Annotated in this window: 220 protein-coding genes and 4 pseudogenes (1 of these 224 only partly in view); 118 read left to right on the forward strand and 106 right to left on the reverse strand. The window is 62.1% G+C overall.

Annotation, left to right across the window (positions count from 1 at the left end):
* The 9 genes from BLW80_RS12605 to BLW80_RS12645 all read left to right on the forward strand — a co-directional run.
* Positions 1–113 (forward strand): ABC transporter ATP-binding protein C-terminal domain-containing protein (locus BLW80_RS12605; RefSeq protein ID WP_502688612.1); only part of this gene is annotated, 113 nt, incomplete at its 5' end.
* Positions 106–852, forward strand: coding sequence for an ABC transporter ATP-binding protein (locus BLW80_RS12610; RefSeq protein WP_089263896.1), 747 nt, complete (start codon positions 106–108; stop codon positions 850–852). The genes BLW80_RS12605 and BLW80_RS12610, both read left to right, overlap by 8 nt.
* Before the next feature lie 69 nt (positions 853–921).
* On the forward strand, positions 922–2,145 hold the full coding sequence (locus BLW80_RS12615) for an ABC transporter substrate-binding protein (RefSeq protein ID WP_089263897.1): 1,224 nt from the start codon (positions 922–924) through the stop codon (positions 2,143–2,145).
* Between the two features lie 36 nt (positions 2,146–2,181).
* A complete protein-coding gene (locus BLW80_RS12620) occupies positions 2,182–3,402 on the forward strand; it encodes an ABC transporter substrate-binding protein (protein WP_089263898.1) in 1,221 nt (406 codons plus the stop codon).
* A 66-nt stretch (positions 3,403–3,468) separates the two neighbouring features.
* Positions 3,469–4,344, forward strand: a complete 876-nt coding sequence (locus BLW80_RS12625) for a branched-chain amino acid ABC transporter permease (protein ID WP_089263899.1) — start codon at positions 3,469–3,471, stop codon at positions 4,342–4,344.
* Between the two features lies 1 nt (position 4,345).
* Positions 4,346–5,314 (forward strand): branched-chain amino acid ABC transporter permease, encoded by a 969-nt coding sequence (locus BLW80_RS12630; RefSeq protein ID WP_093758258.1) that lies wholly within the window; start codon positions 4,346–4,348, stop codon positions 5,312–5,314.
* 7 nt (positions 5,315–5,321) lie between these two features.
* Positions 5,322–5,996, forward strand: a complete 675-nt coding sequence (locus tag BLW80_RS12635) for a class I SAM-dependent methyltransferase (protein WP_093758259.1) — start codon at positions 5,322–5,324, stop codon at positions 5,994–5,996.
* A 275-nt stretch (positions 5,997–6,271) separates the two neighbouring features.
* A complete protein-coding gene (locus BLW80_RS12640; RefSeq protein WP_089264630.1) occupies positions 6,272–6,916 on the forward strand; it encodes a DUF47 domain-containing protein in 645 nt (214 codons plus the stop codon).
* Between the two features lie 14 nt (positions 6,917–6,930).
* Positions 6,931–7,947, forward strand: coding sequence for an inorganic phosphate transporter (locus BLW80_RS12645; protein WP_089263901.1), 1,017 nt, complete (start codon positions 6,931–6,933; stop codon positions 7,945–7,947).
* Between the two features lie 6 nt (positions 7,948–7,953).
* On the opposite strand, the gene sugE is transcribed toward BLW80_RS12645, so the two are convergent.
* Positions 7,954–8,268 (reverse strand): quaternary ammonium compound efflux SMR transporter SugE, encoded by a 315-nt coding sequence (gene sugE / locus BLW80_RS12650; protein ID WP_093758260.1) that lies wholly within the window; start codon positions 8,266–8,268, stop codon positions 7,954–7,956.
* 183 nt (positions 8,269–8,451) lie between these two features.
* Between sugE and BLW80_RS12655 the strand changes: the two genes are divergently transcribed.
* Positions 8,452–10,071: a peptide chain release factor 3 gene (locus BLW80_RS12655; RefSeq protein WP_093759048.1), complete on the forward strand. Its 1,620-nt coding sequence runs from the start codon at positions 8,452–8,454 to the stop codon at positions 10,069–10,071.
* A gap of 279 nt (positions 10,072–10,350) precedes the next feature.
* Here BLW80_RS12655 and BLW80_RS12660 read toward each other — a convergent pair whose 3' ends face one another.
* A complete protein-coding gene (locus BLW80_RS12660) occupies positions 10,351–10,809 on the reverse strand; it encodes an SRPBCC family protein (protein ID WP_093759049.1) in 459 nt (152 codons plus the stop codon).
* A 200-nt stretch (positions 10,810–11,009) separates the two neighbouring features.
* On the opposite strand from BLW80_RS12660, the gene BLW80_RS12665 reads away from it, so the two are divergent.
* A complete protein-coding gene (locus BLW80_RS12665; protein WP_244528202.1) occupies positions 11,010–12,449 on the forward strand; it encodes a GGDEF domain-containing protein in 1,440 nt (479 codons plus the stop codon).
* 98 nt (positions 12,450–12,547) lie between these two features.
* Here BLW80_RS12665 and BLW80_RS12670 read toward each other — a convergent pair whose 3' ends face one another.
* Positions 12,548–13,213, reverse strand: a complete 666-nt coding sequence (locus tag BLW80_RS12670; protein ID WP_093758262.1) for a VOC family protein — start codon at positions 13,211–13,213, stop codon at positions 12,548–12,550.
* Between the two features lie 198 nt (positions 13,214–13,411).
* On the opposite strand from BLW80_RS12670, the gene BLW80_RS12675 reads away from it, so the two are divergent.
* Together BLW80_RS12675 and BLW80_RS12680 are read left to right on the forward strand one after the other, a co-directional pair.
* Complete coding sequence (locus tag BLW80_RS12675) at positions 13,412–14,017, forward strand: UCP034077 family protein (RefSeq protein WP_093758263.1); 606 nt, start codon at positions 13,412–13,414, stop codon at positions 14,015–14,017.
* Positions 14,018–14,305: 288 nt separating this feature from the next.
* Positions 14,306–14,683 carry a hypothetical protein gene (locus BLW80_RS12680; RefSeq protein WP_139285816.1) on the forward strand — a complete coding sequence of 126 codons (378 nt, stop codon included), beginning with the start codon at positions 14,306–14,308 and terminating at the stop codon, positions 14,681–14,683.
* Positions 14,684–14,754: 71 nt separating this feature from the next.
* Here BLW80_RS12680 and BLW80_RS12685 read toward each other — a convergent pair whose 3' ends face one another.
* Positions 14,755–15,750: a Bug family tripartite tricarboxylate transporter substrate binding protein gene (locus BLW80_RS12685; RefSeq protein ID WP_093758264.1), complete on the reverse strand. Its 996-nt coding sequence runs from the start codon at positions 15,748–15,750 to the stop codon at positions 14,755–14,757.
* 150 nt (positions 15,751–15,900) lie between these two features.
* On the opposite strand from BLW80_RS12685, the gene BLW80_RS12690 reads away from it, so the two are divergent.
* The 6 genes from BLW80_RS12690 (at position 15,901) to der (ending at position 20,577) form a co-directional block, all read left to right on the forward strand.
* Positions 15,901–16,485, forward strand: a complete 585-nt coding sequence (locus BLW80_RS12690) for an NnrU family protein (RefSeq protein WP_093758265.1) — start codon at positions 15,901–15,903, stop codon at positions 16,483–16,485.
* A gap of 4 nt (positions 16,486–16,489) precedes the next feature.
* Positions 16,490–17,338, forward strand: coding sequence for a 3-methyl-2-oxobutanoate hydroxymethyltransferase (gene panB / locus BLW80_RS12695; RefSeq protein ID WP_089263907.1), 849 nt, complete (start codon positions 16,490–16,492; stop codon positions 17,336–17,338).
* A 95-nt stretch (positions 17,339–17,433) separates the two neighbouring features.
* Positions 17,434–17,688 carry a hypothetical protein gene (locus BLW80_RS12700; RefSeq protein WP_139285817.1) on the forward strand — a complete coding sequence of 85 codons (255 nt, stop codon included), beginning with the start codon at positions 17,434–17,436 and terminating at the stop codon, positions 17,686–17,688.
* A gap of 172 nt (positions 17,689–17,860) precedes the next feature.
* On the forward strand, positions 17,861–18,514 hold the full coding sequence (locus tag BLW80_RS12705) for a tetratricopeptide repeat protein (protein WP_068731023.1): 654 nt from the start codon (positions 17,861–17,863) through the stop codon (positions 18,512–18,514).
* A 72-nt stretch (positions 18,515–18,586) separates the two neighbouring features.
* Positions 18,587–19,138, forward strand: coding sequence for a hypothetical protein (locus BLW80_RS12710; RefSeq protein WP_089263910.1), 552 nt, complete (start codon positions 18,587–18,589; stop codon positions 19,136–19,138).
* Positions 19,139–19,191: 53 nt separating this feature from the next.
* Positions 19,192–20,577: a ribosome biogenesis GTPase Der gene (gene der / locus BLW80_RS12715; RefSeq protein WP_089263911.1), complete on the forward strand. Its 1,386-nt coding sequence runs from the start codon at positions 19,192–19,194 to the stop codon at positions 20,575–20,577.
* A 62-nt stretch (positions 20,578–20,639) separates the two neighbouring features.
* On the opposite strand, the gene mddA is transcribed toward der, so the two are convergent.
* Together mddA and BLW80_RS12725 are read right to left on the reverse strand one after the other, a co-directional pair.
* Positions 20,640–21,422 carry a methanethiol S-methyltransferase gene (gene mddA / locus BLW80_RS12720; protein ID WP_093758266.1) on the reverse strand — a complete coding sequence of 261 codons (783 nt, stop codon included), beginning with the start codon at positions 21,420–21,422 and terminating at the stop codon, positions 20,640–20,642.
* A 48-nt stretch (positions 21,423–21,470) separates the two neighbouring features.
* Positions 21,471–22,106, reverse strand: coding sequence for a hypothetical protein (locus tag BLW80_RS12725; RefSeq protein ID WP_139285818.1), 636 nt, complete (start codon positions 22,104–22,106; stop codon positions 21,471–21,473).
* 81 nt (positions 22,107–22,187) lie between these two features.
* On the opposite strand from BLW80_RS12725, the gene BLW80_RS12730 reads away from it, so the two are divergent.
* Positions 22,188–23,228: an AraC family transcriptional regulator gene (locus BLW80_RS12730; protein ID WP_170849655.1), complete on the forward strand. Its 1,041-nt coding sequence runs from the start codon at positions 22,188–22,190 to the stop codon at positions 23,226–23,228.
* 16 nt (positions 23,229–23,244) lie between these two features.
* Here the strand turns inward: BLW80_RS12730 and BLW80_RS12735 are convergent, their stop codons facing one another.
* The 8 genes from BLW80_RS12735 to BLW80_RS12770 all read right to left on the reverse strand — a co-directional run bounded on the left by BLW80_RS12735 (position 23,245) and on the right by BLW80_RS12770 (position 33,740).
* Positions 23,245–24,555, reverse strand: coding sequence for an HlyD family type I secretion periplasmic adaptor subunit (locus BLW80_RS12735; RefSeq protein WP_093758268.1), 1,311 nt, complete (start codon positions 24,553–24,555; stop codon positions 23,245–23,247).
* Positions 24,545–26,392, reverse strand: coding sequence for a type I secretion system permease/ATPase (locus BLW80_RS12740; RefSeq protein ID WP_093758269.1), 1,848 nt, complete (start codon positions 26,390–26,392; stop codon positions 24,545–24,547). The genes BLW80_RS12735 and BLW80_RS12740 overlap by 11 nt, the downstream gene beginning before the upstream one ends.
* A gap of 11 nt (positions 26,393–26,403) precedes the next feature.
* Positions 26,404–27,159 (reverse strand): calcium-binding protein, encoded by a 756-nt coding sequence (locus BLW80_RS12745; RefSeq protein ID WP_093758270.1) that lies wholly within the window; start codon positions 27,157–27,159, stop codon positions 26,404–26,406.
* A 145-nt stretch (positions 27,160–27,304) separates the two neighbouring features.
* Complete coding sequence (locus BLW80_RS12750; RefSeq protein WP_089263918.1) at positions 27,305–28,120, reverse strand: hypothetical protein; 816 nt, start codon at positions 28,118–28,120, stop codon at positions 27,305–27,307.
* A gap of 73 nt (positions 28,121–28,193) precedes the next feature.
* Positions 28,194–30,788: a TonB-dependent receptor gene (locus BLW80_RS12755; RefSeq protein WP_170849656.1), complete on the reverse strand. Its 2,595-nt coding sequence runs from the start codon at positions 30,786–30,788 to the stop codon at positions 28,194–28,196.
* Positions 30,789–30,993: 205 nt separating this feature from the next.
* Positions 30,994–31,944 (reverse strand): FecR family protein, encoded by a 951-nt coding sequence (locus BLW80_RS12760; RefSeq protein ID WP_170849657.1) that lies wholly within the window; start codon positions 31,942–31,944, stop codon positions 30,994–30,996.
* A 112-nt stretch (positions 31,945–32,056) separates the two neighbouring features.
* Positions 32,057–32,587: an RNA polymerase sigma factor gene (locus BLW80_RS12765; protein ID WP_093758273.1), complete on the reverse strand. Its 531-nt coding sequence runs from the start codon at positions 32,585–32,587 to the stop codon at positions 32,057–32,059.
* 340 nt (positions 32,588–32,927) lie between these two features.
* Positions 32,928–33,740, reverse strand: a complete 813-nt coding sequence (locus BLW80_RS12770; RefSeq protein WP_093758274.1) for a class I SAM-dependent methyltransferase — start codon at positions 33,738–33,740, stop codon at positions 32,928–32,930.
* Positions 33,741–33,877: 137 nt separating this feature from the next.
* Here BLW80_RS12770 and BLW80_RS30610 point away from each other — a divergent pair.
* A pseudogene (locus tag BLW80_RS30610) lies at positions 33,878–33,964 on the forward strand (IS5/IS1182 family transposase); the annotation flags it as partial.
* 17 nt (positions 33,965–33,981) lie between these two features.
* On the opposite strand, the gene BLW80_RS12775 reads toward BLW80_RS30610, so the two are convergent.
* From BLW80_RS12775 to radA, 5 genes are all read right to left on the reverse strand, one after another.
* The gene (locus BLW80_RS12775; RefSeq protein WP_093758275.1) at positions 33,982–35,112 is read right to left on the reverse strand and encodes an NHL repeat-containing protein; all 1,131 of its coding nucleotides are present in this window, start codon (positions 35,110–35,112) and stop codon (positions 33,982–33,984) included.
* Between the two features lie 207 nt (positions 35,113–35,319).
* Positions 35,320–36,060, reverse strand: coding sequence for an SDR family NAD(P)-dependent oxidoreductase (locus tag BLW80_RS12780; RefSeq protein ID WP_093759050.1), 741 nt, complete (start codon positions 36,058–36,060; stop codon positions 35,320–35,322).
* A 163-nt stretch (positions 36,061–36,223) separates the two neighbouring features.
* On the reverse strand, positions 36,224–37,717 hold the full coding sequence (purF, locus tag BLW80_RS12785; protein ID WP_081421779.1) for an amidophosphoribosyltransferase: 1,494 nt from the start codon (positions 37,715–37,717) through the stop codon (positions 36,224–36,226).
* Positions 37,718–37,752: 35 nt separating this feature from the next.
* A complete protein-coding gene (locus BLW80_RS12790; RefSeq protein WP_093758276.1) occupies positions 37,753–38,385 on the reverse strand; it encodes a CvpA family protein in 633 nt (210 codons plus the stop codon).
* Between the two features lie 238 nt (positions 38,386–38,623).
* Positions 38,624–40,084 carry a DNA repair protein RadA gene (gene radA / locus BLW80_RS12795; RefSeq protein WP_093758277.1) on the reverse strand — a complete coding sequence of 487 codons (1,461 nt, stop codon included), beginning with the start codon at positions 40,082–40,084 and terminating at the stop codon, positions 38,624–38,626.
* A 473-nt stretch (positions 40,085–40,557) separates the two neighbouring features.
* On the opposite strand from radA, the gene BLW80_RS12805 reads away from it, so the two are divergent.
* The 4 genes from BLW80_RS12805 (at position 40,558) to map (ending at position 42,611) form a co-directional block, all read left to right on the forward strand.
* A complete protein-coding gene (locus BLW80_RS12805; protein ID WP_139285819.1) occupies positions 40,558–40,824 on the forward strand; it encodes a hypothetical protein in 267 nt (88 codons plus the stop codon).
* A gap of 276 nt (positions 40,825–41,100) precedes the next feature.
* Complete coding sequence (locus BLW80_RS12810; RefSeq protein ID WP_093759051.1) at positions 41,101–41,463, forward strand: hypothetical protein; 363 nt, start codon at positions 41,101–41,103, stop codon at positions 41,461–41,463.
* Positions 41,464–41,622: 159 nt separating this feature from the next.
* Positions 41,623–41,835, forward strand: a complete 213-nt coding sequence (locus BLW80_RS12815; protein WP_093758280.1) for a ParD-like family protein — start codon at positions 41,623–41,625, stop codon at positions 41,833–41,835.
* On the forward strand, positions 41,832–42,611 hold the full coding sequence (gene map, locus BLW80_RS12820) for a type I methionyl aminopeptidase (RefSeq protein ID WP_093758281.1): 780 nt from the start codon (positions 41,832–41,834) through the stop codon (positions 42,609–42,611). The genes BLW80_RS12815 and map overlap by 4 nt, the downstream gene beginning before the upstream one ends.
* Before the next feature lie 94 nt (positions 42,612–42,705).
* On the opposite strand, the gene BLW80_RS12825 is transcribed toward map, so the two are convergent.
* A complete protein-coding gene (locus BLW80_RS12825) occupies positions 42,706–46,182 on the reverse strand; it encodes a bifunctional diguanylate cyclase/phosphodiesterase (protein ID WP_093758282.1) in 3,477 nt (1,158 codons plus the stop codon).
* 326 nt (positions 46,183–46,508) lie between these two features.
* Positions 46,509–47,237 carry a sulfite exporter TauE/SafE family protein gene (locus BLW80_RS12830; RefSeq protein WP_093758283.1) on the reverse strand — a complete coding sequence of 243 codons (729 nt, stop codon included), beginning with the start codon at positions 47,235–47,237 and terminating at the stop codon, positions 46,509–46,511.
* 77 nt (positions 47,238–47,314) lie between these two features.
* Between BLW80_RS12830 and BLW80_RS12835 the strand changes: the two genes are divergently transcribed.
* Entirely contained in the window at positions 47,315–47,779 is a 465-nt protein-coding gene (locus tag BLW80_RS12835) for a tautomerase family protein (RefSeq protein WP_093758284.1), read from the forward strand.
* Positions 47,776–49,401: a hypothetical protein gene (locus BLW80_RS12840; RefSeq protein ID WP_244528205.1), complete on the forward strand. Its 1,626-nt coding sequence runs from the start codon at positions 47,776–47,778 to the stop codon at positions 49,399–49,401. Before BLW80_RS12835 ends, BLW80_RS12840 begins: the two co-directional genes overlap by 4 nt.
* Before the next feature lie 34 nt (positions 49,402–49,435).
* On the opposite strand, the gene alr is transcribed toward BLW80_RS12840, so the two are convergent.
* Both alr and BLW80_RS12850 read right to left on the reverse strand, forming a co-directional pair.
* The gene (gene alr / locus BLW80_RS12845; protein ID WP_244528306.1) at positions 49,436–50,548 is read right to left on the reverse strand and encodes an alanine racemase; all 1,113 of its coding nucleotides are present in this window, start codon (positions 50,546–50,548) and stop codon (positions 49,436–49,438) included.
* Between the two features lie 140 nt (positions 50,549–50,688).
* Positions 50,689–52,188 (reverse strand): replicative DNA helicase, encoded by a 1,500-nt coding sequence (locus BLW80_RS12850; RefSeq protein ID WP_068731048.1) that lies wholly within the window; start codon positions 52,186–52,188, stop codon positions 50,689–50,691.
* Between the two features lie 357 nt (positions 52,189–52,545).
* Between BLW80_RS12850 and BLW80_RS12855 the strand changes: the two genes are divergently transcribed.
* On the forward strand, positions 52,546–52,776 hold the full coding sequence (locus BLW80_RS12855; protein WP_093758286.1) for a hypothetical protein: 231 nt from the start codon (positions 52,546–52,548) through the stop codon (positions 52,774–52,776).
* 6 nt (positions 52,777–52,782) lie between these two features.
* Here BLW80_RS12855 and BLW80_RS12860 read toward each other — a convergent pair whose 3' ends face one another.
* Positions 52,783–54,033, reverse strand: a complete 1,251-nt coding sequence (locus BLW80_RS12860) for a cyclopropane fatty acid synthase (protein WP_093758287.1) — start codon at positions 54,031–54,033, stop codon at positions 52,783–52,785.
* Between the two features lie 256 nt (positions 54,034–54,289).
* Here BLW80_RS12860 and BLW80_RS12865 point away from each other — a divergent pair, with 256 nt between their 5' ends.
* Positions 54,290–55,420, forward strand: coding sequence for a hypothetical protein (locus BLW80_RS12865; protein WP_093758288.1), 1,131 nt, complete (start codon positions 54,290–54,292; stop codon positions 55,418–55,420).
* A gap of 92 nt (positions 55,421–55,512) precedes the next feature.
* Here BLW80_RS12865 and rplI read toward each other — a convergent pair whose 3' ends face one another.
* The 4 genes from rplI to rpsF all read right to left on the reverse strand — a co-directional run bounded on the left by rplI (position 55,513) and on the right by rpsF (position 57,951).
* Complete coding sequence (gene rplI / locus BLW80_RS12870; protein WP_089263933.1) at positions 55,513–56,097, reverse strand: 50S ribosomal protein L9; 585 nt, start codon at positions 56,095–56,097, stop codon at positions 55,513–55,515.
* A gap of 43 nt (positions 56,098–56,140) precedes the next feature.
* A complete protein-coding gene (locus tag BLW80_RS12875) occupies positions 56,141–57,109 on the reverse strand; it encodes a hypothetical protein (RefSeq protein WP_093758289.1) in 969 nt (322 codons plus the stop codon).
* Positions 57,110–57,232: 123 nt separating this feature from the next.
* Complete coding sequence (rpsR, locus tag BLW80_RS12880) at positions 57,233–57,472, reverse strand: 30S ribosomal protein S18 (protein WP_002711478.1); 240 nt, start codon at positions 57,470–57,472, stop codon at positions 57,233–57,235.
* Between the two features lie 5 nt (positions 57,473–57,477).
* A complete protein-coding gene (gene rpsF / locus BLW80_RS12885) occupies positions 57,478–57,951 on the reverse strand; it encodes a 30S ribosomal protein S6 (RefSeq protein WP_068731054.1) in 474 nt (157 codons plus the stop codon).
* Between the two features lie 369 nt (positions 57,952–58,320).
* Between rpsF and fabD the strand changes: the two genes are divergently transcribed.
* The 12 genes from fabD to BLW80_RS12945 all read left to right on the forward strand — a co-directional run bounded on the left by fabD (position 58,321) and on the right by BLW80_RS12945 (position 69,574).
* Positions 58,321–59,280, forward strand: coding sequence for an ACP S-malonyltransferase (fabD, locus tag BLW80_RS12890; RefSeq protein WP_093758290.1), 960 nt, complete (start codon positions 58,321–58,323; stop codon positions 59,278–59,280).
* Positions 59,281–59,301: 21 nt separating this feature from the next.
* On the forward strand, positions 59,302–60,039 hold the full coding sequence (fabG, locus tag BLW80_RS12895) for a 3-oxoacyl-[acyl-carrier-protein] reductase (protein ID WP_089263936.1): 738 nt from the start codon (positions 59,302–59,304) through the stop codon (positions 60,037–60,039).
* Between the two features lie 296 nt (positions 60,040–60,335).
* Positions 60,336–60,575 (forward strand): acyl carrier protein, encoded by a 240-nt coding sequence (locus BLW80_RS12900; protein WP_006020277.1) that lies wholly within the window; start codon positions 60,336–60,338, stop codon positions 60,573–60,575.
* 124 nt (positions 60,576–60,699) lie between these two features.
* On the forward strand, positions 60,700–61,965 hold the full coding sequence (gene fabF, locus BLW80_RS12905; RefSeq protein WP_093758291.1) for a beta-ketoacyl-ACP synthase II: 1,266 nt from the start codon (positions 60,700–60,702) through the stop codon (positions 61,963–61,965).
* Between the two features lie 114 nt (positions 61,966–62,079).
* Positions 62,080–63,363: an endolytic transglycosylase MltG gene (gene mltG, locus BLW80_RS12910; protein WP_089263938.1), complete on the forward strand. Its 1,284-nt coding sequence runs from the start codon at positions 62,080–62,082 to the stop codon at positions 63,361–63,363.
* Between the two features lie 119 nt (positions 63,364–63,482).
* Positions 63,483–64,370 carry a YicC/YloC family endoribonuclease gene (locus BLW80_RS12915; RefSeq protein ID WP_093758292.1) on the forward strand — a complete coding sequence of 296 codons (888 nt, stop codon included), beginning with the start codon at positions 63,483–63,485 and terminating at the stop codon, positions 64,368–64,370.
* 2 nt (positions 64,371–64,372) lie between these two features.
* Positions 64,373–65,047, forward strand: a complete 675-nt coding sequence (gene gmk / locus BLW80_RS12920) for a guanylate kinase (RefSeq protein WP_093758293.1) — start codon at positions 64,373–64,375, stop codon at positions 65,045–65,047.
* A 4-nt stretch (positions 65,048–65,051) separates the two neighbouring features.
* Positions 65,052–65,675: a TIGR00725 family protein gene (locus BLW80_RS12925; protein ID WP_093758294.1), complete on the forward strand. Its 624-nt coding sequence runs from the start codon at positions 65,052–65,054 to the stop codon at positions 65,673–65,675.
* An 85-nt stretch (positions 65,676–65,760) separates the two neighbouring features.
* A complete protein-coding gene (locus BLW80_RS12930) occupies positions 65,761–66,549 on the forward strand; it encodes an ABC transporter permease (RefSeq protein WP_089263942.1) in 789 nt (262 codons plus the stop codon).
* Positions 66,546–67,586: an ABC transporter ATP-binding protein gene (locus BLW80_RS12935; protein ID WP_093758295.1), complete on the forward strand. Its 1,041-nt coding sequence runs from the start codon at positions 66,546–66,548 to the stop codon at positions 67,584–67,586. The genes BLW80_RS12930 and BLW80_RS12935 overlap by 4 nt, the downstream gene beginning before the upstream one ends.
* An 11-nt stretch (positions 67,587–67,597) precedes the next feature.
* Entirely contained in the window at positions 67,598–68,677 is a 1,080-nt protein-coding gene (locus BLW80_RS12940) for an extracellular solute-binding protein (RefSeq protein ID WP_093758296.1), read from the forward strand.
* Between the two features lie 72 nt (positions 68,678–68,749).
* Complete coding sequence (locus BLW80_RS12945; RefSeq protein WP_244528207.1) at positions 68,750–69,574, forward strand: ABC transporter permease; 825 nt, start codon at positions 68,750–68,752, stop codon at positions 69,572–69,574.
* Positions 69,575–69,587: 13 nt separating this feature from the next.
* Here the strand turns inward: BLW80_RS12945 and BLW80_RS12950 are convergent, their stop codons facing one another.
* The 5 genes from BLW80_RS12950 to BLW80_RS12970 all read right to left on the reverse strand — a co-directional run bounded on the left by BLW80_RS12950 (position 69,588) and on the right by BLW80_RS12970 (position 74,570).
* Positions 69,588–70,085, reverse strand: coding sequence for a hypothetical protein (locus BLW80_RS12950; protein ID WP_139285820.1), 498 nt, complete (start codon positions 70,083–70,085; stop codon positions 69,588–69,590).
* A gap of 6 nt (positions 70,086–70,091) precedes the next feature.
* Positions 70,092–70,547, reverse strand: coding sequence for a hypothetical protein (locus tag BLW80_RS12955; protein WP_244528209.1), 456 nt, complete (start codon positions 70,545–70,547; stop codon positions 70,092–70,094).
* Positions 70,548–70,618: 71 nt separating this feature from the next.
* Complete coding sequence (locus BLW80_RS12960; RefSeq protein ID WP_093759054.1) at positions 70,619–71,998, reverse strand: caspase family protein; 1,380 nt, start codon at positions 71,996–71,998, stop codon at positions 70,619–70,621.
* 81 nt (positions 71,999–72,079) lie between these two features.
* Positions 72,080–73,138, reverse strand: a complete 1,059-nt coding sequence (locus BLW80_RS12965; RefSeq protein ID WP_093758299.1) for an alcohol dehydrogenase — start codon at positions 73,136–73,138, stop codon at positions 72,080–72,082.
* 118 nt (positions 73,139–73,256) lie between these two features.
* A complete protein-coding gene (locus tag BLW80_RS12970) occupies positions 73,257–74,570 on the reverse strand; it encodes an HdeD family acid-resistance protein (RefSeq protein ID WP_139285821.1) in 1,314 nt (437 codons plus the stop codon).
* Positions 74,571–74,666: 96 nt separating this feature from the next.
* Between BLW80_RS12970 and BLW80_RS12975 the strand changes: the two genes are divergently transcribed.
* Positions 74,667–75,836 (forward strand): MFS transporter, encoded by a 1,170-nt coding sequence (locus BLW80_RS12975; protein ID WP_093758300.1) that lies wholly within the window; start codon positions 74,667–74,669, stop codon positions 75,834–75,836.
* Here the strand turns inward: BLW80_RS12975 and rsmA are convergent.
* From rsmA to lptF, 6 genes are all read right to left on the reverse strand, one after another.
* On the reverse strand, positions 75,820–76,692 hold the full coding sequence (gene rsmA, locus BLW80_RS12980) for a 16S rRNA (adenine(1518)-N(6)/adenine(1519)-N(6))-dimethyltransferase RsmA (RefSeq protein WP_093758301.1): 873 nt from the start codon (positions 76,690–76,692) through the stop codon (positions 75,820–75,822). The genes BLW80_RS12975 and rsmA overlap by 17 nt on opposite strands.
* Positions 76,689–77,693 (reverse strand): 4-hydroxythreonine-4-phosphate dehydrogenase PdxA, encoded by a 1,005-nt coding sequence (gene pdxA / locus BLW80_RS12985; protein ID WP_093758302.1) that lies wholly within the window; start codon positions 77,691–77,693, stop codon positions 76,689–76,691. The genes rsmA and pdxA overlap by 4 nt, the downstream gene beginning before the upstream one ends.
* A 42-nt stretch (positions 77,694–77,735) precedes the next feature.
* Positions 77,736–78,665: a SurA N-terminal domain-containing protein gene (locus BLW80_RS12990; protein WP_502688613.1), complete on the reverse strand. Its 930-nt coding sequence runs from the start codon at positions 78,663–78,665 to the stop codon at positions 77,736–77,738.
* Between the two features lie 94 nt (positions 78,666–78,759).
* Positions 78,760–81,201, reverse strand: coding sequence for an LPS-assembly protein LptD (locus BLW80_RS12995; RefSeq protein ID WP_093759056.1), 2,442 nt, complete (start codon positions 81,199–81,201; stop codon positions 78,760–78,762).
* Positions 81,202–81,251: 50 nt separating this feature from the next.
* The gene (lptG, locus tag BLW80_RS13000) at positions 81,252–82,349 is read right to left on the reverse strand and encodes an LPS export ABC transporter permease LptG (protein ID WP_093758303.1); all 1,098 of its coding nucleotides are present in this window, start codon (positions 82,347–82,349) and stop codon (positions 81,252–81,254) included.
* Positions 82,346–83,515: an LPS export ABC transporter permease LptF gene (gene lptF / locus BLW80_RS13005; protein WP_089263952.1), complete on the reverse strand. Its 1,170-nt coding sequence runs from the start codon at positions 83,513–83,515 to the stop codon at positions 82,346–82,348. Before lptF ends, lptG begins: the two co-directional genes overlap by 4 nt.
* Before the next feature lie 514 nt (positions 83,516–84,029).
* On the opposite strand from lptF, the gene BLW80_RS13010 reads away from it, so the two are divergent.
* The 3 genes from BLW80_RS13010 (at position 84,030) to BLW80_RS13020 (ending at position 86,672) form a co-directional block, all read left to right on the forward strand.
* Complete coding sequence (locus BLW80_RS13010; RefSeq protein WP_093759057.1) at positions 84,030–85,532, forward strand: leucyl aminopeptidase; 1,503 nt, start codon at positions 84,030–84,032, stop codon at positions 85,530–85,532.
* A 9-nt stretch (positions 85,533–85,541) separates the two neighbouring features.
* Positions 85,542–85,994, forward strand: a complete 453-nt coding sequence (locus BLW80_RS13015; RefSeq protein WP_093758304.1) for a DNA polymerase III subunit chi — start codon at positions 85,542–85,544, stop codon at positions 85,992–85,994.
* 84 nt (positions 85,995–86,078) lie between these two features.
* Positions 86,079–86,672 (forward strand): hypothetical protein, encoded by a 594-nt coding sequence (locus tag BLW80_RS13020; RefSeq protein WP_246297406.1) that lies wholly within the window; start codon positions 86,079–86,081, stop codon positions 86,670–86,672.
* A gap of 41 nt (positions 86,673–86,713) precedes the next feature.
* Here the strand turns inward: BLW80_RS13020 and BLW80_RS13025 are convergent, their stop codons facing one another.
* The 3 genes from BLW80_RS13025 to BLW80_RS13035 form a co-directional block, all read right to left on the reverse strand.
* Positions 86,714–88,576 carry an ABC-F family ATP-binding cassette domain-containing protein gene (locus tag BLW80_RS13025; RefSeq protein ID WP_093758305.1) on the reverse strand — a complete coding sequence of 621 codons (1,863 nt, stop codon included), beginning with the start codon at positions 88,574–88,576 and terminating at the stop codon, positions 86,714–86,716.
* Positions 88,577–88,654: 78 nt separating this feature from the next.
* Positions 88,655–88,837: a hypothetical protein gene (locus BLW80_RS13030; protein WP_089263955.1), complete on the reverse strand. Its 183-nt coding sequence runs from the start codon at positions 88,835–88,837 to the stop codon at positions 88,655–88,657.
* A 180-nt stretch (positions 88,838–89,017) separates the two neighbouring features.
* Positions 89,018–89,308 (reverse strand): sulfur globule protein precursor, encoded by a 291-nt coding sequence (locus tag BLW80_RS13035; RefSeq protein WP_093758306.1) that lies wholly within the window; start codon positions 89,306–89,308, stop codon positions 89,018–89,020.
* 279 nt (positions 89,309–89,587) lie between these two features.
* Here BLW80_RS13035 and ndk point away from each other — a divergent pair, with 279 nt between their 5' ends.
* Both ndk and BLW80_RS13045 read left to right on the forward strand, forming a co-directional pair.
* Positions 89,588–90,010 carry a nucleoside-diphosphate kinase gene (ndk, locus tag BLW80_RS13040; protein ID WP_068731078.1) on the forward strand — a complete coding sequence of 141 codons (423 nt, stop codon included), beginning with the start codon at positions 89,588–89,590 and terminating at the stop codon, positions 90,008–90,010.
* Positions 90,011–90,093: 83 nt separating this feature from the next.
* Positions 90,094–90,927 carry a TerC family protein gene (locus tag BLW80_RS13045; RefSeq protein ID WP_093758307.1) on the forward strand — a complete coding sequence of 278 codons (834 nt, stop codon included), beginning with the start codon at positions 90,094–90,096 and terminating at the stop codon, positions 90,925–90,927.
* 74 nt (positions 90,928–91,001) lie between these two features.
* Here BLW80_RS13045 and BLW80_RS13050 read toward each other — a convergent pair whose 3' ends face one another.
* Positions 91,002–92,168: an autotransporter outer membrane beta-barrel domain-containing protein gene (locus BLW80_RS13050; RefSeq protein ID WP_093758308.1), complete on the reverse strand. Its 1,167-nt coding sequence runs from the start codon at positions 92,166–92,168 to the stop codon at positions 91,002–91,004.
* A 463-nt stretch (positions 92,169–92,631) separates the two neighbouring features.
* Between BLW80_RS13050 and BLW80_RS13055 the strand changes: the two genes are divergently transcribed.
* Entirely contained in the window at positions 92,632–92,835 is a 204-nt protein-coding gene (locus BLW80_RS13055; RefSeq protein WP_089263958.1) for a cold-shock protein, read from the forward strand.
* A gap of 119 nt (positions 92,836–92,954) precedes the next feature.
* Here BLW80_RS13055 and BLW80_RS13060 read toward each other — a convergent pair whose 3' ends face one another.
* Entirely contained in the window at positions 92,955–93,338 is a 384-nt protein-coding gene (locus BLW80_RS13060) for a hypothetical protein (RefSeq protein ID WP_093758309.1), read from the reverse strand.
* A 285-nt stretch (positions 93,339–93,623) separates the two neighbouring features.
* Here BLW80_RS13060 and BLW80_RS13065 point away from each other — a divergent pair, with 285 nt between their 5' ends.
* Positions 93,624–95,591, forward strand: a complete 1,968-nt coding sequence (locus BLW80_RS13065) for an adenylate/guanylate cyclase domain-containing protein (protein ID WP_093758310.1) — start codon at positions 93,624–93,626, stop codon at positions 95,589–95,591.
* A 57-nt stretch (positions 95,592–95,648) separates the two neighbouring features.
* Positions 95,649–96,230, forward strand: coding sequence for a TetR/AcrR family transcriptional regulator (locus tag BLW80_RS13070; protein ID WP_093758311.1), 582 nt, complete (start codon positions 95,649–95,651; stop codon positions 96,228–96,230).
* Here BLW80_RS13070 and BLW80_RS13075 read toward each other — a convergent pair whose 3' ends face one another.
* Together BLW80_RS13075 and BLW80_RS13080 are read right to left on the reverse strand one after the other, a co-directional pair.
* Positions 96,231–97,181 carry a fatty acid desaturase gene (locus BLW80_RS13075; RefSeq protein WP_093758312.1) on the reverse strand — a complete coding sequence of 317 codons (951 nt, stop codon included), beginning with the start codon at positions 97,179–97,181 and terminating at the stop codon, positions 96,231–96,233.
* A 20-nt stretch (positions 97,182–97,201) separates the two neighbouring features.
* Complete coding sequence (locus BLW80_RS13080; protein ID WP_093758313.1) at positions 97,202–98,239, reverse strand: alpha/beta fold hydrolase; 1,038 nt, start codon at positions 98,237–98,239, stop codon at positions 97,202–97,204.
* A gap of 337 nt (positions 98,240–98,576) precedes the next feature.
* On the opposite strand from BLW80_RS13080, the gene BLW80_RS13085 reads away from it, so the two are divergent.
* Positions 98,577–99,401, forward strand: coding sequence for an alpha/beta fold hydrolase (locus BLW80_RS13085; RefSeq protein WP_093758314.1), 825 nt, complete (start codon positions 98,577–98,579; stop codon positions 99,399–99,401).
* A 265-nt stretch (positions 99,402–99,666) separates the two neighbouring features.
* Positions 99,667–101,643, forward strand: coding sequence for a DNA/RNA non-specific endonuclease (locus BLW80_RS13090; protein WP_093758315.1), 1,977 nt, complete (start codon positions 99,667–99,669; stop codon positions 101,641–101,643).
* A gap of 44 nt (positions 101,644–101,687) precedes the next feature.
* Here BLW80_RS13090 and purN read toward each other — a convergent pair whose 3' ends face one another.
* Both purN and purM read right to left on the reverse strand, forming a co-directional pair.
* Positions 101,688–102,344 carry a phosphoribosylglycinamide formyltransferase gene (gene purN / locus BLW80_RS13095; protein ID WP_170849658.1) on the reverse strand — a complete coding sequence of 219 codons (657 nt, stop codon included), beginning with the start codon at positions 102,342–102,344 and terminating at the stop codon, positions 101,688–101,690.
* Positions 102,345–102,351: 7 nt separating this feature from the next.
* Complete coding sequence (purM, locus tag BLW80_RS13100; protein WP_093758317.1) at positions 102,352–103,425, reverse strand: phosphoribosylformylglycinamidine cyclo-ligase; 1,074 nt, start codon at positions 103,423–103,425, stop codon at positions 102,352–102,354.
* 168 nt (positions 103,426–103,593) lie between these two features.
* Between purM and BLW80_RS13105 the strand changes: the two genes are divergently transcribed.
* The 5 genes from BLW80_RS13105 to BLW80_RS13125 all read left to right on the forward strand — a co-directional run bounded on the left by BLW80_RS13105 (position 103,594) and on the right by BLW80_RS13125 (position 109,180).
* A complete protein-coding gene (locus tag BLW80_RS13105) occupies positions 103,594–104,148 on the forward strand; it encodes a CDP-alcohol phosphatidyltransferase family protein (RefSeq protein WP_089263967.1) in 555 nt (184 codons plus the stop codon).
* Between the two features lie 46 nt (positions 104,149–104,194).
* Positions 104,195–104,872, forward strand: coding sequence for a P-loop NTPase family protein (locus BLW80_RS13110; RefSeq protein ID WP_089263968.1), 678 nt, complete (start codon positions 104,195–104,197; stop codon positions 104,870–104,872).
* A gap of 156 nt (positions 104,873–105,028) precedes the next feature.
* Positions 105,029–107,230 (forward strand): RNA degradosome polyphosphate kinase, encoded by a 2,202-nt coding sequence (locus BLW80_RS13115; RefSeq protein WP_089264645.1) that lies wholly within the window; start codon positions 105,029–105,031, stop codon positions 107,228–107,230.
* Between the two features lie 12 nt (positions 107,231–107,242).
* A complete protein-coding gene (gene ppx, locus BLW80_RS13120) occupies positions 107,243–108,748 on the forward strand; it encodes an exopolyphosphatase (protein WP_093758318.1) in 1,506 nt (501 codons plus the stop codon).
* Between the two features lie 138 nt (positions 108,749–108,886).
* Positions 108,887–109,180 carry a hypothetical protein gene (locus BLW80_RS13125; protein ID WP_089263970.1) on the forward strand — a complete coding sequence of 98 codons (294 nt, stop codon included), beginning with the start codon at positions 108,887–108,889 and terminating at the stop codon, positions 109,178–109,180.
* Between the two features lie 94 nt (positions 109,181–109,274).
* Here BLW80_RS13125 and rnd read toward each other — a convergent pair whose 3' ends face one another.
* From rnd to BLW80_RS13140, 3 genes are all read right to left on the reverse strand, one after another.
* Entirely contained in the window at positions 109,275–110,423 is a 1,149-nt protein-coding gene (gene rnd / locus BLW80_RS13130) for a ribonuclease D (RefSeq protein ID WP_089263971.1), read from the reverse strand.
* 101 nt (positions 110,424–110,524) lie between these two features.
* Positions 110,525–112,000 (reverse strand): protein adenylyltransferase SelO, encoded by a 1,476-nt coding sequence (locus BLW80_RS13135; RefSeq protein ID WP_093758319.1) that lies wholly within the window; start codon positions 111,998–112,000, stop codon positions 110,525–110,527.
* A gap of 50 nt (positions 112,001–112,050) precedes the next feature.
* Positions 112,051–113,730: a methyl-accepting chemotaxis protein gene (locus tag BLW80_RS13140; protein WP_093759058.1), complete on the reverse strand. Its 1,680-nt coding sequence runs from the start codon at positions 113,728–113,730 to the stop codon at positions 112,051–112,053.
* On the opposite strand from BLW80_RS13140, the gene BLW80_RS30265 reads away from it, so the two are divergent.
* From BLW80_RS30265 to BLW80_RS13155, 4 genes are all read left to right on the forward strand, one after another.
* Entirely contained in the window at positions 113,702–113,929 is a 228-nt protein-coding gene (locus tag BLW80_RS30265; protein WP_158596856.1) for a hypothetical protein, read from the forward strand. The genes BLW80_RS13140 and BLW80_RS30265 overlap by 29 nt on opposite strands.
* A 309-nt stretch (positions 113,930–114,238) precedes the next feature.
* Positions 114,239–116,125 carry an aspartate--tRNA ligase gene (gene aspS / locus BLW80_RS13145; RefSeq protein ID WP_093758320.1) on the forward strand — a complete coding sequence of 629 codons (1,887 nt, stop codon included), beginning with the start codon at positions 114,239–114,241 and terminating at the stop codon, positions 116,123–116,125.
* A 67-nt stretch (positions 116,126–116,192) separates the two neighbouring features.
* Entirely contained in the window at positions 116,193–118,502 is a 2,310-nt protein-coding gene (locus BLW80_RS13150; protein WP_089263974.1) for an NADP-dependent malic enzyme, read from the forward strand.
* Between the two features lie 197 nt (positions 118,503–118,699).
* Positions 118,700–119,155, forward strand: coding sequence for a DoxX family protein (locus BLW80_RS13155; protein ID WP_089263975.1), 456 nt, complete (start codon positions 118,700–118,702; stop codon positions 119,153–119,155).
* Positions 119,156–119,162: 7 nt separating this feature from the next.
* On the opposite strand, the gene BLW80_RS13160 is transcribed toward BLW80_RS13155, so the two are convergent.
* From BLW80_RS13160 to BLW80_RS13175, 4 genes are all read right to left on the reverse strand, one after another.
* Positions 119,163–119,720, reverse strand: a complete 558-nt coding sequence (locus tag BLW80_RS13160) for a dihydrofolate reductase family protein (RefSeq protein ID WP_093758321.1) — start codon at positions 119,718–119,720, stop codon at positions 119,163–119,165.
* 22 nt (positions 119,721–119,742) lie between these two features.
* The gene (locus BLW80_RS13165) at positions 119,743–120,681 is read right to left on the reverse strand and encodes a polysaccharide deacetylase family protein (protein WP_093758322.1); all 939 of its coding nucleotides are present in this window, start codon (positions 120,679–120,681) and stop codon (positions 119,743–119,745) included.
* A 150-nt stretch (positions 120,682–120,831) separates the two neighbouring features.
* Positions 120,832–121,407 (reverse strand): glutathione peroxidase, encoded by a 576-nt coding sequence (locus BLW80_RS13170; protein ID WP_093758323.1) that lies wholly within the window; start codon positions 121,405–121,407, stop codon positions 120,832–120,834.
* 97 nt (positions 121,408–121,504) lie between these two features.
* The gene (locus BLW80_RS13175) at positions 121,505–123,142 is read right to left on the reverse strand and encodes a L,D-transpeptidase (protein WP_349633101.1); all 1,638 of its coding nucleotides are present in this window, start codon (positions 123,140–123,142) and stop codon (positions 121,505–121,507) included.
* 229 nt (positions 123,143–123,371) lie between these two features.
* Between BLW80_RS13175 and BLW80_RS13180 the strand changes: the two genes are divergently transcribed.
* From BLW80_RS13180 to BLW80_RS13200, 5 genes are all read left to right on the forward strand, one after another.
* On the forward strand, positions 123,372–123,887 hold the full coding sequence (locus BLW80_RS13180) for a CreA family protein (protein ID WP_093759059.1): 516 nt from the start codon (positions 123,372–123,374) through the stop codon (positions 123,885–123,887).
* Between the two features lie 616 nt (positions 123,888–124,503).
* Positions 124,504–124,665, forward strand: a complete 162-nt coding sequence (locus BLW80_RS30270) for a hypothetical protein (protein WP_170849659.1) — start codon at positions 124,504–124,506, stop codon at positions 124,663–124,665.
* Between the two features lie 48 nt (positions 124,666–124,713).
* Complete coding sequence (locus BLW80_RS13190; RefSeq protein ID WP_093758326.1) at positions 124,714–125,100, forward strand: hypothetical protein; 387 nt, start codon at positions 124,714–124,716, stop codon at positions 125,098–125,100.
* A gap of 175 nt (positions 125,101–125,275) precedes the next feature.
* The gene (locus tag BLW80_RS13195; protein WP_093758327.1) at positions 125,276–125,725 is read left to right on the forward strand and encodes a nuclear transport factor 2 family protein; all 450 of its coding nucleotides are present in this window, start codon (positions 125,276–125,278) and stop codon (positions 125,723–125,725) included.
* Positions 125,725–126,561 (forward strand): SDR family NAD(P)-dependent oxidoreductase, encoded by an 837-nt coding sequence (locus BLW80_RS13200; protein WP_244528213.1) that lies wholly within the window; start codon positions 125,725–125,727, stop codon positions 126,559–126,561. The genes BLW80_RS13195 and BLW80_RS13200 overlap by 1 nt, the downstream gene beginning before the upstream one ends.
* Before the next feature lie 15 nt (positions 126,562–126,576).
* On the opposite strand, the gene BLW80_RS13205 is transcribed toward BLW80_RS13200, so the two are convergent.
* The 3 genes from BLW80_RS13205 to pdxR all read right to left on the reverse strand — a co-directional run bounded on the left by BLW80_RS13205 (position 126,577) and on the right by pdxR (position 128,603).
* Positions 126,577–126,822: a DUF6719 family protein gene (locus tag BLW80_RS13205; protein WP_089263984.1), complete on the reverse strand. Its 246-nt coding sequence runs from the start codon at positions 126,820–126,822 to the stop codon at positions 126,577–126,579.
* Positions 126,823–126,835: 13 nt separating this feature from the next.
* Positions 126,836–126,988: a hypothetical protein gene (locus BLW80_RS30275; RefSeq protein WP_165826841.1), complete on the reverse strand. Its 153-nt coding sequence runs from the start codon at positions 126,986–126,988 to the stop codon at positions 126,836–126,838.
* A gap of 121 nt (positions 126,989–127,109) precedes the next feature.
* Complete coding sequence (gene pdxR / locus BLW80_RS13210; protein WP_093758328.1) at positions 127,110–128,603, reverse strand: MocR-like pyridoxine biosynthesis transcription factor PdxR; 1,494 nt, start codon at positions 128,601–128,603, stop codon at positions 127,110–127,112.
* A gap of 73 nt (positions 128,604–128,676) precedes the next feature.
* Between pdxR and BLW80_RS13215 the strand changes: the two genes are divergently transcribed.
* Entirely contained in the window at positions 128,677–129,429 is a 753-nt protein-coding gene (locus BLW80_RS13215) for a pyridoxamine 5'-phosphate oxidase family protein (RefSeq protein ID WP_502688600.1), read from the forward strand.
* 41 nt (positions 129,430–129,470) lie between these two features.
* On the opposite strand, the gene BLW80_RS13220 is transcribed toward BLW80_RS13215, so the two are convergent.
* Entirely contained in the window at positions 129,471–130,253 is a 783-nt protein-coding gene (locus BLW80_RS13220) for a cobalamin-binding protein (RefSeq protein WP_093758329.1), read from the reverse strand.
* 113 nt (positions 130,254–130,366) lie between these two features.
* Between BLW80_RS13220 and BLW80_RS13225 the strand changes: the two genes are divergently transcribed.
* Both BLW80_RS13225 and BLW80_RS13230 read left to right on the forward strand, forming a co-directional pair.
* Positions 130,367–130,765 (forward strand): PaaI family thioesterase, encoded by a 399-nt coding sequence (locus tag BLW80_RS13225; RefSeq protein WP_093759062.1) that lies wholly within the window; start codon positions 130,367–130,369, stop codon positions 130,763–130,765.
* A gap of 173 nt (positions 130,766–130,938) precedes the next feature.
* Complete coding sequence (locus BLW80_RS13230; protein WP_093758330.1) at positions 130,939–131,571, forward strand: GNAT family N-acetyltransferase; 633 nt, start codon at positions 130,939–130,941, stop codon at positions 131,569–131,571.
* A gap of 89 nt (positions 131,572–131,660) precedes the next feature.
* Here BLW80_RS13230 and BLW80_RS13235 read toward each other — a convergent pair whose 3' ends face one another.
* Together BLW80_RS13235 and BLW80_RS13240 are read right to left on the reverse strand one after the other, a co-directional pair.
* Complete coding sequence (locus BLW80_RS13235) at positions 131,661–131,960, reverse strand: hypothetical protein (protein WP_089263988.1); 300 nt, start codon at positions 131,958–131,960, stop codon at positions 131,661–131,663.
* A gap of 126 nt (positions 131,961–132,086) precedes the next feature.
* Positions 132,087–132,770 (reverse strand): DUF2161 domain-containing phosphodiesterase, encoded by a 684-nt coding sequence (locus BLW80_RS13240; protein WP_089263989.1) that lies wholly within the window; start codon positions 132,768–132,770, stop codon positions 132,087–132,089.
* A gap of 126 nt (positions 132,771–132,896) precedes the next feature.
* On the opposite strand from BLW80_RS13240, the gene BLW80_RS13245 reads away from it, so the two are divergent.
* On the forward strand, positions 132,897–133,376 hold the full coding sequence (locus tag BLW80_RS13245) for an MgtC/SapB family protein (protein ID WP_093758331.1): 480 nt from the start codon (positions 132,897–132,899) through the stop codon (positions 133,374–133,376).
* Positions 133,377–133,640: 264 nt separating this feature from the next.
* Positions 133,641–135,746 carry a DEAD/DEAH box helicase gene (locus BLW80_RS13250; protein WP_093758332.1) on the forward strand — a complete coding sequence of 702 codons (2,106 nt, stop codon included), beginning with the start codon at positions 133,641–133,643 and terminating at the stop codon, positions 135,744–135,746.
* A gap of 141 nt (positions 135,747–135,887) precedes the next feature.
* Here the strand turns inward: BLW80_RS13250 and fabG (BLW80_RS13255) are convergent, their stop codons facing one another.
* The 4 genes from fabG (BLW80_RS13255) to BLW80_RS13270 all read right to left on the reverse strand — a co-directional run bounded on the left by fabG (BLW80_RS13255) (position 135,888) and on the right by BLW80_RS13270 (position 139,806).
* Positions 135,888–136,568, reverse strand: a complete 681-nt coding sequence (gene fabG, locus BLW80_RS13255) for a 3-oxoacyl-ACP reductase FabG (RefSeq protein WP_093758333.1) — start codon at positions 136,566–136,568, stop codon at positions 135,888–135,890.
* Positions 136,569–136,580: 12 nt separating this feature from the next.
* Positions 136,581–137,798, reverse strand: a complete 1,218-nt coding sequence (locus BLW80_RS13260) for a multidrug effflux MFS transporter (RefSeq protein ID WP_170849660.1) — start codon at positions 137,796–137,798, stop codon at positions 136,581–136,583.
* 46 nt (positions 137,799–137,844) lie between these two features.
* A complete protein-coding gene (locus tag BLW80_RS13265; protein ID WP_283805492.1) occupies positions 137,845–138,993 on the reverse strand; it encodes an MFS transporter in 1,149 nt (382 codons plus the stop codon).
* Between the two features lie 225 nt (positions 138,994–139,218).
* Positions 139,219–139,806, reverse strand: a complete 588-nt coding sequence (locus BLW80_RS13270; RefSeq protein WP_093758335.1) for a TetR/AcrR family transcriptional regulator — start codon at positions 139,804–139,806, stop codon at positions 139,219–139,221.
* A gap of 199 nt (positions 139,807–140,005) precedes the next feature.
* Between BLW80_RS13270 and BLW80_RS13275 the strand changes: the two genes are divergently transcribed.
* From BLW80_RS13275 to BLW80_RS13290, 4 genes are all read left to right on the forward strand, one after another.
* Entirely contained in the window at positions 140,006–141,214 is a 1,209-nt protein-coding gene (locus tag BLW80_RS13275; protein ID WP_093758336.1) for an efflux RND transporter periplasmic adaptor subunit, read from the forward strand.
* 126 nt (positions 141,215–141,340) lie between these two features.
* Positions 141,341–144,571, forward strand: a complete 3,231-nt coding sequence (locus BLW80_RS13280; RefSeq protein ID WP_093758337.1) for an efflux RND transporter permease subunit — start codon at positions 141,341–141,343, stop codon at positions 144,569–144,571.
* 194 nt (positions 144,572–144,765) lie between these two features.
* Positions 144,766–145,473: a GrlR family regulatory protein gene (locus BLW80_RS13285; RefSeq protein ID WP_093759064.1), complete on the forward strand. Its 708-nt coding sequence runs from the start codon at positions 144,766–144,768 to the stop codon at positions 145,471–145,473.
* Positions 145,474–145,554: 81 nt separating this feature from the next.
* Positions 145,555–146,406, forward strand: coding sequence for a tetratricopeptide repeat protein (locus BLW80_RS13290; RefSeq protein WP_093759065.1), 852 nt, complete (start codon positions 145,555–145,557; stop codon positions 146,404–146,406).
* A 5-nt stretch (positions 146,407–146,411) separates the two neighbouring features.
* Here BLW80_RS13290 and BLW80_RS13295 read toward each other — a convergent pair whose 3' ends face one another.
* A complete protein-coding gene (locus BLW80_RS13295) occupies positions 146,412–146,885 on the reverse strand; it encodes a ClpXP protease specificity-enhancing factor SspB (RefSeq protein ID WP_089263997.1) in 474 nt (157 codons plus the stop codon).
* 148 nt (positions 146,886–147,033) lie between these two features.
* Between BLW80_RS13295 and BLW80_RS13300 the strand changes: the two genes are divergently transcribed.
* Positions 147,034–147,315, forward strand: coding sequence for a hypothetical protein (locus tag BLW80_RS13300; protein ID WP_089263998.1), 282 nt, complete (start codon positions 147,034–147,036; stop codon positions 147,313–147,315).
* Positions 147,316–147,332: 17 nt separating this feature from the next.
* Here the strand turns inward: BLW80_RS13300 and BLW80_RS13305 are convergent, their stop codons facing one another.
* On the reverse strand, positions 147,333–147,950 hold the full coding sequence (locus BLW80_RS13305) for a CPBP family intramembrane glutamic endopeptidase (RefSeq protein ID WP_089263999.1): 618 nt from the start codon (positions 147,948–147,950) through the stop codon (positions 147,333–147,335).
* Positions 147,951–148,133: 183 nt separating this feature from the next.
* Complete coding sequence (locus tag BLW80_RS13310; protein WP_093758338.1) at positions 148,134–148,595, reverse strand: MEKHLA domain-containing protein; 462 nt, start codon at positions 148,593–148,595, stop codon at positions 148,134–148,136.
* A gap of 328 nt (positions 148,596–148,923) precedes the next feature.
* On the opposite strand from BLW80_RS13310, the gene BLW80_RS13315 reads away from it, so the two are divergent.
* On the forward strand, positions 148,924–149,907 hold the full coding sequence (locus BLW80_RS13315; RefSeq protein WP_210185325.1) for a Bug family tripartite tricarboxylate transporter substrate binding protein: 984 nt from the start codon (positions 148,924–148,926) through the stop codon (positions 149,905–149,907).
* Positions 149,908–149,937: 30 nt separating this feature from the next.
* Entirely contained in the window at positions 149,938–150,732 is a 795-nt protein-coding gene (locus BLW80_RS13320) for a class II aldolase/adducin family protein (protein WP_093758340.1), read from the forward strand.
* A 233-nt stretch (positions 150,733–150,965) separates the two neighbouring features.
* Here BLW80_RS13320 and BLW80_RS13325 read toward each other — a convergent pair whose 3' ends face one another.
* The 3 genes from BLW80_RS13325 to BLW80_RS13335 form a co-directional block, all read right to left on the reverse strand.
* On the reverse strand, positions 150,966–151,283 hold the full coding sequence (locus tag BLW80_RS13325; RefSeq protein ID WP_093758341.1) for an NIPSNAP family protein: 318 nt from the start codon (positions 151,281–151,283) through the stop codon (positions 150,966–150,968).
* Between the two features lie 33 nt (positions 151,284–151,316).
* The gene (locus tag BLW80_RS13330) at positions 151,317–152,291 is read right to left on the reverse strand and encodes a Bug family tripartite tricarboxylate transporter substrate binding protein (RefSeq protein WP_093758342.1); all 975 of its coding nucleotides are present in this window, start codon (positions 152,289–152,291) and stop codon (positions 151,317–151,319) included.
* 218 nt (positions 152,292–152,509) lie between these two features.
* A complete protein-coding gene (locus BLW80_RS13335; protein ID WP_093758343.1) occupies positions 152,510–153,409 on the reverse strand; it encodes a helix-turn-helix domain-containing protein in 900 nt (299 codons plus the stop codon).
* A gap of 331 nt (positions 153,410–153,740) precedes the next feature.
* Here BLW80_RS13335 and BLW80_RS13340 point away from each other — a divergent pair, with 331 nt between their 5' ends.
* Together BLW80_RS13340 and BLW80_RS13345 are read left to right on the forward strand one after the other, a co-directional pair.
* Positions 153,741–154,163 (forward strand): group III truncated hemoglobin, encoded by a 423-nt coding sequence (locus tag BLW80_RS13340; RefSeq protein WP_089264012.1) that lies wholly within the window; start codon positions 153,741–153,743, stop codon positions 154,161–154,163.
* 84 nt (positions 154,164–154,247) lie between these two features.
* Entirely contained in the window at positions 154,248–154,469 is a 222-nt protein-coding gene (locus BLW80_RS13345; RefSeq protein WP_093758344.1) for a hypothetical protein, read from the forward strand.
* Positions 154,470–154,563: 94 nt separating this feature from the next.
* Here the strand turns inward: BLW80_RS13345 and yghU are convergent, their stop codons facing one another.
* The gene (yghU, locus tag BLW80_RS13350; RefSeq protein WP_093758345.1) at positions 154,564–155,436 is read right to left on the reverse strand and encodes a glutathione-dependent disulfide-bond oxidoreductase; all 873 of its coding nucleotides are present in this window, start codon (positions 155,434–155,436) and stop codon (positions 154,564–154,566) included.
* 194 nt (positions 155,437–155,630) lie between these two features.
* On the opposite strand from yghU, the gene BLW80_RS13355 reads away from it, so the two are divergent.
* Positions 155,631–156,878 carry an MFS transporter gene (locus BLW80_RS13355; protein ID WP_093758346.1) on the forward strand — a complete coding sequence of 416 codons (1,248 nt, stop codon included), beginning with the start codon at positions 155,631–155,633 and terminating at the stop codon, positions 156,876–156,878.
* A gap of 19 nt (positions 156,879–156,897) precedes the next feature.
* Here BLW80_RS13355 and BLW80_RS13360 read toward each other — a convergent pair whose 3' ends face one another.
* A complete protein-coding gene (locus tag BLW80_RS13360; RefSeq protein WP_093758347.1) occupies positions 156,898–157,302 on the reverse strand; it encodes a GFA family protein in 405 nt (134 codons plus the stop codon).
* Between the two features lie 96 nt (positions 157,303–157,398).
* Positions 157,399–158,286: a BJP family subclass B3 metallo-beta-lactamase gene (gene blaBJP / locus BLW80_RS13365; RefSeq protein WP_093758348.1), complete on the reverse strand. Its 888-nt coding sequence runs from the start codon at positions 158,284–158,286 to the stop codon at positions 157,399–157,401.
* 178 nt (positions 158,287–158,464) lie between these two features.
* On the opposite strand from blaBJP, the gene BLW80_RS13370 reads away from it, so the two are divergent.
* Complete coding sequence (locus BLW80_RS13370; RefSeq protein ID WP_093758349.1) at positions 158,465–159,448, forward strand: zinc-binding metallopeptidase family protein; 984 nt, start codon at positions 158,465–158,467, stop codon at positions 159,446–159,448.
* A 204-nt stretch (positions 159,449–159,652) separates the two neighbouring features.
* On the opposite strand, the gene BLW80_RS13375 is transcribed toward BLW80_RS13370, so the two are convergent.
* A complete protein-coding gene (locus BLW80_RS13375; protein WP_244528214.1) occupies positions 159,653–160,636 on the reverse strand; it encodes a Bug family tripartite tricarboxylate transporter substrate binding protein in 984 nt (327 codons plus the stop codon).
* An 825-nt stretch (positions 160,637–161,461) separates the two neighbouring features.
* Positions 161,462–162,211 (reverse strand): cation efflux transmembrane domain-containing protein, encoded by a 750-nt coding sequence (locus BLW80_RS13385; protein ID WP_089264018.1) that lies wholly within the window; start codon positions 162,209–162,211, stop codon positions 161,462–161,464.
* A gap of 61 nt (positions 162,212–162,272) precedes the next feature.
* Between BLW80_RS13385 and BLW80_RS13390 the strand changes: the two genes are divergently transcribed.
* Positions 162,273–162,665 (forward strand): MerR family transcriptional regulator, encoded by a 393-nt coding sequence (locus BLW80_RS13390; RefSeq protein WP_093758351.1) that lies wholly within the window; start codon positions 162,273–162,275, stop codon positions 162,663–162,665.
* Positions 162,666–162,885: 220 nt separating this feature from the next.
* Positions 162,886–163,176: a hypothetical protein gene (locus BLW80_RS13395; protein ID WP_093758352.1), complete on the forward strand. Its 291-nt coding sequence runs from the start codon at positions 162,886–162,888 to the stop codon at positions 163,174–163,176.
* Positions 163,177–163,260: 84 nt separating this feature from the next.
* Here BLW80_RS13395 and aptA read toward each other — a convergent pair whose 3' ends face one another.
* Positions 163,261–164,592 (reverse strand): omega-aminotransferase AptA, encoded by a 1,332-nt coding sequence (aptA, locus tag BLW80_RS13400; protein ID WP_244528215.1) that lies wholly within the window; start codon positions 164,590–164,592, stop codon positions 163,261–163,263.
* A 147-nt stretch (positions 164,593–164,739) separates the two neighbouring features.
* On the opposite strand from aptA, the gene BLW80_RS13405 reads away from it, so the two are divergent.
* Positions 164,740–165,288: a cupin domain-containing protein gene (locus BLW80_RS13405; RefSeq protein ID WP_093758353.1), complete on the forward strand. Its 549-nt coding sequence runs from the start codon at positions 164,740–164,742 to the stop codon at positions 165,286–165,288.
* Between the two features lie 21 nt (positions 165,289–165,309).
* Here the strand turns inward: BLW80_RS13405 and BLW80_RS13410 are convergent, their stop codons facing one another.
* A complete protein-coding gene (locus tag BLW80_RS13410) occupies positions 165,310–165,936 on the reverse strand; it encodes a TetR/AcrR family transcriptional regulator (protein WP_093758354.1) in 627 nt (208 codons plus the stop codon).
* Positions 165,937–166,170: 234 nt separating this feature from the next.
* On the opposite strand from BLW80_RS13410, the gene BLW80_RS13415 reads away from it, so the two are divergent.
* From BLW80_RS13415 to BLW80_RS13430, 4 genes and pseudogenes are all read left to right on the forward strand, one after another.
* On the forward strand, positions 166,171–166,449 hold the full coding sequence (locus BLW80_RS13415; RefSeq protein WP_231080520.1) for a hypothetical protein: 279 nt from the start codon (positions 166,171–166,173) through the stop codon (positions 166,447–166,449).
* Between the two features lie 23 nt (positions 166,450–166,472).
* A complete protein-coding gene (locus BLW80_RS13420) occupies positions 166,473–167,684 on the forward strand; it encodes a patatin-like phospholipase family protein (RefSeq protein ID WP_093759068.1) in 1,212 nt (403 codons plus the stop codon).
* Between the two features lie 54 nt (positions 167,685–167,738).
* Positions 167,739–168,239, forward strand: coding sequence for a hypothetical protein (locus BLW80_RS13425; RefSeq protein ID WP_244528216.1), 501 nt, complete (start codon positions 167,739–167,741; stop codon positions 168,237–168,239).
* Between the two features lie 85 nt (positions 168,240–168,324).
* A pseudogene (locus tag BLW80_RS13430) lies at positions 168,325–168,474 on the forward strand (cupin domain-containing protein); the annotation flags it as partial.
* Here BLW80_RS13430 and BLW80_RS13435 read toward each other — a convergent pair.
* Positions 168,471–168,719 carry a DUF2442 domain-containing protein gene (locus tag BLW80_RS13435; RefSeq protein ID WP_093758356.1) on the reverse strand — a complete coding sequence of 83 codons (249 nt, stop codon included), beginning with the start codon at positions 168,717–168,719 and terminating at the stop codon, positions 168,471–168,473. The pseudogene BLW80_RS13430 and the gene BLW80_RS13435 sit on opposite strands and share 4 nt — an antisense overlap.
* Positions 168,685–168,945, reverse strand: a complete 261-nt coding sequence (locus BLW80_RS13440) for a DUF4160 domain-containing protein (RefSeq protein ID WP_093759069.1) — start codon at positions 168,943–168,945, stop codon at positions 168,685–168,687. Before BLW80_RS13440 ends, BLW80_RS13435 begins: the two co-directional genes overlap by 35 nt.
* Before the next feature lie 188 nt (positions 168,946–169,133).
* On the opposite strand from BLW80_RS13440, the gene BLW80_RS13445 reads away from it, so the two are divergent.
* The 5 genes from BLW80_RS13445 (at position 169,134) to BLW80_RS13465 (ending at position 174,152) form a co-directional block, all read left to right on the forward strand.
* On the forward strand, positions 169,134–169,493 hold the full coding sequence (locus BLW80_RS13445; protein ID WP_093759070.1) for a hypothetical protein: 360 nt from the start codon (positions 169,134–169,136) through the stop codon (positions 169,491–169,493).
* 220 nt (positions 169,494–169,713) lie between these two features.
* The gene (locus tag BLW80_RS13450; protein WP_093758357.1) at positions 169,714–170,970 is read left to right on the forward strand and encodes an amidohydrolase family protein; all 1,257 of its coding nucleotides are present in this window, start codon (positions 169,714–169,716) and stop codon (positions 170,968–170,970) included.
* A gap of 240 nt (positions 170,971–171,210) precedes the next feature.
* Positions 171,211–172,683 (forward strand): amidase, encoded by a 1,473-nt coding sequence (locus BLW80_RS13455; protein ID WP_093758358.1) that lies wholly within the window; start codon positions 171,211–171,213, stop codon positions 172,681–172,683.
* A gap of 69 nt (positions 172,684–172,752) precedes the next feature.
* Positions 172,753–173,700 carry a Dyp-type peroxidase gene (locus tag BLW80_RS13460; RefSeq protein WP_093758359.1) on the forward strand — a complete coding sequence of 316 codons (948 nt, stop codon included), beginning with the start codon at positions 172,753–172,755 and terminating at the stop codon, positions 173,698–173,700.
* Positions 173,701–173,750: 50 nt separating this feature from the next.
* A complete protein-coding gene (locus BLW80_RS13465) occupies positions 173,751–174,152 on the forward strand; it encodes a DUF1330 domain-containing protein (RefSeq protein WP_093758360.1) in 402 nt (133 codons plus the stop codon).
* 49 nt (positions 174,153–174,201) lie between these two features.
* On the opposite strand, the gene BLW80_RS13470 is transcribed toward BLW80_RS13465, so the two are convergent.
* Positions 174,202–175,665: an L-lactate permease gene (locus tag BLW80_RS13470; protein ID WP_093758361.1), complete on the reverse strand. Its 1,464-nt coding sequence runs from the start codon at positions 175,663–175,665 to the stop codon at positions 174,202–174,204.
* Positions 175,666–175,861: 196 nt separating this feature from the next.
* Between BLW80_RS13470 and BLW80_RS13475 the strand changes: the two genes are divergently transcribed.
* The gene (locus BLW80_RS13475; protein WP_139285824.1) at positions 175,862–176,200 is read left to right on the forward strand and encodes a hypothetical protein; all 339 of its coding nucleotides are present in this window, start codon (positions 175,862–175,864) and stop codon (positions 176,198–176,200) included.
* 8 nt (positions 176,201–176,208) lie between these two features.
* On the opposite strand, the gene BLW80_RS13480 is transcribed toward BLW80_RS13475, so the two are convergent.
* The gene (locus BLW80_RS13480; RefSeq protein WP_093758363.1) at positions 176,209–176,886 is read right to left on the reverse strand and encodes a nitroreductase; all 678 of its coding nucleotides are present in this window, start codon (positions 176,884–176,886) and stop codon (positions 176,209–176,211) included.
* Positions 176,887–177,118: 232 nt separating this feature from the next.
* Here BLW80_RS13480 and BLW80_RS13485 point away from each other — a divergent pair, with 232 nt between their 5' ends.
* From BLW80_RS13485 to BLW80_RS13510, 6 genes are all read left to right on the forward strand, one after another.
* Positions 177,119–177,610: an ester cyclase gene (locus tag BLW80_RS13485; RefSeq protein ID WP_244528217.1), complete on the forward strand. Its 492-nt coding sequence runs from the start codon at positions 177,119–177,121 to the stop codon at positions 177,608–177,610.
* Between the two features lie 187 nt (positions 177,611–177,797).
* Positions 177,798–178,211, forward strand: coding sequence for a hypothetical protein (locus BLW80_RS13490; RefSeq protein ID WP_244528218.1), 414 nt, complete (start codon positions 177,798–177,800; stop codon positions 178,209–178,211).
* 54 nt (positions 178,212–178,265) lie between these two features.
* Positions 178,266–179,537: a divalent metal ion exporter subunit IhpA gene (gene ihpA, locus BLW80_RS13495; protein WP_093758364.1), complete on the forward strand. Its 1,272-nt coding sequence runs from the start codon at positions 178,266–178,268 to the stop codon at positions 179,535–179,537.
* Positions 179,534–180,544: a divalent metal ion exporter adaptor subunit IhpB gene (gene ihpB / locus BLW80_RS13500; protein ID WP_093758365.1), complete on the forward strand. Its 1,011-nt coding sequence runs from the start codon at positions 179,534–179,536 to the stop codon at positions 180,542–180,544. Before ihpA ends, ihpB begins: the two co-directional genes overlap by 4 nt.
* A 21-nt stretch (positions 180,545–180,565) precedes the next feature.
* Positions 180,566–183,790 (forward strand): efflux RND transporter permease subunit, encoded by a 3,225-nt coding sequence (locus tag BLW80_RS13505; RefSeq protein WP_093758366.1) that lies wholly within the window; start codon positions 180,566–180,568, stop codon positions 183,788–183,790.
* Positions 183,787–184,155 carry a hypothetical protein gene (locus tag BLW80_RS13510; protein ID WP_093758367.1) on the forward strand — a complete coding sequence of 123 codons (369 nt, stop codon included), beginning with the start codon at positions 183,787–183,789 and terminating at the stop codon, positions 184,153–184,155. The genes BLW80_RS13505 and BLW80_RS13510 overlap by 4 nt, the downstream gene beginning before the upstream one ends.
* Positions 184,156–184,220: 65 nt before the next feature.
* Here BLW80_RS13510 and BLW80_RS13515 read toward each other — a convergent pair whose 3' ends face one another.
* The 3 genes from BLW80_RS13515 to BLW80_RS13520 form a co-directional block, all read right to left on the reverse strand.
* A complete protein-coding gene (locus BLW80_RS13515; RefSeq protein ID WP_170849661.1) occupies positions 184,221–185,018 on the reverse strand; it encodes a lysozyme family protein in 798 nt (265 codons plus the stop codon).
* 16 nt (positions 185,019–185,034) lie between these two features.
* Positions 185,035–185,211 carry a hypothetical protein gene (locus tag BLW80_RS30280; protein WP_158005736.1) on the reverse strand — a complete coding sequence of 59 codons (177 nt, stop codon included), beginning with the start codon at positions 185,209–185,211 and terminating at the stop codon, positions 185,035–185,037.
* Between the two features lie 209 nt (positions 185,212–185,420).
* Positions 185,421–185,981 (reverse strand): lipid-binding SYLF domain-containing protein, encoded by a 561-nt coding sequence (locus tag BLW80_RS13520; RefSeq protein WP_244528219.1) that lies wholly within the window; start codon positions 185,979–185,981, stop codon positions 185,421–185,423.
* 254 nt (positions 185,982–186,235) lie between these two features.
* On the opposite strand from BLW80_RS13520, the gene BLW80_RS13525 reads away from it, so the two are divergent.
* From BLW80_RS13525 to BLW80_RS13545, 5 genes and pseudogenes are all read left to right on the forward strand, one after another.
* Complete coding sequence (locus tag BLW80_RS13525; RefSeq protein WP_244528221.1) at positions 186,236–187,579, forward strand: alpha-hydroxy acid oxidase; 1,344 nt, start codon at positions 186,236–186,238, stop codon at positions 187,577–187,579.
* Positions 187,580–187,725: 146 nt separating this feature from the next.
* The gene (locus tag BLW80_RS13530; RefSeq protein ID WP_139285825.1) at positions 187,726–187,980 is read left to right on the forward strand and encodes a nuclear transport factor 2 family protein; all 255 of its coding nucleotides are present in this window, start codon (positions 187,726–187,728) and stop codon (positions 187,978–187,980) included.
* A gap of 156 nt (positions 187,981–188,136) precedes the next feature.
* Positions 188,137–188,234: pseudogene (locus tag BLW80_RS29875) on the forward strand (helix-turn-helix domain-containing protein); the annotation flags it as partial.
* Positions 188,235–188,489: 255 nt separating this feature from the next.
* On the forward strand, positions 188,490–189,320 hold the full coding sequence (locus BLW80_RS13540; protein WP_093758371.1) for an alpha/beta fold hydrolase: 831 nt from the start codon (positions 188,490–188,492) through the stop codon (positions 189,318–189,320).
* Positions 189,321–189,468: 148 nt separating this feature from the next.
* Positions 189,469–191,124, forward strand: coding sequence for an acetolactate synthase large subunit (locus tag BLW80_RS13545; protein WP_093758372.1), 1,656 nt, complete (start codon positions 189,469–189,471; stop codon positions 191,122–191,124).
* A 400-nt stretch (positions 191,125–191,524) separates the two neighbouring features.
* Here the strand turns inward: BLW80_RS13545 and BLW80_RS30750 are convergent, their stop codons facing one another.
* Positions 191,525–191,785: a hypothetical protein gene (locus BLW80_RS30750; protein WP_244528222.1), complete on the reverse strand. Its 261-nt coding sequence runs from the start codon at positions 191,783–191,785 to the stop codon at positions 191,525–191,527.
* A 45-nt stretch (positions 191,786–191,830) separates the two neighbouring features.
* Between BLW80_RS30750 and BLW80_RS30755 the strand changes: the two genes are divergently transcribed.
* Entirely contained in the window at positions 191,831–191,938 is a 108-nt protein-coding gene (locus BLW80_RS30755; protein ID WP_244528224.1) for an alpha-hydroxy-acid oxidizing protein, read from the forward strand.
* 125 nt (positions 191,939–192,063) lie between these two features.
* On the opposite strand, the pseudogene BLW80_RS13555 reads toward BLW80_RS30755, so the two are convergent.
* Positions 192,064–192,268: pseudogene (locus BLW80_RS13555) on the reverse strand (nitroreductase family protein); the annotation flags it as partial.
* 268 nt (positions 192,269–192,536) lie between these two features.
* Here BLW80_RS13555 and BLW80_RS13560 point away from each other — a divergent pair.
* Positions 192,537–193,628, forward strand: a complete 1,092-nt coding sequence (locus BLW80_RS13560) for a hypothetical protein (RefSeq protein ID WP_139285826.1) — start codon at positions 192,537–192,539, stop codon at positions 193,626–193,628.
* Complete coding sequence (locus tag BLW80_RS29885) at positions 193,582–194,307, forward strand: class I SAM-dependent methyltransferase (protein WP_139285827.1); 726 nt, start codon at positions 193,582–193,584, stop codon at positions 194,305–194,307. Before BLW80_RS13560 ends, BLW80_RS29885 begins: the two co-directional genes overlap by 47 nt.
* A gap of 79 nt (positions 194,308–194,386) precedes the next feature.
* Here BLW80_RS29885 and BLW80_RS13570 read toward each other — a convergent pair whose 3' ends face one another.
* Positions 194,387–198,130, reverse strand: coding sequence for a vitamin B12-dependent ribonucleotide reductase (locus tag BLW80_RS13570; protein WP_093758375.1), 3,744 nt, complete (start codon positions 198,128–198,130; stop codon positions 194,387–194,389).
* A 754-nt stretch (positions 198,131–198,884) separates the two neighbouring features.
* Here BLW80_RS13570 and BLW80_RS13575 point away from each other — a divergent pair.
* Positions 198,885–199,784 carry a DMT family transporter gene (locus BLW80_RS13575; protein ID WP_068736749.1) on the forward strand — a complete coding sequence of 300 codons (900 nt, stop codon included), beginning with the start codon at positions 198,885–198,887 and terminating at the stop codon, positions 199,782–199,784.
* Here BLW80_RS13575 and BLW80_RS13580 read toward each other — a convergent pair.
* On the reverse strand, positions 199,747–200,358 hold the full coding sequence (locus BLW80_RS13580; RefSeq protein ID WP_089264666.1) for a cytochrome b: 612 nt from the start codon (positions 200,356–200,358) through the stop codon (positions 199,747–199,749). The two genes, BLW80_RS13575 and BLW80_RS13580, sit on opposite strands and share 38 nt — an antisense overlap.
* A 177-nt stretch (positions 200,359–200,535) precedes the next feature.
* Here BLW80_RS13580 and BLW80_RS13585 point away from each other — a divergent pair, with 177 nt between their 5' ends.
* Positions 200,536–201,996 (forward strand): glycosyltransferase family 2 protein, encoded by a 1,461-nt coding sequence (locus BLW80_RS13585; protein WP_093758376.1) that lies wholly within the window; start codon positions 200,536–200,538, stop codon positions 201,994–201,996.
* Positions 201,997–201,999: 3 nt separating this feature from the next.
* Here the strand turns inward: BLW80_RS13585 and BLW80_RS13590 are convergent, their stop codons facing one another.
* Together BLW80_RS13590 and BLW80_RS13595 are read right to left on the reverse strand one after the other, a co-directional pair.
* Entirely contained in the window at positions 202,000–203,196 is a 1,197-nt protein-coding gene (locus tag BLW80_RS13590; protein ID WP_093758377.1) for a GAF domain-containing sensor histidine kinase, read from the reverse strand.
* Positions 203,197–203,396: 200 nt separating this feature from the next.
* Positions 203,397–203,912 (reverse strand): BA14K family protein, encoded by a 516-nt coding sequence (locus BLW80_RS13595; RefSeq protein WP_093758378.1) that lies wholly within the window; start codon positions 203,910–203,912, stop codon positions 203,397–203,399.
* A gap of 287 nt (positions 203,913–204,199) precedes the next feature.
* On the opposite strand from BLW80_RS13595, the gene BLW80_RS13600 reads away from it, so the two are divergent.
* Together BLW80_RS13600 and aspA are read left to right on the forward strand one after the other, a co-directional pair.
* Positions 204,200–204,610 (forward strand): NADH:ubiquinone oxidoreductase subunit NDUFA12, encoded by a 411-nt coding sequence (locus BLW80_RS13600; protein ID WP_089264087.1) that lies wholly within the window; start codon positions 204,200–204,202, stop codon positions 204,608–204,610.
* Positions 204,611–204,915: 305 nt separating this feature from the next.
* Positions 204,916–206,331, forward strand: a complete 1,416-nt coding sequence (gene aspA, locus BLW80_RS13605; protein WP_093758379.1) for an aspartate ammonia-lyase — start codon at positions 204,916–204,918, stop codon at positions 206,329–206,331.
* Between the two features lie 22 nt (positions 206,332–206,353).
* Here aspA and aroQ read toward each other — a convergent pair whose 3' ends face one another.
* The 4 genes from aroQ to BLW80_RS13625 form a co-directional block, all read right to left on the reverse strand.
* Positions 206,354–206,791: a type II 3-dehydroquinate dehydratase gene (gene aroQ, locus BLW80_RS13610; RefSeq protein WP_093758380.1), complete on the reverse strand. Its 438-nt coding sequence runs from the start codon at positions 206,789–206,791 to the stop codon at positions 206,354–206,356.
* 14 nt (positions 206,792–206,805) lie between these two features.
* Positions 206,806–208,086 (reverse strand): TRAP transporter large permease subunit, encoded by a 1,281-nt coding sequence (locus BLW80_RS13615; protein ID WP_068736733.1) that lies wholly within the window; start codon positions 208,084–208,086, stop codon positions 206,806–206,808.
* Entirely contained in the window at positions 208,083–208,634 is a 552-nt protein-coding gene (locus BLW80_RS13620; protein WP_093759075.1) for a TRAP transporter small permease, read from the reverse strand. The genes BLW80_RS13615 and BLW80_RS13620 overlap by 4 nt, the downstream gene beginning before the upstream one ends.
* Positions 208,635–208,719: 85 nt before the next feature.
* Positions 208,720–209,739 carry a TRAP transporter substrate-binding protein gene (locus tag BLW80_RS13625; RefSeq protein WP_093758381.1) on the reverse strand — a complete coding sequence of 340 codons (1,020 nt, stop codon included), beginning with the start codon at positions 209,737–209,739 and terminating at the stop codon, positions 208,720–208,722.
* Between the two features lie 163 nt (positions 209,740–209,902).
* Here BLW80_RS13625 and BLW80_RS13630 point away from each other — a divergent pair, with 163 nt between their 5' ends.
* The gene (locus tag BLW80_RS13630; RefSeq protein ID WP_089264093.1) at positions 209,903–210,637 is read left to right on the forward strand and encodes a GntR family transcriptional regulator; all 735 of its coding nucleotides are present in this window, start codon (positions 209,903–209,905) and stop codon (positions 210,635–210,637) included.
* Here the strand turns inward: BLW80_RS13630 and BLW80_RS13635 are convergent.
* Genes BLW80_RS13635 through BLW80_RS13645 form a run of 3 tightly spaced genes read right to left on the reverse strand, consistent with a single transcriptional unit; the run spans position 210,634 to position 212,907 of the window.
* A complete protein-coding gene (locus tag BLW80_RS13635; RefSeq protein ID WP_093758382.1) occupies positions 210,634–211,125 on the reverse strand; it encodes a GFA family protein in 492 nt (163 codons plus the stop codon). The genes BLW80_RS13630 and BLW80_RS13635 overlap by 4 nt on opposite strands.
* A gap of 28 nt (positions 211,126–211,153) precedes the next feature.
* A complete protein-coding gene (lipP1, locus tag BLW80_RS13640) occupies positions 211,154–212,101 on the reverse strand; it encodes a LipP1 family hormone-sensitive lipase (RefSeq protein WP_093758383.1) in 948 nt (315 codons plus the stop codon).
* Between the two features lie 26 nt (positions 212,102–212,127).
* Positions 212,128–212,907: an SDR family NAD(P)-dependent oxidoreductase gene (locus BLW80_RS13645; protein WP_093759076.1), complete on the reverse strand. Its 780-nt coding sequence runs from the start codon at positions 212,905–212,907 to the stop codon at positions 212,128–212,130.
* A gap of 225 nt (positions 212,908–213,132) precedes the next feature.
* Here BLW80_RS13645 and BLW80_RS13650 point away from each other — a divergent pair, with 225 nt between their 5' ends.
* Positions 213,133–214,053 carry a DUF2155 domain-containing protein gene (locus tag BLW80_RS13650; RefSeq protein ID WP_093758384.1) on the forward strand — a complete coding sequence of 307 codons (921 nt, stop codon included), beginning with the start codon at positions 213,133–213,135 and terminating at the stop codon, positions 214,051–214,053.
* A gap of 15 nt (positions 214,054–214,068) precedes the next feature.
* On the opposite strand, the gene aat is transcribed toward BLW80_RS13650, so the two are convergent.
* The gene (aat, locus tag BLW80_RS13655; RefSeq protein WP_093758385.1) at positions 214,069–214,755 is read right to left on the reverse strand and encodes a leucyl/phenylalanyl-tRNA--protein transferase; all 687 of its coding nucleotides are present in this window, start codon (positions 214,753–214,755) and stop codon (positions 214,069–214,071) included.
* Positions 214,756–215,042: 287 nt separating this feature from the next.
* Between aat and BLW80_RS13660 the strand changes: the two genes are divergently transcribed.
* Both BLW80_RS13660 and BLW80_RS13665 read left to right on the forward strand, forming a co-directional pair.
* Positions 215,043–216,398 (forward strand): NAD(P)/FAD-dependent oxidoreductase, encoded by a 1,356-nt coding sequence (locus tag BLW80_RS13660; RefSeq protein WP_093759077.1) that lies wholly within the window; start codon positions 215,043–215,045, stop codon positions 216,396–216,398.
* A gap of 452 nt (positions 216,399–216,850) precedes the next feature.
* On the forward strand, positions 216,851–218,296 hold the full coding sequence (locus BLW80_RS13665; protein ID WP_093758386.1) for a DASS family sodium-coupled anion symporter: 1,446 nt from the start codon (positions 216,851–216,853) through the stop codon (positions 218,294–218,296).
* 57 nt (positions 218,297–218,353) lie between these two features.
* Here BLW80_RS13665 and upp read toward each other — a convergent pair whose 3' ends face one another.
* From upp to BLW80_RS13680, 3 genes are read right to left on the reverse strand one after another with little or no spacing between them, the layout of a single operon-like run.
* Positions 218,354–218,983, reverse strand: coding sequence for a uracil phosphoribosyltransferase (gene upp / locus BLW80_RS13670; protein WP_089264099.1), 630 nt, complete (start codon positions 218,981–218,983; stop codon positions 218,354–218,356).
* A gap of 39 nt (positions 218,984–219,022) precedes the next feature.
* Positions 219,023–220,267 carry a URC4/urg3 family protein gene (locus BLW80_RS13675; protein ID WP_283805493.1) on the reverse strand — a complete coding sequence of 415 codons (1,245 nt, stop codon included), beginning with the start codon at positions 220,265–220,267 and terminating at the stop codon, positions 219,023–219,025.
* A 10-nt stretch (positions 220,268–220,277) separates the two neighbouring features.
* Complete coding sequence (locus BLW80_RS13680; protein ID WP_092143569.1) at positions 220,278–221,534, reverse strand: GTP cyclohydrolase II; 1,257 nt, start codon at positions 221,532–221,534, stop codon at positions 220,278–220,280.
* 251 nt (positions 221,535–221,785) lie between these two features.
* Between BLW80_RS13680 and BLW80_RS13685 the strand changes: the two genes are divergently transcribed.
* Complete coding sequence (locus BLW80_RS13685) at positions 221,786–222,283, forward strand: Crp/Fnr family transcriptional regulator (RefSeq protein ID WP_093758388.1); 498 nt, start codon at positions 221,786–221,788, stop codon at positions 222,281–222,283.
* On the opposite strand, the gene BLW80_RS13690 is transcribed toward BLW80_RS13685, so the two are convergent.
* From BLW80_RS13690 to BLW80_RS13705, 4 genes are all read right to left on the reverse strand, one after another.
* Positions 222,210–223,049: a metallophosphoesterase family protein gene (locus BLW80_RS13690; RefSeq protein WP_093758389.1), complete on the reverse strand. Its 840-nt coding sequence runs from the start codon at positions 223,047–223,049 to the stop codon at positions 222,210–222,212. The genes BLW80_RS13685 and BLW80_RS13690 overlap by 74 nt on opposite strands.
* A gap of 147 nt (positions 223,050–223,196) precedes the next feature.
* Entirely contained in the window at positions 223,197–224,291 is a 1,095-nt protein-coding gene (locus tag BLW80_RS13695) for a response regulator (RefSeq protein WP_093758390.1), read from the reverse strand.
* Positions 224,288–224,728 (reverse strand): response regulator, encoded by a 441-nt coding sequence (locus tag BLW80_RS13700; RefSeq protein ID WP_089264105.1) that lies wholly within the window; start codon positions 224,726–224,728, stop codon positions 224,288–224,290. The genes BLW80_RS13695 and BLW80_RS13700 overlap by 4 nt, the downstream gene beginning before the upstream one ends.
* Positions 224,725–225,858 carry the 3' portion of a sensor histidine kinase gene (locus BLW80_RS13705; protein WP_093758391.1) on the reverse strand. The gene runs 390 nt beyond the window's last position, so the window shows 1,134 of its 1,524 coding nt (coding positions 391–1,524); the start codon falls outside the window, past its right edge; the stop codon is at positions 224,725–224,727. Before BLW80_RS13705 ends, BLW80_RS13700 begins: the two co-directional genes overlap by 4 nt.

Raw genomic sequence — 225,858 nt, forward strand, 5'->3', positions numbered from 1 at the left:
CGGACATCATTACCGTTCTGACTCGCGGAAAGGTTCTTGCGGAAGGCAGCTACGCCGATCTGACCAAGGACGAGCGCGTCAAGGAAGCTTATCTGGGAGCCGGGCATGGCTGAGATCACAATGGCCGCACCGGCAACGACTGCAGCAACTGGCAATCCAATTCTCAGCATCGAGAATCTCGAAGCCTGGTATGGCGAGTCGCACATTCTTCACGGCATCAATTTCAACGTGAAGCCGGGCGAAGTCGTCACGCTGCTCGGTCGCAACGGCGCCGGCAAGACCACGACGCTGAAGTCCATCATGGGCATCATCGGCAAGCGCACCGGCTCGATAAAGTTCGAAGGCAACGAGATCATCAAGACCTCGTCCGACAAGATCGCGAAGCAGGGCATCGCATTCTGTCCGGAAGAACGCGGCATCTTCTCCAGCCTCGACGTGAAAGAGAATCTGATGCTGCCCCCGACGATCCGGCCGGGCGGGTTGTCTCTGGATCAGATCTTCGAGCTGTTTCCAAATCTGAAAGAGCGTCTTAACAGCCAGGGGACAAAACTCTCCGGCGGTGAGCAACAAATGCTGGCGATCGGCCGCATCCTGCGCACCGGCGCGCGCTTCCTGATGCTGGACGAGCCGACCGAAGGTCTCGCACCTGTCATCATCCAGCAGATCGGCCACACCATCGCGCGGTTGAAGTCGGAAGGCTTCACCATCCTGCTGGTCGAGCAGAACTTCCGTTTCGCTGCCACGGTGGCGGATCGCTACTACATCGTCGAGCACGGCAAGATCATCGATGGCTTCGCCAATTCCGAGCTCTCGGCGAATATGGACAAGCTGCATACGTATCTCGGCGTCTAATATCGAATAACGGACCGAGCCAACGGTCCGACGATAGACACAACCATCAATACGGGTAGGGAGCACAGAATGAAAAAAGTCGTTTCGACGTCGCTGCTGGGTTTTGCGCTGATGATGAGCGCAAGCTCGCTTGCGTTCGCCCAGGACAAGACCGCCAAGATCGGCGTGCTGAACGACCAGTCCGGCCTCTATGCCGATATCACCGGGCAGGGCTCGGTGCTTGCCGCGCAGATGGCGGTCGAGGACTCCGGTCTGGTCGCCAAGGGCTGGAAGATCGACGTGCTGGTCGGAGATCACCAGAACAAGCCCGATATCGGCGTCAACATCGTGCGTCAGTGGTACGATCGCGACAAGCTCGACGTCGTCGTCGACGTGCCGACCTCGTCGGTCGGTCTCGCCGTCAACAACGTGGTCAAGGAAAAGAACGGCGTCTACCTGAATTCGGGTTCGGGAACGTCGGACCTGTCCAACGCGCAGTGCTCGCCGAACACCATTCACTGGGCTTACGACACTTATCAGCTCGCCAACGGCACCGGCACGGCGCTGACCAAGTCCGGCGGCGATACCTGGTTCTTCCTGACCGCGGACTACGCCTTCGGGACGGCGCTCGAGCGCGACACCACCAACGCCGTCAACGCTGTCGGCGGCAAGGTGCTCGGCAGCGTCCGTCCGCCGCTCAACACTGCTGACTTCTCGTCGTTCCTGCTGCAGGCACAGACATCCAAGGCCAAGGTCATTGGCCTCGCCAATGCCGGCGGCGACACCATCAACTCGATCAAGCAGGCGTCAGAATTCGGCATCGTCAAGGGTGGCCAGAAGCTGGCCGGCCTCCTGATGTTCATCACCGACGTCCATTCGCTCGGTCTGCCGGTTGCCAACGGCCTGAACCTGACCGAGACCTTCTATTGGGATCTCAACGACGGTACCCGTGCATTCTCCAAGCGGTTCCAGGACCGCGCGAAGAACAAGGCCATGCCGACCACGGTGCAGGCTGGCGTCTACTCATCGCTGATCCACTACTTCAAGACCCTCGACGCGATGGGCGGCAACTCCCATGACGGATTGAAGATCGTCGACAAGATGAAGGCGACCCCGACGGACGACATCATCTTCGGCAAGGGCACGATCCAGCCGAACGGCCGCAAGCTGCACCCGGCCTATCTGTTCGAGGTCAAGAAGCCTGAGGAGTCGAAGGGACCCTGGGATTACTACAAGCTCGTGGCGACGATCCCTGCCGATCAGGCCTTCACGCCGCTCGACAAGAGTGCTTGTCCGCTTTTGAAGAAGACCTAATTTAGAAGCCGTCGTCCAAATTATTGAGAGGAAGTCATGAAAAACAAGATTTCAACCGCACTTCTCGGCACGGCGCTTTCGCTGGCCATGGCGGGCGTCGTCATGGCCCAGGACAAGACTGTCAAGATCGGCGCACTCAGCGATCAGTCCGGTCTCTACGCCGATCTCGGCGGCCCGGGCTCGACCCTGGCTGCGCAGATGGCGGCGGAGGACTCCGGTCTGATGGCCAAGGGCTGGAAGATCGACATCATTTCCGGCGATCACCAGAACAAGCCGGATATCGGCTCCAACATCGCGCGGCAGTGGTTCGACGTCGACAAGGTCGACACCATCGTCGACGTGCCGAATTCCGGCGTGGCACTGGCGGTGAACAACATCGTCAAGGAGAAGAACGGCGTCTACATCAATTCGGGCGCCGCGACGTCGGATCTCACCAATGCGCAGTGTTCGCCGAACACCGTGCACTGGACCTACGACACCTACATGCTCGCGCATTCGACCGGGCAGGCGATGGTCAAGGCCGGCGGTGACAGCTGGTTCTTCCTCACCGCCGACTACGCCTTCGGTGCCGCGCTGGAGCGCGATACCTCGGAAGTCGTCAAATCCTCGGGCGGCAAGGTGGTCGGCGGCGTCAAGCATCCGCTCAACACCGCGGACTTCTCCTCCTTCCTGCTGCAGGCGCAGTCGTCGAAGGCCAAGGTCATCGGTCTGGCCAATGCCGGCGGCGACACCACCAACTCGATCAAGCAGGCGGCTGAATTCGGCATCGCCAAGGGCGGTCAGAAGCTCGCGGCGTTGCTGCTGTTCATCACCGACGTCAAGGCGATCGGTCTTGAAACCGCACAGGGCCTCAGCTTCACCGAGACCTTCTATTGGGACCTGAACGACAAGACCCGCGACTTCTCCAAGAAGTTCGCGGCGCGCATGAAGAACGGCGCTCCGCCGTCGATGGTGCAGGCGGGCGTGTATGCCGGCTTGATCCACTACTTCAAGGCGCTGGAAGCGCTCGGCAGCAATCCGCATGATGGCGCGAAGATCGTTGCCAAGATGAAGGAATTGCCGACCGACGATCCGCTGTTCGGGCAGGGCAAGATCGAAGCCAATGGCCGCAAGATTCACCCAGGCTATCTGTTCGAGGTGAAGAAGCCGTCGGAATCGAAGGCGCCGTGGGATTTCTACAAGCTTGCCGGTACAGTGCCAGCCGATCAGGCCTTTACACCGATCGAGAAGAGCACTTGTGCGCTGCTGAAGAAATAAGATCGTTGGCCCGGCGGCGTCACTCTGCCGGGCCAAGACTTTCCTGCGATAAGAGTTGAGAACAACATGTCGATCAATCTACAGGCCCTGTCTGCGCAATTGCTGGTCGGACTCATCAACGGCTCGTTCTATGCGCTGTTAAGTCTCGGTCTCGCCGTGATCTTCGGCATGCTGAACATCATCAATTTTGCCCATGGCGCCGTCTATATGATGGGCGCGTTTGCGGCATACTTCCTGCTCAACCTGGCCGGCATCGGCTACTGGCCGGCGCTGATCCTGGCGCCGCTGGCGGTCGGCCTGTTCGGCATGGTGATGGAACGCACCATGCTGAAATGGATCGCCAATCTCGACCATCTCTATGGCCTGCTGCTGACCTTCGGTCTGGCGCTGATCATCCAGGGCGTGTTCCAGAATTATTTCGGCTCGTCGGGTCTGCCTTACGCGATCCCGGATGCGCTGAAGGGCGGTATGAATCTTGGCTTCATGTTCCTGCCGATCTATCGCGGCTGGGTCGTTATCTTCTCGCTGGTGGTCTGTATCGCGACCTGGTTCCTGATCGAGCGTACGCGGCTCGGCGCCTACCTGCGCGCCGCCACCGAAAACCCGACGCTGGTCCGCGCCTTCGGCATCAATGTGCCGCTGATGATCACGCTGACCTACGGTCTCGGCGTCGGTCTCGCGGCACTCGCCGGCGTGCTGTCGGCGCCGATCAACCAGGTGCGCCCGCTGATGGGCGCGGACCTGATCATCGTCGTGTTCGCGGTCGTCGTGATCGGCGGCATGGGCTCTATCATGGGCTCCATCATCACCGGTTTCGCCCTCGGCATCATCGAGGGTCTGACCAAGTATTTTTACCCCGAGGCCTCCAACACCGTCGTCTTCGTGCTGATGGTGCTGGTGCTCCTTGTGAAACCTTCCGGACTGACGGGACGGGCTGCCTGATATGACAACGATCACTGAAAACGCCATTCCGTCACCCCGCCGCACCGTCAAAGACGAGATGGTCGCCTTTGCGATCATGACCGCACTGTTGCTGGTCGTGCCGCTCACTGGCGTCTATCCGTTCTTCGTGATGCAGGCGCTCTGCTTCGCGCTGCTCGCCTGTGCCTTCAACCTTTTGATCGGCTATGGCGGTCTGCTGTCGTTCGGCCACGCGATGTTCCTGGGCACCGCCGGCTACTGTACGGCGCATGCGCTGAAAGTGTGGGGCCTGACGCCCGAACTCGGCATCGTCGTCGGTGTCGTCGCCGCCGCTGCGCTCAGCGTCGTCACTGGCCTGATCGCCATTCGTCGTCAGGGCATCTACTTCGCCATGATCACGCTGGCGCTGTCGCAGCTCCTGTACTTCGTCTATCTGCAAACGCCGTTCACCCATGGTGAAGACGGTATCCAGGGCATTCCGCAGGGCACGCTGTTCGGCCTGTTCAATCTCTCGAAGCCGATCACGCTGTATTACGTGATCCTGGCCGGCTTCACGCTGGGCTTCCTGATCATCTACCGCGCCATTAACTCGCCCTTCGGCGAGGTGCTCAAGGCGATCCGTGAGAACGAGCCGCGTGCGGTGTCGCTGGGCTACAAGACCGATCAATACAAGCTGCTGGCCTATATCCTGTCCGGCACGCTTGCGGGCTTCGCCGGCGCGCTGAAGGTGTTCGTGGCACAGAACGCCTCGCTCACCGACGTGCATTGGAGCATGTCCGGTGAAATCGTGCTGATCACGCTGGTCGGCGGCCTCGGCACGCTGTTCGGGCCTGTGGTGGGCGCCTTTGTGATCATCGCTATGCAGCAATATCTCGCCGGCTTCGGCCAGTGGGTGACGGTGATCCAGGGCGTGATCTTTGTGGTCTGCGTGCTGACCTTCCGCCGCGGCGTCATTGGCGAAATCGCGCATTACTTCAAGCGGTCGCTGTAGTTCACCGTTGTCATACTTCTCCGACCCGGAGGCAGTGGCACGCTATGCGGAAGGCCCGGTGCGGCAAGTGCCGGGCTTCCTCGGCTTGCTGCAGATGGCGCGTATTCTCCTTGCGGAACGGGCACCGAATGACGCCCATGTGCTCGTGCTTGGCGCGGGTGGTGGGCTGGAGTTGAAGGCCTTTGCCGAGACGCACCCCGGATGGCGCTTTTGCGGCGTCGATCCATCGGCCGAGATGCTGGGACTGGCCAAGCGCACGCTCGGTCCGCTCGCGTCACGCGTCGATCTCCATGAAGGCTATATAGACGGCGCGCCCGAGGGGCCGTTCGATGCGGCGACCTGCATCCTGACCCTGCATTTCATCCCGGAGGAGGAGCGTCGACGCACGCTGGCCGAGGTGCACCGGCGGCTCAAGCCGGGCGCTCCCTTCGTCGTCGCCCACCACAGCTTTCCCCAGCACGACGGAGAAAAGGCCAGATGGTTGTCCCGTTACGCAGCTTTTGCGGCGGCATCCGGCGTACTGGCCGCCAATACGGAGAATGCGATCTCGGCGATCGGCGAACGCTTGCCGCTGCTGTCGCCGGAGCAGGACGAAGCCCTGCTGTGGGACGCAGGCTTCACCGACGTTGCCCTGTTTTATGCGGGGTTCACGTTCAGGGGCTGGGTCGCCTACAAGGCGTAGCGCCGTCAACGGTTGGGCCGACCTTGCGCCGCGGCGTCATCGGCGAAATCGCGCATTACTTCAAGCGGTCGCTCTAAATCCAGGCACTGCCTCAGGAAAAGCAGGCTGTCATAAAGCGGTGGATGATCGGGCCTAAAAGGTGCGTGATTGCCCGTCTTGGCCGGAAATGCTTTATGACATCCGTGTGACACAGGGCCGCCGGCGGTGGCCCCGCGGGACCATGTCCGCCATCTGGCGGTCCGGTCGCTGCGTTTTCCTGACAGTTGGATGAGATGATGCTGCGCTGGTTCCGGTCCTTTCTGCCCCGGGAGGAAAGGTTTTTCGACCTGTTCGCCCGCCATTCAGTGACCGTGGTCGAGGGCTCCAAGGCGCTTGCGGGGATGCTGGAAGGCGGCGACGAGACGCCGGTCTACTGCCAGCGTGTCAACCAGTTCGAGAACGACGCCGACGCCATCACCCGCGAGGTGCTGACCGCCGTTCGCCGCACTTTCATCACGCCGTTCGATCGCGTCGACATCAAGAACCTCATCACGGCGATGGACGATTCCATCGACCAGATGCAGCAGACGGCGAAAGCGGTGATGCTGTTCGAGGTGCGCCAGTTCGAGCCGCCGATGCGCGAGATCGGCACGCTGCTGGTGGAATGCGCCAACCTTGTCGGCCGCGCGGTGCCGCTGATGAGCGCCATCGGCGACAATGTCGGCCTGCTCACCGCGATCACCGAGGAAGTCGGCAAGCTCGAAGGCCGCGTCGACGATCTGCACGACATCGGGCTCAAGGAGCTCTTTCTCAAGCATCGCGACGCCAACACCATGGATTTCGTGGTCGGCGCCGAGATTTACAAGCACCTTGAAAAGGTGGCCGACCGCTTCGACGACGTCGCGAACGAGATCAACAGCATCGTCATCGAACAAGTATAAGGCAGGGCCATCAGGTGGACGCCACGCTCGCCTTTCCGGTGCTGATCGGCCTCATCGCCATCGCATTGCTGTTCGACTTTCTCAACGGCCTGCATGACGCTGCCAACTCGATCGCGACGATCGTCTCGACGCGCGTGCTGCGGCCGCAATATGCCGTGCTGTGGGCGGCATTCTTCAACTTCATCGCCTTCCTGGTGTTCGGTCTGCATGTCGCCAACACCATCGGCACCGGGATCATCGAGCCCAGCGTCATCGATCCCGCGGTGATCTTTGCGGCCCTGATGGGCGCCATCGTCTGGAATGTGATCACCTGGGGCCTCGGCATTCCCTCGAGCTCGTCGCATGCGCTGATCGGTGGTTTGCTCGGGGCAGGTGTCGCCAAGGCAGGACTCTCGGCAGCCTTATGGACCGGGCTGTCCAAGGCGCTGCTGGCCATTGTGCTGTCGCCGCTGGTGGGCTTCCTGCTGGCGCTGGTGCTGGTGGCCATCGTGTCATGGGCGTCGGTGCGCTCGACGCCTTTCGCCGTGGACCGCGCCTTCCGCATTCTGCAGTTCGTCTCGGCCTCGCTGTATTCGCTCGGCCATGGCGGCAATGATGCGCAGAAGACCATGGGCATCATCGCGGTGCTGCTCTATTCGCAGGGCCATCTCGGCACGGAGTTTTCCGTGCCGTTCTGGGTCGTGCTGTCATGTCAGGCGGCGATGGCGCTGGGCACGCTGATGGGCGGCTGGCGCATCGTCCGCACCATGGGTCTGCGCATCACCAAGCTCACGCCGATGCAGGGCTTCTGCGCCGAGACCGGCGGTGCGGCGACGCTATTCGCGGCGACGTTCCTCGGCGTTCCCGTCTCGACCACACATACCATCACCGGCGCGATCGTCGGCGTCGGCGCAGCCCGTCGCGTATCAGCGGTGCGCTGGAACGTGGCAAGTTCGATCGTCTATGCCTGGGTGATCACGATCCCGGCCGCGGCGATCGTCGCCGCGGCGACCTGGTGGATCGTGAAGCTGTTGCATCTGAGCTTTATCTGACGCAGGTCACGACACCAGCTTCAGTCCCGCAATGCCCGCCACGATCAGCCCGATACAGGTGATCCGCGCCACGGTGGCCGGGTCGCCGAACAAGTACATGCCCAGCGCTGCGGTGCCGACCGCCCCGATGCCGGTCCACACCGCATAGGCGGTTCCCATCGGCAGTTCCTTGAGGGCGAGGGCGAGCATGCCGACGGATGCGGTCATGCTGATGAGGGTGAGGACGGAGGGGACGAGGCGGGTGAAGCCTTCGGTATATTTGAGCCCGACGGCCCAGCCGACTTCAAGCAGACCCGCAACGAACAACAATAGCCAAGCCATGGGATGACCCCTGTAAACAGGCAGGGCCGTCCCTGCAGATGATGATGATTTGGAGGTCGTCCTCGCAGGGGTTATATGGGACCCACGCAGCCGGATCGCAACGCGGCCGATGGTCGCCACTTCGGCCAGTTTCCCGCCCAAAATCCCTTGATTGCGCCCGTTTTCCCTGCCACAGGCACGTTTATGTCCGATATCGCCCTTTCCGCCGACTCAGCCGCGCGTTCCCCGCTTGCCACTGAGGTCGCCCGCCGCCGCACTTTCGCGATCATCTCGCATCCTGACGCCGGCAAGACCACGCTGACCGAAAAGCTGCTGCTGTTCGGCGGCGCCATCAATCTGGCGGGCCAGGTCAAGGCCAAGGGCGAGCGCCGCAACACGCGTTCTGACTGGATGAAGATCGAGCGCGACCGCGGCATCTCCGTCGTCACCTCGGTGATGACCTTCGAATTCCAGGGCCACGTCTTCAACCTGCTGGACACGCCGGGCCATGAAGACTTCTCGGAAGACACCTATCGCACGCTCACCGCGGTCGACTCGGCTGTCATGGTGATCGACGCCGCCAAGGGCATCGAGGCGCGGACGCTGAAGCTGATCGAGGTTTGTCGTCTCCGCGACATCCCGATCATCACCTTCGTCAATAAGATGGACCGCGAGAGCCGCGACGTGTTCGATCTCCTCGACGAGATCGAGAAGACGCTGGCGCTCGACACCACGCCGATCAACTGGCCCGTCGGCCGCGGCCGCGATTTCATGGGCACCTATGACATCGAGACCGGTGGCATCCGCCTGTTGGAGGGCGGCGGCGCCAAGACCGGCGCAGCCGAGAAGATCAAGATTGCCGATCTGGCCGGCCGCAACCCCAATCTCGACGCCAGCGAGGTCGCCGACGAACTCGAACTGGTGAAGGAAGCCTCGAAACCGTTCGACCTGCAGTCGTTCCGCGAAGGCCATATGACGCCGGTCTATTTCGGCAGCGCGCTGCGCAATTTCGGCGTCGGCGATCTGCTCGAAGGTCTCGGCCGTTTTGCGCCATCGCCGCGCGCGCAGGAATCTAATTTGCGCAAGGTCGAGGCCGACGAGCCCCGGATGTCGGCCTTCGTGTTCAAGATCCAGGCGAACATGGATCCCAACCACCGCGACCGTATCGCCTTTGCGCGGCTGTGCTCGGGCAAACTGACAAGGGGCATGAAGGCCAAGCTGGTGCGTACCGGCAAGAACATGTCGCTGTCGTCGCCGCAATTCTTCTTCGCGCAGGACCGCGCCATCGCCGACGAAGCCTACGCCGGCGACGTGGTCGGCATCCCCAATCACGGCACGTTGCGGATCGGCGACACGCTGACCGATGGCGAGGACATCACCTTCATCGGCGTGCCCAGCTTCGCGCCGGAAATCGTGCGTCGTGTGCGTCTCGGCGATGCGATGAAGGCGAAGAAGCTGAAGGAAGCCTTGCAGCAGATGTCGGAAGAGGGCGTCGTCCAGGTGTTCCGCCCGCGCGACGGCGCGCCGGCCCTGGTCGGCGTCGTCGGCCCGCTGCAGCTCGACGTGCTGAAGGCACGGCTCGACGCTGAATATCAGCTTCCGGTCAGTTTCGAAGTCTCGGAATTCTCGTTGGCGCGCTGGATTTCGTCGGACGACAAGAAGAAGCTCGAGACCTTCATGTCGAACAACAACTCTGGCGTCGCGGATGACGTCGACGGCGATCCGGTGTTCCTGGCGAAGAACGACTTCTATCTGAACTATACGAAGGAACGCGCCGAGGGGATTGTGTTCTCTGATATCAAGGACGTGAAGAAGCAGGGGTAAGAGACTGCGCGTTCGACGTCGGTCTATATGGTGAGGCAGCGTTCTCACGAAAAGCGAGGACGATCCGCCGGGTCGCTCCGGCGGATCTCAACCTGCTAGCGGTACGCAATACATGAACCGCTTGAGAAGACCGTATCGCTGAATTCTTAAAGAAAGATTCCTGACCGCGAAGCGCGTCGGCAACTATCGTCAGTCAAGGCAACAGAGAACCGGCCGCTGCCCCTACATAGTTAAGTCGCGGAATGGATATGAAGTTTGTGCGGCCTTCAGGCCACAGCGTCAGGTGCCGGATTCCACGATCCTCTTGATATTCGCCAGACCCAACTCCGCTTCTTCATCGATCCGCTGAACCACTTCCGGCGTCGGCGCCTTCGGCCGCGCAGGATTACGCACAGTCCGCGTGAATTTCGTCCCGCCATCCACCACATCGCACACATACTGCACCACGATCGGGCCGGTGACGCTCATATGTGTCAGGCCTATCCAGAGCCGCGGACGCTCGCAGGCGATCACCAGCCAGTCCAGCGCGACTGGGCCCGACCGCGTCGACCAGTGTTCGTGAAACGTGTCGCCGAACCGCATCGGGCGATCCTCGCAGTCGATGTCGTGCGAGGAGGGCAGCCATTGCGGCCATGTTTTCGGATTGGTGACGTAGTCGAACACAGCTTCGGGCGCAGCCGCAATCACGATGGAGTGGCTGCGCTCGAACGGATGCGTCGGTGTCTTGGGTGTGGTCATGGCTGGCAGTTCCTCCGCGGTCTGTTCGCGCAGTTGTGAACGGTCTTGTTCTTGATGAGTGCGCAACAGCGCTGCGTATTGTGTGGAGGCTTTGTCGGGGAAGATGGGTACGTGGGTCAAGCCCGTGTATGACGTATGAGTTGGGCGGTAGACTCTCCCCACGTCTTGGCTGTGCAAAGCGCGAAGCGCGGCTTCGCGAGATGACCGGCCATCCATCTTCCCTTGTGAGCCGGGCGGCTGACGATGTATTCGCGGCCTTTGACGTCGGGCGTGACGAACCCGGTTCCCGTCATCGACTCGCATTTGAGGCATTTCCGGTCAAATTTGATAGTGTTCTCTGGCTACGAGGTACCGGTGCCCAAGCCGTGCGTCACGACGACCTGGGCCTTTTGGAAAGTTTGAGCGAGATGAATGGGGTCATCGTCAGAACTACGCTCCAACTGATCACGCCCGGAATACTGTTCGTCTTCGGGGCTGCCTTCGTCTGCGCGTGGCTCGTCGAGAAGAAGCGCAACTACCTGCTTTTGCTGGCCGGCGCGTGCGTTCTGTTTGCCCTCGGTGCGACGTCGCAGATCTTGGGTTTGCCGCCCGGCGCGGGGCCCAATGCCATCGTCTCGGGCGCGCTCTACACGTCGGCGGTTATCGCCGCCGTGGAGGGCGTCCTGGTGCGTTCGGGGAAGGGGCTCGGTCCGGTCATCGATATGGCGATCCTTGCCGGCTTCGTTCTTCTGCTCGCCTATTTCTTTTATATCGATCGCAGTCTCATCGCCCGGGTCTACATCCAGAATTTCGGCTACGGCCTCCTGATGCTGATCGCAGCGGGGCGGCTCACCGCATTGGCGCGCGGGCCTTATGTCGATCGGGCTCTGTTCTGGGTGCTGTTGCTGTTCGGATTGCATTTTTTTCCGCGAACCCTGCTCACGGTCGGATTTTCCGCGCCGGTCGACAGAACAGCGTTCAGCAATTCGATGTTTTGGCAAGCACTCCAGCTTTCGCTCGCCGTGCTCGGCGCCGGCCTGGCGCTGGCCATCCTCGCCGCGGCGGTGTCCGACATGATCGACGATCTTCGTCGCGAACGCGATCTCGATCTGTTGACCGGCATCCTGAACCGGCGCGGCTTTCAAGAACGGGTATCCGCCCATCTGCGCAAACACGGACCGAGCCGTGCTGCGCTCGCTCTGTGCGACATCGACAACTTCAAGAGCATCAACGACACCCTCGGTCATGACGTCGGAGACGATGTCCTTGGGGAGGTGGGGCGCATGCTGCGCAACGCGTCGCGCAAACGCGACATCGTCGGGCGGCTGGGCGGCGAGGAATTTGCGGTGTTCCTTCCGGATACGGACGAACAGGAAGCGGTTGATTACGCCGAACGGTTGAGGATCGCGATCGAGCAGAACAGCTTTGCCGTCCCGGATGGAGCGAGGCAGGTCACTGCGAGCTTCGGCGTGGGGACGTTGCAGCCGGGAGATAGCTGGCCGAGCCTGTACAAGCGGGTCGATGGGCGACTTTACGAAGCGAAGCGGACCGGCCGCAACCGCACAGTTTCTCGCACGCTAAGCGCCTCTGCCGACGCGCCAGTTGCTGGATCCGGATACGCGCTTCCGCAGCTGCAGAGCCAGGACGGCGCCCGGCTCTGACGTCGAATTCGGTTTCGCAAAGATGGGTGCGCAAGTCATCCAGCTTTGCGTCAGACGATTCAGTTGCAACGTATTCCATATGCAACGCGATGCGGCCGCTATGTCGGCAACGACTCGCCGCTCTGCTCGCGCACGATATAGTCGGCATACCAGTCCGGCCAGTTCTCGTCATGCTGGCCGCCGGTGCGCTTTTCGTGTTCACCATGCGCGATTGCCGCTCGCCGCAAGGCGGCTGCAAGGTCAGCAGATGAATTGAAAGTCGTGGCACTGGCATCGATGCGTCCGGGCAGTCGCGCGGTGATCTCCTGAAACAGCCAGCCGTTGCCGTCCGGGTCGCTGAATGATGCGAAGGAGCGATAGCTGGCCCGCGCGGGATCCGGGCCATTCACCCGAAGCCGTCCGAACAAATAAGGCTCGTCCGGCCCGACATTGACATCTACGGCGTGGAAGGCGTCGCTCACCTTGACTCCGCGGCTGAGCAGGTCTGCGCGGGCGGCCTCGATGTCGGAGACGATCAGATATAGACCCTGCGCCGAACCGGGCGCTGCAGCAGTGACGTTCTTGCCGAAGATGACCGAGCAATCCGACCCCGGCGGCGTGAACTGGATCACGCGATAGTCGTCGCCGACCACGAAGTCGGCATCGAGCCTCCAGCCGAGGCTTGCGTAAAAACTCTTGGCCGTGTCGACATTCGACACGGGAATGACGACGATTTCGAGCTTCATGGTGACGGAAGTATCACGATGCACCTGGGGACTGCTCATGTCGGTCTCCTGAGGTCGGGGTGTGATGATGACGACGTGTGGTGCCGGGCTGCGCGCAGGCGCAACAATGTCTGCAATCGGTCGTTTGGCCGGCGTTCCGCTTGTTGGTTCGCTCGTGCGGTTGTGACCCATCCCGATCTTGATGACGCCACACGCCTGTATCATTTCAGGTGAGGGCGCATTTGCAAGGGTGTCCGAATGACACGGAACCTCACGTTACTGTTGATCGTCGGCGTACTGGTGGCATTCGCCGGCCAGGCGGAGGCGCGGCGGCTGCGCGCCGGCGATGCAGTACCTTTCTCGCACAGGCCGTGCAGCGTGCTTGATGGCGAGCCGTGCACGCCGTCCACCTGCAGCGTGTTCGATCACGGGCCGTGCATTCCCGAGATCGATTATCCGATCGGGCAAAACCTGCAGGTCACGGTGCTAAGCGTGCGGCCGGGTGATCAGCAGGCTCTCTACCGCCGGCCTGATCATGATCTCGATACGATCGGTGACCTGTTCGCCACCTTGCGGTCGTGCTGGTCGCCGCCCGCGGTGGAGAGTGCGCGTGCGGGCATGCAGATGTCGGTGATGTTTTCGTTCAACACGGCCGGCATGCCGATCGCGCCGCCGCGCGTAACATTCGCGAGCAAGGATGCGCCGCAGGACACGCGCGGCACCTATCTCAAGGCCATCAACGGCTCCCTCGATGCATGCCTGCCGCTGAAGCTGACCAAGGGCCTCGGCGGCGCGGTCGCCGGGCGGCCGATCATGATCCGCTATGTCGATAACCGGGAGTTGGAGAAGCAGTCCGGGAAGTAAGCTGCTTCCTAACCTCGCCCCGCATTTGCGGGGAGAGGTCGGAGTCGGCGCGTAGCGACGGCTCCGGGTGAGGGGCCTTGAATAGCGGGGGGAGGACGCGGAATCTCGGGTCTGCAGTATCGAGATCCGAGGGTGCTTCTTTGTGGCTGGCTTTGTGCCATGCCCCTCACCCGAAACACGCGCTGCGCACGCGTTTCGACCTCTCCCCGCGCAGAGCGGGGGGAGGTTAAGAGAGTGAACCACTGCGCCACCCGCCGCGACGAAGGGGAAGTCACTCCGGAGGCGGCGATGTTTGGACGCAGGTTCGTATTGATTGCGACGACGGTTGGCGTTGTCGGTGCGCTCACCGGCGGCAGCGCACTGTTGTTCTGGCCCGAGCCCGACAACTGGACCGAGGAAGCCAAGGCCTGCGTCGGCGACAAGTATGTCGGCTTCTGGCAGGACAACGGCAAGTATTCGTTCAAGATGGATTTCGAGAACAACTGCGCCCGCAAGATCGCCTGCGGCATCGACGTCACGGTCACCAACGCCAAGGGCTCGGTGAAGGACCACGGCATGGTGATCATCCCTGCACGCGGCCAAACGCCGAGCGAGGCGAGCTACAGCATTCCGACCTCGTCGTCGTCCGGCATGGCGCAAACCGCGCGAAACTGCCGGTTCGTGTGACGGTCTTTCTTACCTCGCCCCGCCTAGCGAAGCTTCGCTTCGCGCGGGGCGGGGAGAGGTTAGGAAGTCCCTCAATCGATCCTGATTTTCGCCGCCTTGATCACCTCGGCCCATAGCGCTTTCTCGTCGGCCATGCGCTTGCGGAGCTGATCGGGCGTGGTCGGCGAGGGCGTGATGAGCTGCAGCTTCAGCTTCTCGATCACGGCAGGCTCGGCCAGCGTCTGCGTCACTTCGGCATTGATCGTCGCCACCACATCCTTCGATAGCCCGCCCGGGCCGACCAGCGCATTCCAGGCGTCGGACTGCACGTCGATGCCGCTCTCGGTGAGTGTCGGCACGTCCGGCAGGAACGGCGAGCGCTTCGCAGTGGTGACGGCGAGGATTTTTACGGCGCCGGTGGCGAGTTGTGGCGTCACGCCGATGGCGGGCAGGCACGCGACCTGCACGTCGCCGCGGATCAGCGCGGTGGTTGCAGCGGGCGAGGACGGGTAGGGGATGTGCACCATGTTGGCGCCGGCCTTTTGCGCGATTGCTTCCATGCAAAGCTGCGACAGCGTGCCGACGCCGATCGAGCCGTAGCCGAGGCCTTTCGGATCGGCTTTGGCCTTGGCGAGGAATTCCGCGACGGTGTTGACGCCGAGGCTGGTCGGCACCGCGAGCACGCTCGGGAGCTGGGTCAGCAAAGTGATCGGCGCGATGTCGGTGTCGGGATTGTAGGGCAGCTTGGCAAACAGCAGCGTGTTGATGGCGAGCGGGCCGCCGAGCGAGATGCCGATGGTCGAACCATCCGGCGTGGATTTGGCGATGGCGTCGGTGCCGATATTGCCGGAGGCGCCGGGCTTATTCTCCACGACGAAATTGGTGCCGGGATGCCGCGTCTGCAGACTGTCGGCGAGCACGCGGCCGACGATGTCCGGGCTCGCGCCGGCGCCGAACGGCACGATGATGCGCACCAGCTTGGGCGGCCAGACGGGCGCCTGCGCGTGCGCTGCGAAGGGCAGCGTCGCGAACAACAGCGCTGCGAGCGCAAGGCGAAAGCGGGCGGATGTCGTGTCGTTTCGCAGCATTGCGTGCGTCCCCTGAAAAGTGATACCCGGAAACCGTCTGACCGGCGCCAAAAGCGGCTAAAATCCGCTGGCCGGGCGGGACCATAGTGGGAATTTCAGGGCGGGCAACCCATCCGGCACGCAACCGCCCGGGCGAGAGGACTGAACATCATGGGACTGATCGTGATGATCCTCGGCCTCGTGCTGTTTCTCGGCATTCACCTGTTCATCATCAGGCGCGAGGCGCGCGCGGAGCTGATCGCACGCCTGGGCGAGAGCGTCTACAAGCTTGGCTTTGCGCTGATCTCCGCCGTCGGCCTCGCGCTGATCATCTGGGGCTTCGCGCAATATCGCGCGACCGGCTGGATCAATGTCTGGACGCCGCCGCTGGCGATGAAGCACATCACCGTCGCCCTGATGCTGCCGGCGGTGATCATGGTCACTGCGTCCTATATCCGCGGCCGCATCTACACCACGCTGAAACATCCGATGCTCGCCGGCATCAAGCTGTGGGCCGCCGCGCATCTGCTCGCCAATGGCGATCTCGGCTCGATCATCCTGTTCGGATCGTTCCTGGCCTGGGCGGTGATCGATCGCATTTCGCTGAAGCACCGCGCTGACGCCGGCGGTCCGCCGATCCCGGTGGGTGGTCCGATGAATGATGCGATTGCGGTCGCGGTTGGCATCGTCGCCTATATCGCTTTGGGTTTCGCCTTCCATCCGGTGGTGATCGGCGTTCCCGTGTTCGGAGCTTAAGTTCATGTCAGTTCAGTCAGCCATCAAGCGCAAGACCGCACCGGATATTCTCGCGCGCAAGAACGGCGAGCCGATCGTGATGCTCACCTCGTATCATGCGCATACGGCCTCATTGGTCGATCGCTATTGCGACGTGATCCTGGTCGGCGACTCGCTCGGCAATGTGATGCATGGCTTCGAGACCACAATCCCCGTGACGCTGGAGATGATGATCTTGCAGGGCCACGCGGTGATGCGCGGCTCCAAGCAGTCGCTGGTCGTCGTCGACATGCCGTTCGGCTCCTATGAAGCCTCGAAGGAACAGGCGTTTCATTCTGCCGCGCGCATCCTGAAAGAGACCCATTGCGGCGCCGTGAAGCTGGAAGGCGGCGCGCGCATGGCCGAGACCATCGCGTTCCTCACCGAGCGCAGCATCCCCGTGATGGCGCATATCGGTCTAACGCCGCAGTCGATCGCAGCGCTCGGTTCGTTCCGTTCGCAGGGCAAGGAAGAGGCCGAAGCGATTGCGCGCGGTGAGAACGTACCGGGTCCGATCCAGAACGATGCGATTGCTGTCGCGCAGGCCGGCGCGTTCTCGGTGGTGATCGAAGCGGTGGCTGAACCGCTCGCGCGAAAGATCACGGAGACGATTCCGATCCCGACCATCGGCATCGGCGCGAGCCCGGCTTGTGACGGTCAGGTATTGGTGCTCGAAGATATGCTCGGCCTGTCGGCGCGGGTGCCGAAATTCGTCAAGCGCTACGGCAATCTCGGACCCATGATCGAGGCCGCCATCGAAGGCTACGCCACCGATGTGCGCTCGCGGGCATTTCCGGGGCCGGAACATGTCTATGGCGGCAAGCCGAAGGGCTGACGCAGGTTTGACGCAAGACGGACGCAGGATTTCCGCAGGAATTTTGCGGCCCGGCCGGGGTTGAAAGAGCAGGGGCAATGCGAAGGATGTTGATGATGAAGGCCTTGAAATTCCTGAGCTTTGTCGCCGTTTTGGCGCTGCTTCCCGCGGTTTCGCACGCGGAGCCAGCCAAAAAGGAGCGGAAGCCCCATTATCGTGTCGAGGAGCCGCGTCCGGTCGTAAACCCGCTGAACGACACCCGCGGCAATGCGGCGCTGGGTGGCAACAACGCCAATTCGGCCTTCGGCGATAACAGCGCCGGGTCCAATGCCAATGGCCGCACCAGCGGCGGCGCCGGTGGCATGAACTGACGGGCCCAAAAGGCATCGGTTCGAAATTAAGCATTTCGGGATAACGCTTTGATCGCGCTGGCTTTGCCTTGCCAGCGCCATAACGCTAGGGTATCGCCGCCGCCATGCCGGAGCGCATATGCCCGGCGCCGCTCGGGGTGAGCGCGGCCCATCGGGGACAGGATACCTTTAAGTGTCTGAATTATTTAATGAAGTCGACGAAGACCTGCGTCGCGAGCAGCTCAAGAAGATCTGGGAGAAGTATTCGCTCCTAATCATCGCAGTCGCGATTCTGATCGTGGTCGGCGTCGGCGGCTGGCGTGGCTACAGCTATCTCGAGGCCAAGAAGGCCGCCGTGGCCGGTGCGGCGTTCGACCGCGCGGTCGAGCTGGCTGAGCAGAACAAGCATGCCGAGGCGGAAGCCGCCTTCACCAAGCTCGCGGCCGAGGCGCCGTCCGGCTACCGCACGCTGGCGCGTCTGCGCGCCGCTGCCGAGGCTGCTTCGCGCGACCCTCAGGCCGCGGTGAAGCTCTATGACGACATTATCGCTGACCGGACCGTTCCCGCGCCGGAGCAGGATTTGGCGCGCATCCGCGCCGGCAGCCTGTTGCTCGAGACCACCCCATATGAAGCGATGCAGACCCGTCTGGAGCCGGCGACGACCAATACCAGCACCTATCGTCATTCGGCGCGCGAGCTGCTGGCGCTGTCGGCATGGAAGGCCAACAACGCCGTGGCGACGCGGCAGTGGCTGGACATGATGTCCAACGATGCGGAGACGCCGGCGAGCCTGCGCACCCGTGCCGAAGCACTGCAGGCGCTGCTGCCGCCCGCGGCGAAAAGCTGAGCAAGACAAGAGCCGAATTAAAGCTGACCTGAAGCCGATCGTTCAGATCACGAGTTGAGTGAGAAGTCGTCCATGCGCCCGATGCAACGCCTCGTTTCCGCCGCCGTCCTGATCGCGCTGTCCAGCGCGCTCACGGGCTGCGGCAGCATGACCGGCTGGGACCCGTCCGACATGCTCGACTTCCTGGACACCAAGAAGAAGCTGCCCGGCGACCGCAAGCCGGTATTCCCCGACGGCGTCCCCGGTCTTGAGCAGGGCGTGCCGCGCGATCTCTACAAGGAGAATGTCGAGCGCCAGCGCGCGCAGGAGGCTGCGCCCGTCGCAGCCGCCCCACTGCAGCCGCCGCCGGGCGCGCCAGAGCCGAAGGGCCGCAAGGCGAAGAGCCGCGGCTCTGTTCAGGTCGGCACCGTCCGTCAGGACGGCGCAGCTCCCGCCGATCCCGATGCCGCGCCGACAGAGGAAGGCAGCACGGCTGCCGCGCCGCCTCCGCCGCAAGGCAAGAAAGTCGCCCGCCGCCGCAGCACCACCGCGCCGCCGCCGGATGAGCCGGCAGCAGCCGCGCCGGCCCAGCAGGCCACCACACCATTCCCGGCACCAGTGCCGTCGGGTAGTTTCTCGCGCTGAGTTCGCGCGCCCTCTCATTGACAGGCTGTCCGTAAAGGGCGCACGGATCACCTATGTCTTATACCATTGCCATCATCGGCCGACCCAATGTCGGCAAGTCCACGCTGTTCAACCGTCTGGTCGGGCAGAAGCTTGCGCTGGTCGATGACACCCCGGGCGTCACCCGCGACCGCCGCGAGGGCGAGGGCAAGCTTGGCGATCTCGAATTCACGCTGGTCGACACTGCCGGTCTCGACGAAGGCCCGAAGGGCTCGCTGACCGCACGCATGCAGGAACAGACCGAGACGGCGATCGCGCTGGCGGACGCGCTGTTCTTCGTCATCGATGCGCGCATGGGCCTGACGCCGAACGACCGCGCCTTTGCGGATTTCGCGCGCCGCGCCAACAAGCCGGTGCTGCTGCTCGCCAACAAGAGCGAGGGCAAGCACGGCGAAGTCGGCGCGATGGAATCCTATGCGCTGGGTCTCGGTGATCCCATCCAGGTCTCCGCCGAACACGGCGAAGGCCTTGGCGAGCTCTATGACGCGCTGCGCGTGCTGATGCCGGAGCCGGTCGAAGAGCCTGAAGAATTCGACGATGACGACGTCATCATTCCAGAGGAAGAGATCGAGACGCGGCCGATCCGCGTCGCCATCGTTGGGCGCCCCAATGCCGGCAAGTCGACGACCATCAACTATCTGCTCGGCGAAGAGCGCCTGCTAACCTCTCCGGAAGCCGGCACCACGCGCGACAGCATTTCGGTCGAGCTCAACTACAAGGGCCGCGACTTCCGCATCTTCGATACCGCGGGTCTACGCCGTCGGTCGCGCATCGAGGAGAAGCTGGAAAAGCTGTCCGTCGCCGACACGCTGCGTGCCGTGCGCTTCGCCGAAGTCGTCGTGCTGATGATGGACTCGCAGAACAAGTTCGAGGAACAGGATCTGCGCATCGCCGATCTGGTCGAGCGTGAGGGACGCGCGCTGGTGCTTGCGGTCAACAAATGGGATCTGGTCGAGAAGCAGGGCGGCCAGATTGGCGCGCTGCGCACCGATGCCGATCACTTGTTGCCGCAGATCAGGGGGGTGCCGGTCGTAGCGATCTCCGGGCTGATGGGAGAGGGTGTAGAACGGCTGATGAAGGCGATACAGGATGCCTACGCGGTCTGGAATCGCCGTATTCCCACCGCAGGCCTCAATCGCTGGTTCGAGGATGCGATCGACAAGAATCCGCCGCCGTCGGTATCGGGTCGCCGGCTGAAACTGAACTACGTCACCCAGAACAAGGCACGGCCGCCAAGCTTCGTGGTGTTCTGCTCGCGCGCCGATGCGGTGCCGACGAGCTATCTGCGCTATCTCACCAATACGCTGCGCGAAGCCTTCGACCTGCCGGGCACGCCGATCCGCATCACGTTGCGCGAGAAGGCGAACCCGTTCGCGCACAAGCGCAAGCGGCCGAACTGATCGACCAGCAGGAAAAAACGCCGGATCGCGGTGCACGCGATCCGGCGTTTTTATTTTGTGTCCTATCGCTCGCCGGTGAGTCCGAACGGATTGGCGTGCCTCTGCGTCGGCGGACGCTCTGATTTGCGCCACGGCAGGATCATCGACACCCGATCGCGGTAGCGGCGATAGTCGTCGCCGAACAGCTCGACCAGATCGCGCTCTTCCAGAAAGATCCCGACGAAGATGTAGGCGGTGGTGACGGCCGCAAACAACAGATGTCCGACCGTCATGAGCGGCGTCGCCCAGAAGGCGATGATGAAGCCGAGATAGATCGGGTGGCGCACGAAGTTGTAGTAGAGCGGCGTGCGAAACACCGGCGCAGATGGCTTCTGGTCAGACAGATTCTGCACCACCTGCTGCACGCCGAACAACTCGAAATGGTTGATCAGGAACGTGCTGGTGAAGACGAGGACCCATCCGAACAGGGAAAGCCCTGTCATCGTCATGGCCAATTGTGGATTGTTGATCTGCCAGACGACCGCCGGCATCGGGCGCCACTGCCAGAACAGCAGCAGAAGGCTCAGGCTCGCGAACAGCACATAGGTGCTGCGCTCGACCGAAGCCGGGACATATTGCGTCCACCACTGCTTGAACGACTTCCGCGCCATGACGCTGTGCTGGATTGCAAACAGCGACATCAGAGCGAGATTGACGAGCACAGCTTCCAGCCACGGAACCTGCGTTCCGGTGTTGATGTCTTTTGGTACCATCATTCCGTCGACGAAACCGATGGCATAGAGGATCGTGATGAAGAAGATCGTGTAGGACGCGAGCCCGTAGAGGAGTGCAATGATGCGGGTCATGGAACTATCCTTTGCTGGTTGTCTTGTCGATTTGAAACAAGCGTTTCCTTAGCCGGCCCGTCCGGGAGGACCCGCGCGCGCTTCGGGTTGCCTGCTGCGCGGCTGGCTGGGGAGGAGAGATGCCTCGGCCACGCGCTCGCCCGACGGCATGATCGGCGATAGATGAATGAGATTCGGCCGCAACTGACAGCGCGCGGGCTGATCACGGCGGATTTGTGCCGCATTGTGATCGGGCAGGCTGCCAGAGCAAGCACTCAGGGCGCCGACGGCGACGAGCACGCCAGCTGTAAGTATCCGAATGCGGAAGCTCACCATTTGTCGGATCGCGCGCATGATGGTTTCCCGGTGCAGCGTATCGATCTGCGCGCGGTGGCCGTCGAAAGCGATCGATTCATCTGCGAGATGTTGAGTCGGGTCCGGTTGGGGCAGCGACACTTGACCCGACTCAAGAGCGGTATCGACGTCTTGCATATCGCGCTGCGCATGCTTGCTACTGAAGAAGCGGTGCGGGTCGGTTCGGAGCGGACTCTCGAGGAACTCGGCCACCGCGGCGCGTGATATTCCTGCCTTGGATAGCGATCTGTCGTCGATGCTGATTAGCCGCGCAATGGCGCGCCGCATCAACAGTGCTGCAATCAAGCGGAAGCTACGATCGGCGGCTTTGGACAGCCGTTTCTTGATCATCATCGTCTCCATCGGATACAATGCGCCACATGCCGCGCACGGTTGGGGCTGCGGACGATGATCGGAGGTTCAGGACCTCACATGATCGAGACACCGCCATCATTTGCAGCGACGCCGGATATTGATCGCGGTGGGGATTTGCTCGCAGATATGCTGCGGTCGATCCGGCTCAGCGGATCGGTATTTCTGAACGCCAGCCTGACCGAGCCCTTCGGCCTCATTAGTCCGAAACATTTCGACGAACGCACTCCGATGGCGCATTTGCGCCATGTCAGCATTTTTCATTTGATCGCGGCGGGCGAATGCACCGTCGAACTCGCCAGTGGCGAGCGAGGCACCATTGCTGCGGGCGACGTTCTGCTGATGCCGTTTGCCGACACGCACAGGTTCTACAGCGGCGACGGCGCGGAGTTGTGTTCCGCGATGGAACTGGTACGGGCCGGTCCACTATCCGGCATGTGGACGATCGAGCATGGCGGCGGAGGGCGGGAGACCCGCATGGTCTGCGGCTTCATCGAATCGTCGGAGTTGCTGCATTCTCCGGTCTTTCGGACCCTGCCGCCGATGCTCATCGATCGCGCCGGCGACGACAAGGTGAGCGCGATTCTCGCCACGACGGTGCGCGAAATTCTCTCACTGACCGAAGACGCTACGCCCGGCAGTGAGATCATGCTCGGCCGGCTGATGGAGCTGCTGTTCGTGGAGGTGCTGCGTCGCTACGCTGCGGGATTGCCGCCCAGCGCGCATGGCTGGTTCGCAGCACTGAACGATCCCGTGCTCGGGCGTGCGATGTGGCATGTCCATGGCAACCCGGGCCATCGCTGGACGGTTGACGATCTGGCCCGCGAATGTGGCACGTCGCGCACGGTGCTCGCCGAGCGCTTCAACGAGGTGTTGGGCCAGGCTCCGATCGAATATGTCACCAGCTGGCGGATGCAGTTGGCAGCGGAGCGCATGCGAACGGGCGCCGACAGCCTTGCCGTCATCGCCAGCGATGTGGGCTACGATTCCGAGGCGGCCTTCAATCGCGCCTTCAAGCGCGTGACCGGAATAGCACCGGGTCGCTGGCGTGACGGCGCGAAGTCGGCGAAGCCGTATCCGAGCCCCATGCGCAGAGGCTGACCTCGACTTGAACCGGCTATTCCTCGCGAAATGATCGTGCGATCTGGTCACCGATCGGCTTGATCAGAAAAGACAGGACTGTGCGTTCGCCGGTCTGAATGAAGGCTTCCGCGGGCATTCCGGGAACGAGGGCGAGTTTGCCGAGGCGCGCCGGTTGCTGCGGCGGGATGGTGATCCGCACGATGTAATGGGAAAGCCCGGACTTCTGATCCAGCGTCAGGTCGGCGGCGATGCGGCTGACGCTGCCGTTCAGTTCGGGAGTGGTACGCTGGTTGAAGGCCGACATGCGCAGCACGGCAGGCTGGCCGAGCCGTATCTGGTCGATATCCTGCGGGTTGATTTGTACTTCAAGTGCCAGTCTGTCGCTGTCGGGCACGATCAGCATGACGGTGTCGGCTGGCGAAATCACACCGCCAACGGTGTGCACCGCGAGCTCGTGGACCAGTCCGCTTTGCGGAGCGATAATATCGATCCGCTTGAGCTGATCTTCTGCAGTCACCTTCCGTTCGACATATTCCGCCGTCTGGCCCTCGATGTCGCGCAGGCTGCTGGCGACTTCGCTGCGGAGGTCCTGGTCGACCTGAATCATCTGCAACTGTGTTTCGGAAATCTTGCCGCCGGATTGCGCCTGGGCTTCGACGAGCCGGCCGCGTTCGCCGTCGAGGTTTGCCGCTTCGCGTTCCAGTGCCATCATCCGCTGAATGGGTACCAGCCCTTTCTCCCAGAGTTCGCGCACGCCTGTCAGCTCGCGTTGGATGAGGCCGATGCCGCGAATTTTCGCTTCTTCCTGAGCCACGAGGCCGCGCACTTCCTTGCCGTATTGAAGGGCGCGTTCGCGAAGCTGTGCCTTCTGGCCGAGGCGGGCGTCGCGGCGCAGTTCGAACAGTCTGCTTTCGCCTGCCATGAGCAGTGCGATCTCCGGATCGGCGGCGCGCGATCTGATTTCGTCGGGAAAGGCGATGACGCCAGCCTCGTCGCGCTCGGCGCGGAGTCGCGCCCGTCGCACCGCGAATTCGTCGAGCCGCTTGGTGACGATGGCGAGATTGGCGCGCGTTTGCGTCGCGTCGAGGCGCATCACCATGTCGCCTGCGGTGACGCGTTGTCCTTCGCGGACCAGAATTTCGCCGACCACGCCGCCGGTCGGGTGCTGGACCTTCTTGACGTTGGTATCCACGACGAAGTGTCCTGCGGCGACGACTGCGCCGGCCAGATTGGTCTCCGCGGCCCATCCGCCGATGCCGCCGACCAGCACAACACCCGCCAGCGTGGCGATGCCGAGGTGGCGCAGGATCGAGTGGGAGACCGCCGAGACATTGCTATCGGGCATCGCGATCTTCCATATCGTCGTGAGGATGTGTGCTCATTCCCGACTTGTCGGCGGGATTTGCGATCACCCGCAGCGGCGCCAGAGACCGCGCGGTGGCCGCATGGCCGGTCGTCGTGCCACTGCCGTGTGCTGCGGGGGCGGGAGTCTTCAGCGTTTTGCTGAGGACGTCCGCGCGCGGACCGAATGCCTTGGCGCGACCGCCTTCCATCACCATGACGAGGTCGACGGCGCCGATCGCACTCGGACGATGTGCGATGACGATGGCAATGCCCTTGCGCTCGCGGATGGCGGCGATGGCGCGGATGACCGCCGCTTCGCCCTCGACGTCGAGATTGGCATTGGGCTCGTCGAGCACGACCAGGAACGGATCGCCATAAAGCGCGCGTGCCAGCCCGATGCGCTGGCGCTGGCCGGCGGACAGGGCTGAGCCGGCTTCGCCGATCCGCGTCTGGTAGCCATGTTCCAGCCGCAGGATGAGATCGTGCACGCCGGCAGCTTTGGCCGCGGCGACGATGGCCTCGGAGACCGGGTCATCTTCGAAGCGGGAGATATTCTCGGCAATGGTGCCATCGAACAGTTCGACGCCCTGCGGCAGATAACCGATATCGCGACCGAGCATTTCGCGGTCCCACTGGTCGAAGCTGGCGCCGTCGATGCGCACCTTGCCGTTGGCCGGTCGCCAAGCGCCGACCAGCGCGCGTGCCAGTGTGGACTTGCCGCTGCCACTATGGCCGATGATGCCAAGAGCGCTTCCGGCGGAGACGGCAAAGCTCAGCCCCGTGACCGTCGGCCGTTTCTCTCCGGGCGGCGCGATGGTCATCGCTTCGACGCGCAGATCGATATGGGCACGCGGCAGTGCCATCGTCTTGGTGGCTTCCGGCATGCACGTCAGCAATTCATCGAGCCGTGCCCAGCTCTGCCGTGCCATCAGGAACGGCTTCCATGTCGAGATGGCCAGATCCACGGGCGCGAGCGCGCGGCCCATCATGATCGAACTCGCCACCATCACGCCGGCGCTGGCTTCCTGCCTAATCACGAGATAGGCGCCGACACCGAGCATGGTCGACTGCAGCAGCGCACGCAGCGCGCGGGCTACACCGCCTAGGCCTCCCGCCACATCGCCAGCCCGGCGATTGGCCGCCAGATAATCCGAGTTGGTACGATGCCAGCGCGCGGCCATCCGGCCGCCGAGGCCCATCGCGCGCACCACTTCGGCGTTGCGACGGCTGGCCTCCATCAGGGCGTTGCGAAACATGCCATGCTGGACGGTCTCGCGGGCGGGTCCCCTGGAGCGGGCATTGGTGAGAAGGGTGAGGGATACGAGGATGACAGCACCTACGAGGGCCGTAATGCCGATCCAGACATGAAACACGAAGCAGATGGCGAGGTAGAATGGCATCCACGGCAGGTCGAAGAAGGCGGTGGGACCGGGGCTGGACAGGAAGCCGCGTACATTGTCGAGATCGCGCAAGGGCTGCAGGCCATCGCCGGGCAAAGGCATCTCAAGCGGCAGGCCGACGACGGCATCATGCACGCGGCCGGACAACTGATGATCGAAGCGCTCGCCGATGCGCAGCAGAATGCGCGATCGAATGATGTCGAAAAGGGACTGAAAGGCGTAGAGCGTGGCCGCCAGCACACCGAGGCCGATCAGCGTCGAAACGCTGCGGCTGGCCAGCACGCGGTCATAGATCTGCAGCATGAACAGCGGCGCGGTCAGCGCGAGCACGTTCACGATGCCGCTGATCACGGCGATCCCCGCGATCGCGGGCTTGAGTGGCGAGATGGCCGCCGCAGCTAATGGCTGCGACGGAACACGCTGTGGAGCTTTCACCACGACAGCTCTGCTCAGACGGTGAAGTGGCCGTCCAGGATCAGACCAAGCATGTCTGTCCCGACATAGCCATCGAGCTGGATCGAGTTGGCGCCGTCGGTGATGGTGAGCACGTTGCTATTGTCCCACCAGTTGCTGTGGTTGAAGAACAGGTCGACATAGTTCGAGATGTTGGTCACGCCCTGCAGGTCGAGGACGTCGAAATCGCCGGTGGCCGCGTGAAAATCCAGCACGACGTCATTGGCCCACCCGTCGGCGAAAACGAGCGTATCGTTGCCAAGACCGCCAGTGAAGCTGTCATTGCCACCGAAGCTCAGCATGACATCGTCGCCGGCCGTGCCGGTCTGGATGGTGCCCTGTTCGGCAAAGTAGCCGTAAAGGCCGTTCAGGCTGCCATTCTGCGACAGATCGGTGATCGCGGCATCGAAGGCCGACGTCAGCGTTGCGCCGCTGAATCCGATCGACAGACCGGGATCCTGGACCCACAGGTCGGTCGATGAGACATAAGCCAGATTGCTGCCGAGTGTCAGGTTGGTGACCGTGCCATCGGCGATGCCCGGCGTATAGGAGAAGTCATCGCCGCTCACGATGATGGACGATTTATCATTGTCGACGCCGCCGACGATGCGTGTGCCGGCATACCATTGGTCGGTGGTGTTCTTCACGGCGTTGAAATTTCCGGTGCCGCGATATTCGAAATTGTCGATCCAGTTGTCCAGATAAGCGGGCAGGTTGCTGCTTGCTTCGCTGTAGGTGATAGTCAGCGCCATTGTCGTTCCTCAGGATTTGGGTTGTCGGGACGTCGTGATCCGGCGGCGCGTCGTGATCACTGCAGGCGATCCCGATGCAGGGAGCTGACGCGACATCAGCGTCGCGTCAGCAGGTTGCGTGGCCGCCAGTTCGCAGCGAAGTCTGTTAGACGAAGGCGATATCGCTCCAGTCCAGCGTGCCGCCGCCGTCGAAGTTCACGGTGATGGTGCTGGTCAGTCCGTTGGTTGCATCGGCATAGGTGATGACATTGCCGGACAGGCTGCCGCCCGCACTCTGGAATGCCGCGGCATTTGCCCAGCCGAAACCTGCGAACTGAATCTGGTCGGCGTCGTCGAAGAAGTCGGTGATGACGTCGTTGCCCCAGCCCTGGGCAGCGGTGCCCGCGGCGGTGTCGTAATAGTCAGCGCTCCAGAGGAACGTATCGACCAGCACGGCTCCATTTCCGCTCAGCACGTCGTTGCCCGCGAAGCTGAGGAGAACGTCGTCGCTCGTCGTGCCGGTCTGGTTCGTCCCCTGTTCGGCGAAGTAGTCGGTCAGACCCGCGAACGACTGACCGAAGAACGTCCCGCCATCGACCAGCCCGCCATGCGACAGCGAATAGATCGCCTGATTGAAGGTGGTGGTGACGGGCATGTAGCCGCTGCTATTGGTGATGATCAGTTCCTGATCCTGCACCCACAGATCCGTGGCTGGCACATATTCAAGATTATGGCCGAGCGTGAGCGATTCCACGTCGCCGTTGAAGGTGCCTGGCGTGTAGGTGTAGTCATGGATGTTCATGATGACGGAAGGCAGATTGTTGTCGGTGCCTTCGGTATCGACACCGGCCGACCATTGATCCTGGCCAGTGAACGAGGTGGAGAACCAGCCGTTTCCGTTGTAGGTGAAGTTGGCGTCATACGACGCCAGATATGTGGCGAGGTCGCTGCTTGCTGCCGTAAGCTGAAGATTGAGTGCCATTCTCGAAACCCTTCTCTGCTTGTTTTGCCCGCCTTGTGGTGGGCCTCCATCCACGCCAATGGGCGGGGAATTTCTAGAACTTGTAGTTCAGCGACACCGTCGCTGTACGGCCCGGCGCGGCGTAGAAATTGGCGCCGACCGCCGGCGCATAAGCGAGATCGGTGACATTGTTCACGGCGAAGCGTAGCTTGGTCGTTTCGTCGAAGCTGTAGGATCCGTAGATGTCGTAGACGCGGTAGCCCGACATCTCGTAGCCGCTGCGCAGCGAGCCGAGGGCAGGGACGGTCTTCGACACGTCGACGATGCGTGTGCCCAGCGTCAGTTTCTCGTCGAGCAGCCGGATGCCGGCATCGAGCGTCACGCGCAGCTTCGGCTGCTCGAAGATGACGGCGGCGCCACGGCCGGCATTGATAGGCATGTTCCTGCCTGACGGGGTCGTAAAGCTGTCGGCGAAGTCGGTGTCGATGCGCGTCACCGTGCCGCCGATATAGAAGAATCGCGCGTCGTAATTGGCCTCGATCTCGACGCCCTTCATGCGCGTGATGCCATCGAGATTTACGAATGAATCATATTGCCTGGTGTTCACCGCCGGGTTCAGGATGTAGCCGAAGCTGATGTAATCGGTGATCTCCCGATAGAAACCGACGGCCTTGAAGCGGATGGCGTCGCGCTCGGTCAGGATGCCGTTGGCCAAAACATTGAAGCCGGCTTCGTAGGTGTCGCCGCGCTCCGGACGCAGGAACGGGTTCGGCGCGTAGCCATTGATTTCATTTGCATCGTGGCCGCCGTTCAGGAACGATTCCATCACGGTCGGTGGCCGATAGCTCTTGGAATATTTGGCAAAGGGTTGCAGCCACTCGACCGGCTGGAAGGCGACCGTGAAGCTTGGCAGCCACGCGCCGCCGGACTTGTCGATATCGACATCATAGGGGGTGTAATAAGCCGGACCGTAGATCGGCTCCGTTACAGCAGCCGACCCGAGGGAGCAGCCGCGCCGATTGCAGAATGGCGCCACTGCGGCCTTGATGATTCTCACGCCGATCTGGTCGTACTGCGGGTCACCAATGAACGTGGTCTTGCCATAGAGATGATGCCAGTCGTAGCGGATGCCGCCGGTCAGCGTGACCCATTCCGCTGGCTTGAGAGTTGCGCTGCCGAAGCCGCTGACCACATCGCGGTTTCCGCTCGGCGTGCCGCCGGTCAGCAGGCTGGAATAATCGACACCGTTGGGGCCGAGGAATCCGCGCTGCAGCGTCGTCTTGCCGTCGTCGGTGAAGGCCTCCAGCCCGTAATTGAGCGCCAGCGCGCCGATGCCGGTCTCGAAACGGCTGGTATTCTCGACGCTGCCGCCCAGCGTCGAGAATACGAAGTTCGATGGTCCGGTCAGCGCAACGGCGCCGTCGGAGACCGTGTCGTTCTTGAGGTGGTTGTAGTAGAGCTTGGCCTTCAGATCGACGATGTCATTGCCCGGATTCCAGTCGAGCGCTGATGTGAACGTATCGTTGGCGACCTGCTCACTGGACTTCAGGATGCCGCCGCGTGCGATCGTGTTATCGTAGTTTCCGGTATTGTACCGGGAATCGTTATGCAGCCAGCCGATCGTGATCTTCACGTCTTCGGTCGTCAGCGCCTCGGCCTTGAGGATCGTCGAGAACACCTCCTGGCCGGAGAACAGGAAGACATTGCCATCATAGGCCGTCGTGCCGCCGCCGATGGTGCCGTTCTTGCCGATATCGTAGGCTCCGATGTTCTTGTAGCTGACGCCGCCGAGCACCGAGAAGCGCTCCGACACGCGGACGGCTGCCGCCGTCGAGCCGTCGAAATTATACGCGTTGGTGCCTGTGGTGGCATTCACCACGCCGCCATAATGGTTGCCGGGCTTGATCAGATCGTCGGCAATAAAGGTACGGAAATTGACCAGGCCGCCAAGTGCGCCGGCGCTTCCAACGCCCGACGTCGTGCTTTTCTCCACGTCGATCTGGCGCAGGAAGGCAGTGTCGACATAGGTCCGCTGCGTCGCACCGTGGCCGCTACGCTGAAAGTTCTGCCGCGCACCATCGATCATGGTGGTGATGCGGTCCTGATCCTGCAGGCCGCGGACATTGACGCTGATGGCAGGGTTCTGCGCCGCCGAGCGATTGGCATAGACGCCGGCCACATTGTCCAGGAGATCGCGCGCGTTGCGCGTCGGGCTGCTCTCGATCGCCTCGCGGGAAATCACGCTGACCGCGGCTGGGCGCTGATAGACCCAGTCCGGCGTTCCCTGATAGCCGGAGCCCGTCGTATTATCGTTCCTGGTGGCGTCGACGACGATCGTGTCGAGCTGGACGCCGTCAGCGGAGGAGGAAACGGGACCTGCACGGCCCTGCGACGGATCGATCAGCAACGCGGCTTTCGGGCCGGTGATGCGATACGTAATTCCCGTGCCGGCCAGGAGCTGTGCGAGCGCCTGGGCCACCGTGTAATTGCCATTCAATGGCCGGCTGCGCATGTCTGGTGCGAGCTGGATCGTATAGAGGATGCGCCAGCCGCTGCTGGCGCCGAGATCCGCAATTGCCGCTGCAAGAGGTTTGGCGGGAATGTTGAGCGGGTAGGTCGTAGAGGCGGTCGCCGTTGCGTCGACACTGTTTTGGCCAAAGGCCGGTATTGTCGTGATCAACGGCAACATGCCGATCAGCCCGCCCGCCACATGGCGAGCGACGCCCCGTCTACCCCCGAACCGCATTACGCACGAACTCCGCTTTCTCGTTGTTTGCTGTGCGCCGCCCCAGCGCCGCGAAGAGCTTCTGCTCTTCATCCAGTTCAACGAGTCACGAAATCAAACCCACATCAGGGTCGTGCGTGTTGCCGTTTAGAATTCCGGTAAACAGAGTTCAGTAGATGACGGTCACCCAGGGTGTGACTTGGGCGATGTTGCCCTCGACCATGCCGGCAATGGCTGTGAGGCTTTCATCGACATTCGTGGTCGGGAATGTGCCGGAGACGAGCAAATCGCTGAAGCGACCGCGGATGACGATGCGGCTCGATGTTTGGCGCTGCAGCGCTTCGACGACCCGGTATAGCGGAACGCGGTCGAAGACCAGACGGCCTGATATCCAGGCCAGTCTGGCATCAATGTCTCCGGTTTCGACGGTACCAAGTTTTCCGCCGGACACGCGCACATGCTGGTTTGCCGATAGTTTGACACTCGTGTCGCGGTCCTGGCCGGCGACCGACACCAGTCCGCGTTGAACTGTCACCTCGACATCATCAGCCGTGCGGTCGATATTGAAGGCAGTCCCGAGCACGCGGATTTCGCCTGAGCCGCTGTCGACCGTGAAGGCCATCTGGTTCGGCTTTACATCGAAGAAGGCCTGGCCACGGCGCAGAACGACCCGGCGTCGACCATCCTTGAAGTCCAGGTCCAGGGCAGTGTCGGCGCCGATGTTGAGGCGGGAGCCGTCCGGCAGGTCGCGGGCGACCATCTGACCACGCGCCGTGACAATATCTGCCTGCCAGTTCTCGACCATCGACGGATTGACGAACCAGATGACGCAGGCCGCGGCGATCGCTGCCGGCAATGCCGGCCACCATCCCATCTGTCGCCGGCGCCGGGCAGCGATGTTGCCGTGACGATGGTCGCGTGCAGCCAGTCGAATGGCGGGCTCCTCAAGCTGCTGCCAGATCGTCGCTGCTTCGCGATAGGCCAGTTGATGACGATGATCCTCATCGAGCCATTGCCGAAAGGACGCTTCGTCGGCCTCGGTCGTCGTCCCGTCGCGTCGGATGAGCCAGAGATCAGCGGCGGCGCATTGTGCTTTCGTTGGCCGGTCGCCAGGTTTCATCAGCAATTCCTTCGATCGATCGAAAAGGCGACGCGGGAATGCTCCTGCCGTTAGAAGCGTTCCAGCTACTCCTACCTTTACAACGAGCGACGAGAAAGAACCCACATCCATTTTAGCGGAAATCTTTGCTGGCGAGGTTGAGATGATCGTCCACGGCGGCGCGGCAGTGCTGCATGGCGCGTAGCAGATGTTTTTCGACGGCACTTACGGAAATGCCGAACCGCTGTCCGATCTCGGCATTGGATTCGCCATTGACACGTCGGCGAATGAAGATCTCGCGGGTTCGGGCGGGAAGCTGCGCGAGCGCGCGATCCAGCGCGGCAACGGCCTCGCGCGCCTGCAATGCTGCGTCTTCCGATGGCTGCCCGGGACTGAGCTGTTCAGGCAATACATCGGCGAGCATATGATGCCGCCGCGATGCCGTCAGGTTATGATCGATCGCGGCGTTCCGGGCTGCAGCGTAGAGAACGCGCTTGTTGTCTTCGTCTGAGCCATTGGTGCCGGCGGCCAGTACCCGGGCGAAGACGTCCTGGACGATCTCCGAAGCCACTTCACGATCACGGACCCGGCGACGTACCAGCGTTTCGAGATGAGCGCGATGTGACGTAAAGAGCCTCGCGATCGTGCTCTTCCAGAGGGTCATGATCTCACGCGTTCGAACAAGACGGGCTTCGATGCGTTGCGGCGATCATTGAGAACGGGGCAATAGCTGATCGATACAGACGATATGTTGTCTGTATGACGAGATCATCGACCATGTCACCGACGGCGCCAATGTCGCTATCGGAAATCTCGCTCATCACCGGTTCCTGCGGTCAGGATGCTCCTGATCTTCCGGCAGAGATAGACGGTACCACCGTCCAGCTCAAGCCATTGATGAGGACATGATATAGAACGGTTCGAAATTCACGGAAGCCGGGCCACGCGAAGTGCCGACACGGATCGTGACGTTTGAGTCCGGTAATGACATCCAGGGTGTATACTCAGGCCACAGCCACAATCACGTGCGCCTGAATTTTAGCAGCAACCTCGCCGCTACCATGTCTGCGCGCAATTTCAGATGCTGCGTAGTTGGTTGCAGTTTCCAGTTTTCCGGCGTCTCTGGCTTCGATTTCGGTGCGAAGAACAGTTCCCTGACAATAGGCAACGGCCGGAAGGCGCGGCGAAGATGCACGGCTTTGTTCGGCTCTCGTCTCGATCCTCACGTGGGAGAAACCTGCGTCCTCCAGCTCGCGACGGATCAGTGCCGTATCGTGGTAGCCGTGCGGCGTGCGCGCCAGAAAGCGCGGCGGATCGTCCGGAAAAATATTCGCTAGAGCATTCGTCACATCGTCAGCAAATACATTGTCCTCGATGCGATCCCATACATTGAATAAAAGATGCCCTCCGGGCTTCAGAGCTCGCTTTGCTTCGCGGTAGGCGGCTGGGCGGTCGGGAAAGAACATCGCGCCGAACTGACAACACACGAGATCGAAGGCCGCATTTTCAAACGGGAGCGCCATAGCATCCGCTTGTCGCCATGTGATGCGATTGTCCGGAGCTTGTCGCGACGCGGCGTAGTCGAGCATCGGCTGGTTGAGGTCGGTGACAATATAGCTTGCGCGTGGGGATAATTTTGGCGTCAACACGCGGGTGACAACCCCGGTGCCCGCGGCAATTTCCAGAACGGCGCCTGGCGAGAAAGACGCTGCGCGTTGTGCGAGATCTGCGGCGTAGGGCTCGAAAATCAACGGCACCATATAGCGATCGTAGTTTTCCGGAATCGAGCCAGCGAATAACTTGTCCGTTTCCAGCATTGCTATCACCCGTCGTCCGTTTGATGGCTCGCGAGACTAGCATGTATTGTCGGCGTCGTCCCGAAGGGCGAGAGCCGAGCCAAGGCCATTGCGTCTGGCCGAACGTCAGTGATTCAAATTCTCCAACCGGGAGCTCGAACGATGCGGCTGTCCAGATGATGGACAGTTCCATTGTCCGTGTGCATCAGGATGGGGCGTGTATCATCAGGACCAGAAACAGCCGGTCTGATTGTCGCGATGACTACTTCAGCGCATCCGAGACCAGCCTGAATTTCTGGATGCGCTTTCCGGTGTCGACTTCGGCCGTGTAGACGTTGCCCTTGGCATCGACAGCCATGGCGTGAATCCAGTGGAACTGGCCGGCCTGGCGGCCATTTCGGCCGAAGGTGCCGACGACCTTGCCATCGTCGCGATTGATGACGCGGATCTCGTTGTTCTCGCCATCCGCCGTCAGCAGCCAGCTCTGCTTAGGATCGGGCCACACCGCGAGATCCCACACCGCGCCGTTGCCGAGCGTGGCCTTCTCGTAGAACCACTCCTTCACGAAGCTGCCGTCCTTCTTGAACACCTGCACGCGGTTGTTGATGCGGTCGCAGACATAGACGAGGCCGTCATTGGCGAGCTTCACGCAATGCACGGGATTGCCGAATTGTTGTGCTACCGGCGCGTTCGGATCGTAGGCCGCCTGCTTGTCGTCATTAGGCTTGTTGCCATAGGCGCCCCAGTGCCGCTTGTAGGCACCGGTGGTCGCATCGAACACGATGACGCGGCGATTGCCGTAACCGTCAGCGACATAGATCTCGTTGGCATCCTTGTCGATGGCGGTCTCGGCGGGCTTGCCGAGCTGGGTGGTGTCGTTGCTGCCCTTGCTCGGCGCGATCTTGCCGATCTGCATCACGAATTTGCCGTCGGTGGTGAATTTCAGGATCGCATTGTCGTTGTCGAGATTGCCACCGACCCAGACGAAGCCTTTCTCGTCGACTTCGATGCCATGCTCGCGGCCGACCCATTCATAGCCTTCGCCAGGACCGCCCCATGAGCGCAACAGATTGCCGGCGGCATCGAACTCCAGCACCGGCGGCGCTGAGACGCAGCACTTCGAACGCGGCGGATTGAGTGCCGCGCCTTTCTCGTCATCGGTGAGCGAGCGCGGGCGATGGATCACCCAGACGTGGCCGTCCTTGTCGGTCGTGATGCCGCCGACCTGGCCGAGGATCCAGTTGTTCGGCAGCGGCTTCGGCCAGGACGCGTCGACCTCGAAGCGGGGGATATCGGCGGCGCGGGAGGAGGGAGGTGCGAGGGACAGCGCGGAGAAAGCGAGGGCTGCTGTTGCAAGTGCACGCAGTGACCGCGCGCGAGTTGGCGACGCCATGACGACCTCCCTGATTGTCGGTGCGGGTTGTCCCGCTTGGGAGGGAGTGAAGGCTTGAGATTGGGAAGAGTCAATCCTGTGCACCTTCGGTCGTCATGCATCCACGCCTTGGCCGCAACGTAGGACGTGGATGGCCGGGACATCTAGCGGAGCTACGCTTCGCGCTTTGCCCGGCCATGACAGAGTGTGGGTCGTTCTGCGAAATCGTCACGCCGGCGGGTGGAAGCCCATCACTTTGCCGGTCTTGTAGTCGACGAATTTCCCGGTCTCCGTCCACGACGGCAGACACAGTGGCAAGATGGCTTCCGCAGCCTGTGCGGGAGTGTCGAGCGTCTCCGGATCTTCGCCGGGCATCACGATGGCGCGCATGTGGGTGCGGATCGGGCCGGGATTGAACAGGTTCACACGCAGCGGCGTCGTGACGGTCTCGTTGGCCCAGACGCGCACCAATGTTTCCAGCGCAGCCTTGGAGACGGCATAGGGACCCCGATAGGCGGAGGCCTTGCTGGCGGTGCCGGATGTGAGGAACACCGCGCGCCCGGCATCGGACTGCTGCAGCAGCGGCTCCATGCAGCGGATGAGCTGGAAGTTCGCGGTGAGGTTCGCGGCCATGGTGTCGTTCCAGGCCTTCAGCTCGATATGGCCGAGCGGCGACGAGGGGCCTGCGACGCCGGCATTGCCGACCAGAATGTCGAGCTTGCCGTGGCGCTCATGCAAAGCGGCGCCGAGGCGCGACAGGCCGTCGAGATCGGTGATGTTCAGCGGCACCAGCGTGGCACTGCCGCCCTCGGCACGGATCGCGTCGTCGAGTTCTTCAAGGCCACCCTGGGTGCGCGCCACGGCGACGATGTGTGCGCCGGCCTTGGCCAGCGCCAGCGCAGTGGCATAGCCGATGCCGCGCGAGGCGCCGGTGACGAGGGCGATACGGGAGGCGAGGGGAAGGGTCATGGCGCGGCTCATAAATCTCAGGCGTCATCCCCGCGAAGGCGGGGATCCATACACGGGAGGGTTATGATGCGGAAAGGTGGTTGTGTCTAATCCAGAGCCAAACAAATTAGATCGTGGCTACGGATCCCCGCTTTCGCGGGGATGACACCCGATAAGACTGCGATCAGCTCGCCTCAGCCAGCAGCGAGAGCTGCCGCGGAGCGTCGATCTCGCTCATGTCGGTGAGCGGGGTCGGGTAGTCGCCAGTGAAGCAGTGGTCGGCGAATTTCGGATGGGCGGGATCGCGGCCGGGTTCGCCCATGGCGCGGTAGATGCCGTCGACCGAGACGAAGGCCAGCGAGTCCGCGCCGATCAGGTCGCGCATTTCTTCCAACGTGTGCGTGGCGGCGAGCAGCCCGGCGCGGTCCGGTGTGTCGATGCCGTAATAGTCGGGATGGGTGATCGGCGGCGACGCAATGCGGAAGTGGACTTCCCGGGCGCCGGCGTCGCGCATCATCTTGACGATCTTCTTCGAGGTGGTGCCGCGCACCAGACTGTCGTCGATCAGCACGATGCGCTTGCCTTCGATGGCGGCGCGGTTGGCCGAATGTTTCATGCGCACGCCGAGTTCGCGCACGCTCTGGGTCGGCTGGATGAAGGTGCGGCCGACATAGTGATTGCGGATGATGCCGAGTTCGAACGGCACGCCCGAAGCGCGGGAATAGCCGATCGCAGCAGGCACGCCGGAGTCCGGCACCGGCACGATCACGTCGGCTTCCACATGGGTCTCGCGGGCGAGCTGTTCGCCCATCGCCTTGCGGGTGTCGTAGACCGAGCGGCCGCCGACGATCGAGTCGGGGCGCGCGAAGTAGATATATTCGAAGATGCAGGGGCGCGGCGCTTGCGGCGCGAACGGCTTGTGGCTCTGCGCGCCGTTCTCATCGAACACGATGACTTCGCCAGGCTCGATGTCGCGGATGTACTTGGCGCCGATGATGTCGAGCGCGCAGGTTTCCGAGGCGAGGATCGGCGAGCCGTCAAGTTCACCCAGCACCAGCGGGCGGATGCCGAGCGGATCGCGGGCGCCGACCAGCTTCTTGTTGGTCAGCGAGACCAGCGCATAGGCGCCTTCGATGGCGCGGAGTGCTTCAATATAGCGGTCGATGAAACGGTTGCGCTTGGAATGCGCGACGAGGTGCAGGATGACCTCGGTGTCGGTGGTCGACTGCATCATCGCGCCGTTCTTCACGAGCTCGCGGCGCAGGGTCAGACCGTTGGTGAGGTTGCCGTTATGGGCCACTGCAAAACCGCCGGCATTGAGTTCGGCGAATAGCGGCTGGACGTTGCGGAGAATGGTTTCGCCCGTGGTGGAGTAGCGGGTGTGGCCGACGGCGGCGGTGCCGGGCAGGCGCTCGATCACTTCGCGGCGGGAGAAGGTGTCGCCGACGAGGCCGAGGCGACGTTCGGAATGGAAGCGCTTGCCGTCGAAGGCGACGATGCCGGCCGCTTCCTGGCCGCGATGCTGGAGGGCGTGGAGACCGAGCGCGGTGATCGCCGCCGCATCGGGATGGCCGTAGATACCAAATACACCGCATTTTTCGCGGAGCATGTCGCCGTCTAGATCGGGATTTCGCATGGTGGTGCTCGCGTCGTCGGAAGGGCTCTGCATCGGATCCATCGCGCCTTTCAGGTGTCGCGAGAAACTAAGAACGCCTAGCGTCCCGCCGGTTTGCCATCGATCAGCTTTTTCAGGCTGTCGCGGGCAGGTTTGGAATAGCCATCCGCGGCGCCGGGCGTTGCGGGCTCGGCGTCGGTCGTATCCTCATCAGGTTTGTTTTTCTTGAACCTCTTCAAGATGGTGTTTTCAGGGTCATCCGGCAAGAGTGCCATCAGCCAATCGCCGGTTCCCTGCAGAACGACGCGCGATTTGGCACCCGTGACCCAGTCCGGACGCTGCTTGTCCGGGACCAGCCATGAGAAGAACAGGAAGGCGACGACCACGATCAGGAGGCCGCGGGCGAGGCCGAACAGGAAGCCCAGCGTGCGGTCCAGCGCGCCGATGCGCGAATCCAGGATCATGTCGGAGATGCGGACGGTGATGATCGAGACCACGATCAGCGTGCCGATGAACACGCCGGCCACCACCACGATGCTGGCGACGGTATCGTTGTTGAAATAAGTTTTAGCGGTCGGGAGCAGCTTCTGGAAAGCAAACAGGGTGACCAGCGCCGCCGCGCCCCAGGCCGCGATCGACAGGATCTCGCGCATGAAGCCGCGGACCATGGCCAGCAGGCCGGAGATCAGCATGACGCCGAGCAGGACAAGGTCGAGAATCGTGATCGGCATCGGCTGGTCAGGTCCGCTCGTGAATCAGAAACCGCGAATCGGCACAGGCTGCCGCTTCAGGTGACGGTGATATGGCACGTCTCGCAAGGCCGGAAAACCGCTATCGGCCGCAAGAGCACACCTGATCACACCATTGTTCCGCTTTCGGCAGAGTGCCTTAACGGAGCGTGTTGCACATCTGCGCAGTCTGTCGCGCGCGCATTCTATAGCGGCCGCGGCAGCGCAGGTCACGTCGCTGTCAGCCGTCCTGGCGCTTGAATCGCGCCGGTACGGTATTTTTCTCGGCATCTGTGCTTTTGCTGTTGTCGCGCGTGGGTTTGACGCCGCGCGCAGCGATATCGGCGACCAGCGAGGTCAGGCCGCCGATGGTATTCAGCGACAGTCCGGCATCGCCGCTGGGATCGCCGCGCGCCGATTCCGGCAGCACTGCGCGGCCGAAGCCGAGTTTTGCCGCCTCTTTAAGCCGCGCCGAGGTCTGCGCCACCGGGCGCACCGCGCCGGACAGCGAGATTTCGCCGAAATAGACCGCGTCGGTGGGCAGCGGCGCATTGCAGAGCGACGACACCAGCGCTGCGGCCGCGGCCATGTCGGCGGCGGGCTCGTTGATGCGCAATCCGCCGGCGACATTGAAATAGACGTCGTAGCCCGACAGCTTGACCCCGCAATGGGCCTCCAGCACTGCCAGCACCATGGACAGCCGGGAGGAATCCCAACCCACCACGGCGCGGCGCGGCGTGCCCAAAGTCGTCGGCGCAACCAGAGCCTGCAGTTCCACCAGCACCGGGCGGGTGCCCTCCATGCCGGCGAAGACGGCGGTGCCCGGCGAGCCGAGATCGCGATCGGACAGGAACAGCTCGGACGGGTTGGAGACCTCGCGCAGGCCAAGCCCGGTCATCTCGAATACGCCGATCTCGTCGGTCGGGCCGAAGCGGTTCTTCACCGCGCGCAGGATGCGGAACTGCTGCGAGCCTTCGCCCTCGAAGGACATCACGGCATCGACCATATGCTCGACCACACGGGGCCCGGCGATCTGGCCGTCCTTGGTGACATGGCCGACCAGGATGATGGTGGCCCCGGATTTCTTGGCGAAGCGAATGAGCGCCTGCGCCGAGGCGCGGACCTGAGTCACTGTGCCCGGCGCGGATTCCACGGTGTCGGTCCACATGGTCTGGATCGAGTCGATCACGATCAGCCGCGGCACCGTGCCTTCGGACAGCGTGGCGATGATATCTTCGACCGAGGTCTCGGACGCGAGCTGCACCGAGGCGTCTGCAAGGCCCAACCGCGACGCGCGCAGCCGCACCTGTGCCACGGCTTCTTCGCCGGAGATGTAAACCACGCGATGGCCGGCCCGCGCCATCAGGCTGGTGGCCTGCGTCAGCAAGGTCGATTTACCGATGCCGGGATCGCCGCCGATCAAGAGCACCGAGCCGCGTACGAAACCGCCGCCCGTGACGCGGTCGAGCTCGCCCATCCCCGAGGCAATGCGCGGCGCATCGTTGCTCTGGCCGGTCAGGCTTTCGAGATTGAAGGTGCGCCCCTTGCGCTTGGAGCGCGCGCTGACCGGAATCGTGGTGACGCCGGTGGTGTCCTCCTCGGCCAGCGAATTCCACTCGCCGCAGGCGTCGCACTTGCCCTGCCACTTGTTATAGGCGGCACCGCAATTCTGGCAGACGAAGGAGAGGAGGTTCTTGGCCATAGGGGTGAGGGAATCGGGGCTGTAGGTGTTTTTGGTTTGTTCTCTTGGTCTACGCGGTTGACTGGGGCATTTGCAAGTTTCTTCTCGAAGGGTTTGCCAGCCTCGCCGGGTGGGACGCATCAACCGGCACATGGGCAAGATCTATTCGGTTGCCAAAATTCCGACGCGCGAGAACTGGTCGGCAATGTCGGCCTGGATCGCCTTTGCCGCGGCGATGCCGGAGGTGCAGCCTCTGCAGTGGTCCTGTTCAACTTGGCGATTGCTTACGCTCGGTAGACGCGCCGCGAGCAGAATCCAGATGCAAGCAGTGGTGAGCAATCGAGGCTGCTCGACCAACCAGCTGAGCCGCAGTCCAGCGCTTCGCGAGTCCAATTTGTTCCGCGCAGGAGCTCGCGTGGAACTGCCATGCGACGAATCCTTCATTAACCTCCGCCCGATAGCCTCACCGCAGTGACGTCAGCGTGAGGTGTGCCGTGCGTATTTTGATAATCGTGCTGGGTGCAGCGACGCTGGCGACGCCGGTACTTGCCTCTGACTACCGTGATGCGCGCTATCGCGCCGGCACCGCGCGCTATCCCATCACGATGGATACCGGCATTCGCGCGCCGCCGCCGCTTTACTATGTGGAAGCGCCGCCGCGTTATGTGCGGGATCTGAGAACGGGCGAACCGGGCCAATGGGTGGTTCGCCAACCGAGTGTGTTCGAGCAACTCTTCGGGCTGCCCCGCGACGGTTATTAGGTTGGCTGCTGAGGCCGATTGATCTCACGTCGGGCTCTGCGGTGAATCCAGGCGCAGTGCAGCTGTGTCTGCCTTGGCATCCTCATATGTTGCCGTCATCAAATCTTAAGCACGTTCATCAAGGTAAATATCAGGACCGCGTTGACCGGTGGTGGTGCTTGGCTGAGTGTCGCGCATCAAAGCGATACGAACCCATTTCAAACAAGCTCGCCACGGGGTCTCATCATGACAAAATTGATTGCTGCTGCGCTGTTCGCCACTGTCGCCGGAATGGCGATGCCCGGTGTTGCCTCGGCTGGCTGCTATAATTGCTACGCGCCACCGCCGCCGTGCCAGACTTGCTATCAGCAGCAGGTGGTGCCGCCGCAGTATCGTACGGTCGAAGAGACGGTGATGGTCGCTCCCGGTCGCACCGTCGCGCGCCGCACGCCAGCGCAGTACGAGACGGTGATGGTGCCGAAGACCGTGATGGTTGCGCCTGCGCGCGTCGATTACGAGCGCATTCCGGCGCAATACGCCACGCAGCAGCGTGTGCAGATGGTCGCTCCGGCGCAGGTCTATTACGCACCGGTGCAGCAGGGCTGCTCGACCTGCAATCGCGGCTTCAGCTTCGGCTCAAGCTACGGATACGGCTACTAAGCCGCGGGTAGCTCAGATTTTCAGGACTGCGATCGGCCGCCTCAGGGCGGCCGATTTGCGTTTGGGGAGGGCGGTGCAGGCAGTCAGGACAAGCCGCTCTTGGCTTTCTCGCATGCGTGGAATATATGATTCATATACGAATCATATATGAGGATTCCCATGGGTATCGTGAATATCGATGACGATCTGCACGATCAGGTGCGCAAAGCGTGCACAGTATCGTTGCGTTCGATCAATGCGCAGGCTGCCTATTGGATCAAGATCGGCATGCTGTGCGAGACCAATCCGACGCTCAGTTTCAACGAGATCATGGCGCGTGAACTCAGCTCTGCAGGCGTTTCGGCTCAGCCGCTGGCTGTCAGAGCAGCATGACGAAGCGACCTGAGGAACTGGCCTTGCTGGCCGAAGCCGGGCGGCTGCTGGCGTCCGTCTTCGGGCTGTTGGATCGCCGCTCGCTCGCCGGCCTCTCGACGCTTCAGGTCAATGAAATGGTCGAGCGGTTCATCGTCGACGATCTCCAGGCCCGGCCCGCAAGCAAGGGCCAATATGGCTATGGTTTCGTGTTGAATGCGTCGGTGAACGATGTGGTCTGCCACGGCGTCCCATCTCAATCGCACGTGCTTCGCGACGGCGACATCGTCAATTTCGATATCACGCTCGAGAAGAACGGCTACATCGCAGATTCCAGCAAGACCTATCTCGTTGGCGAAGTGAATCCGGCCGCCAGGAGACTGGTCCAGACCACCTATGAGGCCATGTGGATGGGCATCCGGGCGGTTCGCCCGGGCGCACGGCTCGGAGACATCGGCTGGGCGATCGAACGACATGCCAGGCGCAATGGCTATTCCGTGGTGCGTGAATATTGCGGTCACGGCATCGGCCGGGAGATGCATGAGGAACCGCAGGTTCGGCACTTCGGAAAGCCGGGGACGGGCCTCGCCCTGCGTGAGGGGATGGTTTTCACGATCGAGCCGATGCTCAATCGCGGCCGGCGGAGTGTGAGAACCATGGGTGACGGTTGGACTGTTGTGACGAGAGACGGGTCGCTGTCCGCCCAGTTCGAGCACACCGTTGCCGTGACAGCGTCCGGCGTATCGGTGCTGACGCTGCGTCCCGACGAACCAGGGCATGGACTCCTAAGCGCGTAGCCAAATCCGAATGGCGCTTCCGGAGCCGTGGCCGATATCGCGCTTCGTTGCAGCGGCGGCGCGGCTCACCTGATCGCCGTTTGAAACGGGGCGGTCATCTCCCTGCGGTGATGACCTCTCCGCACAACTCGCCGTCAGCAGCACCATTTCCAAATGAAACTGCGGCATCGAGGTCGAATTCGGAGAGCGGGACGGGCCGACCGAACAGAAAGCCCTGGACGAGGTCCACGCCTGCAGCCTGCAGATATTCAAATTGCTCTTCGGTCTCGACACCCTCCGCCGTCGTTGCGATGCCAAGACCATGGGCCAGCGCAAGCACCGAGGACACTACCGCTGCGCAATCGCGGCGATTGGGAGCGCCTTGTGCGAAGGATTTGTCGATCTTGATCCTGTCGAACGGGAAATTGGTCAAATAACTCGCCGTTGAATAACCAGTGCCAAAATCATCGAGCGCTATGGAGATGCCGAGATTCTTCAGCTGCCGTATCGTCCCCAGATGCGCCGTCGCGTTCTCAAGAAGAGCGGTCTCCGTGATTTCCAACTCCAGCCGTTCAGGCGAAAGACCCGTCTCCATCAGAGTATCCAGCATGACGTCGAGCAGCTTTCCCTTGCTGACTTGAACCGCTGAGATGTTGACCATGATCTTGAGGTGAGCCGGCCACGACGCTGCATCCGTGCAAGCCTGGTGCAGGATCCACTCGCCAAGAGGAAGGATCAGCCCCGTCGCTTCCGCGAGCGGAATAAATTGATCGGGAGCGATGAGCCCTTTCGACGGATGCCGCCAGCGGACCAGCGCCTCGGCGCCGCGAATCTGCCGTGTCTTGGCGTCAACCACCGGCTGATAGTGCACTTCGAATTCATTTCGCGCGATCGCGTCCCGCAGTTCGTTTGCCAATATCTTCTGCGAGTGGGCAGCCTCAATCATTTCGGACTGGAACAGGCGGAAATCGTTTCGCCCCCCCGTCTTGGCGTCGTAGAGCGCGAGATCTGCTTTTCTCAACAGGTCCTCGGGATCGACGCCCTGTTCCGGAGCGAGGGCAATTCCAATGCTGATCCCGATGCTGGCCTGGTGGCCGTTGAGATCAAATGGCTGAGCAATGGCATCGATGATCCTGAGGGCAAGCACGATTGCACCCTCCTGCGGATTGGGTCCGCCGTCCTGGATGATCGCAAACTCGTCACCCCCAAGGCGGGCCAGCACATCGGTTTCGCGAGTCGATGATTTCAGCCGTTGAGCGAACTCAACGAGCAAACGATCCCCAGCGGGATGTCCCAGCGTGTCGTTGACGGTCTTGAATCTATCGAGGTCGAGCATGACCACGGCAAAGCCATCGTCATGGCGGCTAAGACGCTGGCTCGCCTCCTCAAGTTTCTCGGTAAACAGTGTTCGGTTGGCAAGTCCCGTGAGCGCATCGTGACGCGCCAGGTGAACGATCTCGGCCTCTGCGCGCCGCCGTTCAGTGATATCTTCATGCGTTGCAACCCAACCGCCGTCCTTCATCGGCTGTCGGGTGACGAGTATCAATCGCCCGTCCGCAAGTTCATCGACCCTGGCCGAGCTTGAATCTGTCGAATGCTGGCCCAATTCAGCTATCTTTTTCCTGATGGCTGGTTCGCTCGTCCCGCCCTTGAGAATGCCACGGGAGACGCGATCGGCGATGATAGCCTCATGAGGCGTCCCGACTTTCAACAAAGCCGCAGGCAACTGGTATAGTTCCGCATAACGATCATTCCAGACAACGAGCCGTTTCGCTCCGTCGAACATGCAGAGACCCTGCGACATGTTGCTCAGCGCAATGTCGAAGCGTTCGTTGGTCTGCTCCAGCTCCACGGCTTTCGTGGCCAGCAACTGCTCCCTGTGTTTTTGCGCCGTGACATCTTCATGAGTCGCCAGCCACCCTTCGGTCGGCATCAGATGGCGCGTCATCGAAATGAGGCGCCCGTCGACAAGCTCCTGGACCTCTTTCTCCAGTTTCAGTTTGGCGTCGACAAGGACATCCGCAGCCATTTCGCAATTTGTTCTCTTCGCCCGGCGATATTCAATGATTTGCCGCAGCGTAGTCCCTGGCTTCACCTGTTCCTCGCTGAGGTGATAGATTTCCGCATAGCGCGCATTTGAAAGAATGATCCTCTGCTCCCCATCAAACAGCGAAAGACCCTGCGACATGTTGTTCATCGCGGCGTCGAAGCGCATGTTGATCCGCTCGAGTTCAGCAGCTTTATCAGTCAACAAGCGCTGTGCGCGTTTCTGCTCGGTGATGTCTTCATGGGTTGCGACCCATCCGCCATCCGCAATCGACCTGCGTTGAATTAAAATCACGCGACCGTCGGCAGTCATAAAAATCTGTCTTTGCTTCGTCGGAATCTCCTGAACATCCCCCTCGATGGACAAATCGTGCTTTCCGCGATCTTTGAGGGCCTGCAGCATGAGAGACAAAGGTGTTCCGGGCCTGACGAGTTCTTCCGGGAAACCGTACATCTCGCGGAAGCGGCCATTCGAAACCACCAGATTCTTGTTCGCGTCAAACAGGCAGAGCCCTAGCGACATGTTGCTCAAGGCAGCATCGAACTGCATGTTCGTTCGTTCCAGAATCCTAGTTTTCACGGCAAGACTATTCGTTTGGCGCAAAATCCTAAACGTGCCGAACAAGATGACGGCAACGATCATAGCGACGAGCGGGCCCACCATGTAAAGGTGCTGGCGCCATGGTCCCAGCACCTCACTGCGGGCGTATGTGATGACCAAGACCAGCGGCAGTCCGGGCACAGCCTTGTACCCCGCGAGGCGCGCGATGCCGTCGATAACGCCTATGGTCTCGTAGGTGCCCGCTTCCGATTTTGGCAGATATTCGGAGACGAGCGGGCTATCCGCGAAAGATTTTCCGATAGCTCCTTTTCTCGCGGGCTCTCGCGCAAGAACCCGCCCCGTGCCCGCGCGATGCAGCAACAGCACGGATCCGCCCTTGCCGACATCGATCGCGCGATAGACCTGCGTGAAATGTGTCGGGTCGAGCGGCGCAGTTACGACCCCTGCGAAGCTGCCGTCGGCGTTGCTTAACCGGCGCGACGCCGCCGTCAACCATTTGTCGGTGACAGCCGAGGGATAGGGGGGCGCAATAAACAGCCGGCCATCGGCCTGATCGCGTTGAGCGGTGAAGTGCAACATGTCGGAGATATTGCTTCGCGGCGGCGTGCGATCGTAGGAATGCGCCAGAAGGTTACCGGCTGCATCTGTCCAGCCGACGGCAACGACGATCGATGAGGCCTTCTTGAGAAGACGCAAGGCGGTATTTGCGGCTTCGGGCGTTGCATACTTTCCCGAAAGGTTATCTTCGCGAATTCTCTCGGCTTCGAGCAGTGTTCGATCGATCCCCTCAAAGGTCAGCGCCGTGTGTTCGGCGAGAATCTCGGCGATGTTCAGTGCTGCCTTTTTTGCCTCAGAGAGCGCCGCATGATGGCGCGCCTGCAGATCCACCAAAAACACAACGATGATCGACGTCGCAAAGAAGACGCCGAGCACCACCAATGAAAATCCTGGCAGCCGGGCCAGTCTTCCATAGAACGCGCGCATGAAGCGTCCAGTAGTCGTTACAAATGAAACAAATGAAATTCCGGATTTCAGCGTGGATGACGAACCTTAATAATAGGTTGGAAATATTGGCTTTACTGTACGCGGCGAGGCAAAGGATTATGTTGCACTGCGCACGTTGGAAATGCGGATTCGCGAGATACTAATACCTGTTGCTAGTTGATCGCCATCTATGAACATCAGTCGTACGTACTTGTAAGTAATAGATACAACTTTAAACAGCGCCAGTTTCCAGCGGCCTGCTGTCCGGTTGAGTCTGCAATTAGCGGGGTAGCGGACATACTTACCGCGATTTGTGAGTCCACTCCCTAGATCAGCGCCATGCCTGACAGCACCATGCTTGCGCCAGCCAGAAGCATGATCCCGTCCATGACCAGGCGGAACGTCTCGACGCTCAGTTTCAGTACGTAGCGCTTGGCGATGAACGCGCCGGCCATCAGCGAGGCGCCGGCGATCAGGCCTTTCACGAGCACGTCGAGATCGAGCGCGCCAAACCGCTGGAAGGTGACAGACTTGCTGAGATACAGGCCGAGCGAACTCGCGGCTTCGGTGGCGAGGAAGGCGCCCTTGGCGAGGCCGTAGAACAGAAACAGCGGCACGCTGAGTGGGCCGCTGGAAACGACGATGCCGGTGAGATAGCCGATGATCGCGCCGCCAAGCGCGAGTTGCCACAGGCTGATGATGAAGGAGCGCCGCGCCAGCCAGTGGCGCAGCGGCACCATCGCAATGAAGAACAGTCCGATGGTGAGATCGACCACATGCGACGGCAGCACCAGCAGCGTGCGTGCGCCCAGGGCTGCAGCTGGAATGCCGGTGAGCGAATAGGCGGCGGTGGCGCGCCAGTCGACCTCGCGCCACCAGGCGAGGATGCGCGACAGGTTGGCCATCACCGCGGCGACGGCCATGATCGGCACGGCTTCCTTCGGCCCGAACTGCCAGACCAGCACCGGCATCAGTATGATCGATGAGCCGGTGCCGACGATCCCGGAAATGGTGCCAGCGATAAGGCCGACCGTGCAGACGAAGATGAAGTTCACGGCGCGACTCTCCAAGCGGGGGACGTTACAAGAGCGCTCCAGTCGTGTAGGTGCAACCGGTCCAATGGGAGAGGGCGATGCCAGTCACAAGAATTGTCACCGGAGATTGGGCGCGGGGCCGCGAGATCGAGGTCATCGAGGCCGTGCAATCGGCCATGCTGGCGGCGCTCAAAATTCCCGACTGGGACCGCGACGTGACGGTGGACACCTATAGCGACACGCAGCGCATCGTGCCGACCGGGCGCTCGCAGCGTTTCACGCGGGTCGAGATAACGATGTTCGCCGGCCGCTCCATCGAAACCAAGCGCAGCCTCTACAAGACGCTCGTGCAGAATCTTGCGGCGCTCGGCGTTCCGGAACTCGAGATCAAGATCGTGCTGAACGAGCAGCCTTTGGAGAACTGGGGCGTACGCGGCGGCTTGCCGGCCTCCGAGATCGAACTCAGTTTCAAGGTCGATATATATTCGGACAATCGGGCGGGAGCGTTCACGATCCGGAAACGACCGTATCGCCATAATCGGCGGACCGCAGATTTCGCATGACCGACGCCTCCACCGATATCTTCCATATGAGGCCATGCCACGCCCCTAAAGGACGCGGGCCAACCGGACTTTGGGCCCTTGCGGCGCTGGCGCTTGCGATCTCGCTCGCGCTTCCTTTCCTTCTCGTCGATGTGCCGCCTGTGCTGGACTATCCGAACCATCTCGCAAGGTATTTCGTGCTGGCGCACCCCGACGATTCCGTGTTGTCGCAGATGGTGATGACGCGCTGGCGCATTTTGCCAAACCTTGGCATGGACGTGCTCGGCGCCGGATTACTGAGGATCACTCCGGTGCATGTCGGCGGCCGGCTGTTGCTGGCGCTGAGCCTGTTTGCGCCAATCATCGGCGTGGTCGTCTATCACCGCGCCGCCTTCGGGCGTTTCTCGTATTGGCCTCTGGCGTCAGGGATTGTGGCCTATAACGGCATATTTCTGCTCGGCTTCATGAACTTCCTATTGTCGGTAGGAGTGGCGTTGATCGCTGCGGCGGCGTGGTTGGCGTTGCGGCGGCGCGGTGGCACATGGACGGTCGCGCTGGCCGGCGCGTTGTCTGCGGCATTGATCTTTTTCTGCCACCTCTATGGCGTCGTCTTCTTCGCGCTGCTGATTGGCAGCCGGGAACTGGCGGTCTTGCAGCAGCACCGGCGATGGAACTCACTGAGACTGCGGATGGTCGGCGGCGCGGTAGTGCTCGTCGCACTCACGCTGCTGCCGGCGTTGATCCTCTACATCATGTCGCCGCTGGCAGAAGGTGGCGCTGCAGCCGGCGATTGGAAGCTGATCAACAAGATCTGGGGCATATTTACGCCATTCATGACAAGCCATGTAGCGCTGACGCTTGCGAGTGGGCTGATGGTATTCGTATTCGTGATACTGAACTGGCGCCAGGCCGTGGTGGCACCGGGCGTAGTATTGGTGCTCGCCGCGCTCGGCATCGTCTATGTGGTGATGCCGTCATCAATCAAAGGTGGCACTTTTGCCGATGTGCGGCTGGCGCTGATAATGGGCCTAACGCTATTCGCAGGCGTGCAACCCCGATTCACGAAGCGCGCGGGTTTGTTAGCCAGCGTCAGTGTGGCACTGGTGATCGCGGTGCGCGTCGGCAGCGTCAGTGCCGACTGGGCTGCGCATAGCGACGATCTTGCCGATTTGCGCGCGGCTATTGCACCAGTGATGCCGGGTGATCGCGTGCTGGTGGCGCACCAGCAGCATGGCAGCAACACTCGCGTGGAGAAGGCGGAACGCGCGCTGCCGGGTTTCTACCGACTCGATGATCACATTTCGGCGCTGCTGCTGATCGAGCGCCGCGCTTTCTGGCCGCAGCTGTTTGCCGATCCCGCGCAGCAGCCGATCGATATCAAGTCGCCTTTTGATAGCATGGCGAATCCGCTGATGGCTCCGGCATTGTGGTCCTCGCTGCAGGCCGATCAGGCGCCTGTCATGGAGCGCTATCTGCAGAACTGGCGCGCCGATTTCGATCATGTGCTGCTCATCGATCCGCCGCGACCGGTGATGCCGCCCGCCGGGCTCGCACCAGCTGTCACGACAGACTACACTATTCTCTACAGGATTGATGCAGTAGATCGATATGATCGCAGCCCGGACGCGGTGAAGCGTCCTTGAGCGCTGCTTCGTAGACCGGGGACAAAGTACGGAGTTAGTCGCCCTTGTAGACCCGCAGGTAGCGTCGGCCGAGGCTGGTCAGCACCTCATAGGCGATGGTACCGTAGTGATGCGCGAGTTCGTCGACAGTGATGCCGTCGCCGATCAGCGTTGCCAGATGGCCGCGGCGGGCGGCGTTCTGGGGCACGTCGGTGATATCCACCGCGAGCAGATCCATGGAGATGCGGCCGGCGATTGGGCAGCGCTGGCCGGCGATGATGACCTCGGCACCGCGGGTGCCGTCGCTGCTGCCGGCCGCGCGGAAATAGCCATCGGCGTAGCCGGCCGCGATGATCGCAAGTCTGGTCGGACGCCGCGCCACCCAGGTGGCACCGTAGCCGACGCTGTCGCCGCGCTCGACGCTGCGGGTCTGCAGGATGCGCACCTTGAGATCGACCACGGGTGCCATCGGATTGTCGGCTTCCGGCGTCGGATTGACGCCGTAGAGCGCTGCGCCCGGACGCATCAGATCGAACTGATAGGCCGCGCCGAGATAGATGCCTGACGAATTCGCGAGGGATGCAGGCACGCCGGAGAACAGCGAGGACGCCTCGCGGAAACTGGAATATTGCCGGGCGTTCATCGGATTGTGTAGTTGTTCAGCACAAGCGAGGTGGCTCATCACCAGCGTGAAGCCGTGATCGCCCGAGCCGAGGCGCGGGATTAGGCCCTGGACGTCAACCAGGCCGAGGCCGAGCCGGTTCATGCCGGTGTCGATATGCACCGCCGCGCCGCCCTTCCAGCCGGTGCGGCGGCAGAACATGTCCCATTCGGCGAGTTCGTTGAGATCGCCGATCACGGGCTGCACATTGACGGCGGCCAGCGCATCGCCGGAATTTGGCGGGAAACCGTTCAGGAGATAGATCGCGGCTTCGGGCGCGACCGCGCGGGCGGCGCGAGCTTCGTCGAAGGTCGCGACAAAGAAGGTCTTGCAGCCCGCCTTCGCCAGCGCGCCCACCACGGGGGTGATGCCGCAGCCATAGGCGTCTGCTTTCACCGCCGCGCCGCATTCGGCGGGCACGCCATGCTTTTCGAGCTTGCGCCAATTGGCGACGATGGCGTCGAGATCGATGGTCAGGATGCCGCTGGCGTCTGCGGGCAACTCCATATCCGCGGGAGTTGTTGGTTTCGGGGCGGAGACGCTGTTCATCGAAATGTCCTGGCACAGGGATCGTGCGATGGGATCACACGATCGAATTCTGCGCCGCACAATATGCGCGCGTCAGAGACGGTACAACCGCATGCGCGTCACTCCTGCGGGGCGCGGAACTGGGCGCCACCGGCGAGATCGCTGAAGCGGGTGAACTGGCCTTCGAACTGCAGGTCGACGGTGCCTGTGGGGCCGTGACGCTGCTTGGCGATGATGACTTCGGCCTTGCCGTGCGCAAGATCCATCTCGAGCTGCCATTTCTCGTGTTCGGGAGTGCCGAGTCGCGGCTCCTTGGCCTGCAGATAGTATTCCTCGCGATACACGAAGACCACCACATCGGCGTCCTGCTCGATCGATCCGGATTCACGCAAGTCGGAGAGTTGCGGATGCTTGTCTTCACGATTTTCGACCTGACGCGAGAGCTGCGACAGCGCCACTACCGGGCAGTTCAATTCCTTCGCCAGTGCCTTGAGGCTGGTGGTGATCTCGGTGACTTCCTGCACGCGGTTGTCGGAGCGCTTGCCCGAGCCCTGCAGCAGCTGGATGTAGTCCACCATGATGACGTCGAGGCCCTTTTGCCGCTTCAGGCGGCGGGCGCGGGCGGTGAGCTGCGAGATCGACAGGCCGCCGGTTTCGTCGACATAAAGCGGCAGGTTCTGCAGCTTGATGGTGTAGTCGCGGATCTTGTCGAATTCGGCTTGGGTGATGCCGCCGCGGCGGATCGCGCTGGAGGAAATCTCGGTCTGCTCTGCGAGAATACGCGTGGCGAGCTGTTCGGCCGACATTTCGCACGAGAAGAAGCCGACGACGCCGCCATTGATGGTCTTCATGCTGCCGTCGGGCTGCACTTCGGACTGATAGGCGGCGGCGATGTTGTAGGCGATGTTGGTGGCCAGCGAGGTCTTGCCCATGCCGGGACGTCCGGCGAGCACGATCAAGTCGGAGCGCTGCAAGCCGCCCATGCGGGCGTCGAGGTCGCGCAACCCGCTGGAGATGCCCGACAGTTTGCCGTCGCGCTGATAGGCGTTGGCCGCCATGTCCAGCGCGGTGGTCATTGCCTGGGAGAAGCGCTGGAAGCCGCCGTCATAGCGGCCGGCTTCGGCCAGCTCATACAGCCGGCGCTCGGCGTCCTCGATCTGGGCGCGGGGGGCGAAATCCACCGGAGCGTCATAAGCGACGTTGACCATGTCCTCGCCGACATTGATCAGCTGGCGGCGGATTGCCAGTTCGTAGATCGTGCGGCCGTAATCCTGCGCATTGATGATGGTGGTGGCTTCGGCGGCGAGGCGGGCGAGATATTGGCCCACGGTCATGCCGCCGAGATCCGTGTCGGTCGGCAGGAAGGTCTTCAGCGTCACGGGTGTGGCGATCTTGCCGGCGCGCACGATGGCAGCGGCCGTTTCGAAGATCGTCTGGTGGATCGGCTCGAAGAAATGCTCGGCCTTGAGGAAGTCCGAGACCCGGTAGAAGGCGTCGTTATTGACCAGGATCGCGCCCAGCACGCCCTGTTCCGCCTCGATGTTGTGCGGCGCCGACCGATAGGCCGGGGTGCCCGCCTCGGGGGTGAGCTTGAGAACGTTCGAATCGAATGCGGCCATGGTCTCTATTGGGTCTTCCGAATTGGGCGGATGAACGGCGTGGTCACGCGGGCGTCGGCGACTAAGCGCCTGACGGTCTCCGAGTGGAAGGACGAAGCGGCCTTATGCACGATTCACACATCAAGGCGGGGGAATTCCGGCCGGTCGCGCGCATTGCGCTTGACGCTTTCGCCGCAGCAAGGGGAGGGGTCTGAATCATTGCTTAAGGAACCCGGAAAAATTGCGCCCCGCGCCTGAACCGGATGGCGATCTCTCGCACTTATAAGAGAGCCAGCCGCTGGCAGGCACGGCGGTGCCGGAACCCCACGGGGAGCCGGGCGTTGGCTTCAAAACGAATAAGAGGCGAAGGATAGATCCATGAGCCAGCGTCACCAGCATCCCGATGCCGGAACTCAGGCTGCCGGAACCGACGGTTCTGCGTGGTTGTCCACGCTGATCGACACGTTCGAGCGCACCGCGCAGCTTGAAAATGTCCCATGCGATACGAAAGCGCTCTCCGCCGCCAAAGCGCGCCTCCAGCGCCCCGCCATTTTGCGGCCACGGCCTGTCTTGCGCCGCCGGCAGGCGACGCTCCTATTCCAGCACTAAACCAGCCTATTCGCCGGCAATTTGCAGACGCGGTTGATGGGTCCGTTCCCTGGCTCGAAGCCGATCTTCCTCCCGCCCGATATAATCCCGCGTGAACGGCACCACGTCCTGACGTTTGGTGAGCTGGATCTGGAAGTTCATCACGTTCTGCATCCGAAACGACATTTCGGACGCCGCCAGATAGAACTCCCACATTCGCGCAAAGCGCTCGTCATAGAGCCGCACGGCTTCCTCGCGTCGTGCCATGAAGCGCTCGCGCCATGCCTTGAGCGTCTCGGCATAATGCAGCCGCAGGATTTCGATGTCCGAGACCAGTAACCCGGCCCGTTCGATGGCCGGGAGAACTTCCGACAAAGCGGGGATGTAGCCGCCGGGGAAAATGTACTTGGCGACCCATGGATTGGTGATACCGGGTCCTTCAGGGCGGCCGATGGAGTGCAGCACCATGACGCCGTCCTCTGTCAGGAGTTCAGCGCATCGCTTGAAGTAGGTGTCGTAATGGTCGACGCCGACATGTTCGAACATGCCGACGGAGACGATGCGGTGGAATGGACCGGGGATGTCGCGATAGTCCTCGAGCAGGAATTTTGCGCGGTCTTTGAGGTTTTTCTCGCCGGCCCGGGCATTGGCGACCTGCAGCTGTTCGGTGGACAGCGTAACGCCGGTGACATTGGCACCGGTCATCTCTGCCAGATAGAGCCCAAGCCCGCCCCAGCCGGAGCCGATGTCGAGTACGCGTTGGCCTTTTTCGATGAGCATCTTGGCCGCGAGGTGGCGCTTCTTGGCGAGCTGGGCGTCGTCCAGGGTCGCGTCCGGTCCTTCGAAATAGGCGCAGCTATATTGCTTGTCGGCATCCAGAAACAATGAGTAGAGCCGGCCGTCCAGATCGTAGTGATGGGCAACGTTGTTGCGGGAGCGCTTGCGGGGATTGAACTGCTGGGCGTGGCGCAGGACGTAGCGGAGCCACCATTGCAGCTTGGCCCAGCGGGGCGCCATGTCGGGCTGGTTCAGGGCGATGGCGAGCAGGTCGGCAATAGTGCCACGCTCCATAACGAGGAGCCCGTCCATGAATATCTCGCCGAGTGCCAGTTCGGGATCGAGAAGTAGTCGGCGTTGGGCGGCTTTGGTGACGAAGCGGGCAGAGACGGGAGGCCCGGAGCCATCGCCGAAGGTGAATTGTTGGCCGGAGGCCGTAGTGAAGGTTATTGCCCCTCGGCGAATGTACTGACTCAGGAAGAATCGCAACAGACGGTCCATCGAAATCACCCCAATGATCCGATCACGCGCAAACTGAAGCAACAGCGTAACTTCCCGCCGTGCACGAGATCAACTGTCTCCCTAGCTCTTGAGTAGAAGATAGTAGTGGTGCACCGCCTGTGCCAATGCGCACGCTGCAATGCCGCTATCCCGATTGTTCCGATCACATCGTTGCGATATGTCGATGCTTCCATTCACGTCACAATCGGATACAAGGTGATCCGCGTGATTAAGCTAGCCACATCAGGAGATTGAAATGTTGAGCCGAGCGCTCAGTTTAGCGACGGTGATGCTCCTGATTGGCTTCGCGGCAGTCCCGGCACAGGCCCAAAACCTCGAAGCCGGAAAGTCACCCTCCCAGATTTTCGCGGGCGGCTGTGCCGTCTGCCATAAAAGTCCGCGCGGGCTGCTGAAGACGGTGGCACCCGGTCAGTTGCCGGCCTTCCTGCGCCAGCACTACACCACAAGTACAGATATGGCGGCGTCCATGGCCGCCTATGTCGTGTCCAACGGGGCGGCCGACCGCCGTCCTGCCGGGGATAACCTGACGCGTCAGGGCCGTGAACTCACGACCGAGCAGAAGCCGGCCCCGGCCGATGCCAGGCCCGGTGCTGCGCCGCCGCCCGAGGCCCCGCCGCCGGGCCGCCGGCTACGTCCGCAGGAGGCCGCCAAGCGCGAGGCCGATGTTGCACCAGCTCAGGCCGAGCCCGGCACGCGCCAGGGCCGCAATGCCCGGCGACAGGCGCGCCCGGCGACAGACAATCCCGAAGCGAAGCCCGATGCCGCCAAGCCCGTAGACGCACAGTCGCCGGCTGCCGCCGAAGCAGAGCGTCCCGCGCAGAAGCAAAAGCTCGGCAAGAAGGGACGCCGTCATCAGGAAGAGCCGCCGAAGGCCGAACCTGTGAAGGACGAGCCCAAGGTCGAACCCAAGACTGAGCCGAAGGCTGAGCCACGGCCTGAGCCGGCCAAGACCGAGCCTGCGAAGCCCGCTGAAGAGAGCAAGCCTGAGGCGAAACCCGAAGCCAAGCCTGAGACTCCGGCACTTCGTCCAGATCCCGTTCCGTCGGTCACGCCGGCACCGAAGGCGCCTGAAGGGGAAAGCCGTCCGGCGCCAGCCGAGCCGGCGCCTCCTGCGCCGGCCGCCCCTGCGTCTCCGCCCGCAGCAACGCCGGCCCCGGCACCTGTGGCTCCAACGCCTCCGCCGGCCGCAGCTCCGCCGCCAGCGGTCGTGCCTCCCGCAACTCCGCCCGCGCCGACTCCTGTGGCCCCGGCTCCAGCCGCGCCTCCGCCGGCACCGGCCGCGCCGCCACCACCGCCTCCCGCGTCGGCTGCACCACCGGCGCCTCCGGCCTCGTCAGGCTCGCCGGTGCCGCCGATCTCGCAGTAGTAGATCAGCCGTCGTTTGAGTGACGATACAAAAAAGCCCGGCCAATCTGGCCGGGCTTTTCTCGTTTGAGCAGAAGCTCTGAGGCGCGTGGCTTAGCCGTTGTCTTCTTCGGCGTTGCCCTGTGCGTCCGGATCGAAGAACTCGCCAGCGGCGGCGAGTGCTTCGGCGGCTGCGTCTTGATCTTCCTGACGGCTCGAGATGTCTTCGCCGCGGTTGATGCGCTCGGCTTCGTCGGCCGAACGGGCAACGGTGACGCTGACGCTGACTTCGACTTCCGGATGCACGGCGATCGAGATCTTGTGCTGGCCGATGGTCTTGATCGGCGCGTCGAGCAGCACCTGGCTGCGGGCGAAGGTGACGCCGTCAGCCTCGAAGGTGGCGATGATGTCGCGCACCGACACCGAACCGAACAGCTGACCGGTTTCCGACGCCTGACGGATGATGACGACGTTGCGGCCGTCGATCTTCTCGGCAACCGTGGTGGCTTCCGCCTTGGCCTTGATGTTGTTGGCTTCGAGGTCAGCCTTCATGCCGTCGTACTTGGCGCGGTTGTCGGCGGTGGCGCGCAGCGCCTTGCCACGCTTCAGCAGAAAGTTGCGGCCGTAGCCGTCCTTGACGCGGACGACTTCGCCCATCTGGCCGAGCTTGGCGACGCGTTCGAGCAAAATAACTTCCATGATCGTTCTCCTTTAAGTGTTGAGAGGTGTTGAGTTGAGTTGGTCAGGCCACCGTCGAAGAAGGTGGCTTGCGTGCGAGAAAACGTTGGCGAAATCCGAAGAAGGCATCGGCGAGGCCGAGGCCAACCATGGTGAGGATGGGCCAGCCGAGGACGAGCACCATGGTGTAGGTCAGACCGAGCACCATCACGCGGCTTTTCATGCCCATGGTCAGCGTATGCAGCGCGGCGAAGCCGGTGAGGGCATAGGCCATCATCAGCGCCGAGGTGACGATCTGCGAAAAGATGCCGACGATGCCGCCCATGAAGGACAGCGCGATGGCCAGACACAGCGCGACCATCGTCATCGGCGGCAGTGCTGCGGATTTCAGCTCAGGCCACGGCCGATTCAGCCGGCCCGATGTCACGATGATGCGGCCGGCGAGCCAGAGATTGAGCGTCAGCGTCATGATCGCGACGATGGCGGCGGCAGCCGGCGCGATCGTCACCAGGGCATTGATGACCTGTTCGGAGTCGCCAGCGCCGCCGCGCGATCCCAGGATGCGGGTCAGAGCGCGGCGCAGCGCCGAGACGATAGTGTCGCCATCGGTGCCGAGCGTCAGCAGCGCGCCCATGGTCGTGAATGCGGCGAAACCCGCTGTCCACAGCAGCATGCGGCCCACCGGATACCATTCGACCACGGGGGATGTCGCGGCCGCGCCATTCACGCCCGGCACTTCTGCAGTCACTGGACGGCCGAGCAATGCGAGATGGCCAAGCCACCAGGCGGGCAGTGCCACGGTGAAGACGAAGGCGGCAAGATAGGGCATGCCGAACAGCAGGCCGAGCGAGGTGCCGGCTGCGATGCCGCCGATGGCAGCAGTCACCGGACCCCAGCCGAGAGCGGCCACCATCAAGGGCAGCGGCGCTAGATAGAACAGCAAAAGGGAAATCAACGCGCCCGAAATGATCGAGGCGAACATCAGCGCTGAGGCAGCGCCGGCGGCAAACGCGATGAGAAGACTTGCGATCATCAGCTGTCCCGCCCCCTTGAGCGGTTAGAGGCACTTGCCCCAACCATCGGCGACCGGACGACCCGGAAGCCTTATGAGAAATAGAAGCGACCGGCGGCACGAGGCCGCCGGTCGAAAACCGCCTTAGCGGATAACGTAGGGCAGCAGACCGAGGAAACGCGAGCGCTTGATGGCGCGGGCGAGTTCACGCTGCTTCTTGGCAGAGACGGCCGTGATGCGGCTCGGCACGATCTTGCCGCGCTCGGAAACGTAACGCATCAGCAGCTTGGAATCCTTGTAGTCGATCTTCGGCGCGTTCGGACCCGTGAACGGGCAGGTCTTGCGACGGCGGAAAAACGGACGACGTGCACCAGCTTCAGCCATTATTCTTACTCCTCAACCGATGCTGCTTCGTCGTCGCGCGGACGACGCGGACCACGATCACCACGGAAGCCACCGCCTTCACGGTCGCCACGGAAACCGCCGCCTTCGCGGTCGCCACGGAAGCCACCGCCGCGGTCGTCGCGTTCACGATCGCGATCAGCCTTGCGCATCATGGCGCTCGGGCCTTCCTCGTGCTCTTCGACACGGACGGTCAGATAACGAATGACGTCTTCGCTGATCCGCTCCTGGCGCTCAATCTCGGTGACCGCCGCGGACGGGGCATCGAGGTTCATCAGCACGAAGTGCGCCTTGCGATTCTTGTTCATGCGATAGGTCAGGGAGCGCACGCCCCAGTTTTCCATCTTCACGACCTTGCCGCCGAGACCTTCGACGATGCCGGTCATCTGGGTGGTGAGGTCTTCGACCTGCTGTGCGCTCGCATCCTGACGTGCGAGAAATACATGCTCATAAAGAGGCATGGCTGTCCTTTCCAAGGTTAGCGCGTTTCCCGACGGCAAGCCCTTCGAACCCTTATGGAAAGGACTCGATATTGCTCAGAAGGCGGGAGCACGGGACGACGGACCAACTGGCCCTATCGCAACAAACCTGTGTGTGATTTTGCTGTGACCGTCCGTTCAGCTCCCGGCCGGGATCTGCGGATCGGGGCCTTATACGGATTTTCCCAGTAATGGCAAGCGAAACGGGGGCCAAATGAGCGGATTCCGGGAGCGGGCGGGAACCCGGATCGTGGTGCATCCTGGGCGCTGCGGCTTGACATTCCCCGTCGTGCCAGTGTCTTACGGCGCACGTTTGAACGAGTTTAAGCTAAAAAACATGACGGGGCGTCAATGACCGCAGCATTTACCTTTCCGGGGCAGGGTTCCCAGGCGGTCGGCATGGGCAAGGCGCTCGCGGATGCATTTCCCGCCGCTAAGGCCGTATTCGACGAGGTCGATTCGGCCCTCAGCGAGAAGCTCACGGGAATCATCTGGGATGGCCCGGCCGAAACGCTGCAATTGACCGAAAACGCCCAGCCCGCGCTGATGGCGGTGTCGCTGGCGACCATGCGGGTGCTTGAGGCCGAGGCCGGCGTCTCGCTGGCCAGGGACGCTGCTTTTGTGGCCGGCCACTCGCTCGGCGAATATTCGGCGCTGGCAGCGGCCGGAAGCCTCTCGGTCACGGATGCGGCCCGCCTGCTGCGGACCCGCGGTCTGGCCATGCAGAAAGCCGTGCCGGTGGGCGTCGGCGCCATGGCGGCGTTGCTCGGCCTCGATTACGAGACCGCCGTGGCCGTGGCTGAAGAAGCTGCACAAGGGGAAGTGTGTCACGCCGCCAACGACAATGGTGGCGGGCAGGTGGTGGTGTCCGGCAACAAGGCTGCGGTCGAACGCGCACTGGAGATAGCCAAGACCAAGGGCGCCAAGCGCGCGATGTTGCTGCCGGTGTCGGCGCCGTTCCATTGCAGCCTGATGCAGCCCGCCGCCGACGTGATGGCGGAGGCGCTGGCCAAGGTCACGATCAACAAGCCGGTGGTGCCGCTGGTATCCAACGTACTGGCCGCGCCGATCTCGGATCCCGATGAAATCCGCCGCCGCCTGGTCGAGCAGGTCACCGGCACCGTGCGCTGGCGTGAATGCGTATCCTATATGGCAGACCAGGGCGTGACGCGCTTCCTTGAGGTCGGCTCCGGCAAGGTGCTGAGCGGGCTCGTCAAACGCATTGCTGAAGGCGCCGTCGGCGTCGCTGTCGGTGGACCCAATGACATTGCCGCCGCCAAGGATGCGCTCGCAGCAGCGCGTTCGGCGTAAGCGGCCAGAGGAGAAGACAAGATGTTCGATTTGACAGGCAAGACGGCGCTCGTGACCGGCGCGACTGGTGGCATCGGCGAAGCCATCGCCACAGCTCTGCATGCTCAGGGCGCGACGGTGGCGCTGTCCGGAACGCGCAAGGCGGTTCTCGAAACGCTGGCTGCGAAGCTCGGCGATCGCACGCATGTGCTGCCGTGCAATCTTTCCAACGCCGCTGAGGTCGAAGAGTTGGTGCCGTCAGCCGAGAAAGCCATGGGCCAGCTCGACATCCTCGTCAGCAATGCCGGGATCACCCGCGATAATCTGTTCGTCCAGTTGAAGGACGAAGACTGGGATGACGTAATCAACGTCAATCTGACCGCGACCTTCCGCCTCGCACGCGCCGCAACCAAGCTGATGATGCGCAAGCGCTTCGGCCGCATCATCGCCATCACTTCGGTGGTCGGCGTCACTGGAAATCCCGGGCAGGGGAATTACACCGCAGCGAAAGCCGGCCTGATCGGCATGATGAAAACGCTGGGGGCGGAATACGCCAAGCGCAACGTGACGGCCAATTGCATTGCACCTGGTTTCATCGCAACGCCGATGACCGATGTGCTCAATGACAAGCAGCGCGAAACGATTCTGACCAAGGTGCCGGCAGGGCGTCTTGGCTCGCCGGAAGATATTGCGGCAGCAGCGGTCTATCTGAGCTCAAATGAGGCGGCTTACGTCACCGGACAGACGATTCATGTCAATGGCGGCATGGCGATGATCTAGGCGTCGGGGGAACCCAACGTCGTGATTTAATTGAGGTTTGGACAGTCGCCGGGCTATGTGGCCAAGCCAAATGAAGTATGGTAACCGAACCTCCAACGGTGGGGCAAAGAAGGCCATTGCAGGAATTTGAAACCCTGTATATTGGCGGGGACGAGCCTGCCGTTTTCGCGAGGCTCCGTCCGGGACGACGGGGTCAATCCAGAGACGCGCAACTGCGCAAGGTTTAACGAGTTAAACGCTCCACGATGGCTCGTATCGTCTGCGGACGGGCCCAATGTAACAAGCACGAGGTTGATATGAGCGAGATTGGCGAGCGAGTGAAGAAGATCGTGGTTGAACACCTTGGTGTTGAACCCGAGAAGGTGGTCGATGCCGCGAGCTTCATCGATGATCTCGGCGCTGACAGCCTCGATACGGTCGAGCTCGTGATGGCGTTCGAAGAAGAGTTCGGCTGCGAAATTCCGGACGATGCCGCCGAGACGATTCTGACCGTCGGCGACGCAACCAAGTTTCTCGAGAAGAACGCAAAGAGCTGACACCTTCGCGCGACACATTTTGAAGCCGGCCGGATCGCGTTTGTGCGATCCACCGGCTTCTTGCTGTGACGCGTAGGCATTGCTCAAAGGCATTGGCTCAAGGATGGGCCATGGAGGTACGACAATGAGGCGGGTGGTCGTCACAGGCCTTGGCATGGTGTCGCCACTTGGCTGCGGCGTCGAGCCGACCTGGAAGCGCATCCTCAACGGTGAGAGCGGCGCAAAGCGGATCGATACATTCGATGTATCCGATCTCACCAGCCAGATCGCCTGTGTGATTCCACGCGGCGACGGCACGGGCGGTACCTTCAATCCCGACCAGTGGATGGAGCCGAAAGACCAGCGCAAGGTCGACGACTTCATCATCTATGCGATGTGCGCCGCCAAGCAGGCGCTCGACGATGCCAACTGGCACCCCGACAATGAAGACGATCGCTGCGCCACCGGCGTGATGATCGGCTCCGGCATCGGCGGTCTGTCCGGCATTGCCGATACCGCATTGCTTCTGAAAGAGCGCGGCCCGCGCAAAGTGTCGCCGTTCTTCATTCCCGGCCGCCTGATCAATCTCGCTTCGGGCTATGTCTCGATCGAGCACGGCCTCAAGGGCCCCAATCACTCCGTCGTCACCGCATGTTCGACCGGCGCGCATGCGATCGGCGATGCCAGCCGTCTGATCGCGCTCGGCGATGCCGATGTCATGGTCGCCGGCGGTACCGAGTCGCCAATCAGCCGTTTGGCGATGGCCGGCTTCGCGGCAGCACGCGCGCTGTCGACCAATTTCAACGAAGCGCCGGAGAAAGCGTCGCGGCCCTACGATAGGGATCGCGATGGTTTCGTCATGGGCGAGGGTGCCGGCGTCGTGGTGCTCGAAGAGTACGAGCACGCCAAAGCGCGCGGCGCACGCATCTATGCCGAGATCATCGGCTACGGTATGTCGGGCGATGCCTATCACATCACCTCACCGACGCCCGATGGCGATGGTGCGTTCCGCAGCATGAACGCTGCGATGAAGCGCGCCGGCATTGCCGCGGCCGACATCGACTACATCAATGCGCACGGCACCTCGACGCCACTCGGCGACGAGATCGAGCTCGGCGCGGTTCAGCGCCTGCTTGGCAATGCCGCGTCGAAAGTGTCGATGTCGTCGACGAAGTCGTCGATCGGCCACCTGCTCGGTGCGGCCGGTGCGGTCGAGGCCATCTTCTGTGTGCTTGCGATTCGGGATAACATCGCGCCGCCGACGATCAATCTCGACAATCCGTCGGTGGAAACTGCGATCGATCTCGTCGCATTGACCCCGCGCAAGCGCGAGATCAACATTGCCTTGTCGAATTCATTCGGTTTCGGCGGTACTAATGCGTCCGTGATCCTACAGCGCGTGGCTGGTTAGAGAACCTCCACCGTTTCGCCGTATTCCGCGCTAATTCCTACACTGGGCGTATGTTATTGACGGGGATCGTGTTTGTCCCCGTCACGATTGAACCGACAGGATCAGGTACTATCGATGAGTGAGAGGCCGCCCATTTCGCCGAGGAGTCCGCGTGCCGCGCTGGAGCCGGAGCAGGTTCCGCCGCCGCCGAAGCGTTCTGATCATGCGCGTAATCCGCTCGTGGTTGCCGGTAATGCCATCATCACCATCATTATCGTCGCCATGCTCGGTGCAGGCGGCGCGTATGTCTATGGTCGCCAGGCGCTGGAAGCGCCGGGACCGCTGCAGGAAGAAAAGGTCGTCAATATCCCCGCGCGTGCGGGCAAAGGCGACATCGCCGAAGCGTTGCTGCGCGAAGGCGTGATCTCAGCCAATCGCTGGGTTTTCATCGGCGCCGTGTTTGCGCTGAAGGCCAGCTCGGAACTGAAGCCCGGCGAATATCTGTTCCAGAAGAACGCCAATCTGCGCGATGTCATCGGCACCATCGTCGAAGGCAAGGTCGTGCAACACTCCATCACGATTCCCGAGGGCTTGACCTCCGAGCAGATCGTCGCGCGGTTGACCGATAGCGACATCTTCACCGGCTCGATCCGTGAAATGCCACGCGAAGGCACGTTGTTGCCCGAGACCTACAAATTTCCCCGTGGCACGCCGCGCGACCAGGTGATCCAGCGCATGCAGCAATTGCAGAAGCGCGTGCTGGCCGAAGTCTGGGAACGCCGTAACGCCGACATTCCGGCGAAGACGCCGGAACAACTGGTGACGCTCGCCTCGATCGTCGAGAAGGAAACCGGCCGCGCCGATGAGCGCAGCCGGGTGGCCGCCGTGTTCGCCAATCGCCTGCGCCAGAAGATGAAGCTGCAGTCGGATCCGACGATCATCTATGGCATCGTCGGCGGCAAGGGCACATTGGGCCGTCCGATCAAGCGCAGCGAGATCCAGCAGCCGTCGCCCTACAATACCTATGTGGTGGAAGGCCTGCCGCCGGGCCCGATCGCCAATCCGGGCCGTGCGTCGCTTGAGGCGACTGCCAATCCGGCACGCACCCGCGACCTGTTCTTCGTTGCCGACGGCACCGGTGGTCACGCCTTCACCGAAACCTACGACGCGCACCAGAAGAACGTCAGCAAGCTGCGCGCGCTCGAGAAGGCCGTCCAGAACGACGCTGTCGAGCCGCCGGAAGAGGCTACTGCTGCGCCTACCGGAGCGGCGACGGATCCTGCCGCCGCGACGGGTACAAGTCCGGTCAGGCCCGCCGCACCGGCCAAACAGCGTGCCCGTACGGCTCCTGCGCCAGCCGCGCCGGCCCGTCAGGGCGCTGCGCAGTCGACGGGTACACCGCCGGTTGTCCAGCAATAGGCCGTACCACCAAGCCTGCGCTGGCTTCTGCTTCGAATTCCCCTTGGCCTGAAAAGGCCCTAACCTGAGCCGGTTCGCGCCTTGCGAATCTTACTCGTATTCTTTGGAGACGTTCCGCGATGGCGTTGTCGAGCATGACCGGCTTTGCGCGAAGCCACGGCACCAGCGGGCCTTACAGCTTCGAGTGGGAGCTGAAATCCGTCAACGCCAAGGGCTTCGACCTGCGCTTCCGGATGCCCCCGGGTTTCGACGAAGTCGAGGCGGTCGCCCGCAAGCGCGCCACTGAAGTGCTGTCACGCGGCACGGTTTACGCGAACCTCACCGTTAAGCGCAGCAATGCGGCTTCGACCGTGCGGATCAACGAAGAGGTGCTGAATTCGGTGCTGCGTATTGCCGCCGAATTGGCCAGCAAGATCGACGCCGTCGCGCCGAGCGTCGATGGCCTGATGAATATCAAGGGCGTCATCGAAGTGGTCGAGCCCGAGGCTGACGAGGCCGAGGACAAGGCGGCGAAGGCTGCCGTGACCGCAGCATTCGAAGAGGCTCTCACCGCGCTGGTCGCCATGCGCAAGCGTGAGGGCATGACGCTTGGTGACATCCTGTCCCAGCGTCTGAATGAAATCGAGGCGCTGTCGCAGAAGGCCGAGGCCGCGCCCGGCCGCAAGCCGGAAGCCATTCGTGCACGGCTTGCCGAACAGATCGCGACGTTGCTCGAGGCGTCGGATCGTTTCGATAGTGATCGGCTGAATCAGGAAGCGTTGATGATGGCGACCAAGGCCGACATCCGCGAAGAACTCGACCGCATCGCGTCGCACATTTCGCAGTCGCGCGAAATGATCAAGAAGGGCGGTCCGGTGGGGCGGCGGCTGGATTTCCTGTCGCAGGAGTTCAATCGCGAGGTCAACACCTGCTGCTCGAAATCCAACGATCTGGAATTGACCAGCACCGGCCTCGAGATGAAGAACGTGGTCGAGCAATTCCGTGAACAGGTACAAAATCTGGAGTGACCATGTCCGGGGGCAGCCGAAATTCTCAAGAAGCTGGCTTTGACGGAGTCGAACGGCGCGGGCTGATGTTCGTGCTGTCATCGCCATCCGGTGCCGGCAAGACGACGCTGACGCGGCTGCTGATCGACCGGATGCCGGGGCTGCAACTGTCGGTCTCGGCCACGACGCGCCCGATGCGGCCTGGCGAGGTTGACGGCAAGGACTACATCTTCGTCGACAAGCCGCGCTTCGAGAAGATGGCCAAGGGCAATGAACTGCTCGAATGGGCCACGGTGTTCGATAACCGCTACGGCACGCCGCGTGCGCCAGTGGAAGCCGCGCTCTCAGCCGGCAATGACGTGCTGTTCGATATCGACTGGCAGGGTACGCAGCAATTGCGCGAGAAGGCGCGGGCTGACGTCGTCAGCGTCTTCATCCTGCCGCCCTCGGCGGCCGATCTCGAAAAGCGACTTCATACCCGCGCGCAGGATTCGGACGAAGTGATCCGCGGGCGCATGAGCCGTGCCAGCCACGAGATGAGCCACTGGGCTGAATACGACTATATTGTCATCAACCACAATGTGGAGGAGGCCTATAGCGAGGTGCAGTCGATTCTCAAGGCCGAGCGCCTGAAGCGCGAACGCCGCACCGGGCTGACATCTTTCGTGCGCGGATTGCAGCAAGAACTCGAAGGCTAATACCATGCAGGCATTGATTTGGAATGAGCGCACGCAGCAGCTCAGCGATGGCGCACGGGTGTTTGATCCGCTGGCGCTCACGTGGCGTGATGATGCCGTGGAGCAGGGTGGAGAAGCTGTGACGGCTTCCGAGGCGTTGCTGCGGCTCGCAGCAACGCGCAAGCTGCGCCGTGTGCCCATCGGCATCATCGGGCCGCGAGACGCGACACAAGCGCAATACGATCTCGCCGAACAGATGGGCGTGGCATTGGCGCGCCATGGCCTGCAACTGTTGTGCGGCGGCAAGCACGGCGTGATGGAAGCTGCGTGCAAGGGCCACGCGCAGGAAGGCGGCATGCCTGTTGGTCTGCTGCCCGACGAGGAATGGCACGCATCCAATCCCTATGTGGCTATTCCTATCGCGACGGGCATAGGCCCCGCACGGAATGCCATTATCGCGCGCGCATGTCTCGTGCTGGTCGCGATTGGCGGAGGTGTCGGGACACTCTCGGAGATGGCGCTCGGACTACAATTCAATCGCCTGGTGTTGGCGATGGCCGATGCGCCTGAGGTGAATACAGTCGAGCGCGTCGCTGATGTCGACGGCGTCATCGCTCGCATCGCAGCACGCCTTCTCGCAAATGCATAACTTTGCCGCTCTGTCATAAAACTGATATGCCGCCGTTATACTGAGGCGCAGACTTCAGCATCACATTTGACAGGGGACATGGCTCGTGCCGTTCGTCGCGATCGCCTATCTGATTTTTCTCGCGGCGCCAGTCCTGTTGTTGTTCGTCGGCTCTTTTGGAGAAGTCTGGAGCGGGACGCTTCTGCCGTCAGGCTTCACCTGGCGCTGGTATCAGGAAGTCGCCGGCGATCCCAGCTTTCGCCGCGCTTTCATTACCAGCCTGAAGATCGTCGCGACCACCTGCATTCTCAACATCCTGATTGGACTTCCGCTCGCTTACGCCATTCATGCCGGCGCGCGGGGTGGTGTGCGGCTCGCGGCGCGGATCGTCACGCTGATGCCGATTGCCGTGCCCGAACTGGTTCTCGCTTTCGGCTTCATCCTCGTCTTCTCGTCGGATGCATTGCCGTGGCTTGGCAGTTTTTGGCTACTGGCGGCGGGGCACCTCGTATTGACGCTGCCCTATACGGTGACGGCTCTTGTTGCCGATATGGATCAGCTCGGGCTCGCCGAATATGAGCACGCAGCCGCAACGCTCGGCGCATCGTTTCCGGCACGTATGTGGGACGTCACACTGCCGCAGCTGCATACGAGTCTGCTGTCCTGCATGCTGACAGTGGCAGCGCTGTCGATCGGCGAATTTCAATTGTCCAACCTGGTCTCGGGCTTTCTGTCGCGGACCTATCCTGTGGTGCTGTTGCAGGCGTTCTATGGCGCGACGGGCTTTGCCTGCGCGGCCACCGTCGTATTGCTTGGGCTTGCGATGATCGCATCGCTGACCAGCGGGCTGACGGCGCGGGTCACCGGCCGGCGTAAAGTGGGGGCAGGCGCGTGACGCTGCGATACGATCAAGTGAGCTACAGCTATCCGGGCACGAGCACTGGTGTGTTCGACATTGCCCTGGAGATCGGCCGCGGCGAATTGCTGGCGATCATCGGCGCGTCGGGGTCGGGCAAGTCGACGATTTTGAAATTGCTGGCGGGCTTCCTCAAGCCTGACTCCGGGCGCATCCTGATCGATGGCAAGGACGTCGGCGCGTCACTGCCCGAGGCGCGTCGTCTGGGTGTCGTGTTTCAGAACTATGCGTTGTTCCCGCATATGCGGCTTTGGGAAAACATCGCCTATCCGCTGAAGGTGCGCGGTATCGCCAAACAGGATCGGCGCGCGCGTGCCATCGAGATGCTGGGACGTGTCGGCATGGGTAAGCGGGCAGAGGACTATCCAGCGGAATTGTCGGGCGGCCAGCAGCAGCGCGTTGCGCTGGCCCGTGCGCTGGTGTTCGAGCCGCAGGGACTGCTGCTCGACGAGCCGCTGTCGGCGCTCGATGCGGGGTTGCGACTGGAAATGCGCGACGAAATTCTGCGCGTGCAGCGTCAGGCCGGCATTGCGACGCTGCTTGTGACGCATGATCAGGAAGAGGCGCTGTCGATTGCCGACAAGGTCGTGATGATGCGCGATGGTCGCATCGTGCAGATCGGCACGCCGCGCGAATTATACGAGACACCGGCCGATGCCAGTGTCGCGGCATTTGTCGGTCAATCCAATCTGTGGTCCGGCAGCGTCTCCGGCGATGGCATGGTGACGACGCCGATTGGCGCGCTGGCCTGCGATACGCAGGGCAAAAGCCTCGGTGCGAAGGTCACTGTGTTCGTGCGTCCTGAACGGGTCGAGCCGATCACAGGACCCGTCGATGCGAGCAATCCATGTTGCTTCGCCGGCTCCATGTCCGCCGACCGTTACCTCGGCCCTGTCAGGCGCATCGATATGGCCGTCGCCGGCGGCGCCATCCGTCTCGAAACCCATCTGCGCGGGCCAATCACCGGCGTGACTATCCCGCACGATGCCATCCGCCTTCTTCCCCCGACCTCATAGAGGAGATCGACATGAACCGACGCAAGTTTCTGAGCGGCGTTGCCGCAGCTTCCCTCGCCATTGCCATCAGCCCGGCCGCTTGGGCCTTCGAAGGCGCCGAGCTCTATGCCGGCGAAAAGGCGCTGTACGAAGCCGCCCGCAAGGAAGGCCTCGTCGTGTCGTTCGATACCGGACCGACCTGGGCCAACTGGGCCAACCAGTTCAAGGCCTTCCAGAAACGCTATCCCGGCGTCGAGATGGTCTATAACGATCTCGGTTCGGCCGCGACCGTCGTCGCCCTCGACAAGGCGCGCAATCGCCCGCAGGCCGATACGGCCTATTACTTTGCAGCGTCCGCTCTGGACGCAGCAAGGGCTGGCGTCGTCGATGGCTTCAAGCCGGTGAATTTCGACAAGCTCGCCGATCCGCTGCGCGAGGCCGAAGGCCGCTGGTTCACCATCCACACGCTGAGCGTGGCGTTTCTCGTCAACACCAAGCTGGTCAAGACCGTGCCGCAGAGCTGGGCCGATCTCCTGAAGCCGGAATACAAGAACGCCATTGTGTATCAGGACCCGCGCTCGACGGGGCAGGGCCAGGTGGTGGCCTTCGCCGCAGCCTTCGGCAATGGCGGCAGCATGGACAATGTGGCGCCGGGTATCGATTATCTCGGCAAGCTCACCAAGGCCGGCAACGTCCTGCGCACAGTTGGCACCACGCCTTACGCGCAGTTCCTGAAGGGCGAGATCCCGATCTGGATCGGCTACGAGAACGACGGCCTGAAAGCCAAGTTCACCGACGGTCTCGGCGATGGCGTGTCCGTCGTCATTCCGAAGGAAGCGTCGGCAGCCGCGCCATACGCAATCTCGCTGGTGAAGAACGGCCCGAACCCGAATGCCGGCAAGCTCTGGCTCAACTTCATCATGAGCGATGAAGGCCAGAAGATCTTCGCCGAGGGTTATGTGCGTCCGGCTGTGCCCGGTGTCAGCCTGCCGCCGAGCGTTGCCGACAAGATGCCGGCCGCGCCGCAGGTGCAGGCGATGGATATCGCCAAGGCCACCGCGAAGAAGGCCGAGATCGATGCCGGTTGGGCCAAGGCCGTTCTCGGCCAGTAAGCCGAACTCACCAAAGCGATCTCCGCGATAGCGCGGGGATCGCGTTTTCGTCATTACGGAATAAAGATCACGATGAGCGCGCGCGTTCCGACATCCATGCTCGCTGCCTTTGCCGTTCCCGGCAGCGTGGTGCTGGGACTGTTCTTTCTCATCCCGGTTTGTGCGGTGCTTGTTGGCGCCTTTGCGGATGGCGGGAGCGCCTTCGGCCGTCTGGCAAACGATCCGGTGTTCTGGAACGGTCTGCGCGGCACGATGGTGCTGGGCACGGTCGCGCCGTTGTTCTCGCTCGTCGTCGGCTTCTGCGTGGCGCTCGCGCTGGCGCGTTTTGCGCCGGGCCTGCGCACCGCAGCGCTGATTGCCATCTCGCTGCCGCTGACATTTTCCGGGCTGATCGTCGCCTATGGTTTTATCCTTCTGCTCGGCCGTGCCGGCTTCGTGACGCTGTTGCTCGCCAAACTGGGCTTCGATCCTGCTGTCATCGGTGGCTTCATCTTTTCACCGGTGGGACTGGGTCTGGCTTATTCCTATTACTTGGTGCCGCGCGTCGTGTTGATCGTACTGCCCGCGATCAGCAATTTCGATCGCAACCAGATGCTCGCCTCGCGCTCGCTCGGTGCGGGGAGTTTCCGAACGCTCATTGAAGTGATGCTGCCGCAGATACTGCCGAGCCTGATCGCGGCCTATTGCCTGACGGCCGCAGTTGCCGTCGGCGCTTATGGTACGGCGCTGGCGCTGGCCGGTACGCAAGTGAACATTCTGCCGCTGGTGCTCTACAGCAAGATCTCGGAGACGGGCACCGATCTGCCGGCCGCATCCGCAGCATCGATCGTGCTGGTGGCGATCTGCGCCGTCGTCGTGGCGATCGGCGAAGCGATGCGTCCGCAGCGCAAGTCGTAGTCGCTACGGCCGATCATTGCTTGCTGGCCGTCCAGCGACCGGTGCAGCCATTCGACATTTGCATCGAGCCGCCGCCACCGCGGCCGGACAGGCGGCCGGTCATGACCGCACTCACACTGCCGCTGCTGCCGACTCCCTGCAATACGCCGCTCGGACTGATGCTACCACCCCCGCCGACACTCCCGCCGGAGATCGTTAATGTGCTACTGGCGGTTTTGCCCGCGCACACCGCCGACTGACCGGTGAAAGTGATCTGCCACATGCCGTCGAATCTGGCGGCGCTGCCGCCCTCACCAGCGCCGCGGCGGGCCGGAGCGGCACGCTGCTCGGATCGCTCGCGGCGGGCTGGTTTGGCGGCAGGCGGCTCGGAGGACGAGCCGGACAGCGACTTACTGTCATTGCCGAGACTGCCGCCGGTTGCGCCCTGACTCCATGCGTCGCTGCCGCCGAGTGCGATGATGAGCAGACAGGGGAGGATGACGGATTTCATGATGATCTGCGGGATTGTCATGGGCGGTTACTGCTTGCTTGCGACCCAGCGGCCCGAGCATCCATCGGATCGCTGGAAAACTCCCGAACCGGTACGGCCGGAGAGGCGACCCTGGCTGGTGACGCGGATGCCGCTGTAGTTTCCGCTTCCGCGCACTGTCCCGTTGGCGCTGACCGGGGCGCTGCCGTCTTTGCCGATCATCCTTCCGTTGGCCACGACGAAGCTTTCCGTGAATGTGTCGGAACAGCCGGAGGTGCCTACGCTCGATATCGACCAGGCGCCGTCGAAATTTCCGCCGCCTCCGGCGCCCTCGCCACGGTTGCGCGGCGCGGTCTGACGGCGCGGCGCGCGGCGTTCGGAGCTTTCGCGTTGGGCAGGCGCCGCTGATCGGGATTCGGGGGAGGAGCCCGACAGCGTCTTGCTGTCATTGCCAAGGCTGCCGCCGGTTGCGCCCTGTGCCAGAGCTGCGTCTCCCGAAAACATCAGAATGGCCAAACCAATCAGAAGTCCAGATCGAAAAATCATGTTCAATAACTTTCAAAAAAAGATCGAACTTACAATTTCGCGTCAGGGCCCACCGTGGCATTGGCGCAAATTGCGCCGACGATCGGACATGATTTCCCCGTCTTTGTGCACTGATCGATGGCCGCATCGCGCGCTTGCGCAAGCGTCGGCCGTGCGACCAGCGACCAGTTGCCGCCGAGAGCTGCGAAGGCGCCGCAATTCGCTCCGTAAAACGACAGTTCGAGCGGGCAGGGAGCCGTGCCGCATTGGGCGCGTGCCTTGGTCACGGCTGACTTGCGGGACGGTTGATCCCACGACATGCCCCATTTCTTGTTCTTGATGTCGTAGACGATCGAGCCCCATTGTTTCTGATCGCTCGCGCTGCGCAAACGCTGCAGCAGGCCCTCGGTCGCCTCTCCCGTTGGTGGCATACCGCCCTTGACCTGGAAATCGCGGATCGCAACCGCGATTCCATTCTTGCTGTTCAGTGGCTCGGGATCGAAATTCAGCTCATAAAGCCGGTCGCTGATTTCCGTAAGCTTTATTGGATCGGTGATCGGCAATTTGTCGAAGTCGATCCGCGGCGCATCGGGCAGGCGTGCTTCCTGCACGGCCTTCTGCGGCACGACGAGCGGCACGGTGGCGGTTGGTGCCACGAAGTAAAACGTGCCGTCGATCGGCGACGACGATACCCATGGCTGTTGCGAGCCGCCGGTGGCGCGCTTCACCGCAAGGCCGACCTGATTGAAGGTTTGGAAAATATCGAGCCCGGCCTGACGCACGGTAGTCGCCAATGCCTTGGTATAGGGGCTGTTACCATCGCTGCCGTCCTGCGCCACGCTGCCGGGCTGGGTCGCATAGGAGATCAGGGTGCCTTCCGGTGCGCGCATCTGGGCGAGGCCGCCTTCCGATGCGCGCAGGCCCCGCGACCCGAATGGATTGTTCCGGCATGCGTCCAGGATAACCATGTTGAGCCGCGTGCCAGAGCCCTGCATCTGGCGCAGCACCAGATTGATATCGACCATCTGGAAGTCGACATCCGCCTCGCGGGTGGGATTGGCATTCACCGGCACGAGGTAATTGGAGCCGCTGACCTGCACGCCGTGGCCCGCGTAATAGAACAGGGCGACGTCAGCGCCCTGAACCTGCCGGCCGAAATTCTGCACGGCGAGATCAAGTGCGCTTTTGTCCAGGTCCAATTGCGCAGTGCCGCCGATCAACGTGAAGCCGAGACCGCTCAGCGTCTCCGCCATCAGCTTCGCGTCGTTCTTCGGGTTATCGAGGCGGGTGATGTTCTGGTAGCCGGAGTTGCCGACCACAAGCGCAATGCGCTTCTCGGCCAATGCAGCGCTGACTGAGAGCTGCAAAATCAGGGCCATCAGCGCGGCAATTCGCGCAAGCGACCTGACCGGTTGGACGAAATGGTCCATGAATCCCATCCTGCAATGGGACATATCCTAGCCCGGATCGCATGAAGCGCAATCCGGGCCGGAGCCTGAGTGCAGTCTAATTCAGTTGGTCAGCATGATCCGGCCGACGACCTTGCCGGCGCGCAGTTCATCGATCCACTTCTGGGCATCGTCCATCGGCTCCGCCTTCATCGGCGTCGGCTTGAGCTTGCCTTCGCGGGCCAGCGCCATCAGCTCTTTGGCTTCCTCAAGCGTGCCAACCATGAAGCCCTCGATGGTCATGCGCTTATAGATCCATTGCACCATGGGCAGGCTGAACTCGCCGCCCATCAGGCCGGACACCACGATCTTGCCACCCCGCGCCACCGTGGCCACCGCAAAGTTCATGGACTTGTCATTACCAGCAAAGTCGACCACGCCATCGAAGCCGCCATCGTTCTCCTTGACCATCCGCCTGGCGACGTCCGGCTCAGCCGGATCGTAAGCGAAGGCAGCACCGTTCTTCAGCGCGGCTTCGCGTGCGGCGGGGTTGAGGTCGGCCACCGAGATCGGCTGCTTGAACATCGCCTGCGCCAATGCGAGGCCCGCCATGCCGACGCCGCCGAGACCGACCAGCAGCAGGTTGCGCTGTCGCGGCCGATCAACGAGACGCTTAAGCGCGCCATAGGCGGTGATGCCTGAGCACATCAGCGTGGCCGCCATGTTGATCGGCAGCGGATCGTAATCGAGCAGATACTTCTCGTCCGGCACGAGGACATGCGTCGCGAAACCACCGTCGAGCGACACGCCGAGGAAGCGGTTCTTGGCGCAGAGGTTCTCATCGCCCGCAAGGCAGTCGCGGCATTTGCCGCAGCCGATCCACGGGAAGACGGCCTTCTTTTTGCCGATCAGCGATTGATCGCCATCAGGACCGACTTCATCGACGATGCCAGCGATCTCGTGGCCGAGCGTAAAGGGAAGCGTCATGCCGCGGGTGGTGTCGAGCTTCTTGCCACCGCCCAGATCTGCATAGCCGTCCTGGATATGCAGGTCGGAATGACACAGCCCGCAGCATTCGATGCGGACGAGTACTTCCTTGCCTTGCGGCTTCGGTGTGTCGACGATTGTTTCGCAGAGCGGAGCGTCGAATTTCACCAGAGACTGGCGTTTCATAAGAGCCATTTTTGTTTTCCCTAGACTTCGTTGCATCCTAGCAATCACAGGATGGGGGCGAGTTCAAGGGTGCGAAAGAGCGCCAGGTTCGCACCTTCTTGCCCACGTCGCGGTCGTCTTGAGAGACTCATGTCGCGCGCATGCGGGCCCGGGCTGCGCGACGAATGCTGAGCCTTCTAAGGCGCGACCATGCGGGGGAGATTTGTTCTGGCTCGGGCTCGACCACCGCCTGCAGCAGCCGCGCATAGTCGAGGATCAGGCCGGGCGTCCATGCCATTGCTTCGGCGCGGCGTCGCAACACGCTTGCAACCCACAATTCGGGCGTGGCCACGGCCTGGAAAAATGCACGCCAAGGCCGATCGGTGCGTCCAAGCACACCTTCGAGTGCCGCATCGAGCGCGTGTGCCACGGCGGTCGAGCAGTTGCGGCTGGTGAGGTTATAGGTCGTATCAACGCGGTATGTGCGCCAGAAGTGGCGGACGCGAACGCGGTCGATGCACGTGAAACGGATATGTTCAGTGGCCTCGCACCATCCTTCTGCTTCCTCGGCATAGCTCGGCTGAAAACGGCCGGGCAGGTCGTTCTCGACGCCGGCACGCAGCACCCGGCCGAACTCGTCCGGTGCGCGATCAATTTCGACGTCGGGGTAGTGGCTGACATAGACATTGGGCGCCAGCTCGAGTGCTGCATGTCCGGTGGAGACGATGCCATTGGCGTCGACGGCTGCAATATAGCGGTCCACCAGCGGTCGGCGCCGCGCGCTGCGGCCGGGCCCTGTGGGTGTCCAGACATGCACGACGAGATCGTCCTTGCCGGCATCATCCGGCGTGGCGGGCACCCACAATGCGGTCGGAAACGCGCCGCCCACCAGCATCGAGATCGGTGCATCCGGTGGCAATCGCCGCAAGCGATTAGCCAGCAACGTCGTGCTCAACCCCGACACGATCAGGAGCGCGCCGATGTTAAAGCCGATCGTGCCCTCGTACCAAGTCGGCCACGGCTCCAGCGTGGTGGCGGCGAGCATCAGTTCGACCGCACCAGCACCGATCGCCATCCGCCAGTTCTCGAAGCGCACCAGCCAGGCGCTGACGATGCGCGCGCTACCGTCGAGTAGCAGCACGCCACCCAGCAGCATCGCGATCAACAGGTTGGAATGACGCGGCAGCGCGATGATGATAACGGCCGGTACGATCAGGATAATGGCCTTGGCGAACTGATAGGGCCGACGTTTGACGGCAAGCAGAGCAGCCAGCAGGCTGACAATGCCTTCCAGCAGCAGCAGGTAGCCGAAGTAATGCGGCCGCACGATCGTGCTGCCATCGAACGCGTCGATCACGATAGCGAGGCCCAAGGCAGCCCACAGCACGCCGATCGCGAGCAGCAACCGCCAGCGCCGTTGCACCACTTCCGCGCCCAGCAGGAGGAGCAGCAGTCGTATCATCGGTCACCCATAATCCCGGTTTTCCAGGGCCAGATATAGCCAGCGGATGATTAATGTTTTTATGCGAGGAGCTCTGCGTTCACCGTGGGGTCACGCATGCAGTCTTCAGCCGGTTCCATACCCGGTTCCACGCTCTGGTCGCGCGCCGCAGTGATCATGGCAGCGATGATCTTCGGCCTGACTTACAGCCTCAGTGCCGCATTGATCGCGCTGGATCTCGCAGAGCGCGGCTTATCTGACACATTCATAGGCGCGAATGCCGCCATGCATGCGGTCGGCGTGCTGGCTATGGCATTTGTGTTGCCAAGGTTTGCCGCGCGCGTCGGCATGCGGCGTATGGTGATCGGTGCGCTGGCGCTTGCTGCCATGGTACTTGCGCTGTTCCCGGCGGTGCCGTCGATCTGGCTGTGGTTTCCGCTGCGCATCGTGCTTGGCGCCGCGTCTGAAACGCTGTTCGTGATGTCGGAAACCTGGCTAAACAGCCTGAGCACCGACGCGACACGGGCCCGCGCCATGGCGGCCTATACTGCCGCGCTCTCGGTAGGCTTCGCGCTCGGTCCGTTTACGCTGTCCCTTGTGGGGACGCAGGGCGGGACCGCTTATTGGATCGGTGCGGGCTTCTCCATCCTTGCCTTGATGTGCCTGGCGATGCCCGGGATTGCGCAGCCGGTGTTCGATGAACCCGTGGATGCCAATCCGCTGCGCTTCATCATGCTGGCGCCGATCGCGATGGCGGCAACGGTGCTGCATGCAACGGTGGAAAGCGCTGGGCTGTCGTTCCTCGCGCTTTATGCCGTGAAGCTCGGCTGGCTCGAGACAGAAGCGACGCAGTTGATGTCGTGCATGATGGTCGGCGCCATCATACTGCAACTACCGATCGGCTGGCTCGGCGACAAGCTCGACCGCCGTCGCATGATCATCGCTTTGGCGGGGCTGGCGGTGAGCGGTGCGCTCGTGTGGCCATGGGCGCTGTTGTCGCCGTGGACGACCTATCCCTTGCTGTTCGTGTGGGGCGGTGTGTTTGTTGGCATCTATACGATCATGCTGACCATTGTCGGCAGTCGCTTCAGCGGCAGCCAGCTGGTTGGTATCTATGCGGCGATGGGACTGATGTGGGGCGCAGGCGCGCTGATCGGCCCGGTCTTCGCCGGCGCTGCGATGCAGGGACTGACGCATGGGCTGCCGATGTTCGTGGCACTCGCCTGCACATGTTTCATGTGGGCCGCGATCAGGAGCCCGACGCAGGAGATCAAGGCGTCGGCGTAACGCTCTTGGTTTTTCGGATCTCGGATAATTCGCGTGCCATTGCGACAAAACCCGACACCGGAACCGTCTCGGCACGCCGGGTAACGTCGACATCGGCAGCTGCGGCGAGCCGCTCCGGATCGACGCCGAGGGATTTCAGGCTCTGCCGCAGCATCTTGCGGCGCTGATTGAATGCTGCAGCGGCCACCTGTTCCAGCAGGCGTCGTTCGCAGGCCTCTGGCTCCGCGCGGGGAACGAGGCGCACAACCGATGACGTCACCTTCGGGGGCGGCGTGAAGGCGGCCGGCGAGATGTCGAACAGGATTTTGGTTTCGGCGCGCCAGTTCGACAGCACACCGAGCCGGCCATAGGCTTCGTCATCTTCGACCGCGACGATGCGTTCGGCGACCTCGCGCTGGAACATCAGCACCATCATGTCGTACCAGGGCGGCCACGGCTCGGTGCACAGCCAGTCGATCAGGAGCTGCGTGCCGATATTATAGGGCAGGTTGGCGACGATCTTGGTGCGCTCGCCTGATAGCATCGAGCGCGGATCGAAGGTCTGGGCGTCGCCGATGACGATCTCGAGCCGACCAGGATAGTGCGCGGCGATTTCCTTGAGCGGGCCGAGCGCGCGCTCGTCACGCTCGACGGCGATGACGCGTTTGGCGCCCGTCGCCAGCAATGCACGGGTGAGGCCGCCGGGACCGGGGCCAACCTCGATGACCGTGCAATCTTCCAGCGGGCCGGCGGCGCGTGCGATGCGTGCGGTGAGATTGAGATCGAGCAGAAAATTCTGGCCGAGCGATTTGCGCGCCTGCAGATCGAAACGTTTGATGACGTCACGCAGCGGCGGCAGATCGTCGATCCCGCTCATGCGGATTGCGTCGCAGCCATGCGGGCCGCGAGTTTCAGCGCCGCAATTAGGCTCGACGGATTAGCCTTGCCGGTGCCGGCGATGTCGAAGGCGGTGCCGTGATCGGGTGAGGTGCGGATGAAGGGCAGGCCGAGCGTGACGTTGACGCCCTCATCGAAGGCGATGGTCTTGATCGGGATCAGCGCCTGATCATGATACATGCAGATCGCGCAGTCATAGGTCGCGCGGGCTGCCGGATGGAACATGGTGTCGGAGGGCAAAGGCCCGCGTGCGTCGATGCCTTCGTTCTGCAATACGGTGACCGCGTGCATGATGAACGCCTGCTCCTCATCTCCCATCGAACCGTCTTCGCCGGCATGCGGATTGAGGCCAGCAATGGCCAGTCGTGGCCGCTTGATGCCGAAACGGGTCTTCATGTCGTTGACCACGATGCGCGCGGTGGCAGTGATCAGCGGGCCGCTCAGTTGGGCAATGGCATCGCGCAGCGAGACATGGATCGTGACCGGCACCACGGCCAGTTCGGGCGACCACAACAGCATCACCGGCAGCGGGACCTCTCCGTCGCGGGCGGCAAGCTCGGCGAGAAATTCGGTGTGACCGGGGTGGGTGAAACCTGCGCGATAGAGCACACTCTTGGCGATCGGGTTGGTCACGACGGCGCTGGCGTGGCCGGCTTCCACGTCCGCGACCGCCTGACGGATCGAGGCGATGGCTGCAGGCGCGCTGGAAGCATCAGGACGACGGGGAGGCGCGGTGACCGTCTGCCCGATCGACACCACTGGTAACGCGTCAGCAAAGGTCTCAGCAGCACCGGCGGGCGTTGCATCGGCCAGCTTGACGTCGAGGCCGAGCGTCTTGGCACGTTCCGCCATGAAGTCACGGTCACCAAGCAAATAGAACGGGGGCAGGTCGAGTTCGTGCCGACGCAGCCAGGCAGCGATGGCAATGTCCGGGCCGATGCCGGCCGGTTCGCCCAATGTCAGCGCAAGAGGTTTGGTCATGGTGCCGCCCTAAGCCAGTCGCGGCCTAAGCCGGATCGGAAATTACCGATATTCGATCATCGCCGCTTTGCGCACTTCCTGCAGGTAGGATTTCGACTTCGCTTCGAATTTGTCGGCAAACATCTTGTCGCGGACTTCCCGCTTCTTCGGGGTATCGACCTTGGTCGGCTTGCGCGCGCATAGAGCGACCATTTCGACGCCCTGACGGGTCACTTCCGGAGGCGTGAGACGTCCGATCGGGGTCTTGTCGAGCAATTCTCGCAGCGACGGCGGCAGATCGGCAGAGGTCTTGACGACCGTATCGCGGATAGTCGCATTCTGCATCGACTTGAAGGTACGGTTGGCGTCTTCGCAGCTCTGGATACGCTCGCGTAGCCCCTCGGCTTCCTTGTGTCGCGCTTCCATCATGCCGGACGCCGCACCGCGGGGCACGACCAGCACAACCGGTCGCATCTGATATTCGAACGCTTCGGTCATCGCGTCGCCGCCGGCTCCCTGAACCGCTGCATCGACTTCCTTTTCGCCGACCTGCAGGCTCTGCTTGAAGCGGCCACGGACGATGGCATTCCAAACCATGTCAGCCTTCAAGCGGCTCTTCAATGTGTCTGGGCGAATACCTTTGGATGCCAGCGACTGCACCAGCTGATCCGGCGTGAGGCGCATGCGCGAGCTCATGTTCTGAAATGCACCATCGACTTCGGAGGCGCCGGGATCAACGCTGTATTTCTTGCCTTCCTTGATCTTCACCTTCTCGTTGATCAATTCGTCGATCACGTCCTGGCGGCTGTTTGTCTTCGCACCTGACAGTGCATTCAACTTGGTGCGCTGCTCGATATCGAAATTGGTGATGGGCTCGCCATTGACCATGACGGCGACGGATTGGGCCCGAGCCGGCGATCCCGCGCAAATGAAAAGGGTAACTGCCGTCGCCAAAGTGGCTTGCAGAACGCGTCCGGAAATCATCGTACCCATCATTGTCTAAACCGCGGTGTCAAAGCTCTCTTGAAAGCAGAATTCGCATACATCGCGACGGAAAACGGAGATTTCACGGCACAAACGACCGATACTAGTAAGTGCCGCCGGTTCCGCTCGCAGACGTGGTGTTGCCAATTGTCCGCAGGCCAATCTGGAACATGACAGAATGGCTCAGAACGGGCGGCGTGCTCAGGTTACTCACGTAGTTGTAGGACGTGACATAATTGACGCCGAGCACGAAACAATCGTCCACATAGCCTGCGCCGACCGTGTACTGGTTGATCTTGTTGGCCTCGAGATCCCAGCGCGCGCCACCGGTGACCACCCAGTTCGATGCCAGTTTGATCGAGCCGGTGCCAAGAAGGCCTTCGCGGCGGGTGAGGTAGCCCAATTCCGCCTGCGGTGCGTAGTTGCCATACATCAGGCTGACCGACCAGCGGTCGAAGCTTGCGCGACCCTCCGCCTCAAAGCGCGAGATGTTGCCGGTCGCCTCGTCGATTCGCGCGCGCGTGCTGACCGTATAAGTGCGGTTCGGCGAATAGGCGAGGCTGGCGACATAGTCGGACCGCGAAGTGGCCAGTCCGGAGTTGACGCCGGTGTTGGTCGTATCGGCAACCGCGAACGAGTTCAGGCCGAAAAGTTGATAGGACTGACCGAACAGGACCTTGACCGAACCGCCACGATCGAACTGCGTGGTGGCCTGCACGCCTACGTTGGCGCGGCCGCCGCCTTCGACACGGTCGTAACCGGAGAATTTGTTGACGCTGAACAGATTGCTCGCGTCGAAGCTCATGCTCTGCGCGTCTTCGTTCGGCAACTTACCGGCGTAGGTTTCGTTCGGACGAATGATGACCTGCGCGATCGGCTCGAGGGTGGTGGTGCCCCATGGCTGAACGTTGATGAACGGATAGCGATATTCGAGGCCAACGGTCGGCATCACCCGCAGCGCGGTCGTGTCGCCGGGGGTGAGTCCCATGGCAGCGACGCCTGGTTGGTTCGAGATGGACGCATCAATCGCATCCACACGCAGCATCGCGAACGGCGTGAAGATCTGGCCGAACGAGTCCGTATAGGACCGGCGCCACTGTGCCTCGGCCGTGAACCTTGTGTAGGTGCCGGGAACGCCGTTCAACAGGCAGTTATTCCGAATAGCTAATGTATCGGCGCTCGTAGGTATGCACAGGCTGGTGCCGTCAGCAGCTAGCTTGGTCGTCGTGAACGCTGCCTGATCACGGCTCAGGCTGGTCATGTTGAACTTGTAGCTGAACTCGCCGCCGAGAATGTTCTGGTTCAGGACGTTGTTGTAATCGATCACCGGATGGATGACCGGGACCTGGCTCTGGCTGCCGGAGAAGCTCAGGTAGTAGATTGTGCGCGCATCGAAGAAGCTGCGCTTGCCGACGCCCGTCAGATAGAGCTGCGAAACGGCTTCCGTCTGCAGGTTCAGGAACGAGGCATAGGGGTCCCGGTACATCGACAGCCGGTAATCCTGCAGGAAATTGTAGTCGCTCAGTGCGACCGCATCCCAGCCCCAGACCCATTTGTCGTTCAGCGCGAACTGGCCTTTGGACTCCACGCCGCCGCGCCAATCCTTCTGGCCGACCTGACCAGCATAGGCATTCGGATCCTGTTGATTGATGCCGTAGGCACGGATCTGGTACGCACCATCCATCAGGCGTTGGCGGAATTCACCCTGGAGCAACAGGCCCTGTTTGGTCATGTAGCGCGGCGAGATCGTCGCGTCGTAGTCGGGGGCGATCGCCCAATAGAATGGGGTTTCGACACCGAAACCGTAATTGGTGTTCTGCGAGGGCGACGGCATCAGGAAGCCGGTCTTGCGCTTCACCGTCGGATCGGGCGTCGAAAAATACGGGATATAGGCGAGGGGCACGCCGAAGAACTCGATCCGGGCGTCCTCGAAATACATCATCTTTTCGGTCTGGTCGTGGATGACGCGGGCACCCTTGACCTGCCACAGCGGCGGTTTTTTCGGATCTTCCTTACAGGCGGCGCAGGCGGTGTAGACACCGTTCTGGAACACGGTGTAGTTGCCGGCGGTGCGCTCGGCGCGCGTCGCGGCCATGCGGGTCGCATCCGCGGTATCGACACGCAGCGAATCCACGAAACCGTCGCGGTAGTCGTCGCTGAGATCGAGCAGGTTAGCATAGGTGATCTTGCCGTCGGCGTCCGTCATGCGGACATTGCCTTCGGCGTGCAGGCGCTTGGTCTTCTGGTCGTAGATGACCTTGTCGGCTTCGACGGACGTGCCGTTGTAATACATCTGCACGCTGCCGACTGCGGCGACGCGCGAGTTGTTATAGTCGTAATTGACCTCGGTGGCCTGGACCAGCATCTGCCCGGTCTGGGCGGCAGGCGGCGGCTTCGGCCGGGTGGCGGGGCGATTGTAGGTGAAACTCTGGGCTCCCGCCGGCGTTGTCGTCGCGACGCCAAATGCAGTAGCAAGACCCAAAACGGTTGCGAGCACCGGGGCCAGTACGCCAGACGTGCAGAAACGGTCACTGCGCATGGTCATGCGCAGCTTCCAATCAAATGCCTGCTCACGGAGGGCGGCAAACACAGCCACTATCCGTCCTCCTGGTACAACAAGGCCAAAAAGCCGGTGAGGCCGCCCACACACACAGGCAGCCACGCCGCAGCAATCGGATGCATCAACTCAGCCTTGCTCAAATCTTCCGTAACTTTCGACAGGACGTAGAGCAGAAAGCCTGCGCCCACGCCACTCAAAACCATCTTCTGGACACCGCCCATCCGAAAGAACCTCAGGCTCACGGAAGCAGCCAGCATCACCATCGCAACCAGCAAAAACGGCTGTGCGATAAGCTTATGATACTGCAAGCGATACCCCGCCGTCGCGAAACCCGAACTCTCTGAGGATTTGATATACGAAGGAAGTTGCCAAAATGACACTGTTTCAGGGGTCGAAAAACTGTTTCTGACCTGCAGCGGGGTCAGGGTCGTGGCCAGGTACATGCTGTCCTGCTCAACCACGGGCGAATCGAGGGTGTAGCGTCGCACCCCTTTGAACAACCAGCGGCCGGGCTCCAGCGATGCCTCGCGAGCTTCGATCCGTTCCTTGAACTGGGATTCGGTGTCGAACCGGAACACGGTCAGGCCGGTCAGGCGGACGCCCTGCTGCTCGCTGCGCGCGGCATTGATGATGGATTGGCCCTCGCGGTTGACCTGGTTGATCCAGAAGCCGGAGGCGTCCTGGACGCCGCCGCCGGGCGCATCGCCGAACATCTGGGCCTCCATTCGCTTCGATTCCTCGCGCAGGTTGGCCGACAGGGGATTGTAGCCCACGGTCGCCAGCACGCCCAGGACGAGGGCGCTGGCCAGCGCAGGGGAAATAAACTGCCAGGCCGAAACGCCGGCGGCGCGGGCGACCACCAGTTCGAGCCGCCGCGATAGCGCGAGATAACAGGTCATGGCGCCGATCAGGATGCAAAACGGCATCATCTTCTCGAGCAACTGGGGCACCCGGTACAGCGACGTCTGCGCCACCATCAGAGCGGAGGCCGAGGCCAGCCCGGAGGTGCGCCTGACCATCTCGATGTAGTCGACCAGCACCAGCAGCATGAAGATACTGATGAACACGCCCAAGGCTGCCACCAGGAAGCGACCGGCGAAATATCTGCCGATGGTGTTGGTGATCATGTTCATGCGGTGGCCGGCCGTCGGAAGAGGCGCAACAACCGCTCGTTGGATCTGTTGATTGCTTCCACCAGCTTCGCCGGCGGTTCCACCACAATGCCGGCAGAGATGATCCAGAAGCTGACGCCGATCGCTGTCGCCAGCAAGGCATATTGAAGCGGTGCGGCGAAGTCCGATTTCGCTGCCACGACGGAACAGGCAAAGCCCGCCATGCGTAGGCCGAACACCGCGGCAATTGCGCTGCCCATCGAGAAGTTGCGGCTCTGCCGCGTCGTCCGTGGCGAGCCCAGGAATGCAAAGGTCAAGGCGGCAAAGGCAAGCGGATAGATCGGCGCCATCAAGCGGTCGTGCATCTCGGCGCTGAACTGCCGCGGGACCTGCTTGTAAAGCGGGTCATCCACTGGCGGCACCATCAATTCCCAGAGATATCGTTCACGAATTCCGTAGGTGACGTCTTGGCTGCGATTGGAGAACTTCGACATATCGAAAGCATAGCGGCCGAACGCTACCATGGCGGGGTCGGTCTTGCCTGTCTCGAAACGCTGCAGATTGCCGTCTTCCAGGATCAGGAACGAGCCATCCTTGTTCTTCAGCACCGTGCCATGGTCCGCGATAATGGTGACGCGCTCCTTCGGGTCGCGGCGATCGTCCACGAAGATGCCAACCAATAATCCGCCGGGCTGACGCTCCCGGACGCGGATAGTCAGGTTCTGATCGAGCTGAGCGAAGCGGCCAGGCTGCAGGATATTCGCCAGAACATCGGCCGTGATCTCGGCGTCCCAGCGCTTCAGCCGGCGCATACCATCCGGTGCTAGATATGAGCCGATGAAAGCCACGAGCAGCGATACGACCATTGTCGCGAACAGGAAGGGACGAAACAGCCGTCGCGGCGACAGGCCGGCGGCATTCATCACGATGATTTCGGAGTCGGTCGCGAGCTTGGTCAGGGTGTGGGACACCGCGATCATCAGGGCGATCGGAGCAATGATCAGAACGAGAACGGGAATCGCGAGGCTGGTGACGCCGAGGAAAGTCAGAATGGTTTGACCCTGGCTCGTCATCAGGTCGATTCCGCGCAACGCTTGCGTGATCCAGATCACGCCCGTCAGGCTGACCAGAACCACCGCAAACGACGCCAGCGTCGTGCGGAAAATATACTTGTCGATAGACCCCATCGGTCCGATCAATCCCCATTCCGGCGGTTAAAGCCGCCCGCATGCCCAATCCCGCAAGGGGACCCCCGAGGACATGCCGCGATCTTCACAAGCCCATCATCTCACTTAGCATCCCTTTGATTGGTCAACAAAATGGCCGGGGGATGGCTCGCTCAAGATATGGTTAATTATGTGCCCGATGTGTCCCTTGGGCCACTGAAATGCTTAGCAACTCAATTGGCGGCGAGGAACCGGGTTAGTCGGCAGGGCCCGTTTGTTGGCAAGACCGTCACCTAAGGTCAGAGTCGACACATTCGGACACAGGCAATGCCCGAATCGTGGTTTACGCGCGGTTTGGTTTCCCTCGGGGGAAACACAAGAAACTATCGATAAAACTATCGATCCTTGGCGGTTTCGGTCAGAACCTGTCTTGACGGTTCACGCTGCGACGACAACAAAACACTTGAACCCCGCCGCACTGACCGGATTCCGCGCCGACCCCTGCGACAGCCCTGATCTTCTGGAGGAATTTGCCATGTCCGACGCCGTCAAGGTCGGCTTCGTCCCATTTGCCACTGCTGTGCGCGGTGCTCTTGTGGTGTTCTGCGACGAAACGCTGAAATTCGGTCCTGCCGCGACCAAGGCTCTCGGGGATGCGGCAGCCACTGTGAAGCGCGCGGCTACAACCAGCAAGTTCAAGGGCAAGAGCGCGTCGACGCTCGACATCCTGGCCCCGGATGGCATCAAGGCGTCGCGTCTCATCGTGATCGGCACCGGCAAGCCGGCCGATCTGAAGGAGACCGATCTGCTGAAATTTGGCGGCGTGCTCGTCGGCAAGGTCGGCGGCAGCAGTGATGCAGTAACCGTGATCGCCGAACTCGCTTCGGGGGCCATGGCGCCGGAGCAGGCTGCATCGGTTGCCTCGGGCGCGTTGCTGCGCGCTTACAAATTCGATCGTTACAAGACCAAGAAGAAGGATGCCGACGAGACGCCCGGCAGCGTCGCGGTTTCGTTGGCCGTCGGCGACGTCGCCGCAGCCAAGAGGGCCTTTGTGCCGGGCAATCATATCGTGAACGGCGTCGTGCTGGCCCGCGAGCTCGTAAATGAGCCGCCGAATGTGCTGTTTCCCGCCGAATTCGCGCGCCGCGCCGGTGAGTTAAAGAAGCTCGGCGTCACGGTCGAAGTGCTCGACGTCAAGGCGATGACCAAGCTTGGCATGGGCGCGCTGCTCGGCGTGTCCCAGGGATCTGTGCGTCCCGGCCGCATGGTGGTGATGCGCTGGAACGGTGGCAAAAAGGGCGAGCAGCCCGTCGCCTTCATCGGCAAGGGCGTCACCTTCGATACCGGTGGCATCTCCATCAAGCCGGCCGGCAGCATGGAAGACATGAAGGGCGATATGGGCGGCGCAGCCTGCGTCGTTGGCCTGATGCATGCACTCGCGGGCCGCAAGGCCAAGGTCAATGTGGTCGGCGCCATCGGCATCGTCGAAAACATGCCGGATGGCAACGCGCAGCGTCCGGGCGACATCGTGACGTCGATGTCCGGTCAGACCATCGAAATCATCAACACCGACGCTGAAGGCCGTCTCGTACTGGCCGATGTACTCTGGTATGTGGCGAAGAAGTTCAAGCCGAAATTCATGGTCGATCTGGCGACGCTGACCGGCGCGATCATGGTCGCACTCGGTACCGAATATGCTGGCATGTTCTCCAACAACGACGAACTCGCAGAGCGTCTGTCCACCGTCGGACAGACCACTGGCGAACGTGTCTGGCGGATGCCACTCGGTCCGGAATACGACAAGCAGATCGACTCGCAATTTGCTGACATGAAGAACACCGGCACGCGCAATGGCGGCTCGATCACTGCGGCGCAGTTCCTGCAGCGCTTTGTTGACGATACGCCGTGGGCGCATCTCGATATTGCCGGCACCGCCATGGGTGCGCCGAAGACCGAGATCAATCAGAGCTGGGGCTCGGGTTACGGCGTGCGGCTGCTGGATCGGCTTGTTGCTGATTATTACGAGGCGAAGAAGTAGTCCGACACGATGACCGAGGTCCTGTTCTATCACCTGCAGAACATGACGCTGGAGAGCGTGCTGCCGCCGCTGCTCGAGAAGTCACTCGAGCGCGGCTGGCGTGTCGTCGTGCAATCCACATCAGAAGAACGCGCCGATGCGCTTGATGCGCATTTGTGGACCTATCGTGATGATTCATTTCTGCCGCACGCGACCTGGCGTGTGGCAGACGCTGCGGATCAGCCGATCATTCTCGCGATCGAAGAGGGTAATCCCAATCGTGCCCAGGTCCGGTTCCTTGTGGACAGCGCAGCAGTGCCGGCGGATGCTGACGGCTATGAGCGCATGGTGCTGGTATTCAACGGTGACGATGCCGATGCGCTCGCTGCAGCGCGAGCAGCTTGGACTGATTGTAAGGCGAGGGGCTTTACCGCCACTTACTGGCAGACCGATGAACGCGGCCGGTGGCAGCGTAAGAATTAGCTGGCGATTGGCGATCTGCTGCAATTAATGATAATTGTAGATTTCCTCACCGGTATCTGCCGCTGTGTCATGGTGGTGCCGCAAATGAATGATGTTACAGGCGCTTATCGCCTGTCTTGGGGTTGCGTAATCGTGCGACAAGAAAAGCTTCATCGAAACGGTCTTCTCGTGCTGCTGCTTGCTGCGCCATTGCTTGCTGGCTGCGCCGGCGTGGGCGGTGACGCATTCTCCACGGACCTGCTGTCCAAGGATGCCGACTGGTTCTCCAAGCCAGGTCGCGTGTTCATCAAGAATGTTTCGATTGAGACGCCGCCGCTGTCGCCTGAGCAGGCCGTCAGTCCGCAGGATCTCATCAGCGCTGACGGTGCGTGCCCGGGCATGGCGCCGCGTGATGCCAACGCGCTTGCCGATGGTACCGCAGGTGCGCCGGTTCAAACTGGCGTCGTGGCGCTCGGCCATACCGAATGCGACGTGGCGCGTGGTGCAGGCGCACCCGATAATGTCAGTCTATCGACCAGCCCGCGCGGCGATCGCGTTGCCGTGCTGACCTATCTGCGCGGTCCGCGCGCTGGCATCTATACGTTTACCGCCGGTCGTCTGACCGTGGTCGAACGCGGTCCGGAAGTTGAGCAGCCGAAGACCGCGCGTCCGAAGGCGAAGAAGCGCGCCGCGACCTGATCTTTATCGTGATGATGTCGAAGTAAGCGACGGCTGCGTTTTCAGCCGTTCGCTTCTTCATGCAGAGAACTCGCGCTAAGCCATTGCTCTTCAGCGCGTTGCAATGCGTCCGCCGCAGCGGCGCGCGCTTTGGTGAGTTGCGTGGCCTGCTTCGGATCTTTCTTGAACAGGTCAGGCAATGCGAGCGCAGTATCGATCTTGGCGATGATGGCGGTGATCCGCTCCATCTCGGATTCTGCTTCGGCGACCTGCTGCTTGAGCGGGACCTTCTTTTCTTTAGGCTTCGCCAGTTTTTCGCGGTCCGTGTTTGCGCGGTCGCGTGTCGGCGTGCGCATGCCGCGGGCTTGCATGACGACTTTGCGATAGTCGTCAAGATCGCCGTCGAAATTGGTGACGGTGCGGTCAGCCACGACCCAGAGCTGGTCAGCGCAGGCCTCGATCAGATAGCGATCATGGGAGACCATGATCACTGCGCCGGGGAATTCGTTGATCGCCTCGGCCAGCGCTGCGCGGCTGTCGATATCGAGATGGTTGGTCGGTTCGTCCAGAATGATCATGTTCGGACCGTAGAAAGTCGCGAGCCCCAGCAGTAGCCGCGCCTTTTCGCCGCCGGACAGGCTTTTTACGATCGTATCCGCGGCCTTGCCGGAAAAGCCGATATTGCCGGCACGCGCGCGGATTTTCGATTCCGGCATGTCGGGCATCAGCTTGCGCACGTGATCATAGACCGAGTTGTCCATCACCAGCTCGTCGAGCTGATGCTGGGCAAAGTAAGCAATCGACAGTTTGTCGGCGCGCGTAATCGATCCCGAAAATGGCTTCAGCTTGTTTGCCAGCAGCTTGACCAGCGTCGACTTACCGTTGCCGTTGGAGCCGAGCAGGGCAATGCGATCCTCGGTATCGATGCGGAGTGTCACCTGATTGAGTACCGGCTTGCCGGGCTCATAGCCGACCGACACATTGTCCACCGCGAGAATCGGCGGCGACAGGATCTTCTCGGGCGCAGGGAAGACGATCTCGCGCACGTCTTGCGTTACTAGCGCCGAGATTGGCTTCATGCGCTCAAGCATCTTTACGCGCGATTGTGCCTGACGTGCCTTGGAGGCCTTGGCCTTGAAGCGATCGACGAAGTCCTGCAGCCGCTTGCGCTCGGCTTCCTGACGCTTGACGTTCTTGGCGTCGAGCGCCTCTTTGTTGGCGCGGAACTCTTCGTAATTTGAGTAAGTCCCGCGATAATGCACGAGCTTGCCACGGTCGAGATGCAGGATCTCGTTCACCGACGTATCGAGCAGGTCGCGGTCATGGCTGATGACGATGACCGTGCGCGGATAGTTGGCGAGATGATCCTCGAGCCACAGCGTGCCTTCGAGATCGAGATAGTTGGTCGGTTCGTCCAGCAGCAACAGGTCCGGTGCCGAGAACAACGTGGCCGCAAGCGCGACGCGCATGCGCCAGCCGCCGGAGAATTCGGAACAGGAGCGCAACTGGGCTTCAGCCGAAAAGCCAAGGCCGCTCAGAATCGCTGCGGCGCGAGCGGGCGCGGAATGCGCATCGATATCGACAAGGCGGGTCTGGATGTCGGAAATGCGCTCCGGATCGGAGGCGGTCTCGGCTTCCTTCAGCAGTGCGTCGCGCTCGAGATCGGCTTTCAAGACGACGGAGATCAGGCTTTCGGGGCCGTCCGGCGCCTCCTGGGCGAGGCTGCCGATACGCCAGCGGGGCGGAATCGAAATACTTCCGGTTTCGGTGGCCAGATCGCCGCGAATGGCGTGAAAAAGTGTCGATTTACCGACGCCGTTGCGGCCCACGAAACCCACGCGGGCTCCCGGCGCAATCTGTACCGTGCTCTCGTCAATGAGCAGGCGTCCGGCGATCCGGATCGAAATGTCTGTGATGGAAAGCATGCGGGGTTGTCACCGCTGCGACGCACAAAGGCAACCCCGATTTGCTCGCTGCTGGTGCGCGGAAGGTCAATTATGCCGTCAGCGGCTACCGGTGTTCTCATCCTGCTGCCGCATCTGGTCGATCAGCATCTGCAGATGGGAGGGCAGGGCGTTGTCCGGGCCGACATCCCGGCGCAGCCGTTCGCCGATGGCATTGCAGATCGCCGCGCTGGTGGTGCGGTCAATGTGTTCTTCGCCATCATTGATGAACTGGTTCTGCATTGTCTTCCCGGCGCTCGTGGCAGTTGAATGACACTAAGGCAAGTCGTGCGGGCCGAAATTGTTTCAAGATTTATGGATTTGAGGCTGTTTGAGTCAAAATTCGATGAATCGTCGATGGATCTGCCAAGAAAAAGCCCGGCCGAGGGAACGGCCGGGCGGTATTTCTCTGCTCGTGGAGCGTCAGTAGCAGCGATTGACCAGTCGCCAACGCGGTCCCCACGGGGTCGGAACGACCCGGCGGACGAGACATCCGCCGCCATAGCCGTAAACCGGCCCGCCGACGAAGCGTGGTCCGCCCCAGCCGCGATGCCAGCCGCCGCGATGCCAGCCGCCGCGATGCCAGCCGCCGCCATGCCAGCCACCGCCGTGCCATCCGCCGTGGCCGCCCCAGGCAGAAGCCGAGGTCGGAGCCAGCGCCGCGGCGCCCAATGAGGCCGCTGCAACCAAAGTCAGTGCGATCTTGCGGAACATTCTCATCTCCTCTGGTACGGCGCGTGTTGCGCCTGCCGTGAACATGGCACCGGGGGCAAATGCCGTTGGCCGGGGTCATTGCAGGCAGTCTAGGAGGAGGAAGCTGAACCGGATCGCGCCAATCCTGTCAGGAATGGTTCATGTGGATGACATCTAGGTAATTTCGAGCGCCGGATCTGCCAAAATAGGGCCTGCGACATTTGGACGGATCGCTTGCCGTTCCCGGATAGCGTCGATATAAGCCGCCATCTTCCAGCGACTGTTATTCAAGGATAAATCATGGCTATCGAGCGTACCTTTTCGATTCTGAAGCCCGACGCGACCGAGCGCAATCTGACCGGTGCGATCAACGCGCTGATCGAAAAGGCCGGCCTGCGGATCGTCGCGCAGAAGCGCATCCGCATGACCCGCGAACAGGCCGGCACTTTCTACGCCGTTCACAAGGAACGCCCCTTCTTCGGCGAACTGGTGGACTTCATGACCTCGGGTCCGGTTGTCGTGCAGGTGCTGGAAGGCGAGAACGCCGTCCTCAAGCATCGCGATGTGATGGGCGCAACCGATCCGTCCAAGGCTGCTGATGGCACCATCCGCAAGCTTCACGCCAAGTCGATCGGCGAGAACTCGGTGCACGGTTCGGACGCTCCGGAAACTGCAGCGATCGAGATCGCACAGTTCTTCTCGGGCAACGAGATCGTCGGCTAAACTTCCAGCCGAATTGACGACCGGTCGGCGCGCGGGGGCGCGCCGACCTTTCCAATCAAAACGAACAAACAAAGGGGCGCGCTGTGGACTGGTTGCTGCATATTCTCGATCCGGCGACGATCAAGTCGGTTTTCGTTCAGTTTCAGGTCGAAATGCAGCAGCCCGCATTCTGGGTAGCCGTCGGCAAGATCATCTGGATCAACGTTCTGCTGTCCGGCGACAACGCCCTCGTGATCGCGCTGGCCTGCCGCGGCCTCGAGCCGAAGCAGCGCATGTGGGGCATGATCCTTGGTGCCGCTGCGGCCGTCATCCTGCGTATCATTTTCACCGGCATCGTCGCCACATTGATGGAACTGCCCTACCTCAAGCTGGTGGGCGGTCTCGCGCTGATCGTGATCGCGGCCAAACTGCTGGTTCCCGAGCAGGAAGAAGAGGACGGCGTCAAGGCTGCCTCGCATCTGTGGGCCGCCGTGCAGATCGTCGTCGTCGCCGATATCGTGATGAGCCTCGACAACGTCATTGCAGTTGCTGCCGCTGCCAATGGCAGCGTGCCATTGCTGATCCTCGGCCTTGCCATCAGCGTCCCGCTGATCGTCGCCGGCGCTGCGCTGATCATGGCGCTGCTGACCCGTCTGCCCGTTCTGGTCTGGCTCGGTGCGGCCCTGCTGGGCTGGGTCGCCGGCGAAGTGATCGCGACGGATCCTGCGGTTCTGCCGCTGATGCACAGCTTCTTCAGCGGTTCGGTCGGCACTGGCCTCGACAGCCTGATGTCATCGCTGGGCCTTGGCGTTCGTTTCACCAATGGGGGACATGGTGGCGAGATCGTCTGCGGTCTGATTGGTGTCGCTGTGGTGCTCGCTGTCGGAACGTTGTGGCGTCGTCGCAGCATGGCAGGGCACGCCGAGCAGGCGGCCTAACTCAATAAAAACGCAAAGCGGGCGAGGGGCATTTGCCTTTCGCCCGCTTTTTTGTTTCTGGAATCTGACGGTTTCTAGAACTTGAATTCGATGCCCAGCGTTCCCTGGTGGGACTGCGAATAGGCGCGGAACTTGCCGTCATAATTGAGATAGAGACGCGCGGTGTTGCTGAGGCTCAGCGACGCCGATGCGCCGGCATCTGCGCCGTACTGGCTTTCGCCGATCCCCTGAACGGTGATGCTCTCGGAACCCAGGCTAACCGTGACGTTGCTAAAGCGCTGATGCACGTTGTCGACGAATTTGGCATAGCCCGATAGATCCAGAATCTTCTGATCGAATATCCAGTAACGGCCGACTTCTGCGCCAATCAGGATACGCGCACGCTCGGCTGAGGCGCCGCTCGCGTTGACAGGATTGAGGCCGCCAAGCTCCTGCATCGCGCCGGTTGTCGCGCGGGTGTATTCGAAGGCAGCCTTGGGCACGATCCGTGCCTGTTCGTAACTCCAGTAATAGCTCAGCTCGGTGAGCGCGCCGTCGATCCGCGCATTGTAGCCGGCGCTGGCAAGCCCCAGGCCCGTGTCGCGGCGCGAGTTGATGTCGCCGAAGCCGTGCACCAACGCGATCGCCCAGGTCCAGGCGCCCTGATCGACCGATGCATTGAGGCCGATTTGCGTGAGGTCGAGCGTCGCTGATTGCAGCGCCAGCGGTACATCGATCGTGGTGTGACTCTGGTCGACCGACAGTCCGACATTGACACCTGGCATCAGCCGCGCGCCGATCCCGGCGACGCCGCCGACAGTCCGGCGCTTGTCGCCGACGAAATCCCCGATCGTGCTGGTATGCGCGCCAACGCCGTAGAATTCGGCCCAGCTTCGGAAGCGCGGCGTCTCGGTGGTCTCCGACGCACCACCGCCGCCGGGATTGGCGCGCGACGCGCGGTTGAAGCCGTAGCTCGCCTGATCGCCGAGGCGCCGCAGGAACTGGCTACCGAGATCGCCAATGGCAATACCTGCGGATTGCCCGGCATTGAAGTCGGTCGATGATGGCATCGGTGCGGCTGGCAGCGGCGGTGTCGGCGGAGGTGTGGTTGGGGGCGGCGTGGTAGGCGGCGGCGCGACCTGGGCGGATGCAAGCGAAGGCGCAGCGACAAGCGCGACGGCAAGGCCGAGTACAATGGTCCGGCGTTGCCGACTGGCAGCCGGGCTCCTGTCCGTTTGGGCGTATCGCGATGGATCGCGCATTGTCACTCGTTTCGAAATTGTCGCTGCAGTGCCGTTCGACTGCGGCAGAGCATACGCGATCCAATGAGCATTGCCGCTGCGCATTGAGCGCCTCCGGTGGCGATTGACGCGTATTGTTGTGCGATTGCCACAGCGGATTCGTGTCGCTTTTCATCACGTTATGGCCGTTCACGCAGAGCGGGCCGACGATATTTCAATCCGGCACGTCTGCTCACGGGTCCGGTCAGCGGCTTTCGACAGGTACGCTTGAACGCGGCCGGTGATATCAAAACCTCTGCCGTAAAAAGCCAAAGACTTGCGTAGCCAAAATTTTCATGTTGGAATTCTTGCGCAATCGGATTGAGGCCGTTCGACTGTGCGTTTTGCGAGCAGGACATTCAGCAGACACCGGGAAGCCCGCTTGTGGCGTGGTACGCATGATGCGTGGCCGCGTCTTTTTTGTATCTAGATCGGGAGACAGACGATGCAGAAGGGCACCGTCAAATGGTTCAACCCAACCAAGGGTTATGGCTTCATCAAGCCGACTGTCGGCGACAAGGATGTCTTCGTGCACATCTCCGCTGTCGAGCGCGCAGGCCTTAGTACCCTCAACGAAAACCAGACCATCGAATACGACCTGGTGGAAAATCGCGGCAAGGCGTCTGCCGAGAACCTCAAGGTCTCATAACCGAGTTTTGCCCTGCCGGCCCTGACATGTGGGCCGGCCGACTGATGTAACTCCGGCGCAAGCTGGGCCTTTTGTAGCTCCGGTGCGGATCGTGCCGAGCGGGCGAGGTTATGCCCGCATTATCGCTTCTTTGGCTTCTTCGCCTTTTTGGCCGTTTTCTTGGCGGGTACAGCCTTCTTGGCGGCCTTGTCCTTTTCGGCGTTCTGAGCCTTCATCGCTTGCGCTGCTTCTGCGATCTGAAGTGCTTCAACGGCCTTACGCATCGATCGCGCATAGCTATCGGCGGCATTATCGGCGGACATCTGAAGGCGCTTGGCAGCGGCCATGCCTTGCTCCGTCGCGTCCTTCGCTAGTTGCTTGAAACGGTCCTTAGCGGTCTTGTCCTTGGCCTTGGCGGCCAGGCCCGCATAGCGATCGCGTTGTGCCTTGACGGCTGCCATCAGTGTCTTGTTTTGCTGCTTAGCAGTCTGCCGGATGATCACACCCAGATCGGCGCCCGTCATTCTTCATTTCCTTAAGTGACAGCCAGAATAGTCAATTGTTTCAATTATGCAGGTGCCATTGAGGCATTGCAATCGTCGCAGCTCGTGGCGCTTGCCGGCGTACTGGACGAGGTGAGCTTATTGTCCGATGTCGTAAGCACAGATCGGGTTTCTTTACCGTAAAGATACTCGGCAATTGCGCTTGCGTGACGGAATCATGATACCGCGAGACGTCCCGTCCGGCGCAGCCAGGTCTGGCCTGTCGATATGCGGTGCCAGATTGGCTGGCGTGTGGAGCATCCTGCGATGACGGTGCCGGCGAGATCGCGTTTTCGGATTGGCTTCAGGACGTCGATCATTGCGCTGTTCGTCGGCGTCGTCCTTACCGTCGGCCTGGCGCTGGTTTATCTCAGCTTCAGCAGGGTCAACACGATCATCCGGACGGCGGCTTCGTCGTATCTCAGCGTGGTCGCGCAGGCTGCGACCGATCGCATCGATGCGCAGCTCAAGAGCGTTCACGACAATCTGGATATCCTGCGCGGTATCACATCGGTCCAGTCCGCGGAGCTCAAGAATAACCCGCGGCTGAACATCCTGCTGGCGTCGATGCTGCGCAACAATAAGCAGCTCTTCAGCCTGTACATGGGATATGAGGACGGCTCGTTCCTGGAAATGGACCTGATCGACCGAACGGGAGCTGGGGTGAAAGCGCGCTTCGGGGCGCCGGACGGGGCCAGATTTCGCCTGTTCACGATCGTGAAAGCAGGCGATTTTGGACCGCTTCAGACCACGACCTCCTATCTCGACGATGCGCTGCGGCCTTTGGCAAGTCTGCCCGGACCGGTCGATTTCGATCCTCGCGTTCGGCCGTGGTATCGCGGCGCCTTCGAGCCCAATGCCAGTCTGCTGACCGAGCCCTATATTTTCTATCAGACCGGTGACATCGGCTACACGCTGCGAATGCCCATTGTGGAGGGACAGCGGGGTGTTGTGGCCGGCGATATCCTGCTCAGTGAAGCCGAGGCCATGCTGCGCAAGCAGCAGCTCGGGCATTCGGGCGTGGCCTACCTGTTTGATGATGCCGACCGGGTGCTGGCGCATCCCGAGATGTCCCGCTGGCTTGAAGCCACGAGTGTGCCGAACAAACTGTCGGAGCTGCCGCGACTGAGCGATGTCGATACGATCGACGCAACGGCCGCGATCAAGGCGTGGCGTCAAACCGGCGTTGCGGAGCAATTTTTTACTGACAGCACAGGGCGGGCCTACGCAGCCGCGTTCCGTCCCGTGGAGATGGCCGGATCGGCCAATCTCCGGGTCGGGTTCTTCGCGCCGCTCGATGAGTTCTATGCCGAGATCGAGCAAGAAAAGCGCACGCTCTTCATTCTCGCATTTTGTTTTGTGCTCGCGGCCGTACCGATTGCGTTCTGGATCGGCAACAAGCTGTCGCTCTCCCTGCGAATTTTGGCGCGCGAGGTCGATCGCATCCAGAACTTCCGGTTTTCGTCGATGCCGCAACTGCGTTCGCCGATCCGCGAAATCGACGATCTCGGCCGATCGGTCTTCACCATGCGTACGCTGGTGCAGACATTCTCGAATTTCGTTCCCAAGCGTCTGGTTCAGCAACTGGTCGAAACCGGCACGGCCATGCAATTGGGCGGAGAGCGCCGCGAAGCGACCATCCTGTTCACAGATGTCGAGAATTTCACGGGAATGACGGAGAACGAAGATCCGACCCGGGTGATGCTCTACACATCGCGCTATTTCGCTGCGATTTCGGACGTCATTGCTACGCATCAGGGCACGGTCGATAAATATATCGGCGATGCGGTTATGGGGCTGTGGAACGCCCCCGTCGAGCACACCAACCATGTCGCGCAGGCTTGCGCCGCTGTGCTCGATTGCGTCGAAGCCAATCGGAAGCTCAATGAGGAATTCGAGCGCGAGGGATGGCCGGTCTACAAGACCCGGTTTGGCCTGCATGTCGGCGATGTCATGATCGGCAATATCGGATCACCCGACCGCATGAACTACACGGCGCTCGGCGCGACCGTAAATCTCGCGTCACGGCTCGAGACGCTGAACAAGGACTACGGAACCAGCGTCCTGGTCAGCGAAGCCGTCAAGGAGCGGGTGGACTCATTGTTTCTTTTCCGCAGCGTCGCCCGGATCAAGCCGAAAGGCTTTGCCGCCGAAGTGCAGATCTATGAGTTGCTCGGCGCGCGAGACCAACATTCCGTCGCCGCGTCTGATCGCCACGCCAATTTCCCTGTTTGATCGATGGGGGCCGCGCTATAGTGAACGCATGGCAGCCGACAGAGAAATATTGCGACGATGACCGAGGTGACCCCGGTGCGGCGAGGTCGTCCTCGATCGGTCGAGACCGAGGATGCGATCCTGGACAGCGCCTATCGCATGATGGCAGCCCAGGGGCTCGCTGCGACGACCATCGATGCGATTGCGCGGGATTCCGGCGTCTCCAAGATGACGATCTATAAATGGTGGCCGTCGCGCGAAGCGGTGCTGATCGATGCATTCCTGCGGCAGGCGTCGACCATGCTGCCGCTTTCCGAGAGCGGTGATCCGTTTACCCGCATCACGAAACATGCCGCCGCCTATGCCGTGGCGCTGAACAGCGATTTCGGCAAGGTACAGCTCGCTGTCATTGCCGAATGCATCTCGCGGACCGGTTCAGCGAAGATCTTTTCCGAACGCTATCTTGGTATCCGCCGGGACATATCGCTGGCGATTATCAAGGACGGCCAGAAGGACGGCAGCATCGTTGCTTCGGAGCCAGCCGGCGATCTCTATGACCGGATCTATGGCACGCTGTTTTATGAGTATGTCTTTGGATTTCGGCCGCTGACGGCCGACTATGCGCGCAAGCTCGTCAGATCCGTATTGTCGGCGCAATAGTCAGATGCCGCCTTGCCGCGCGCGGCGAAACCAGCGCCAGGTTTCGCGTGTGACGGCCCGGTAACCCCAACCGCGATGCGTGATGCGCTCGTCGATGATGGCATTGAGCTTCGGCAATGCATGGAAGGGCACCGACGGATAGGCGTGATGCTCGACATGGAATGGCATGTTCCAGGTGAACCATTTCGTCAGCGCGTCGGTATAGGTCGTGCGGGTGTTCTCATAGGCGCTGCGGGTACGCTCGCAGCCGGTGTGTTCGGCATAGAGATAGGGCCGCAGGAAGAGCTGGCCGACATAGAGCGGGACAAGCCAGCACCACAGCAGCAGCGTGCTGGAGAGCGCGATAGAAGCGATCAGCAGCGCCAGATAGACGAGGGCATAGATGCGGGCTTCGCGCACCACCATGCCCTGCTTGGATTCCGGGATCCACGGCGCCACGGCTTGTCCGGTCAGAGCACGGCGGACCAGCAGACGGATCCGATTGGTCAGTTGCACGATGCCGGTATAGGCGATGGCGAGTCTGGTGTCGGACGAGGGGATCGTTGCGGTGACGAGTTCAGGATCGCGGTCGGGATCCTGCGTGAAGCGGTGATGGTCCCAGTGAAATAGCGCATAGTGTTCATAGGGTAGAACGATCATCAGCGACGAGACATGGCCGAGGGCCTCGTTCAGCCGCCGGCTGGTGAACACAGTCTTGTGCGCGGCCTCGTGCACCGCCATGAACAGGAAGGCGATGAGATAACCCTGGATGACGATCAGCGGGGTCGTCCACACCACGCCGTAGCGGGTGGCGACCTGCCAGATCAGCGTTCCAACCAAAGCGATCAAGGCATAATGGCTGATCGAGCGAATGAGCCCCGGAAGATTGGCGCGAACCGACAGGTCCTTCAGCTGTGCGGGCGTTAGGGCGCGGGTTTCGATCTTGCCATGGCCAACTGCATCCATCGTCATCGGTTCGTCCCGTTCTCGGTTCAGGCGTCGGCGGCGAGCAGCGCCGAGACTCTCGTGTTGATGAAGGCGGCATCGACCGGGTTCTTGACCGGGTTGCCGGCGCGGTGTCCGTGCAGCGAGGGGATAGGGCACAGTTCGGCCGCGCGTGCGTTCGTCAGCAGGGGGAGTTCGTCTTCGTTGTCGCCGACCTGAAAATAGTTGTCCGTCTGCCCAGGCATCAGCAGAACGCGTGCGGTGATCGCAGCCATGGCCTTGCGGAAGTCGCCGCCGAAGGCGTCGCAGCGGCTGATGTCGCCATTCTGCCAGGTCCATAGTTGGGCCAGCAGATTGTTGGCATCACGATGCGCGAAAGCGACGTCCCATGATCGCGCCAGATAGTCTTCCAGCGAGGTGAAGCCGGCTTCGCGCCAGATTTCGTCGCGGTAGAAGCCATGCGACATTGCCCAGCCGGCATAAACCCGCCCCATGGCGCGAAGTCCGGCAGATGGTTTCGAAACGAAGCGGCCATCGACAAAGGCAGGATCGGTGGTCAAAGCGGCCCGCACACTTTCGAGGAATACGGCGTTGAACGGCGAACAACGGGCGCTGCCGCAGACCACTGCCGCGCGTGCCACCATGTCCGGATAGCGGGCGGCCCAGTGATAGGCCTGCATGCCACCCATCGACCAGCCATAGACGAGTGCCAGACGCGCGACGTCGAATTGCTCGGTCAGCAGGCGATGCTGGATCGAAATAGCGTCGTGATAGCTGATGTTCGGATAGGGGGCGCCAGCCAGAGCTTCCAGCGAATTCGATGGCGATGACGACAGCCCGTTTCCGAACAGATTGGGGATGACGATGAAGTAGCGGTCCGGATCGAGTGCGGCGCCCGGCGCGATCAGCCACTCAGTGTCGTAGTGTTGTGCGCCGAACGACGTCGGATAGAGGATGACGTTATCTTTGGCAGCATTGAGTGCGCCATAGGTCTTGTAGGCAAGCTGCAGGCGCGGGTGCCGCTGGCCGGATTCCAGCAGCACGTCACCCGCCTCGAAGATCTGGTAGTCGTTCGGCGTACTCATGCTGCAGCTCCGGAAGGTCCGTTGACGCTTGCCGAGGGTGCGACAAGCGATCCGCTCGACAAAATTTAATAACTGTACTAGTGGTATATTAATTTGCGAAGAGCGCAATGCCGAAACTTCGGCATTGCCGCCTGAGTAGCATGCAGCTGGTCGTCGCCCGTTGGCGGTTCGGCGACATCTTGTTTTTGTATTCGAAACGTACAAGAGACTTGCGGCCCGTTAGTCTATTCACTGGCCTGTCATCGGCGCGGGGGCGGAAAGCGGCCAGGTTATCCGCATAAGCCGCTGCGAGTTCGAAGTCGCGCTTGCCCGCAACCCACTCAAAGGAGTCTGGATCATGGGAACCATCACCACCAAAGACGGCACCGAGATTTTCTACAAGGATTGGGGCACCGGGCAGCCGATCGTGTTTCATCACGGCTGGCCCCTAAGTGCGGACGACTGGGACAACCAGATGATGTTCTTCCTCAATCAGGGCTATCGCGTCATCGCGCACGACCGCCGTGGCCATGGTCGCTCCAGCCAGACCGCGACCGGTAATGAGATGGACACCTATGCGGCCGACGTCGCCGAACTCACCGACAAACTGGATCTGAAGGACGCTGTGCATATCGGTCACTCCACCGGCGGCGGCGAAGTTGCGCGTTACGTCGCACGTGCCAAGAAGGGACGCGTCGCCAAGGCGGTGCTGGTCAGCGCCGTGCCGCCGATCATGCTCAAGACCGAGAACAATCCCGGCGGCCTGCCGCTCGAAGTGTTCGACGGCTTCCGTGCTGCGCTTGTGGCCAACCGCGCGCAGTTCTACGTCGATGTCCCGGCCGGGCCATTCTACGGCTTCAACCGGCCGGGCGCGAAAGTCTATCAGGGCGTGATCGACAACTGGTGGCGGCAGGGCATGATCGGCGGCGCCAAGGCGCACTATGATTGCATCAAGGCATTTTCGGAAACGGACTTCACCGAAGACCTGAAGGCGATCGATGTGCCGGTGCTCGTTTTGCACGGCGATGATGACCAGATCGTGCCTTATGCCGACGCTGCACCACTGACGGTGAAGCTGCTCAAGAACGGCACGCTGAAGACCTATCCGGGCTTCCCGCACGGCATGCTGACCACCCATGCGGATGTGATCAACCCGGATCTGCTGGCATTTGTTCGCAGCTAAACGAACCAGTGTGAACGACGCTGCGTGTTGCGTCGTTCGCATTGTCTTTAATGGTCCTGCGACCGGTGCTCGCGAACTGAGCGGTCCCTCGTTGATGACCGGGATATGACAGTTCGGGGCGCCTGCCGAACAATAAATGCGTTGTCCTCGTTGCGGAAAAGTTACGATCAGGCCAATATGCAACCTTTGATAGCGCGCGCCGTGCCGACTTGGTACGGGCGCTTTGTTGACGATGCATTTTTTGGGCGGTTTGTGGGGACGCGCAATGGATTCCGGTCGCGAAGCGAGTGAGTCTCAGAAAGACGTTGTTGCAACGACATCGACGGCACTGTCCGCACAGCTGGAGAAGATCATATCCAGGGCGGATTCGAGTTATGTGCCGCCTTCGGCGCGCGCCAAACGACGCAGCCGAGCCAAGGCAGATGATCGTTTTGCTATCCGCAAGAATTTCCTCGAGGCGCCGCGCAGCGATCCCAATGCGTTCGAGCGTATCATCGGCGAAAGCGATCTGCTGTCGATCAATTTTCTGGATCGGGGCAAGCGTGCAGCGGCGGCCGTGTGCCGGATCAGAGTGCCGAGTGACGGCGGGGCGTGGTATGGCACCGGTTTTTTGGTCGGACCACGACTGCTGCTCACCAATCATCACGTGCTTGGCGACGAAGACGAGGCGAGCCAGTGTGAGGCCGAGTTCGGCTACGAGCACGACATCGATGGCGTGTTGCGCGATCCGGTCTGCTTCAACCTGCGTCCGCATGAAATATTCTATACCAACGCCGAACTCGATATCACCTTTGTGGCGATTACGCCGTTGTCGGATGACGGCGTACCGCTCGACCGCTACGGCCGGCTTCCACTGATCCCGCTGTCGGGCAAAGCAGTCGATGGCGAATGGGTCACGATCATTCAGCATCCGGGCAGCGAGCCGAAGCAGATCGCGATCCGCGCCAGCCAGATCGTCACGCTTGACCCAACCTCGGCTGTCGGGATCGACCTTAGTCAGTTCATCCATTATTCGACAGATACGCAACCGGGGTCTTCGGGCGCGCCAGTGCTGAATGACCAGTGGCAGGTGCTGGCGTTGCATCACAAGGCGGTTCCTGCGCCGAGCAAGCCCGGCGCAGTCGTCAAGGATCCAGTATGGATCGCCAATGAAGGCATTCGGATCAGTGCCATCTTTTCACTGCTCGAAAAGGAACGATTTGCAAAACGGCAGGCAGGGCTCGTTCTCGACAGGCTCGACAAGTCGCTCGGCCTCAGTCCGATGTCCCAGGGCATATCGGTTGGCGAGACGCTTCTGGAGGCTGACCGTAAGCCGCTTCAAGTGTCACGCTGGGCAGGTGTTCGTGGCTATGATGCGGGGTTCTTCAAGAGCAATCCCATCGATCTTGCGACGATCTATGCACCGCTGCTTGCCGCCGGCAAGGTTGCGCCATTGCTGGATGGCTCGGGATATGAACTGGCCTATCATCATTTTACGTCGGTGATCCATGAAGAGCGCAAGTTTCCACTGATCACGGCGGTCAACATTGCCGGGGGGAAACTCATCCATCCCGGTAAGCGAAAGGATACGTGGCGGCGCGACGCGCGGATCGCGGACGAGTATCAGCCGGACGGTGCCTTCTACGAAAAGGCCAAGGGTAACGATCCAGTTCAATTCAGCCGGGGGCATCAGGTCCGTCTGCTCGATCCATGCTGGAGCGCACTATCCGACGATGTGGAACGTCTTGAGGAAGCCCAAGCGGGTTCCGAGGATACGTTCCACTACACCAATGCAGCGCCGCAGGTGCAAAGCTACAACGATATCGACTGGGGCAATCTCGAGGACTATCTGCTGAATAAGGCGCAGACCACCGAGAAGCGGTTGACGGTTTTTACTGGGCCGATCTATCGCGATGACGATCCCTATTATGGCAAGGGTCGCAAGGGCGGACCGTGGAAGGTGCCGCTCTCGTTTTGGAAAGTGGCGGTGCTGCAAAAGACGACAACCAAGATCGCCGCGGCGGCGTTCATCGTGGGGCAGACCCAGTATGTCCAGGCGCTGTATGAGGCCAAGGTGTTCTCCGGATTGAAGCCGTACACCGTCGATGAAATGCGCAAGCGCAGGATTCAAACCACGATCGTGGCGATCGAGGAGGCGACCGGTCTGGATTTCTCGGCGGTAAAGCCGTTCGATGCACACGGGACGCTGGAATCGACGCGCAGAACCCGGTGGATCAACGATATGGACGACGTCGTAATCTGACCTGCGGGCTGCACTGCATGGCAGGGCGACCCCGAACGTCTCGCCTAGATCACCGTCGGCGAGATCAGCGTGTCGTCGCGGCTGGCGCTGGCGCCGGTGCTGGTGGTGCAGGTGTCGCCGGTGATGCCAACGCCGTTGGTGGCCAACAGCCGTAACGCCTGCGGATAGATCTTGTGCTCGATGTCGAGCACGCGCGCGGCGAGGGTGTCGGGGGTGTCGTTATCGGCCACGGCCACGGCTCCCTGCATCACGATCGGGCCGGCATCGGTCTCCGGAATGACGAAATGCACCGTGGCGCCGGAAATCTTGACGCCGGCGCGCAATGCTTGGCCGTGCGGATCGAGGCCGGGGAAGGAGGGCAGCAGCGACGGGTGGATGTTCAGCATCCGGCCGTACCAGTGTCGCACGAATTCCGCCGTGAACAGGCGCATGAAGCCGCCGAGGCAGATCAGCTCGATCTTGTGCTCGTCGAGGGCCGACTGCAGCAGCTTCTCGAAGCCTGCGCGATCCTTGCCGAACGGCTTGCTCTCGATCACCAGCGTGTTGACGCCATTGGCCTGCGCAGTGGCGAGGCCGGCAGCGTCAACCCTGTTGGAAATCACCAGCGCAATCTCGGCCGGGAAGCCATCTGCTGCGGCGGCCTCGATCAATGCGGTCATGTTCGACCCGCGGCCGGAAATCAGGATGGCGACGCGACGCATCACGGCCTCACAGTTTGAGTTCGAGATGTCCGTCATAAACGACGCGCTCGTCGCCTTTGGCCTCGATGACGTCGCCGAGCAACGACACGGTCTCGCCGCTCTCGCGCAGGATGTCCATCACCTGCTGCACAGCTTCGCGCTTGACGATGGCGATCATTCCGACGCCGCAATTGAAGGTGCGCAGCAGCTCGAGTTCGGCGATATCGCCTTCCTTTGCCAGCCACTTGAACACCGGCAGGACGGTGAGGGAGGGCAGGTCGATGCGAACGCCGAGGTTCTTTGGCAGCACGCGCGGGATGTTGTCGGTGAAGCCGCCGCCAGTGATATGCGCGAGGCCCTTCACGGCGCCGGTCTCGCGGATCGCGCGCAAGCAGGATTTCACATAGAGCCGGGTCGGGGTCAGCAGTGCACCGCCAAGCGTCATCACCGGCGAGAACGGCGCCTTGTCGGCGTAAGAGAGGCCCGTGCGCTCGACAATCTTGCGGACCAGCGAGAAGCCGTTGGAGTGGACGCCAGACGAGGCCATGCCAATGACGGCATCGCCCACGCCGATGTCCTTGGTCGGCAGCAGCGTGCCGCGCTCCGCAGCGCCCACCGAGAATCCGGCGAGGTCGTAGTCGCCGTCCTTGTAGAGACCGGGCATTTCGGCGGTTTCGCCGCCGATCAGCGCGCAGCCGGATTCACGACAACCCTCTGCGATGCCAGCGACGATTGAGGCGGTGGCTTCTGGGTCGAGCTTGCCGCAGGCAAAGTAGTCGAGAAAGAACAGCGGCTCGGCACCCTGGACCACGAGGTCGTTGACTGACATGGCGACGAGATCGATGCCGATGCCGTTATGGATACCGGCTTCGATAGCGATCTTAACCTTGGTGCCAACGCCGTCGGTGGCGGCGACGAGAACCGGATCCTTGAAGCCGGCGGCCTTGAGGTCGAACAGTCCGCCGAAGCCGCCGATCTCGGCGTCAGCGCCGGCACGGGCGGTTGCGCGAACCATCGGCTTGATGAGGTCCACCAGACGGTTGCCAGCATCGATATCGACGCCCGCGTCCGCGTAAGTGAGGCCTTTTTTCTGGTCGGTCATGCCGGGTATCCTGCCGGAGCTGCGAAACTGTGTATTTTCGGCTGGTTACGTCGGAATCCCCGCCTGCGCAATGGCTCGTAAACGCTATCCCGATTACTATGTAGGCGGTAAGCCGGTCGGAGCCCCCAAGCTCGGATTGCGAAACAGGCCGGAGCCGGGAAGCGCCGCGTGAGTATCCCCAATTTAATTACCCTCGGGCGCATCCTGCTGGTGCCCGTGATTGTCTGGGCGATTGCCTCGAACCAGATGGAAATCGCCTTTGCAATCTTCGTGATTGCGGGGGTCAGCGATGCCGTGGACGGCTTTCTCGCCAAGCGTTTCAACATGGCCAGCGAACTCGGTGCGCTGCTCGACCCCTTGGCCGATAAGGCGCTGCTGGTCTCGATCTATGTCTCCCTGGGGATATGGGGGGCAGTTCCGCGTTGGATCGTGATTCTCGTGGTGTCGCGGGATATCATGATCGTGGGCGCCGTCATTGTGTCGTGGTTGTTCGGCAAACCGATCCCGATGAAGCCGCTGATGGTATCGAAGCTCAATACGGTGGCGCAGGTGGCCTTCGCAGCCTTGGTTCTTGCTGCCCTCGGATTTGGTTTCAAATCCTCGCCTTACGATTTGATTTTAATGGGCTTTGTGACCATCTTGACGCTGCTCTCTGTGTCCTTCTATCTCGTCGAGTGGATGCGACACATGAGCACCATCGAACCTGGTCAAGAGCCCCGGTAAACCGGTATTCGTGACGTTCGCCGGCGGAGCCGGCAGGAGTATTTGCGTGGTCGCCCGCGTCCAACCCCGTCAATTGGCGTTCGCGCTGCCCCATGCGGAGAGTCTGTCCCGCGACAACTTCCTTGAGGGCCCGGCCAATGCCGAGGCGCTGGGACTGATCGACTGCTGGCCGGATTGGCCGAACCGGGTAATGCTCCTTGTCGGCCCGGAAGGGTCCGGCAAGAGCCATCTGGCGGCGATCTGGGCCGAGGAGGCCGGGGCGCGCTCCACCATGGCGCACAGCCTGACGGCTGCGACGGTTCCGGCTGAGTTGGTGACCAACGCACTGGTGGTGGAGGATCTCAATGCCGGTGCCTTCGATGAGCGGGCACTGTTCCACCTTCTTAATCTGGCACGTCAAGACAACGCCTATGTGCTGATTACGGCGCGGGTCGCCCCGGCCGCCATGGAGGTCGAGTTGCGCGATCTGCGGTCGCGGCTCCGTGCGATCCCGGTAGTCAATCTGCTGCCGCCGGATGACGGGTTGTTTCGGGCGCTGATCGTGAAGTTTTGCGCCGACCGCCAGCTCAGCATCGACGAGAGCGTGGTCAGCTATGTGGCCAGCCGCATCGAGCGGTCATTCGCCGCCGCCCGCCATACGGTGGAATTGCTGGATAGCGAGGCGCTTCGGCTTGGGCGGCCGGTGACCCGTGCATTGGCCGCGGAACTGCTGCGCGACGCCTGACTTAGCCTTGGACGTCAAACGCGGCGCGTCAAACCGTGCCTTGACGGCGCGGCAGGCAGGTTCCTCAATGTCATCGAAGCGTCACGCAACTGACGCAATGTCCGCTGTGATTTGCCGGCACTATAGCGCTGCTTGAACTGGATGGATTGCTGTCTCATGGACTCCGCAGAAGAGATTGTTATTGAAGAGAAAAAGGGCGAAGCGAAGCCGGCAGAGGTGGTCGCGTCGGGTCCCGAGCGCTTCATCAATCGCGAGCTGTCCTGGCTGCATTTCAATCGCCGCGTCCTTGAGGAGTCCGTCAATCCGGGCCATCCGGCGCTGGAGCGCGTCCGCTTCCTGTCGATTTCCGCAAACAACCTTGATGAATTCTTCATGGTCCGCGTCGCCGGTATCAAAGCGCAGGTCCGTGAGGGAATCAGCGAGCGCAGTCCGGACGGCTTGACCCCGGCCGAGCAACTGGTGCTGATCAACAGTGCGGTCTCCAAGCTCGGCAGCGACCAGCAGGCGATCTGGCGCGACCAGCGCGGCATGCTGGCCGATGTCGGAATCGTGCTGCTCGACGGCAAGGAGGTCAGCAAGGCCGACCGGTCCTGGATCGAGGACCACTTCCTCCACAATATTTTCCCGCTGCTGACGCCGCTGGCGATCGACCCGGCGCATCCGTTCCCGTTCATTCCGAGTCTGGGCTTCACCATCGCGCTGCATCTGTCGCGGGTGTCCGACGGCAAGACGATGAACGCGCTGATCCGCATGCCCGGCAAGATCGATCGCTTCATCCGCCTGCCGACCCCCGGCAAGGACGGCGCGGTCCGCCTTATCACGCTGGAACAGGCCACTGGCCTGTTCATCGCGCGTCTATTCCCGGGCTACACTGTTCAGGGGCAGGGTGCCTTCCGCATCATCCGCGACAGTGAACTTGAAGTCGAAGAAGAGGCCGAGGATCTGGTCCGGCTGTTCGAGACTGCGCTGAAGCGTCGCCGCAGAGGGTCGGTGATCCGCCTCGAAATCGAAGCCGGCATGCCGGCAGAACTCCGTGCCTTCGTGCAGCGCGCGCTGGCGACCTCGGATGACGAAATCCTGCTGGTCGACGGCATTCTTGCCATGAACGAGGTCTCGCAGCTCACACGGCTCGATCGGCCCGATCTCGAATTCGTGCCCTATGTGCCGCGTCATCCGGAACGTGTCCGCGATCATGGCGGCGACATCTTTGCGGCGATCCGTCAGAAGGACCTGATTGTCCATCATCCCTATGAGTCCTTCGACGTCGTCGTGCAGTTCCTGCAGCAGGCCGCGCGCGATCCGGATGTGGTGGCGATCAAGCAGACGCTGTATCGCACCTCCAACAATTCGCCGATTGTCCGCACGCTGGTGGAGGCCGCCGAAGCTGGTAAGTCGGTAACGGCGCTCGTCGAACTGCGTGCGCGGTTTGATGAAGAGGCCAATATCCGCTGGGCTCGCGATCTCGAACGCGCCGGTGTCCAGGTGGTCTATGGCTTCCTGGAATTGAAGACCCACGCCAAGCTGTCGCTGGTGGTGCGCCGCGAGGGCGGCTCGCTCACGACCTATGTGCACACCGGCACCGGCAACTATCATCCGGTCACCGCGCGCATCTACACCGATCTGTCATATTTCACATCCGACCCGATCATCGGTCGCGATGCCGCACGCGTGTTCAACTATATCACCGGTTATGCCGAGCCGAGCGACATCGAGAAGATGGCCGTATCGCCGCTGACCTTGCGCGGGCGCATGCTCGAACACATCCGCGGCGAAGCGGCATTCGCCCGCAGCGGCAAGCCGGGTGCGATCTGGCTCAAGATGAATTCGTTGGTCGATCCGGAAATCATCGATGCGCTCTATGAGGCGTCGAATGCCGGTGTATCCGTTGAACTGATCGTGCGTGGCATCTGCTGCCTGCGGCCGGGCGTGCCCGGCCTGTCCGAAAACATTCGCGTCAAGTCGATCATCGGCCGCTTCCTTGAACATGGTCGAATCTATTGCTTCGGTATGGGCAATGGCCTGCCGAGCCCGAAGGCGGCGATATACATATCGTCGGCTGACATGATGCCGCGCAATCTGGATCGCCGCGTCGAGGTTCTGTGTCCGCTGCAGAACCCCACCGTGCATACCCAGGTGCTCGAGCAGATCATGGTGGCCAATCTCAAGGATACGGAACAGAGCTGGCAATTGTTGCCGGACGGGTCGTCAACGCGTATGAAGGCAGCGAAGGGCGAGGAACCCTTCAATGTGCACAATTACTTCATGACGAATCCGAGTCTGTCTGGCCGTGGAAAGTCGCTTGAGAAATCATCCCCGCGCCGGCTCACCCGCCGTTCGGAGCGTCACCAATCCTCGTAAGGAACCAGCAACGTGGTAGCGCGTGCCAATCAACGCGCGACCAGCGTCGCCGTCATCGATATTGGCTCCAACTCGGTGCGTCTCGTTGTCTACGAGTCGCTGACGCGAAGCCTTGTTACGCTCTTCAATGAGAAGGCGCTGTGCGGTCTCGGCCGCGAAGTGCAGAGCACCGGGTTGCTGGCCAAGGACGCTGTCGACAAGGCGCTGACGGCGCTGCGGCGCTTCCGTGCGCTGTGCAGGGTCATGAAGGTCGGTCGCGTCTACGCCATCGCGACCGCTGCGGCGCGCGATGCGAGCAATGGACCTGCCTTCATCACAGCAGCCGAGAAAATCTGCGGCTGCGAGATCCAGATCATATCGGGGCCGCGCGAAGCGAAGCTCTCGGCGCTGGGCGTGATTTCGGGCGTGCACAAGCCGGATGGCCTGGTTGGCGATCTCGGGGGCGGTTCGCTCGAACTGATCGATGTCAAAGGCAATGCGGTCCGGCAGGGCGTGACGCTGCCGCTCGGCAGTCTCGCATTGCAGGATGCCTCACAGAAATCACCGAAGAAGGCGGAGCGCATCGTCAGGCTGGCGCTGGCTGACGTCGCGCAGCTCAAGGCGGGCGTAGGTCGCAATTTCTATGCGGTCGGCGGCACCTGGCGTGCATTGGCGCGGCTGCACATCATCCAGAGCGGCTATCCGCTACGTGTGATGCATGGCTATTCGATCCCGGCCACCGAAGCGCTCGATTTCGTGCGCCGCTTGCGCCGGCTCGCAACAGCCAACATTCTTGCCAACATCGAAGCCATAGCCGAACAGCGCCAGCCTCTGCTGGTCTACGCGGCGCTCGTGCTTGAATATGTCATTCGCACCGCCAAGCCGAAGACTATCGTGTTCTCGACCTATGGCGTCCGTGAAGGCTTGCTGTACGAAATGCTGCCGCAAGCGCAGCGCATGCAAGATGGTCTGGTCGGCGCCGCGCAGACCATGAACGAGTTGCTGTCGCGTTCGGCCCGCCACGCGCAGGAGCTGAGCGATTGGAGTGATCGGTTCGCCCGTGTCGCCAAGCTCAAAGAGACCGACGAGGATCGTCGGCTACGCCGGGTGGCGTGTCTGTTGTCCGATATCGGCTGGCGGGTCCATCCGGATCATCGCGGCGAGCAGACGCTCAGTTTGATCACGAACGGCAATTTCGGCTCGGTCGATCATCACGGTCGCGCATTCCTCGCGCTCTGTGTGTACTACCGCTACGCAGGATTCGGCGCCGAGAACGAGCCCCCGGAGCTGGTCCGCGCGCTTGTCTCGCCGGCGCAGGTCGAACGCGCCCGTTTGCTCGGCGCGTTATTCAGGGTCGCGCATCTCATTTCGGCCGCGCGGCCGGGCGTGCTGCCCGCCACGCATTTCGCCACCAAGGATCGCAAGATGATGCTCGTCTTCGAGCATCGCATGGTCGATCTCGTCGCCGACCGCGTCGGTAGCCGCTTCAAGCAACTGGCGCGACTGGTCGGGAAGTCCGGTTCGATCGTCAGGCGATAGCCACCGCCGCTCATTCCGAGTGATACTACTGATTGCACCGCGGCGTGACTCTCGGTTTCCGTGCGTATACTCTTTTCCGGTGCGGCCGTTTTGGTCCACGCGGCAAGTACATACGATTTCCGGACCGGGAGAGTCGAAATGTCAGCCCTTCTGATCAACCTTATCGTTCAACTGATTGGCGGCGCGATTGGCGGAAATGTTGCCGGCGGTGCATCGAAGTCTGTCGATCTTGGCACAATCGGCAACACGATCGCAGGTGCAATAGGTGGCGGCGTTGGCGGTCAAATTCTCGGAATGCTGATTCCTATGCTTTCAAACGCATCGGCGACCACCGATATCGGTTCGCTGATCGGTCAGGTGGCCGGAGGCGGTGTCGCGGGTGCGGTGCTGACGGCAATCGTCGGAGCCATCAAGAACAGATCGGCGGCGTAAAGCGATCGTCATTGCGTCTCGCAGGGCGAGGTCTGGTACGCCCCGTCCTGCTGTTTGCGGCAGGCAATTAGAACGCTACCTTGGACGACGCAGCCTACGCGCGATCCACCCGGATCACCCGGCCTTTTTCCATCGCCAATGCAAGGCGGCCATGCTTGAGCGCCAGGGCGGCCTCGCCGAACAACTCACGCCGCCAGCCGTGCAGGGCGCCGACATCGGCATTATCGTCGGTGGCGATCTGCTCGAGATCGTCGACGGTGGCGATGACCTTGCTAGCGACGGCGTGACGCTCAGAGGTCATGCGCAGCAACACCTTCAGCAGTTCGACGGTGGCTGCGCCGTTGGAATTGCCGCGCGGCTTCTCGATCTTCGGCAACGTGGCGGGATCGCGGGCGACGCCACGCTGGACGGCGGCGACAATGTCGCTGCCCCACTTGGAGCGATCAAAGCCCTTCGGCAGCGAACGCAGATTGGCAAGCTTCTCCAGTGACGTCGGCGCATGGGTCGCGATATCGCCGACGGCATCGTCCTTCAGCACGCGCGAGCGCGGCACATCGCGGCTCTGTGCTTCCTGTTCGCGCCAGGCAGCGACTTCCATCAGCACTGCGAGCTCTTTCGGCTTGCGGACGCGGGTCTTCAGCCGTTCCCAGGCGCGCTCGGGATGGAAATCATAGGTCTTTGGCGAGGTGAGAATTTCCATTTCCTCGCTGACCCAGTCGCTGCGGTCGCGCTTCTTCAGATCGGCATCGAGCTTGGCGAACACGTCGCGCAGATGGGTGACGTCGGAGACGGCGTAGTGCAACTGCTCTTCGGTCAGCGGACGGCGCGACCAATCGGTAAAGCGGTGGGTCTTGTCGGGGCGGTGGCCGGTGACGCGTTCGACGAGTTGGTCATAGGCAATGCTGTCGCCGTAGCCGAGCACCATGGCTGCGACCTGGGTGTCGAAGATCGGATGCGGCACCACGCCGGCGCGGTGCACGATGATTTCGATGTCCTGCCGCGCGGCATGGAAGACCTTCAGCACGGCCTCGTTGGCCATCAGGTCGAAGAACGACGTGAGGTCGATGCCTTCGGCAAGCGTGTCGATCACCACCGCGTCTTCCGCGCTGGCCATCTGGACCACGCAGAGCAGCGGGTAATAAGTGGTCTCGCGGAGGAATTCCGTATCGACCGTAATGACGGGGTGCTTGGCAAGTCGCTCGCACGCGGCGGTCAGCTGGGCAGTGGTCGTGATCAGTTCCATGGACGGTCCATAACGCTTTTGCCAAGGCGTTCGGCCGAAAAACCTGTTGAGTCAAGGTGTTTCGGGCAGATTGGAGGTCTGCTCCGATAGAATGAGGGTGTTTAGGTGCCGCAGAAGGTCTTCAGTACGCGCTGATCCGGCTCCGGCGGCTCGGCGTAATCCGCCATCTCCGGTTGATCTTCATAGGGTTTCGCCAGCACGGCCAGCAATTTCTCGAACGGCGCGTAGTCGTCGGCCAGCGCCGCCTGGATCACCGCCTCGACGCGATGATTGCGGGGGATGAAGGCTGGATTGATCGTCTGCATGGCCTGATGGCGGGTACCGGCGTCCTGCGACTCCCGACCGAGTCGTGCCCGCCAGTTCACGGCCCAGGCGTCAAACGCCGTCGGATCGATGAACAGTCCGCGGACGGCTTCGTCGCTGTCTGCGTCAACCGCGGCGGCGCCGAGGCGGCGGAAGGTCAGGGTGAAATCGGCCTGATTGGCGGTCATGGCGGTCAGCAGATCCTGCGCCAATGCGGCATCGTCCGGCTGGCTGGTGAACAGCCCGAGCTTCCGGCGGAGACCGGCCTGATAGGCCGTGTCGAAAATATCAGAGAATTCGCCCAATGCGGCCTGCGCAATCTCGATAGCGGTCTTCTCGTCGCTGTCGATCAGCGGCAGCAGCGTCTCGGCGAAGCGCGTCAGATTCCACAGCGCGATGCGCGGCTGGTTCGCATAGGCGTAGCGGCCCATCTCGTCGATCGAGCTGTATACCGTCGCGGGATCGTAGGCGTCCATGAAGGCGCAGGGGCCGTAATCGATGGTCTCGCCGGATACCGAGCAGTTGTCGGTGTTCATCACACCATGGATGAAGCCGACATGCAGCCAGCGTGCGACAAGTTCGGCCTGACGGCGGATCACTGCATCGAGCAAGGCGCGAATGGGATGTTCGGCTTCGGCTGCGTCGGGATAGTGCCTGTTGATCACATGATCGGCGAGTTGTTTGACGCCGGTGATATCCTCGCGCGCAGCGAAAAACTGAAACGTGCCGACGCGAATATGGCTTGAGGCGACGCGAGTCAGCACGGCGCCCGGCAGCATAGTCTCACGCTGAACCCGTTCGCCCGTGAGGACGGCGGCGAGGGAGCGCGTTGTGGGGATGCCCAGGGCCGCCATGGCTTCGCTGACGATATATTCCCGGATCACTGGACCAAGCGCAGCACGGCCATCGCCGCGGCGCGAGAACGGTGTCGGACCGGAACCCTTGAGCTGGATGTCGCGGCGCACGCCGTCGCGGTCAATGACCTCGCCGAGCAGGATCGCGCGCCCGTCGCCGAGCTGCGCCACGAAATGTCCGAACTGATGTCCGGCATAGGCCATCGCGAGGGGATCGGCGCCATCCGGCACGCGCTTGCCGGCGAGGACCTCGACGCCTTCGGGACTGGCCAGCCAGTCAGGATCGATGCGGAGTTGGTCGGCCAGTGCGCGGTTCAGCTTGATCAGTCGCGGCGCTGTCACCGGCGTCGGTGCAACGCGGGCGAAGAAATTCGCGGGCAGGGCGGCATAGCTGTTGTCGAACGGGAAGTGGACTGTCATGGCCCCAAGATGGGGGGCCACGACGTGTTAGGCAACCGCTGAAAACGGCCTCAGGCGGCGCGAACCGTGTCGAGGAACCGGTCGACTTCATCCTTCAGGCGATTGCTTTCGAGCGACAGCGACTGCGCTGCGGCCAGCACCTGGGTCGATGCGGAGCCAGTCTCGCTGGCGCCGCGATTGACCTCGGTGACCTCGCTGGCGACCTGGGTGCTGAGCTGGGCCGACTGCTGGACATTGCGCGCGATTTCCTGTGTCGCTGCGCCCTGTTCCTCAACCGCCGCTGCGATGGCCGACGAGACTTCGGAAATCAGCGTGATGGTCGAGCCGATCTCCTTGATGGTCTCGATCGTCTCGGCACTGGCCGCCTGCATGCCGGCGATCTGCATGCTGATTTCGTCAGTGGCCTTGGCGGTCTGCGACGCCAGCGCCTTCACCTCGGCGGCGACAACGGCGAAACCGCGGCCGGCGTCACCGGCGCGCGCGGCCTCGATGGTGGCGTTGAGCGCCAGCAGGTTGGTCTGTTCGGCAACGGCGGTGATGAGCTTCACGACATCATCGATGCGTGCAGTGGCCTGCGTGAGTTTGACAATGCTTTCATTGGTCTTCTCGGCCTGCAGCACGGCGGTCGAAGCGATACGGTTCGATTCATGAACCTGGCGGCCGATTTCATTCACCGACGAGGTGATTTCCTCGGTGGCGGCAGCAACCGACTGCACGTTGTTCGACACGACGTGCGATGCGGATGCGGCCGAGCCCGAGAGGCTCATGGTGATATCCGATGTACGCGTCAGCGTGGTGGCAGAGGCTTCGAGTTCGGTCGAGGCTGATGAGAGCGAACCAACCAGCTCGCTGATCATCGATTCAAAATTGCTGGTCGCCTTCGTGATGGTTTCCGCACGGGCAGCCTTGATGGCGGCCTCGGCACCGGCAGCCTGATCCGCCGCACGCTTGGCGATGAGGGCGTCCTTGAAGATCTGCAACGCGCTCGCGATACGGCCAATCTCGGTGCTTTCGCCCTGATGCGGAATGATGGCCTCCAACTGACCATCGGTCAGCTGGCCCATTGGCTTCAGGATCGAGGCGATGCCGCCGGAGATGTCACGCACCAGATACATGGCGGCGCCGAGGCCGAGCACGACCGAGGCGCCGAGAATGATAACCATCATCCAGATCGCGTTGGCATAGGTGGCGTTCGCATTGCTGCCGGCTGCTTCGGCGCCCTTGTCGTTCAGCTCGACGAGCTTGGCCAATGTGCCGTCCATGGCGCGGCCGGTCGGGACGACCTTCTTGGCGTTGATCTCTTTGGCGGCGTTCACGTCGCCCTTGTTGGCGAGGGCCTGGACGTCGTTGCCCGCGGCGATGAAAGCCTTCCATTCTGCGTCGAGCTTGTCAGCCAATTCGCGCTCTGCCGGCGATGACACCAGCGGGGCATAGGCCTTTGCTGCCTTTTCAAAGTCCGATTTGCGGGCGGCGAGGTTCTTGTCGACATCCGGACGGTCGGCATCGGCCACGATCAGGTGGTCGCGCAGCACTGCGCGATACCGCGCCGACTGAACGCGCATTTCGCCGATCCAGCGGACGCTGGGGAGCCACTGCGTCTGGATATCCTGGGTTGCTGCGTTGATGGCTCGCATCTGCATGAAGGCGAGGGTGCCGATGCCCGCGATCACCACGAAGAGAAAAGCGACAATGACAAACAGCTTGGTACTGATCGAATATCTGGCGAGCACGAACATATTCCTCGGCGGTTCTAAGGCTGCGACGCCGGTCAGCCGAAATGGCGGCTGCCTTGGGTTGCGGCAGGGCAAGAAGCAGCAAGTTCCAGTTGAATCACCTGCCTTCAAAACGGGCTGGGTTCACGGCAAGACAGTGAATGGTGGTCGTCAACGTTCAGTAAATTTTGACACAAATACCGCTTTAAGTAGTTGAATCTGGTGCTGAAATACCGACGTGACGTATCCGGGTGCCGATGGTGCTTGACCCGAGGTAGCTGGTTATTGCGTGTGCAATCATGTAGTTCCCGCGTTGCGGGAGGTTTTCCGATCGCTCGATTGCATTTGGAAATGGTAGTCCGAAATTCATCGGTCGGAGGCCTCCGGTGATGCAGTCGCGGCCCGCAAATTCGGGCGATCTGATCGCCGAGCTTTGGTTGCCGCGTCGGGTGCGGTCGGGTAAACCCTGCGCTTCGCGCTTGATCGCGAACCCGATTCCGCCCTCTGACGTATTTCCAGGATACCCATGCATCGCTACCGGTCTCACACCTGCGGCGCGCTCCGCGACAGCCATATCGACCAGACCGTTCGCCTGTCGGGGTGGTGCCATCGTATCCGCGACCATGGCGGCGTGCTCTTCATCGATCTGCGCGACCATTACGGCCTGACGCAATGCGTCGCCGACCCGGACTCGCCGGCATTCAAGGTCGCCGAGACGCTGCGTTCGGAATGGGTCGTGAAGATCGACGGCAAGGTGCGTCGTCGTCCCGGCGGCACCGAGAATGCCGAACTGCCCACCGGCGATGTCGAAATCTATATCGATGCCATCGAGGTGCTTGGCCCTGCGGCCGAGTTGCCGCTGCCGGTGTTCGGCGATCAGGACTATCCGGAAGACATCCGGCTGAAATATCGCTTCCTCGACCTGCGTCGCGAGAAGCTGCATCAGAACATCATGACCCGCGGCGCCATCGTCGACTCGATGCGCAAGCGGATGAAGGAGCAGGGCTTCTTCGAATTCCAGACGCCCATCCTCACCGCGTCGTCGCCGGAAGGCGCGCGCGACTTCCTGGTGCCGTCGCGCATCCATCCCGGCAAGTTCTACGCGCTGCCGCAGGCACCGCAGCAGTACAAGCAGCTGCTGATGATGTCGGGCTTCGACCGCTACTTCCAGATCGCGCCATGTTTTCGCGACGAGGATCCGCGTGCCGATCGTCTGCCGGGCGAGTTCTACCAGCTCGATCTCGAAATGAGCTTTGTCGAACAGGAAGACGTGTTCGCGGCGGTGCAGCCCGTGATCACCGGCGTGTTCGAGGAGTTCGCCAAGGGCAAGCCGGTCAACAAGGACTGGCCGAAGATTCCCTACGCAGAGTCGCTCCGCAAATACGGCACCGACAAGCCGGACCTGCGCAACCCGATCGAGATGCAGAACACGGCGGAGCACTTCCGCGGCTCCGGCTTCAAGGTGTTCGCGCGCATGCTCGAAGACGACAAGAACCAGGTCTGGGCGATCCCCGGTCCCGGCGGCGGCAGCCGTGCATTTTGCGACCGCATGAATTCCTGGGCGCAGGGCGAAGGCCAGCCGGGCCTCGGCTACATCTTTTGGCGAGAAAAAGCTGAAGGTTTATCCTCTACCGAATGGCGGATGCTCGAAACCGCAATCACTAAGGCGCTCGAAAACGGACAGCACGAAGAGGCACACAAGCTCTACGAAAAGTGGGCCGAAGGCGTCGAGGCAGCCGGTCCGCTAGCGAAGAACATCGGACCGGAAAGAACGGAAGAGATCAGGAGGCAACTCGGATTGGGGGCCGGCGATGCCGCGTTCTTCGTCGCGGGCGATCCCGAGAAATTCTACAAGTTCGCCGGTCTCGCACGCACCAAGGTCGGCGAAGAGCTCAACCTGATCGACAAGGAGCGCTTTGCGCTGGCCTGGATCGTCGATTTCCCGATGTACGAGTACAACGAGGACGACAAGAAGGTCGACTTCTCGCACAACCCGTTCTCGATGCCGCAGGGGGGCATGGATGCGCTGGTCGGGCAGGATCCGCTGACCATCAAGGCCTTCCAGTACGACATCACCTGCAACGGCTACGAGATCGCGTCGGGCGGCATCCGTAATCACAAGCCAGAAGCGATGGTGAAGGCGTTCGAGATCGCCGGCTATGGCGAGGAGACGGTGGTCGAGCGCTTCGGCGGCATGTATCGCGCCTTCCAGTACGGCGCACCGCCTCATGGCGGTATGGCGGCAGGCGTCGATCGTATCGTGATGCTGCTCTGCGGTACGAACAACCTGCGCGAGATCTCGCTCTTCCCGATGAACCAGCGTGCTGAAGATTTGTTGATGGGCGCGCCGTCAGAGGCTTCGCCGAAGCAGTTGCGTGAAGCGCATATCCGTCTCAATCTGCAGGACAAGTAGTCCGGCAAACCAACAAGAAGAAACGCCCTTCTACCTAACTTTTGTTTTATGACGCGCGGGAGCACGCATGTCTTCTTCATCTTCTGACGATCTCTCGCGCGCGGCGCTTGCCTATCACCGCCTTCCCAAGCCGGGTAAGCTCGAAATCCAGGCCACCAAGCCGCTTGCCAACCAGCGTGATCTGGCGCTGGCCTATTCGCCGGGCGTGGCCGCGCCGTGTCTGGCGATTGCTGCCGACCCCAATGAAGCGGCGTCGCTGACCTCGCGCGCCAATCTCGTGGCCGTCGTCTCCAACGGCACGGCTGTCCTCGGTCTCGGCAATATCGGTCCGCTGGCGTCGAAGCCGGTGATGGAAGGCAAGGCGGTCCTGTTCAAGAAGTTCGCCGGCATCGACGTGTTCGACATCGAGATCGCCGCCGACACCATCGAGCGCGTGGTCGAGGTCGTCTCGGCACTGGAGCCGACCTTCGGTGGCATCAACCTTGAGGACATCAAGGGTCCGGAATGTTTCGAGATCGAGGCGCAGCTTAAAGAGCGCATGAAGATCCCGGTGTTTCACGACGATCAGCATGGCACCGCCATCATCGTCGGCGCCGCGATCAAGAATGCGCTGCTGCTCAACGGCAAGAACATCAAGAACGTCAAGATCGTCTGCTCGGGTGCTGGCGCTGCGGCGATCGCTTGTCTCAATCTTCTGGTGTCGCTGGGCGCGCAGAAGAAGAACATCTGGGTCTGCGATATCGACGGTGTCGTGCATGAGGGCCGCAACACCCTGATGGATCGCTGGAAGGCGGTCTATGCGCAGAAGACCGATGCGCGCGTGCTGGGCGATGTCATCGCCGGCGCCGATATTTTCTTGGGCGTCTCCGCTCCGGGCGTGCTGAAGCCCGAGATGGTCAAGGCGATGGCCGACAAGCCGCTGGTGATGGCGCTGGCCAATCCGACGCCGGAGATCATGCCGGACGAAGCGCGCAAGGCACGCCCGGACGCGATGATCTGCACCGGCCGGTCGGACTTTCCGAACCAGGTCAATAACGTCCTTTGTTTCCCGTTCATCTTCCGCGGTGCACTCGATTGTGGTGCGACGGCGATCAATGAGGCGATGAAGATCGCCGCCGTCGATGCCATCGCGCAGCTTGCGCAAGACCCGCCGTCGGATGCTGTGACCGCCGGCTTCGACAACGAGACCCAGGGCTTCGGTCCGGGGTCGCTGATCCCGAGCCCGTTCGATCCACGCCTGATCCTGCGCATCGCGCCGGCCGTCGCCAAGGCGGCGATGGAATCCGGCGTGGCCTCGCGCCCGATCGCCAATTTCGAGGAATACACCGCGGGTCTTGAGCGGTTCGCGTTCCGCTCCGGTCTGGTGATGAAGCCGGTCTTCGCGAAGGCAAAGACCCAGCCGGTGCGCGTGATTTATGCCGAAGGCGAAGACGAGCGCGTGCTGCGCGCCGTGCAGGTGGTGCTGGAAGAGAAGCTGGCGCGTCCGATCCTCGTTGGCCGTCCGTCGGTCGTCGAAGCCCGCATCAAGCGGTTCGGTCTGGCGATCCAGGCCGGCCAGGATTTCGACCTGATCAATCCCGAGGACGATCCGCGTTATCGCTCTTACGTGCAGTCCTATATCGACGTGGCCGGCCGTCGCGGCGTGACGCCGGATGCGGCGCGCACGGTCGTCCGCACCAATGCGACGGTGATCGCCGCGCTCGCCGTGATCCGCGGCGAGGCGGATGCAATGATCTGCGGCGTCGAAGGCCGCTACATGAGCCATCTGCGCCATGTGCGCGAGATCATCGGCTTCCTGCCGGGCGTCAGCGATTTTGCAGCGCTGTCGCTGATGATCACCAGCAAGGGTGCGCACTTCATCGCTGATACGCAGGTGCGTCCGAATCCGAGCGCGGAAGAACTCGCGGAAATCGCGGCGCTCGCTGCCAACCACGTGCAGCGCTTCGCCATGAAGCCGAAGATCGCTTTCGTGTCGCATTCTGACTTTGGCAGCTACGATACGGACTCTTCGCGGAAGATGCGCCGCGCCGCAGCATTGCTGCGTGAGAAGCATCCGGAAATCGAGTCCGATGGCGAAATGCAGGGCGACACCGCGCTGTCGGAAGCGGCCCGCAAGATCGTGCTGCCGCATTCGAAACTCGAGGGCTCGGCGAATGTGCTCATCATGCCGACGCTCGATGCCGCCAATGTCGCCTATCAGATGATCAAGACGCTGGCCGATGCGCTCCCGGTCGGCCCGATCCTGATCGGCCCGGCGCGTCCGGCGCATATCCTGACGCCGGGGGTGACAGCGCGTGGTATCCTCAACATGACGGCGGTTGCGGCTGTCGAGGCGCAGGAGCGGGCTGGGCGTCCGCAGGCGAGCCTGTTCGGCTAGCGCGTTCAGTCAGCCTCGCGCTGGCTGGATGCTTCCCAGCCGTTGCGCTTTTGGATAGTTCGCCGATCTGAAATGCATCGCGACAAATGGATGACGGCAACGAGGTCATCCATTTGTTCGTTTGAAAAATGTGGTGGAATGATCATACTCGTCATGTATTTCGACAAGTATTCATTGCAGTCCAGCGAGGCCGACCAATGCCAGCGTTTATTACTTTCGGGCGCATTCTCTTTGCCGTGATCTTCATTGCGTCCGGCGCATCCAAGTTTCTCGACCTCAGCGCAACTGCGGATGCAATCGCGAACAAGGTTATCCCGACGATCCCCGCTGTCGTGACGCCCTATGCGACGCAGCTCGAAGGGCTGGCGGGCATGGAATTGAAGCAGATTCTCGCAATCGCCGTTGCAACACTGGAACTGGTCGGCGGTATTCTCGTCGCGCTGAATCTGGGTGCGCGCTTTTTCGCCCTGGTGCTGGTGCTGTTCGTGATGGCCGCGACTTTCTACTTCCACGACTTCTGGAACCTGACAGGCCCTGAGGCCAAGAACCAGATGATCCACGCGCTGAAGAACCTGTCGCTGATCGGCGGCCTCTTCATGATCGCCGGTATCGGCCGCAGCGCGCGGCTGCCGGGCGGCTACAACGAAGTGTAGTTGTCGTTCAGGACACCCGCCGCCAGGCCGTTACTGTGACTTCACGCGCGGCGTCGAGGATCTGGACCTCGCTCGCTTGTAGGCCGTGACTGGAGAGAATGTCCTGCGGTGATCGTTCGGGGACGCCGGGGAAGCATCCCTCGCCGCCGGGCAGACGGACATGCGGCGCCTGCGAGAGCCAAAACACGTCGATGCGATCAAAGAACATCTCGAATACGCTGGGGCCGCCGATGACGGCGACGGTGCCGGCATGAACGCCAGCATGCGCGCAAGCGTCCTCGAAAGATACGCCGGCCGGATTCCACAGCGTGGCTTTGTTGTTTTCGGGATCGGGGCCTATGGCAGCGATGCTGCGGCTGACGATGATGCGCTTGCGCTTCGGTGAGTTTGGCTGATCCTCGAACGAATGCCTGCCGTGCACGATCAGGTCGGCACGGTCGAGACCTGCGGTGAAAAAGGCGAGGTCGCCGGGAAATTTGAGGGTATCGGGCATCACGCCACTGGCGTCGGCGAGCATGCCGTCCGCCGAGACGATGACGTAGCCGTTAAAACGAAATGCGGGCATCAGGGGCGTCGACGCGTCCTCATTATTCCGAGATCGTCTGGACGACGCTGTTCACAGGACGGCTGCTGACCGTCGGCAGCTTGGCGTCCTTGACGATCGCTTCATCATAGGACGCGATGGTCTGCACGGGCGCCTTGGCACGCATATGCACGACCTTGTAGCCACCGGCCTTGAGCTTGCGCAGCAGGGTCGGCAACGCTTCGGCGGTGTGCTTCTGGAAGTCGTGCATCAGGATGATACCCTTGCCGAGCTTGTCGAGCTTGGTCATCACATTGGTGATGACCTGTTCGGACTTGCGCGTCTTGAAGTCGAACGAGTCGATGTCACAGGAGAAGATCGCCATGTTGCGCGTGCCGAGATAGGTGACGATTTCCGGCGGGTGCTGCAGCGCCGGAGCGCGGAAGAACGGTGCGGGGGCTGAGCCGAGTGCCCACTTCACGGCGCTGAAGCCTTTCTCGATTTCATCGATGCGCTGCTGCTGGGTCAGTTTCTTGTTGGTCAGCGCGATATGGGCCCAGGTGTGTCCGCCGATGGTATGGCCGGCCGCAGCGACCTGCTTGAGCACCTCCGGATAATAGGTAGCGTGCTTGCCGATCGGAAAGAACACTGCCTTGACGCATTCGTCGGCCAGCGTCTTCAACACGGTCGGCGTCGTAGTCTGCCACGGGCCATCGTCGAAGGTCAGCACCACTTCCTTGTCGCGCAGGAAGTCGAGCTGCTTGAAATGTTCGAAGCCGAAACCCGGACCGCCCGTCGTGTCGATCTCGACCACACGGCTGACGCCGAGCGCATCGGGATTGGCGCAGGTCGATTTGGCGGGGGCAGGTGCAGCCGCGGGCGCCGGTGGCGGCGCGGGCGTTGCCGCGGGGGCTGGGGCTCCGGCTTTGGGTGCCTGCGCCTGTGCGCCTGCCGCCCACAATGAAATCGCGCTCGCAAAAATCAGACCTGCCGCACTGCGCATCACGTTCCCCTTGACCTGCGACCAGCGTCGTCAGCGAGGTGGCCGGGCTGATCCAGATGGTCGTGGCCGCAATTCTAGCGCGATTTCAGGCGGTCCCGCTATGGCAACGGCCCTTATCCCCAGTCAGTGGCTGGATCGATATTGAACCGCTCAAGCCGCGGTCAGAGCGCGTCCGACGGCGGTCTTGATGCGTGTGTCGGTCGGTTCGAATTCGGAGGCAAAGGAGTCGGTGAGGTAGCCATCGCGTCCGACCAGATATTTGTGAAAGTTCCACCGCGGCAGGTCGCGCGGCCGTGCCTCTGCCGCCCATTTGTAGAACGGGTGTGCGTTCGGTCCCTTCACGACGGTCTTGGCGGCCATCGGGAAGCCGATACCGAAATGTCCCTCGGCAATGTCGGCGATCTCCTTGGCGCCCCCCGGCTCCTGTCCACCGAAGTCATTGGAGGGCACGCCGACGATCATCAAGCCGCGCTCGCGGAACTCGGTCCACAGTGTCTGAAGCCCGGCATATTGCGGGGTGAAGCCGCATTGCGAGGCGGTATTGACCACCATGATCGGGCGGCCTGCATAGTCGGCAAGTTTGATGTCGCCACCCTTGAGGCCGGGAAACGCGAAGCCATAGGCGGTCATGCGGCTCACGGCGCCTTGCGCCGAGGCGTGACGCGCGACCGCCACAGCACTTGCCGCGCCCAATACCGTCGTCAGTATCTGCCTGCGATTGATCATCGCCATTCGTCGTAGCCCAGCCTGTTTCCCGAGCAGAGTAGCGTCATCTCCGAGATGACGCACTCAACAAGCTGTTACAGGGCTGGAGCAAATGAGGCTAGCGCAGCGGCACCACGAATTCGGTGCCCTGGCCGGTCTCGCCGCCGGCGGCAATGCCCTGATCGGACACCACGATGGAGCCGCCACTCGCGAGCGCTTCGGTAATCTGTGCCATGGCGTCCGCGGGGATCGTCAGGCGGTCGAGCGCTTCGGCGGCGCTGTTCGGCAGCGGTCGGGTTTTCACCTCAACGGCACCAGTGGATTTGCGGCGACGCGAAACATTGTCGTCCTCGTCGGCGCGATGCGGGACGGCAGGCAGCGAGACTGCGGTCCAGTGAAATGCCTTGGCATCATTCTTGTCGGTGCGGGCGGTAAAGATGTGAGTGCCGAGCGGGCGATCGCTGGGCTTGATGGCGATCGGCGTTTCGAACAGCGGCGCGAAATTCTGCCGCACATAGAGCTTGCCGTCCTTGCCGCTGACCAGCACGGCAATCTGGCCGGACCGCTTTGGCGTCGCATCGGCAGCGGGCGCCGGGGAGGCCGTAGACATTTCGGCCTTCGCTGCATCCGCAGGGCGCGTTTCGTCCTTCTTGGCGTCGGGCACACTGGCGGCGACCGGTGCGACATCAGCTTTTGCGATTTCCGCCTTCGGGGCTTCCGTCTTGGCAGGCTCAAGCTTGGCTGGCGCTTCCGCGACGGTCTCTGCCGATTTGACCTCGGGGGTCGGCAATTCGACGACCTTGGCGATCGCGGCGTCGAGATCGCGGCGCGTCATGATCTCGGGCTCGGCGGCTTTGACGGCGGTTTCGACCTTTGTAGGTGTGGCGTCCGACATCACAGTCGCAGGCGCCGGTTTTGTCATCGCATTGCTGGCATCGGCGGTCTGGGTCTTGTCCTGAGTCTTGGAGCGGTCGGCGGCGGATGGCCTCAGACCGAGGTCTTGGAGCTTCGCATCTGCCGATGCCTTATCAGTCTTTGGCGACGCCTGGACGTCTTGAGGCGCCGCTGCCGCGACCGGACCCGGCGCGATTTTCTGAGCGGCGAGCAGCGGATGCGAGATTTCCGCTGGGGAGATTTCACCGGGCGCGATGATCACGCGGGCACCCATGCGGGTCCAGCCCCAGATCTTGGTCGCAAAGGCCATCGGCATGCGGATGCAGCCGTGGGACGCCGGATAGCCTGGCAGCGCGCCGGCATGCAGAGCAATGCCCGACCAGGTGATGCGCTGCATGTAGGGCATCGGCGCGCCGCTATAGATGTTGGAGCGGTGCCATTTGTTCTTCTGGATGATGCTGAACACGCCCATGGGCGTCGAATGGCCGCGCATGCCGGTGGAGACCGGTGTTTCCGCGAACAGGCCGTTGGCGTCGAATACCCGCAGGGACTGTCGCTCGATCGAGATGGCGATCACCAGCGGGCCGACCGGCTTGGCGTGTTCCTTGACCTGTTTCTCAAGTTTGGCGCCGAGGCGCTTCAGCTTTTTCTGGCGCTGCTGTGGTTGTGGCGCCGGCGGTTCGATCTCCCGCATGATCATTGGGTTTTCGTCGGTCCAGAACACCGCGGCATCGGCAGGCATCGCCACGGTCATGCCGGCCATGGCGACGAGTGCAATCCGCAGGAAGCTGCCGGAAAAAATCGTGCTGCTCAGAAAACGGCTCTTGTCCGTTGATCCCCGCGACAATTGAAATGCACCCACGTCCAATATCCTCGAATCCATCTGAAAACATTAGTCTCGCAGGCGCGAGATGGGTTCACCAGCATGAGTGATCTGGCTACCGCTGAGTCGGGATCAGCCTAGCAAAAAAGCCTCACATTGAATTAACAGAGGGGCATCCTGGCTTCCGAATCCGGTTGGAATGCCTACATATTCTGGATCGGTCACGGAGAGTTGCATGACGTTTAATGGATCTGGCGAGCTCACCAAGATGTTGCGGCGCGGCGTCTTGGCGCTTTCGGCATTCGCGGCGTTGGCAATTGTCCCGGCGCAGGCTGCGGACGAGCCGGATCTGATCTTCCGGCGCTCCACCGTGTTCAAATGGCTCAGTCCGAACGACAAGCTGGCGACCTATGGCGTCGACGACCCCGAAGTCGACGGCGTCGCCTGCCACTTCACGGTGCCTGAAAAGGGTGGCTTCAAGGGCTGGCTCGGTCTGGCCGAAGAAGTCTCGGACATCTCGCTCGCGTGCCGGCAGATCGGCCCGATTACGTTCAAGGCCAAGAGCGATCAGGGCGAGGACATGTTCCGGCAGCGCCGCAGTCTTTTTTTCAAGAAAATGCAAATCGTCCGCGGCTGCGACGCCAAGCGAAACGTGCTGGTTTACATGGTCTATTCGGACCGGATCATCGAGGGTTCGCCGAAGAACTCGACGTCATCAGTTCCGATCATGCCCTGGGGGCAGTCAGACGCCGCCGTGCAGAAATGCGGCGACTTCATCAAATAAGCGAGCTAATGGCCGCTAGAACTTAGCTCTGCTTCGCTATTCAACGGAGTGGGTGACGACGCGTTTCGTGCGCAAGCGGTCCCATGACTGCTGCGGCTGCGGGTCACGATAGCCTACGAGCTGGACCAGCTGCTGCGGATAGCACTCGTTGCCGTGTGAGCCGTAGCCCTGCTGCGACATGGCGCCTTGGCATTTGGCGCGCGAGTGTACCGTGGAGACCAGTGGCCGTCCGGGGGCGCTGATCGGGGTATCCTTGCCAACGTCGTTGTTGCCGGTTCCCACGACTGCATTCCTTCTCTTCGAGGTGAACAGAAACGCGCAGTCGCCTGAAAAGGTTGCATACGCTCTCCTGAAGTCGCTTTAGCCGCGTTTCGGTTCAGTTTTGTTAAGGGCGTGCGACAGCCGGACGAACTTTCGAGACATCCTTTCCAAGGCGTTCTTTCTAAGCCGTTCGCAGATTTGCCGCCCGGATTGTGTCGTCGGCATGGGCGCCACGAAACAATTCAGTAGGGGGACGAAACCATTTTCCTCTTGGGCCGCAGACGTGCCGAAACCCGCATTGGCTATTCCTTTCCCAACGACGCGGCGGGCAGCGCTGCCGAACTGGAGACGTCAGATGCGTACCATCAGCTTCATCCTCGCTTTCGCCTTCATCCTGGCTGGCCCGTCGATGGCCGGTTCCATTGAGGGTAACCTGCCGGGTATCGGCACTTTCGCCTTTACCGGTTCGCCCGCGATCAGTGCTGTTGCGCCGATGGTTGTGGCCTACGCACGCTGATTTCGATCGCGGGCGGATAACCCGAGAAACAACAAGAAAAGTTTTGAAATGACTAGACCGCGTATTCTGACTGCCATTGTTGTCGCTGCCGCCCTTGCGAGTTCCATCACGGGAAGTGCGGCGCAGGCGCAGATCTGGTCATGGCGGAAATTGCCGGACCAGCGTGGCGAGTTCGTTCGTTTGTGCTCGCCGCATATGGTCGGGCGCTGGGCGCATCCGGAAGAAGTGTGCGGCTGCCTGCATGACCACGCCGTGGCAACGGTGGAAGACGCTGATTTGCGCGAGGCACTGCTGCGAGGCATCAGTGAGCGCGGCGTACCTACGATCGAGAAGGACTGGATCCCGGCATCGAAGCAGTCGATGATCAGCGCGACCTTCACGCAGATCGCGAAGCCGACCCTGCAATGCATGTATGATCCGGCGCCGCTGGATTGAACCACTCAGTTAGTTCGCGTGATCTTTTTGCGCTGCGTCGTCGCGCCAAAATGATAGCGGATTTCTGTCTTTCCCTCTCGTCATCCCGTTACTGCCAATGATAGCGTTTTACTACACCACCGTTAGGTGGGTGGATTCGCTACTAATTGAATTGGTGGGAACCGAGGGATTTTTTATGCGATTTGTTTCGATCGGCTTGACGTGTGTCTCGATATTTCTGACCGGCGCGGCGTTGGCTGCAGATGCCAGCACCCAGGACACCAACAAGAAAACCGTCGTTGAATTCTATGAGAAGGGCCTCAACCAGAAAGACTTCGAGGCGGCGTCCAAATATTTCGGTCCGCGTTATGTTCAGCACAATCCCAACGCGGCTGATGGTGTCGAGGGCTTCAAAGGCTTTATCGGTTTCCTGCGGGAGAAATTCCCGGACTCGCATAGCGAGATCAAGCAGGTCTTCGCCGACGGCGACTATGTGATCCTGCATGTGCATGCCGTGCGCGAAAAGGGCACGCGCGGTAACGCGATCATCGACATCTTCAAGCTTGAGAACGGCAAGATCGTCGAACATTGGGATGCCGTTCAGCCGATCCCGGAAAAATCCGCTAACACCAACGGCATGTTCTGATGGATATGGCGCAGCCCCAGCGTGACGATCGATTGAAAGGCAAGGTCGCCATTATCACCGGTGCGGGTTCCCGCGGCGATGGCATTGGCAACGGACGTGCCGCAGCGGTGTTGTTGGCGCGGCATGGCGCGCGCGTCGCGTTGGTCGACACCGACGTAGACGCTGCCGAAGAAACAGCGCGATTGATCGCTGCGGAAGGCGGCGTCACGCAGATCTATGACGGCGATGTCAGCGATCGCGCGTCATGCGAGGCGATCGTCGAACGCACCGTCGAAGGCTTTGGCCGGCTGGACATCCTCGTCAACAATGTTGGCCTCACCGGGCCGCGCGGCGACGCCATCGAGGTCGACGACCGCGCCTGGGACGGCGCCATGCGTATCAACGTTGCCTCAATGATGCTGATGGCGAAGTATGCGATTCCGGAAATGATGAAATCCGGCGGCGGCTCGATCATCAACCTGACGTCGATCGCCGGCCTGCGCGGGGGCCACCCGAGCTTGTTGTATCCAACGTCGAAATCGGCGGTGATCGGCCTCACCAGGGCGATGGCGGCACATCACGGTCGCGACGGCATTCGCGTCAACTGCATCGCTCCCGGCACGGTCTATACGCCGATGGTGGCGTCGCGTGGCATGAGCGATGAGATGCGCAAGGCGCGCGCAGCGGGCACACTGCTGGGCACCGAAGGGACCGGCTGGGATATCGGCTATGGTGTTCTGTTTCTTGCCAGCGACGAGGCGCGCTGGATCACAGGGATTACGCTAGCGATCGATGGCGGTGCGAGTGTGGGCCAGACCGGTTCACCGGTGCCGCCAAGTGAGCCACTGCGGCATTGATGAGCATGTCTTGGACTAGCGCGTCTTGGTGCCCGCGCGGGGAACGCATTTGCGAACACGCGTCACACCGGACGTGGTCAGCGTCGTGCCGGACACTTCCTTGATCTGGCCGGTGGGGCAAGAGCCGTCATCGACCAGAATGCGCTGGCCGAGGCGGACATCAACAATGTCCTGTTCGCGGTTGACCTGATCGATCGCCAGCGCCGGCGTCGCTAACGCAAGCGAAGCCAGAATTCCTGATAGCCAAATTGCCGAGCGCATCGTGCGACCTTTGTTACTTGTTCTGGATCTTGAGGCCGTCGGGGCCGACATTGATCTGCAGCCCGCTGGGTTCTTTCTTGGTCTGGTAGAGATTGTAGCCGAGCACGCCGATGCCGACGATCAGCGCGCCGATGATCAGGTAGAGCACGTTGCGATTGCCGGACATGAGGTCTCCGTTGGGGGCAGATCTGCCTGCTGGGCATTTTGTCTGCCTGGATTGTAGGGATGCGCATCCGATTCTAGAAGCGCAGCGGTTGCCGGCATTGAGTGCCAGCCAGCCTCAAGTTTTAGCCCCCCACGCGGGTTCCACGCGTCTTTGCTGCAGGCTTGCGGTGGGCGCGCAAACTCGCCGCTGAGGCTTTCGCCAGTCTTTCCGCCGATGTGACAAGCTCACGAATGGGATGGCCGGCGAAGCCGAGCACGAAGCCCGGCGCAGGGCGGGCGCGCAGATAGGTGTCAGCCAGCAACCAGCCCTCGACGCCGGCTGCAGCCTTGGCCTTTGCGGCGATCTCAAGCGACGTCGCGGGCGCGAACTTCGCCACCAGATGCAGGCCCTGTGACGGCACCGGCACGGTCAGTTGCCCGTCCGACGCATCCGTCAACGTCGTCGCCAGAGCGTCGCGCGCCTCGCGATAGATGTTCCGCATCTTGCGCAGGTTGGCCGCGAAGGCGCCGGAGTTCAACATGTCGGCGACGGCGCCTTCCATCAATGTGCCGGGAAAGCGGTCCATCGCCGCGCGCGCCGTCGTGACCGGGCCAATCAGGCGTTCGGGCAGGGCGCAATAGCCGATGCGCAGACCGGGAAACAGAGTCTTGGCAAACGTGCCCATATAGATCACGCGTTGCAGGTGATCGATGCCGGCGAGCGACAGCAACGGCGCGCCGTCATAGCGAAACTCGCTGTCGTAATCGTCTTCGAATATCCATGCGCCGGCGTCCTTCGCCCAGTCGAGCAATTCAAGACGCCGCGGCATCGCCATTTGCACGCCGAGTGGAAATTGATGCGAGGGCGTGACATAGGCCGCGCGCGCAGATGGCGCCGTGGCACGGCCCCTGGCGACGATCAGGCCGAAGTCATCGACCGGCACCGACACCGGCCGGGCGCCGCAATGTTCGATCGATTTTCGTGCGGCGGGGTAACCGGGGTCCTCGCACCAGATCTGTTCGCCTGGCTTGAGAATGGCTGACAGCACGATGCGCAGCCCGTGCTGTGTGCCCGATGTCAGCATGATCTGATCGGGATCGCAGCGTAGCCCACGCGCCGACAGAAGATGATTGGCGATGGCGGTGCGTAGTTCATGACTGCCGCGGGGATCGCCGTAGTGCAGATGCTCGGCGCCGAAAGCGCGCAGGCGGCGGCCGGCGAAAGCGCGAAAACGGCGCAGCGCCTGTTCGTCGATATCGGTACAGCCGAGAGCGAGCGTGCCCCGCTGCGGCGCGTCGATGGCAATGGCCTTGGCTGGCTTGCTGTTGGTCCGCGTCGGAATCCGCGCGGCGACGAAGGTGCCGGAGCCGACGCGTGCGACGGCAAAGCCATCGGCGATCAGACGCTCATAGGCATTGGTGACGGCATTGCGTTGAAAACCGGTTTGCTTCGCAAGGATACGCGATGGCGGCAGAGCTTCGCCGGGCTTGGCGACGCCGCCGGTGATGGCATGACACAGCGCCTGATAGAGCCGATCCTGCGAGGACGATCCTTCGGTGATATGCGCGCCCGTGAGATCGAGCGGCAGCTCGGGCTTCGAAATTGGCTTCGCCAAATTGGTCGGAATTTTTCGCATGGAATTGGCACTATCGCAGACCAAATGTGGCGGTACAACACATACGAACGCTTCCAATTGACGGGGAATTGCCGTGACCACAACCGAACTGAAGACCGATGAATCGACGAACGCAGACATCGCGTCATATCCGCTCACGGCGCGCAATCGCGTGAAGCGACGCCATGACCGCGGCTTCTATGACCACGAGACCGTCCATAAAATTCTGGACGCATCGATGATGTGCCATGTGTCCTACGTGATCGACGGGCAGCCCTATTGCACGCCGACCTTCTTCTGGCGCGAAGGCACGAAACTGTACTGGCACGGCAGCAGCGCGAGCCGCATGCTGAAGAACCAGACCGCGCAGCAACGCGTCTGTCTCACGGTGGCCTTTCTCGACAGCCTCGTGCTGGCACGTTGCGGCTTCAATCATTCAGCGGACTACCGTGCGGTGATGGCATTCGGAAACGCTTATCTCGTCACCGATCCCGACGAGAAGGAGCAAGCTGGCATCGCGATGGTCGACCGTTTCTTTCCGGATCGCACCGCCAGTCTGCGCGAGACCACGGCACAGGAGATGAAGGCGACGTCCTTTATCGCCATGGAGATCGAGGAGGCATCAGCCAAGATCCGCGCCAAGGGCGTGGCTGACGATGACGAGGATTACGAACTGCCGATCTATGCCGAGCGCATTCCGGTGAGGACGGTGATCGGTGCGCCGGAGCCGTGTCCGCGGTTGTTGCCCGGCGTCGAACGGCCTGCATCCTTGCAAGCATATTCGGAAGGCCGGCTGCTCGAAGATGCGCTGATAGATGCCTACTTTCTGCAGTACCCGAAGGGGTAAGGGGCGAGCATCTCAGATGACGGCGTCGGTGCTCGTGCCGGTTACGGCCACAGCGCCGCGACGATCGCGTCGAGTCCGTCCGTCAACGCTGCTGGTCCTGGCTGCAGGATCAGCGGCGATTTGATCTCATAGATGCGATTGTCGCGCACGGCAGGAATCGCGTTCCAGCCCGGTCGCTGCCGGATTTTATCGGGCACGACTTTCTTGCCGCACCACGAGGCGAGGATCACATCGGGGGCCGCGGCAATCACGTCGGCTGGCACGACGATGCGATCCTTCGCTGCCTTCTGATGTCGAAGCTGCGGAAAAGCGTCTTCGCCGCCGGCGATCTCGATCAGCTCGGACACCCAGCCGATCCCGGTGATCAGCGGATCGTCCCACTCCTCGAAATAGACGCGTGGCTTCGTCTGCCGCAAGTCTGCCGCAGCTTTGACGCTGGAAAGTCGCAGCTCAAATTGCGTTGCGAGTTGATTTGCGCGTTCGCTCGCGTCCACCATCGCGCCGAGCGTGCGGATCATCGCCAGAATGCCGGCGATGTCGCGCTGGTTGAATACATGAACGGCGATGCCAGCGCGCGTCAGGTCTGCGGCGATTTCAGCCTGCAGATCGGAGAAGCACAGCACCAAGTCAGGATCGAGTGCGAGGATCTTCGGCAGGTCGGCCGAGATGAACGCGGACACCCGCGGCTTCTCGCGCCGGACCTGCGGGGGCCGCACCGCATAACCGGAAACGCCGACGATGCGATCCTGCTCGCCGAGTAGATACAGCGTCTCCACGGTCTCTTCCGTAAGGCAGACGATCCGGCTTGGCGGGAAGTGGCGCATGATGCCGATATGCCTGTTAACAAAGCTCTTGTCACGACATGCCGTTGTGTCGTGAAATTTCATCAAGCCCGCACGACGATAGGCGAGACAGGTTGCAGGGAGACGATGCCAGCATGACGCCACTCGACAAGATTCACAGCCTCGCGATGCCGTTTTCGGTCTCGATGGGCGTGACCTTCACCGACGCCGACCTGGAGCGCGTCGTTGCCACGATGCTGGTGCGCGAGGACCTGTGCACACTCGGCCATACGATCCATGGCGGCGCGGTGATGGCGCTCGCCGACGCGGTTGGTGCGGCGGCGACGGTCATCAATCTGCCGGAGGGCGCCAAGGGAACGACGACCATCGAGAGTAAGACCAATTTCACAGGCGGGGCGAAAGCAGGAAGCACCGTGCGCGCGATCGCAACTCCGGTTCATCGGGGGCGCAGAACGCAGGTATGGCAGACCCGAATCGAGACCGAAGAGGGCAAGCTGGTAGGCGTCGTGACGCAGACCCAATTGGTGCTGTAAAGCGGTGGTATGCCGCGCTTAAGGTTTTGTTAACGCTGGATAATTGCATGGCTCACCTGCAGTGGGCGCTGGCAGGTGCGGCATCTGCGCCCTTGTATTTTATGGTGCGTCGCACAATATGGGGTGTCTAGGGAATCGACGCTTTCCTCGAGGGCAACTTGAGGATTTTGACCATGTTAGACGCAGCCACCACCATTGCCATTTCGACACGCGCTCCGGCCCGCGGACATGTGCGTGTCCTTGCAGCCCGCGAGCTGCCGCTGTTCCGCGATCATCTCTTGAGATTGGACCGCGAAAGCCGCCGCGATCGTTTCAACGGTTCGCTCGACGACGAATGGGTCGCACGTTACGCCGAGAAGTCCGTCAATACCGGCACCGTCATTCTCGTTTACTTCGAGGATGGCATCGTACGCGGCGCCGCTGAACTGCATCAGGCCGACCTGTCGCCGGACTCGCTGCCCGAGATTGCCTTCAGCGTTGAAGCCATCGTGCGCCGCAAGGGCGTGGGCAGCATCCTGTTCACGAAGCTGATCGCCAAGGCGCGGTCGATGGGCTACGCGAGGCTGCGCATCACCACCGGCGCGCAGAACGATGCGATGCGCGCACTGGCCAACAAGTTCGGTGCGCACCTGTCGTTCCGGCACGGTGAATCCACGGGAGTTATAGACCTGCGCGATCCCATGGGCGCAGGTGTCGCGCCGCAGCCGAAGACTTCGGCGCTCGATGTGGCGCGCGCGGTGGCCGACTATAACCGGGCTTACTGGGGTCTGTGGTTGAAGCTCGCCGGCTGGGGCAAATCGTCCTGAGCCAAGAAACTATCGCGACAAAGAAAAAGGCCTCGTGGTGAACGAGGCCTTTTTTGCGACTGCGGGGAGGGCTGTGAGCGCCCTCAAAATCAGATGCGCTTGTCGTTACCGAATTTGCGCGTCACGCGACGTTCCACGACCACCGAACGCTGAGCACCTTGCTCGCCTGCGATAACGCGGGTCACGCGCAGCGTGCCGGTAGAACGATTGGCCTTCTTCACTTCAGCCTGCACGGCGTCGAACGGCATGCCCATCAGCGAGGCGGCGATCTCCGCCTGCTGGTCGAGATCCTCGGTGATACCCATCGCGGCGAAGATGGCTTCTTCCAGGGTCGGGGGATCGCGCCGTACGCGCCGCGTTCCATATTTCGTGTTCCAGTCTTCGCTCATCGCTCGCCTCAGTGTTGATTTGCGATACCTAAGCGAGCAGTTGTTGCATTGCAATATGGAATTACCGCGACAAAGCAGCCATGCAAACTTGTTCCCGGAAAACGAGAAAGAGTTTGGTCAGTAGCTTTACGACAAAGCGGATGGCGGGGCGGTATCCCGTTGGGGTTGCGGCCAACGTTTCAGCGCCGCGTAACCCGCATCGGTGAGCGCGTAGGTGCCGCGCGCCGGACTTTCGAACCAGCCATAGACGTTGCGATGCAGGATCTTCTGCGCATCCGGATAATCCGGCGTGAGCTCACGCACCTTGCGCGGACCGACGACAAGCATCGCTGCGCAAGCGAGCGCCTGCTGACGATAGGCCGTCATGATCGGCGCGCGCGTGCTGCCGCCAAGGGCAGGATCGCCTTGACGTTTCTTGTGTTCGGTAACGAGGCGTGAACGCTTCTTCGGATTGCGTCGGGGCGCGACAGTGGCAGGCGCGACGAGAACCTCGACACCGCCGGCTTCCGTAATTCCGAGCATGCCGAAACCGAGTCTGCGGCACAGGTTGCGGTAGCGCGCATCGCTTTCGCGCCCCTTGCCGCGGATGGAGAGCTTGGCGGCGACCCAGACTTCATCACAGGCGCCGGCGCGATCGACAGCCTGCAGGATCAGTTCGAGATTGAAGCTGAGCTTGAGCTCGCCGATCACGACGATTGGCGGATCATCGCCATTCAGCGCCACGAGATCGCAACCTGATATCTCGCCTTTGACGGTAAAGCCAAGGCCTTCGAGGAAGCGTTTCACCGGGAGGTAGAGCGAAGTTTCCAAATCGAACGTCCAAGTCGAAGTCCATGAGACGATGCGTCGCTGCAACCGCGACTCACCGGCGGAGTTTATCCGGGTTGGCCCGCGGCGACACCCGAGGGGCTTTATCCCTGTGCGATCGGAGACCCGGTGAAGACCCTTCTGGAAATGTCGGACAGCTTTCGTCTGTTGCCGCATCTGATCGCCATGTCGATCGCCTATGTTCTGGCGCTGCCCATCGGCTGGAATCGCGAGCGCGCCGAGCGCAGCGCCGGGCTGCGGACCTTTCCGCTGGTGGCGCTTGCCACTTGCGGCATCGTTCAGGCGACCGAGGGGTTTCTGAACGGTCATCCCGAAGGCACGGCGCGTATCATCGAAGGCCTGATGACCGGCATGGGATTTATCGGCGGCGGCGCCATTTTGAAAGACAACGGCTCGGTGCGTGGTACCGCCACTGCAGCCAGTCTGTGGGCAACCGGCGCAACTGGCGCTGCCGTGGGCCTCGGCGCCTATGATGTGGCGGTCGTCATCTCGCTGTTCACCTTCCTGACACTTTGGCTCCTGGTACCTTTCAAGCAGGAGGGGCCAAAGACGGAAGAGGACGTTAAAAAGCCTCCCAGCGAAATTTGAGCGACAAAATACCGGTGCTGGCGCAATTCTGTGAGGGTTAACCTCAATTCGCCCGATTTCGCCGGCACATGGCAGCAATGATTGGCCTTTTGCTGCGAAGCAGCGTAAAACTCCGTCGATCCCGATACGCACCGGACTCCTGGACCCGACGTGACCGCCAACTGAAGGGCGGCAGATTCGTTTCCGTTTGGTCCCAAGTATTGATCCCGTGGATCTCAATGAGTCCGACCGCGACGCGGTCCGCTGCAACCAAGGTTTACATCTGTGTCATTTCTCTCGACTGGTCCGTCGCTCGCCCGCGCGTTGGCTGAGCGCAACTACAATGAATCCACCCCCGTCCAGGCCGCTGTCCTCGCTGACGATGCTGTCGGTCGTGATCTTCTCGTGTCGGCGCAGACTGGCTCCGGCAAGACCGTCGCTTATGGTCTGGCGATCGCCGAAAATCTGCTCGAAGGCGCGGAGAAGCTGCCGAAGGCTGGATCGCCGCTGGCGCTGATCGTCGCACCGACGCGCGAACTCGCGCTGCAGGTGCATGGCGAGCTGACCTGGCTCTATCAATATGCCGGCGCACGCGTCGTTTCCTGCGTGGGCGGTATGGATCCGCGCAAGGAGCAGCGCGAACTGGCCGCAGGCGCGCATATCGTCGTCGGTACGCCCGGACGTCTATGCGACCATCTGCGTCGCAACCGCCTCGACGTCTCCGAACTGAAGGCCGTGGTGCTCGATGAAGCCGACGAAATGCTCGACATGGGCTTTCGCGAAGACATGGAGTTCATCCTCAAGACCACGCCGGCATCCCGCCGTACGCTGCTGTTCTCGGCAACGTTGCCGCGCGGCATCGCCAATCTGGCCAAGCAGTATCAGCAGCAGGCGTTCCGCGTCGAAGTCGCTGGCACCGAAGGTGGCCACTCCGACATCGAATATCGTGCGATCCGGATTTCGCCGAACGACGTCGAACACGCTGTCGTCAACGTGCTCCGCTATTTTGAATCGCCGAGCAGCATCGTGTTCTGCAACACCCGCAATGCGGTGAACCATCTGCAGACCGTTCTGCTGGAGCGCGGCTTCTCGGTCGTCGCTCTGTCGGGCGAACTGTCGCAGAACGAGCGTACTCACGCGCTGCAGGCGCTGCGCGATGGTCGCGCACGGGTTTGCGTCGCCACCGACGTGGCTGCGCGCGGTATCGATTTGCCCAATCTCGGTCTCGTCATTCACTCCGACCTGCCGAACGATCCGGAAGTGATGCAGCATCGCTCGGGTCGTACTGGCCGTGCCGGCCGCAAGGGCGTCAGTGTTCTCTTGGTGCCACCATCGCGCCGTCGCCGCGCCGAGATGCTGCTCAATCTCGCTGGCACGGATGCCGTCTGGGGATCAGCGCCGACCGTCGAGGAAATCCGCGTGCTCGATCAGCAGCGCATGCTGCAGGATACGTTGTTCACTGAAGAGTCCACCGAGGACGATCTGACGCTGGCGCGCGCGATGCTCGCCGAGCGTTCGGCCGAGGAGATCGCAGCGGCGCTGGCGCGGCTGTATCGCTCGCGTCTGCCGTCGCCGGAAGATGTGCAGGATCCCGGCACGTTCCGCGGTCGCGAGGATCGCCCCGGCAGCCGTCGCCGGGACGAAGAAGGCGCTCCGGTCCGCAAGACCCCGAAGAAGAGCGAACCGATGGGCGAGGGCGCCAAGTGGTTCCGCGTCGCCATCGGCCGGCAGAAGAATGCCGAAGCGCGTTGGTTGCTGCCGATGATCTGCCGTCGCGGCGGCATCGAGAAGGCCGATATCGGCGCGATCAAGATCTATGACGGCAATTCGGAATTCGAGATTTCGGCAGCCGCGGCTGAGAAGTTCGCGACCATGATCAAGCGTCCGGACAAGGAAGACAATATCCACATCGAGCCGCTAGCTAACGGTCCGGAAGGCGCGGTCGCATCGAGCCGCACGGCGCCGGAAGATCGCGACTATTCCAACAAGCGCCCGCGCAAGCCCAGCTTCAGATCCGATGGCGACCGTCCGGACTTCAAGGACAAGGGTGCCTATAAGGAGAAGTCCTGGAAGGACAAGCCGAAGAGCGACAAGCCTTACCAGGGCGACAAGCCGCGCTACGAGGGCAAACCGCGTTTCGACGACAAGCCGAAGTATGAAGGCAAGCCCAAGTTCGACGGCAAGCCGAAATACGATCCGGTGCGCGCCGACAAGCCGGCTTATGCAAAGCCCCGCAGCGAAGACACGCGTTACGAAGGCAAGCCGAAGTTCGACAAGAAACCACGCGCGGACAAGCCGCCCTACGTCGCCAAGGCCAAGCGCGATGGCGGTGCGCCAGCTGCCAAGCCGGCTTTCGGCAAGAAGAAAAAGATCTGGGGCAACGCCGGGTAGTCTGGGCTCCGACCTCATGGTGAGGAGCGCGCTACTTTAGCGCGCGTCTCGAACCATGAGTTGGTGATATGCAATCATCCTTCGAGACGCGGCCAAGCGGCCGCTCCTCAGGATGAGGGCGGAGCGTGGGACAAATAGTGGCTAAACCCGTCCGCTTACCGGCAGCAGCGCGCCGGTCAACGCACTCGCCGCATCGCTCGCCAGGAACAGGATCACGCTGGCGAGTTCGTCCGGCGTGACCCACTTTGAAAAATCGGCATTGGGCATATCGCGGCGGTTCGCGGCTGTGTCGATCGTCGACGGCAATACGGCATTGACCGTGACCTTGCCCTTCAGCTCGGCGGCGAGAGTTTCCGTCAGCCGATGCACGCCAGCCTTCGAGGCGGCGTAAGGCCCCATGCCGGCGCCGGCCTGTAGCGCACCCATCGCACCGATATTGATGATCCGTCCGGCCTTCGACAACGTCAGATGCGGGATTGCCGCGCGCGAGGCATTGAGAGCCGTGAGCAAGTTGAGCCGATGCATCGTCTCCCAGCTCTTGTTGTTACCGTCGGCAATATTCTCGAAGGTGAATGCGCCGGCGATATTGATCAGCACGTCGATCTTGCCGAATTGTTTGACCACTGCAGCGATGGCGGCGTCGGCTTGCGCGGCATCGGAGAGGTCGACGCCGCCGATCTGCAAGCGATCTGGCGTTGAGGCCGGCGTCTTGGCGGAATGGTCGATGGCGGCAATGGTTGCACCGCTCTTAACGGCGCGGTCGAGCACGACCTGACCCAGCGCACCGGACGCTCCGGTGATGACGACGATCTTTCCGTTCATGGGGTACTCCTGTTACGCGCGATGATCCTGCCCGGAATTGGCCTTGGGTAATAGCCACAGATAGATCGCGCCGGCGGCGAGCGCCATGCCGGCCATCAGGCCGGTCATCACCAGCGCCGGATGCCCGAACGGTTCGAACACCGCGATCATGGCGCTGGCGAAGGCGCCCATGACCATCTGCATACATCGCATCACGCCGGCTGCCGCACCTGCCACATGCGGCAGGTTCTCCAAGGCTTCGTGGTTGGTGCTCGGTGCAAGCAGGCCGAAGGAAAAGATCGTGAGCGCCATCAGCGGCATCAACGACAGCGTCGTGATGGCGCCGGCAGGCACCAAAGCGACGGCTACAACAGCGCTGGCGATCATCAGCAGCAGACCGGCCATGATGATCTTGCGTGAGGCCACATGGCGGCGGCTCAGGCTTCCGCTGATCAGCGAGGCAACCAGCACGCCGCAGGAGGTCAACCCGAACAGCAGCGCAAACATCGTGGTGGAGAGACCGAGGCTGCCGATCAACACGGATGGCGCGCCGGAGATGAAGGCGAACATGCAGGCAAAGGCGAAGGCATAGAGCAGGGAGAAGCCGACGAAGATGCGATCGGACAGCACCATGCGATAGCTTTCGATCAATTGCGCGGGATTGAGCGAGCGGCGTTTCTCGACCGGCTGGGATTCATCGAGGCTGATGGCGCCGACGATCAGCAGGATAAGTCCGACGGCGGCCTGGGCCGCGTAGATGGTGCGCCAGTCGCTGACGGTCATCACCCAGCCGCCCAGCACGGGCGCGATCATCGGCGCGATGCCGAGGACCGCCGCGATCTGCGACAGCTTGTGGCGCGCCGTGCCGTGTTCGAACAGGTCGCGCACGATGGCGAAGGGCAGGATGGTGCAAGCGCCTGCGGCGAGGCCCTGCAGCAATCGAAACGCGAGGAGCACGCTAAACGACGACGCGAGCGCACAGGCGCCCGCCGCGATCGAGAACAGCAGCAGTCCATCCAGCAAGGTTGCGCGGCGCCCGAAGCGGTCAGCCAAGGGACCGCAGATCAGCGGCGAGATCGCAAAGCCCGCCAGGAACAGGCTGAGCGTCAACGGCCCGCGTCCTGCGGCGTCGGCGAAACTCGCCTCGATCGCCGGAAGGCCCGGCAATCCCATGTCGATCGACAGAGGGGGTAATGCGGTCAATGTGCCCAGAAAGGCAGTGAAGGCGAAACTGTCGCGCCTGAGGGCCAAAATCGATTCCTTGAAAATGCGAAAAAGTGTTTACGCGGTCGCGGCGCTATTCTGCCGGACTGATCTGCGCCGGCAAGATCCGGCGGTCAATGAAGCTGCTCAGCGTGAGCCCGAGCCCGGCCATGGCGACGAGCGCTGCGAGCAGCGGAAGCTGCGCGTAGTGCATGCCGGTATTCAGCGCGACGCCGCCGATCCATGCGCCGGTGGCATTGCCGAGATTGAACGCGCCCTGGTTCAGGGTCGAGGCGAGGTTCGGCGCATCCGTGGCGGCATCGACCACCCAGATCTGCAGCGGCGAGACCAGCGCGAAGGCGATACCGCCCCACAGGATCAGCAGCACCAGCGTCGGGAGCGCCATGTGCACCACAAGCGCCAGTGCGCCGAGCACGATGACGAGACAGATGAATGCACCGATGATGGTCGAGAGCAGGTTGCGGTCGGCGAGGCGGCCGCCGATCAGATTGCCGATGGTGAGACCGACGCCGATCGCCAACAGCGCGCCAGTCACGCCATGCGGCGTGAGGCCGGTGACCTCTTCGAGCAGCGGGGTGATGTAGGTGAACAGGCTGAACATGCTGACTGAAGCCATGGTCGAGATCAGCATCGGCAGCAGCACCGGCCAGCGGCCCAAGGCGCGAAACTCTTTCGCCAGTCCGCCGCGTGTGCCCGGCATGCCCGATGGAACGAAACGCGTGATCGCGAGGAACGCAACGATACCGATCACCACGACCGCCCAGAATGCCGCACGCCATCCGGCGGCCTGTCCCAGAGCTGTGCCGAATGGCACACCAAGCACATTGGCCAGCGTAAGACCGGCGAACATCAACGACACAGCTTGCGTGCGCTGCTCACGCGGCACCAGATTGCTGGCAACGACGGCGCCAATTCCGAAGAACGCGCCATGGGCAAAGGCAGTGACCACGCGCGCGGTCATCAGCAACCAGTAATCCGGCGCGAGGGCGCAGCCGAGATTACCGATGGTAAACAGCGCCATCAGAGCCAGGAGAGCAGTCTTGCGCGGGATGCCTGCGGTCGCCATTGCCACGATGGGGGCGCCGATCACGACGCCCAATGCATAACCCGACACGAGATAGCCGGCTTGCGGGATGGTCGCCGACAGGCTTCGCGCGACGTCGGGCAGCAGGCCCATAATGACGAACTCGGTCGTGCCGATGCCGAAAGATGCCGCAGCCAATGCGAGAATAGGAAGGGATAGTCGGATGGGTATTCTCCTGAGCGGAAATATTGCGATGCAATATCAGGAGATGTGCCACGACCTCAGCGATTTGGCGACCGCCTCGCGGGGGAGGCAGCATTGCGCACCTCGGTCATCAAACTGTCGAGAGGCGTTTCGATGGAGCGGCTGTCAGCGGACAATAGGCCGGCTGTGCGATCTCAGCATAAAATGCAGGCGGACGGCTCAGACCGGAGGCCAGCTGCGCATGGCCATGTCGGCGAGTTTTCGCAATTGCTCGCGCGGTGCGCCGCCTGCGGCTTGCACGGCCATGCCCTGCAGGATGGCAGACACGTAGCGCGCGAGATCGCCGGCATCCGCATCGGCTGGCAGATCGCCTTCGGCGATCGCGCGTGTAAAACGGAGGCGCAGATCGCCTTCGCTCTTCGAGCGGCGCGCCATCAGTTCCTGCTTGATCGTTTCCGCGGCATCACCACAGCAGAGGGCACCCTGGACCGCGAGACAACCGGGATTCCTGGGATCAGTCACCGCCTCAACGGATTCGTAGAGGATATGTTCGACCGCTTCGCGGGCCGTGGCCTTCTCCAGGCCGGTGCGGAAATAGCCGCCGGGACCATCGACGTAGCGATCCAGCGCCTTGCGGAACAGATCTTCCTTGTTGCCAAACGCCGCATAGAGACTGGGCTTGGTGATGCCCATGGCCTCGGTGAGGTCGGCCATCGACGCGCCTTCGTAACCCTTGCGCCAGAACACATGCAGCGCGAGGTCGAGGGCCGTGTCGGTATCGAATTCACGAGGACGTCCCAGTGCCACGACGGGCCCTCCAAAGTTTTCTACCGTTCAGTAGATAAGTCTCTTGACAGTGGATGTCGATAGTCCATCTATACCGGACGTTACGAATGTGTGCGTTGCAGCGAGATGCCCGGCGGGACCGGCCAGACGCGGAATGTACAGCTTAGCTACTGAAATGACAGGGCTTTACAAGGCCCACGCAGATTAAATGGGGTTCACAATGGCACATAATCTCCCTCGCAAGATCGCTTTTGGCGCCGGAATCGCGTTGGTAGCGGTCGCCGTTGGCGGCGGTGCGGCGCTGATGAATCTGTCCAGCGTTGCAGCTCAAGCCGAGTCCGGTGCGGTTGTTCCCGCTGCTGTTCAGGCTTCGGTTGCCCTGGTGGAAGCCAAGGCCACGGCGCCTTCGGACGAGTTCTCGGGCCGCCTTGAGGCCATCGAGCGCGTGGAGATTCGCTCCCGCGTCGCAGGCGCCGTCCAGGAGATCCACTTTCGCGAAGGCGCGCTGGTCAAGAAAGATGACCTGCTCGTGCTGATCGATCCGGCGCTCTACGCCGCAGATGTCGATCGCGCCCAAGGGCAGGTGTCCGCGTCGCGGGCGCGCCTGATCCTGACCAAGGCCGATTTCGACCGCGGTCAGCAACTGACCAGCTCCAGCATCACCCAGCGCGACCTCGACAATCGTATCAATGCGTATCGTGAGGCCGAAGCCAACCTCAAGGCTGCAGAAGCCGCGCTCAAGACCGCCGAGCTCAATCTCAGCTACACTGAAGTGCGCGCGCCGGTCGCGGGCCGGGTCGGCAAGGTGGAGATCACCGTCGGCAACCTGATTTCGGCCGGCCCGTCCGCGCCGCTGCTGACGACGCTGGTCTCGGTCAATCCGATCTATGCAAGCTTCAATGCCGACGAACAGGTGGTGTCGCGCGCGTTGAAGACGCTGGCAGACGAGAAGACGCCGGGCGATATCGACCGCATCCCGGTTCACATGACCACCGTCACTGATAGCGCACCGGTGAAGGGCCGCATGCAGTTCATCGATAATCAGGTCGATCCGCGCAGCGGCACGGTACGGGTGCGTGCGATGTTCGACAACGCTGATGGCCGGTTGATGCCCGGCCAGTTCGCGCGGCTCACAATGGGCCAGCCGAAGGCAGAACAGACGCTGCTGATTAGCGAGCGGGCAGTTGGCACCGACCAGAACAAGAAGTTCGTCATGGTGGTCGATGCCAAAGACAAGGCGCAATATCGCGAAGTGATCCTGGGGCCCTCGGTTGATGGCATGCGCGTGATCCTCAACGGCCTCAAAGCCGGTGAACGGATCGTCGTCAACGGACTTCAGCGCGTGCGTCCGGGTGTGACCATCAAGCCGGAGATGGTGGCGATGAACGCCGCGTCTCTCGTCTCGATCAAGGCCGTCGCGCAGAACTGATAACGACCGCCCTGTCCGCAGGCGGGCAGGGCGCTCTTCCTAATACACAGCACGTCATCGAGGTCGAGCGATCGGCCGCGCGGGGCCCTTGTACCCCGCAGGTCTGGATCATCACGGAATAGCGCCATGAACTTTTCAAAATTCTTTATTGATCGTCCGATCTTTGCCGGCGTGTTGTCGACGGTGATTTTTCTCGCCGGCCTGTTGTCGATGCCGGTGCTGCCGATCTCCGAATATCCGGAAGTCGCGCCGCCGACCGTGGTGGTGACAGCGAATTATCCCGGCGCCAATCCGAAGGTGATTGCGGAAACGGTCTCGACGCCGATCGAAGAGCAGATCAACGGCGTCGAGAACATGCTCTATATGAGCAGCCAGGCGACCACCGACGGCAGGATGACTCTCAACGTCACTTTCCGTCTCGGCACCGATCCCGACAAGGCGCAGCAGCTGGTGCAGAACCGCGTTTCGCAGGCCGAGCCGCGTCTCCCCGCGGAAGTCCGTGCGCTTGGCGTGACCACAATCAAGAGCGCCCCCGATCTTACCATGGTCGTGCATTTGCTGTCGCCGAACGACCGCTATGACATGACCTATCTGCGCAATTACGCCGTGCTCAACGTGAAGGACCGCCTCGCGCGCATCGAAGGCGTCGGTCAGGTGCAGCTGTTCGGCTCGGGCGACTACTCCATGCGCGTCTGGCTCGATCCGCAGAAGGTCGCCGAGCGCGGTCTGTCGCCCGGCGACGTGGTGCGTGAGATCCGTGCGCAGAACGTGCAGGCGGCAGCGGGGCAGGTGGGCGGTTCGCCCAACGAGCCAGGCCTCGATCTACAGCTCTCCATCAATGCACAGGGACGCCTGCAGACCGAAGAGGAATTCGGCGAGATCATCGTCAAGAACGGCGACAATGGCGAGGTGACGCGGCTGCGCGACATCGCCCGTATCGAACTCGGCGCCGCCGACTATGCACTGCGCTCGCTGCTGAACAACAAGTCCGCAGTGGCGGTTCCGATCTTCCAGTCGCCCGGCTCGAACGCGATTCAGATTTCCGACAACGTGCGCAAGACGATGAAGGAGCTGAAGGAAAACATGCCGGACGGTGTCACCTACGACATCGTCTACGACCCCACGCAATTCGTCCGCGCCTCGATCGAGGCGGTGATCCATACGCTGCTCGAGGCCATCGCACTGGTGGTGCTCGTCGTTATCCTGTTCCTGCAGACATGGCGAGCCTCGATCATCCCGCTGATCGCCGTGCCGGTATCGGTGGTCGGCACCTTCGCCGTGATGCATGTGTTCGGCTTCTCGGTGAATGCGCTGACGCTGTTCGGCCTCGTTCTGGCGATCGGCATTGTGGTCGACGACGCCATCGTTGTGGTCGAGAATGTCGAGCGCAATATCGAGCGTGGGCTCGATCCGAAGAGCGCGGCCTATCAGGCTATGCGCGAGGTGACCGGCCCGATCATCGCGATCGCGCTGGTGCTGGTCGCGGTGTTCGTGCCGCTGGCCTTCATCACCGGCCTGACCGGGCAGTTCTACAAGCAGTTCGCGCTGACGGTGGCGATCTCGACTGTGATCTCCGCCTTCAATTCGCTGACACTGTCGCCAGCACTCGCCGCGCTGCTTCTGAAGGGCCATGACGCGCCGAAGGATGCGTTGACGCGCTTCATGGACAAGACGCTCGGCTGGTTTTTCGTCCGCTTCAACCGCTTCTTTGCCAGAAGCTCCGACGCTTATAGCGGCGGCGTGAAGCGCGTCGTCTCGCGCCGCGCGGCGGTGATGGGAATCTACGTTCTGCTGATTGGCGTCACCGGTTATCTGTTCCACGCAGTCCCGGGCGGTTTCGTGCCCGGTCAGGACAAGCAGTATCTGGTCGGGTTTGCGCAGCTCCCCGACGGCGCTACGCTGGATCGTACCGAAGAGGTGATCCGTCGCATGGGCGAGATTGCGCAGAAGGAGCCCGGCGTCGAGAATTCGATCCAGTTTCCGGGTCTGTCGATCAACGGCTTCACCAACTCGTCCAACTCCGGCATCGTCTTCATCGGTCTGGATGCGTTTGACAAACGCAAGGATCCGAGCCTGAGCGGAAATGCCATTGCGTTGTCGCTGAACAAGAAGTTTGCCGGCATTCAGGACGCCTTTATTGCCATGTTCCCGCCGCCGCCTGTGTCGGGTCTTGGCACGATCGGTGGCTTCAAGCTGCAGATCGAGGATCGCGCCGGTCTCGGCTATGAGGCGCTGAACGACGCCACCAAGGCTTTTATCGGCAAGGCAATGCAGCAGAAGGAGCTGGCCGGTCTGTTCTCAAGCTATCAGATCAATGTGCCGCAGCTCTATGCGGATGTCGATCGCACCAAAGCGCGGCAGCTCAACGTGCCGGTTACCTCGGTGTTCGACACGATGCAGATCTATCTCGGCTCGCTCTATGTGAACGACTTCAACAAATTCGGTCGCACCTATTCGGTGCGCGTCCAGGCTGACGCCAAATTCCGGGCGCGGGCCGACGATATTGGCCAGTTGAAAGTTCGCTCCGACAGCAACGAGATGATCCCGCTCTCGACGCTGCTGCGCGTTAAGGAAAGTGCAGGGCCGGAGCGCGCCATGCGCTACAACGGTTTCCTGTCGGCCGACATCAATGGCGGCGCGGCGCCCGGCTATTCCACCGGCCAGGCGCAGGACGCCGTGGCGCGTGTCGCCAAGGAGACGCTGCCCAAGGGCATCGACTTCGAATGGACTGAACTGACCTATCAGGAGATCATCGCCGGCAATTCGTCGCTGATCGTGTTCCCGGTGGCGATGCTGCTGGTGTTCCTGGTGCTCGCCGCGCAATACGAAAGCCTGACACTGCCATTGTCGATCATCATGATTGTGCCGATGGGCTTGCTGGCGGCGATGTTCGGCGTCTGGTTGACCAAGGGCGACAACAACGTCTTCACCCAGATTGGTTTGATCGTGTTGGTGGGTCTGTCGGCGAAGAACGCCATCCTGATCGTGGAGTTTGCCCGCGAGCTGGAATTTGCCGGGCGGACACCGATCCAGGCCGCGATCGAGGCCAGCCGTCTGCGGTTGCGGCCGATCCTGATGACGTCGCTGGCCTTCATCATGGGCGTCGTGCCGCTGGTGACGTCCACTGGCGCAGGCTCGGAGATGCGTCATGCCATGGGTGTCGCGGTGTTCGCCGGTATGATTGGCGTCACGGCCTTCGGCATCTTCTTCACGCCGATGTTCTATGTGCTGCTGCGCGCCATGGCAGGCAACCGTCCGCTGACCCAGCATGGCGAAGCGACGGTCGATCAGGCGGCGCCGCTGGCACCGGGATCGCACGAAGCAGAATCGCGCCCGCACGCCACGTCGCATTCGTAACGCCCGGGACCGGGGAAGGAGACGCCTGATGAGGGCTGCTGGTCCACGAATGCGCCGTTTCGACCCATTCTAAGGCGAGGAATTGCGTAGCCTGCGTCCAAGGCTGTTGGAATCGCCCCCAATTGGCCGGGTGCGCTTTCCTCCACTGCACATCTTCCGCTACAATGCGAAAGGCACTGCAGGGGAATGACGGGTTGCGGACGGGCTTCTACAAATGCGAATACCGGGTTGATGAGGCGGTCGGTCGCAGTGTGATGTTTGTCGAGCATGGCAGCATGCTCGGCGGCAATTCCGCTTTTGCCCATATCGGCAGCTATGAGCTCCGGGGTGACGAGGTGGTGGCGGAGATCGAGAGCCGCCGCCACATGAACGATCCCAACTATCCCTCGCTGCTCGGCCAGGATGTGGCGACCATCAGCGTCACCGGCCGGCCCTATGGTGACACCTATCGTTTTCAGGGTTCGTCGCCGCAAATGCCGGGTGCGAAATTCGAGTCGGTCATGACGACGATCGATGACGGCGAGATGCCTCCGGCCGGACCGATCGGTGCGGGTGGCATCGCCAACGGGCTGTATTCGATCCATCTGCGCACACTCGACGGCATCGATGGCGGGCTCAACGGCGTGATGCTGCTGCATGACGGCCGCATCCTCGGCGGAGACGCGTTCTTCTATTATCTCGGCGCCTATTCCTCCGCGGACGGACGCTGGAAGGGCGAGATGCTCAATCAGGAGCACACGCCGGCAAAGGGCGAGAACCCGGTCTTCGGCGGCCATGAAATCGGTATCGGCTTTTCCGGTACTTGCGACGAAACCGGCGCCGAACTGGAAGCCACGGCGCTGGCCGGCAAACGGAGCCTGCGGTTGCAGGCAGTGCTGAAGCTGATCCGCAAGGCCGTGTAAGTTCCAGGCTGGCGTACGGCTTGATGGGGTGCGCGCCTGTCCGTAATGTCACCGGCGAATGACACAGGTGGCGACAAATCCATGACCCAGCGTATCGGCGCGACCGCTCTGATCTGTTTGCTCGGCGTCGCCGCCGGACTGGCTGTGCTGTCCGCGCCAACACGCGCGCAGGCCCAGTCCGCCGATCTGGTTCTGTGCGATCGCCTCGCGGCCGATCCTGCCGATCCCGACAAGCCGGCCGATGTGAAGGGCGTGGCCGATATTGCCAAAGCCGATATTGCCACCGCCATCAAATTCTGCCGGACCGCGTCCGGCGGGTCGCGCCGTGCGATGTTCCAGCTCGGGCGTGCTTACGCGGCCAATGCGCAGGCAGCTGAGGCGCTCGCGGCATGGCGCAAGGCGGCTGACAAAGGCAGTACCTCAGCCATGGTCGAACTCGGCGTCGCCTATGGCAACGGAACCGGCCTCGCGCGCGACGAGGCGCAGGCGCGCAAACTGTTCGAGCGTGCGGCTGAAGCCGGCAATCCGCGCGGCGTAAGCAATCTTGCGGCACTATCAGGAGGCGCAGGCGCGGGTTCAGACCCGGTGCGTGCACGGCAATTGCTGGCGAAATCCGCGGAGACCAATGCCGAGGCGCAATATCAGCTCGGCATGATGCTGTCGGAAGGCATCGGCGGCGCGAAAGACGATGTTGCGGCACGCAGCCTGTTCGAGAAGGCGGCAGCACAGAACCATGCGGGCGCACTGGAGCGAATGGGCGCGTTCGCGCAAAGCGGCCGCGGTGGTGCGTCGGATAAGGATGCCGCGAAGGCCTATTATGAGAAGGCCGCAGCGCTCGGCGACGACGATGCGAAGAAGGCGTTGGAACGCATCAAGTGCCCTTATGTGCTCAAGGACAAGCGCGGCAACGTGGTCAGCAATATGTGCTTCTGATCAGCCTAGCCTGACTGCGGTCTGTCGCAGGCGCGCGCCGGCGTACCCACGTCGAATTCGCGCCGGTCATTCACCGACGGATCAACGAAATAGATGACGGCGTTGAACGGCACTGTGACGCGCGACTTGATCCCCTTGAACCACAGGTTGACGCTGAAGCGATCCGCGGTGACGTTCAGTCGTTCGAACTGGTGCTGCAGCACGAACGTCATCTTTTCGGGATATTTGGCGCGCTGGGCATCGGGCACGATGACGCCGTCGAACGAGGTCCTGAACGTGATCTCGTAATAATGACGGCCGCGCAGACCGCGTCTGGCGACGTCGGCAAGCGTGAATCTCATCTCGGCATACTGGGCGAGCGGGTCGGTGGTGCAGGGCTGCTGTGCTGCCGCGTGTGATGTGAGCGCGGCCAGCATCATCATGGCAACGGCGAGTGATGCGGCGAGGGTGCGGATGTCGCGAGGCAAGGACGGGGTCATGATCCTTTGTCGCGGCGGGAGTGAGCGGGTTCATGACGCTCGACCATGGCAGCGATTTTCTGCCGCATGCGTCCGCAACCATTTGTTTGAAATTGGCCGCCTAAACTCCCGGCTCTGAGTCGCCTTTTGCGTTTCCCTGGAGCCGCCTGTGAACGAGAGCCTGATTGCCATCTGCCAGTTGTTTCTGGTGCCGCTGACCATTCTGTTTGCCGCGGTGGGGGTGGCCAATGCGCGCTTCGTCAAGCTGTTGGTGTGTTTGCTCGGCGTCGGTCTCGCCGGCCTCTGGCTCTATCGCATCTATCTCTGGACCGGCCTGTCGGTGATCGATCGCCGCACGGCTTACGGGCTCGCGGGAGCTTTTGCGCTATGCTGGGTGCTGACGCTGCTGCATCAGATCAAGAGCAGCTTCGGCGGCGGATACGATCGCTAGGCTCAGGCAAATCTGAATCAGGCCAGCCCGAGCGAGAAGGCCAGCGTGCCGATCGCGGCATGCGACAGGATCACCGGCCAGATGTTGCGCATCCGCAGATAGGCGAAACCCCAGACGATGCCGACCAAGAAAGTGTTGAGCAACAGGACGCTGTCGCCATAGGCGACATGGATCAGCGAGAACACTGCTGCGGAATAGATCACATAGGTCCAGGGCCTGACCTGCAGCCGATCGGTCATCAGTTTCGGTATAGACCGGCACACGACTTCCTGGCATGGGCTGGAGACCAGGACATAGAACGGCGCGAAACTGAGCCAGACTGGCGGTTTGTGGTCGAAGGTCAGAAAGCGGGTCTGCGCCACCATGATTGCCGCGATGCCTGCCGTGATCGCGGCACAGAACAGCCAGTGCCTGATGTCAGAGGGACGGCTGAGGCCGAGTTCCGCGACCGAGAAGCCGGCCAGCAGGCACAGCGCGATACACAGCACGGACACCAGCAGCAACGCGGGAATGCGATATTCGAACGGCAGAAAGCCCCAGTGAATGGCGAGACCAGGCGCCAGCAGCAGCGCGGCAAATCCCGGCAGTGGAGCGATCAATCGCCATTGGAATCGTTGCTGTCGTAAAACCGTCATGATGTTCTATAGCTGAAATCATGTGGTGGTTTAAGGGCGGAGTGGCCACGCAGGCTGAGAGCGACGAAAGCGTGATCGTCGATATGTCAGCAGCAGGTGGTGACATTTCCGTCCGACGGTCTGCCCGGCCGTTGCTGGCCGCTCCGATGCGACAAAGGGGAACTCGCCGACTAGTATTGTGTCTCACACATCCGTCCATGACGTGAACAGCGCCGCCTGACCGCGTCGCTCGCCGTTCTCACTTCTCAGTTCCCAGACGATGCCACCTTCGATCCAGAAGCGCCGGCCGGACTTGGCGATCCGCAACCCACGATAATTGTCGATGAAGCCGTTACGTGCGACGGCATCCAGCAGGCGCTGCCGCTCGTCGCGGTTCGGCGCTTCTGCCGAGAGGCGCGACGGGATGGTGACGAATTCGTCCCACTTATATTCGAAGCAAGATTGCGCGGTGCGATTGGCATAGGTGAACACCGGATCGGCGTCGGTGTTATGTGCGAGCACCGCGAATTGTGCGTCGCTGTAAAGCCACGCTGCATCTTGCCCAGGCGCCAACAGGGGCTTCCCGACAGTGCGGAGATAGCTCCCGGTGAGGAGTTTGAAGAAGGGGGCATCGAGTGCGAAAGCAGGGGGCGTCGGAGCGGTCACGGGACTCTCTCGGGGATAGGCTATGAGGACATAGCCCGCATGGCTCTATACGACATCGGCAGCGAAAGCGGCGGTGACTGCCCCGGAATGCATGGAGCAGCCGCTATCGGTCGGCAGGAAGGATCAGGTCGTGATCAACCTGTTCTCGAACGCCACGGTGCATTGATCCACCGCGACGGCAGCGTTCCGTTCGTCGATTGCGCGTCCCGTGTAATCCGATAGCTGCCCGGCTTATTTAGTCGTCGCATCGGCTCTACTCTTGTTTTAGCCTCTCCCGAAAATGCCGTTCCAGGCGAAAGCCCAATGGACCGGTGCAGAGGGAGAAAACGTGAGCAACAACAAGAAGGGACGATGGTCTGCCATCGCCGCGGTCCTTGCCGCATCGCTGTTCGCCGTAGCGCCAGGGCAGGCGCAGCAATATCCCGAGCGCAACATCACCATGGTCGTGCCATTTCCGCCCGGCGGAACGACCGACATCGTCGCGCGCATCCTCACCGAACAGCTCAGCACCGAACTCGGCAAGCAGGTGGTGATCGAGAACCGCGGCGGCGCGAGCACATCGATCGGTGCGCAAGTCGTGGCCGGTGCCGACAAGGATGGTTACACCCTGCTATTCGCCAGCGCGACGACCTTCACGACCAACCCGCATCTGCTGGCCTCCATCAAATACAAGCTCGAGGACTTTGCGCCGGTCGCGATGGTGGTGAAGGTGCCGTTCGCCTTCGTCGTGAAGAAGGACTTTCCGGCTGCCGACGTCGCGGCGTTTCGTGCCTATGCGCTGGCCAATCCGAGCAAGGTCAACAATGCCACCAACGGACCGGGCAGCACCGTGCACCTCATGGGTGAGATCGTGGCCCGCGGACTCGGCGTGAAGCTGCAGCATGTACACTATCGCGGTGCTGCGCCGGCGATGAACGACATGCTTGCGGGGATCGTCGACAGCAATGTGGAGGCGCTGACCAATACGGTCCCGAACCACAAGGCCGGCATGTACCGCGCGCTGGCGGTCTTGTCCGAGGAGCGCTTGCCGCAATTGCCCGATGTGCCGACCTTCAAGGAACTCGGATTCCCTGGCATTGTCGGCGCGACGTGGTTCGCGGTGTTCGCGCCCGCTGGTACACCGCAGCCGGTTCTGGACAGGCTCAGCGCTGCCATCACCCGCATCGTCAGGACGCCGGAATTTGCAAAGAAGATGGAGCCGATCGGCAATCAGCCGTGGCCGATGACGTCGGCGGAACTCGAGAACCATGTGAAGAGCGAGCGCGACCGTCTGGGCAAGCTCATTCGCGAAGCCAACATCACGGTCGACTGACCGCGTGAACAAGATCAAGGGAGAATATCAATGAATGCAGCCGTCAGCTCACCCGCCGTGAAAGTCGTCCGTTCGGTGCAGGATCAGGTCAGTCCTGAGGAATGGCAGTCGCGCGTCAATCTCGCGGCCTGTTATCGCTTGACGGCGATGTATGGCATGACCGAAATGATCGCCAACCACATCTCCTGCCGCGTGCCGGGAACCGAAGACCAGTTCCTGATCAATCCCTATGGCATGCTCTATGAGGAGATCGATGCGTCGAGCCTCGTCAAGATTGACCTCGACGGCAACACGCTGTTCAACGCGTCCGACTACGCCGTGAATGCCGCGGGCTTTGTGATCCACAGCGCCATCCACATGGCGCGTCACGATGTCGATTGCGTCGCGCATACCCATACGGTGGCTGGTATGGCCGTGTCGGCGATGGAATGCGGGTTGCTGCCGGTGGCGCAGACCTGCATGCGCTTCCTTCATGTCGCCTATCATGACTTCGAGGGGATCGCAGACAACCCTGAGGAGCGCGAACGACTGATCGCGCATCTCGGCAATCATGAAGCGATGGTGCTGCGCAATCACGGCCTGCTGGTGGTCGGCAAGACCATCGCCGCCGCTTTCAACGTGCTGTTCCGGATGGAGCGGGCCTGTCAGGTTCACGTTGCAGCGCTGTCGTGCAACACCAAGCTGATCACGCCGCCGCAGAAGGTCCTGCAGGATACCTATGACCGCATGAAGCCACGCGACAATGTTCCGGGCCTCAGCGGCGAACTCGCCTGGCCGGCGCTGCTCCGCAAGCTCGACCGGGTCGATCCGTCCTATCGCAGCTGAGCTTGCGCTAGAGTCTGATCCATCTTCGATGGATCAGACTCTAGCTATTTTCTCTATGAGAGCATGATCTTGTCCGAAAACCGGTGTCCACTTTTCGGGATCATGCTCTAGCAGGCTCCGCGGTTGCCGGGCTCGCAGGCGCGGCATCCACCTGATGAACAGAAGGGATGCGCAGCATCAAGAATGCGGCGCATCGTAGGTTCGGCAGTCAGATGCCGCGACTACAGGTCCGCCTACGGCTTGAAGAACGATACCGGCGTCATCAACTGGTTGTCCTGGCTGATGAGATAGGCGGCCTCGGCGCTGATCTTCAGGTAGTCGGCCCAGGCCGGGTCCTTCTGCAGCGCCTGGCGCTTGGCCTCACGATCGGCTGCGCTGTCATAAACCCAGATGTGCATGTAGCTGTTGACGTTGCCGGTCTCAATTTGCGCGTAGGCGAGTGGCTTGCCCAGATGGCGGCTCTGGATCTCGTAGCCGTGCTCGGCATACAGCGCCAGGTGTTTCTTGATCGTGCCGGGGCGGCAGGTGTAGGTGCGAACGTCAAGCAGCATGGGGTTTCCTCGAGCGGTGGCGGATCAATAGGGTCATTCGGCGGTGGCGCCGGACTGCGCGACAAGTACGGCCCAGCGCGCCACCTCGTCGTTCACGTATTTCTGGAATGTCGCCCGATCGTCGCCGACGGGGTCGGCGCCGAGCCCTTTGAGCCGCTCCTGGACAGCGGGGTCAGCCACGCTCTGAACAATGGTCTGCGCAAGCTTCTCGACGATAGCGGGGGGCGTGCCGGCCGGTGCGAACAGGCCGAACCACGAGCGCGCGTTCATGCCGGGGAACGGCGTTTCTGAGAAAGCGGGCACGTCGGGCAAGGCGGCGTGACGCGTGCTGCCCGTCACCGCCAGCGCCTTGAGCTTGCCACTCTGCACCAGAGAGCGAACTTCGGGCAGGTTGGCGAACATGATCTGCACTTGGCCGCCGATCATATCGTTGAGCGCCTGCGCGCCGCCCTTGTAAGCGACGTGCGTGATCTTCGCACCAGCCAGTGTGCTGAACTGCTCGCCGGACAGATGGGACGCGGTGCCCACGCCGCCCGATGCATAGTTGACGCTCGCGGCATTGGCCTTGGCGTAAGCGGCGAGTTCGCTCACCGAATTGACTGGCACCGACGGGTGCACCACCAGCAGCAGGGGCACCGACGCCAGGTTTGACAAGGCCGCGAAATCGCGCGTGAGGCTGTAGCTGAGCTTCTGGTAGAGCGATGCATTGATCGCGTGGCTCGATGTGGCCATCAGCAGCGTATAGCCGTCGGGCTCCGAGCGCGCCGCCGCGGCACCGCCGATATTGCCGTTGGCGCCGGCCTTGTTTTCCACCACGATCGACTGGCCGAGCCGTACCGACATGGCTTGCGCCACGGTGCGCGCGATCACGTCGGTGGCACCACCGGCGGCGAACGGCACGATCACGCGCAGGGGACGTTCTGGATAATCGGCCATCGCGCTGACTGAGGTGAGGGCCAATGCTACGGCCACGACGAGGCTCCGCAACGGGATGATTGCTTTGTGCATTTTGTTTCCTCTGCCTCTTGTTTTTATGTCCTGCCGACGGCGCGCCCCGCAGATGCGGGGCGGTCGTGGCGGTGGGCGTCATGCCATGCCGACCTGCGCATACAAACGCGCAGGTGGCGATGGCAGCGCCCGGTCAGGCGTCCATGCGGGACACTCTATGCAGCCGCGCGGCGACGGCGCTAGGACGGATCAGACGTTGTGTTGGACTTTTTCGCGTGTCAGTCCAGTGGACGGCAATGCTTCCTCCGGAAGTCGCCCGGCGTGAGGCCGGTCTGCTTCTTGAAGAAGCGCGCAAAGTAGGCCGGATCCTCGATATTGAGGCGGAACGCGATCTCGGCGATGCCCGTTTCGGTGTTGCTGAGCCAGCGCTTGGCTTCGAGGACCACGCGCTCCTGCACCACCTGGCTGGCCGTGCGCGCCACAGTGCGCTTGACCGCATCGTTGAGCTGGCGCTCGCTCACGCCAAGCGCCTCGGCGTACTGGCCGATGGTACCGAAGCGCAGGTAGTGCGTTTCCACCAGCATCGCGAAACGGCGCGCGAGCGCCTGGTGTGGACCAACGCCACCAGCGGGCTCGTTGCCGGGGCACACACGGCGCAGGCGCGTGAGCAGGATCAGCAGGCTGGCCCGCACCACATCGGGAAATCCCGGCTGGCGATCGCGTGCCTCACGCTCCATCTCGCAGAGCAGTGGCAGCATGCCGTCATGCTGGGCCTGCGTGAGATAGAGCGCGCTATTGCCGCGCGCAGAGTGGAAGAACGGAAGTTTCGCGACATCTTCGGCGCGCGGAAACATCCGCGCGAAGAAGTCGGTGCTGAAGTTCAGCACGTAGCCGTGAGGCTTGACCGATGACGTCCAGGCATGGACCTGGCCCGGCGAAAGAAAGAACACTGAGTGGTCGCGCACGTCGAAATGCGCGAAGTCGAGTGTGTGCGTGCCGCACGCCCGGGTCATCCAGAGCAGATGGTAGTAGTTGTGCCGGTGCAGGAAACCGCGCGGGATGTCGTCGCGGTCCTCCAGTCGTACGAGGTCGAAGTAGAACGAGCCTTCGCCCGCGAAATCCGAGGTTTCAAAGGTCGGAAACTCGCCGGAGCGGGCGGAGAGGAGAGCTTCGGGCAAGTGAAGGTGTCCTTGCGGTTTCGGGGCACGGTTATCAGCGTTATCCTATCGCAAAAAGCCGGAGAGTACCGCGTGTTGGCGAATGCGACACCGGACGGTCTCCGGGGAGTTCGGCAGCTCTATAAGAATTCTGGGTGCCGCTCCATCACACCGGGAAGTTGCGTCGGGGGATGCTCCTGCAGGCATTTTATGGCGCTCGCTCGGAAGGGGACCTGATGGAACGGACGCAGACGGCGGGTCGTCGCAACTGAGCCTGCGCTGGATCAATTGCAGAACGGATTTCGGGCGATGGCGGTTGCCGAGCTGGCCGCCGTCGCCTACATCAGGGCGCATGACGCAGACCTCCGAAATCGGCTTCACCAGCTTCCAGCCCTCCCTGAATGAAGAAAATATCGCGCTTCTGGTGCAGACCTTTTACGGCCGTGCCCGCGAGGATGATTTGCTGGGGCCGATCTTCAACAGCGCCGTGACCGACTGGGATCATCACATCGCGCAGATCAGCGATTTCTGGTCGTCGATGATGCTGAAGACCGGCCGCTACAATGGCCGCCCGATGCGTCCACATCTCGTGCTGCCGCTGAAGGGCGAACATTTCGATCGCTGGCTTTTGCTGTTCGAACAGACCGCGCGCGAGATATTTCCGGCTGAGGTCACTGAGGCCTTCATGATCCGCGCGCGCCGTATCGCTGACAGTTTCGAGATGGGCGTTGCCTCTGTGCGCGGCGAAATCGCTGCGCCGCGACATAGCGTTTAAGCGGTAGGCACGTGATGCATAGCCGGTCTTGCGAGAGCCCGTGGTTGCGCTAGGCTGCAGCTCCAACAAACCGGGAGTCGGTCCATGAAACGTCTGTCTGTCCTCGTTCTCTTGAGCCTGTTCAGTGCTGCGCCCGCAATGGCGCAATCCTGCAACGCCGTCAGCGGCGACGGCAAGCCGCTCGCGGGCGCTGCCAAGAAGAGCTTCATGAAGAAGTGCTGCGAGGACAACGCCAAGAGCGCCGAGGGCAAGCCACTGGCCGGCGCCGCCAAGACCTCATCGGTCAACAAGTGCATGAAGGGCTGAGGCTGCTGCCTCACGCATCCAGACGTGCAAAAGCCCCGCTCGCGCGGGGCTTTTCGATTCCGGGCTGAAGCGACGTCAACTCGAAGTCTTCGTCTCAGCTCTTCGCTTCGAGCTTGTCCTGAGTCTTCGTGTCGAAGTCGCTGGCGTCATGGCGTTCGCGCAACTGGCCGGCCGGGTCGCCCGAGGTGCGATTGACCATGCGACCGCGCTTCACGGCAGGTCGTGCCGCGATGGTCTTGGTCCAGCGCTGCAGGTTCTTGTAGCTCTGCACATCGAGGAACGTGCCGGCATCGCCGTAGATGGCGCTCTCCGCAAGGCCGCCATACCAGGGGAAGATCGCCATGTCGGCGATGCTGTAATCCTTGCCGGCGATGAATTCGTTGTTGGCCAATTGACGATCGAGCACGTCGAGCTGGCGCTTGGTCTCCATGGCGTAGCGGTCGATGGCATATTCGATCTTGCTGGGCGCATAGGCATAGAAGTGCCCGAAGCCGCCGCCGAGGAACGGCGCGCTACCCATCTGCCAGAACAGCCAGGATAGGGTTTCGGCCCGTTCCGCTCCGTCTTTTGGAAGGAAGGCGCCGAATTTCTCGGCGAGATGCACCAGGATCGCGCCGGATTCGAACACGCGAAACGGCTTGTCGCCACTGCGGTCGATCAGAGCTGGAATCTTGGAATTAGGGTTCACATCGACGAAACCCGAACCGAACTGGTTGCCGTCGATCCGGATCAGCCATGCATCGTATTCCGCGCCTGTATGGCCGGCAGCGAGCAGTTCCTCGAACATGATCGTGACCTTCTGGCCATTCGGCGTCGCCAGCGAATAGAGCTGGAACGGATGTTTGCCGACCGGGAGCTCCTTCTCATGGGTGGGGCCGGCGATGGGCCGGTTGGTCGAGGCAAATTTGCCGCCGTTTTCCTTGTCCCAGGTCCAGACTTTGGGAGGCGTGTAGGGGGCGTCGGTCATGTCAGGCTGGCTCCGGAAAAGGGGCAGGGTTGATGGTTGCCGGGGACAGGTAGGGATGAATGCAATTGCATGCAAGATGGCGAGGCGTCCTATGCCGGAAGCCGCCTTGTGCCGGGCGAAGACATGCGATGTAACGAGTCTGCGCCGTAATTGCCGATGGCGGCGTTTCCCTCCGTCCGAAGATTCCCCTCCCGATGAGCGACACCCCAGCGCAGACCGTCGGCGCATCGCCCACCAAACGATCCTTCGCGGCGCTCCATCACCCGGGATTCCGCGCCCAATTCATCACCTATGTGCTGGCCATGATGGCCGACAATATCGAGCATGTGATCAGCTACTGGGTGGTGTTTCAGAAATTCCAGTCGCCCGCGCTGGGTGGTTTCGCCATCGTCTCGCACTGGCTGCCGTTCCTGCTGTTCTCAGTCACGTCTGGCGCGCTGGCGGAGCGTTTCGACCCGCGGCGCGTGATCCAGTGCGGCATGGCGCTGTTCATTCTGGCATCGCTGGGCTGGGGCTATTTCTTTGTCACCGATACCCTGCAGATGTGGCAGGCCATGGTGCTGCTGGTGATCCATGGCTGTGCCGGCGTGCTCTGGCAGACGCCGAACCAGATGCTGCTCTACGATGTCGTCGGTTCCGCCGACCTGCCGAGTGCGGTGCGTCTGAACGCGATGGCGCGCTATCTCGGTGTCATGGTTGGCCCAGCGGTCGGCGGTGTGATCCTGCTCGCGTTGGGTCCGGCCTATGGCATCATGCTCAACACCGTCTTCTATCTGCCGCTTGTGCTGTGGCTGATCAATGCGCCCTATGGTCCGCGCTTTCGCACCGGCGCGCCCGCGCCTCAGCGCGCCGTGCGGGGCTTTGCGGACATCGTCCAGACCATGCGCGACGTTCGCCACCGTCCGGTGATCGTCTCCATGATCGCGCTGGCCGGCGCGGCATCGTTCTTCGTCGGCAACGCCTATAGTTCACAGATGCCGGGCTTCGCCAGTGATCTCGGCCATGGCGATCCCGGCATGTCCTACAGCATGCTGCTGGCGGCTGACGCAGCCGGTGGCCTGCTTGCCGGCCTGGCGCTGGAGGGCAGGCAATTGCTGGCGCCGAAGCCGCGTACGGCGATCATATTGGCGCTGCTCTGGTGCGGCGCGCTGGCGATCTTCGCGCTGACCGGTCATTACGCCATCGCGCTGGTGTTCCTGTTTGCAGCGGGATTTCTCGAATTGTCGTTCAACGCGATGGCGCAAAGCCTCGTGCAGCTCGATGCACCCCTGGACAAGCGCGGTCGCGTCATCGGCCTGTTCAATATGGCGAGCCTGGGTCTGCGCGCCTTCAGCGGCATCTCGGTCGGCGTCGTCGGCAGCATGATCGGGATCCATTGGTCGCTGGCGCTGTCGGCGCTGGCGACCATGGTCGTCGCGGCGGGACTGTTGGCGCTGCCCTAGCGAGGAAAACCTCGGCTGTTTACCAGTCCACCATTCGGTCGTCGCCGCCGAACGCAGCCGGCATGGCCGCGTAATGTGGCAGGCCGTCGCGGACTGGAGCGATCGCCTCGCTGCAATTGATATGCAGGCTCGGCTTGAACGCGTCCCCGAGCAGATAGCCGTTGATGCTGCGCATGCCGATCCCGTCGAGCTCGATAATCAGCCGCGTGGCACACTTTGCGCAGCTGAGGCGCGGGGTCGTCTTCAGTGCGAACGACGTCGTGTCGCCTTGTACGACTTCAACGCCGTCAGCCGGATAGACGGCCTCGGCCACATAGGCCGCGCCGTGGACGGTTTGGCAGTCGGCGCAGTGGCACCAGAAATGGGCGATGGGGTCGGCTGAAATCCTGAGCTTCACGGCGTTGCAGGGGCAGGCGAGTTCCATGGGCGCACCTCATCTGATGCGCAAAACTACCAGCCGACCGCAATCGCCGACAACTGCCGCGGCTTGCGACAAATCGCTCGCCGCGGCTGGCAGTCGCTATTTGCCGCTTTGCAGCGCAGCCGTTTGCTTGGCGAGCTGCTTGTCGAAATCCTGTTCGAGTGTTGCAGCGTAAGCGGCAAGCTCGCCTTGTTTCACGAACGGATTCGGCGCGCCGTCCTTCATCGCCGCGCGCTTGGCCTGCATGCCATAGACTTCCGGATGCGGTCCGAGCAGCACGTCGATTTTCATGGCCTTGGCCTTGGCATAGGTCGACCGATAATCGTCGACGATGCCGGCATGGGTTGGATTGCCGACAAGCCGGTTCAGCGCCACGGTGCCACTGCAGAAGAACAGGACCTCACGGTTCTCGCTGCCGTCCTTCACGGTCATTTCCCAGCTCGTGCAGCCCGGCGAATGGCCGGGCGTTGCATGCGCCGTCAGCGTGGTGCCGCCGAGCGTGACCTTATCGCCTTCGGTGACGGTGCGATCCACCTTGACCGGCGGGAAGCCGATATCGGTGTTCTTTTCATCGCCCGGATAGGTGCCGCTTTCGAGCAACGGCTTGTCCCGTAGGCCTGCGATCAGTTGCGCGCCGGTGTCCTTCTTGATCTCCGCAAAACCGCCAGTGTGATCGAAATGGGCATGGCTGTTGAGGATGATCTTGATATCGGCTTCCTTGAAACCGAGCTTTGCGATGTGCTCCTTGATCATGCTCGTCGATTGCGGGACGCCCGTGTCCATCAGGATCAGCCCGTCCGACGTCTTGATGAGATAGACCGCGATGCCATCGGTGCCGACGTAATAGATGTTGTCGATCAATTGAAAAGGCTCGAAGGGGGCGGTCCACTTGACCATGACCTGCGCCAGAAAATCCTTGACGGTCTGTGCCTGCGCGTTGCCTGCAAATAGCGCCAGAGCGCAGATGGCTCCTGCGAGCGTCTTCATGATGGCCTCCCGGTTCGATTTTTATTGGTTCTTTTGAACGCCAGGATTGAAGCGCGATTTGGGCGGATGGCTCAAGCGCCATTCCTGCATGCCGGCATCGCGCATGACAGGCACGGCCGGGCGGCGAATGTTGTGAGCGCGTTGAACCATCCCGGCCGTTTCGGGTTAGACTTCACCCATGAAACAACTGATCTGCCCCAATTGCCAGACACGCGTCTTCTTCGAGCAGAGCGATTGCGTGCAATGCGGCGAGGCGCTGATCTTCGACACCGCGCAGTCCAATGTCGTCAGCGCCGCGGCGGCCATGTCCTGTGCCAATCGCGATCTGATCGCCTGTAACTGGGCCACGGATGACAGCGATCCGTTCTGTCCGTCCTGCCGGCTTACGCGAACAATTCCCAATCTGGTATCCGATCGCAATGTCGCGCTCTGGAAGCGGGTTGAGCAAGCCAAGCGACGTCTGACCTATGACCTGATGCGGCTCAGACTGCCCCTTGCCGTGTCGAGCGGCGCGCATATCGCGTTCGACATTCTCTCGGACGAGACCGCCGGACATCCGATCATGACCGGGCATTTGTCGGGGCTGATCACGATGAACCTCTCGGAAGCTGACGATGCCGAGCGCGAGGCGCGGCGCGCGGCGTTTCGCGAACCGTATCGAACGCTGCTCGGGCATTTCCGCCACGAGGTCGGGCATTTCTACTGGGAAGCGCTGGTCGATCAGTCGCAGCTCATCGGTCCGTTCCGGATGATCTTCGGCGATGAAACGCGCGACTATGGCGAGGCACTCGCGGCCTATCACAATCGCGCCGATCGCTCGTGGAATAGCGACGCCTTCATCAGCGAATATGCGACATCGCATCCGTGGGAAGACTGGGCCGAGACCTTTGCGCATTTCCTGCACATCGTCTCGACGCTGGATACCGCATCGTCGCTGCCGCTGTCACTGGACGAGCGCTCGCGTCATACGCTGGACGATCCCTATCTCGAGCGTGACTTCGAAGCGCTGCTGTCGCTGTGGGATGCTGTCTCCTACAGCATGAACGAACTCAATCGTTCAATGGGCATGAGCGACGCTTATCCGTTTCACTTGACGCAAGCGGTGAGGGGAAAGCTGCATTTCGTGCATCTGGCGATTCTGAAAACGCGCAGCGACAGCTGAAAGGCCTTACGCTGTCATTCCGGGGCGGGGCGAAACGCGAAGCGGTTCGGCGCGAACCTCAGCCACTCCAATTGGAGTGGCGGGGAAGCTTGATGTGTTCATCACCTCTTGATCCAGCGCGGCGGAGGGAGCGACTCTCATCTTGAGATTCCGGGTCCGCGATCGCCAGGTGGCGCTCGCATCCCGGAATGACGAGGTTGGCTCTTACTGTTCCATCTTGATGCCGGCGTCCGTGATCACCTTCTTCCAGCGCGCGATTTCGTCGGTGACGAAGGCGCGGAATTCATCCGGGGTGGTGCCCATGGGGACGATACCCTGATCGTCGAGCTTCTTCTTCAGGTCGGGATCGGTGAGCGCCTTCTTTGCCTCCGCGGCTACGCGATCGACGATCTCCTTCGGTGTGCCAGCGGGTGCGATGATGCCGGACCAGGTGCCGGAGACGAAATCCGGCACGCCGGCTTCCGCCATGGTCGGCACGTCGCCGGCCGCCGGGACGCGCTCCTTGGCGGCGACGGCGAGCGCCTTGGCATTGCCGGACTTCACCTGCGACATCAGCGGGCCGATGACGTCGAACATCACATTGATCTGGCCGCCGACCGTATCCTGCAGCGCGCCGGACGTGCCCTTGTAGGGAATGTGTTGCAGATTGATGCCTTCGCGGCTTTTCAGCATTTCCATGGTCAGATGCGCCGCCGAGCCGATGCCGCTGGAGGCAAAATTGAGCGAGCCGGGCTTCGCCTTGGCGAGTGCGATGAACTCCTTCATGTCCTTGGCGGGCAGGGACGGCGTCGCAATCAAAATCAGCGGCGCGACCGAGGTCAGCGACACGTAAGTGAAGTCCTTCATCGCATCATAGGGCAGCTTCGGATTGAGCGTCGGATTCACTGAATGCGCCGCGATCACGGTGCCGAAGGTGTAGCCGTCGGGGGCTGCCTTGGCGACGGCGTCGGTGCCGATGGCGGCATTCGCGCCCGGCTTGTTCTCGATGACGATCGGCTGGCCCAGCGCCACCGACATCTTTTCGGAAACGAGGCGCGCCATCAGATCGGTATAGCCGCCCGGCGTGTAGGGCACGACCATGCGGATCGGCCGGTTCGGCCAGCTCTGCGCTTGTGCCATTCCGGCGCTGCCGGCGCAGGCGGCCATCACGGCGATCACGCTCACGGCGCGGACGAAGCTCTTCATCATTTCATTTCCTCGACTGCCGGCGCGCTCCAGAGCGGCGGGAGCGCCGTAGCGCTCGCTCTGGATCGCAGACCGTTCTTCTTGTTGTCTGCCCGTTCTGCGCCGTGACGGATGTCGCGGAATGCAGAGTCCCGCATGCAGGCTACCGCATCGCATGGTAACGGGGAAAGTAGACGAAAGGCCGCTAAGGTCTGCTGCCGCAGCGTGGAATTTGTCGATGTGAGGCGCGGATGCATGTGACCAAGGAGCATGTGACCTCCCGTGACGACCTTGTTGATTGCTGTGATGCAGGTGAGGGGATGGGCGTACGCCATCGATGCCCGCGCCTGAGCGCGTGAGTGGCAGTCCCGGTGGTCTCCCTCAAGAATGAGGGAGATGAAGCGCCGAAAGGCGCGACTTGGGTACAGTGCCGCAGCGTGCTGTCCGGATCGCCGGACCACAGAGGCCGCGGAAACGCCTTTCGACGCTCCACCGTGGCGATTTCTGTCCCCGGGACCGTTCTTCCGGGCAAAGGCGCAGAGCTCCGCACTCCGCTGATCCCGACGGTTTCCCGCCGTTCACCAATGCCACGTCCAGCCAGCATGAGTGGCAGACCCCCGTAGTGGGGCCGGACGGTGACCCAAGGCCTCCCGAGTGCGTGAGGAAACGTCTTCCTCCCGCCCGCAGGCGCCACATCCCGCCCCGCGCCAGTCGGCGTCCCGGTAACGCTCCCTCAAGTGGAGCGGGATGGATGGGAATATATACTGGAATGGATTGGCGTCAAGGATTATTTTCAGAATTGTCGCCGCGGAGCGAGGATGCCGGCGATGAAGAGATGGCATGTCAGACTCAGGAACGCCCTGAAACACCGGCGCGCGCGGGCTGTTCGGAATATTCAGCCCAGGCCTGACGGAGTATCTGCACCGAGGAGGAGAGAAAGATGAAGGCCATCACGGCGGCCACCGCCAGATCCGGCCACGCACTCGACGAGCCCCAGACTCCCAGGGCTGCGAACATGACAATGACATTGCCAATGGCGTCGTTGCGGGAACACAGCCAGACAGAGCGCACATTGGCATCGCCGTCCTTGTAACGCATCAGCAGCAGCACCGAGGCGAGGTTGGCTGCCAGCGCCAGGAAGCCGATCGCGCCCATGACCTCGGCACTTGGAACGCCGAGGATAAGCGTGTGATAGACGGTCGAACCGAACACCCACAGAGCCATGACGCTGAGCGAAAGGCCCTTGAACAAAGCCGCCGTTGCCCGCGTCCTGATGCCGGTGCCGATGACCGCGAGGCTCAGCCCGTAAGTGACTGTATCGCCGAGGAAGTCGAGCGCATCCGCTTTCAGCGCCTGCGACCCCGCGATCTGTCCCGCGATCATCTCGACAAGAAACATGATGCCGTTGATGGCAATGACCGTCCACAGCACGCGCTTGTAGCGGGGATCGACGCCGTCGAAGACCGGAACGCCACCGGAGCAACCGCATGCCTCGGTCCCACAGGCCGCCGGGGAGACAGGTTCCGCGTTCGCCTTCGAAAAATCGATGGGCGGCGGCTCGCAGCAGGTATCGGTGGTGCAACAGGTCTTGTCGGACATCGGCTTCCTCTCAATATGAGACAAGCGTACAATCTCTAGCGACTAGAGGTTCAAGAGAAAAATGGATTACGCAATCGGAGAAGCGTCGCGTCTGACGGGCATCAAGGTGCCGACGATCCGTTACTACGAGGGGATTGGTCTGCTGGCCGCGCCCACAAGGACGGAGGGAAAGCAGCGCCGTTATCGCCCCGAGGATGTCGCCCGCCTGAATTTCATCCGGCACGCACGCGAGCTCGGCTTCGAGATCGCCGACATCGCCGAATTGCTGACCCTGAGCGAGGGACCCGATCAGTCTTGCGCAGAGGTCGATCGGATCACGCGCCGGCACTTGTCGGACGTCGAGCGCCGGATCGCGCAACTCACCGCGTTACGCGGAGAATTGAAGCGCATGGTGGAAGAGTGCAGTCATGGCAGGGTCAGTGACTGCCGGGTGATCGAGACGCTGTCCGGATGACACGAAGCCCGGCGGTTGCTCGTCGCGTCCGAGGTCTTGTCCTCGTGAAGATGTGATGACCGATATCGGGCGACTCTTCGCGACGTGATCGGTTGCGAGCTTTGTTGTTCGTGGCATCAGACCGGATGGTCACAGTTGATCGCTAAAATGGCGCGCGACGTCGACGCGTCGGCGCACTCCGACTCCGGTGCGTGCGCATCCTCAAGCCCATGAGCCCGCGATGCCGATCCAATTCCGCAAGACCTCAATCAGATCTCGCAAGCGAACACTGGGACTGGCCGCCTTCGGCCTGATCGTGGACGCGATCGTCAGCCATCCCCGCGTCGACGTGCCGGCGATGGTGAATGTCGCGATGATGTCGCGCTTTGCCATAGCGCCTGTCATGGCGTCGCTCGGCGGTCTCTCATGGACGACCAGCACAGGTTCGAGCGACACCGTTGCGCCGACGCCGGTGATGAGCGCGGATCATGTGACACGGATGTGCGCGCGGGCGCATGGCAGCGCGAGTTGATCGCAACCGGATCTCTTAAACAACAAAGGCCCGGATGGAGCAGGCGCTTCATCCGGGCCTTGTTGGATCAGACGGTGTGTGGACTCAGGCGACGCGCTTGATGGCGTCGCTCAGGATCGAAACGATCTCGTCGATCTGGTTCTTCTCGACGATGAGGGGCGGCGACATCGCGAAGGCGTCGCCGCTCTGGCGCAGATAGAGGCCGCGGTTGAAGCAGTCGACCATGACGTCATAGCCGCGCGCAGCCGGTGCATCCTTGCGGGGCGCAAGTTCGACGGCGCCCATCAGGCCGCAATTGCGGATGTCGATGACATTGGGCAGGTCGCGGAGCGCGTGCAGGCTATCGCGCCAGTAGTCGGACAGCGAGGCACCGCGCGTCAGCAGTCCCTCGCTCTTGTAGATGTCCAGCGTCGCGATGCCCGCGGCGCAGGCGACCGGATGCGCCGAATAGGTGTAGCCGTGGAACAGCTCGATCTGGCTTTCCGGTCCGGTCATCAGCCCGTCATAGATCTTGCGGCTGGCGAACACGGCGCCGCAGGGCACGGTGCCGTTGGTGATGCCTTTCGCGGTGGTCATCAGGTCCGGCGTCACGCCGAAATAATTTGCGGCGAACGGCGTGCCGAGACGGCCGAAACCGGTGATGACTTCGTCGAAGATCAACAGGATGCCGTGCTTGGTGCAGAGCTCGCGCAGACGCTGCAGGTAGCCCTTCGGCGGCGGCAGCACGCCGGTCGAACCGGGCACCGGCTCGACGATGACGGCGGCAATGGTGTCGGCGCCATGCAGGGCCACCAGTCGCTCAACGTCGTCGGCGAGTTCGGCGCCGTGCTCCGGGAGGTCCTTGGAGAATGCGTTGCGTGCGAGATCGTGGGTGTGGCGGATGTGATCGGTGCCGGGCAGTTGGGCGGACGAGAAGGCGCGGCGGTTATTGACCATGCCGCCGACCGAGGTGCCGCCGAAGCCGACGCCGTGATAGCCGCGTTCCCTGCCGATCAGGCGCGTGCGCGAGGCCTGGCCGTTGGCGCGATGATAGGCCAGCGCGATCTTCAGCGCGGTATCGCCCGACTCCGAACCGGAATTGGTGAAGAAGATGCGGTCGAGGCCGGCGGGTGCGATCTCGGCCAGACGATTGGCGAATTCGAAGGCGAGCGGATGGCCCATCTGGAACGCGGGGGCGAAGTCGAGGGTGGTAAGCTGCTTCTCAACGGCGCTGGCGATCTCGCGGCGGCCGTGGCCGGCATTGGTGCACCAGAGGCCAGCCGATCCGTCGATCACCTTGCGGCCGTCTTCGGTGGTGTAATACATGCCCTGCGCGGATGCGAACATGCGCGGTGCCGCCTTGAACTGGCGGTTGGCCGTGAACGGCATCCAGAACGACTCGAGTTGTAGCGTGTTCGGAATCTGATGAACGGTCACGGCGCGGCTCCCTTGGCTGATTCAGCATCTGGATCATGTTCGCCCGAATGCAACAAGTCCTTTTCTCGATCTGATTAACCTGTTGATTTTATTGAATGGGCCGGGTCATATTTGTTCGATCCGAAACACTCGCAACAGGGATTTGGCGTGAGTATCGATCTAGGCGAACGGCTGCGCTTCGTGCGTGGACGTCACAAGCTGTCGCAGCGTGAACTGGCCAAGCGCGCGGGCGTGACCAATTCGACGATCTCGCTGATCGAGTCCAACCAGATGAACCCGTCGGTCGGCGCGCTCAAGCGTATTCTCGATGGCATTCCGATGGGGCTCGCCGACTTCTTCGCCATCGAGCCGGACCGGCCGCGCAAGGCATTCTACCGCTCGGATGAGCTGACCGAAATCGGCAAGACGCCAATCTCCTATCGCCAGGTTGGCGACAATCTGTTCGGCCGTAGCCTGCAGATCCTGAAGGAGCGCTACGAGCCGGGCAGCGACACCGGCCGGGTGCCGCTGGTGCATGACGGCGAGGAGGGCGGCATCGTGGTGTCAGGCCGGCTCGAAGTGACCGTCGACGAGGAGCGCCGCATCCTCGATCCCGGCGATGCCTATTATTTCGAAAGCCGCCGTCCGCATCGCTTCCGCTGCGTCGGCGCGAAACCCTGCGAAGTGATCAGTGCGTGCACGCCGCCGACGTTTTGAGGACCTCAGCTCACGCCCGGGCTAACGGGACGTATCGATTCCTCGCATCAGTAGGTCGATACTGGCATCGGTGAAGACCGCGACGTCGATCTGCCTTCGCGTTCCAAACAGCAGTGACCACACGGTCAACAGCAGCGCCGGGCTCATCACGATTTCGGTGAATGTGCTTGCCTGCGACGGGCGGAATTCGCCAGCCGCGACTCCCGCTTCGATCACCATTCGGAACTGGTCGATGACCGGCCGCATGAACTCGTCATAGTGCCGGTCCACGAGGTCGGGGAAGCGGGAGCCGTCGGCGATCAGGAAGCGGAGTGTTTCGCGGAAAGGTCTGTCCTCGGCAATCTTGCGATACACGAAGACCATGAGCGCACGCAGGCGTGCGTTGTATGATCCTTCCAGTGTCCCGGCATAGCTTTCCAGTTCGGGAAAGAACGCCTGGGACTTGTATCGGATCATCTCGTCGAACACGCGCTCCTTGGTTTCGAAGTAGAAATAGATCGTGCCCTTGGTGACGGACGCGCGGGCGGCGACATCCTCCAGCCGGGTCGCCGCATAGCCGTTTTTGGCGAATTCCTCGAAGGCTGCGTCGAGGATCTCGATCGGTCGTTCCGCCTTTCGTCGGGCGCGCTTCTTCAGCTCAGCACTCATGGGATTAGGATAACCGATCCGTGACATGGCTGCTATTGACTTTTGAGTCAGTCAATAATAGTGAGTGATTGCTCACTTAATGCGCGGTCAAATGCATAACGTTTTCAAAATGATGCCTCCGTTGCCAGCCGATGCGGCCGGCACCGCAGATCGGCGACGCAAGCTGATCGAAACCGTGGCCACAGCGAAAGCGACACTGATTGCCCATCAGGCGCCCGACCGGGCGAGGGCTGCATGATGAATGCGGATAGTGACGCATCGCCGCCGCGGCTGTTCCGCGGTGCCCGTGTTCGGATGAGCGTTCTCGGTCGTGAGCGGCATCCCAAATACGGCGATCGCCAGGGAGTCATCGTGGGCCGCGGCTCGCCGAGCAGTTGGCGGGTCAAGTTCGACGAGCGCACGACCGTCCAGGCGATCCACCGGGACTACCTCGAACTCGTCGCTCAACCCGCGGCGGCATCCCTTCAGGTCGCCCAGCGACGCGGTTCTATGGACGGGGCGTCGAACCCGTGAGCGCTCTCCTGACCGAACATGTCATGCGTGGCCGCCGTTGGCGGCCGTCGGTTTCGTTGCCTGTCGTTGCGGCGCTGGGCCTTCTGGTCGCCGGATGTTCGTCACTGCCACGGACGCCGCATAGCGCCGCGGATGCATCCAGTGCGCGCGTCCTCGATCTTACGGACCTGCGCCGTTATGCGGACGAACCGGCCTCGACGTTCCGAAGCGGTCAGAACCAGGTCGTGTTGCGGGGGCCTCGAACCTATCTGGCGCTGTCCGGAGGCGGGGCGGACGGCGCCTATGGCGCCGGCGTGCTGAATGGCTGGACCGAGGCAGGGACGCGCCCGTCATTCTCGATGGTCTCCGGTGTGAGCACCGGCGCACTGATCGCGCCCTTCGCGTTTCTCGGTCCCGACTATGACGCGACCTTGCGTGACGTCTACACCAGCGGCGTTGCCGCGAGCCTGCTCGATGCACCCAATCCGTTCAATGCGATCTTCGGTTCGGGCCTGTTCGGCAACACGCGGCTACGCGAGCTGGTGGCGAAGTATATCGACGAGACCTTCGTCGCGGCTGTCGCAGCCGAACACGCGAAGGGGCGGATGCTGTTCGTCGTCACGACCAACCTGGACTCCCAGCGGACCGCCATCTGGGACATGGGACGGATCGCTTCGCTGCGTACGCCCGAAGCACTGAACCTGTTCCGGGATGTTGTCGCGGCTTCGGCGAGTCTGCCCGTGGTGTTTCCGCCGATGCTGGTGACCGCGGAGGCGAACGGCAAGCGCTTCGAGGAGATGCATGTCGATGGCGGCGTCACCGCGCCTGTCCTGACATTGCCGGAGGCCTTCCTGCTGCGCGACGCCACATTCGCCAAAGCAGAGAAGCTGCAACTCTACGTCCTGATCAACAACAAGATCGAACGGGAATTTCAGGTCATTCCCAATTCCACCATCGAAATCGCTGCGCGGGCGTCATCGACCGTGACGAAGATTCAGACACGCTCCATCCTTTACAACACCTATGCCTTCGCCCGCCGCAACAAGTTCGGATTCAATCTGACCTATATCGAGGGCGATCGACCGCCATCGCCGATGTCAGGCTTCGACACCGCCTATATGCGCGCGCTGTTCCAGTACGGTTATGAGAGGGCGCGGGGCAACCGTCTGTGGTCGAAATCGCCGCCCTCCGACGATCAGGATTCCGTGGCGGCGTCACACACAGCAATCACGCGGCAAGTCGCAAGCGGCAACTGATGCGCGATGCGACGTTCAAACCCGGCACATGCGTGCTGAAACAGGAGTGACCTCATGAGACTTTCCATGCTTCGCAAGATCGTTTCGCCCCGTCGAATTGCGCTGGTGTCGATCCTGCTCGTCGCCGCCTCGGGTTCGGCGGCGGCGCAGTCGTTGCCGTTCACGGGCCTTACCGGATCCTGGGCAGGCGCGGGAGCGATCTCGCTGTCCGACGGATCGAAGGAGCGGCTTCGCTGCAAGGCGACATACCAGGTCAGCAATGGCGAAAGGCGGCTCCTGCAGAGCTTGCGTTGCGCGAGCGACAGCTACCGCTTCGATCTCAACAGCGACGTGGTCAGCCAGGATGGCACCATCGCCGGAACATGGAGCGAAACCAGTCGCGGAATCAGCGGAAGCATCGCAGGCAGGGAGTCCGGCGGCCTCATCTCGGCCGTCATCGATGCGCCGGGCTTCTCGGCCAGCCTGTCGCTCTCGACGCGCGGCAACAAGCAGTCTTTCTCGATATCGTCCGAAGGCGACATCCGGAACGTCACCATCAATATGAGCAGAAACTGATCGGGGATCGCGTCGCAGCGATCGCAGGTGTTTCACAGGGGCACGTTGCGGGGCGAGGCAGGGTGCAAGTGCCAATGACTCGCGGGAGGTGAATGTCCGCGAAGAACGACGCATCCTCGCTTCCGGCGATGCCTGTTGTTTCTAAAGCCGACGCCCGCATCGCTTTCGCTGCGTCGGCGCGAAATCCTGCGAGCTGATCAGCGTCTGCACGCCGCCGACGTTTTGGATGATCTAAGCTGCGCTCTCCGAGCGATGCGTGAGGTCACCACGACCGGCGATCAAGCCGGCGATTGAAATATCCTCGTCAAGGGCTTCCCAATGCAGACCGTGGCGGCCGATCTCGACCTGATTGCGCTGCTCGGGCGTGGCATTCAGCAGGCGCGGATACCAAGCGAGGGGAACGCCGAGCGTTCGCCCGTCGGTCAGTTCGACCCACATGCTTGCGTCATCGAAACGGACGCTGGTTGCCGAAATGGTCATGCCACGCCTTCAGGATCAGGTCGCGATTGTTCGCAACGGTGCGCAGAATAGCCGAAAGTTCGCGCGGGTTGAAGCCGTAACTGTCGGCGATCTGGATGTCTGGCGCGATCCAGACCTTGGCGTCGCAGCCGTTGCCCCTGATGTGGATGTGCGGCGGCTCGGGCGGTCTTCCTTCGTTTGAGTAGAAATAGTAGCGCAAGCCGCCGGAGCGAAATACGACGGGCAAGATCACCTCCGCATGGCTTTCGCGTGATGTTCCGTGAGTGTAGCCCGGATCACGTGAAGTGCAACCTAGGGTGGATTCCTGATGCGCGGCGAGGTCACGGACGGCACAACGATTCCTCTGTGTCGACGTGAGCGCGGCGCACCTGAATTTGAATGGCCGCCCGCGCGCCAAATCTCTATGCTGCGGGCATGTCGCGATTCATGTCTCTATCGATTGCTCTCGTCCTGTCGCTCACCTCCGCCGCTGCGCTGGGGGCGCCGGTGAAGAAGAAGCCACATCAGTGGAAGGGCTACGGTTTCCTGCCCGGCTATCACCAGCCGCTGAACAACAGCGTTCCGCTGTTCATGCAGAAGCGCGCGGACCTGCGCATGGCCAAACGCGATCGGCGCCATTGGTACATCGACCGTACCCCGGTCTATTATCGCTGGTCCGATGGCGAGAAGTATTATTTCGGCCGGCCCGGTTTCTATCGCGGCCAGTACAATGGCGGCAGCATGGGCCCATGCTGGACGCGAACCCCGATCGGACCAATCTGGAATTGCGGCTAGGCGAGGCGAGGCGGCGCATGCCGCAGCGCCGGATTCATGTGAAAGCTTTCGGTCGACATTGTCGCGACCCTCATTAAATCATCGCAGCGACTATCTGTTGCTCCTGTTTGATCGCGGCGGAGTTCAAAAGCGCCGTGAAAGCAAAATCAACGAAAACACATTTCGAGTTCCGACCACTATCTTCGCCTGACAGGACTTTGGTTCAGGGGCGGAGATATCAGTGGCTAAGATTTCACGACGTGACGTGTTGGCAGGTGGCGCGGCCATGCTTGGGTCGCTTGGCGCATCCGGGGGGACGTTCGGCCAGCAGCCCACCGAGAATTTCGATCTCGTAATCCGGGGCGGCGAGGTCATCGACCCCAGCCAGAATCTGCGCGGCATTCGCGATATCGGCATCAAGTTCGGGCAGGTCGCCGCCGTCGAGCCGAGCATTCCTGCGGAGCGGGCCAAACAAAGCATCGATGCCAAAGGCAAACTGGTGACGCCCGGCCTCGTCGATCTTCACACCCATGTCTATCCCTATGGGTCGGCGATCGGCATTCCGCCCGACGAGCTTGTGCCGTTCTCGGCGACGACGACCTATGTCAGTGCCGGAGATGCCGGCGCCAACACCTTTGCCGGATTCAAGCGCGATGTCGTCGGGCATTCGCGCAGCCGGCTGTTTGCCTTCGTTCACATCTCGACCATCGGCCTTGCGGGCTTTCCCGTCGGCGAGTTGCTGAATATCGATTACGCCAATGTCGATGCCGCGGCGCGCACGATTGCGGAAAATCCCGATCTCGTGCTCGGCGCCAAGGTGCGCGAGACGCTGGCATTCGTCGGCAATAACGGCATCGAACCGCTGAAACGCGCCATTCTGGCCGTCGAACGCTCGGGCACCAAGGGGCGGGTGATGTGCCACATCGGCAATGCACCGGGCGATCTGTCGGTGCTCGTCGATACGTTGCGTCCCGGCGATATCCTCACGCATCCCTACAGCGCGCTCGGCAACAACACGGTGCAGAACGGCAAGGTGCTTCCGGCGCTGCTGGAGGCGAAGAAGCGCGGCGTCATCATCGATGTCGGTCATGGCGCCGGCAGCTTCGACTATGACATTGCCGAGGAGGCGATCCAGCAGGGGCTGCTGTTCGATACGATTTCCAGCGACGTCCATGTGGCCGCGGCGAACACACCGAGCCGGCCGTATCTGCCCTGGGTGCTCAGCAAGTTTCTCGCGCTCGGTTTCTCGCTCGATCAGGTGATCGCGGCCGCCACGATCAAGCCGGCCAATGTCATCAACCGTGTGCCCAAGCTCGGCACGCTGCAGGTCGGTGCGCCCGCGGACGTGGCCATTCTCGAACTCGTCGAAGGCCCGGTCGAACTGCTCGACACCTCGAACAAGCCCCGCACCGGTAAGGCCTATCTGAAGGCGATCCAGACCGTGCGCGGCGGGGTCCCGTTCGGACGGCCGTATTCTCTGCCGTTCTCGGCAAACTGACGAGAGCGGCGCGGTGCCCGGGTGAGCGAAGCGGTACCCGGGGCGCCGGCGGCCCGGCTATGGTGCCGCAGGGCGACATTCGGTCGGAATTCGCCGCCGGTGGCGGGTGGCGGCAATCGCCATTCCGCACGCTGGTCTGCCCTGCGTCTGCCGCGCGCTCAGGGCACCTGCCACGGCTTTCGAGAAAACCGCCATCCGGTCTAGGCTCGCACCAACCGAATCTCGAATTGGACGTGCGACATGACATTGGCGATGAGCTGGGACGAATGGGCCAAACACGACGCCGTGGCGCTGGCCGCGCGCGTGCGCAAGGGCGACCTGACGCCGGCCGATCTGGCGGCGCAGGCCGCGGCCGGCATCGCCAGCACCAATCCCGCGCTCGATGCCGTCGTCGAAGTGTTCGACGACGTCGTCGCCGATCCTGCCAAGGACGGTATGAATGCCGAGGGCGCGTTCGCTGGCGTTCCGTACCTGATGAAGGATCTCGGCCCGACCCTGAAGGGACGGCTGCAGGAATTCGGCTCCATGATCATGCAGGGGCATCGCCCCGCGCAGGACAGCTTCCTGACCGGCAAGATCCGGGGCGCCGGGCTCAACATCATTGGCCGCAGCACCACGCCGGAATTCGGCGTCTGCAGTTCTGCCGAGAACAAGCTCTATGTTACCCGCAATCCCTGGGACACCGACTACACCACCTGTGGCTCCTCCGCCGGCTCTGCGGCGATGGTCGCGGCCGGCGTGCTGCCGATCTCCCATGCCACGGATGGCGGTGGTTCGATCCGCATTCCCGCGGGTGTGAACGGCCTGATCGGCCTGAAGGTCTCGCGCGGCGTCTATTCGCTGGCGCCCGCGCTGTCGGATCTCTCCGGGTTGGTCTCGATCCAGGGCTGCGTCAGCCGCAGCGTGCGCGACACCGCAGCCTTCGTCGACAACTGCCGCGGCGGCGCACCCGGCGAATTCATGCCTTTCTGGTCGCCGGTCGAACCCTATAGCGATCTGATCAAGCACGACCCGGGCAGACTGCGCATCGCGCTGTCGCATGAGTGGGGCGACTACAAGGCGCCGCCGCATTTCGTTGCAGAGCTGGAGCGTGTCGGCAAAATGCTCGAAGGGCTCGGCCATCACGTGGAATGGGCGCTGCCGGAGGTGGATTTCCGCAACGCGTTCGCCGCGCAGACGACCTGCTACATCAGCAATTTCGCGCAGGTGATCGCCGGTCATCTGGCGCGGCTCGGTTTGGATAAACCGACCACCGATCTGCTGGAGCCGATCAACATCAATATCTGGGAGAGCGGACTGAGCACCTCCTATACCGAGCGCAACGCGATGCAGGCCGTGTTCAATACGACGTCGCGCGCTTTCGGCGCGTTCTTCGAGCGCTACGACATCATCCTGACGCCGATCACCGCCAAGCCGACGCCGAAGGTCGGCACATCGGAATATCTCACCACCAGCACCAATCCGTCGGTGCATGACTGGTTCGCCAATCTGTGGAAGAATTTCGCCTATACACCGCTCGCCAATCTGTGCGGCATCCCCGGCATCTCGCTGCCGCTGGCGGCGCAGGAGAACGGACTGCCGCTCGGCATTCAGGCGCAGACGCGTCAGGCGAATGACGGCCTGCTGCTGCAACTGGCCGCGCAGATCGAGCGGGCGATCGACGGCAAGTGGAATGGCGGCAAGCTGCCGGCAAAGCATGTCAGCCGGCAATAGGCGTGTCGGCGTATCTTGTCTTCGTCGCGCTAAAGATACGTGGCACAGCGGATATCGAATGGATCGAACATGGTTTCAGGCTTACCGGCTCCCGTGTCCCAGTCGGTCGCTGCCAGGCTGACGCGGGCGGCGATATTCCTGGTCGTGACGATCAATCCCGGACCGGCCTCCGAGAAGGCGGTTCGTGGCTTGTGCGGCGACCTGTCCAGCCTGTTGCGCGGCGTGGGCTTCCGCAATCTCAATGGGCAGTTGTCCTGCATCATGGGGTTTGGCTCCGAGGCTTGGGCCCGGCTGTTCGGAGCGCCGGGTCCGAAAGACTTGCATCCGTTTCGCGAAATTCGCGGCGTGCATACCGCCGTTTCGACGCCCGGCGACATCCTCTTTCACATCCGCGCGGCGAGCATGGATCTCTGTTTCGAGCTGGCGACGCATATCATGTCGCGGCTCGCCGGCGCGGTTTCGGCCGTGGACGAGGTGCACGGTTTCAAATTCTTCGACGACCGCGATCTGATCGGCTTTGTTGACGGAACTGAAAACCCTGTCGGTCAGGCCGCCGACGCGGCCACCCTTGTCGGCGCTGAAGACCCCGGCTTTGCCGGAGGCAGCTACGTGATCGTGCAAAAATATCTGCACGACGTCGCGCGATGGAACAAGGTGCCCGTCGAGGAACAGGAGAACATCATCGGCCGGCACAAGCTGTCCGATATCGAACAGCGCGATTCCGAGAAGAAACCGTATGCGCACAACGTCCTGACGTCGATTGAAGAGAATGGGGAGCAGCTTCAAATCCTGCGCGACAACATGCCGTTCGGCGAAGTGGGCAAAGGTGAGTTCGGCACCTATTTCATCGGTTACGCCCGTTCCCCGCAGCGCATTGAGAAGATGCTGGAGAACATGTTCATCGGCAACCCGCCGGGCACTTACGATCATCTGCTGGATTTCAGCCGCGCGGTGACGGGGACGCTGTTCTTCGTTCCCACGGCGACGTTCCTGGACGATGTCGATCCCGAGGCTTAACCGCGCTGTGCGCTCATCTGCTTACCACCAGTTGAAACAGGAGATTGTGCATGGGTGTCGATCTCTTGAACATCAAGGGTCTCACAGAGCTCGCGCATCAGGGCCCGATCGTCATGGTCAACCTGATGCGATTCCGCGAGCGCTCGCTCGACGGCGACGGGTCGGGCTGGGACGCCTATCTGCGTTACAGCGCGCTGACCGTGCCGATGATCAAGGCCCGCGGCGGCACATTGCTGTGGACCGGTGACGCCAAGGCCATTGCGCTCGGCGAACCGGATCACCAGCAGTGGGACTATCTGGCGCTGGTGTATTATCCCTCCGTTGCAGCCTTCATCGGGATGATGACGTCACCGGACTATGAAAATCTCTGCGACCCGCACCGGACCAACGGCTGTGCCGAGCATGTGATCATTTGCACGAGCGAGGCTTACAGCAAGTTCAAGATCGGCTGAGGGGGATCGCCACCGGCTTTCAGCCAACCGGCGGCATCGATCCAGAACCTCAGATGAGCCGGGTGGCGATGAGGATGGAGATCACGAGCAGAACCGCGACGATGACCACGACGAAGGGGAACATCGCGCGATAGGCGTCCCGCTCGTGGCCGGGGGTGCCTGCGAGATTGCAGACGATCGACATCCGTACCGGCGAGACCATGTTGAGTGACAGTGCCGCGGCGTGCTGAAGCGCGACGACGGCGGCGACGTCGAGGCCGGCTTCGGTCGCAAGGCTGAGCTGCGACGGCATGAACAATCCGTTGGCCGCATTGCCGCTATTGGCCAGCGCGCCGAACACGGCCGAGATCATCGGCGTGACCGTCACCGACCAGACCCCGAACGTGTCGTACATGCCGCGGGCGAGGCCCCCGGCGATGCCCGAGCGCGACAGCAGTTCGGCCATCATCGAGAACACGATCACGGTAAGCACCGCGAGCCGGCCGGTCTTCCAGGCGGCTGCGATCTCCGCGGGGAAGGCCCGCTGATGGCCGTGCAGCAGGGCGGTCAGCACGGCGGCTGCGACGAGCCAGGTGCCGGCGTGAAACAACGGCGCCCAGATAGGCACGCCTGCGAAAGGCTGGATGCTCCAAGACGACTGCAGGAGGTGATTGAGCGGCGGCACGAGGCGCGTCAGGGCGAGCCAGCCGATCAGCAGCGTGAATGGCAGCATGCGCCGTGCCGCAGCGGCGATCGCCGCGCGGTCCGGCTTTTCGTCGATGAGATAACGCAGCACGATGGCTGGCCCGAACGCCGCCAGCATCGCCGGCTCCGGGCCGAGGAACGCTGTCGCGACGATGGCGAGGCCGAGACTGCCGAGCAGCCAGAGCGCTTCGCTGGCGCGCTCGCGCCAGTCTGCTCCGATGCCCGCGCGCTCCGCCATGCGCCAGTAGATCGGCAGCCACAGGATGTTGAACACGAGGTAGATGAGACTGGTGCGCAGCGCGAGCGCCGTTGGATCGGTCCGCGCGAAGGCAGCGCCGACCACCGCGCCGCTGCCCATGGCGCCCCACACGATCATGGTCTGGCTGATCAGCGAGAAGGCGAGGAGCTCGATCGGCTTCAGGCCAAGGCGGCGGATCAGCACCATCGTCCCCATGATGCCGATGCCGAAGCCCGTCGCGGATTCCGCGAAGGGCCCGATCAGATAGCAGGCGGTGAACAGCAGGCGCCGCCGCGCTCGCGCATCCGGTAGTGACGTCTCGACCGGCATGGCTGCGTCGCCGGGGCGGATCGCCATCTGCCAGAACAGCAACCCGCCGAGAATATAGGGCACGACGATCCAGCCGATCCATGCGCCGCGCAGCAGCGCCGTCCAGGCGTCAGCGATCCCGAACAGTTGCGGGGCGGTGGCCAGCGCGACCGCAAGCGCCGTGGCGAGGCCGACGAGCGAGGCGGGGAGCGTGCCGGCGAGCCCGCTGGCGATAGCGCCGATCACCGCCAGCGCGGGCAGCGCCCAGATCAGGTAAAGCACGTTCCGCCCCCAGGTTTCTCGTTGGAGGCTGGATGCGCGGGAAAGGCAGGGACGTCAACCGCGCTGCGCGCATAGGGAGCGTGCAACGTCGATCAGCCCAGCGCCCGCTGAACCGCAACGCGTTTTGTCCGACCAACCCATGGTGAGAGCTGATACCGAGACGCGGCCTCGCTCAATCAGCCCCGGGAGAATGCACGTGACGTCGAAAGCATTGGTGATCGCGCTGGCGCTCCTGGCGTCTCCGGTATTCGCCGCCTGCAACGAGCCCGGCACCGGCACCAAAGACACGCCGATCTTTTCGCCGCCGCTCGGCGCCGTCGTCACCGGTACGGGGCGCCTGCAATTCCATTCGGCGCCAAGCGCGCATTGCGCGATGGCCGGTGTGTTTGTCATCCCCAGGGATCATCTGGTCGCTTATGCTGAAACGCGCGACGGGTGGACCTCGGTGATGTATGCGCGTGCGACGGGCGGCGGCGTCACAGGCTGGGTCAGATCATCCCGCCTGAAACACACCGGCACAGTCGGACCGCAATAGGCGACGCGTTAATTGTCGAAGCCAACGAACACCGTGGCTTCCTCGACCGACTTGCGTTCGGACACCACCGCATTGGCAGGAAAGCTGTCATCGGGCCATCCGAGCGCAATGCTTTTCATGATGACCTGATCGTCGGCAATGCCAGCATGCTCGCGCACCACCGGTGACTGCATGATGCCTTGGCTGTTGATCACCGCGCCAAGGCCGCGCGACCAGGCGGCGTTGACGAGCGCGGTCGCCACGGCGCCGCAATCGAACGGCGTATCGTCGCTGCCATCCAGCACGCGGTCATAGGTCACGATCACGCAGACCGGCGCGTCGAACTGACGGAAGCCGCGCAGCACCCAATCCTGCCGCATCTCCTTGTCGTCCCTGGCGATCCCCATGGCCGAGAACAACTGCTTGGCGACGCCGACCTGTCTGTCGCGGTGGTGACCCGCAAACGCGTGACCGGTACGGAATTCGCGCGACTGCGGGATACCTGCGATCATCCGTTCGGTATTGCCGGCGCGGATCCTGTCGAGCGGCTCGCCGGTCACGACATAGAAATTCCATGGCTGGGTGTTCATCGACGACGGCGCGCGCATCGCAAGGTTGATGATTTCCTCGATCAGCTTTTTGGGGACCGGATCTGGTTTGTAGCCGCGGATGCTGCGGCGGCCGAGGATGACGTCATCGAACTTCATAGGCCTGGAATCTCCCTGGGGCGTTTCTGAATTGGGCGGGATATTCGAGGTTTCCTCGGCCGTGTGCAAGATTGACGTGAGGGGCAGAAGGCGGTCGCCGCTCAGTTGTAGGGTGGAATAGCGAAGCGTATTCCGCTGCGCAAACATCTCGACGACGGCGGATTACGCTTCGCTAATCCGCGCTGCGATTGCTAGTGTCGTTGTTCAATCCCATCATGCCGGACCGAGGGCGATGAACACACGCAGCGATCATCTTGAGGAGCCAATGACGTTCGATGGCGTGACGCTCACGCCGCAGAAGGAAGTGGTCCGCGCCTTCTACAAGGATATGTGGGACCATGCGGACGTGACTTTGATCCCGCAAATTTTCCATGAGGATTTCACCTTCAGGGGATCGCTCGGACCGGTGCTGGTCGGACATGCCCAGTTTGCCGACTACGTCCGCTGGGTCACCGGCGTGCTGCAGAATTACACAACGGACATTCTCCTGATGATCGAGGAGGGCCATCGCGTTGCCGGCAAGGTCTACTTCCACGGCGTTCAACGCGAAGCGATGTTCGGCAATCCGCCGACAGGAAAGCTCGTCGGCTGGCTTGGAGCGCCGATCTTTTCGTTCGACGGGCCGAAGGTGCGCGACCTGTGGGTGCTCGGTGACATCTACGGCCTGCTCGGGCAGATCAGGACAGATGGCATGCAGGGCAACGAATTTTCCACGTCTCGGTGAGACTGGCCGAAGCGCACTCAACCCGTCCGATTGAGTTCCTCTCCTGCGGCTACGTCCCGCGATCATGACCATGTGGCCAGACGTCGCGCTTGCCACATTTGCGATCTGGTTACTCGTTAACATGGTAACACGCAGGCAATGCGTACCCTGCGCATAACCATATGTTGTTACATTGTTGCGGATCGACATGAATCGCCGATCCGTGCTACCTCCCTCGCAGAGTTCGAAAGAGACGCTGAAAGTGATGATTTTCGCCCGCATTCTTCCCCATGGCCTGCTGCGCATCCCGCGCAGGGCGTTGGTGATGGTCGTGCTGGCGACGTACATTTTCGCCGGCGCCATGCACGGTCTCTGCGAATGCGATGTGACCAATCCGTCCGGAGCGACGATCGTCTCGCTTGCGGAGAAGGCGACCGGCCATTCCGACAAGGGAGTTGTCGCGGACAATCACTGCCACGGCTGCTTCTCTGTGACGGCACAGCCGCTCGTCTTTGCGGCGATGCCCGTCTCCATCGAGACCCGCACTGCGGTCTTCCATAATGTCGAACGTCGCAGCCTGCCGCGCGGGATCGAACCTCCCCCACCCAAATTCCTGACCTGACCGTCATCGCCGGGCGCATCGCGCCCAGACTCCGTCATTCGTCAGGTTTCCATCATGTTCTCGAAGATCGCCACGCGTTTTGCGTGCGCGGCTGTGCTGTTCGTCAGTTCGTCGCTGACGGGGGTAGCCCATTCGCAAACCCTCACCATGGGGGCTGCGCTGCAGCGCGCGCTTGCCGCCAGTCCACGTCTGACAGCCGCCGAGCGTGACGTCGGGATCGCGCGTGGCCAGCGCATCCAGTCCGGCGCGCTGATCAATCCGGAGATTTCGTACGAGCAGGACAATTCGTTCGGGTCAGGTGCATATCGCGGAACCCGCTCGGCGGAGACCACGCTGCAGGTCAGCCAGATGTTCGAGCTGTGGGGCAAGCGCGATGCGCGCGTCGCCGCGGGTCAGGCAGGTCTCGATGCGGCGGGCATCGGACGCCAGGCCGTCCGGCTCGAAGTGCTGTCAGAGACGGCTATCGCCTTCGTGAGCGTGCTCGGCCTGCAGCGGCGGATTCAGATCCTCGACGAACAGATCGAGGCGATCGACAAGATCTCGCCGCTGCTGCAGCGGCGCGTCGAGGCCGGCGCATCATCCATTGCGGAGACCGGACGCGCCGAGGTCGCATCGGCACTGGTCAAGGCCGACCGTGAGCGCACCAGGTCGTCGCTCGCGAGCGCGCGCCGCGAACTGGCGATCCTGATGGGCGACAGCGCGCCGAAATTCGCGGCCGTCTCCGGACGGCTGGACGCGACCGGCAGGCCGCCGACCTTTCAGTCGGTGGTCGCGGCGATTGATGCCAACCCGCAGCTCGTCCGCTGGAAGGCGATCTACGCGCAGCGCAACGCCGAACTGCTGCTCGCCCGGCTGAAGCCCTATCCGGACGTCACGGTATCCGCCGGATGGCGCCGCTTCAGTGAGACCGGCGACAACGCCGTTCGGCTTTCGCTGTCGGTGCCGATCCCGGTGTTCGACCAGAACCAGGGCAACATCCTCTCTGCGCAGGAAAGCCTCGCCAAGACCGCCGCAGAACGCCAGGGCAACCGCAACATGCTGATCGTGGTGGCGGGCCGCGCCTACGACTCGCTGCAGGGCTCGCTGCGCGAACTCGCCATCCTGCGCGAGACCGCGATCCCCAAGTCCAGGGACGCGGCTGACGCGATTTCCGAAGGCTACGGGCAGGGACGCTATTCGCTGCTCGAAGTGCTCGACGCCCAGGCCAGCGTCGCGCAAGCGCGCCTGCGCGAACAGGAAGCCCAGCAGAATTTCCACGTCGCCGTCGCCACCATCGAGGGGCTGGTCGGCAATCCATTTGCACTGGCGCGGGGGAGCGCACGATGAACAAGCCAATCATGTTCCTGGTGAGCGCCGCCGCGATCTTCGCGCTCGGCGCCGGGGTCTACGCCACCGCACCGAGCAAGTCCGACACGCAGACCGCGGCCGCCTCCAAGGCTGCCAGGCAGGGCGACAAGGCCAAAGGTGAAAAGGTGAAGGGCGAGAAGGGCCACGACGAGAAAGGTCACGGTGAAGAGGGCGTCGTGGAAATGAGCGACGCGCGCGTCGCCTCGTCGAACATCGAGATCCTCGCCGCCAAAAGCGAAACGCTGCACGACTCTCTGGTGCTGAACGGAATTCTGCAGCCCAATCAGGAGACGCTGGTGCAGGTCACCCCGCGTTTCCCGGGCGTCGTGCGCGAGATCAAGAAGCGCATCGGCGACACCGTCGAGAAGGGCGAACTCCTCGCGAAGATCGAGAGCAACCAGAGCCTCAGCGTCTATGAGATGCGGGCGCCGATCTCGGGCACGGTGATCGATCGCCAGATCTCGCTCGGCGAATATGCCTCCGAGCAGAAGCCGGCCTTCATCGTCGCCGACATTTCGACGGTCTGGGTCGATCTGTCCGTTTACCGCCGCAACCTGCCGCGCGTCCGGATCGGCGACAGGATCCTGATCGACGTCGGCGATGGCGGGAAGCCGATCGAGGCGAGCCTGTCCTACATCTCGCCGGTTGGCAGCAGCGACACGCAGAGCGCGCTCGCACGCGCCGTCGTGCCGAATATCGACATGCGCCTGCGCACGGGCCTGTTCGTGTCCGCGCGCCTGATCCTGTCAGCCAAGCCGGTCGCGATCGCCGTTCGGGTGTCGGCGATCCAGACGGTCGAGAACCGCAGCGTCGTGTTCGTCCGTAGCGGCGACAAGTTCGAGGCGCGCGACGTCGAACTCGGCGCGCGCGACTCCGACAATGTCGAGATCCTGTTCGGACTGCTCGACGGCGACAGATACGCGGCGAAGAACAGCTTCATCGTGAAAGCGGAGCTCGGAAAGGGATCGGCGTCCCATGAACACTGAGCTCGCTCCGGGAATTCAACCATGATCGACAGGCTTCTCGCATTCTCCGTGCACCAGCGCTGGCTGGTCATGATCGCCGTGTTGATGATGGGCGCCTTCGGCGTCTGGAACTTCACGCGCCTGCCGATCGATGCCGTGCCTGACATCACCAATGTCCAGGTTCAGATCAACACCAACGCGCCGGGCTTCTCGCCGCTCGAGGTCGAGCAGCGCATCACGTTCCCGATCGAGACGGGGATGGCCGGCCTGCCGAACCTCGTGAACACGCGCTCGCTGTCGCGCTATGGCCTCAGCCAGGTCACCGTCGTGTTCAAGGACGGCACGGACATCTATTTCGCGCGTCAGCTCGTCAATGAACGCGTCCAGCGGGTGAAGGACTCGCTGCCGACGGGCATCGAGACGGCGATGGGACCGGTCTCCACCGGCCTCGGCGAGATCTACATGTACACGGTCGAGGCGAAGGAGGGCGCGAAGAACGCCGAAGGCAAGCCCTACACGCCGAGCGATCTGCGGACCGTGCAGGACTGGATCATCAAGCCTCAGCTTCGCAACGTGCAGGGGGTCAACGAGGTCAACACCATCGGCGGTTTCGAGAAGCAGTTCCACGTGCTTCCGGACCCGGCCAGGCTGATGGCCTATCGCCTCAGCTTCCGCGACGTCATGACGTCACTCGCCAACAACAACGCCAATGTCGGCGCCGGTTACATCGAGAAGAACGGCGAGCAGTATCTGGTGCGCACGCCCGGACAGGTCGCCGACGTCGAGGAGATCCGGCAGATCGTCATCGGCTCCCGGAACGGCGTCCCGGTCCGCATCCTCGACATCGCCGAGGTCAAGGAAGGTACCGACCTGCGCACCGGCGCGGCGACCGTCGACGGCAAGGAAGTCGTGCTCGGCACGGCGATGTTGCTGATCGGCGAGAACGGCCGGACCGTGGCGCAGCGTGTCGGGCAGAAGCTGGAGCAGATCCAGAAGTCGCTGCCGGAGGGCGTCTCTCTCCGTGCGATCTACGACCGCACCCATCTGATCGATGCCACCATTGCGACCGTCGAGAAGAACCTGGTCGAGGGCGCGCTGCTCGTCATCGCGATCCTCTTCCTCATCCTCGGGAACTTCAAGGCGGCCTTCGCCACCGCGCTCGTCATTCCGCTGTCCATGCTGTTCACCATCACGGGCATGTTCGAGAACAAGGTCAGCGCCAACCTGATGAGTCTCGGCGCCATCGATTTCGGCATCATCATCGATGGCGCTGTCATCATCGTGGAGAATTGCCTGCGTCTGCTCGCCCATGAACAGGAAAAGCGAGGCCGTCTGCTGACCCGCGAGGAACGCTTCGATACGATCATCGAAGCGTCGCGCGAGGTCATCAAGCCCAGCCTGTTCGGCACGCTGATCATCGCCGTGGTCTATCTGCCGGTGCTCACGCTGACCGGCGTCGAAGGCAAGATGTTCACGCCGATGGCGCTGACCGTGCTGATGGCGTTGCTGGGCGCCAGCATCCTGTCGATGACCTTCGTTCCGGCCGCTGTCGCGCTGTTCGTGACCGGCAAGGTCTCCGAGACAGAGAACTGGTTCATGCGCGCCGCGCGCCGGACCTATATGCCGTTGCTCGAACTCGCGATCCGTCTGCGCATCGTCGTGGCGGCCGCGGCCGTGGCGCTCGTTGTCGTAAGCGGATACGCCGCGACGCGGATGGGCGGCGAGTTCATCCCGAGCCTCGACGAGGGCGATGTCGCGATCCAGGCGATGCGCATCCCCGGAACCAGCCTCACGCAATCGCTCGAGATGCAGATGGCGCTCGAGCGGCGGCTGGCCAGGATTCCGGAGGTGAAGGAATCCTTCGCACGTACCGGTACCGCGGAGGTGGCGACAGATCCCATGCCGCCGTCGATTTCGGACGGCTATGTCATGCTCAAGCCGCGCGACCAGTGGCCGGACCCGAAGAAGTCGAAGCTCGATCTGATGAAGGAGATCGAGGCCGCATCCGAAGAGGTCGCAGGCAGTCTTTATGAACTCTCGCAGCCGATCCAGCTTCGCTTCAACGAGCTGATCTCGGGTGTGCGCAGCGATGTGGGCGTCAAGATCTTCGGCGACGACCTCGGCGTGCTGGCAGGGATCGCGGGGCAGGTGCAGTCGGCGCTGCAGACCATCCAGGGCGCCGCGGACGTCAAGACCGAGCAGGTGGCAGGGCTTCCGGTGTTGACGGTCAAGCTGGACCGCAAGGCGCTGGCGCGCTTCGGCATCAGCGTGTCGGACGTGCAGAACCTGGTCGAGATCGCGGTGGGCGGCAAGACCGCAGGCCTGGTGTTCGAGGGCGACCGCCGCTTCGATCTCGTTGTGCGCCTTCCGGACGAACTGCGGACGGATATCGAGGCGATCAAGGCGCTGCCGATCCCGCTGCCGCCGCTGGAGGGCCAGCCGAGCCAGAGCAAGGCGATGCCGGCGGCGTTCGGCACCTCGCCGCTGGCCCAGATGCGCTACGCGCCGCTGTCGGAACTGGCGGAGATCTCGGTCGCGCCGGGTCCGAACCAGATCAGCCGCGAGGACGGCAAGCGCCGTATCGTCGTCTCCGCCAATGTGCGCGGACGCGATCTCGGCTCCTTCGTCGGCGAGGCGCAGCAGCAGATCGCGCAGAAGGTCAAATTGCCCGCGGGCTACTGGATCGGCTGGGGCGGCCAGTTCGAGCAGCTCGTCTCGGCGACGCAGCGTTTGACCATCGTGGTTCCGATCGCGCTGTTGCTGATCTTCCTGCTGCTGTTCATCAGCCTCGGCTCCGTGGCTGACGCGCTGCTGGTCTTCAGCGGCGTACCGCTGGCGCTCACGGGCGGCATCTTCGCGCTGCTCCTGCGTGACATTCCGCTGTCGATCAGCGCGGGGATCGGCTTCGTCGCGCTCTCGGGCGTGGCGGTGCTCAACGGTCTCGTCATCATCACCTTCATCGCGCGGCTTCGCCTCGAAGGGAAAAAGGTGGTGGAGGCCGTGCGCGAAGGCGCGCTGACCCGCCTCCGGCCTGTGCTGATGACGGCGCTGGTGGCCTCGCTCGGCTTCGTGCCGATGGCGATTGCGACCGGTGCGGGAGCCGAGGTGCAGCGCCCGCTCGCAACGGTCGTCATCGGCGGCATCGTCTCGTCGACCATCCTCACGCTGCTCGTTCTTCCCGCCCTCTACATCCTGTTCCGCCGGGAATCGTCGCCTGCCCACGCGGAGGCGACCTCTGTCCATGCCACCCAGGGAGACCATCGATGAAGACAATCCTGCTCGCAATATCCGCGCTGTTGCTGGCGGCTCCGGCGATGGCGCAGCACGCCCATCAGAAAGGACCGAATGGCGGACCCATGGAGGATGTCGCCGGCGTGCATGTCGAGATGATTGCTGCGGGGAAGGTGCTGACTTTCAACATCCTCGACGAGGCCAACAAGCCGCTCCCGAGCAGCGGCTTTTCCGGCGCGGTCTTGCTGATAGCCGGAAGCGACCGCGAGACGCTGCCGCTCGTCACCTCCGGGACTGCATTGAAAGCCGAAGCGAAAAGCGACATCGCCAAGGGCGCTTCGGTGAGCGTCACGCTGAAGACCGCCGACGGCAAGTCGGGCCAGGCCAGGTTCAAGAACTGAGGGGATCAATCCCGGATGACCCAAGAGCTTCATCCCGGCTGCGCTTGCTCGATCCAAACTACGCGCTATTTATCGCTATCGGATGCCATCAGCAGGAACTTGCGCTTCAGCGCGTTGACCCTGGAGACGTAACCCGCAACGGAATGGTCGCCGCATCGCTCACTGGCCGTCATCTGGAAGCGACGGCGTGCATAAGCGGTGGCGGGTCCTCCACCGCACAGATGGATGAAGGCGGCGAGATCCTGCACCTGTTGCGGGGTCGGCGTCACGCCGCCGGCGCGCGCGAGGACGGCGGCGACATTGCGGTCCAGATAGATCGATGCGAGCTCGGTGGCATGGCTCGGGATGGCGCGAATATAGGGGCCGAAGCCGCAGCCCGTATCCTGAACCGCGTTCGCGCGGATGCAGAAGCGCGAAACTTCGGCATAGGCCGGATCGGTCATTTGAAAGAGACCGACGGCGCTGGATGCGGGCCGATAGATCGCGAACGGATTGAAGCTGAACCGCCAGCGCCAATAGGTGCGATCCAGGGGATTGCCGGAACTCTCGACCTGCGCCAGCGCAGCGAGCAATTCTGGCGTGATCGACCGCGTCGAAAAGGCGCGAAACAGCGGCCCGTAATGCCGCCACGTCTCGGCCGGCTCCTTGTCCAGCCTGTGGCCGACAAAGAAGAACAACTCGGTCGGCTTGTGGATCACGTGATAGATGAGGTTGGACAGCACGAGGGTGACAAGCACGATTGCGACGGCGCCAGTGATTTGAATGGCGCGCGGCAGTTTCGCGAGCGTCCGTTGCGCCGAGCGCAGGCTGCGCCGCCAGCGACGACGGCATTTGGCGCTGAAGATGAACGGGCCCTTCGTCATGGCTGATGGCAGCGCGCTAATCCGCCTGCGGCTGGCTGATGCCGAGCTTCTTGACGCGGGTGCGGACTGATAGCGGTGACCGCTTCAACCGGATCGCGATCTCGTTGACGCTGCGACCGACCGACAATTGCCGCCGCAATTCTTCGTCCTGCTGTGAGGTCCAGACGGCGTCGGATTTCTGGCTTAGTTTCATGAGAACTTATACTAGTCTGTAGCCCGGATGAAGCCAACGGGGCGCGCGTCGCGCGCCCGATGATAGGCTCCGCGTAATCCGGGCTACGCTTGCTTTCGCGATACGCAGTCGCCCCGCTTCAAAGCGCCGGACGGCGAGCGCCGGGTTTCGTGATGCGCGGGTCGCGATGGTTTCACCGGCAGCAAACATCTCGACGTTGGTGCATCCCATTACTGGTTCTGGATGGAGACGCTCATTCCGCTCAGGTCGAAATCGAACTGGAGGCCCAGTTGCTCGCCTTCCAGCGTCAGGACGACGCCCTTGGCGTTGCGCATCTGGATGGCGCGCCTGCCTGCGCCGACCGCAACACCCGCACCGAGCGCCGTATAAATGCCTTCGATGTCCGAAGCCTGATGCATATTTTGCGCCGCGCCGACCAGATCGGTCGAGGAGCCCCCAAACGTCAGGCCCGCGCTCACGCCGCCGATGCGAAACGGATACATCTCCCCACGGAAACTGAGGATTCCGCTTCCTGCCTGCGCTCCGATGAACCATCCGGCCTTGAAGAACTTGAAGCGGACTTTGCCGGTGTCCGCGTGAGCGGGCAGCGACAGTGCGGCGGACAGCAGAGTTGCGACGGTGAGACGCGTGAGGCAGCGAGCTATTTGAAAGCGCATATTGATATTCCGGTCATCGGGCTGCCGCGTGGCGGCCCCGCGGCAACTAGATAGAGCATCGCAGGACTCGTCAATGACGGAGGTCGACGCGCGGTCGTCTCCCAGCGGGCGCAACGTCCGACGTCAACGCGTGGCGCGCAAGTGCGACCTGTCCGCCGTAGCTCGCAGAGCGAAGGCGGAAGCGTATTGCGCCGATACGACGATGGCGGATTACGCAGCGCTCATCCGGCCACCGCTTGCCGATGGACATGCGACCAGAATTGTCATTATATCGCCGGAATGTCATCGCCTACCTGATGACACTGACGTGACGACGATACAGACCAACCGCCTAACCTGCAGCACTCATTCGCATTCGAAAGAACACGATGACAGGTCTCTCGCGCAGGACGACGCTGGTGAAGGCGACAAGTGCAGCCGGGGCGTCGGACATTTCAGAGCGCACCATGATCGCGCGCCGCCAACTCCTGCGTTTTTTCGCCGCCAGTCCTCTTCTCACGGCGACCTCTCTCGGTACGATCACCACCCTGTTGACGGCTAATTCGGATGCGCTCGCGCAGAGCTACGACGTGCTGCGCGGCTCGCGACGAGCGTTCGGCCCGGACGGCATCATCACCGCTCCGGCCGATGCGCTGGACGTGTTTGAGTTCGAGCCGGCGGCGAAGAAGGCCGTGCTCAGCCAGGACGCGCCGGCCCACTGGGGCTACCTCCAGAGCGGCGTCGACGGCGACGTGACGCGCGACGCCAACCACACCGCCTTCGCGAAGTACAACATTCGCGTCCAGCGTCTCATCGATGCGCGGAAGATCGACACCAGCGTGAAGATCTTCGGCGAGACCTGGGCCAGCCCCATCTTCATGTGCCCGGTCAGCAGCCTCGGCGCCTACGATCCCGAAGCGGGGGTCACCGTGGCGCGCGCCGCTGCCAAGCGCAACCATCAGATGATTCTCTCGACGGTCGATAATGCGAGCATCGTCGACGTCAACAAGGCGCACGGCCGGCCCGCCTGGTTCATGTTGTATCCGACCGATGACTGGAACGTGACGCGGGCGCTGGTGCAGCGCGCCGAGAGTGCGGGCTCTCCGGCGATCGTCCTCACGGTCGACCGCCAGGGCGGCCGCAACACCGAAACCCTGTTCCGCGAGCGGCGCCAGGACCTGCGCGAGTGCTCGGGCTGTCACACACCGGGCTTCACCAACGAGGTCAGCCGCAAGGCCAACTTCGCGGACATCGACGTTTCCAAGGTCACGAACCTCTACGGCACCGGGATGACGTGGGAATTCGTCGATCGCCTGCGCGGGATCGTCAAGGGCAAGCTCGTGCTGAAGGGCATCATGACGGGCGAGGACGCCAAGGAGGCGTTGCGCCACGGCGTGGATGGCCTGATCGTCTCCAACCACGGCGGGCGCGCGGAAGAGAGCGGGCAGTCGACGATCGGTGTGCTGGCGGAGGTCGTGGATTCAGTGGGCGGCCGCATCCCGGTGCTCATCGACGGCGGCGTACGCCGCGGCACCGATGTCCTGAAGGCGCTCGCCTTGGGCGCCACCGCCGTCGGCATTGGCCGGCCTTACGTGTGGGGCCTGGCCTCGTTCGGCGAGGCCGGCGTGGACCGTGTGCTGCAGATCCTGGACGATGAGTTCATCACGATCATGCGGCAGGTGGGTGCGCTGGACATCAACCACATCACGCGGCGCTGCGTCACCAGCGCCTAGCCGTGCGCGACCTCCGATGAATGAAGCGCGCCTCGTGCCTCGACCACGGCCGTCGACGGTTTGACCGGGCACTGGAAGACATCCAAGGGACTAGGGAAAACGCAGCGCGTAGGGTGCAAGTGCGAAGCGTATTCCGCCGAGAAACAGTGGCGGCGGATTACGCTGCGCTAATCCGCCCTCGCTTGGCGCAGCACTACGCGACGGACATTTTGGTAGTGATCGAGGAAGGGCACCGCGTTTCCGGCGAGGTGTTCTTCCACGGCATCCAGCGCGAAGCGATGTTCGGCCATCCGCCGACTGGCAAGCATATCGACTGGCTGGGCGCGCCGATCTTCACCTTCGATGGTCCCAAAGTGCGCAACCTCTGGGTGCTCGGCTTCCGGTGCGTCGCGAGGTCTTGAGCGAAGCACCAGACGGCATTGTAGCTGTAGATCGCTGAATGTCCGCATCTGTCGCCCACGGGGTGGATTGCGGCTTTCTGAACCGGAGGTCGGCAGTTCGATCTCTCCGGCACCATCCGACCAATTACTTCGTCCTCGCGGTCTCCGGGCGCCATCGCTGCAGCGCTGGGTTATTCGTCCCAAACCGCGTTCGCCCCGGCGTTCCGGAAGCTGACGGCGAAACTCCGACCGATTGGCGCCGACGCGTTGTCTGACGGCAATCGCTCTGCAGGTCGAGCAATCGCTCTGGCGCAGAAGGACGCCTGCTTCACTAGAAATCATCGTGCCACGTCAACGACAGGAGACGAACGATGAACTCGAAACGCGTCGTCAGTGGGCTTGCGAATGCTTCCCGACGGAGGGTGCTTGCGACCACGCTTACGTATGCGATTTCGCTAGTCGTCAACTTCACGTCGGCCGCCGGCATCCAAACAATACCCCCCATATATCCAACGCAGAGGAACGATCCCATGACCTCCATCACCACCAAGGACGGCGTACAGATTTTCTACAAGGACTGGGGCACGAAATCGGCCCAACCGATTGTCTTCCATCATGGTTGGCCGTTGAGCTCAGATGACTGGGATAACCAGATGCTGCACTTCGTCGGCAAAGGCTTCCGCGTCATCGCCCATGATCGACGCGGTCACGGTCGATCGAGCCAGGTAAGCGACGGCCACGATATGGATCACTACGCGGCCGATGTCGCTGCGTTGGTCGAACATCTCGATCTGCGCAATGCGATTCACATCGGACATTCAACCGGCGGCGGCGAAGCGACACGGTACGTCGCTCGTCACGGTAAGGGCCGCGTAGCCAAGCTCGTGATCATCGGTGCAGTGCCGCCGTTGATGCTGAAAACCGCTGCCAATCCCGGAGGCTTGCCCATCGAGGCGTTCGATAACCTGCGCAGCCAGCTTGCAGCCAACAGGTCGCAGTTCTACCTCGATTTCTCGGGCGGTCCGTTCTACGGATACAATCGTCCTGGAGCAGAACCGTCGCAGGCGATCATTCAAAACTGGTGGCGCCAAGGCATGATGGGCAGCGCAAAAGCGCACCACGACGGCATCAAGGCCTTCTCGGAGACGGATTTCAGCGAGGACCTGAAGAGCATCGCTGTGCCAACGCTCGTCCTGCACGGCGACGATGATCAGATCGTGCCTATCGCGGATTCCGCTCTTCTGTCCGCGAAACTTCTGAAAAACAGCACACTCAAAATCTACGAGAAGCTACCTCACGGCATGTGCACGACCCACGCCGACATCATCAATGCCGAGATTTTGTCCTTCATAAAGGCGTAGATTTTTCGCTTCACCGACCGCGTCACCGAAAGCCAAGCTCAGTCGCTCTCAAAGTGCGGCAACGGTGACGCGCGTCTGTTCCACCAAACGTTTCATTAAATGGGCCTGTTTGTCTGATACGGTACTGGGCAAATGGAGGAGCTTGACGATGAACAACGAGGACCGGGAAATGAAAGGCTCCGATCTGCTAGTGGCAGCCCTCGAAAACGAGGGCGTCGACCGCATCTTTGGCGTCCCCGGCGAGGAGAACCTCGACGTCGTTGAGAGCTTGCGCAAGTCTTCCATCGAACTGGTCGTCACGCGTCACGAGCAGCCTGCGGCCTTTATGGCTGCGACCCACGGGCGCCTCACAGGCAGGCCAGGCGTCGCCCTCAGCACTTTGGGGCCCGGAGCCCTGAATCTCTCGACAGGGGCTGCCTATGGGCTCCTGGGAGGCATGCCGATGGTCCTGATCACTGGCCAGAAGGCGATCCACGCCAGCCGGCAGGCGCACTTCCAGATCGTGGATGTCGTCGCGAGCATGAAGCCGCTCACGAAATTGTCGCAGCAGATCGTAAGTGCGTCTTCGATTGCGACCGTCGTCCGGAATGCTTTCCGGATTGCGATGGAGGAGCGTCCCGGACCCGTGCACCTGGAGCTTCCGGAAGATGTCGCGGCGGAGAAGGTTTCTGGCGTTTCGGTGGTCCCGGTCCACCCGACCGATCTCCCGGCGCCCTCGACGGACGCCGTCCGGAAGGCGGCCGAGCTCATCCTCTCGGCGAAATGCCCGTTGCTCATGTTCGGTGCCGGTGCCAGTAGGCCCATGCTCGCGCCCGCGCTCTCTGAATTCGTCCGCCGGGTGAAGATCCCATTCTTCAACACGCAGATGGGGAAGGGGGCCGTCGGCGGGGCGTCCGACTACTATGTCGGCACGGCGGCGCTGAGCGAACGCGACTACGTCCATCGCGCGATCGACTGCGCCGACCTGATCATCACCATCGGCCACGACACCATCGAAAAGCCGCCATTCATCATGGGGCGTGGCCGCCATCAGGTGCTCCACATCTGCTTCACGCCGGCGACGGTCGAGGAGGTTTACTACCCGCAAGCTGAACTTATCGGCGACATTGCGAAAGGTCTCGACATGCTGGCGGCCGAGCTCGATGGGAAGCTCAAGCAGACCACGCAGTGGGACGGTGTACGCGCGGATATCCTGCGCCACATCGGCGACCGGGCCAACGAAGACCGCTTTCCGCTGACCCCGCAGCGGATCGTCCACGACGTCCGCCAGGTCATGCCACCCGACGGCATCGTCGCGTTGGACAACGGGATGTACAAGATATGGTTCGCGCGTAACTACCGCACGGACGTCGCCAACACGCTGCTGCTCGACAATGCGCTTGCGACGATGGGAGCGGGGCTTCCGTCGGGCATGATGGCGGCGTTGCTGAATCCGAAGCGCCGTGTGCTCGTTGTCGCCGGCGACGGCGGTTTTATGATGAATTCGCAGGAACTGGAGACCGCGCAGCGTCTGAAGCTCGATCTCGTCGTACTCGTAATTGAGGATCACGCCTACGGGATGATCAGGTGGAAGCAGGCCGTCGACGGCTTCGCCGATGCGGGGATGACGTTCGGCAATCCGGATTTCGTCGCCTACGCGCAGTCCTACGGTGCCCAAGGTCATCGCGTGGCGGAGGCGGACGGTCTGGCGCCGACACTGGAGAAGGCTTTCGCGGCTGGTGGCCTCCACCTCGTGGTGGTGCCGGTGGACTACAGCGAGAATGTTCGCGTTTTGGTGGACGAACTAGCCGACATGCAGCACTAATCCGAAAAGGATTTGCCGATACGCGAGGTCGCCTTCCTCGTCACGGTGACGATGTGAAGATTGACCCAGAACGGACTTGGTCAGCCGGTCGATGAGGCGACGAAAACCGCCAACTGAGCATCGAAAGCGCGCTCGTATATCGGCAACAACAGCTACAATCTCGCGATCGAGCGCCGCGCAGCCGGCAAGATCGATGCTGGGGCCTTCGGGCGCCCGTTCATCGCCAATCCAGACCTGGTCGAGCGACTACGAAGAGGTGTGCCGCTGACCCATGCGCCGCGCGAGTCCTACTACGGCGGCACGCATCGCCAATTATGCTGCCGTTGCGCCGGCGTTGCGTACCAAACACTGGCTTTTCGGAGACACAGGCGGGGTTCGCCTGAGGCGTTTTCTTTCTTGCTTATGCCGTCGGTTCGCCGATCTTCGCCGGCGTGCATGTCGAGATGATCGCTGCGGGGAAGGTGCTGATCTTCAACATCCTCAACGAGGCCAACAAGTTGCTCCCCGCCAGCGGCGTTTCCGGCGCCGTGCTGCTGACGTCCGGAAACGACCGCGAGACGCTGCCGCTCGTCATCTCCGGAAATGCACTGAACGCCGAAGCGAAAAGCGACGTCGCCGAGGGCGCTTCGGTGACCGTCACGCTGAAAACGGCCGCCGGCAAGTCCGGCCTTACGTGTGGGGCCTGGCGTCGTTCGGCGAGGCCGGCGTGGACCGGGTGCTGCAGATCCTGGACGATGAGTTCATCACGATCATGCGGCAGGTGGGTGCGCTGGACATCAACCACATCACGCGGCGCTGCGTCACCAGCGCCTAGCCGTGCCCAACCTCTGGTGAATGAAGCGCGCCTCGTGCCTCGACCAGGGCCGTGGACGGTTTGACCGGGCACTGCGCCGAGAGACAGTTGCGGCGGATTACGTTGCGCTAATCCGGCCTGCGCTGTGCGATCATCCGCTCGGTATTGCCGGCGCGAATCCGGTTGAGCGGTTCGCCGGTGACGGCAGTGAAATTCCACGGCTGCGTGTTCATCCACGACGGCGCGCGCATCGTCAGCGCGATGATTTCAGCGATCAGTTTTTTGGGGGACCGGATCGGGCTTGTAACCGCGGATGCTGCGGTGACCGAGGATCGCGTCATCGAGTTGCATGGGCTGGAGTCTCCCTAGAGTGTTTTTGAATTGGGCGGGATATTCGGGGTCTCCGGGCCTGCACGCAATATCGACGTGAGCGAGTGGGAGTAGGGCGGAATAGGGGAGGTTATTCTGCTTATGCCGATGGGGGACGACATGTTAACCCGTCCTATGAGCAGTATGTTCCGTGCTTTCGCCGCGTCCAGCGATCAAGACGTCCGGCTCGATCCGCTTGTCTTCTTGCTGAATGCCGAAGTAGTTTGAAGCCCAAATGGGCGAGGACACTATGAACGAGAAACCAGATAGAGATGATCGCAGCTCGAAGAAGTTGACGTCGTCGTGTCTATATGTGGGCGGCACATGCTTTCTATGTGTGGCGCTTTCAATCTTAACGATAATTCTTTTCCTCTCAATTTTATTCGCGGCCTTGGATGTGCGCCTTGGATTTCAATCCACTTCATTTCGTACGCTGCTTATCAGCGTATTCTATGCGGTTTGCGTTCCGTCTATCTCTTTTCTCGCGGAGATCATAAAATCACTCTTTCCTTGGCCAATTCTTCTCATTCTCGTTTTGGCTCTCATTGCTTGGGGGCCAAATCGGATTCGTGATCTGCTGTCTTCAGCCAAATTTGAGCTGCCGGGCGGCTTCAAATTTGATGGCGGTTCAGCCCCTCCTGACATTTTTCGGAAGGAAATGGGAGACGCCCAGAGGGCCGTTGAGAGGGCTAATAAAGAAATCGAACAGGCTTATGATGGAGCTAAAATCTACGTATCACAGCTGCGAGATAGATATGACATCAATAAGCTGGTTGGCGATCTAGCATTAAAAGTAGCCGATGCTATTGGAGATAATTGTCCTTCAGACTATCGACTTACGTTGTATGTACCTGACTTGGTGTTTAGCGATCGTCTCTATCAATTGTCGGAATATTACGACAAGAAAGGCAACAGAGTTTCTGAGGGAAGGTCAGGTCGAGCTTTTTCAATTCGATACGGCGTCATAGGTCGTGTGTGGCGTTCGGGCGTCGATGAAATTGAAGGGGAGCTTATATCAGCTGACGATCGAGCACAGCTTGGATCAGCTGCAAGCGGAGAGAACCTGGATAAATTTATTGCTAGGAGATGGGGGTTGACCTTGGACGAGGTGTTCAAAATTCGTCCGTATCAATCCTACGGAGCAATTCGTTTGGACGGCGGCGGGAAATCTCTCGGAGTTATATTTTTTGATTCCAAATTGATGAACGCGTTTGGAAATGAGACATTGCTTCGAGAAAAGATCCGCTCTCTTATCCGAGAGTCGAAACTGACGCTAAGTTTGCTGGAGATCAACCTTGAACTCGCCCCGTGGTCTCGCATCCAGATCTTTAGAAACCTCTGATGGTGGCACCTACGAAGCTGTGGCCTCCGAATATTATGATGAGTGCGCTCATCCGACATGCGCGGATTTTCGTGCGGCATCCGCTCTATATTTGACGCGGCTGTTTGATCTAGAGTTGCCTACTGGGCGGGTTGCGGACATTGGTTGCGGTCGCTCACTGCTCGTTGACTTCAATGTCCGTGATTTGGTGTTGGTAGATAAGTCTCGGGGTATGCTGCTTCATAACAGCACGTCATACGAGCAACGCGCGCTCGATGTGGAACGTCAGGAATTTGGAGAGCGCGAGTTTGATTGGATATTCGCCATTTTAGGTGATCCGTATAACTCTCCCAGCGCTTGGGGGAATATTGCGCGGGCGTTAAAGGCGGGGGCGCAATGCGTTTTCATCGTTCCGGCTCTTCAATGGGCACAAAAATTTCGATCAGTTGAAGATAAAGAAAGAGTAGGCTTTGCTCGTTTTCTCACATTGAATGGCGATACGGTCTTCTTGCCATCTCTGATTGTAGATCTGGATTCTCAAATTGAGATGATCAGTGCCGTGGGACTGTCGCTCGATGCGGTCGATCATGTCTCTGTGGGGCAGTTGCCTGCCATTAAGTCCGACAAAATTTCTGGTGTGCTTATGGAGAGTGATCATTTGCTCGACGTGTATCGTGTCAGAAAGATTATCGCACCCTGAGTTTAAGCGTTTGCCTGAAAGGAAGCGGCGCGCCATGGGCGCGCCGTTTTTACGAATCGATGCTCGGCGTGGGTCGAACTCACGAACACCCCGTCGTGCTTCCGCACGTATCGCACTTCATACAGGTCCCATTCCGCACCAGCGTGAAGTTCGAGCACTCGCCGCACATGTCGCCTTCGTAGCCCTTGGCTTTCGCTTCCGCGCGGCGCTCGGCCTTGCTTGGCGCAGCGGCCGCGGCGGTGCCGGCTTTGCTCCAGGCTTGCGCCTCGAGTTTTTCGGTCGGCGAGAGCGCGTGCTCGGGCTCGGCGGTCTTGAGGGCCACCGCGGCATCTCCACTGCCGTGGCGGGCGGTGGCGCCCGACGCGTTCAGCGAGGTGACGTTGCCCGAAGCGCGGGCGTCGGTGTTGTCGGCCGGGGCCGGCGCACGCATGACGACGAGGTTGTCGGTGCGCGAGCGGGTCAGGCCCTTGGAGACATACTTGTTCTGGTCGGCCGGCGCCTTGCCTTCGTCCTCGCCCTTGCCAAGCGCATCGAAGCCCGACTCGGAGACGTCCACATGGCCGAGATCGAAGCGCGACATGTAGGAGACCGCGAGTTCGCGGAACACATAGTCGAGGATCGAGGTCGCGAACTTGATGCTGTCGTTGCCCTGCACCGGGCCCGCGGGCTCGAAGCGGGTGAAGGTGAAGGCGTCGACATATTCCTCCAGCGGCACGCCATACTGGAGACCCAGCGAGACGGCGATGGCGAAGTTGTTGATGAAGGAGCGCAGCGCCGCGCCTTCCTTGTGCATGTCGATGAAGATTTCGCCGAGGCGACCGTCATCATATTCGCCGGTGCGGAGGTACACTTTGTGACCGCCGACGACGGCCTTCTGGGTGTAGCCCTTGCGGCGATCCGGCATCTTTTCGCGGTCGCGCATCACCACGATGCGTTCGACCAGACGCTCGACCACCTTCTCGGAGATCGCGGCGGTGCGGGCCGCCATCGGCTTCTCCATCAGGTTCTCCAGCGCATCCTCGTCCTCGTCATCATCGCTGATGAGCTGCGAGTTGAGCGGCTGCGAGAGCTTGGAGCCGTCGCGATACAGCGCGTTGGCCTTCAGCGCGAGCTTCCAGGAGAGGAGGTAAGCGGACTTGCAGTCCTCCACCGTGGCGTCGTTCGGCATGTTGATGGTCTTGGAGATCGCACCCGAGATGAAGGGCTGCGACGCCGCCATCATGCGGATGTGGCTTTCCACCGAGAGATAGCGCTTGCCGATCTTGCCGCAGGGATTGGCGCAATCGAACACGCTGTAGTGCTCGGCTTTCAGATGCGGGGCACCTTCCACTGTCATGGCGCCGCAGATGTGCACGTTGGCGGCTTCGATCTCGCGCTTGGTGAAGCCGAGCGCGGCGAGCAGGTCGAAGCCCGGAGCGGCAATGGCTTCGGCTTCGATCTTGAGGGTGTCGCGCAGGAAGTCTTCGCCGAAGGTCCACTTGTTGAAGGCGAACTTGATGTCGAAGGCGGTCGGCAGGGCAGCCTCGACCTTCTTCAGCGCCTCATCGGTGAAGCCCTTGGCCTTCAGCGTCGAGGCATTGATGCCCGGCGCGTTGGACAGCGAGCCGTGACCGACGGCATAGGCCTCGATCTCGGCAATCTCGCTTTCGCGATAGCCGAGCACGCGGAGCGCTGCGGGGACGGCGCGGTTGATGATCTTCCAGTAGCCGCCACCGGCGAGCTTCTTGAATTTCACCAGCGCGAAGTCAGGCTCGATGCCGGTGGTGTCGCAATCCATGACCAGGCCGATGGTGCCGGTCGGCGCCACGACGGTGGTCTGGGCGTTGCGATAGCCATGGAGTTCGCCGAGTTCGAGGGCGAGATCCCAGGCGATCTTGGCGCGGGTGACGATGTCGGCCTGCGGGCAGGAGGCATGGTCCAGCGCCACAGGCGCCACGGCGAGGCCTTCATAGCCGCGGGTTTCGCCATGGGCTGCACGGCGATGGTTGCGGATGACACGCAGCATGTGGGCTGCGTTCTTCTTGTAGCCGGGGAACGGGCCGAGCTCCTTGGCCATCTCGGCCGAGGTGGCGTAGCTGACGCCGGTCATGACAGCGGTGAGGGCGCCGCACAGCGCGCGGCCTTCCTTGGAGTCATAGGACAGACCCATGGTCATCAGCAGGCCGCCGATATTCGCATAGCCGAGGCCGAGGGTGCGGAACTCGTAGGAGAGTTCGGCGATCGGCTTCGACGGGAACTGCGCCATCATGACAGAGATTTCGAGCACCATGGTCCACAGACGGCAGAGATGCTCGTAAGCGTGGATGTCGAAGGTCGCCGAAGCGGTGTCGTAGAAGGTCAGCAGGTTGGCCGAGGCGAGGTTACACGCGGTGTCGTCCAGGAACATGTATTCCGAGCACGGATTCGACGCGCGGATATCGCCGGATGACTTGCAGGTGTGCCAGTCGTTCATGGTGGTGTTGAAGTGCAGGCCGGGATCGGCCGACGCCCAGGCGGCGTAGCCAATCTTTTCCCAGAGGTCGCGGGCCTTGATGGTCTTCATGACCTTGCCGTCCTTGCGGGCGATCAGGTCCCAGGTGCCATCGGTCTCGACGGCGCGCAGGAAATCGTCCTTCAGCGAGACGGAGTTGTTGGAGTTCTGGCCGGCAACGGTGAGATAGGCTTCGGAATCCCAGTCGGTGTCGTAGATCGGGAAGTCGATGTCCTTGTAGCCCTGCTTGGCATACTGGATGACGCGCTTGATGACGTTGTCATTGACCAGCGAACGGCGCGCGAGCTTGATCTCGCGGCGCAGCGCCGGGTTCTTCTCGGGATCGAAGCAGTCGTCGCCCGAGCCTTCGCAATTGACGCAAGCCTTCAGGATGGCCTTGAGGTGCTTCTGGTTCATCTTCGAACCAGTGACCAAGGCCGCGACCTTCTGCTCTTCCTTCACCTTCCAGTCGATATAGGTCTCGATATCCGGATGGTCGGCATCGACCACCACCATCTTGGCCGCACGGCGCGTGGTGCCGCCCGACTTGATGGCGCCGGCGGCACGGTCGCCGATCTTCAGGAATGACATCAGGCCGGAGGAGCGTCCGCCGCCCGACAGCTTCTCGCCTTCGCCGCGCAGCTTCGAGAAATTGGAGCCAGTGCCCGAGCCGTATTTGAACAGACGGGCTTCACGCACCCACAGGTCCATGATGCCGCCTTCATTGACCAGATCGTCCTCGACGCCCTGGATGAAGCAGGCATGCGGCTGCGGATGTTCGTAAGCCGATTTCGACTTGGTCAGCTTGCCGGTCTTCCAGTCCACATAATAGTGGCCCTGGCCGGGACCATCGACGCCGTAGGCCCAGTGCAGGCCGGTGTTGAACCACTGCGGCGAATTCGGCGCGACCATCTGCTTGGCGAGCATGAAGCGCAGCTCGTCATGGAAGGCGTGGGCGTCGGCTTCAGAGGTGAAGTAGCCGCCCTTCCAGCCCCAATAGGTCCAGCAGCCGGCGAGGCGATCGAACACCTGCTTCGAGGACAGTTCGCTGACGAAGCGCTCTTTCTCGGGCAGTGCGGCGAGGGCCTCGGTGTCCGGCACCGAGCGCCACAGCCACGACGGCACGGTCTCTTCCTCGACCTTCTTCAGTTTGGCGGCGACGCCGGCCTTGCGGAAATACTTCTGGGCCAGCACGTCGGAGGCGACCTGCGACCACGAGTCGGGCACTTCAACGCCTTCAAGCTTGAACACCACGGAGCCATCCGGATTGCGGATCTCGGACGTGGTGTGGCGGAAGTCGATCCCGGCATAGGGCGACTGTCCTTCGGTGGTGTAGCGGCGTTGAATCTGCATCGTGGTCGTGCCCCGTCTTAAGCCCGACACCCCATCTGGCGGCATCGGCGATTTCTGTTAGCGACGTCCGGGTTGCCCCAAATTCGCCGCAGCTTGGCCGGGTGAACCGGTCCTGTTTTCTCTGTGGAGCATGTGCTGGCCGTCATCTCGGCCACCCGGGACTGCCGGGGTCATGCTTCCTTGGATCGGGCTTCCTCGCTGTTGCGGGTCGACCTGATCCTAACGCCTCACCACGCTGTTTGAGCCGGTTTCCGGCCCGTTTTTTAGTGCTCCAAGCGCCGACTTTCCGGCCCGGATTCCAGGACGCAAATCCCCGATCCCGTAGCCTCGACTGGAGGACGGAGCGGTCAATCTGGAACCCGTTTGGGAGCGTCCGACGGGACAAAAAACGACCCGCGCCGAACAGTTCGAAAACTAGGCCAAACCGATCTCACCCGTCAAGGAGTAGTCGGGGTTCCTGAATCAAATACTAAATATGGTGGAAAGGGTGGATAACCAAGGGGGCAGAGCGCGCCTCGATTGAGGTCAAGTATCAGTGAGTCCTCATGGATTCGGAAGTCAAAAATATTTCTAAAACTGTCCGGAATCCGAGCTGCGCCCACTGTTCACAGCCCAACTTTATTTTGTCATCCAGGGATTGCGTTTGGGGGGACTCAGGCGCAGCGGTGGTTGCCGGGCAGGTTCCCTCCACCGGCAGTGGTCAGACCCTCCAACTGCGCGCATGGTCCCGCCGATTCCTCAGCCGGTTCCCTCCATGACAATGCCCAGTCCCCCCGTTTCGCGCGCGCGAATCGCTCCCTTCGGTCTCGTGTTGCTCGCCATCGCGTCGATCGCCTGGGGTCTGAACTGGCCGGTGTCGAAAGCGCTGCTGTCGGAATGGCCACCGCTGTCGGCGCGCGGCAGCACCGGCATCGTCGGGGCATTGCTGCTGGCCGGGATCGCCGTCTGGCGCGGCGAGAGTCTCCGCGTACCGCATCATCAATGGTTGCATCTGGTCGTGCTGGCGGGCCTGAACGTGTTCGGCTGGATGGCTTTCGTCGGCTTGTCGCTGCTGTGGCTGCCGGCCGGCGAGGCCGCGGTGATTGCGTTCACCATGCCGGTCTGGGCTGCCGGACTGGCCTGGCTGATCCTCGGCGAGCGCCTGTCGATGCAGCGGATCGTGGCCATGCTGATGGCCTTTGCCGGCATCGCCGCGTTGATGGGGGGCGGTGGTCTGGCCGCGAGCGCGGAGAAGCTCCCGGGAATCGCCCTGGCGCTGCTGGGCGGGTTCGGCTTTGCGCTCGGCACGGTGCTGGCCAAGAAGTTCGGGCTCACGCTGCCACTGGTGACGTCATCCGCCTGGCAGATCGGGATCGGTTGTGTGCCGGTGCTGTTGCTGGGTCTGATCTTCGAAAGCCCGCATTTTGCAGCACTGACGCCGCTGGGCTGGGGGCTACTCGCCTATGTCGTGCTGGTGGGGTTCTGCATCGCTTACGTCTGCTGGTTCGCGGCGCTCAAGCAGTTGCCGGCCTCGGTGGCCGCAATCGGGACCATGGCGGTGCCCGTGATCGGCGTGGTCAGCTCGGCCATCGCCCTGCGGGAACCGCTCGGCGCCATGCAGATCGCGGCCCTGGTATTTACGCTGGCGGGCGTTGCGCTGGCGACAAGGGGCTAGGCGCGGGCGCGTCGCCACCGGGCCACATCCGCTGCAGTTCGGGATGACCGTCCCAGAATTGATGCTTCAGCGCGGCGGCGATGTGCAGGCCGACCAGCGCATAGAGCGCATAGGACAGCCACACGTGAATGCCGCCGAAGATGTCGTGCAGGCGTTCCTTGAAGGCCGGCTCGATCGACATGATCCAGCCAATGCGTGGCCACTGGAACAGGCCGAACAGATACATCGGGATTTCGCCGGCCGCCTTCCAGGCGGAGTCGTGCATCCAGCCGGAGAGCGGCAGTCCGATCATCAGCACATAGAGCGCGAGATGCGCACCATGCGCGGCGGCCTTCTCGGCGGGGGGATAGGTCTCGGGCAGATCGGGTGGCCTGTTCGCCGCGCGCCACAGCAGGCGCATCAGCACGAGGCCGAGCACGGTGATGCCGAATGACTTGTGCGCATCGATGACGAACCGGATGTTGTCCTCGGGAATGAGGTTCACGCTCCAGATCAGCGCGACATTGAGTGTGATCAGAACGGCAATCAGCCAGTGCAGGATCATGGCGATGCGGCTGTAACGTTGAATCGGCATTTTCTGTGCGTGCATGGAATAAGTTTAAACAGGATTTGTCTTTTGAGGCATGACGACTTTGTGTGTTCGTCGTGACCGCAATCACGCGCTATTTGATCGCGGCTCCGCAACTCGATCACGATTCACGCGTAGCTCTCGCAGGATCGGTTTGCTCGAACGCGCGATTGAATTGACGGCATGACAATATCCCTTCAGGCGGCCTTCGCCGCCGCATCGCCGCGTATCACACCGCGCCGGATGCCGTTCATCAGCCTGATGATCTATCTCGCCGTACTCGCGCTATGGGCGCTGCTGTTCGGCCGCGCGTTCTTTCTGAACAGCATCTGGGCGTGGTCAGCGGGCATGGTCTATATCGCCTATGACACGGTGCTGATGCTTTATGTGGTGTGGCAGACGCTGCCGCTGGCAGTGTCCGCGCGTGGTCCATCTGGAGCGGTTGCTGCGCAATCGCGTCCATCGGTGGGCATACTGATAGCCGCGCATAATGAGGTGCTGAATCTGCCGGAGGCGCTGGCCGCCATCGCACGCCAGTCCGATGCGCCGGATCTGATCCTGATCGCGGATGACGGCTCGCGCGATGCAACCGACACGCTCCTCCGTGACCGCTACGGTCTCGCCATTCCGGCCGTCGGCCAGAGCAGCATCGGCCAGTTTGGCAGATCGAGACTGCAATGGCTGCGCCTGCCGCATCAGGGCAAGGCGCGGGCGCTGAACACGGCGATCCTCAAGGCCGATACCGACATCGTCATCACGCTGGATGCCGATACGTTTCTGGCTGATGATGCCATCGCCGAAATGCGCGCGGCCTTTGCTGCAGATCCCGCGCTGGTCGCGGCCGGCGGCATTCTCGTGCCGGTCTGCGACGACAGCGCCGGCGGCCGCGTGATGCAGTGGTTCCAGACCTACGAATATATCCGCAACATCATCTCGCGCTTCGCCTGGATGCGCGGCAACAGCCTGCTGTTGATCTCCGGCGCCTTTGCCGGCTTCCGCAGGGAGGCGCTGGTGGCCGTCGGTGGCTTCGATGCGGAGTGTCTTGTTGAGGACTATGAGCTGACCCACCGCATGCATCGCTATGCCGTCGATCACGGCCTCGACTGGCAGCTTCGCATGATCGGCACGTCGCTGGCGCGCACGGAAGCGCCGTCTCACGTCATGACGTTCCTGCGGCAGCGCCGGCGCTGGTTCGCGGGCTTCCTGCAGACGCAATACTGGAATCGCGACATGACCGGCAATGCGCGTTACGGCCGGCTCGGCCTGCGCATGTTGCCGATCAAGGCGCTGGATACGCTGCAGCCGATCTACGGCCTCACGGCCTTCGCATTGCTGCTGGCTTTGCTCGTCACCGGCAAGACCGCGATCGCCGTGCCAGTGTTCGGTCTGATTACCGCGAAGATCGTCGCGGATTTCCTGGTCTATCTCTGGACCGTGCATCTCTATCAGCGCCTGACAGGCGGCCGCACGCGCACGAGTTTTGCCGCAGCGGTGTTCGCGGCGATCCTCGAACCGTTCAGTTTTCAGTTGCTGCGTCACGCCGGTGCGGCGTGGGGCTGGATCGCCTTCCTGCGCGGCAACAATGAATGGGGTTTTGCGCCCACTGCGCCATCAGCACGACAGGCGCCCAACGCGGGCGAGTAGTCGCTAGGCCGGTTTCGCCGCCAACGGCACTTTCACGGTGAAATGCGAACCATGGGTGAGGTCGGACTTCACCTCGATCACATGGCCGAGTGCTTCGGCCGTGCGCCGAACGATCGACAATCCGAGGCCAAGGCCCTCGCTGGCCGGATTGATCTGGTGGAAGGCATCGAAGATCGCGGTGAGCTGTTCGGCGGGAATGCCGGTGCCGGAGTCCAGCACCTCGATGGTCACCGCGTTTGCGTGCTTGCGACAGCCGACCAGCACGCGACCGCGCTCGGTATATTTGATGGCATTGCCGACGAGATTGCCAAGGATCGCGCGCAACATGCCGGGGTCGCTTACCACCTGCGCCTTGCTCGGCACAATGACGAGGTCGAGGCCCTTGGCTTCGGCATGCAGGCGCCAGTTGGCGCTGATCGACTCGAACACGTCAGAGATCGGGAACGATCGCAGGTTCGGAATCCCAAAGCCGGCATCCAGCACAGATGTCTCGGCGAGACGGTCGAGCTCTTCCGCCATCCGCATGCCGGCATCGATGGCATAGCCGAGCCGCTCACGATCCTTCTCGTCGGTCAGCTTGTTGCGGATGCGGTCGATCGCCATGATCATGACCTGCAATGGCTGCTTCAGGTCGTGGCCCGCCACCGCCATCAGGCGACTGATATTGCGCTGAAGCCGATCCGACAGATGCAGCGCCCGGCGGAATTCCATCTGCGCCATGACCTGGCGGGCGAGGGCGGCCAGCACCTCGCGCTGTTCGGTCGACAGCACGCGCGGCTTGTCATCGAGCACACAGACGGTGCCGAGCGGCAGGCCGTCCGGTGTGCGCAGCAGTGCGCCGGCATAGAAGCGCAAATGGGGCTCGCCGGTCACCAGCGGATTGCAGTCGAATCTTGGATCCTTGGTGACGTCCTCGACTTCGAGAAAACTGTGTTCGAGGATCGCATGCGCGCAGATCGACTGGTCCATCGGCGTCTGCCGCACGCCAAGACCGATCTCCGACTTGAACCACTGCCGGCCGTCATCGACGAGGCTAATGATCGAGATCGGCGTCTGGCAGACATAGCTGGCGATCTTGGTGATGTCGTCGAAGGATGGCTCAATGGCGGTGTCGAGAATGCCGTAGGAGCGCAGCGCCTTGAGGCGTTCGGCTTCATTGGGATGGAGCCTGGCGATCTTCGGCTTGTCTGACGCGTCCACTGAACCTGCTCACACCCGACGTCGACCCATCGAACCGGTAGATAGGTCCACATGTCTACCAACACTACGCGCGAGTTCCCTGAATGTCCCCCGTACGCTGCACCCACGTTCTTAGACCTTGAGACAGCAGGCGCAAACCAGAAACGACAAAAGACGATGCCGCGAGGCACCGTCTTTTGCGTAGCGCTTAGATCGTCGTGTTACGGGCAGGCGTGACGCAGGCCGTCATAACCGAGATAGGTGCCCGTGCGGACATTGTACGACTTGTAGGTGCGGATGCAGTAGTCAACGTCGCCGCCGCCGGTGTCAGGAGCGACTTCGACCACATCCGGCGCGTCGTCATAATAGCTGCTGCCGTAATACGGGCTGCCGCCATAATAGCCGTAGGAATTCCCGTAATAGCTGCTGGCGGCCAGACCGCTGCCAATAATGGCGCCGGCTGCGAAGCCCGGGCCGTAACCGCCGCCACGCCAGCCACCACCGCGCCAGCCGCCGCCGTGATTCCAGCCACCGCCGCCGGGGCGCTGGCCGCCATGCCAGCCGCCACCTCCGCCACCAAAGCGCTGACCGCCGCCAGAGAACGTGCCGATCGTGCGCGCACCGCCGGGGCCGACGCCCACGACCTTGGTGTTTTGTGCGTAGCTGGGGGTCACCGCGAAGGCGGGGATGGCCACAGCGACGGCTGCTGCGACACTCAAGATTTTCAAATTCGTCATCGTTTGCTCCTGTCTGGGATGCATCTTCAACCCCCTGAAGGGACTGCCGTTCCCTGCCGCCACGCGGTTATTGCGCAACGACAGAATGATCGTCCGGAACTGTATGCGGCATGAATGGATTGCGCCGTTTCTGCGACCGCCGGTAGTTTGGAGGTAGGGTTCGGGGGAGGCCGATACGAGGCTTGTCACGATCAGTTGCAGGCGGCGATCGGTCGCGGCGGTAACTGGACATTTGGCGGCCCGGATGGCATCAACAACCCGACGAAAACCTTCGAACGGTTCAAAATATGAAACAGTTTTTGCTGAAATTCTTCACGTGGTGGAGCGGGACGACCTTCGGGACGAACCTGTGGACGTCGCGATTCGGCGAACTGGTCGGCACCGACGAGCAGGGCAACACATATTACCGCACCAAAGGCGGCAAGATCGACCCGACGCTGGGCTTCGAGCGCCGCTGGGTGATTTATAACGGCTATGCCGAAGCCACCAAGATCCCGCCGGACTGGCATGGCTGGATCCACCACACCGTGGACGTGCCGCCGACCGAAGAGAATTATACGCCGCGCGAATGGCAGAAGCCGCATCAGCCGAACCTGACCGGCACGCCCGCAGCCTATCGTCCGTCTGGTTCGACTCTGGCCAGCGGCCGGCGTCCCAAGGCGACCGGCGACTACCAGGCCTGGACGCCGGGCTCGTAACGACTCATCCGTTCTGGACGACCGGTTGTGCGAGCCGCTCTGCGGCGCGCGCGGCCTTGCATTGTTTCCAGCCGCCAGCTCTTGCAGTGAGACCGGCAAGCACGTCCGGCGTGCCGCCTCGGATGAGCCCGCTTTGTAGGCGGCGCCGGATTGTACTCGATCGACTGGGCTGGGGCGGATACGATATAGCCGTAACATGTGAGTTCGAGATGTTAGGTTTCGAAAGCTCACTGGGCATGATCGGGGACGGGGACGGCTGACGAGATCAATCGTCTGTTCACAGCGACAACTCAGGAAGATCCGACATGACCAACGACACGCGCAGTGAGCACGACCTGTTGGGCAATCGCGATGTTCCGGCCGACGCCTATTACGGCGTTCATACGCTGAGGGCCGTTGAAAATTTTCCGATCACCGGGATTCCGATTTCCATCTATCCCGAACTCATCAGCGCGCTCGCCGCGATCAAGCAGGCGGCGGCACTGTCGAATATGGAGCTGGGGCTGCTCGACAAGCCACGCGGCGATGCGATCATCGCTGCCTGCGAGGAAATTCGCGCCGGCCGCCTGCATGACCAGTTCGTGGTGGACGTCATCCAGGGCGGCGCCGGGACCTCCACCAACATGAACGCGAATGAGGTGATCGCCAATCGTGCGCTGGAAATTCTCGGTCACGGCAAAGGCGACTACGGGTACCTGCACCCGAACGAACAGGTCAATATGAGCCAGAGCACCAACGACGTGTATGCCACGGCGTTGAAAATCGCGACCTATCACGGCGTGTTTCACCTGATCGATGCGATGGCCGTATTGCGTCAGGGTTTCGAACGCAAGGCCGAAGAGTTCAAGGATGTTCTGAAAATGGGCCGCACCCAGTTGCAGGATGCGGTGCCCATGACGCTCGGTCAGGAGTTCAGCACTTACGGCGTCATGATTGGCGAAGACGAGGACCGGTTGCGCGAGGCAGCACTGCTGATTTGCGAGATCAACATGGGTGCGACAGCCATCGGCACCGGGATCACGTCCCATCCGGACTACGCGCGTCTGGTCTGCCATCATCTCGTCGCCATCACGGGCATGCCGCTGGTCACCGCTGTAAACCTGATCGAAGCCACGCAGGATTGCGGTGCGTTCGTGCAGTTGTCCGGCGTGCTCAAGCGTGTGGCCGTCAAGATTTCCAAGATCTGCAATGACCTCCGGCTGCTGTCGAGCGGCCCGCGCGCCGGTTTCAACGAGATCAATCTGCCGGCGGTACAGGCGGGTTCCTCGATCATGCCGGGCAAGGTGAACCCCGTTATTCCCGAGGTCGTGAACCAGGTCGCCTTTGAAGTCATCGGTAACGATCTCACGGTGACCTTCGCGGCCGAGGCTGGCCAGCTTCAGCTCAACGCGTTCGAGCCGATCATCGCGCACAGCCTGTTCAAGAGCGTCAGCCATATGCGCGAGGCTTGCCTGACACTGGAAAAGCGTTGTGTCGCGGGTATCACCGCGAACCGCGAACGTCTCCGTGCCTATGTCGAGAATTCGATCGGCCTCGTTACTGCGCTCAATCCCTATATCGGTTACGCCAATGCCACCGCCGTCGCGGTCGAGGCCCATGCGACCGGCCGCAGCGTCTACGATCTGGTGCTGGAAAAAGGTCTGCTACCTGCAGCGACCCTTGCCGCCATTCTCCACCCCGACGTACTCACCAAACCCCAGAGCATGTTGATCCGCGAATGAAGGCCGCATCGGCCCGGCGCGATCAACGCGTGGGCATCTGCGCGACCGCCAGCATCGCTGCGACATAGCCGTACGGTCCGAGACCGCAGATCACAGCTGTGGCAGCCTGCGAGAGCACAGAATGGCGATGATACTTGTCGCGCGCGTGGATGTTCGAAATGTGCAGCTCCACGATCGGTCCCTCGAACGCTTTCATCGCGTCGAGCATGGCGATCGATGTGAACGAATAGCCCGCGGGATTGATGATGATGGCGTCGGCATCCTGACGGGCCGACTGGATGAGGTCGACCAATACGCCTTCGTGGTTCGACTGGTGGAACGCCAGCGCCAGTTTGAGTTTGACCGCCTGTTCCTCGCAGCTGGCCTTGATCTGGTCGAGCGTGGTGGTTCCGTAGATATGCGGCTCCCGCACGCCGAGCAGGTTGAGGTTGGGACCGTTCAGGATCATCACGCGTTTCATTATCGAACTTCCTTCTAGCCGCCGAGCCACTTCGCCGGCACCATCACGAGCGACGGAAACAGCGTCAGCAGCGCCAGCACCACCAATTGTGCGATCATGAACGGCCAGACGCCGCGCATGATCTCGTCCATGCTCACCTTCGCCACGCCGCACACCACATTGAGCACCACGCCGACGGGGGGCGTGATCAGTCCGATCGCGTTGTTGATGATGAACAGCACCCCGAAATAGACCGGGTCGATGCCGGCCTCGCGGACGATGGGCATCAATACGGGCGTCAGGATCAGGATGGTCGGGGTCATGTCGAGTGCGGTGCCGACGATGACGACGATGATCATCAACACGATCATCAGCAGCGTCTGGTTGCCCATGAAGGGCCGGGCGAGTTCGACGATCTGGCCGGAAATTTCGGCCACCGTGATCAGCCATGAAGACACCAGCGCTGCCGCGACCAGGAACATCACCACGGCGGTGATCTGGGCTGAACTGATCAGGATGTTCATCAGCTGCGCCAGTGTCAGCTCGCGATAGACGAACGTTGCCACGATGAAGGAATAGACTGCGACGACGACGGCAGCTTCGGTCGGTGTGAAGATGCCGAAGCGGAGGCCGACGATGATGATCATCGGCAACATCAAGGCCCAGAAGCCGTCGATCAGCGCGCGAAAGATCTGCGCCAGGCTCTGGCGCGGCGGGCTCACCGAGTTCTCGTTGCGTGCAACCCACCACCAGGCAAAGCACAGGCTGCCGCCGAGCATCAGGCCCGGCACCACGCCGGCGAGAAACAATTTTGAGATGGAAACGCCGGCGGCAACGCCGAAGATCACGAATCCGATCGAAGGCGGGATCACCGGCGCGATGATGCCGCCGGCGGCGACGAGGCCGGCTGCGGAGGCGCGGTTATGCCCGGCCGCAACCATCATCGGGACCAGCAGTGCCCCGAGCGCGGCGGCGTCGGCAACGGCAGACCCAGACAGCGACGCGAGGATGCAGGATGTGAGAATGGCGACATAGCCGAGGCCGCCGCGCAGATGGCCGACAAGGGCGATGGCGAAGTTCAGGATGCGGCGGGCGAGGCCACCGGTGTTCATGATCTCGCCGGCCAGGATGAAGAACGGCACGGCCATCAGCGGGAAGGAATCGACGCCATTGATGACGTTCTGCGCGATGATCTGGGAGTCGAAGATATCCAGATAGGTCATCAGCGCGACGCCGCAAATGATTAGGGCGAATGCGATCGGCATGCCGATGGCCATCGCGCCGAGCAGCGAGAATGTGAAGATGCTGATGGTCATCGGCGGTCGTTCCCGTGGGCAGGGGCGGGCGCCGCAGGGACATGCTCCTCGGATTCACTGATGGCGATCAGCTCGGATGTGGCGAGCTGGCCTGTGAGCAGGCGATAGAGGTCATGCAGCAGGATCGGGATCGAGGCGACGCCGAAGACGAGACCTGCGGCGTAGAACAGGCCGACGGAGAGACCGGAGGCGGGCGCTGTCGTGTCCCAGTTCAGCACCGTCTGTTTCCACGAGCCTTCGGTGAGCAATACAGAGGCGTAGAGCATCAGCACGTGACTGAGCGCGTAGCAGATCTTGCGGCCCGTCGGCGACAGCAGCTTCACGAAACTGTCGACACCGAGATGGGCGTGTTCGCGGAGGCCGACGATGGCGCCGAGAAACACCATCCAGACGAACAGCCAGCGCGACAGCTCTTCGGAAATGGCGATGCCCGAGTTGAAGACGTAACGTAGAACCACATTGCCGAAGACCAGGACCACCATGGCGGCGAGCAACACCGCCATGACGATCTTGATCGACCGGTAATAGACTTCGACGATCCTGCTTATCGCAGTAGTTGATGAAGCGGACATGGATGCTTTCGCAGTGAGCGTGGGGGCGCCGCGTAGTGACGGTTGGTGATGCGCGGCTCACTCAGTCCTTGTGAACGCGCTCAAGTTCACTATTGAACAGCTTGACGATCTCCTGATCGTAGTCGGCGGAGAATCTTGCCGCGATCGGCTTGGTCTTGTCGCGCATCTTCGCAAGCTCGGCCGGAGCGATCTCGTTGACCTCCATGCCCTTGGCCTTCAGCTCGCCGATGGAAGCCGCTGCGGCATCGCGGCTGACCTTGCGCTGATAGTCGCGGGCCTCGTTGGCGGCATCCTGCAGGATCTTCTGCTCGTCCTTGGAGAGCTTGTCCCAGAACACCTTGCTGACCAGGATGATGTTGGTCGAATAGGTGTGGTTGGTGACGCTGAGATATTTCTGCACCTCGTAGAACTTGTTCGACAGGATCACCGAGAACGGATTTTCCTGGCCGTCCACCGTGCGTGTTTCCAGCGCGGTGTAGAGCTCGGAGAAGCTCATCGGCACCGGATTGGCGTTGAACGCCTTGAAGGTCTCGAGATAGACCGGGTTCGGGATCACGCGGATCTTGATGCCGTCGAGGTCTTCGCCCTTGGTGATCGGGCGGCGGCTGTTGGTGACGTTCCGGAAGCCGAGATCCCAGTAGCCCAGACCGATCAGACCCTTCTCCGGCAGCTTGGCCAGCAGGGCCGAGCCGAGCGGGCCGTCCAGCAGCGCATCGGCCTGTTTCGGCGTCGAGACGATGAACGGGAAATCGATCAGCCCGTAATCCTTGACGATGCCGACCAGCGACGTCGTGGCCGGCGACTGCATTTCCTGCGTGCCGGCGCGCAGCGCCGATTGCTGCTGCATCTCGGAGCCGAGCTGGTTAGCGGGATATTCGCGCACCTTCATCTTGCCGCCGCTCTTGGCCGCAACGAGTTCGGTGAACTTCTGCACGCCCTTGCTGACGGGATGATCGGTGTTGTTGAGATGACCCCAGCGGATCGTGCGCTCCTGCACCTGCGCGGATGCAGGGCCGCCGGCGATGGCGAGGGTGGCGGCGATGGCGGCAAGCCAGACGGCGGACTTCGGGTGTACGGACATGTTGAAGCTCCCTTGGATGGTATTTTTACTTCTTGGCGTCACCGTCATCTACGACAAAACAAAAATCAACCGATATTTTACATTATCTATGATGATTTGTGTCTTAGGCGCGGGGTGATGTATGGTGGCGCAGCGCGACCATTCCTCGTCACCAGGACCTTTCATGCTGGATACCCCCATTGCGGACCGCGCCGGAGAGACCGTCGGCGACAGCGCCTATCGGCGTATCCGCAACGACGTGATTTTCGGCACGCTTGAACCCGGCCAGAAGCTGAAGCTGGAGAAGATGAGCGTCGCCTATGGCACCAGTGTCTCGACGCTGCGCGAGACGCTGAACCGGCTGTGTTCGGAAGGCTTTGTCGTCGCCGAAGGCCAGCGCGGTTTCGAGGTGACGTCGATCTCGGCCACCGAATTCCAGCAGATCGCCGAATTGCGCGAACTGCTCGAGGGCCATGCCATCGAGCAGTCCTTCAAATCAGGCGATCTCGACTGGGAGGCGCTGGTTGTCTCCGCGCATCACAAGCTGTCCGCCATGGAAAAGGCCATGCTGGCTGGCGACAAGTCGAAGACCGAGGCCTGGAAGCAGTGCGACTGGCAATTTCACCGTGCGCTGATCGCGGCCTGTGGATCGCAGGTGCTGCTCGATGCGCTGTCGGCGGCTTACGACAAGTATCTGCGCTACCAGATGCTGGCAGTGGTGTTTCGCGGCGAGGTCGCTGCCGTCGAGCATCGCGAGCTGATGAACGCCGCGCTGGCACGGGATTCCGCGAAGGCGCGAAAACTGCTGCACACCCACATCCATGACTGCGTGAAGCATGCGCTTGGCAATTCGGACTGGCTGAGACCGGCTCCGTCGCGGCAGCAAGCCATCCAGCAGCGCAGGAAACCGAAAACCTAGAACGGCTCGTCGTTGGGAGTCCGCTTCTTCTTTCTTCCCGGACGCTCCCAGACGACGCCCGGAAAGCCCTTGAGCGGAACCAGCGGCTCGCCGGTGTAGGTCCACTCCTGCAATTCCTCGATGCCGATATGATAAAGCGGCTGCCGGCCGGTGCGGCTTTCGAACAATGCGCGGGAAATGTTGACCATATGCGGCGAGCGGGCGCGCTCGTAAAATAGTGGCGTGCCGCATTGTGTGCAGAAGCTTCGCGCGCTGCCTGATGCAGTGTCTTCGAAGCGCGTAATCCCGGTCGCTCCCTTCGTGATATGAAAACGTTTGCGCCAGCTTCCGACATAGGTCGCGTAGGCCGCGCCATGGGCGCGTCGCGTTGCGCGCGAATGATCGTGCCAGGCCCAGCGCGCCGGAAAATCGATTTCGAACTGAACCGTGCCGCACAGGCAACGGCCCCTGACCGGACCGCCGGGTGCGATCTTCTCCGGTTTCTTCATCGCGATTGCTCCTCGGGCGCCGCGAGCGCTAGTCCAACCCTTTCAACCATTCGCCCATCTCATGCAGCGCCGTATTCGCCTTGGGCAGGATCTTGCCCATGGTGATGAAGCCGTGAAACTGGCCGGGATAGGTCTTGTATTCCACGGCGACGCCGGCGTCGGACAGGCGTCTGGCATATTCGTCGCCTTCGTCACGCAGCGGATCGGCGCCGGCGGTCAGCACATAGGCCGGCGGGAGGTCCTTCAGGTTCTCCACGCGGGCAGGTGACGCCCGCCAGTTGTCCACGTCGGCCTTGCTGGTGAGATAGTGATCGGCGAACCAGCGGATGACGTTGTGGGTCAGGAGGCAACTCGTCGCCGGTTCGCTGTGAGAGGGATGGCTCATGCGGAAGTCGGTGGCGGGATAGATCAGCAACTGGCCGGCGAGCTTTGGCCCACCATTGTCCCGCGCATCGATGGCCACGATGGCCGCGAGATTGCCGCCAGCGCTGTCGCCGCCGACGCTGATCTGCTTCGCATCCACATTGAGTTGCACGGCATTGTCGGAAATCCAGCGCGTCGCGGCGATGGCGTCGTCGATGGCTGCCGGAAACTTGTTCTCCGGCGCGAGGCGATAGTCGACCGAGATGACGATCATCTCGCCTTCATGGGCGAGGATGCGGCAGACCACGTCGTGGGAGTCGAGATCTCCGATCACCCAGCCGCCGCCATGGAAGAACACCAGGCACGGCGACATGCCGTCCTTTTTCCGCAGGGTCTTTGGTGTGTAGAGGCGCACGGGAATAGTGCCGGCCGGGCCGGGCACCATCATGGATGTCACCGACGCCAGTTCCGGCGGTTCGGGATTGGCGACCGGGCGCGCTTTCAAATACCACTCGCGCGCTTCCTGGGGCGAGATCGTCTCATAGGGCGGACGGCCGGCATCGCGGAAGACGTTGAGGACGGCGGCGGCATCGGGATCGAGGACAACGGGCATGTGATCTGCTCTTGGTTTTGGGATGTTTAGGCGGAGGTGCGGCCGCCATCGACGGTGTAAGCGGAGCCGGTGACGTAGCTCGCATCGTCGGAGGCGAGGAAGGCCACGATCGGGGCGACTTCCCGGGCAAGACCGAGCCGGCGTTGCGGCACGCGATCGACGACCTTGTCCACAGGGGCGGGCGCGCCGCGGCCGACGCGTGCGTCCACGATGGCTGACAGCATGCGGCTGTCGATCAGGCCGGGACAGACGCAGTTCACGCGTACATTGGTGCCGGTGCATTCCTGCGCCGCGCTCTTGGTGAGGCCGATCACTGCGTGTTTGCTGGCGCTGTAGACAGCGACTTCGGCCGAGCCGATCACGCCGGCGATGGACGCGGTGTTGATGATCGAGCCCTTGTTGGCCTTCAGCATCACTGGCAGCACGTGCTTCATGCCGAGAAAGACGCCGACTACATTGACGTCGAGCACCCGCCGGAAGTCGGTGAGCGACATCTTCACGATGGGCGTGATCGTGCCTTCGATCCCGGCATTGTTGTAGAAAATGTCGATGGTGCCGAAGCGCTTCACCGTGGCGGCGACATAGCCGATGACGTCGTCCTCGCTGGTGACGTCGGCGGTGAGCGCCAATGCTTCGGCGGAAGCGGGGAGTTGTTCGACCGCGCGCTGCAATGCGCCGGCATCGCGATCCACCGCGACGATTTTGGCGCCGCGCGCCGCCAGCAGCTTGATGGTCTCGGTGCCGATCACCCCGGCCGCGCCGGTAACGACGGCGATTCTGCCGTCCAGACGGATTCCGTCAGTCATCTTCAGCGTTCTCCCCATGCTCCGGTTTGTTCCGGATTGATGGCTGGTCGCGTATCGCGCGCCTGCCTGATGTGGACTATTTCACGGGGAGAATGACCTGACCAGCCGGGCGGTATGGGGAGCAGGGTGCCCTTTCGCCGCCGCATTCGGCGTGTTAACCGGAGGCGATTACGCGGCCATTCTCCTACAATGTCGCGAGCCTGATTCTCGATTGAGCCGCGCCGCATGTTGCGAACCCTGACCATTGCCGGATTTGCGGCCCTTCTGGCCGCCACCTCACTGTCGCCTGCACCTGTGCAAGCGCAGTTCGGTCCGCTGTTCGGCGACACGCCGCCGCGCCCGCCCGGGGCCGTGCCGCGTGGCCAGCAACCCCCGCCGCCTATGGACGACGAGGAAGAGGTGCCGGAACTGCCGCAGGGCCGTCTGTTGCCGACCCGTCCCGGCATGGGCGCACCGCCGCCCGGAGCCGTGCAGTCGCAGCCTCTGGCGCCGCCGCCCGGCAGCAACACCACTATCGTTCCGCAGAACCCGCCGGGGCAGGGACAGGCCCAGCAGCCGGCCGCGCCAGGGCAGCAACAGCCCGGCGTCGCCAACGCGCCGCCTGCCGCCACTCCCGGTGGCCGCCAGCCGCCGAAGGTGGCGCCGCCGACGCCCGCCACGCTGCAGCCTGGCGATGAGGTCGTTACCGAGCCGCCGGCGCAGAAGATCGTCAACAAGAAGGCCAGTTTCTCGGGCCTCGACAAGATCACCGGCCGCATCATCAATTTCGACGCCGATATCGGCGAGACTGTGCAGTTCGGCGCGCTCCGCGTGAAGACCGATGCCTGCTACACGCGTCCGGCGACCGAGGCCGCGAATACAGACGCCTTCGTCGAGGTCGATGAAATCACGCTGCAGGGCGAGGTGAAGCGGATCTTCTCCGGTTGGATGTTCGCGGCCAGTCCGGGCCTGCACGGCGTCGAGCATCCGATCTACGATATCTGGCTGACCGATTGTAAGCAGCCGGAAGCCACGGTTGCGACGACACAGCCCGACGCACCGCGTGCCCCGCCGCCGGCCCAGAAGCGTGCGCCGCCGAAACAGCAGCCGCGTGCCCAGCAGCAGCCCCTGCAGCCGCCGCCGGGCTTCCCGGCGTTCCGGCAGTAAGCGTTACGGCGCGTCTTAAGAGGCGCTATTCCGTCCCGCGATGATGTCCAGCACCGTCGCGCCCTTGAGCGGGAAATCCATCGGCAGTCTGTCGAATTCCGCAATGCCGTCGAGCGACGCGTCGAGCAGCTTGCGATAGCGGGCGCGCGGCACTTCCTGTGCGCCGAAGCTCAGCAGGTGATCGGTGACATATTGGGTGTCGAGCAGCTTGAAATCGCCGGCGATCAGCCGGGCGACCAGATGCACCAGTGCCACCTTCGAGGCATCGCGCGCATGATGAAACATGCTCTCGCCGAAGAACGCGCGGCCGAGCGAGACGCCATAGAGCCCGCCGGCCAGCGTGTCGTCCTGCCAGATCTCAACGCTGTGGGCATGGCCCATCTCGTGGAGCTCGCCATAGAGATCGCGAATCCGCGTGTTGATCCAGGTGTCCTCCCGGCCCGGCTTTGGCGCTGCGCATTCGGCCATCACGCGCTTGAAAGCGGTGTTGACGGTCACGGTGAAAACGTCGGAGCGCACGGTGCGGGCGAGGCGCGAGCTGATGCGAAACCCATCCAGCGGAATGACCCCGCGCATCTCGGGCTCGACCCAGAACAGGCCGGGATCGTCGGCGCTTTCCGACATCGGGAAGATGCCGCAGGCATAGGCGCGCAGCAGCAGTTCTGGCGTGACCTCGGAGGAGGCAGAGTCGCGTGAGCTCATGCGGCCAGCATAGCAGGCCGAGGCGGCGCGGGCGACGGTCTCGGCGCTCGACTGGCGCCGAGCGGATTGAGGGTGCCTCGGAGGATCGGAATCACGAACCAAGCAATGCTTATGCCCGGCATTTGGCTTACTCATTGGATCGGTCCTGGTCGCGCAGGGCACACTGATGCCAACGCGGGCTGATCAATCTGGAACCGCTCAACAACCGGCCTGGCGCGTCCGATTGTTGCTTGATTGTTCGGACGACGGGCATAGCTATCAGGATGCAGGCAGGGAGCCTGTTCACCATGACGAATATCGTGACAATCGACGGCAAGGCATCGATCAGAACGACAACGCCTCATCGGGTGGTCGTTGTCGGCGCCGGCTTCGGCGGGCTGGAGACCGTATATCGGCTGACCGGTGCCGATATCAGCATCACCATTGTCGATCGCCGCAATCATCATCTGTTTCAGCCGCTGCTGTATCAGGTCGCGACCGCATCGCTGGCGACGTCGGAGATCGCCTGGCCGATCCGTTATCTGCTGCGTGGACGCAAGGATGTGACGACACTGCTCGGCACCGTGACCGGCGTGGATGCGGCGGCGCGCCGGGTGCTGCTCGATGACGGGCAGACGCTGCCCTATGACACACTGGTGCTCGCCACAGGTGCCGGCCACGCCTATTTCGGCCATGATGAATGGGAGCCGTTCGCGCCGGGCCTCAAGACGCTGGAAGATGCGACCACGCTGCGCCGTCGTATTCTCACGGCCTTTGAGCGTGCCGAACGCGAGAGCGATCCCGTCAAGCGCGCGGCATTGCTGACCTTCGTGATTATCGGCGCCGGGCCGACGGGTGTCGAACTCGCCGGCACCATCGCGGAGCTCGCGCGGGTGACGCTGCCGGAAGATTTTCGCAATATCGATACGCGCAAGACGCGCGTGGTGCTGATCGAGGCGGGGACACGCGTGCTCGCTGGATTTCCGGAGGACCTGTCGGCCTATGCGCAGCGTTCGCTGGAGAAGCTCGGCGTCGAAGTCGCGCTCGGACATGCCGTGTCCGACTGCAATATCGATGGCGTTGTCTATGGCGACAAGACACTCGGCGCCAGGACGATCATCTGGGCGGCAGGCGTGCGCGCGTCGCCGGCTGCCGAATGGTTGGACGTTGCCGCCGATCGCGCCGGACGTCTGCAGGTCAACCCGGATCTTACAGTGCCGGGTCATCCCGAGATATTTGCTGTCGGTGACACCGTGACCATTGCTGCCCCTGATGGCAAGCCGGTACCTGGCATTGCCCCGGCAGCAAAGCAGGAAGGGCGCTATGTCGCGTCAGCAATCAAGCAACGTTTGCGTGGTGAGACGCCCGCACCGTTTCGCTATTCGCATGACGGCAGTCTCGCGCAGATCGGCAAGAAGCTCGCCGTGATCGACTTCGGCCGCGTCAGGCTGCGCGGCGCGCTGGCGTGGTGGATCTGGGGCATCGCCCATATCTATTTCCTGATCGGGCTGCGCAATCGTCTTGCCGTTGCGATCAACTGGCTGTGGATCCACACGCTGGATCAGCGCGGCGCGCGGCTGATCACGCAGGGGCGTGCCGTGGTCGACAGCCAATCCGTGCCGTCGCATAGCGGCGAGGAGAAGCGCGTCAGTTCGGCGCGCTGAAATCTCGGGACGGTTGCCAGGGCGGCTTGGCAAAAATAGATGCCATGGATGCCGCCAAGCGTAGGCCGCGGCTGATCCAGTATGAGAGCGTCGCCTGACTATACGCGCCGGCGAGCTACCCGCACGGCAATGTGCCGGCGATCGGCAGCGGCAGCTTCACTTATGACCTGTCGTCGGCTTGCTCCCCATGCGGTGAAGAAAACCATCCGATAGACGAGCATTTCCTGCCACTCCATGTCGCGTTCGGGGCTGCCGGCGCAACGCCGCGCGTGACCCGGCTGCATGAGAGCGCGACGTTTGCTGCGGATGCGAAAGGAAAGAGGGGCGCGCTCTAAGATGGTGATACATGCGACGCAGATCGCGTTGGCGGTTGCTCGCCGGGCAACAACTGGTGTTACGTTGCCGGACGTATTGTCGCAGGTACGGCGGCTCGGCTCGCCGGAGGAGATGCCGTGTCGCTGAGCTGGAAGAAGATTGCACCTCTCGCTGTCTGGCTGGTGCTGTACGTCATCCCGATTCCGGCAGGGCTTGTCGCCAATCAGTGGCATTATTTTGCCGTTTTCGCTGCGGTGATTACCGGCCTGATCCTGGAATCGATGCCCGTCGGCGCGGTCGGTCTGATCGGTCTGACCTTTGCGGGCGTGATGGGATATGTCGAACACGATCCCAACAAGTCGCTGCGCTGGATGTTGAGCGGATTCTCCGAAAGCACGGTGTGGCTGATTGTCGGCGCCTTCGTATTCTCGATCGGCTATCGCAAGAGCGGTCTTGGCAGGCGTCTGGCATTGCTGCTGGTTCGCGGCCTCGGGCGCAACACGGTGGGACTGGGTTATGCCGTTGCGCTGTCCGATCTCGTTCTCGCGCCCGCGACGCCATCGAACACCGCGCGCAGCGGCGGCACGGTCTATCCGATTGTCAGCAACATCCCGAAGATCTACGGATCGGAGCCGGGTCCGACAGCCGGCAGGATCGGAACCTATGTGATGTGGACCGCATTCGCGGCGACTGCAGTCACGAGCTCGATGTTCCTCACCGCGCTTGCGCCCAATGCGGCTGCACTGAGCATCGCCAAGAAGATCGTGAGCGTGGACGTCGGCTGGTCACAGTGGTTCATCGGCTTCGCGCCGCTCGGCGTGCCGCTTATTTTGCTTCTGCCACTGCTGAGCTACGCAATTTGCCGACCGGAGGTGAAAGAAAGCCCGGAGATCGTGGCGTGGAGCGCGAGCGAACTCGCGTCGATGGGGGCGTTGTCGCGCAGCGAATGGATCATGGCCGGACTGGTCGTGCTTGCGATGTTCCTGTGGATCACCGGATCCAATCCCGACATCTCGCTGCCTGGCGTCGGTTCGAACTTCATCAATGCGACCATGGTGGTGTTCGTTGTGATCTCGCTGATGCTCGTCACCGGCGTCATCACGTTTTCCGACATCATCGCCGAGAAAGCAGCGTGGGAGGTGTTTTTCTACTTCACATCGCTGCTGACGTTGTCATCCGGCCTCAACGACATCGGCTTCATCAAATGGGCTGCCGCCGGCCTGGCGGCTCCGCTCGCCACATTCAGCCCGACCATCGCGATGATCCTGCTGGTCTCGATCTTCTTCTGGATCCACTATTTTTTCTCGAGCATTACGGCGCACGCGGCGGCGATGCTGCCTGTCGTGCTGGCGGTGGGGTCGAGCATTCCCGGAATCCCGATGTCGACTCTGACACTGCTCTGTATCTATTCGCTTGGCCTGATGGGCGTGATCTCGCCCTATGCCACCGGACCGGCGCCGATGTATTTTGGCAGCGGCTATATCGGCAAGGCCGACTTCTGGAAGTTCGGCCTGATCTTCGGGTTGATCTATTTCGCCGGCTTGCTGCTGGTCGTAATGCCCTGGCTGCTGATGATCAACTGAGCCACAGTCCAAGGAAGTGTCGCGTGGTAGGAGGCGTCCGCGTGTCGGTGCACCCCGCTACCTGGTGCCGTAAGCACGGTCACCGGCGTCACCGAGACCCGGCTCGATATAGGCGTGCTCGTTCAGCCGGTCGTCGATCGCCGCGGTCCAGATCGGGACGTCCGGATGATAGCCGCGCAGACGTTCGATGCCTTCGGGGGCGGCCAGCAAGCAGACGAAGCGGATGTCCTTGGCGCCGCGCTCCTTGATGCGATCGATGGCGGCCACCGCGGTGTTTGCCGTGGCCAGCATCGGATCGATCACGATGACGAGGCGCTCGTCGAGATTGGTCGGCGCCTTGAAGAAGTATTCCACGGCCACAAATGTTTCGGGATCTCGGTACAGGCCGATATGCGCGATGCGCGCAGAGGGCACTAGGCCGATCATGCCTTCGACGAAAGAGAGGCCGGCGCGAAGGATCGGTGCGAAGACCAGCTTCTTGCCGGCGATTTCCTTGCCGGTCATCTTCATGATCGGCGTCTCGATCTCGACATCGGTGAGCGGAAGGTCGCGCGTCACCTCGTAGCACAGCAGCATGCCGATTTCGTTGAGCAGTTCGCGAAAGCCCTTGGTCGAGCGGTTCTTGTCGCGGATCAGCGTCAGCTTGTGCTGCACCAGCGGGTGATTAACGATCGTGACGCCGTCCATGAACCTCATCCGTTGCGAGAGTGTAAAACCGTCTTTGATCTAGAAAACCGTACCGTCGCTGATGACCTTCACCGGCGGCGAATGATCCTCGCGGCGCTCGCGCGCCAGGATGCGACCGGCGGCCCATGTGCCTCCTTCAAGCACCTTGGCCAGCGGCAGCGACGTCGCGTCGAGCTTCAGTCTTTGTCGCAGGCCGCCGGCGACGCGGTCAAGCAGCGCCACGGTCAGCGCCCGCCATTCCACCACCAGCGGCGACGATACGTCGTGTTCACGCGCGGCGTCAGCGGGATCGCGGAATTTCAGGACACCACCATCAACGAAAAGGCCACCATTGCGATATTCGGCCAATCCCGTGAGGCCGTCGATATCGGTCACATCGATGCCTGCGGTCTGCAGCGGTTCGATCAGCGAATAGGCCAGCCATTGCGACAGCTTGTGCAGGGGTACAAGGCCGCTCGTCGCATCCGAGGTCGTCATCGCTGGATGCTTCCAGCAATCACCGAGCGCGATGCCATCCAGCGTCAGCCGCGACGGCCAGATCGGACCGAGTTGCAGCAGCAGTTCCGAGAGGATGGTGGGGGCGGGCAGGCGGCCATTGTCAGCCAGCGACGCCAGACGGTCGAACAATCCGCCGGGTCGCGGCGTATCCTTCGTGCCGAACATATCGGGCTTCGACGCTACGTGTTCGCCAAGCCGGCGCAGCAGATCGGCGCGGCCGTCGATGCCGACCATTGGATTGGTGTCGGAGACCTGCATGCCGCGCTTGAGATCGCTGACGTCGAGCTCTGCGAGCTTGCTGGCATCGGCGCGCAGTGGCTGCGCGGGATCGGCAGAGAATGTGCCGCCGGCAAACATCGCAAGGCTCGCGAGACCTAGACCTTCGGAACGGCCAATGGCCGCGCCGGTTTGGGGATCGGTATAGCGCCAGGTCGGACCGGCCCCGGCATCGAGGAACACGCTGGTGATGGCGAGATCGAATTCCGCGCGTCCGCGTGCTGCGCGATCAGGCCACGTGATACGGTCCGAGATATCGGCCCAGCGATTGTCGCCGGCATTGACGAAGTGACGCCAGCGCGAATGGAACGGCACATCGAGCGACGGATAGGAGGCGCGCGTCGTGTCCAGCACCAGGTTGATCACATCGTCCATGCGCGTGAGATCGATACGGAAGTTCGGCAGTTTGTCGTCGAGGCCGAGGTTCAGCATGCGTTGCGCACGGGTGCGCACGGCGTGAGCTGACAGTAACGAGAGGGCGGCAGAGGCTTCCGGGGTCTGGGGATTCACTGCTGATATCTCAATACTTCTCAAGCCCGCGACCGACGGAGTCGATCAGATCCTGCGGTGTCACCGGGTCCGGCGTGAAGTAGCCAGCCGCCTTCTTGGCGGCGATCTCCACATGCGCATCCGCCGGGATCATGTCGTCGGGGATCGGCACGCGCTCGACGATCTCGACGCCCTGACTGGTCAACGCATCATGCTTCATGTCGCTCATGGAAATGAAGCGATCGATGCGCTTGAGGCCGAGCCAATGCACGACGTCCGGCATCAACTGCTGGAAGCGCGCATCCTGCACGCCGGCCACGCATTCGGTGCGTTCGAAATACTGCGCAGCGGCGTCGCCGCCTTCCTGGCGCTTGCGCGCATTGTAGACGAGGAATTTGGTGACCTCGCCGAGCGCGCGGCCTTCCTTGCGGTTGTAGATGATGATGCCGAGACCGCCGGACTGGCCGGCGCGGGCGCATTCCTCGATACCGTGAATTAGATAGGGGCGGCAGGTGCAGATATCGGAGCCGAACACGTCGGAGCCGTTGCACTCGTCGTGAACGCGGCAGGTGATCTTGGTCGTGTGATCCGGTAGCTTGCTGACGTCGCCGAACAGATAGGCGGTAGTCCCGCCGATGGGCGGCAGGAACACCTGCAGGTCAGGCCGCGTCACAAGTTCGGGAAACATGCCCGCGGTCTGTTCGAACAGCTGGCGGCGCAGATTGTTCTCGCTGGTATCAAAGCGTTTGGCGAGACCGGGCAGATACCACACGGGATCGATGGCAATCTTGACGACGGAGACGCTGCCATTGGCATGAACGACGTCGCCGTCGTGTTTGAGGCGACCGCCAGCGATCGCGGCCTGCAGCTCGGGCAGATCGAGCCGCGCCTTGGTGATCGCGATGCTCGGGCGGATATCGATCCCTTCGGCGATCTCGGGCGCAAAGTTTTCGGCAACGAGATGACCCCAGGGATCGAGCGATACGATCTTCTCGGGATCGGTCCATTGTCCGAAAGGCCCGACGACAGCAGCGGGATGGGTGTTTGTGAGGTCGGGGCGCTTCAGCGGATCAAGCGCGCCGGATGAAACCGCGAGTGCGCGATAGACCGAATAGGAGCCGCCATGGGTGCCGATGACGTTGCGGTCCTGCGGGCGGGAAACGGTGCCGATGACCGGTCCACGTTCGCGTGCGGAGGCTGCGCCCCACTGGATCGGGAAGTGATGTTTGGCGCCCGGCGCAGGATGCGACGTCAGGCGAATATGATCGATCCGGTTGGAACGGCTCATCGCAAAGGCCCCCTAAAATGGCAACGGCCCGTCTGGAAGGACGGGCCTTATTGCTAAGGAAGCAACTAACTATAACTATCTCCCGAACAAATGCAACAGGGAGAAAGACGTGGTAGCCGGGGCGGGACGTCTCGCAAGCTCCGCCGCACCCAATATGCGCCGGTTGCCGACAATTTCGGCGCATTCGGGCCTTGTGTCACGCGATCGTCACGGCGAGCATACGCTTTATCAACCATGTTGGAGTGCCTGATATGCGCGCCGTTCTGGATCATTGCAGCGATGGCGTGAAGCACAGCGTTGCAGCGGGCGATACGATCATCCGGGAAGGACAGACCAGCGGACATTTGTTCGTGCTGATCGAAGGGCAGCTCGATGTCGTCAAGGGCGACACGGTGGTTGCGAGTTTGACCGAACCCGGTGCTGTGGTCGGTGAAATGTCGGTGCTCCTCGAACAGCCGCATACCGCGACCGTGCGCGCCGCGATGGAGACGCAAGTCTATGAGTTCGAGAATGCGACGGATTTCCTGCGGGATCACCCGACCGTCGCGCTGATGATCGCGCGGCTGCTGGCGCAGCGGCTCAATGTGGCGACGAGCTATCTTGCCGATATCAAGCAGCAATATGCCGGCCATGGTACGCATCTGTCGATGGTCGGCGAGCTCCTGGAAAACATGGTCAACCTGTCGCCGACGAAGGTGTCACCAGATTCGGATCGGGGCTCGGATCGACACAACGATCCACGGATGTGAGCCATGCGGGCGCGACCTTGATCGGTAACGCCGGACGCTGCAGCGGAGCGTTCAGATCGATATGGTCAGCGCCTTCCGCCGATAGCCAGAATGCTGTGCCGTCATCGAGGTCGAGCACGATGTAAGTTGGCGGCCGACCGAACTGTCGGCCTGCATTGAACACCCAGGTCTCACCAATCCGGTCGTACCATGAGCCGTCTTGGACAAACGGAGACTCATGCACGTGGCCTGAGATCACCATCGCGGGCCGATGCGCCTCGATCCATTGCACCAGTTCGACATCGCCGAAGTAACGCTTGCCGCCCCAGCTCGTCGGCGAGTTGGTCGGCGGTGCGTGATGGACCCAGATCCAGCGTTTTGCGCTTTGTGCGGATGCTTCGCTGAGTTGTTGCACGATACGCTGCTGCACCAGCGGACCGTCCCACCATGGGCAAACCGTGAAGAGCGTATCACCGATGGTGAGACTGTCACCATCGCAGGCGATGCCGAGTTGTCTGACATCGCCAACCCATCGCGCGATCTTCTCGCCTTCATCGTTGCGTTCGTCGAGATCGTGATTGCCAGAGCACAGGATCACCTTGGTGCGTTGGGCAAGCAGGCCGAGATACTTTTTCACCACCAGGATTTGAGCGCGGAAGTCGACGACCGAGGCGATATCAAGAGCGTCGCCAGCAAAGATCACGAGGTCGAATTGCGGCGCGACGCTGAGTAGCCAGTCGAACTGGGGCAGCGAATAGTGGAGATCGGCTACGACAAGGCAGCGCATATGAAATCCGAGGTCCGGAAAGAAAGAGAAATATCAGCAGACTGAAAGGTGCAGTCTAGGCATGCGATGGAACCGCGCAAGGCGAACGGGCGCGGCATATTTGTGCAGGTTGAGAGTGTTTAAGGCGCGGCCGCAGCGCAGACGGGCCTAGCCCGCAGCGCTGACCGGCGGTTTGGCCGCGGGCTTGGTGACGGCGCAGAAGCGCAGGACGATGCGGGTGCCAGTGTGATCGGGATCGCGCTCGACGGAAGCTTCGAGCTTGCTGGCCATGGCATTGACAATGCGCTGGCCCATGCCGGTGGAGCGCGGATCGACTTTCACGTTGAGGCCGACGCCATCGTCAGTGATCGACAGTTCGAGCTGGTCGCCCTGCGCGGTGAGCACGACATGGATCGGGCCGGCTCCGTCGGGATAGGCGTATTTGACGGCGTTCATCACCAGCTCGTTGACGATGATGCCGATGGCGACGGCGCGGTCCGGGTCGATCTCGACGGCTTCGGCCTTCAACGTGAGGCGCGACATCCGGTTGCCTTCGGCGGAGCGACGGAGATCTTCCAGCAGGGCTTCGAGATACTGATTGAGCAGCACGCTGTTGAGGTCGTGCGAGGTGTACAGCCGGCGATGGACCTGCGCCACGGCGGCGACACGGCCCATGGCATTGGTCAGCGCCACCTTGACGTGATCTTCGCTGGTTGAGTTGGCCTGCAGATGCAGCAGCGAGGCGATGATCTGCAGCGAATTGCCGACACGGTGATTGACCTCGCGCAGCAGCACTTCGCGCTCGGCCGCGAGGGCCGCATAGCGGTCGCGTGACGCGTGGACTTCGGCTTCGGCGTCGTCGCGTGCCTTTGATATCAGGGCCTGTTTAATGGCGGTCGTGCAGGCGACATGCAGCAGCGGCAGGAAGTCGCCCTGGGTGTCCTTCACCAGATAGTCGGCGGCACCTGCCTTGAGGGCGGTGACGGCGATCTTGCTGTCCTGCGACGCCGTGACGAACACCACCGGGGGCGGCGAGGGCAGTTTCTGGATCTGCTCAAGCGTTTCCAACCCGTCGAGGCCCGGCATGTACTGATCGAGCGCGATGACGTCGATACCACCCTGCTTGATCCGTTCGATACCGGCTTCGCCATTGTCGCAATGCTCGACGCCAAAGCCCTGCCGCGTCAGGCCGCGCGACACCAGCCGCGCAAGACCTGCGTCGTCATCGATATACAGCAGCGTAGGCGTCGTGGCAGATGTCATGTGGACGCTTGTGGAACCTGAATGACGGAGAAAAACAGACCGAGTTGGCGGATCGCGTTGGCGAAGCTCTCGTAGTTCACGGGCTTGGTGATGTAGACGTTACAGCCCAATTCGTAGCAGCGTTTGATTTCCTGTGCGTCGTCGGTGGTGGTGAGGACCACGACGGGCGCGCATTTGAGAAATTCGTTCTCTTTGACACGCTTCAGGATATCGATCCCGGTCATGTCGGGCAGGTTGAGGTCGAGCAGAATCAGCAGGGCTTCGCCCTTGTGATCGAGGCCAGTGCTATCCTTGCCAAACAGATAGTTGACGGCGTCTGTACCGTTGGTGAACGGGATGATCTCATTATTGACACCCGAGCGCCTGATATTGCGTTCGATCAGACGGGCGTGACCCTCGTCGTCTTCGATCATAATGATGGTAACTGGCTTACTCATGTTTGTTTATCCCGGTTATGCCCCGTCCATCTGGCCGGCAGCGTGACGGTGAAGTTGCTGCCGTTGCCGAGTTCCGATGACACCGACATGGTGCCGCCCATTCGTCGCACCAAAGCGCGCACATGGGCCAATCCGATGCCCTGGCCGGGCTTGTCCTGTGTACCCGCACGGCGGAAAAGATCAAAGATGCGCTGATGATCCCGGGGATCGATGCCGCGGCCGTTGTCGATAATCTCGAAGATCGCAAAGCCCATCTTGGTGCGGCCCTTGACGCGAATGTCGCCAGGGACGCCGGGCTTCAGATATTTCAGCGCATTGTCGATCAGGTTGCCGAAGATCTGTTCCATTGCGAGACGATCGCTCTCGATGTCAGGCAATGGCTCGATGCGGATCTGGGTTTCGGTCTCGGCTGCCTGATGCGCCACCGTGGACGCGATGCCTTCGATGAGTTCGCGGGTGTCGATCTTGACGGGCTTGAATTCGCGCCGGCCCTCGCGGGTCAGATTGAGAATAGCGCTGATCAAGCGGTCCATCTTCCCGATCGACGATTTGATGAAGCCGAGCGCTTCGGTGAAATCGGCGGAGAGTTGCTTGTCCTGTTCGGGCAGCGCCGGCTCCGGCAATTCGCCGTTCACATCGGGCACGACGGGGTCTGCATTGGCGAGCGTTGCGATGCGCCTGAAGATATCGCCGCGCAGCTCTTCGAGCTCGCTGGTGAAGCCCATGATGTTGACCAGCGGCGAGCGGAGGTCGTGGCTGACGATATAGGAGAAGCGCTGCAGCTCGTCGTTGGCTTCGCGCAAGTCGGCGGTGCGCTCCTCAACGGCGGCTTCGAGGTCGATGTTGCTGTCGCGCAACCTGGCCTCCGCCTCATCGCGGGCGTTTGACGAGCGGCGCACGAGGAAGATCGACAGCGCCGCCAGGAGCACCACCAGGCCGGAGCCGGCCACGGTGACCCACGAGGCCCATTGCTGGCTCTGGTCGGCCGTCCGGGTGCGTTCGACGAACAGGCGGCCTTCTTCGGCGCGCATCGCGCGGGTGATATCGGCGATGTCCTGAACGGCCTGATTGGCGCCGCCGCGACGAAGGATGTCGATGCTCGACTGGATGTCGTTGTTCTTGATGCGGTC

The sequence above is a fragment of the Tardiphaga sp. OK245 genome (assembly GCF_900108575.1).
Lineage (GTDB): Bacteria > Pseudomonadota > Alphaproteobacteria > Rhizobiales > Xanthobacteraceae > Tardiphaga > Tardiphaga robiniae.

Excerpts from the sequence above, each read along its gene's own strand:
- BLW80_RS12610 (WP_089263896.1), top strand. The coding sequence starts at position 106 with ATGGCTGAGATCACAATGGCCGCACCGGCAACGACTGCAGCAACTGGC.
- BLW80_RS12615 (WP_089263897.1), top strand. The coding sequence starts at position 922 with ATGAAAAAAGTCGTTTCGACGTCGCTGCTGGGTTTTGCGCTGATGATG.
- BLW80_RS12620 (WP_089263898.1), top strand. The coding sequence starts at position 2,182 with ATGAAAAACAAGATTTCAACCGCACTTCTCGGCACGGCGCTTTCGCTG.
- BLW80_RS12625 (WP_089263899.1), top strand. The coding sequence starts at position 3,469 with ATGTCGATCAATCTACAGGCCCTGTCTGCGCAATTGCTGGTCGGACTC.
- BLW80_RS12630 (WP_093758258.1), top strand. The coding sequence starts at position 4,346 with ATGACAACGATCACTGAAAACGCCATTCCGTCACCCCGCCGCACCGTC.
- BLW80_RS12640 (WP_089264630.1), top strand. The coding sequence starts at position 6,272 with ATGCTGCGCTGGTTCCGGTCCTTTCTGCCCCGGGAGGAAAGGTTTTTC.
- sugE (WP_093758260.1), bottom strand. The coding sequence starts at position 8,268 with ATGGCTTGGCTATTGTTGTTCGTTGCGGGTCTGCTTGAAGTCGGCTGG.
- BLW80_RS12655 (WP_093759048.1), top strand. The coding sequence starts at position 8,452 with ATGTCCGATATCGCCCTTTCCGCCGACTCAGCCGCGCGTTCCCCGCTT.
- BLW80_RS12660 (WP_093759049.1), bottom strand. The coding sequence starts at position 10,809 with ATGACCACACCCAAGACACCGACGCATCCGTTCGAGCGCAGCCACTCC.
- BLW80_RS12665 (WP_244528202.1), top strand. The coding sequence starts at position 11,010 with ATGACCGGCCATCCATCTTCCCTTGTGAGCCGGGCGGCTGACGATGTA.
- BLW80_RS12670 (WP_093758262.1), bottom strand. The coding sequence starts at position 13,213 with ATGAGCAGTCCCCAGGTGCATCGTGATACTTCCGTCACCATGAAGCTC.
- BLW80_RS12675 (WP_093758263.1), top strand. The coding sequence starts at position 13,412 with ATGACACGGAACCTCACGTTACTGTTGATCGTCGGCGTACTGGTGGCA.
- BLW80_RS12680 (WP_139285816.1), top strand. The coding sequence starts at position 14,306 with ATGTTTGGACGCAGGTTCGTATTGATTGCGACGACGGTTGGCGTTGTC.
- BLW80_RS12685 (WP_093758264.1), bottom strand. The coding sequence starts at position 15,750 with ATGCTGCGAAACGACACGACATCCGCCCGCTTTCGCCTTGCGCTCGCA.
- BLW80_RS12690 (WP_093758265.1), top strand. The coding sequence starts at position 15,901 with ATGGGACTGATCGTGATGATCCTCGGCCTCGTGCTGTTTCTCGGCATT.
- panB (WP_089263907.1), top strand. The coding sequence starts at position 16,490 with ATGTCAGTTCAGTCAGCCATCAAGCGCAAGACCGCACCGGATATTCTC.
- BLW80_RS12700 (WP_139285817.1), top strand. The coding sequence starts at position 17,434 with ATGAAGGCCTTGAAATTCCTGAGCTTTGTCGCCGTTTTGGCGCTGCTT.
- BLW80_RS12710 (WP_089263910.1), top strand. The coding sequence starts at position 18,587 with ATGCGCCCGATGCAACGCCTCGTTTCCGCCGCCGTCCTGATCGCGCTG.
- der (WP_089263911.1), top strand. The coding sequence starts at position 19,192 with ATGTCTTATACCATTGCCATCATCGGCCGACCCAATGTCGGCAAGTCC.
- mddA (WP_093758266.1), bottom strand. The coding sequence starts at position 21,422 with ATGACCCGCATCATTGCACTCCTCTACGGGCTCGCGTCCTACACGATC.
- BLW80_RS12725 (WP_139285818.1), bottom strand. The coding sequence starts at position 22,106 with ATGATCAAGAAACGGCTGTCCAAAGCCGCCGATCGTAGCTTCCGCTTG.
- BLW80_RS12730 (WP_170849655.1), top strand. The coding sequence starts at position 22,188 with ATGATCGAGACACCGCCATCATTTGCAGCGACGCCGGATATTGATCGC.
- BLW80_RS12735 (WP_093758268.1), bottom strand. The coding sequence starts at position 24,555 with ATGCCCGATAGCAATGTCTCGGCGGTCTCCCACTCGATCCTGCGCCAC.
- BLW80_RS12745 (WP_093758270.1), bottom strand. The coding sequence starts at position 27,159 with ATGGCGCTGACTATCACCTACAGCGAAGCAAGCAGCAACCTGCCCGCT.
- BLW80_RS12750 (WP_089263918.1), bottom strand. The coding sequence starts at position 28,120 with ATGGCACTCAATCTTCAGCTTACGGCAGCAAGCAGCGACCTCGCCACA.
- BLW80_RS12755 (WP_170849656.1), bottom strand. The coding sequence starts at position 30,788 with ATGTTGCCGTTGATCACGACAATACCGGCCTTTGGCCAAAACAGTGTC.
- BLW80_RS12760 (WP_170849657.1), bottom strand. The coding sequence starts at position 31,944 with ATGAAACCTGGCGACCGGCCAACGAAAGCACAATGCGCCGCCGCTGAT.
- BLW80_RS12765 (WP_093758273.1), bottom strand. The coding sequence starts at position 32,587 with ATGACCCTCTGGAAGAGCACGATCGCGAGGCTCTTTACGTCACATCGC.
- BLW80_RS12770 (WP_093758274.1), bottom strand. The coding sequence starts at position 33,740 with ATGCTGGAAACGGACAAGTTATTCGCTGGCTCGATTCCGGAAAACTAC.
- BLW80_RS12775 (WP_093758275.1), bottom strand. The coding sequence starts at position 35,112 with ATGGCGTCGCCAACTCGCGCGCGGTCACTGCGTGCACTTGCAACAGCA.
- BLW80_RS12780 (WP_093759050.1), bottom strand. The coding sequence starts at position 36,060 with ATGACCCTTCCCCTCGCCTCCCGTATCGCCCTCGTCACCGGCGCCTCG.
- purF (WP_081421779.1), bottom strand. The coding sequence starts at position 37,717 with ATGGATCCGATGCAGAGCCCTTCCGACGACGCGAGCACCACCATGCGA.
- BLW80_RS12790 (WP_093758276.1), bottom strand. The coding sequence starts at position 38,385 with ATGCCGATCACGATTCTCGACCTTGTCCTGCTCGGCGTCATGCTGATC.
- radA (WP_093758277.1), bottom strand. The coding sequence starts at position 40,084 with ATGGCCAAGAACCTCCTCTCCTTCGTCTGCCAGAATTGCGGTGCCGCC.
- BLW80_RS12810 (WP_093759051.1), top strand. The coding sequence starts at position 41,101 with ATGCCCGGTGTTGCCTCGGCTGGCTGCTATAATTGCTACGCGCCACCG.
- BLW80_RS12815 (WP_093758280.1), top strand. The coding sequence starts at position 41,623 with ATGGGTATCGTGAATATCGATGACGATCTGCACGATCAGGTGCGCAAA.
- map (WP_093758281.1), top strand. The coding sequence starts at position 41,832 with ATGACGAAGCGACCTGAGGAACTGGCCTTGCTGGCCGAAGCCGGGCGG.
- BLW80_RS12825 (WP_093758282.1), bottom strand. The coding sequence starts at position 46,182 with ATGCGCGCGTTCTATGGAAGACTGGCCCGGCTGCCAGGATTTTCATTG.
- BLW80_RS12835 (WP_093758284.1), top strand. The coding sequence starts at position 47,315 with ATGCCAGTCACAAGAATTGTCACCGGAGATTGGGCGCGGGGCCGCGAG.
- BLW80_RS12840 (WP_244528205.1), top strand. The coding sequence starts at position 47,776 with ATGACCGACGCCTCCACCGATATCTTCCATATGAGGCCATGCCACGCC.
- alr (WP_244528306.1), bottom strand. The coding sequence starts at position 50,548 with ATGGAGTTGCCCGCAGACGCCAGCGGCATCCTGACCATCGATCTCGAC.
- BLW80_RS12850 (WP_068731048.1), bottom strand. The coding sequence starts at position 52,188 with ATGGCCGCATTCGATTCGAACGTTCTCAAGCTCACCCCCGAGGCGGGC.
- BLW80_RS12855 (WP_093758286.1), top strand. The coding sequence starts at position 52,546 with ATGAGCCAGCGTCACCAGCATCCCGATGCCGGAACTCAGGCTGCCGGA.
- BLW80_RS12860 (WP_093758287.1), bottom strand. The coding sequence starts at position 54,033 with ATGGACCGTCTGTTGCGATTCTTCCTGAGTCAGTACATTCGCCGAGGG.
- BLW80_RS12865 (WP_093758288.1), top strand. The coding sequence starts at position 54,290 with ATGTTGAGCCGAGCGCTCAGTTTAGCGACGGTGATGCTCCTGATTGGC.
- rplI (WP_089263933.1), bottom strand. The coding sequence starts at position 56,097 with ATGGAAGTTATTTTGCTCGAACGCGTCGCCAAGCTCGGCCAGATGGGC.
- BLW80_RS12875 (WP_093758289.1), bottom strand. The coding sequence starts at position 57,109 with ATGATCGCAAGTCTTCTCATCGCGTTTGCCGCCGGCGCTGCCTCAGCG.
- rpsR (WP_002711478.1), bottom strand. The coding sequence starts at position 57,472 with ATGGCTGAAGCTGGTGCACGTCGTCCGTTTTTCCGCCGTCGCAAGACC.
- rpsF (WP_068731054.1), bottom strand. The coding sequence starts at position 57,951 with ATGCCTCTTTATGAGCATGTATTTCTCGCACGTCAGGATGCGAGCGCA.
- fabD (WP_093758290.1), top strand. The coding sequence starts at position 58,321 with ATGACCGCAGCATTTACCTTTCCGGGGCAGGGTTCCCAGGCGGTCGGC.
- fabG (WP_089263936.1), top strand. The coding sequence starts at position 59,302 with ATGTTCGATTTGACAGGCAAGACGGCGCTCGTGACCGGCGCGACTGGT.
- BLW80_RS12900 (WP_006020277.1), top strand. The coding sequence starts at position 60,336 with ATGAGCGAGATTGGCGAGCGAGTGAAGAAGATCGTGGTTGAACACCTT.
- fabF (WP_093758291.1), top strand. The coding sequence starts at position 60,700 with ATGAGGCGGGTGGTCGTCACAGGCCTTGGCATGGTGTCGCCACTTGGC.
- mltG (WP_089263938.1), top strand. The coding sequence starts at position 62,080 with ATGAGTGAGAGGCCGCCCATTTCGCCGAGGAGTCCGCGTGCCGCGCTG.
- BLW80_RS12915 (WP_093758292.1), top strand. The coding sequence starts at position 63,483 with ATGGCGTTGTCGAGCATGACCGGCTTTGCGCGAAGCCACGGCACCAGC.
- gmk (WP_093758293.1), top strand. The coding sequence starts at position 64,373 with ATGTCCGGGGGCAGCCGAAATTCTCAAGAAGCTGGCTTTGACGGAGTC.
- BLW80_RS12925 (WP_093758294.1), top strand. The coding sequence starts at position 65,052 with ATGCAGGCATTGATTTGGAATGAGCGCACGCAGCAGCTCAGCGATGGC.
- BLW80_RS12940 (WP_093758296.1), top strand. The coding sequence starts at position 67,598 with ATGAACCGACGCAAGTTTCTGAGCGGCGTTGCCGCAGCTTCCCTCGCC.
- BLW80_RS12945 (WP_244528207.1), top strand. The coding sequence starts at position 68,750 with ATGAGCGCGCGCGTTCCGACATCCATGCTCGCTGCCTTTGCCGTTCCC.
- BLW80_RS12950 (WP_139285820.1), bottom strand. The coding sequence starts at position 70,085 with ATGACAATCCCGCAGATCATCATGAAATCCGTCATCCTCCCCTGTCTG.
- BLW80_RS12955 (WP_244528209.1), bottom strand. The coding sequence starts at position 70,547 with ATGTTTTCGGGAGACGCAGCTCTGGCACAGGGCGCAACCGGCGGCAGC.
- BLW80_RS12960 (WP_093759054.1), bottom strand. The coding sequence starts at position 71,998 with ATGGACCATTTCGTCCAACCGGTCAGGTCGCTTGCGCGAATTGCCGCG.
- BLW80_RS12965 (WP_093758299.1), bottom strand. The coding sequence starts at position 73,138 with ATGGCTCTTATGAAACGCCAGTCTCTGGTGAAATTCGACGCTCCGCTC.
- BLW80_RS12970 (WP_139285821.1), bottom strand. The coding sequence starts at position 74,570 with ATGATACGACTGCTGCTCCTCCTGCTGGGCGCGGAAGTGGTGCAACGG.
- BLW80_RS12975 (WP_093758300.1), top strand. The coding sequence starts at position 74,667 with ATGCAGTCTTCAGCCGGTTCCATACCCGGTTCCACGCTCTGGTCGCGC.
- rsmA (WP_093758301.1), bottom strand. The coding sequence starts at position 76,692 with ATGAGCGGGATCGACGATCTGCCGCCGCTGCGTGACGTCATCAAACGT.
- pdxA (WP_093758302.1), bottom strand. The coding sequence starts at position 77,693 with ATGACCAAACCTCTTGCGCTGACATTGGGCGAACCGGCCGGCATCGGC.
- BLW80_RS12990 (WP_502688613.1), bottom strand. The coding sequence starts at position 78,665 with ATGGGTACGATGATTTCCGGACGCGTTCTGCAAGCCACTTTGGCGACG.
- BLW80_RS12995 (WP_093759056.1), bottom strand. The coding sequence starts at position 81,201 with ATGACCATGCGCAGTGACCGTTTCTGCACGTCTGGCGTACTGGCCCCG.
- lptG (WP_093758303.1), bottom strand. The coding sequence starts at position 82,349 with ATGAACATGATCACCAACACCATCGGCAGATATTTCGCCGGTCGCTTC.
- lptF (WP_089263952.1), bottom strand. The coding sequence starts at position 83,515 with ATGGGGTCTATCGACAAGTATATTTTCCGCACGACGCTGGCGTCGTTT.
- BLW80_RS13010 (WP_093759057.1), top strand. The coding sequence starts at position 84,030 with ATGTCCGACGCCGTCAAGGTCGGCTTCGTCCCATTTGCCACTGCTGTG.
- BLW80_RS13015 (WP_093758304.1), top strand. The coding sequence starts at position 85,542 with ATGACCGAGGTCCTGTTCTATCACCTGCAGAACATGACGCTGGAGAGC.
- BLW80_RS13020 (WP_246297406.1), top strand. The coding sequence starts at position 86,079 with ATGAATGATGTTACAGGCGCTTATCGCCTGTCTTGGGGTTGCGTAATC.
- BLW80_RS13025 (WP_093758305.1), bottom strand. The coding sequence starts at position 88,576 with ATGCTTTCCATCACAGACATTTCGATCCGGATCGCCGGACGCCTGCTC.
- BLW80_RS13030 (WP_089263955.1), bottom strand. The coding sequence starts at position 88,837 with ATGCAGAACCAGTTCATCAATGATGGCGAAGAACACATTGACCGCACC.
- BLW80_RS13035 (WP_093758306.1), bottom strand. The coding sequence starts at position 89,308 with ATGTTCCGCAAGATCGCACTGACTTTGGTTGCAGCGGCCTCATTGGGC.
- ndk (WP_068731078.1), top strand. The coding sequence starts at position 89,588 with ATGGCTATCGAGCGTACCTTTTCGATTCTGAAGCCCGACGCGACCGAG.
- BLW80_RS13050 (WP_093758308.1), bottom strand. The coding sequence starts at position 92,168 with ATGCGCGATCCATCGCGATACGCCCAAACGGACAGGAGCCCGGCTGCC.
- BLW80_RS13055 (WP_089263958.1), top strand. The coding sequence starts at position 92,632 with ATGCAGAAGGGCACCGTCAAATGGTTCAACCCAACCAAGGGTTATGGC.
- BLW80_RS13060 (WP_093758309.1), bottom strand. The coding sequence starts at position 93,338 with ATGACGGGCGCCGATCTGGGTGTGATCATCCGGCAGACTGCTAAGCAG.
- BLW80_RS13065 (WP_093758310.1), top strand. The coding sequence starts at position 93,624 with ATGACGGTGCCGGCGAGATCGCGTTTTCGGATTGGCTTCAGGACGTCG.
- BLW80_RS13070 (WP_093758311.1), top strand. The coding sequence starts at position 95,649 with ATGACCGAGGTGACCCCGGTGCGGCGAGGTCGTCCTCGATCGGTCGAG.
- BLW80_RS13075 (WP_093758312.1), bottom strand. The coding sequence starts at position 97,181 with ATGACGATGGATGCAGTTGGCCATGGCAAGATCGAAACCCGCGCCCTA.
- BLW80_RS13080 (WP_093758313.1), bottom strand. The coding sequence starts at position 98,239 with ATGAGTACGCCGAACGACTACCAGATCTTCGAGGCGGGTGACGTGCTG.
- BLW80_RS13085 (WP_093758314.1), top strand. The coding sequence starts at position 98,577 with ATGGGAACCATCACCACCAAAGACGGCACCGAGATTTTCTACAAGGAT.
- BLW80_RS13090 (WP_093758315.1), top strand. The coding sequence starts at position 99,667 with ATGGATTCCGGTCGCGAAGCGAGTGAGTCTCAGAAAGACGTTGTTGCA.
- purN (WP_170849658.1), bottom strand. The coding sequence starts at position 102,344 with ATGCGTCGCGTCGCCATCCTGATTTCCGGCCGCGGGTCGAACATGACC.
- purM (WP_093758317.1), bottom strand. The coding sequence starts at position 103,425 with ATGACCGACCAGAAAAAAGGCCTCACTTACGCGGACGCGGGCGTCGAT.
- BLW80_RS13115 (WP_089264645.1), top strand. The coding sequence starts at position 105,029 with ATGGACTCCGCAGAAGAGATTGTTATTGAAGAGAAAAAGGGCGAAGCG.
- BLW80_RS13125 (WP_089263970.1), top strand. The coding sequence starts at position 108,887 with ATGTCAGCCCTTCTGATCAACCTTATCGTTCAACTGATTGGCGGCGCG.
- rnd (WP_089263971.1), bottom strand. The coding sequence starts at position 110,423 with ATGGAACTGATCACGACCACTGCCCAGCTGACCGCCGCGTGCGAGCGA.
- BLW80_RS13135 (WP_093758319.1), bottom strand. The coding sequence starts at position 112,000 with ATGACAGTCCACTTCCCGTTCGACAACAGCTATGCCGCCCTGCCCGCG.
- aspS (WP_093758320.1), top strand. The coding sequence starts at position 114,239 with ATGCATCGCTACCGGTCTCACACCTGCGGCGCGCTCCGCGACAGCCAT.
- BLW80_RS13150 (WP_089263974.1), top strand. The coding sequence starts at position 116,193 with ATGTCTTCTTCATCTTCTGACGATCTCTCGCGCGCGGCGCTTGCCTAT.
- BLW80_RS13155 (WP_089263975.1), top strand. The coding sequence starts at position 118,700 with ATGCCAGCGTTTATTACTTTCGGGCGCATTCTCTTTGCCGTGATCTTC.
- BLW80_RS13160 (WP_093758321.1), bottom strand. The coding sequence starts at position 119,720 with ATGCCCGCATTTCGTTTTAACGGCTACGTCATCGTCTCGGCGGACGGC.
- BLW80_RS13165 (WP_093758322.1), bottom strand. The coding sequence starts at position 120,681 with ATGCGCAGTGCGGCAGGTCTGATTTTTGCGAGCGCGATTTCATTGTGG.
- BLW80_RS13170 (WP_093758323.1), bottom strand. The coding sequence starts at position 121,407 with ATGATCAATCGCAGGCAGATACTGACGACGGTATTGGGCGCGGCAAGT.
- BLW80_RS13180 (WP_093759059.1), top strand. The coding sequence starts at position 123,372 with ATGTTGCGGCGCGGCGTCTTGGCGCTTTCGGCATTCGCGGCGTTGGCA.
- BLW80_RS30270 (WP_170849659.1), top strand. The coding sequence starts at position 124,504 with ATGCGTACCATCAGCTTCATCCTCGCTTTCGCCTTCATCCTGGCTGGC.
- BLW80_RS13190 (WP_093758326.1), top strand. The coding sequence starts at position 124,714 with ATGACTAGACCGCGTATTCTGACTGCCATTGTTGTCGCTGCCGCCCTT.
- BLW80_RS13195 (WP_093758327.1), top strand. The coding sequence starts at position 125,276 with ATGCGATTTGTTTCGATCGGCTTGACGTGTGTCTCGATATTTCTGACC.
- BLW80_RS13200 (WP_244528213.1), top strand. The coding sequence starts at position 125,725 with ATGGATATGGCGCAGCCCCAGCGTGACGATCGATTGAAAGGCAAGGTC.
- BLW80_RS13205 (WP_089263984.1), bottom strand. The coding sequence starts at position 126,822 with ATGCGCTCGGCAATTTGGCTATCAGGAATTCTGGCTTCGCTTGCGTTA.
- BLW80_RS30275 (WP_165826841.1), bottom strand. The coding sequence starts at position 126,988 with ATGTCCGGCAATCGCAACGTGCTCTACCTGATCATCGGCGCGCTGATC.
- pdxR (WP_093758328.1), bottom strand. The coding sequence starts at position 128,603 with ATGCGAAAAATTCCGACCAATTTGGCGAAGCCAATTTCGAAGCCCGAG.
- BLW80_RS13220 (WP_093758329.1), bottom strand. The coding sequence starts at position 130,253 with ATGCGCCACTTCCCGCCAAGCCGGATCGTCTGCCTTACGGAAGAGACC.
- BLW80_RS13225 (WP_093759062.1), top strand. The coding sequence starts at position 130,367 with ATGACGCCACTCGACAAGATTCACAGCCTCGCGATGCCGTTTTCGGTC.
- BLW80_RS13230 (WP_093758330.1), top strand. The coding sequence starts at position 130,939 with ATGTTAGACGCAGCCACCACCATTGCCATTTCGACACGCGCTCCGGCC.
- BLW80_RS13235 (WP_089263988.1), bottom strand. The coding sequence starts at position 131,960 with ATGAGCGAAGACTGGAACACGAAATATGGAACGCGGCGCGTACGGCGC.
- fabG (WP_093758333.1), bottom strand. The coding sequence starts at position 136,568 with ATGAACGGAAAGATCGTCGTCATCACCGGAGCGTCCGGTGCGCTGGGT.
- BLW80_RS13275 (WP_093758336.1), top strand. The coding sequence starts at position 140,006 with ATGGCACATAATCTCCCTCGCAAGATCGCTTTTGGCGCCGGAATCGCG.
- BLW80_RS13280 (WP_093758337.1), top strand. The coding sequence starts at position 141,341 with ATGAACTTTTCAAAATTCTTTATTGATCGTCCGATCTTTGCCGGCGTG.
- BLW80_RS13290 (WP_093759065.1), top strand. The coding sequence starts at position 145,555 with ATGACCCAGCGTATCGGCGCGACCGCTCTGATCTGTTTGCTCGGCGTC.
- BLW80_RS13295 (WP_089263997.1), bottom strand. The coding sequence starts at position 146,885 with ATGACCCCGTCCTTGCCTCGCGACATCCGCACCCTCGCCGCATCACTC.
- BLW80_RS13305 (WP_089263999.1), bottom strand. The coding sequence starts at position 147,950 with ATGACGGTTTTACGACAGCAACGATTCCAATGGCGATTGATCGCTCCA.
- BLW80_RS13320 (WP_093758340.1), top strand. The coding sequence starts at position 149,938 with ATGAATGCAGCCGTCAGCTCACCCGCCGTGAAAGTCGTCCGTTCGGTG.
- BLW80_RS13325 (WP_093758341.1), bottom strand. The coding sequence starts at position 151,283 with ATGCTGCTTGACGTTCGCACCTACACCTGCCGCCCCGGCACGATCAAG.
- BLW80_RS13330 (WP_093758342.1), bottom strand. The coding sequence starts at position 152,291 with ATGCACAAAGCAATCATCCCGTTGCGGAGCCTCGTCGTGGCCGTAGCA.
- BLW80_RS13340 (WP_089264012.1), top strand. The coding sequence starts at position 153,741 with ATGACGCAGACCTCCGAAATCGGCTTCACCAGCTTCCAGCCCTCCCTG.
- BLW80_RS13345 (WP_093758344.1), top strand. The coding sequence starts at position 154,248 with ATGAAACGTCTGTCTGTCCTCGTTCTCTTGAGCCTGTTCAGTGCTGCG.
- yghU (WP_093758345.1), bottom strand. The coding sequence starts at position 155,436 with ATGACCGACGCCCCCTACACGCCTCCCAAAGTCTGGACCTGGGACAAG.
- BLW80_RS13355 (WP_093758346.1), top strand. The coding sequence starts at position 155,631 with ATGAGCGACACCCCAGCGCAGACCGTCGGCGCATCGCCCACCAAACGA.
- BLW80_RS13360 (WP_093758347.1), bottom strand. The coding sequence starts at position 157,302 with ATGGAACTCGCCTGCCCCTGCAACGCCGTGAAGCTCAGGATTTCAGCC.
- blaBJP (WP_093758348.1), bottom strand. The coding sequence starts at position 158,286 with ATGAAGACGCTCGCAGGAGCCATCTGCGCTCTGGCGCTATTTGCAGGC.
- BLW80_RS13370 (WP_093758349.1), top strand. The coding sequence starts at position 158,465 with ATGAAACAACTGATCTGCCCCAATTGCCAGACACGCGTCTTCTTCGAG.
- BLW80_RS13375 (WP_244528214.1), bottom strand. The coding sequence starts at position 160,636 with ATGATGAAGAGCTTCGTCCGCGCCGTGAGCGTGATCGCCGTGATGGCC.
- BLW80_RS13385 (WP_089264018.1), bottom strand. The coding sequence starts at position 162,211 with ATGTCCGACAAGACCTGTTGCACCACCGATACCTGCTGCGAGCCGCCG.
- BLW80_RS13390 (WP_093758351.1), top strand. The coding sequence starts at position 162,273 with ATGGATTACGCAATCGGAGAAGCGTCGCGTCTGACGGGCATCAAGGTG.
- BLW80_RS13395 (WP_093758352.1), top strand. The coding sequence starts at position 162,886 with ATGCCGATCCAATTCCGCAAGACCTCAATCAGATCTCGCAAGCGAACA.
- BLW80_RS13410 (WP_093758354.1), bottom strand. The coding sequence starts at position 165,936 with ATGAGTGCTGAGCTGAAGAAGCGCGCCCGACGAAAGGCGGAACGACCG.
- BLW80_RS13415 (WP_231080520.1), top strand. The coding sequence starts at position 166,171 with ATGATGAATGCGGATAGTGACGCATCGCCGCCGCGGCTGTTCCGCGGT.
- BLW80_RS13420 (WP_093759068.1), top strand. The coding sequence starts at position 166,473 with ATGCGTGGCCGCCGTTGGCGGCCGTCGGTTTCGTTGCCTGTCGTTGCG.
- BLW80_RS13425 (WP_244528216.1), top strand. The coding sequence starts at position 167,739 with ATGAGACTTTCCATGCTTCGCAAGATCGTTTCGCCCCGTCGAATTGCG.
- BLW80_RS13435 (WP_093758356.1), bottom strand. The coding sequence starts at position 168,719 with ATGACCATTTCGGCAACCAGCGTCCGTTTCGATGACGCAAGCATGTGG.
- BLW80_RS13445 (WP_093759070.1), top strand. The coding sequence starts at position 169,134 with ATGTCGCGATTCATGTCTCTATCGATTGCTCTCGTCCTGTCGCTCACC.
- BLW80_RS13455 (WP_093758358.1), top strand. The coding sequence starts at position 171,211 with ATGACATTGGCGATGAGCTGGGACGAATGGGCCAAACACGACGCCGTG.
- BLW80_RS13460 (WP_093758359.1), top strand. The coding sequence starts at position 172,753 with ATGGTTTCAGGCTTACCGGCTCCCGTGTCCCAGTCGGTCGCTGCCAGG.
- BLW80_RS13465 (WP_093758360.1), top strand. The coding sequence starts at position 173,751 with ATGGGTGTCGATCTCTTGAACATCAAGGGTCTCACAGAGCTCGCGCAT.
- BLW80_RS13480 (WP_093758363.1), bottom strand. The coding sequence starts at position 176,886 with ATGAAGTTCGATGACGTCATCCTCGGCCGCCGCAGCATCCGCGGCTAC.
- BLW80_RS13485 (WP_244528217.1), top strand. The coding sequence starts at position 177,119 with ATGAACACACGCAGCGATCATCTTGAGGAGCCAATGACGTTCGATGGC.
- BLW80_RS13490 (WP_244528218.1), top strand. The coding sequence starts at position 177,798 with ATGAATCGCCGATCCGTGCTACCTCCCTCGCAGAGTTCGAAAGAGACG.
- ihpA (WP_093758364.1), top strand. The coding sequence starts at position 178,266 with ATGTTCTCGAAGATCGCCACGCGTTTTGCGTGCGCGGCTGTGCTGTTC.
- ihpB (WP_093758365.1), top strand. The coding sequence starts at position 179,534 with ATGAACAAGCCAATCATGTTCCTGGTGAGCGCCGCCGCGATCTTCGCG.
- BLW80_RS13505 (WP_093758366.1), top strand. The coding sequence starts at position 180,566 with ATGATCGACAGGCTTCTCGCATTCTCCGTGCACCAGCGCTGGCTGGTC.
- BLW80_RS13510 (WP_093758367.1), top strand. The coding sequence starts at position 183,787 with ATGAAGACAATCCTGCTCGCAATATCCGCGCTGTTGCTGGCGGCTCCG.
- BLW80_RS13515 (WP_170849661.1), bottom strand. The coding sequence starts at position 185,018 with ATGACGAAGGGCCCGTTCATCTTCAGCGCCAAATGCCGTCGTCGCTGG.
- BLW80_RS30280 (WP_158005736.1), bottom strand. The coding sequence starts at position 185,211 with ATGAAACTAAGCCAGAAATCCGACGCCGTCTGGACCTCACAGCAGGAC.
- BLW80_RS13525 (WP_244528221.1), top strand. The coding sequence starts at position 186,236 with ATGACAGGTCTCTCGCGCAGGACGACGCTGGTGAAGGCGACAAGTGCA.
- BLW80_RS13540 (WP_093758371.1), top strand. The coding sequence starts at position 188,490 with ATGACCTCCATCACCACCAAGGACGGCGTACAGATTTTCTACAAGGAC.
- BLW80_RS13545 (WP_093758372.1), top strand. The coding sequence starts at position 189,469 with ATGAACAACGAGGACCGGGAAATGAAAGGCTCCGATCTGCTAGTGGCA.
- BLW80_RS13560 (WP_139285826.1), top strand. The coding sequence starts at position 192,537 with ATGAACGAGAAACCAGATAGAGATGATCGCAGCTCGAAGAAGTTGACG.
- BLW80_RS13570 (WP_093758375.1), bottom strand. The coding sequence starts at position 198,130 with ATGCAGATTCAACGCCGCTACACCACCGAAGGACAGTCGCCCTATGCC.
- BLW80_RS13575 (WP_068736749.1), top strand. The coding sequence starts at position 198,885 with ATGACAATGCCCAGTCCCCCCGTTTCGCGCGCGCGAATCGCTCCCTTC.
- BLW80_RS13580 (WP_089264666.1), bottom strand. The coding sequence starts at position 200,358 with ATGCCGATTCAACGTTACAGCCGCATCGCCATGATCCTGCACTGGCTG.
- BLW80_RS13585 (WP_093758376.1), top strand. The coding sequence starts at position 200,536 with ATGACAATATCCCTTCAGGCGGCCTTCGCCGCCGCATCGCCGCGTATC.
- BLW80_RS13595 (WP_093758378.1), bottom strand. The coding sequence starts at position 203,912 with ATGACGAATTTGAAAATCTTGAGTGTCGCAGCAGCCGTCGCTGTGGCC.
- BLW80_RS13600 (WP_089264087.1), top strand. The coding sequence starts at position 204,200 with ATGAAACAGTTTTTGCTGAAATTCTTCACGTGGTGGAGCGGGACGACC.
- aspA (WP_093758379.1), top strand. The coding sequence starts at position 204,916 with ATGACCAACGACACGCGCAGTGAGCACGACCTGTTGGGCAATCGCGAT.
- aroQ (WP_093758380.1), bottom strand. The coding sequence starts at position 206,791 with ATGAAACGCGTGATGATCCTGAACGGTCCCAACCTCAACCTGCTCGGC.
- BLW80_RS13615 (WP_068736733.1), bottom strand. The coding sequence starts at position 208,086 with ATGACCATCAGCATCTTCACATTCTCGCTGCTCGGCGCGATGGCCATC.
- BLW80_RS13625 (WP_093758381.1), bottom strand. The coding sequence starts at position 209,739 with ATGTCCGTACACCCGAAGTCCGCCGTCTGGCTTGCCGCCATCGCCGCC.
- BLW80_RS13630 (WP_089264093.1), top strand. The coding sequence starts at position 209,903 with ATGCTGGATACCCCCATTGCGGACCGCGCCGGAGAGACCGTCGGCGAC.
- BLW80_RS13635 (WP_093758382.1), bottom strand. The coding sequence starts at position 211,125 with ATGAAGAAACCGGAGAAGATCGCACCCGGCGGTCCGGTCAGGGGCCGT.
- lipP1 (WP_093758383.1), bottom strand. The coding sequence starts at position 212,101 with ATGCCCGTTGTCCTCGATCCCGATGCCGCCGCCGTCCTCAACGTCTTC.
- BLW80_RS13645 (WP_093759076.1), bottom strand. The coding sequence starts at position 212,907 with ATGACTGACGGAATCCGTCTGGACGGCAGAATCGCCGTCGTTACCGGC.
- BLW80_RS13650 (WP_093758384.1), top strand. The coding sequence starts at position 213,133 with ATGTTGCGAACCCTGACCATTGCCGGATTTGCGGCCCTTCTGGCCGCC.
- aat (WP_093758385.1), bottom strand. The coding sequence starts at position 214,755 with ATGAGCTCACGCGACTCTGCCTCCTCCGAGGTCACGCCAGAACTGCTG.
- BLW80_RS13660 (WP_093759077.1), top strand. The coding sequence starts at position 215,043 with ATGACGAATATCGTGACAATCGACGGCAAGGCATCGATCAGAACGACA.
- upp (WP_089264099.1), bottom strand. The coding sequence starts at position 218,983 with ATGGACGGCGTCACGATCGTTAATCACCCGCTGGTGCAGCACAAGCTG.
- BLW80_RS13680 (WP_092143569.1), bottom strand. The coding sequence starts at position 221,534 with ATGAGCCGTTCCAACCGGATCGATCATATTCGCCTGACGTCGCATCCT.
- BLW80_RS13685 (WP_093758388.1), top strand. The coding sequence starts at position 221,786 with ATGCGCGCCGTTCTGGATCATTGCAGCGATGGCGTGAAGCACAGCGTT.
- BLW80_RS13690 (WP_093758389.1), bottom strand. The coding sequence starts at position 223,049 with ATGCGCTGCCTTGTCGTAGCCGATCTCCACTATTCGCTGCCCCAGTTC.
- BLW80_RS13695 (WP_093758390.1), bottom strand. The coding sequence starts at position 224,291 with ATGACATCTGCCACGACGCCTACGCTGCTGTATATCGATGACGACGCA.
- BLW80_RS13700 (WP_089264105.1), bottom strand. The coding sequence starts at position 224,728 with ATGAGTAAGCCAGTTACCATCATTATGATCGAAGACGACGAGGGTCAC.